This is a genomic window from Yersinia sp. 2541 StPb PI (assembly GCF_052217145.1).
Lineage (GTDB): Bacteria > Pseudomonadota > Gammaproteobacteria > Enterobacterales > Enterobacteriaceae > Yersinia > Yersinia enterocolitica_E.
On record NZ_JAZGQB010000001.1, the window covers coordinates 4,439,585 to 4,670,270 of the forward strand.

The window sequence follows — 230,686 nt, forward strand, 5'->3', positions numbered from 1 at the left end:
ATACCAGTAAACTGGCCATTACCGGATTTTGTTGGGGTGGGCGGATTGCGTGGTTGTATGCGGCCCATAACCCACAGTTAAAAGCGGCAGTGGCTTGGTATGGCAAACTGGTTGGTGAAAAAACCTTACTGTTACCCAAATCTCCGGTGGATATCGCGGTCGATCTCAGTGCTCCGGTGCTGGGGTTGTATGGCGGTAAAGATGGCAGTATTACGCAAGAACATATCGATACTATGCGTCAGGCGTTGCGTGCAGCAAATGCCGATGCAGAAATCATTGTTTATCCAGATGCCGGGCATGCTTTTAATGCTGACTACCGCCCAAGTTATCACGCCGAATCCGCACTGGATGGCTGGCAGCGGATGCTCGACTGGTTTGATCAACATGGTGTTGCCGCCAATCCCATATCTGAAGAAGTGAAATAACGGCAATAAAAAGGGCGCGAGATGCGCCCAGAATTTAACGATTAGACCGAGATAGCATCAGACTTGTTCTGCACGCAAACGTTGCGCAGCCAGTACCATGTTTGCCAATGCCTGGCGGGTTTCCGGCCAGCCACGCGTTTTCAAACCACAATCCGGGTTAACCCACAAACGTTCTGCCGGGATACGTTGAGCGGCTTTACGTAGTAATGCTTCAATCCACTCCACACTTGGCACATTCGGCGAGTGAATATCATAAACGCCGGGCCCAATTTCATTCGGGTAAGCAAAATCTTCGAATGATTCGAGCAATTCCATATCTGAACGAGAGGTTTCGATGGTAATCACATCAGCATCTAGCGCAGCAATGGAATCCATGATGTCATTAAACTCGCAATAACACATATGAGTATGAATCTGGGTGTCATTCTGCGCGACAGCCGCATTCAGTTTAAAGGCATCGACGGCCCATTGTAGATACGCTTGCCAATCGGCACGGCGCAGGGGTAAGCCTTCACGCAGCGCAGGCTCATCAATCTGGATGATACCAATACCGGCTTTCTCCAGATCTTCCACTTCATCACGCAGCGCCAGTGCAATTTGTTTGGCGATGGTTTCACGGCTAACATCTTCGCGCGGGAATGACCAACACAGGATAGTGACCGGGCCGGTCAACATGCCTTTTACTGGTTTGTCCGTCAGCGATTGAGCATATTTGGCCCATTCAACCGTGATAGCTTGCGGGCGGCTGATGTCACCAATAATCACTGGCGGCTTAACACAACGGGAACCGTAACTCTGCACCCAACCATTTTGGGTAAAAACGAATCCATCCAGATGTTCGCCAAAATATTCAACCATATCATTACGTTCTGCTTCACCATGAACCAATACGTCCAGACCTAAACGCTCCTGTTCAGCAATGGCTTGCTTGATATGTTCGCTGATACCTGTGCGGTAGTTTTTCCCATCCAAACGGCCTTGCTTGAAGTCCAGACGCAGGCCACGGATCTCAGTAGTTTGCGGGAATGAACCGATAGTGGTGGTTGGCCAGGCCGGTAAGTTAAAGCGCTTACGCTGCGCTTCAGCGCGGCCTTCATAAGGCAGTTGGCGTTCAATATCCTGTGCAGTAATGGCCGCCAGACGTTGCTCCACCTGCGTATTATGAACACGACTGGAGGATTGACGGGCACGGATCGGCGCACTGTACGCAGCTAACTCGGCCAGTTTGGCTTCGCTCGGCGCGTTTAATGCTTGTGTTAATAATGCCAGTTCAGCGCATTTTTGCAGCGCAAAGGCAAACCAGCTTTTCACTTCTGCATCAAGACGTGTTTCTTCACTTAAATCAATCGGGCTGTGTAATAAGGAGCAAGAGCTACCCAACCATAATGGGCGACCATTAACCTGTGGTTGCAGGCGCTCGAACCAGTTGCTAAGGTCAGCACACCACACGTTACGGCCATTAATCACCCCCAGCGAGAGCAGCCACCCTTTTGGCAATTTTGTATCCAGAACAGCAATATCATCTTTGCCTGCAACCACATCAACATGCAGACCTTGCACTGGCAACTCACGGATAACGTCAAGGTTATGGCCGATGCTGTCGAAATAGGTGGTCAGCAACAATTTAACTTTGCCTTCCAGCGCCTGATAAGCCGGTTGATAAGCGCCCAGCCACTCTGGTGGTAACTCCAGTACCAGTGCAGGTTCGTCAATCTGTACCCACTCAATGCCACGTTTCGCTAATTCAGCCAGCACTTGTTGGTACACCGGGAGGATATTTTGCAGCAGAGAGAGACGGTCAAACTGCTCGCCTTTAACTTTACCCAGCCACAGATACGTTACCGGGCCCAGCAATACTGGTTTGATTTTGTGACCTAATGCCAGCGCTTCGTCCACCTCATCCAGCAGTTGAGTCCAGCCCAGTTTGAACTGCTGACCTAGTTGGAACTCTGGCACCATGTAGTGATAATTGGTGTTAAACCATTTAGTCATTTCCGCCGCTGCCGCAGGCTTACCGGTTGGTGCACGGCCACGGCCAATACGGAAGAGCGTATCCAAATCAATAGAACCATCCGTATTTTGATGGCGCTCTGGGACGTTGCCCAACAGCAGGCTGGTGGTCAATACATGGTCATACCACGCGAAGTCACCGACCGGCACCAAATCAATACCTGCTTGCTGCTGCTGTTGCCAATGGCGGGCGCGCAATTCACGACCCACATTGAGCAGTTCTTCTTGCGTGGAGTTGCCTGCCCAGTAACTTTCTTGTGCTTTTTTCAGTTCACGTTTCAGACCTACACGCGGAAAACCCAGTGTGTGATTTAAAATTGTCATCGTCATATTTCCCATTTAGCCATCCAGATGTTTACACATCCATAATCAGCAGGTACTGTATAATCCACAAGCGCATTTTGTTCACTGTCACTGTGAAGGACTCTCATGATCGAACTGAAACACTTACGCACCCTGCAAGCTTTGCGTAATACCGGCTCGCTGGCGGCGGCGGCAACGCAACTTCATCAGACACAATCGGCCTTGTCTCATCAATTCAGCGATCTGGAACAACGTCTGGGCTACCGTCTGTTTGTGCGTAAAAGCCAGCCGCTACGTTTCACTACGCAGGGAGAGATCTTGTTACAACTCGCAGAACAAGTGCTGCCACAAATTAAACAGGCACTGCAAACCTGCAATGAGCCGCACCAAACTGCGCTGCGCATCGCCATCGAATGCCATAGCTGTATTCAGTGGCTGGCACCTGCCTTGGATAACTTCCACAAAAACTGGCCGCAAGTGGCGATGGACTTCCAATCAGGCGTGACTTTCGATCCTCAACCCGCCTTGCAGCAAGGGGAGCTGGATCTGGTGCTGACATCAGATATCTTGCCGCGCAGTGGTCTGCACTATTCGCCAATGTTTGATTTTGAGGTGCGTCTGGTGCTGGCACCAGACCACCCATTAGCCAATAAGGCCCGCATCGAGCCGGAAGATTTAGCGCAAGAAGTGTTAATGATTTATCCGGTACAGCGGCAACGGTTAGATGTCTGGCGGCATTTCCTGCAACCCGCGGGGGTAAATCCGCCGCTGAAGAATGTGGATAATACTTTGCTACTGATTCAAATGGTGTCAGCACGCATGGGGATCGCCGCCCTACCACATTGGGTGGTAGAGAGTTTCGAACGTCAGGGATTGGTCGTCACTAAAACGCTGGGAAATGGTTTATGGAGCCGGTTATACGCGGCCGTCCGTGATGGAGAGCAGCGCCAACCGGTTACTGAAGCTTTTATTCGTTCGGCCCGGCAACACGCTTGCGAGAGTCTGCCGTTTGTAAAGAATGCGGAGCGACCCAACGCCGGTGTACCCATAGCGAAGCCATTATCACAATGGCCCCAATGATAAAACTGGGCCAATGGGGCTTTTCTTGCCAAATCGCCAGATTCACCAGCAGCCCAGCCGGAACATGCACGTTATTCATGATCCCCAAGGTGCCAGCATCGACTTGTGTCGCGCCATAGTTCCACATGAAATAACCTAGCGCAGAAGCCCCGACGCCCAGCCACACCAACACGCCCCACTGCAATTGCGTCGTGGGTAGTTTTTGTGGGTTACCAAAGGCAAACCAGGCAACAACCGCGACGGCGAAAGCACCAATATAGAACCATGAGAATGCCACATGCTGTGGGATCGGGTGGACTTCCATCAAGCGTTTGTAGCCCACTTGTCCGATGGCAAAACAGAGGTTTGCCGCCTGAACCAGCAGTAACCCCCACCAAAAATGCTCGCTCAAATGGTCGTAGCGAATGATAGCCGCCCCGACTACTGCCAGTAACGCACTCAGAGCATAGCCCCAGCGCAGACGCTGGCGGCGCAGTAAATCATAGATCAAAGTGACATACAGCGGGGTCATCACCGTGAACAGCAAGAATTCCGGTACCGTCAGGTAGAGATAGGCACGGAAGCTGAACAAGTACATGATACCTAACTGAATTGAGCCCACGGCCATGTACAGCAGAATCACCCGCCAGTGGATGTTTTTCCAGCGCAAGAACGGCAAAAAGACCAGCGCGGCTAGCCCAACCCGCATTAGCACAGAGAACCAACTATCCACCTGTCCTGCCAGATATTCGCCAATCAGGCTAAATGAAAATGCCCATAAAATGGTGGTAACGACCAGTAACAACACGATAGTTTGGCTCATTGAGGAGATAAAGTGCAATTGTAGCGGAAGCCACAACGCAACTTTGCACAAACTAGGTTTACATCTGCTCGTATTTAACCCAGTCGAACTATCTTCATCTCAGGTACTATTCCAATAATCACCTAAGAGTTACATTCCCACGCCGATAATGGTCAGGATTAACGGTGTTGTGACCGCGGCAAGCACTGTAGACATCACCAAACTGGCGGCGGCGGGGCCAGTCAGTACATTAAACTGGCGTGACATCAGATACACATTCACGCCGGTAGCCATTGACCCCAGTAATACCACCACCTGCGTTTCCAGCGCTGGCAGGCCCATCGCCCATGCCAATGCCCAGATCACCATCGGCTGAACAATCAATTTGAGAAAACAGATCGCACTGCTGATTTGCCAGCCTTCCGTGACGCGATATTCCGCCAGCCCCATTCCCAATACAATCAGCGACAACGGCGGTGCTACCTGCCCTAACATGGTTACAGGTTGATCAATAAACTGCGGTAATTGCAGACCAGTCAGGCTGAATAAAGTGCCGGAAATAATTCCTATAATCAGAGGGTTAGTCAGCACGCTACGAGCAGTTTTCGCAAAGCCCTCCAGTGTTGGCGAGCCATTGCGCGCCCACTCCACCGAGATGGTGACTAATGTCCAGAGGATCAGGCCGTTAAACACCAAAACCAGCGCCACTGCTGGGATAGATTTCTCCCCCAACATAATGGTGGCAATAGGCAGGCCCAGCATCACGTTATTAGAGAAAATGCCGCCGAGGGCAAAAACGGAACCGGACACGCCATCCAGATGAAATATCCGGCTGGCAACAATCCGCCCGATAACAAACACCACTAGACAACTACCAAAAAAGGCAATCAGCAGGCGTGCATCCACCGCTGGGCGCTCAGAGAAATCGCACATCATACGAAACAGCATAGCGGGCAATGCGAGGGAGAAAACAAAGCGGGTCAGGCCATCAGTTATGGCAGAGGGCCACTTACCAAATCGTACCAAACAGTAACCCAGCGCAAGCAGCACAAATAACGGTGAAGACAACACAATCTGGTGCCAGAGCGAAATAACAAAGGCGGGCATGGTTCACTTCCTGTCAAGCCGGGCCAGGTCAGCCCGTAAATGTAAGAATGACTGACCTACTCTGTTTCCTGTTTTATTTATATCAAAGTCATTGGAGTTACAGGTAGGTATGCAGCAAGCTAACCCCCTGTAGCTTCAAGGACGAGGGCATATCAAATCTATACGGTCAGTACAGATACAGTCAACGCCCCACTTTAACAATTCCTGCGCACGCGCTGGTTGGTTGACGGTATAGACCAAAATACGCAGCCCGGCGGCTTTGAGTAACGCTACTCGCTCCGCGGTCAACTGTTTGTAGTTAATGTGCAAAGAGACACAATCCAACTGACGGGTCATCGCCTGCCAGTTGTCATCCCATTTATCCAACAATAAACCACGTGGCAGCTCAGGTGCGGCCTGCTGGGCTGCAGCTAATGCATCAAACGAAAAAGAGGACAATAACGGCGGTATCGCCTGACCTTGCCACAACAAGCGGGCAGCCAGTGCAATAGCTCGGCCAGTGGCTATTTCAGTGCCAGTGGTGGGTTTAATCTCGATATTAGCAGCCATATCATGCTGTGCACAGCGAGCTGCCACTTCGGATAAAAGAGGCAGGCGCTCACCACGAAATGCTGTGCTATACCAGTCTCCGGCATCTAATTGAAAAAGTTTTTCCCATGACAAATCACCGGCAACTCCCCAGCCATTACTGGTGCGTTCCAGCGTATCGTCATGCAATAGAAATATCTGGCCGTCGTGCGATAATTTTACGTCAAACTCAATCATCTTGTGGCCATAACGAGCGCCAACATCAATGGCTGCTAAGGTGTTTTCCGGTGCCAGTGAACCACCACCGCGGTGAGCGACGATCGAAGGGTAAGGCCAGTTTTTACTCATGATTCCATCCGTAGTCCGCTATCTGAATCAAAAAAGTGCAGCGCCGTTGGTGGTAAATATAAATGTAATGTACTGCCCACCACAGGCATTTCCTCGTGGGATAGGCGGGCAATAACACTCTGTCCACCCCACTGACCATGTGCCAGATTATCTGCACCCAACAATTCCAGCGTCAATAGTGGCATCGGTATACCCTGCGCCGAAGTTACCTGCTGAATATGCTCCGGGCGAATGCCGAGGGTCAAGCGCCGATCCGCCCATTGTGGCCGAGGCTGTTCCAACGGCAGAGTTAGGCTATCAGATAAAATAAAGGCGTGCCCATCTGGGCTGACAGTGCCAGCTAACAGGTTCATCGCCGGTGAACCGATAAAACTGGCCACAAACAGTGTCGCTGGCCGTTGGTAAACCTCGCTTGGCGTACCAATTTGTTCGGCAACCCCTTTATTCATCACAATCACCCGCTGAGCCAATGTCATCGCCTCAACCTGATCATGGGTCACATATAGACTGGTGGTTTTTAGTCGGCGGTGCAACTGTTGCAGCTCAAGGCGCATCTGCACCCGCAGTTTGGCATCCAGATTGGAAAGTGGCTCATCAAACAAGAAAACCGCCGGTTCACGCACAATGGCCCGCCCCATTGCCACCCGCTGCCGCTGGCCGCCAGATAGTTCACGCGGTTTACGTTTTAGTAGCGGTTGCAGTTCCAGAATACGTGCGGCTTCATCCACTCGCTGGCGGATCTGCTCTTTGCCAAAACCACGAATTTTTAGGCCATAAGCCATGTTGTCAAACACACTCATGTGGGGATACAGCGCGTAGTTCTGAAACACCATCGCGATGCCACGATCTTTGGGTTCCATATGGGTAACCCGCTGATTATCAATATAGATATCACCACTGGTGGTGCGCTCCAATCCAGCAACCATACGCAGCAGCGTCGATTTACCACAGCCAGAAGGGCCAACCATTACGATGAATTCACCGTCGGCGACATCTAAATCAATTTGTTTAATCACTGGCGTGACGCCGTCATAAGATTTGGTTACTGCCTGAAGTTTTAAACATGCCATATCAGATTACTTCTCACTGTCTACCAGGCCGCGTACAAACCAACGCTGCATCAGAAGGACCACCGCGACCGGTGGAATTAAAGTCAGGATCATCGCTGCCATCACCTGATTCCATTGGGTTGGCGCACCTGAGCTAGAGATCATGCTCCTTATCCCAGCCACCGCGGTGCCCATAGAGGTATCGCTGGTAATCAAAATTGGCCAAAGATATTGGTTCCAACCATAGATAAAAGTGATCACAAACAGCGCGGCCAAATTAGTTTTAGATAGTGGCAATACGATATCCCAAAAAAAGCGCATCGCCCCGGCACCGTCAATGCGCGCCGCTTCCAATAGCTCATCGGGCAGGGTCATAAAGAACTGGCGGAATAAGAACGTTGCAGTGGCTGACGCCATCAGCGGCAGGGTCAACCCGGTATAACTGTCGAGCATATTCAGGTTCGCAATCACCTGAATTGTTGGGAAAATACGCACTTCCACCGGCAGCATCAGTGTCAGAAAAATCAACCAAAAAAACAGGTTACGTAGCGGGAAACGAAAGTAAACGATGGCATAAGCAGACAACATCGACACGGTGATTTTGCCAACAGTAATCGCAAATGCCATCACAAAACTGTTAAACAGCATCAACCCGAACGGTGCACTGTTATTCCCCACTCCGGCATGCCAGATGTGACTGATGTTCTGCCACAAATAGGGCCCGGGGATCAGGGTCATCGGCACCTGAAACACTTGGGTGTCATCCAGCGACGCGGCAACAAAAGCCACATACAGTGGGAATAAAATCAGTAACACGCCGATAATCAGCATGACGTGACAAAAAATGTCCAGCCCACGACGATTCTCAATCATTGGTAACGCACCTTACGTTCAACAAAACGGAACTGGATAACCGTCAGGCCAATCACCAGTAACATCAGCACCACCGACTGAGCGGCAGAGCTAGATAAGTCCAGGCCAGCAAAGCCTTCGCGATAAATTTTATAAATCAGGGTCGTCGTGGCTTGCATCGGCCCACCGCCCGTCGCCGCATCGATAACGGGGAAAGTATCGAAGAAGGCATAGACCAGATTCACCACCAGCAGGAAGAAACTGACCGGTGAAATCAGCGGCAGCACCAGATTAAAGAAGCGGCGTACTGGTCCGGCGCCGTCAATAGCAGCGGCTTCAACCAATGAGCGCGGAATGGATTGCAGCGCGGCAAGGAAAAACAGGAAGTTATAACTGATTTGCTTCCATACTGAAGCCAACACCACCAAGAACATGGCCTGCCCGCTGTTTTGCGCGTGGTTCCAGTTGTAACCCAATGTGGCAAGGAAATGTGTTATCAACCCCAGCCCCGGATTAAACAGGAAAATCCACAATACAGCAGCGATAGCAGGGGCCACCGCATACGGCAGAATCATTAAGGTTTGATAGATACGGCTGCCGCGCAGAACGTAATCCACCATGGCGGCCAGAAACAGCGAAACAATCAAACCAATACCAGCCACCAACGAGCTAAAAATCAGCGTGGTATAAAACGAAGCCAAATAGTATTCATCCTGAAAAAGCTGAATAAAGTTACTCAGCCCGACAAATTTATTGGAGAGGCCAAAAGGGTCCAACATTTGTACCGAGTACCACAGCGCCTCCCCGGCAGGCCACAGGAAGAAAACAGCGGTAATGGCCAGTTGGGGCAATACCAACAGGTAAGGCAACCAACTACAGGAGAAACCGGGACGGGAAGGTGACATAAAATTAACCGTTTCTCAGATGTGATATTGATTACACCAGCGTGCTAATTGAAAACGTGACGCCCTAATTTAATACCGCACAGCACTATTTGTTGGCGTTATTGGCGCAGGCAGTTTGGGTGCGAACAGTGCACCCAAACTGGCAAGTAGAGTAGCCAAATAACCTTATTGATTAGCTTGTTCAAAGCGGCGTAGTAACACATCACCACGTTTAACGGCGCTATCCAACGCTTCTTGAGCTGTCTTCTTACCGGTCCACACCCCTTCCAACTCTTCATCTACCACGGTACGGATCTGTGGCATGTTGCCCAGACGCAAGCCTTTGGTGTACGGCAATGGCGGTTTGTTCAACATCTGGCGAGTCGCCACGTCAGCACCTGGGTTCTTATCATAGAAACCTTGCTGTTTAGTCAGCTCATAGGCTGCCGTCGTAATCGGTAGGTAACCCGTCTTCTGATGCCATTCAGCAGCAATTTCCGGTTGAGCCAAGTATTGCAGGAATTCAGCGACACCTTTGTAAGTATCTTTATCTTTGCCATCCATCACCCACAGACTGGCACCGCCGATAATGGCGTTTTGTGGTACATTTTTCTCGTCAGAATCGTAAGGCATCATGCCAACGCCATAGTTAAATTTGGCGTAATGGCGAATATCCGCAAGGGAACCTGAAGAAGCAGTGGTAATGGCACAATCACCGTTATAGAACTTGGCAGTGGACTCATCTTTGCGGCCAAAATAGGTGAAATCGCCTTTTTTATTCATATCTGACAGCAACTGGATGTGCTTAATCTGTACTGGCTTATTGAATTCCAGTACCGCATCGGTGCCATCAAAGCCATTGTTACGGCTGGCAATAGGTTGGCCGTGCCAGGCACTGAAGTTTTCAATTTGAATCCAACCCTGCCAGCCGCTGGCGTACCCACAGCTTGAACCCGCAGCGCGCAGTTTTGCAGTATCGGCCGCCAATTCCTGCCATGTTTTTGGCGGTTGATCCGGGTTCAGCCCTGCTTTCTTAAAGGCATCTTTGTTGTAGTACAACACGGGAGTGGAACTGTTAAATGGTTGAGATAATAAGTGACCGGTTTTGGCATCGGTGTAATAACCGGCCACTGTTGGCACAAACACCGATTCATCAAATTTGATATTGGCATCTTTAAATACTTGGAATACCGGCTTAATCGCCTTGCTGGCCATCATGGTGGCAGTGCCCACTTCATACACCTGCAAGATTGCGGGGGCTTTACCCGAGCGAAACGCGGCTATCCCTGCCGCCAGGCTCTGTTCGTAGTTCCCTTTATATACAGGTACGATTTTATAGTCGCTATGGGACTGGTTAAATCGGTCAGCTAATGAATTAACCTCGACACCTAACTCCCCTTCCATCGAATGCCAAAAAGGAATTTCAGTCACTGCCATCGTATTGGCACTAAATGCCAATGTAAGCGCAATACCAAGCGATGTCTTACGAATGATTTTATTAAACATATTGGCCCCTGAATAAATCCGTATAGCTCACATCAATGAATTACTGTGGACAAGTGAGCGAAATAAATCAGTTTTTGTTCGCAAGCAAACATGACACCCTTTCATGACGGAAATATAACAATTACATGACATAAAAATGACATAAAAATGACATAAAAATAAACAAGACATGTCAACATCATTAATTACCCCAATAACACAAACCATTATAAAAATAAAATTACCACCATTTAAAAAACAATATTAAATTAAAAAAACTTAAAAACCCACACGTAAACACTAAAAATTCCATCAAGAATAAATATTAATAATATTACACCAGCCATCCATAACAATATTAAATGCAATATAATCAGCACAATAAAATAGGACTAACTCTTACTTGAAAAAATACCATTTAAAATGTTAGTGTTCTTTCCGGCTTATGTGGAAGTGTATTAACATGACTTTTAACACCCTCATTATCATCACCATAAAAGCCACAAGCATCATTAATCCCTTTCCAGTTGGATAAGGATTTTATATATAACGGACTATCAGGTATTTAATAATGAAAAAGACGCTACTTTCTATTATTACTATGGCGATATTAACCACCAGTGTTAGCGCCAATGCGAATGTAATGACAAGTTTACAATCTGGTATAAATAACGCTCAAATTCAAGGTATTCAGAGTATGAATCAGTCTGATCAGAGTGTATATTTCAAACCTGCATTAACGAAAGAGATTACGGTTGAATTAGAAGTACCTCAAATAGTCAAATTTTCCAAATCAAATGGTGACGAACTGAGTTTAATTAAACTTAGCATGAACTCCACCATGAACTCATACAAGGCGACAGAGAACATCCGAGTAGAATCTAATGGCGACAGTAAAGTTCGTATTGGCCTTGGAAAACCATTTGATTTAGTGTCTAACAATGGTTCAAGAATACAATCTACCCCTACCGTAATGATAGGTAATACGATGCTGAGTAGAGCTGCTAATGTTGGGCTTGGTGGTCATATGGCAACATTCCCCTTAACTAACTCAGTACTCGATACCACTCTAGACATTAGCGTAAACGGCAACGGACTTAAGTCTGCCGAAGTATACACTGGCACACTTAATCTAGTTATTGAAACGGCTGCATAACTCAGTAAAACATTATAATTTCCTTATTATTAACACATACAGTCAGGGGGTAAACTCCTGGCTGCATGCTCCTTTGAACCAAAAACATAACGTAATGGTGTAACCAGAACCATTACCATAGAAATATATTATTCAAAGGGAGAAGGCATATCGCAATAGTAGTTAACAGTGGAATGGAATCCTATGACAAACAATCTAATAATTAATAAGGCCACTTTACTTTTTTTATTACTTGCTACAATTATTTCAGCACAGGCAGAAGAGATAACGATCGAACAATTAATACCTGTTGGTTTTTCCGCTGTGGAAGAAAATAATACACTACAATTACTGGGTATATTAGAGGGCAAAACATTACCCAGTCCATTTTTTTTCTCGGAAAAAAAACAGCAGTTAAGTTTTGATCAACAACAATATCGCAACAACCATATTGATGAACAATCAATTATTCTATTAGAAAATATTTTACCCCAAATACCTTATTTGCAATGCCAGAATGGCTGCGATTATATCTTATCTAATCATCGCGTCACCGTAGATAAGGTCAATAATGTAGTAACGGTAACCAATAACAGCAACCGTTATTTAATGCCTGTCACCACTTGGGGATTGGTCCATAATCAATCCTTTGACCTGCGTATGACTGCAGAAAATTACCGCGCTATTTCAGGCCGAGGGCAAGGATATATTGGTCTACCCTTGCAATCTTTTGGCTTCGCTAATTGGTTTTATAACACTAGCCGTTCAAAAAACAGTTATCACGCCACACACCAGCCCCAATATCAACAGCAAACTCAAATAGGTATCGATAGTTGGTATTTGCAAAAGAACTTCCAAGCACACTACCTACGGGCAGGTAAACAAAATAATCTGGATAACAGTGCTGGCAGCATTCATACCCTGATTAACCCTGCTTTAGACCAATTCGTGACGCTGGGTAGCCAAAGTTACTTAACTATTAATAAGCCCTCCGCGGGCAGCTTAGTGCTATATGCCACCAGCGATGGCGATTTCGAAATCTATCGCGATAACCAACTTATCCGCCGAATCCCTGCCCAACTGGGCCGTAATGAAATTGATTACAACCAACTTCCCGGCGGCTATTACAACGTTGAGGTCCGGTTAGTCGACCGTACAGGGAAAGTCGTCAGCCAGGAAAGCCAAACCATCAGTAATATTAACACTCAAACCAATAATGGCTGGTTCCTGACTATGGGTAAAGGAATGGCGCGTAGCCATAGCTCTCCCCACCTGATGCAGTTTGGCCGCAGTATGAACCTGCAAAGCGTGCAAGCTAATATCACGCTACTCAAAGATAGCGCCAGCCACTGGGCAGCAGAAGGGAATATTTCGCGCCCCTTTATTTTTTCTGATCTCGACCTTACCCCTACTCTGGGCGTGATGTCTGGCGAAAAACGTGATGGCGGATATCTGCGCATAACCGGTGGAAGCACCGTACTAGGATATGCCTCTGTATCCCGTTATCAAACACCAGGTGTGTCTATATACGCACCAAATGCGGGTAGCACATCAGCTTCTTATAGTCGCCAATTGGGGCCAATCCAACTGAGCTATCAATTCAATCAATTTAGCACCAGCCAGCAGCACCGTATCCAAAGCCGCTGGGACTGGCGACGGCCGCAATATAACCTTGCGCTGTCCCTTGGTGTACAAAAAGGCGGGCAATGGAACAACCAGAATAATTACGGTGTATTTCTTAATACCACACTCTCCTTTCTCAAAAGCAGCGCCAGCATCAACAGTGCCTATGATCAGCAGCAGTTGGTTACCAGTGCCAGTTATCAAAAAGAATTTAACGATAACTATGGCAACAGCACCTTGGGTATTGATGGCAGTGCCAGTGGGAAAACATCCAGCATCGGCAGCTTTGCTCATCGCAGTGGCAGCCGTGGTGATGTATCGGCACGAATGGGAGTTGATAACAAGATAGCCAATGGCAGCATCAGTTATAGCGGCATGCTGGCTATCAGCCCGCAAGGCATGGCATTAGGCCGCAGCAGCTACAGCGGAACCGCATTACTGATAGAGACACCGGACTTAGCTGGCACGCCATATAGCTTCAATGCGGAAGGCCATCCGATAACCGGCGCGGGTACTTACGCTATACCGATTCCACGGTATCAGGACCGTTTCTTTGTGCAAACACATATCGAACGCAATGACCTGGATATGAATATTCAGTTACCCGTCAATATTGCTCGCGCCCATCCTGGGCAAGTTTTTTCCAGTAAGGCCGATATCACATTGAACCTGCTTTACAGCGGTTTTCTCAAGGATGAGCACGGGCAACCTGTTAGCGGGGTTATTCAGGAAACTGGAGATACCGTCCACCCCAATGGACTATTTTCTATTCACTCTCGTGCCAAGCTGAGAAATATTCAGGTTCAAAACCACTTAGCCCGTTACCGCTGCAATATGAGCCAGCAACGCGATCATATTTATCTTTGTCACTTAGATTAATACCAACAGGAATTGTTATGAAATATGCCTATTTACTCTCCACTATCGCCTTCTTGTTGGTACCGATTACCGCCACTTATGCGCAGTTAGTGGCTATCCCTACCCGTACCACAGTGGAATCACTGGACCAACACCGGACAATCCAAGTCTATAACAGCGGTGATAAGCCACTGTATCTGGATATCACACTACAACGAGTAGACAACCCCGGGGTGCATCCTGAACAGAAAACACTGATAAGTGATATCTCGCAGCCTGAAATGATTTTTAACCCCAACCGGATTACTTTAGGACCGAAACAGAAGCGTAATATTAGACTATTGCCCTTAAAATCTCCGACGCAGGAAACGCTGTATCGGCTGTATATCAACCCGGTAGTCGATATCAAAGCTGTCGGTCAGCATGAGGACAAAAGCAAAATCCATGCTCCCATGACCATCAGTATTGGTTATGGTGTGTTGATTCATCATGTACCCCCTTTAACTGCACAGACTCGTCACTGGCAGCATCAATGCTTGCCGGGCGGTCATCTCATGCTTACCTCCAGCGGCACGGTTCATAGCAAATTTGAGCAACTGAACTCCGGCGACAAGACAGATAGCCTGAATCTATATCCCGGAACCCCCATCACCCTGTCAACCAAACGACTCAGCGGTAAGGTAGATAATGAAACGTTTACTGTTCATTGCGGCTAGCCTCCTGCCGCCCTCGGTTTTCAGTGCCATAGATATTCAGCCACATGTGCTGGAAATAGAGCAGGAAAGTACAGTGGTGACAGTAACTAATTACGGTTTAGACCCTGAGTACGTGACAGTTCAACTGTACCAGCTTAATAACCCAGGTGAGTCGCCAGAACAAGAATCACTAACCTCGGTAGGCGAACAGCAACATCCCGCACTGTTTGCATTCCCAGCAAAACTGACTCTGGGACCAAAGCAGAGTGGGAGAATATTTCTTAAAGCACTTAGCACGCCGGATAAAGAGCAGGTATATCGACTCGCAGTAGTACCGGTTAATAACTTGCAAGTTACCGGTGGCCATACTGCCGTGTTGGGGGTGCAGTTAAGTTATATGGGATTGGTCAGGCATCTGGCGGCATCACCGCAACCCCAGTGGGCACACCACTGTCTTGACGGGGGGATGGTGTTGGAGAATACCGGTAACACCCGCCTACAGTGGCGTCAGTTGAAAACCCAGGAACAGGATATAGAGGACTTTAATCTCTATCCCGACCAACATCGGCAGCTGGCGGTCAGTGATGTACGAGGAATGATCGAGGATAAGCCCTTCAACTTGCGATGTATCGCAGGGTAAAGATAAGGAACATTATGAATATCATAAAAATCATCGCCCTATCCCTATTACTCCCCTCACAGGCAAGGGCAGATTCAATTCCTCTGGGGAATATCGATGTCAGGTTAGAAGTGACAGCACACCCCAGGATCGAGGTTGAAAAGCCACAAGGGGGTTGGTATAGCAGTATAAAACTGGAAAGTAGCCCCGAAAATCACTTGCTGTATCAAAAGGAACTCCCAGTAGTCGTCAAGCTACGCAGGCAAGAAGGATTTCGAATTTCGGTGAAAAATCCACTGATACTGACTCGTCACTCTACTGTATTGACGGGAGCAGATCAGGCATTCTCCCCCGCGCAAGTGCGCTGGGGCACGGATCGCGCCAACCTGCGCGTGTTATCGGCTATCCCTGAGACATTCAACATAACCCAGGGTAGAACCCGCCAAACCAGTACCGACTATATATTACATATTTCAGCATTAGCGCCCAGTGGGCCAAATTCCGCAGGGAAATATCATGGGCAGCTAACATTAATATTTGAAACGAATAGCTGAAATAAATAACTGATAGTCATGGAGAGATAATCAAGTGAATGTTAAATACAGACTATTCCTTATGGGGCTATTATTGCTAATAATTCAGCCTATAGCTATGGCAAACCTCTATTTTTATCCCTACACCCAACAATACTCTAATTGCAAAATCAAACTAAACGCTGATGACAGCGTGGAGGTTTATTTTCGGGCGATGCTGAAAGATTTATATTCCTCATCAGGAACAATGGTAAATGGAAAGCATATATTAGCCTGGGGAGAATTACTAAATATCCCAACTGATGAGATGAGAAATATCGGGTTACCTAACCGGCGTGCGCTCCTGTCACTTTATTTCTATAAAGCTGATGGTTCACGAGATTTCAGTATTCAATTTAATGATATCACTAATCTTTCGCTCAATGGCGAAGCGCCCTCAGATTCGAATGATAATACTCAGGAAATACTGTTCAACCGTGATCTCAAATCATCACCCTTTGACAAGAAGTATTACTATGTTTCATTCAAGGTTGCCGCACATGTCCTCAAGGATATCAGAATCGGTGCAACTGTAGGAGGTGCGATCCATTACAAAGGGCAATATCACTCATTAATGTCATCTACTGGCGTTTCCTTTGGTCAGAATGGCAAACAATGCACACTCTTTAATCCTCAGGCAGACGTGGCACCAGAAGCCCTTAAAATTGATCCTAAATTCCGTATGGACGCAAAAACATGGCAATTGAAGTCTTTCGATTTAGATGAATTACTTGAGAAAATTGAGCGCGGCGCTAAAGGGAAAAGCGTACACGCGCCATTGATTAATCCAGTAGGTAACCGTTTTTGTATCCGCTATCGCGCCACCGGGATTCAACGGACGCGTTATATGATTAGCGCCACCAACCGAAATGGATTAGCAGCAAACACTGTACATTTTCAGTTAAAGGAAGCTGAGAGTGATAAGACCATCGGTTATACCGTGGAATTTCAAAGCCAAGCAGGTAATACGAAAAACTTTTTACTGCCAAAAGAGAAAAAGTTTATTCAGTTGAGAAATGATAATAACGGTGAAATGTGCTGGTCACCACGCATACGGCTTTATAATACCAAGACAACCGATAAAGGAAGTTATAGCGATACACTCAATTTCACTATTACACCACAGGCATGATGCCGAACAGCTAGAAGATAGCTTTATGATTAGCTAATAACTAAGGCCCGGAAACGGGCCTTCATAGATAATGAAAAACGACGATTTAACCGCCCAGATAAGCTGAACGCACGGCTTCATTAGCTAACAACGCAGCCCCCGTGTCCTCCAGAACAATACGACCATTCTCTAGTACATAGCCACGATCTGCTAACTTCAAAGCCTGATTCGCATTCTGCTCAACGAGGAAAATAGTCATCCCTTCTTCTCGTAATTGTTGAATAGTATCAAATATTTGCAGAATAATTATCGGTGCTAATCCTAATGAAGGTTCATCCAGTAACAGTAATTTTGGCTGGCTCATCAGGGCACGGCCTATCGCCAACATCTGTTGCTCGCCACCAGACATGGTTCCTGCTCGCTGAGCCCGACGTTCAAATAATCGCGGGAACAAGTCGTAAACCCGTTCAATACGTTGCTGATATTGCTGACGATCAGCGAAAAATCCCCCCATCGCCAGATTTTCTTCAACCGTCATCCGGGAAAATACCCGTCGGCCTTCAGGAACAATCGCAATCGCCTCACGCATAATGCGTGCGGTCTGCCAATCCGTAATATTCTGCTCACCAAAAACAATACTGCCCTCGGTCGCACGAGGCTCACCACACAATGTCCCCAACAGTGTGGTTTTACCCGCACCGTTAGCACCAATCAGTGTAACGATCTCACCTTGTTGAATATGCAGGCTAACCTGATGCAATGCCTGAATTTTGCCGTAATGGGCTGAAACGTTATTAAATGACAACATGTTATGTTTATGCCTCGCCCACTTTTTATTTACCCAAAAATACTTCTACTTAAAAATAAGTTATTCGCCCAAATAGGCCCGGATCACATCCGGGTTATTACGGATTTCGCTGGGTGTGCCTTGTGCTAACGGCGTTCCCTGATTGACCACATAAATGCGATCAGAAATTCCCATCACCAGTTTCATATCATGTTCGATTAACAATACCGAGACTTGGTGTTGGTCACGTAACTCCATAATCAACTGATTCAGTTCATCAGTCTCTTTGGGGTTCAATCCCGCAGCGGGCTCATCTAACATCAATAGCTCAGGGCGAGTCACCATGCAGCGGGCAATTTCCAGACGACGCTGCTGACCATAGGCCAAATTCCCCGCCTGTCGGTTTGCCAGCTCTAATAGGCCGACACGCTCCAACCAAGTGGCTGCACGCTCCAACGCGTCGGCCTCTGCTCGCCGAAAACCGGGGGTTTTCAGCAAACCGGCAAAAACCCCACTTTTAAGGTGCTGATGCTGAGCCACCAGCAGGTTCTCCACCACCGTCATTTCACGGAACAGACGCACATGCTGGAAAGTACGAATCACCCCCATTCGGGCAATCATCTGGCCGGGCAGCCCTTCAAGATGACGATCACGTAACTTAATCGTGCCGCCAGTCGGGCGGTAAAAACCGGTTAGGCAGTTAAAAATTGTGGTCTTACCTGCCCCATTAGGGCCAATCAGCGAGACAATCTCACCCTGATTGAGGGTCAGACCCACATTGTTCACCGCCAGTAACCCACCAAAACGCATGGACAGCCCTTCAACTGCTAACAAAGGTTGCGTATTCATACCTGCTCCCCTTTTTTAGCTTTTATCTCTGCGACTTTTAGCTTTAGCTGTGGCCGTTTCATTGGCAGCAACCCTTGTGGACGCCAAATCATCATCAGTACCATCAATGCACCTAACAGCAACATACTGTAAGCATTGAGGTCACGCATTAATTCCCGCGAAACCACCAGCAATACCGCCGCCAGGATGACCGCGAACTGCGACCCCATGCCACCTAACACCACAATCGCTAGCACGAAAGCCGATTCAACAAAGGTGAAGGATTCAGGACTAACGAAACCCTGTCGGGCGGCAAACAAAGTACCGGCAAAACCAGCAAACGCGGCACTGATAGTAAATGCAGTCAGTTTGATTTTGGTTGGGCTAAGGCCCAATGAGCGGCAGGCGATTTCATCTTCACGCAATGCTTCCCATGCTCGGCCCAGCGGCATACGCAGCAGTCGATTGATCACAAACAAGGTCAGGATCACTAATAACAACGCCACCATATACAAGAAAATGATACGGTCACTAGGATCATAAGTCAGGCCAAAGAAGTTGTGGAAAGTATCCCAACCGCCATCCTTCGCAGTGCGGCTGAACTCTAAACCAAATAGTGTTGGTTTTGGAATTTGGCTAATCCCATTCGGGCCACCGGTGATTTCCGTATTATTGAGCAGCAAAATACGTACAATTTCACCAAAACCCAAAGTGACAATCGCCAGGTAATCCCCCCGCAAACGTAATACTGGGAAGCCCAACAAGAAGCCAGACAGTGCTGCGACTATGCCAGCCAGCGGTAAACTCTCCCAAAAACCTAAACCGTAATAGTGATTCAACAGCGCATAGGTATAGGCACCAATGGCATAAAATCCACCGTAGCCTAGTACCAGCAGGCCAGATAGCCCCACGACAACGTTCAATCCCAACCCCAACATGACATAAATCAACGTCAGGGTCGCAATATCCACTGAACCTCTGGAGACCAGGAACGGCCAGGCGATTGCGGCGATAATAATTGCTGCGGCTAATAGTTTTTGACGGGGGCTGGTGCCATCAAAACTAGGCAATACCCATGCCGGACCAGAGACTTTTTTAATACCTTGCTGGATGTACGGGCGCACCAGTTGGAAGAAAAACACCACGATACAACCCGCGCCAATCCACAGCCAGCGGACTTCTGCCGCCCCTTGCACAATGAGTTTGGTGCCGTCTAACTGCAACTGCAAACCCATTACAAACGAGGCAAGGACGAAGAGCACAAAACTGGAAATAATGGCATTAACAAAGTTGAGTTGTTTCATACTTTTTCAACCTCTGGACGGCCTAAGATCCCAGTAGGCATAACAAGCAGCACCACAATCAGCAATGCGAATGAAACTGCATCTTTGTATTCAGTGCTTAGATAAGCAGAAGTTAATGCTTCAGCCACACCCAGAATCAAGCCACCGATCATCGCGCCAGGAATACTACCAATGCCACCCAATACGGCTGCGGTGAAGGCTTTCATACCGGCCATAAAACCAATATATGGGTTGATAACCCCATAGAACTGGCCAAGTAATACCCCTGCCACGGCGGCCATCAATGCCCCGATAACAAAGGTCAGCGAGATAACCCGGTCAGTATTAATACCCAGCAGGCTCGCCATTTTTAAGTCTTCAGCACAGGCACGGCAGGCACGCCCCATACGGGAATAGCGGATAAATAAGGTTAATGCCAGCATCGCCAAGAAAGTGACTACCCAGATGGTCAGTTGCATGGTGCTGATGGTCGCGGCAAACCCATTGGTTTCTGCCAAAGTCCATTGCCCAGTAACCAAACTCGGTAGTGCTAAATCCCGTGAGCCTTGCGTCAGGCTGACGTAGTTTTGCAGGAAGATTGACATCCCAATCGCCGAGATCAGTGCAATCAAACGCTTGGAGCTACGAACCGGCTTATAGGCCACCCGTTCAATACTCCAACCATAAGCACTGGCGATCACGATAGAGACGAGAAAAGCAGAGCCGATCAATAACCAGCTAGCGTCGATCCCCATCATCATCAATGCGGCGATCACGATAAACGAAACGTAGCTGCCGATCATATACACTTCGCCGTGAGCAAAGTTGATCATGCCGATAATGCCGTACACCATGGTATAACCAATGGCGATCAGCGCATACGTGCTGCCCAACGTAACACCGTTGAACATCTGTTGCAGAAAATAAAGAAACTGCTCTGACATACCCTAACCCTTTGATTCACTTGCCTGGCTGCCCTAGCCAACTGCGCCAAATCTACTGTGTGCAGAGAGGAAAATCCCCCCGAAACATGGGGGGATGCAGTTGGTAAAAGGGGCCGGGTTGCTGCGAGAGCAACCCTACAACTTAATGATTCTAATATTATTGTTATTTGACCGCAGTTGAAGAACCATCTGCGTGCCATTCAAAAATACCGAATTCAAACCCTTTCAAATCGCCTTTTTCATCCCAACTCAATGGCCCCATCACTGTTTCAACCGGCTTACCGGTTTTCAGATCTTTGACCAAATCAGCCGGCTCTTGGCTGCCGCTACGTTCCATTGCTGTGGTTAGCGATTGCAATGCAGCATAGGTTGTCCAAACAAACGGACCGGTTGGGTCAAGTTTCTTCGCTTTCAGCGCATCAACAATAGGCTGGTTAGTTGGCACCTGATCATAACGTTTCGGTAATGTCACCAGCATGCCTTCAGAAGCGTCACCAGCGATATTAGATAGTGAGGAGTTACCAACACCCTCTGGCCCCATAAAGCGAGCTGTCAGACCTGCTTGCTTCGCCTGACGCAGGATCTGCCCCATCTCTGGGTAGTAACCACCAAAGTAGACGAAATCGACATTCTCTTTCTTCAGACGAGCCACCAACGTAGAGAAATCTTTATCACCCGCGGTCACGCCTTCAAACAGCACCACTTCGGTACCTTGCTTTTTCAAGCTGTCACGTACAGAACGCGCCAAGCCTTCACCGTACTGCTGCTTATCGTGTACCACTGCAATACGTTTAGGCTTAATAGTCTCAATGATATATTTGGCAGCGGTTGGGCCTTGATCAGAATCCAAACCGGTGGTGCGCATGATCATTTTGTAACCACGCGTGGTCAGATCGGCATTGGTTGCAGCAGGAGTGATCATAATCACACCTTCATCTTCATAAATGTCTGAAGCAGGCTGAGTTGAAGAAGAGCACAGATGGCCGATAACATAACGAATACCGTCGTTAATGACTTTGTTGGCAACGGCGACAGCTTGTTTCGGGTCGCAGGCATCATCGTATTCCACGCCAACCAGTTTATCGCCTTTGATTCCACCTTTGGCATTGATATCAGCAATAGCCTGACGTGCGCCGGTAAATTCCATGTCACCATATTGGGCAACCGGGCCTGACATCGCGCCAACAATGGCGACTTTAATGTCTTTAGCCAGTACAGAGTGGCTCATCGCCATTGCTATACACCCAGCCAGCAACACTTTACCTTTTGTTAATTTCATCCGCGAATTCCCCATCTGTCATTGTGAACGTGCTTGTTGTGTCGGTCTTAACGTTTTATCGAATGTAACGTTTTATTCATAAGTAATAATGATTTAGTCTCAAAAGTAATAGATTTCTCTAATAAGACTTTATTTTTCATGTCATTAAACAGGAGTTTTATGCTGCAAATCAACTAGGACAAGCAGAAACAAGCGGTGTAAACAGCATAAAATTAGGATTAAATTGAATGGGTTTTACTCAAATGATAGTGGGTTGTGCTGGTTATGTGATCTTTTACTCCGGTAAAACTCGGAAAATGCAGTAGCGAAAAAACATTTTCCGCCGTGAACGTACAGAAAAACTTACACAACGCTCTGGTCTGTGATCTAGTACAATAAACCACAGCCCCATTACCCTTACTTTTTTGTGGTCTCTCGACGATGAAACTGACTATTGAACGATTAACAACCCTTACTCATCAGGATCTTATCGATTTAGCGAAGATCTGGCCTGAACAACAGCCAACGCTCTGGCAGCAGTGGATTAACGATGGTAAGCCGCTGTTTGGCGCGCGTTTTAACGAGCGTCTATTAGGTGCAGTCAAAATCACGGTGAATGGTCAGCAGGCTGAGTTTCAGGATTTGTATGTCAGAGAGGTGACTCGTCGCCGTGGCGTGGGATTATATTTGATCGAAGAAACGCAGCGTCAGTTACCGACAGTACAGCACTGGCAACTTAAGGATGAGCAGGTTATAGCCGAACAACATGAGGCGATGGATGGTTTTATGCACGCCTGTGGTTTTAGCCGTGGCACACAAGGCTGGCACAAATAGCCAGTATCAATAAAATAGCGATCTCAGCTCATTTGGTTTTGCTAGATAAAGCGGGTTTTGCTAAATAAATTTTGTTGATGAAGAGTGCCAAAAAAGCAAAAGGGCGACATTAATAAATAATATCGCCCTTCATGTTACGTCATATCCCGTTGTAACCTAACATCACAGTTGTGTTTAGCTGCAATGCTAATGGTTTTGGGTATATGTATTAGGCTTCAATCGCCATGCGTAATTTTTTCATCGCGTTTTTTTCAAGCTGACGCACACGTTCAGCAGATACACCGTACTGATCGGCCAGTTCCTGCAACGTTGACTTGTTGTCATCGTCCAACCAACGGGCGCGAATAATATGCTGGCTCCGCTCGTCCAATCCTTCCAACGCATAAGACAATTTATCTGCCGCATGGTTATCCCAGTTATCCTCTTCAATGCCATCAGCAAAATCAGAGGTTTTATCCTGTAAATACAGGACCGGCGCCATGGATTGACCATCACGTGCTTCGTCATCTGGAGATGGATCAAATGTCATATCCTGTGCGGACATGCGTGATTCCATCTCGCGAACATCTTTACTGGTCACACCCAGTTCTTTGGCAACCAGCTCGACTTCATCCTGATTAAACCAACCCAGACGCTGCTTGGTTTTACGCAGGTTGAAGAACAATTTACGCTGAGCTTTGGTGGTTGCGACTTTGACAATTCGCCAGTTACGCAGAACATATTCGTGAATTTCTGCTTTGATCCAATGTACCGCAAAGGACACCAGACGTACCCCGACTTCAGGGTTAAAACGGCGAACTGCTTTCATCAAGCCAATATTACCTTCCTGAATAAGGTCAGCCTGTGGCAAACCATACCCGGAATAGTTGCGGGCAACATGAGCGACAAAGCGCAGGTGAGACAGGATAAGCTGTTTAGCCGCTCCCAGATCGCCCTGGTAATGCAGCCGTTCAGCCAGCTCCCGTTCTTCCTCTGCGGTCAGCATCGGATAGGCGTTGGCGGCCCGAATATAGGCTTCCAGACTACCTTGGGGTACTAAGGCTAAAGTTTGCATTTCTTTGGTCATTCAAAACCCTCTCATTGCATGTTTAGTGCAGTTTTGTCTCAGCGCAGATATTTTAGCATCTGCTTAAACAGATTCAAGCGCTGGGCACATTATCATTTCACTGTGTTATTGGACTGGTTATTGCCGTAAAAGTTCATACTAGATCACACTTTTTGACTCTGGATCTTAGCAGATAACCGGTCAAGCGGATCAAGAAGTGTAGATGGAATTCACTACAGCAAATACCTCTTTCCCTGCTTTAGTTCAACACCGCAGGGAAAGAGTATAACAAACATTCTTTACTGCGGTGTAAATCGACGTAAATGTTGGACCGTTGCCAGCCACGCTGCAATCCAGCCGATCATGGCAGAGATCAACACCAGCAACAGGCACTCATCCCAGCTCAAGCCATGTAAGGTAAATTGGGTACCGAACACCGCTGCCACCTGCGTAACCACCGAGCCAAGCTTCCATACCAGCCCTTCTGATAGGATCAGAGATAACACCGCACCACCAAATCCCAGCATTGCCCCACCGTTCAGGAACGGCCGCAGAATGAACCCATCCGTTGCACCAATCAACTTCATAACATTGATAGTATCGCGGCGGCTAAAGATACTCAGACGCACACTGTTACCAATTACCAGGAACACGGCAACCACCATCAAAACACCAATCATGGCCGCGACCTGCCCGACCAGGCCTGTCAGCGCGGCCAAACGGGCAAACCAGCTATCATCCATGCGGACTTCAGCCACCCCTTCCACCTTACTAACCCGATCACGCAGGGTATCCAGCGTCCCTGAGCTTTGGAAATCCAATTTAGGGGTGATGATGGCAACAGCGGGCAGCGGATTTTCTTCCAGCATATCCAGCGCTCCACCAAAACCGGACCAGTTGCGGAACTCACCCATCGCTTCTTCCCGCGACAGATAATTAACCTTCTCCACACCTGCTTCCGCTTTCAGCGTAGTCACCACGTTCTCAGCTGCGTTATCGTCCAGTGCTTTATCTAAATAGACCGTCAGTTGTGGGGTTGGATACCATTGATCTGCCGCCTGACTGACGTTCTTCCACACGATATAGCATACGCTTGGCAGTGTTAACGAAATGGCAATCACCATCACCGTTAACAGTGTCGCCAATGGCTGGCGCATCATATCGGCAATGGCATTAACCCACGAATAGCGCCACTGTTCACGCCAACCGCCTTTTAGCGCTTTGGTTTTTGCTTTCTGTGCGTTATTCGCCATGATGCGCTCCTAACATCCGCCCCTGACTCAATGTCAGAATCGGGTAGCGCCGCCGGGCAATCAACGACGTATCGTGGGTTGCCATCAACACGGTAACGCCCACACGGTTAAATTCTTCAAACAAACGCAAAATACCTTCGGATAATGCATCGTCCAGGTTACCCGTCGGTTCATCAGCCAGTAATACTGCCGGTTTATTCACTACCGCCCGAGCAATGCCTACACGCTGTTGCTCACCGCCGGAAAGTTGAATTGGGAAGTTTTTCGCCTTATCCAACAACCCTACTTTATCCAGTGCTGCGGATACTCTGCGGCGAATATCTTCAGTGCTGGCACCAGCAATAATCAATGGCATAGCGACATTGTCATATACCGTTCTGTCCAACAACAGGTGATGATCCTGGAAGATCATCCCGATCTGGCGACGCAGGAAAGGTACTTCTCGGTTTTTCAAGCGACTTATATCGTGACCACCAAACCATATATGACCGGCACTGGGGCGCTCGATACCACAAATCAGTTTCAGCAGGGTGCTTTTCCCTGCACCGGAATGGCCGGTCAGAAACGCCATTTCCGCTGGGCGCAGATGAAAATCGACCCCTTGGAGCGCCTGTCGTCCGCCCAGATAAGCTTTACTGACCTGTTCAAAGCGAATCATCCGTATTAGTCCTCTCGGGCAAAAAGAGCCTCAATAAAATCGTCAGCCTTAAATGGCCGCAAATCTTCTATACCTTCCCCAACACCGATATAACGGATTGGGATTCCGAACTGATCTGCGATGGCAAAAATCACCCCGCCCTTGGCGGTACCATCCAGTTTAGTTAGGGTAATTCCGGTCAGACCGACTGCTTCATTAAACAGTTTCGCCTGACTCACCGCATTTTGTCCGGTACTGGCATCTAACGTCAGCATAACCTCATGGGGGGCGTCGCCGTCCAGCTTTTTCATCACTCGGACAATCTTCTTCAACTCTTCCATCAGGTGGGCTTTATTTTGTAAACGCCCGGCAGTGTCCGCCAGCAGCACATCAATACCTCGGGCTTTCGCTGCCTGAATAGCATCGAAAATCACCGAAGCAGAGTCTGCACCGGTATGCTGTGCCACCACGGCAATCTTGTTACGATCCCCCCAAACTTGCAGTTGTTCTACCGCAGCCGCGCGGAAAGTATCACCCGCCGCCAGCATGACAGATTTACCTTCAGCCTGGAATTGACGCGCCAGTTTCCCGATGGTGGTAGTTTTCCCCACACCATTAACGCCAACCATTAAGATAACAAAGGGATTTTTGCCACTGACATCCAATGGCTTGTCTACTTTAGACAGAATTTCAGACATTTCCTCTTTAAGCTTGCCATATAACGCTTCGGCATCTTTTAGCTGCTTACGACTGGCATGTTCGGTTAGAGAGGTAATAATTTTACGGGTAGTTTCGACGCCAACGTCGGCGATCAGGAGCTGTTCTTCTAACTCTTCAAACAGATCGTCGTCGATTTTCTTACCACTAAACAGCCCCATAAAACCGGAGCCAAGATTCTGCTTGGTTTTAAGTAAGCTGCGTTTTAAACGAGCAAAAAAACCTTCTTTGGTTGGGCGTTCTTGTTCCTGAACCGCTACCGGCACAATTTCGTTTACCGCTTCAAGCTCTGTTTGTGACTCAAATTCTTCTTCAATTACTGCTGTTTCGCCGCTAACCTCGACCCACGGCTCTTCCACAATAGCTTGTGGCGTAGAGACATCGAGAACCAAGTTATCTTCTGTCAATGGCAGTTCTGGCGCACTGACGGTGCCTTCATCCCATTGAGCAACATTATCGTCTTCATTCTCATGTTGTGAGAAATGATGTTGTAAATACTGAGGATCAGAAGAGAAATCTATCGGTTCTTGACCCCCCTGCGCTGTAGGGTCTACATCCAGCTCAGGCAGAATTTCAGCCGCGGCTTCACTGACAACGGCGCTATCCCATTCACCCGGTGCGGCAGTGACATGCTCTTCTACCTCAACAGGTGGATGCTCAGATGCTATCTCAATCTGTTTCTCACTGATGGCTTGCTCTTCAGCATGCTCAGCAACACCTTCTTTTTCAGTAGCCAATGGCTCTGTTGGTTGTTCTTCATTCTGACGGCCAAGGCCCAGCCAGGAAAAAAAACCACGTTTTTTTTCTTTTGCCATTTGCGACTACACTCCTCGCGGTTTAATCATGGCTTTACCCTTATGACTTCGGGTTTGCATAAAATAAGATAATAGTTTGCAAGTCTATCACTTTCCCCTGAACAGCAACACGCGCACGATGCTGGTTTCTATTGTGAATTCAGTCAACAAAGGTTTAACGTTTCCCCCACACAGCAGTCGTAGGTAGAATAGCGATTAACTCTTTTATTCAGCGCTGCAATACTGACCAACTTTCAAGCAAAGCAATCTATGGCAAAACGACCTACAACACGATCGACAACCCAACGATCTAGCGCAAAACCGGCGGTACATCAGGCAGCGGGGCAGATCCGCATCATTGGTGGCAAATGGCGAGGCCGTAAATTGCCCGTGCCTGATAGCCCAGGGCTACGCCCAACCACTGACCGGGTCAGAGAGACACTGTTTAACTGGCTGGCACCGATGATTCAGGGTGCCCGGTGTCTGGATTGCTTTGCTGGCAGCGGCGCATTGGGGCTGGAAGCGCTATCCCGTTATGCCGGTGAAGCCATATTATTAGAAGCCGATCGGCATGTCGCCAAGCAACTTGGCAGCAATCTGGCATTATTGAGTGCCGAGAATGGTCAAGTAGTGAATACCAATTCTTTGCAGTGGCTGGCTCAACCGGGGCAGCCTTTTGATCTGGTATTCCTTGATCCCCCTTTCCGTAAAGGCTTGTTAGCTGAAACCATCACACTGCTGGAGCAATATAACTGGCTGGCAGAACAGGCTTGGATTTACGTTGAAGCTGAGGCTGAAAGTGCCGCTGCGGATGTTCCCGGCAGTTGGCAGTTACATCGCGAGAAAATTGCCGGTCAAGTGGCCTATCGTCTCTATATTCGTAATGAACAGACTCACCAACACGCTGTATCAGCGGAAGAACTGGAGCAACACCATGTGGATTAATCTCGGCCGGTTATTGATGTTAGGGGTATGGTTTTTCTTACTGCTAAATCTGTTCCAACCCTTCCCTAAACCATTGAGATACTTTATTAATGTTGCCATGATATTTATGGTTTTGATGCATGGTTTGCAACTGGTTCTACTCAAATCTACACAACCTAAAGATCAACCGATCAGTGGCTTGCAGCAACTTAAAATCTTTGTGTTCGGTGTCTTTGAATTACTGGCCTGGCAAAAGAAGCAACCATCACTGCCTAAAAAATAAACTTATCTGCCGCCTGCAACTTCAAGTCTATTGGATATACCTTGGTTGTAGCGGCAAATTGTTGATTGCAGGCTGACTTATTTGGCGACAGATTTAGTCGGGGACTGACGTCGGGGTAAAACCAATATAGCGGGAGCCTTGTAAACGTAACGTTCCCTGTGCGCCTTGTACAATACTATTATACGCCTGCTGTGGCAGTATCACTTTGATTTCACGGTTACTTTTAACCTCAATACTACTGATAAGTGGCTGGAAAGTAACTTCATAGCGTTTTTCTTCTGCGACAATTTCTTCGCGCTGCCGTGAGCGACGATTGGGCGCTAATACTTCTCGTTTATTAATGACTTCAACTTGTAAACTGCGCACCAGCGCTCGGTCATTTTCTGTATCCTGCCGTTTTTTTTGCCAATACTGACGGGTCGCCAATACGGCTATCAGTACCACCACAGCAATCAATAATAACGGAGGTTTATTCATACACTACCCATCAGGACTTATTGCCCGGCAGATAGGGGAAACTCATCACATTACTGCCCAATTCAGAGATCCGAGCGCTGCCCTTTTCCGTCACGGCATCGATACGAATCACCGAATGAAGAGGAATATAGCTGCGGTTAACACCTGAAAATTCTGTTTTCAGTTTTTCAGTTGAAGGGTCCACCAGCAATGTTGATTGACTATCAAAGACAAAATCAGCAATTTCAATAAACCCAAACAAGTTACTCGGGCCTACCTCACGGACATAGAGCTGATAATTCTTACCGTTATTTATAAATTGAATACAATAAAGCAATTGTTCATTGGCCATGGCGCTACTGCCTCTATCCCTTGATTTAGCGAAAGGAAATCGGCCTTAACATAACATGTGGGCCAAACAACACCAAGATCTCCGCTGGCGGATGGTGCCGCTAAATCTGATTATGCGGACTGTTACGCATTAAGTGGCACAAATCATGCAAATCACAATAGCGTCGCTATCGCTCTTGGCTTCCATCCCTTACACTTGATGAATGTATACTCGGAGTCATTAGCATTACGGATTATCATTACAACACAGGTACTTTCACTAAAACCTGCATAGAAAAAAGGATAAATAATGAGCTGGCCATTCCTTGCCGTATTTTTTTCTGGTTGGTTGTTTGTTGATGCAACTTACCGAGGCCCACGCTGGCAGCGTTGGGTATTCAAACCTGTCACCCTGTTACTTTTACTGTTACTTGCCTGGCAAGCACCTATTCTTGGTCCTGTCGGCTATCTCATTGTCTTGGGCTTACTTGCGACTCTGGTAGCTGATGCATTATTACTGCTACCCAGTGAGCGCTTACTTTATGCTCTGGGCGCATTCTTCCTTTCCCATTTACTCTATACCATCAGTTTTGCCAGCCAGATGACATTCACGCTGTTCTGGCCTCTTCCATTGGTTTTGATCGTGATTGGCGCATTACTGATAGCCACTATCTGGACACGGCTGGAAGATATGCGCTGGCCAGTGATCGCTTTCGTTGGCATGACGTTACTGATGGTCTGGATGGCGGGCGAACAATACTTTGCCCGCAGCACAGATTTAAGCTTCTCTCTGCTGGCAGGTACCGTGTTACTGCTGGTTTCGCATAGCATTTGGCTACTGAATCGCTATCGTTTTTCATTCCGGGCTTCAGATGCAATTGTCGCTGGTTGCTACTTTGTCGGGCATTTCCTGATTGTCCGGTCGCTGTATTTGTAACTAAATCAGTACCGCAATACGTTTTTAGCCGTTTGAGCTGCGTGCTCCACCAAAGGGGCGCGCATTTCAATGCGCTGGATACGCTCACTTTAGTCATACCCTGCCAGGTAGCAAAAATCCCATTTAGCAATTACTCTCATTTCCCTCTTGACTCTGGAGTTGACTCCAAGGTGTAGAGTGCTGCAATACCTGTTACATGCTTTCCAGGAGGCACCATGCATTCACATTCTGAACATCAGCATCCAACGGATACACACAACAACTGTGGCTGTGGTCACACTCATGCCAAACAACAAACCGGTTGCAGCAGCCAGAAAACAACCAGTGCCAGCAATGACAGCTCAGACTCAGTGAGTGAACACTCACATAATGATGGGGGTTGCTGTAGTCAGGGCCAAAGCGATGAGGGTGATGACGAAAGCGACATACTCGCGCCAGAGATATCTGCAGATAACCAGCGCTTCAGTTGGCAGGTCAAAGGGATGGACTGCCCAAGCTGTGCCCGAAAAATTGAAAATGCCGTCAGTAATCTGGTCGGGATTGAAAATGTAAAAGTCCTCTTTGCCACAGAAAAATTAGTGGTTGATGCACGCATAGATATCCGCCCTCAAGTCGTGAATGCAGTCACTCAGGCTGGATTCACTCTGGTCGATACCCAATCAAGCGCAGGAAGTAAAGCCGCTGCGCCAGAATCACGCCTGCGCGAATACTTACCTATCGCATTATTAACCACACTGATGCTTATCAGTTGGGGGATCTCGTTATTCAGCCTTGAACTAAGTGAGTTTGCCTTCACTGCAACCACCATTGTCGGTCTGATCCCGATCATCGCCAAAGCCTGGAAGCTTATCCGCTCTGGGACTCCCTTCGCCATTGAAACCTTGATGAGCGTGGCAGCTATCGGGGCGATGTTTATTGGCGCAACCGCTGAAGCGGCCATGGTATTACTGCTGTTTATGGTCGGCGAACTGCTCGAATCTTATGCCGCAAACCGTGCACGCCGTGGGGTAACTGCCCTGATGGCACTGGTGCCAGAAGAGGCACTGTTGTTAAAAGACGGTGAGCGTAGGCAGGTTCCTGTCGCCAGTTTGCGCCCCGGCGATATCATCGAAATCTCGCCCGGTGGCCGCTTACCCGCAGATGCCGAACTAATGACCCCTTTTGCCAGTTTCGATGAAAGCGCCCTCACCGGAGAATCTATCCCTGTTGAGCGTCAGCAAGGCGAAAAAGTTGCGGCCGGGAGCTTATCGGTCGATCGCGCCACTGAAATGCGAGTTATCTCAGAACCCGGCAATAATGCTATTGACCGTATTCTGCAACTAATTGAATTAGCAGAAGAACGCCGAGCACCCATTGAGCGTTTCATTGACCGCTTCAGTCGTATTTATACGCCAGCGATCATGCTGCTTTCAGCGCTGGTCATGTTAGTACCGCCTTTGGCTTTCGCCGAACCTTGGGAAACCTGGCTGTACCGCGGCCTGACACTATTACTGATAGGTTGCCCATGTGCGTTGGTTATCTCCACACCTGCGGCAATTACATCTGCATTAGCGGCGGCAACCCGCCGTGGGGCATTGATCAAAGGGGGAGCAGCACTGGAGCAGTTGGGCCGAATTCAAACGGTTGCCTTTGACAAAACCGGCACCCTGACCGAGGGCAAACCTAAAGTTACCGATATTCTGCCTATAGCCGGTGTGAGTGAAACCCGCCTGTTAGCGTTGGCCGCCGCCGTTGAAGCTGGCTCCCACCATCCGTTAGCGATCGCTATTATGCAACGCGCACAGCAAAACACCCCAATATTGCCACTGGCGAGTGAGCGTCGAGCTCTGGCGGGGGTGGGTGTTGAAGGTGTGGTTAATGGTCTGACGGTGCGCGTCAGCGCCCCCAGTAAGTTGCCCCCACAGTTATTGACTGCTGAGTGGCAAACACAGCTCGACCAGTTGGAAAGCAGCGGTAAAACAGCCGTCGCCGTGCTGGAAGATGAAACGCTAATTGGTTTATTGGCATTACGTGACACGTTACGAACTGATGCCAGGCAAGCCATTGATGCGCTGAAGAAGTTAGGTATTCAGGGGGTGATGCTCACTGGCGATAATCCACGAGCCGCAGCGGCAATTGCCGGTGAATTGGGGATTGATTACCGCGCCGGATTACTGCCCGCCGATAAAGTGCAAGCGGTTATGGCATTGAATGCGGCACAACCTACGGTGATGGTCGGTGATGGCATCAATGATGCTCCGGCGATGAAAGCAGCCAGTATTGGTATTGCCATGGGTAGTGGCACCGATGTGGCATTGGAAACAGCCGATGCCGCGTTGACCCACAACCGGTTAACCGGATTAGCAGAAATTATTCTGTTATCACGGGCGGCCAACGCCAATATCCGCCAGAACATTACTATCGCACTGGGCCTAAAGGGAATCTTCCTGGTTACCACACTACTGGGCTTAACCGGTCTCTGGTTGGCAGTATTAGCAGATTCCGGTGCTACCGCCTTAGTAACAGCCAATGCGTTACGGCTACTGCGCAAGCGGGATGTTTGAATCAAGCATCGGTTCTGATAATTGGGGCAGAGGCGGGTGTTACTGCGCTTTTGCCCCTTTCTTGACTAAATACCGATACGGCGTCTGCCCGATATCTTGTGCCAACAACTGATGGTCCATAAAACGGCAAAAACCGGGAATATCGCGGGTGGTGGCAGGGTCGTCAGCAATAATCAGTAGAGTTTGGCCATCTTCCATGTGCCGGACCGTTTTTCGCACCATCATCACCGGCTCAGGGCAGCGCAGGCCCAGTGCATCAAGTGTTTTGTCTGGATTGGCAAAAATATCGGTCATGGTGAGTCTCTTGTTGGTCGTTATGGGTTTGCTAGCAGTATAAAGATAAAATATAAGCCCGTGTGCGAAGGCGGATAGTTTACCCCGTCGATTTTTAGGCGCAAGCGACGCTAACGTTTGCGTTAAAATTAGCCATTGCATTCGTTGCGCAAACGCGTATTATGCCGCCGCGTCGCAGAAATTGCGGCACATTCTGTTTGGGTTCCCTCACCCCAATAACCAAAAAGGTCACATTTATGTTTTCGTTTACTGCCCAACAGCGGATGACCGCTTTGGTATGGCTGTCGCTATTCCATATTGTCATCATTACCTCCAGCAACTACCTGGTGCAATTACCGATCGCTATCTTCGGTTTTCATACCACCTGGGGCGCTTTTACTTTTCCGTTTATCTTCCTTGCCACTGACCTGACTGTACGGATTTTTGGTGCTCCTTTGGCGCGCCGGATCATTCTGTCGGTTATGGTGCCAGCGTTGCTGATTTCATATCTGATTTCAGCCCTGTTTTATCAGGGGAGTTGGCAGGGGTTACCGGCATTAACCAGCTTTAACTTGGTGGTAGCCCGTATCGCGATTGCCAGCTTTATGGCCTATGTACTCGGCCAGATTCTGGATGTTCAGGTATTTAACCGCCTGCGTCAGCGCAGTGCCTGGTGGGTTGCCCCTACTGCTGCCATGTTCTTTGGCAATATCAGTGACACCATGGCGTTCTTCTTTATTGCGTTCTATCGCAGTACTGACCCATTTATGGCTGCAAACTGGGTAGAAATCGCTTTGGTGGATTATAGCTTTAAGCTGCTGATCTGCATGTTGTTCTTCCTACCCGCCTATGGCGTGATGCTCAATGTATTGCTGAAATATTTTGCCCGACAGACCGAACAGCAAGCACTAAAGCAGGCTACTGCCACTGAACAATAGATTGCTTTTAGCGTCTGAATAAGGTGCGATAAGGCTATACCCAGATTAGTTGGCGTTGCAGGGGTGTCACTAACCCCCTGTAAGTTCAAGTAACAAGGGGATATTAATCATCAATAAAGGGATTCCCATGCATAAAATAACCAAATTTCTTGCTGTCGGTCTGTTGGTTGCAGGATTAAGTGCTTGTGATGGCAACAGCAATAGTAACGTGGGCCAACCGGTCAGCCTGCTGGAAGGCAAAGTGGCCTTCAGCTTGCCGGCAGACTTGTCTGATCAAAGCGGAAAGATGGGCAATCAAGCGAATAACATGCACGTTTACGCCAATAAAACCGGCGATAAAGCAGTTATCGTGATTTTAGGTGATAACACCAATGAAGAACTGGAAGTACTGACAACGCGTTTAGCAGACCAGCAACGCGCCCGTGATGCTAACCTGCAAGTCGTCACCAATAAAGCCATTAAAATTGACGGACAACCGTTCCAGCAGTTAGATAGCATTATTACCAGTGGCGGCCAGAAAGCCTATTCGTCTGTGTTGATGGGTAAAGTCGATAACCATTTGATGACAATACAAATTACGCTGCCCGCAGATAATCAGCAGCAAGCTCAGACTGAAGCCGAATCGATTATTAGCACGCTCAAGCTAAAATAGTATTCCTTAACAGAGCGCGGCTCATCAGCGCTCTGCCTGCATTATCCTTTTCCAAAATTAAGCTAAAGCCAGTGCCAATAAAGTGATGGGATGTTCGCATTTTTTGCTGGTCGACATTTCAATCTGCCACTTACAGGTTTCACAATCGGTAATCACCAAATCAACCCCACTCTCCTCGATTTGCTGGAACAGTGAGGCACCAATCCCTTGCGATGTTGCGTAGTTCTCTGATTTAAAACCGTAAGTTCCGGCAATCCCGCAACACTGCGAATCCAATACCACCAGCTCAATACCGGGGATACGCTGTAGCAAAGCCAGGGTATAGGCCGTCCAGCCCATTTTCTCCATATGGCAAGGTGTGTGATAGGCAATACGCAACGGCGTATTGTTTGCCGAGAACAGCGCTTTCAACGGTAAGTCGCGCCCCTGATCCAATAAGCGGTAGAGATAGCGTGTCGCCAACTCCACTTTGTCGCGCACGGGTGCAGTATCAACATCTAACAAGTGCGGATACTCATCACGCAAGGTAAAGGTGCAACTTGATGAAGTTGCTACTACCGGGATATCCCGCCCGATAACCGCATCAGTCAGGGATTCCAGATTCACCCGTGCCTGTTTTTTCGCCTGCTCAATAAATCCATTAGCAATCAGGGGTACGCCACAGCATTTTTCCCGTTTAAGTAATTGAACGCCAATGTTCATCGCATTGAATACACTGACTAAATCTTTACCTAACTGGGGATGATTGTAATTTACGAAGCAGCCATGGAAAAATGCCACCTGTTCGCTATATTGCTGCTGTTTTTCAGCTTGTTTACGATACCAGCGGCGAAAGGTACCAAACGAGTATTTTGGTAATTCACGCCGATGATCAATTTTCAGCGCTTTATCCAACAAGGCACGCACCGGTTTCAAACCGGTGACCGCATTCACTACCGGTGCAAACGGTGTTGAGAGGGTGCCCATGATATCGGTATGACTGAGGATCGCATCGCGCAGTTTGGGTTTATTGCTGCTGTAACTGGCTTTAGCACGTTGGATGATGTCGCCGATTTTAACATCGGACGGGCATGCCACTTCGCAACGTTTGCAGTTCGTGCAATATTTCAATGCATCGTCATACAGTGCCGGATCTTTCAAACGTAAGCGCTCACCATCAGGGCCAGCCTGCTTCGGCCCCGGATAAAGCGGGTTAACCTTGGCGACCGGGCAATAAGTGGTGCACACCGTACACTTAATACAACTTTCAAAACTGTTATCCCGTGCCAAGTGTTTATCCTGCGGCAAATGTTGATTCTGAGAAAAAGTGTTGCTGTCTCCGTTCTGCGGTAACCACGTCATAATGTCACCTCCATTGCGTTGACAATCTGCTCTGCAACAAACAGTGCGCTGGTTAGTGAAACCCCTGCGCCACAGCCTTGTTGCAACGGATCGTATCCCCCCAGTACCGCACCGATAACATGTAGATTATCCAGTGCAATACCCCCACGTAGCGCCCGTAACCGGTTATCAGTGTTAACCCCAAATTGCAGATAAGGCTGGGGCGCAAACATATTGCTGCGGCTCCAGTCGGCACGGTTCGGTAGCGATAAAATATCCAGATCCAGTATCGGTTCGTAAACATGCTCAAAAGTGGCCACTAACCCATTGCTAAAGAAGCTACCGCTGGCCAGCACCATCTGGGCGGCACGCAACGGAATATCGCCATGGTTACGGCTATAAAGCCCAGTAATCCGGTCCCCCACCAGCTCAGCACGTAATACCGCATCACCGGGCATGACAATGCCCCCCAATTGCTGGAAGCGATGGCGCAGAGCCTGATGTAATCGCATACCAAGTAACGACGGTGGTAGCGTCGGCAGCAGTTGAATGGGTTTCCCGACTGCGGCTCGCAATGCTTCCAGTGGCGCAGACACATCCAGCCCGATACAAGCTGGCAGCAAAATCATTTCTGCTGCTGATGACAGACGGGATAACTCATCCGCCAGCGGTTGCAGGTTTTCTGGTAAATCCAGCACACGAGCAATATTGACCGCACGAAATTCGCTAGGGTTATCCCGCAGACGATCAAGCGCCGGTAAATGCAGATAATCTGGCGTCGCATCAACACCTTGCTCTTGTAAGGCGCTGGCAACCATTTGTGGTTGGAAATCGAGGAAACCTTCAATACCAATTACCGCGACTTTTTGCCACGGCAGCGGGCCTTCCAATGGTGCAACCGGGATATCCGCCGGGCTGAGCCAGGTTGGCCGGCAACTGCCCAACGGCGTAAGCCGCAGGTGGTTCTTCGCCGCGCTGCCCACCAATTTCAGGCCGCACCGCTGTAAAAGAGATTCAGCTTCTTGTGCTAATTCACCCACTTGTGCCACTTGCCCCATCTTGCTATAGGGGTGTTCAGGCGCTAATTCAGCCAAGGTCGCGAGTGCGGATAACGGCTGGCTGACTGCCTGCCCATCCGGTAATTTTGCCAATAGATCCAAAGAGCCAGAGGAAAAGTGCAGCGCATTTTGCCCGGCGCTGACAATCGCACAATATTTGCCTTGCTCAGCCAGGCGGATACCGCACGCCAGACCAGCCAAGCCACCACCGATGATAATGACATCAAATTTCATCTGGTTTCTCCTGAACGTTGGCCGCAGACGGGGTGTCATCCAGACCACACAGCCCTTGATAAACCCAGTGCGTAAATTCACTCTCCCGCAAAGCATCGCCCCAAGCTATCGGGCGCACACCTTTCCAACGCTCATTAAGAAATTGCACCAGCTGTTCACGGGATTGCTGCGGCGTGGTCACTTTAAAGCGGCTGAGTAAACCCGCGGCCCGGCAGGCACAGAGTTCACCCTGACAGGTCCCCATGCCAACACGGGTACGACGACGTAAATCCAGTAGGTTATTGACCGATAGCGATTCAATCGCATAGCGCACTTCGCCGGCAGTCACTGCCTCGCATTCGCACACCAGGCTATTATCCAGCCGGTTTCCGGCCAATAGTTGTGTCGCGCGATCCCCATGGCGATAAACCGCTGAGCCACGAATACTGGCAGGCAGAGAAATGACTTTGCTGAGAGTTTGCTCCGCTGATTGCTGTGAACCGGGTAGTGGCGCTTGGGCGGTGGTACAGGCGGCGGTAATACCTAATTTTTCACACACTTTATCTGTTGCCCACTCCGCCATCAGACGGTAGGTCATCAGCTTGCCACCGGTAATGGTGATAAAACCTTCCAGACCATCGCGGTTAGCATGATCCAGTAACACAATGCCACGGCTGACATTGCGCCCCGACGGGTCATCATCACTGGCAACCAGCGGCCTGACACCGGCGTAAGCACGTAAGATGCGCGTTTGCGCCAACTGGGGTGAAAGTTTTGATCCTTCGCGGATTAAGGTATCCACCTCTTGTGCCGTTACTACCATATTATCGATTTGATCGTATTCAATATGGGTTGAGGTCGTCCCGATCAATGAGATGGTGTCGCCCGGAACCAAAATGTCAGCATCAGCCGGTTTACGACAGCGGTTGATCACCATGTTGTTGATCCGATGACCCAAGATCAACAGAGCACCTTTTGCCGGAAACATGCGGATACGAAGATCAGCATATTCAGCAATATGTTGCCCCCAGATCCCCGCAGCGTTGACCACTATTTGTGCATGAATATCATACTGGCGCTGATTCTTATGATCGAAAACGCGCACGCCGCTCACCCTATCACCGTGGCGTAGCAAGCCAATAACTTCGTGATAAGTCAGTACATTCGCACCGTGCTCACGCGCATCCAGCATATTCGCGGCAGTTAAACGGAAGGGATCGACGGTACCATCTGGCACGCGGACGGCAGCAATCAATGTCGGATTAGCAGCAGGCTCCAGCCGTAAGGCCAGCTTTGGATCAATGGCTTCGGCCTCGATACCGGCGTCCTGGCAGCGCGCGATAAATTGCTGCTGATATTCCAGCGAGTCTTCCGGCAACGTGATAAACAGGCCATCCGTTTGCTCAATACAATGGCGTGCAATACGTTTCAGAATACGGTTTTCTTCAATACATTCGCGGGCAGATTCGCCATCAGTTACCGCATAGCGTGCGCCGCTGTGTAGCAAGCCATGGTTACGGCCAGTCGCACCAGTGGCAATGTCATGCCTCTCCAAGAGCGTACAGGCTAAACCACGGCGAGCGCAGTCACGGGCAATCCCGGCACCGGTCGCACCACCACCAATGATGATGACATCCGTTTCTGTGTAAGGAGAACTGTTCGTCATGAAGGACCCCACATTATCAGACAGCCGCCTGGCGGCTAATTATGCGTCTATTGAGCCACAATCTTTAAGGTTATTGTTTGATAAGGAACAAAAACGAACGAAAAACGAAAGCAATGTGGTGTTTAAAAACCATGATTGTGATCAAAGTCACAGGTAATTTGTCATTGTGGGTTTCAAAATGTTAACCAATCGCTCAAAATTGCCGCCGCTTTCATATAACTGTAACAAATGAGCCATCACTCACAGATAAGTTATGCGAATTTATCTAGCATGGCGCTCGTTATGGAACATAAACGACAGCAAGTTAGCCGTTTAACTACCGGGTAGATACCAGGCTATACCGGGGTCAAAAACTACAAAAAAGCCATCGGAGGCACTCATGTTGAGTATTTTTAAGCCCGCGCCGCATCAGGCCCGGCTTCCAGCAGAACAGATTGATCCCACCTACCGCCGCCTACGCTGGCAAATCTTTATGGGCATCTTTTTCGGTTACGCCGCCTACTATCTGGTGCGTAAAAACTTTACTCTCGCCATGCCGTATTTGATCGAACAAGGGTTCTCTCGCGGGGATCTGGGGTTCGCGTTATCGGGTATCTCTATTGCTTACGGTTTCTCAAAATTCATCATGGGTTCGGTTTCTGACCGGTCTAACCCACGGGTATTCCTCTCTGCCGGTTTGATTCTCTCCGCTGCCGTGATGCTGTTTATGGGCTTTGTGCCTTGGGCAACATCCAGTATCGCCGTGATGTTCGTGCTGCTGTTCTTGTGCGGCTGGTTCCAGGGGATGGGTTGGCCGCCATGTGGCCGTACCATGGTGCACTGGTGGTCGAAGAAGGAACGCGGCAGTATCGTGTCAGTCTGGAACTGCGCCCATAACGTCGGTGGTGGCTTACCACCATTGCTGTTCCTGCTGGGGATGGCGTGGTTTAACGACTGGAAAGCCGCACTCTATATGCCTGCTTTTGGTGCCATTCTGGTGGCATTGATTGTCTTTGGTCTGATGCGTGATACCCCTCAATCCGTGGGCTTGCCGCCGATTGAAGAGTACAAAAACGACTATCCAGATGACTACAGTGAAGAAGCAGAAGAAGAACTGACAGCTAAACAGATCTTCATGCAATACATATTGCCCAACAAACTGTTGTGGTACATCGCGATTGCTAACGTTTTTGTTTATTTACTGCGTTACGGCATCCTCGACTGGTCACCGACCTACCTGAAAGAAGTGAAACACTTCGCACTGGATAAATCCTCATGGGCTTATTTCCTGTATGAATACGCTGGTATTCCAGGGACGCTGTTGTGCGGTTGGATGTCCGACAAAGTGTTTAAAGGTAACCGTGGGGCCACCGGTGTGTTCTTTATGACCCTGGTGACTATCGCTACCATCATTTATTGGCTGAACCCAGTCGGTAACCCTGGTATTGATATGGCCTGTATGATCACCATCGGCTTCCTGATCTATGGCCCAGTAATGCTGATTGGCTTACATGCGCTTGAATTAGCACCGAAAAAAGCAGCAGGGACCGCCGCGGGCTTCACCGGCTTGTTCGGTTATCTGGGCGGCTCGGTAGCAGCGAGTGCCATTGTTGGTTACACCGTAGACTACTTCGGTTGGGACGGCGGCTTTATGGTCATGATCGGCGGCAGCATCTTGGCTGTTCTGTTACTGATCGTTGTGATGTTTAGTGAGAAAAAGCATCACGCAGAGCTGGCTAGAAAACAGGGCTTATAAAGTTCATCTAGTTACACTTTTCAGGCTGTGTCGTTATTGATGGATTTATAGCGACATAGCCTTTTTCATACCCTGAGATTGATAAATGGAGCACTATCAATGCAAACAATGCAAACCCACATCAAAACCCTGTTGGCGAGTATTATTCTGGCATCCTCAGTTACCGGTATGGCTCAGGCCACCGAGCAGTCATCAGTAGTCACCAAACCGTCGGCAAGCAAAGTTGTCATCGCACATCGTGGTGCCAGTGGTTATCTGCCGGAGCATTCACTGCCCGCTAAAGCCATGGCCTACGCACAAGGTGCGGATTATCTTGAACAAGATTTGGTGATGACCAAAGATAATGAGTTGGTGGTTCTGCACGACCATTATCTGGATCGCGTGACCGATGTGGCTGAGCGCTTCCCCGATCGCGCACGCAAAGATGGCCGCTATTACGCCATTGATTTTACGCTACCAGAAATTAAATCACTGAAATTTACCGAAGGCTTTGATATTGATAAAGACGGTAAGAAAGTGCAGAGCTATCCGGGCCGTTTCCCGATGGGCAAATCTGACTTCCGTGTACATACCTTCCAGGAAGAGATTGAATTTGTTCAAGGTTTGAATCATTCGACCGGTAAAAACGTTGGGATTTACCCAGAAATAAAAGCACCGTGGTTCCATAAACAAGAAGGGAAAGACATCTCAACCAAGGTGTTGGAAGTACTGAAACAGTACGGTTACACCACCAAGGGCGATAAAGTTTATCTGCAATGCTTTGATGCCAATGAATTAAAACGCATCAAAAACGAGCTGGAACCGAAGATGGGTATGGACCTGAAACTGGTCCAACTGGTGGCTTATACCGACTGGAATGAAACCTACGAACAGAAACCTGATGGCAAATGGGTCAATTACAGTTACGACTGGATGTTCAAGCCAGGAGCGATGAAGCAAGTAGCACAGTATGCCGATGGCATCGGCCCTGACTACCATATGCTGGTGGTTGAAACCTCTACGCCGGATAACATCAAGCTGACCAATATGGTCAAAGATGCGCATGCCAACAATATGATGGTTCACCCGTACACCATCCGTGCGGATAAGCTGCCGAAATACGCGACTAACGTCAATCAGCTATTCGATATTATCTACAATCAAGCGCAGGTTGACGGGGTGTTTACTGACTTCCCGGATCAAGGTGTGCAGTTCCTGCAAAAACAGGGGCAACACCAGTAAGTTGATGCTCTGAGATAACGGAATAAACCAGTGGCGCAATTATGTTTAATGCGCCACTTTTTCGTTTACGAAAAGTTTAATTTACTTCGTTAAATCAGTTAGTTATCTGTTCCTAAAAACATCTTACGCAAATAGTGTGGTACTGCATCATCGGCGTTTGAACCTATCACTTCCAGATTCGGTAACATGTCTTTTAGCCGTTGATGCGCATCACGCATGATGCAGCCTTTGCCAGACATCGACAGCATTTCCAGGTCATTCATACCATCACCAAAAGCGATACATTCTTTCAGTGAATAACCGATAATTTTGGCAACTTGATCAAGCGCATGCCCCTTAGAGACACCGCCGCCCATCACTTCCAGACAGGTTGGGAAAGAAAAACTGACATTAACTCGATCGCCCCAACGTGCATTGATGGCTTCTTCTAAAATCAACAACTTGTCATGATCTTCACAGGTGAAGTAAACCTTACACACACCATCGGTTGGCAGTAATGCAGGTTCAAATACCTGATAATTAAATACCGACTCACGGAAAAATTCTTTCTGTGCCGGGCTTTCACGGTTCATAAACCATTCGTCGTTCAGGTAGACGTTGGTCAGGATATCCGGGTTATTGTGCTCAATATTGTACAAATCACGCGCAATATCTGCATCAAGGTTATGACTAAAAATCAGCTCTCCCGCCGTGTTGTGCACCCGTGCGCCGTTGGAGGTAATCATGAAGGCACTGATTTCCAAGCTATCGCGGATTTGTGCCACATCGATATGATGGCGACCAGTGGCAAACACAAAATGCACGTCGCGCTGTGTCAGCAACTTGAGTGTTTCTTTAGTATATGGCGTTAAAAGATGATCAGGTGATAGCAGGGTGCCATCTAAATCGGAAGCAACAACATGATACATAGCGGTATGTTCTAACCTCTGGTGGCGTCGGAGCCATAATGGCCGACTGATGATTGATGTTGCGCGAAAAAGCGCAATATGGCGCTCAGCGCCTCGGCACGAAGCTGGTCCCGCTCGAACAGGATCTCATGGCGTGCACCTTGAACTCTCTTAGGTTGTCCCCCTTCGCAAGGGTGTCCTGCCAAAGTCATTGCCTGAGAAAAAGCATCATGAGCCGGGTTATGTACTACCCGATCCTCACTGGCTTGTAATAATAGAACCGGCGTGGTTATCTTTTCTGCTTGCGCGATAATTTGCTCGCCCACCAGCAGACTTTCTCGGATCCAATGATAGGTTGGCCCACCAAGACGTATTTCCGGTGTATCCGCATATTGGCGTAAATAGCGGCGATATCGCTCACGGCTATGGGTTAACACATTGACCAGATAGGGCAGTGGCCGCCACTGGCCGGTACCAATAGCATAATAGTCGCGCAGCGTTTGATGCCTTTCGGCCCAGTCGACAATGCGGTGAGCCAACCAGCCGGGCATCGGTAAGTGGATACCAAACATCGGAGCACATAATGCTACCGCATTAAACACATCCGGTTCTCTGGCCAGAAAACGCGTTAGAATTGCACCACCCATTGAATGAGCCAGGGCAAATCGCTGCTGATAATGGCTATCAGTTATTTCGCGCTGCACTAACTGCGCAAAATCCTCAATATAATCATCAAACTTAATCACATGACCACGGTTACCATCCTCAAGCAAGCGACCCGACCGCCCTTGCCCACGATGATCCAGCACTATCACATCATAGCCTTGCTGAAACAGATCATAAGCCACTTCAGGATATTTAACGTAACTTTCAATGCGGCCGGGCACCACCACCACCACTCGAGTGTGTTGTGGTGCACGAAAGCGGACATAGCGAATCGGAATATCATCGACGCCGATAAACTCATCCTCATCTCGCTGTTGCCAAAAATCTAACAGCGGCCCGTTAACAAAAGCAGCAAACTGCTCTTCACGCGTTAACCAGCTATTGTCTAACGGCATAGCGTGGCTCGATATAGCATGACCTTGTAAATCATGACTGATGACATCCTTTGACCGGAATTGCTCAATGTTCAATACACCTGATATTCTGGTAAACCCAGTCGTTCTGTGAGCCATAGCACAACTATTAGCAATAGAGTATTGTGGCATAAATTTATGCATTCAGGGAGCTTTGCCGATGACCTTAGACTGGTGGTTAACCTATCTACTGACCACATTGATCCTCAGCCTGTCCCCTGGTTCTGGGGCCATTAACACCATGAGCACCGCCATCAGCCACGGTACGCGCGGGGTTGTGGCCTCAATTTGCGGGCTGCAATTGGGATTAGCCGTGCACATTGTATTAGTTGGCGTGGGGTTGGGTGCACTGATTTCACAATCCTTGCTGGCATTTGAAATACTAAAATGGCTTGGTGCGGCTTACTTAATCTGGCTTGGGATTCAGCAATGGCGCGCTGCCGGTGCGCTGGATCTGCATGCGCTAGCCAACAGTATGCCGCGGCGAAAACTGTTTAAACGCGCGGTGTTTGTTAACCTTACCAACCCAAAAAGCATCGTTTTTCTAGCGGCATTATTCCCACAATTTGTGCTGCCACATCAACCGCAAGTGGCGCAATATCTGATTCTCGGCACCACCAGCGTGGTGGTTGATATTATTGTGATGATTGGTTACGCCACCCTCGCTACCCGAATTGCTGGCTGGATTAAATCACCACAACAAATGAAATTACTGAACCGGATATTTGGTGGCTTATTTATGCTGGTAGGCGCGTTATTGGCAACCGCCAGAAAAGTGTAATGCTAATTCAAACAAATGATTACCCAACCGGCATCATCTGCCAGTTGGGGCATTAATTAGCGCGATAAGATCAAATGGATACCAAAACCGGCAAACAGTACCCCCGCCAGTCCATCAATCCATTTTGATAAACGCTGATAGCCACGGCGCATCACCGGCAAGGCAAATACGCAGGCGACAATAGTGAACCAAACGAAGGTTTCACCAACAATCAGCACAAACAAGCCCCAGCGCGCACCCGCACTGACGTCATCGCCAACAAATAGTGAGAACACACTGCCGAAATAGATAACGGCTTTCGGGTTCGATAGATTAGTCAGGAAGCCGCGCAGGAAGGTCCGACCACGGGCGGGTAATGCAACTTGAACCTCCCCCTCGCTACCATGACGTTTGGCTCGGGCAGATTTCAGCAGTTGCCACCCCATCCAGCACAGATATAGCCCACCACCGACCATAATAATCTGATGTAACCACGCCATTTTCTGCAAGATAAGGTTCAACCCCATCAGCGCCACACCAGCCCAGATAACAATTCCCAGCGAGATCCCGACCACCCCCATCATCGCCTCACGGCGCGAACGGCTGGCTGCAGTTTGCGAGACAAAAAAGAAATCCGGCCCTGGGCTCATTAATGCAACCAGATGGACCAGCGCAACGGTAAGGAATAGCATCAACATGATAGATTCTCATATACCCTGCGAACCGAAAATCGCAGGGGCGTTAGCGAAAGGCGACCGGTTAGTCGTCGTTGTTGTCTACATGGTCGCGGATCATCGCCATAAACGGCGCGCCAAAACGCTCCAGTTTGCGTTGCCCAACACCATTGACGCTCAACAGCTCGCTGGCAGTAATCGGCATCTGTTCCGCCATCTCCAGCAAGGTAGCATCGTTAAACACCACATAAGGCGGAATATTGCCTTCGTCAGCGATAGATTTACGCAACTTGCGCAATTTGGCGAACAACTTGCGATCATAATTGCCGCCATAAGATTTTTGATTAGCGCTACTGCGCACTTTCAGGCTCTGAATACGCGGCACTGCCAATTGTAACGGCAATTCAGCACGCAGAATCGGGCGAGCGGCCTCAGTCAGTTGTAACGCTGAAAACATTGCGATATTTTGGCTCAGCAACCCGAGATGGATAAGCTGGCGCAATATACTGACCCAGTGTTCGTGGCTTTGTTCGCGGCCAATCCCATACACTGATAACTTGTCATGACCCATTTCACGGATACGCTGGTTATTCGCCCCGCGCAGCACCTCGACAATATACCCCAGACCAAACCGCTGTCCGACACGATAAACACACGAGAGGGCTTTTTGTGCATCAGCCAGCCCATCGTAGCGCTTCGGCGGATCGAGGCAAATATCACAGTTACCACACGACTGCTGTTTACCCTCACCAAAATAGTTGAGCAGCACCAGACGACGACAAGTCTGCGCCTCCGCAAAAGCGCCCATAGCATTTAATTTATGCCGTTCAATATCTTGCTGTGCCCCTGCTGGTTTCTCTTCCAGACAGCGACGTAACCACGCCATATCCGCCGGATCGTACAGCAACATGGCTTCAGCAGGCAGGCCATCACGCCCGGCACGGCCGGTTTCCTGATAATAAGACTCGATAGTGCGCGGGATATCAAAATGCACCACAAAGCGGACGTTGGGTTTGTTAATCCCCATACCAAAGGCCACGGTCGCGACCACCACTTGCAGATCATCGCGCTGGAATGCTTCCTGCACCTGTCCCCGACGCTCGTTATCCAGCCCGGCATGGTAGGCCGCCACACTTAAGCCACGGCTCTGCAAACGGGCGGTGGTGTCTTCCACTTTTGCCCGGCTGTTACAATAGATAATGCCACTTTTGCCGCGTTGGTCTTGCACAAAACGCCATAATTGATCGAGCGGTTTGAACTTCTCTACCAAGGTGTAACGGATATTGGGGCGGTCAAAACTGCTGACTTGAATCAGTGGCTGATCCAGATTAAGCAGACGAACAATATCCCCCCGCGTCGCGTCATCCGCCGTGGCAGTGAGCGCAATAACCGGTAAATCAGGGAAACGTTGCTTTAACTGGCCTAGAGCACGATATTCCGGGCGGAAATCATGACCCCATTGAGAAATACAGTGCGCCTCATCCACCGCCAATAAAGCTGGCCGCCACTGATACAATTGATCGAGGAAACTCTCCATGACCAAGCGTTCTGGAGCAATATACAGCAGCTTAATCTGACCGCTACGGCAACCGTCCATCACGGCTAACTGTTGTTCACGCGTTTGCGACGAGTTTAAGCACCCCGCACCAACGCCGTAGGCCAGCAGTTGGTCGACCTGATCCTTCATGAGCGAGATCAACGGAGAGACTACCAGCGTCAACCCATCCGTCACCAGTGCCGGAATCTGATAACACAAGGACTTACCACCACCGGTAGGCATCACTACCAGACAGTCTTGCCCTGATAGGGTGGCGTTGATAATTTCCTGTTGTCCGGGCCGGAATTGCTGATAGCCGAAAGTATCTCGCAATACCTGCACTGCCAGTAATTCCCTATTTATCACTGCTGCGGTCGACACACTCTTCCCCAACTATAAGATCTGCACAGGCCGGTTAACCGGCCTGTGTCTGAAACTTTTCTAACGCCGGATGACGTTAAAGGACATCGTTTAACATGATACCCACACCCACCCGTGTTTGCCTAAAGTTATAGTCAATCATTGACTCACCATAGCCACTGAACACTTGGGTATAGAAACGAACATGCTTGGTGATAGGATAGCTCCAGCCCATTTCTGCGCCGCCGTAACCGGTATTCCAGTTATAATGGCCATCCACGCTGAATACACTGTCACCCAAGGCATAACCGACTTTCAGACGATAATAACCCATGTATTTATTGATATCCGGGTTGTCATCTTTCTCGTCGCTTTCTGGCAGACGATACCAAGGCTTCAAGTCAATTTCTAAATTGCCACGCTGTGCCATCACACGGGTGTATACACGATCCCAGCTACGTGAGGTTGGATCCGCTTTACCGTTAGACTGGTGGTTATAACCAAACTCTACTTCACGGAAAGTCCAGCCCGCCAACTCGTAATCAGTTGCCCATGCCAGGAACAGTTGCGGTTCATAGTTTGTTTCGCGGAATGGCGAGGACTCATCACTATTGGATGCCTGCCACCAAGAACGTTGCGTATAAGAAGCACCCAGTAATGAGTTATCACCGGCAATACCACGCCAAATAGGGAAACCTAAACTCAGTTGGAATTTAACTTCATCCCTCTTGGCATTTTCAGCCCAATCATAAGAGCTGATAGCATCTTTATTGATATTACTGGTATAGGTATATAACAGATAGTTTGTTTCATATGGATAAAGCAGAAACGGATTATCGTGATCCTGCAACATTGCCGCAATAATACTACCACGCACCTCAGGTGCATCATGAATCTTCTCAACCGTTGCAGCTTCTGCCTGTGCCAACGTTGGCACCAGTAACAGCGCTATCAGTATCCGCCAAAATCTTCCCATTATTCCCCCATCACCTTACGGATTATTTCTATTTGTAATGAAAACAGCTCATTCTACACACAAATGTTATCTGATATTAGTGTTGTTTATATTTATGGCTTAACGGCTGGAAAACAACAAAACAGAAGCATAAAATAAACAATTCGTTAACTTACACTATGATTGCTTATCGGCAACCAAGAAGAGAATAGGGAAAAATGCCAGTAACAACTTTAACGTTAGAGGATGCTCGCCGCATGATTGGCGAAGTATTTGTGTATCACATGCCATTTAACCGTGAGCTTGGTCTGCGATTAACCCGTTTCGAGCAAGATTACGCCGAGATTGCTTTCGATAATAATGACAAGTTAGTTGGCAATATTGCACAACGAATTTTGCATGGTGGCGTTATTGCCGCAGTGCTGGATGTTGCTGCCGGACTGGTGTGCGTTGGGAATAGCCTGGTACGCCATGAACCGCTCATTAAAGAACAATTGCAAATGAAGCTGGCTAAAATGGGCACTATCGATCTGCGTGTTGACTATCTACGCCCCGGCCGAGGCGAGCATTTTATTGCCAGCAGCAGTATTTTACGCAGTGGCAATAAAGTGTCGGTTGCCCGGGTTGAGCTGCATAATGAAAGCCAAATGCATATCGCTAGCGCAACGGCAACTTATCTGGTTGGCTGATTTGCCCGTCAGCGGTGATGATTCGTAACGCGAAGTTAAGTACACTCACCGCATCTCCTTTCTTGTCCCGAGCTACACCATGGATAAACAACGAACCCGTCAGGGCATTTTATTTGCTCTGGCAGCCTATTTTATTTGGGGTATTGCCCCAGCTTATTTCAAGCTCATCCAGCAGGTGCCGGCTGATGAAATTTTGACTCATCGGATTATCTGGTCATTTTTCTTTATGTTGATTCTGCTAACTGTTAGCCGCAATTGGCCACAGGTACGCAGTGCCTGTAGAAACGGCAAACGCCTGTTATTGCTAGCAGTTACTGCTGTGTTGATTGCCAGTAACTGGCTGTTGTTTATCTGGGCGGTAAACCATAATCATATGCTGGAAGCCAGTTTGGGTTATTTCATTAACCCGCTAGTAAATGTGTTATTCGGCATGTTGTTTCTGGGTGAGCGCTTTCGTCGCATGCAGTGGGTTGCGGTGGCATTAGCGTTCGGCGGGGTATTGATTCAATTATGGCAGTTTGGCTCGCTACCGATAATCGCCCTGGGACTCGCGATAAGCTTTGCTTTATACGGTCTGATTCGTAAAAAACTCGGGATAGATGCCCAAACCGGCATGCTGGTGGAAACTATGTGGCTATTGCCGATAGCAGCGGTGTATCTGTTCTTTATTGCCGATAGCCCAACCAGCCACATGAGCACCAATGCGTGGTCGCTTAACCTGTTATTGGCAGCAGCCGGGGTGATTACCACTATCCCGCTACTGTTCTTCACCGCCGCCGCCACTCGCTTAAAACTATCGACATTGGGCTTTTTCCAATACCTCGGGCCAACGTTGATGTTTATTCTGGCGGTAACCTTCTACGGCGAAACCATTGGCAACGATAAAATGGTGACTTTCGCCTTTATCTGGGCGGCACTGTTGCTGTTCACATTGGATGCGCTCTACACCCAACGTAAGCGCCGCGCCTAGATAGCAAGCCGACAAAAATGCCCGGTTACTCATCGAGTTATGATATTGGTAACCAAAGAACTTGAAGTTGCAGGTAGGCTGCCAGTGAACTCATCCCGATGAGCTTACACAGTCCAAGTGATTCGGGTGCGTGAACGCAGCTAACATCCCTGCAGCTTCAAGGGCGAAGGTTAGGTTAGAGCCAGTTCTTGCGTTTGAAATACAAGTACGGTGCTAAACCCGCGATAATCATCAAACTGATCGCGCCCGGATAGCCAAATGACCAGCGCAATTCCGGCATAAACTCAAAGTTCATCCCGTAGCTGGATGCCACCAGTGTTGGCGGCAGGAACACCACCGATACCACCGAGAAGATCTTGATAATCCGGTTCTGCTCGATATTGATAAAGCCCATTGCTGCCTGCATCAGGAAGTTAACCTTCTGGAACAGGGATTCATTGTGTGGCAATAGGGATTCAATATCGCGCAATACCTCACGGGCTTGCTCCAGTTGACCACTCGGCAAGCGGGCTTTACGTACCAAGAAATTCAGTGCTCGCTGGGTATCCATCAGACACAAGCGCACTTTCCAGCCGATATCTTCCTGTTCCGCTAAGGTAGACAACGCGGCGTCATATTCATCACCTTGCTGCCCTTCCATAATGACGCGACTTAAGGCTTCCAAATCGCTATAAATGTTTTCGATTTCATCGGCTAGCTGCTCAATTTTGGTTTCGAACAGATCCAACAACAGCTCATAGGCATTGCCATCAACCAGTGTTTGGTTACGCGCCCGCATCCGATATAAACGAAAAGCCGGTAACTCGCGCTCACGCAGGGTATACAGGCGACCATCACGGATGGTAAATGCCACGGTTGAGTTACCCGCATGGTCTTCAGCATCTTCATAATAAAAGAAGGAGTGGATATGTAGGCCATCCTCATCTTCAAAGAAGCGGGCGGAAGCCTCGATGTCGTCCAACTCTGGCCGGGTCGCCAGGCTTTGCCCTAACTCAGACTGGACGCGTTCGCGCTCCCCTTCTTCCGGTTCAACTAAGTCGACCCAAATTGATGAGGTCAGATCATCTGACTCATCTGATTCATCCAGCTCCAAACGGGATAAGCGATTGTTACTTAATTTAAATGCGCTCAGCATGTGCCAAAACTCCCTTGCGGTGATGGATAGGGATAACGCATTGAAGCACAGAAACAGCGAGGTATTGATAAATACTCTATGTTTCAGACCATAAGGAGATCTGACTCACAGCGACGGCTTAGCGGGGCCGCTGACAACCACGAAGGCTATCAGCAAATATGAGGATAGCCTTAGAAGTTGCACCATATGAACAGGTTATTGAGCCAGTATCTACTGGGTGTGTCCAAGGCGAATGTCCTCATCAAGAATAGTGCGCGCATGTTACGCCGAGAAGAAAAAGACTGTCAACCGGTTAAAAGTAGTTAATAGGTGAGCTTTATTTTTAGTTGTTACGGACACAACAGGCGATAACACATCTTGGCGGCAGCTATCTGGCATGAACTGGCTAAAAAGCAAAAAAAAACCGAAGCCAACATCGACTTCGGTTTTGTGTATCCTGCATCTTCATTTAGCCAAAAACCGGCAAAATTCACAAAACAGGCTTTCCCTTTGGTATTGGCAAAATATCAACGCTTTATATTTTTAAACTGTTTGGTGGTGTCCGTTAGTGCAATTTCAGTCGGCAGACGTTCCATCGAACTGGCACCATAAAAACCGTCACATTGCGGGCAGTTATCCATAATGTATTGGGCATCTTCTGGTGAGGAAATTGGCCCACCGTGACACAGCACAATGATATCTTCACGTACCGCTTTTGCCGCCGCAGCCCAGTCATTAATCAGAGGCACACAGTCCGCCAGTTTCAGTGCCGTGTCCGCACCGATGTTACCGCCAGTCGTCAGCCCCATATGTGGCACAATAATGTCAGCACCCGCTTGTGTCATGGCAACCGCATCGGCGGCACTGAAAACATATGGGGTGGTCAGTAAATCTTTTTCGTGAGCCAGGCGGATCATATCCACTTCCAAGCCATACCCCATGCCAGTCTCTTCCAGATTGGCACGGAAGTTACCGTCAATTAACCCAACGGTTGGGAAGTTCTGCACGCCAGAAAAACCCAATGCTTTCAATTGGTCCAAAAAGTGATCGAACTGACAGAATGGGTCAGTACCATTCACTCCCGCCAGCACTGGCGTATTTTTGACTACCGGCAACACTTCTTTGGCCATATCGACCACGATTTCATTGGCATTCCCGTAGGCCAGCAAACCTGCCAGCGACCCACGCCCCGCCATACGATAGCGGCCTGAGTTATAGATAACGATAAGATCAATTCCACCAGCCTCTTCACATTTAGCTGACAGCCCTGTGCCCGCACCGCCACCGATAATCGGCTCACGGCGGGCAATCATTTCCCGAAATTTGGCTAAAATGGCCTGGCGTTGAAATTTTGGCATATATCTCTCCACGAATAAAATGGCCCTAATGGGATGGGCTCTTTGTTATTTCTTTAAAGTTTTCTACTGCGGCCTGGGCAAATTCTGGGTCATTGATGTTGAACGGATAGTGCACTAAGCGGCGTTTATCAGTTTGAATGACGGTCTCTTCCAGCGTATCAATAAAGGCTTTCAACGCTTTTTCATCCCAGAATGGCTGGCCCGGCGCATCCAATGCTGAGAATCCGCCGGCTGGAATTAAGAAGCGCACTTCACCCTGACAACGATTGAGCTTTTCACCAATCCAGCGTGCCATTTGAATATTCTCTTGCTCGGTGGTGCGCATCAGTGTCACTTGGGCGTTATGTTTATAGAACAAGCGATCGGCATATTTAGCCGGAATAGTTGCCGGGCTGCCGAAGTTGACCATATCCAATGCACCGCAAGAGCCGACATACGGGATGTTGCTGTGAGCAATAGCATCGAAGCGTTCCGGCCCACAGGCCAATACCCCGTCAAATAACAGGTCGCAGACCTCGGTGGTGGTCAGATCAAGTGCCCCCGCCAGCAAGCCACTTTCGGCCAGTTTTTCCATAGCTTTGCCGCCGCTACCTGTGGCGTGGAACACCAAACAGTCATATTCGTCTGATAATGCGGCACTGACGGCCTGAATACAGGGAGTTGTCACACCAAACATGGTCAAGCCCAGCGCCGGTTTATCATCAACCAGTAACTCTTCTTTGGCGAAATAGACTGCTCCGGCAATCTGGTGAGCGGCATTACTCAGTACACGACGAGAAATGCGGTTAAGCCCGGCAATATCGGTGACGGAATACATCATGGCGATATCACTGGCACCGATGTAACCTGAAACATCACCAGAAGCCATGGTAGATACCATCAGTTTAGGAATACCAATCGGTAAGCTTTGCATCGCCGGTGTAATCAGCGCGGTGCCGCCGGAACCTCCCAGACCTAATAACGCGGCCACATCATCACGGCTGGCAATAAAACGCTCAAAAGCGACGGCCATTGCACTTATCGCCCGCCCCCTATCACCACAGAACACCGCCTGACGCCCATCGGGGTGATGGCCCGCTACTGTCTCGGCAGAGATATCTGCGCCACTGGCTCGTTGTCCTTCTTTAGTCGATAAATCCACCGTGACCGTTGTTAGCCCGGTTGCTTTAATCAATTCACTGACATATGTCAGCTCTTCGCCTTTGGTATCTGTGGTAGTCGCGATAAAAATATGACGAGGCATCTGAACATCCTTCTATGAATGCGCGTGTAGCTCACTTCTTTTTATTGGAAGTTTATTTTCTACTTACAGCCGAACAACGAAGCGAGTTGGTTAAGATAGAATCATATTGAGACTAGAGTATCATTTTCGCAAAGGATACTGCTGATTTTTGAGACTAGAGTCTCAAAATTAGTTTGCAGGTGAAATGCATTCATGGCGATTTGTGCGGTCGGTTTGTTATAGTGAGCGCAGATACTCGTTATTGACCATGGAGTGACCGTGCATAATCAGGATAAACAGGAGCGCGTCTCTCCATCACTGACCACCATCAAAGCCAGAACCCGACGGTTACTGATCGATACGGCGATGTCGATGTATGAACAAGGGACATTTCCGTCGATAACAGACGTAGCAAATGCGGCGCAACTCTCGCGCGCTACGGCTTATCGTTATTTCCCGACGCAAAGTGCGTTGGTTTCTGCCATGGTCGATGAAAGCCTTGGGCCGATATTGGCATGGCAGCCTACCCAACCAGATGCTCGGCAACGCATTGCAGAACTACTCTCTTTTGCTTATCCACGCATGTTGCAACACGAAGGTGTACTTCGTGCCGCGCTGCATCTGTCATTGCAACAATGGGCGGCTGACCGCAGCAATCCTAACAGTGAAGAAAAGTTGGTGCGTGGTAACCGTAAGCGGTTATTGAAGCTGGCTGTCGAGCCGCTGGAAGGGAAGTTGTCACCGGAGGCCTTGCAACGGGTGATCTATGCTTTCTCGTTAATCTATGGCTCAGAAGTGTTTATGGTGCTGAAAGATATTTGGCATTTGGATGATGCGGGTATTCAGGATGTGACGCAGTGGATGGGGAAAGCGATTTTGTTGCAGGCTGAAACCGATGCCAAGCAAGCGCCTCAGGATGAGAGCCGCTAATGCCGCGGCTACATTAATTACCCAAAGTTATTGGCGTTGCAGCAAGACAGCAAATGAACGCATCCCGATGAGCTTACACAGTCAAGTGAGAGCCGCTAACACCCCTGCGGCGTCAAGACCGCAGGGTAAATTTATACGGCTTCTAATCGGGCGTAAGCCGCGACCAACCACTTAATCCCCTCTCCGGGGAAAGCAATTTGCAACCGGCTGTGTTCGCCGCTACCTTCCAGATTAACCACGGTACCTTCACCAAATTTAGGATGACGCACCCGCTGACCCAGTGAGAAACCACTGTCATTTTCATTCATCGGCGTCCCCATATTGCGGTGGTTAACCGGGCGAGAAACCGTTGCACGTAGCCGTACTTCTTCGACGCATTCCTGCGGCAGTTCGCCGATAAAGCGGGATGGCCGATGATTCACTTCTTTGCCGTACAGACGGCGGCTCTCAGCATAGCAAAGTGTCAGTTTCTGCATCGCGCGGGTGACCCCGACATAGGCCAGTCGGCGCTCTTCTTCCAAGCGGCCACCTTCATCCAGTGACATCTGGCTCGGGAACATCCCCTCTTCCATACCCACAATGAACACCTGTGGGAACTCTAAGCCTTTCGCGGAATGGAGAGTCATTAATTGCACTGCATCCTGATAAGCATCGGCCTGCCCCTCTCCCGCTTCCAGCGCTGCATGAGACAAAAATGCCTGTAGTGGCATCAGGTCCTGATCTTCATCCTGATAACTGTATTGGCGGGTCGCATTGACCAGCTCTTCAAAGTTCTCAACGCGCGCCTGACCCTTTTCACCTTTTTCCTGTTCGTACATCGACCACAAACCGGAATCACGAATCACTCGGTCACTTTGGACATGCAACGGCATATCCGCCGTTTCATGAGCCAGGGAGTCGACCAGCTCAACAAACCGTTGCAGCGCAGAGGCTGCGCGGCCTGCCAGCACTTTTTCCTGCAACATGGCACGGGTTGATTGCCACAGCGTTAGCTGACGGTCACGGGCGGTTTGGCGCACCACATCTAAGGTGCGATCGCCAATACCGCGAGTAGGTGTATTGACCACTCGCTCAAAAGCCGCATCATCATTGCGGTTGGAAATTAGCCGCAGATAAGCCAGTGCATCTTTAATCTCTTGACGTTCGAAGAAGCGCTGACCGCCATAAATACGGTACGGCATCGCGGTCTGCAATAGTGCTTCTTCCAAAACACGCGATTGGGCGTTGCTACGATACAAGATGGCACAATCATTCAGAGCACCACCGTTGTCCTGCCAGGCTTTGATGCGGTTAACCACAAAGCGCGCTTCATCCAGCTCGTTAAAGGCGCAATAGAGTGAGATCGGTTCGCCTTCGGCACCGTCCGTCCACAGGTTTTTCCCCATACGGCCATCATTATTGGCAATCAGAGTATTTGCTGCCGTCAAAATATTGCTGGTAGAACGGTAATTCTGCTCCAACCGGATGGTTTCAGCGCCGGGGAAATCTTTCAAGAAGCGCTGGATATTTTCCACCTGCGCCCCACGCCAGCCATAGATTGATTGGTCATCGTCACCGACAATCATCACATTAGAACGGTCACCTGCCAGCAGACGGATCCAGGCGTATTGGATATTGTTGGTATCCTGAAACTCATCCACCAAAATGTTGGTGAAGCGTTCACGATAATGATTAAGAATATGGGGTTTGTTTAGCCACAATTCGTGTGCTCGCAGCAACAGCTCGGCAAAATCTACCAGACCGGCGCGGTCACAAGCTTCCTGATACGCCTGATAGATACGCAGCCAGGTGGCTTCAACCGGATTGCCATAGCTCTCAATATGCTGTGGCCGTAATCCTTCGTCTTTTTTGCCGTTGATGTACCACATCGCCTGACGCGGTGGCCATTGTTTATCATCTAAATTCAGTGCTTTAACCAAACGTTTTAATAACCGTAGCTGGTCGTCGCTGTCGAGAATCTGAAAATCCTGCGGCAAGTTAGCATCCATATGGTGAGCGCGCAGCAAGCGGTGCGCCAACCCATGGAAAGTCCCAATCCACATTCCGCCCTGACTGGTGCCAATCAAGTGTTCAATACGGTGGCGCATTTCGGCCGCCGCTTTATTGGTGAACGTCACTGCGATAATTGAGTACGGAGACGCATTTTCTACTGATAACAACCAGGCAATGCGATGAACCAGCACCCGGGTTTTGCCACTGCCTGCACCGGCCAGGACCAACAGGTTGCAGCGTGGCGCAGCCACGGCTTCGCGTTGTTTTTCATTCAGGCTGTCGAGCAGATCAGAAACGTCCATAGGCACCGTTTATGGGGTAAGGGAAAATAGCTAAATCGCCGAGTATGCGGGTATTTTGCCACCATTCCACTGTGAATTTATACAGATTTATTGCAGGGGATTATAGCAATGCTGTCAGGGAAGCCAACTGAGAAATCTCAATATGTGGCAATAAGCGGCTATCACTGGCCGTCATCAGGTTCTGCTGACGGTCATTAATCCAGCAAGCCTGCATACCGCAACGTAGCGCACCAGCGACATCGGTGGTCAAATCATCACCCACATGCAGAATCTGTTTGAGTGGGATATCCAGATGGTTTGCCGCTTTATGGTACATATCGCGGAAAGGCTTGGCACGGCCATGGGGGCCGGAGCGCAGCACAAACTGGAAGTATCGATCCAGACCACAGGCTTTAGGGTCGGCATTACCATTGGTGATAGCCACCAGCGGATAATGCTCCGCCAGCGCGCTCAAAGTGTCATGGGTGGCCGCTGGCACATAAATACGGCTACGCCATAGGGCAAAGTTCTCCATGGCTGCATCAGCGCCACATTGCGCCTCAGACTTACTTAAGCCATGACGTATCAAGCCCAGTTCAATCGCATGCCAACGCCACTGGGTAACATCGTGATAGATGCCCGGGTCCTGCGCCAGCAATTCAGCGCGAAAACGGTGAAAATCAGCAGCCTGTAACTGCGCCAGATTGGGATGATACTGCTGTAAGAATGCCACCGACTCTTGTTCAGTGCGGGTAATCACTGGCCGATTATCATACAGGGTGTCATCCAAATCGAAGCTAATGGCGGAAATACTCTCGAGTGGGCGATAAAAATGCATCAGGATTTGCCTCGTTTGGCGCGTGGATGAGCAGCATCATACACTGTCGCCAGATGTTGAAAGTCGAGATGAGTATAAATTTGTGTGGTCGTCAGATTGGCGTGGCCCAGTAGCTCCTGCACCGCACGCAAATCACCACTGGATTCCAACATGTGAGTGGCGAAAGAGTGGCGCAATTTGTGTGGGTGAATATGGCTGCTGACACCTTGCTTTACACCCCATTCGGCAAAGCGTTTTTGCACATTGCGCGCTGAAATTCGCTTACCGGTATTGGCTAAAAAGATAGCATCGTCACCAGGTTCAAATAACTCGCGCAGTTCCAGCCAATGCTCTAACCAGGTCACTGCGGTCCTGCCAATCGGCACTTTACGCTCTTTACTGCCTTTCCCCATCACCCAGACTTCACCGCTGGCTAAATCTACGTGTTTGCAGTTCATGCCAACCAGTTCGGATAGACGCAAACCCGCGCCATACATCACTTCCAGCATCGCCCGATCACGGACTGCCAAGGGATCATTGAGGTCGATATCCAACAGTTTATCGACCTCATCGACATCAATATTTTTTGGCAGATGGCGGCCTGAACGCGGTGTACTCACCCCTTTTGCGGGGTTGGCCTGCAATACGCCCTGACTCACCAGCCAATCAAGAAAGCTGCGCAAAGCTGAGAGGCGCAGCGCAAGGCTTGAGGAATGTAAACCGGCACGTTTACTGCGAGAAACCAGTGACCGCACCTGAGCCGCGTCAAGCTGCTGCCAGTGCACCAGGCCCATTTGCTCGCCCATTTCCATCAGTGCCTGTAGCTGGCGTCGATAACTGGTAATAGTCAATGGACTGAGCTGACGCTCAACTTTGAGATAACGCAAGAAAGCCTCTACCTGCGGGGCAAGTAAGGCACTGAATTCGGTCATACCGGCTCTATCCAACGCTCCAGCAGGCTCGGCAATAACGTTGATAACTGATTCAGCATCACGGTACCCATGCCCTGCTGATAATGTTGCGTATCACGGCTGCTGAAGATAATGACACCTAGATCGCCATCTTTGCCCAGTAACGAGAGTGCGACCGACCCTACCTGCTTGGCCTGAGGCAATAACAACAGCAGTTCCGGCCCGTTCAAACCGCCCAGATAATGGTTATCGCTCCCCAAACGCTGAATGCGTAGTGGCTCGAAGGCGTGACGGGCAAGTGCCAAATGGGTGAAATCAGACGGCGCACCAATATGCCAGCGGTCACTGAATAAGCGCACATTAGCACCTGCCAAGCCGAAGTCGCGTGCCCAGCGCTGCAAGCGATTAAGCATATCTTGCAAGCTGCTGGCCGCAGCCAAATTGCTTTGTAGTTGCAGCAAGCGATTAAACAACACTTCATTCAAGCCCGCCTGCTCCATTAGCAAGGTGATCTCTTCTTCCAACTGACCAATCTGATTACGTTGTCGCCCTAGCTGCCACTCCACCAGCGAGACACTGCCGCGAACAGGATGAGGAATATGCATCTGTTCGACCAGACGGGCATTGCGGATAAAAAAGTCAGGGTTTTGCAATAAGTACTGCATGACAGCATCGTCGTCCAACTCGATGCCAGCTAACGCCTGCTCCTCATAACTTTTCATTTAACACCCGTTCCTATAGCCAACGTAATTGGAATTGCAGGTAGGCAGCCAGCAAGCGAATCCCGATGAACTTACTTAAGTAAGTGATTCGGGTGAGTGCGCGCAGCGAACAACCCTGCAGTTTCAAGTACGCAGGATATTATAAATGAATGAAGCCATCATATACATGTGTTGCCGGCCCGGTCATATACAGTGGGTGGCCCGGCCCTTTCCAACTGATATGCAAACTGCCGCCTGGCAGTTCAACATGAACCTCTTCAGCCAACAACTCTTGCTGGATCCCCACCGCCACTGCTGCACAAGCACCGCTACCACAGGCTTGCGTTTCGCCAGCACCACGCTCATACACCCGTAAGCGAATATGCTCGCGGCTAACCACCTGCATAAAACCAATATTAGCCCGTTCGGGGAAGCGTTCATGGCTTTCCAATACTGGACCCAGCAAGGCAACATTAGCAACCGAAACATCATCAACCTGCATCACACAGTGAGGATTGCCCATTGATACCACGCCGCACAACACCGTATGTTCCGCCGCGCGTAAAATGTAGGTTTTCTCTGCTTTAGTTGCTCTGAAAGGCACCGTTTGCGGGTCAAAATTGGGCTCGCCCATATTGACACAAACCAGCTCGTCTTCAGTAACACTCAATATCATGCGGCCAGTTTGGGTACTCACACTGATATCACGTTTATTGGTCAACCCTTTCAACCGAACAAACCGAGCAAAACAACGTGCACCATTGCCACACTGAGAAACTTCGCTGCCATCGGCATTAAAAATACGGTAGTGAAAATCCAGCTCAGGATCATAAGGCGGTTCAACCACCAGCATCTGATCAAAGCCCACGCCAGTGTGCCGGTCTGCTAATCGACGAATTAACTCCGGCGAAAAGTAAACATTTTGGGTAACTGCATCGACAACCATAAAGTCGTTGCCAAGACCGTGCATTTTGGAGAACTGCATTTCATACTCCGCTGACTTTCATTTACCGGCTAAATTTGGCACGGGCAAATTAAATACTGACTCAATCTGGCTGCGATAAAAATAATTACTGCGGCCCGGCAATAGATTTTGTCTGGTTGGTACCTGACAGGTCCTGCTGGTTTCGCTCTACCTGACCACTATCCGGTTGCGCGGTTTCTACTTTTGGTTTGTCAGCGGGTGGAAAATATAACGGGCCTTTCAAGCCACAACCCGCCAGTGCGAATACCATCATCGCCGCCAGCGGCCAACATAATTCTTTTTTCATTTTTAACGCCTGTAAATTGTTTTAGCACCTATTATACCCAAAGAATCTGGCGTTGCAGGTTGGCCGCAAACGAATCCCAATGCACTTACATCGGTAATTGATTCGGGTGAGTGCACACTGCTAACCCCTGCGGCTTCAAGTATGAAGGGTATAATCGCATTAATACTTGTGATTCATGCGTCCATGCTCTCTATAATCGCAGGTGGATCATGAAAAGCAATAGGAATTGAATATGAACGATAGCGAGTTTCATCAGTTAGCCGATCAATTGATGCTTTACATTGAAGAGACACTGGATGGTTTTAGCGGCGATAGTGATGTCGATTATGAAACTAATGGCGGAGTGATAACCCTGACATTCGAAAATGGCAGTAAGATTGTTATCAACCGCCAAGAGCCACTGCATCAGGTATGGTTGGCGACTAAAGCGGGTGGTTACCATTTCAATTATCGTGAAGGCCACTGGTATTGCTCACGCAGCGGCGAAGAATTCTTCGCCAAATTATCGCAAGCGGCTAGTGCGCAGGCAGGTGAAGAGGTGAGTTTTATCTAGGCGCATGCGGCTTCAAGGACACAGGTCATTCCCCAAAGTCATTGGAGTTGCAGGTAGGCAGCCAGCAAACGCATCCCGATGAGCTGACTCAAGTCAGTGCTTCGGGGGACAAATCTGTCGGGAGCAGATTTGAACGCTGCTTGCAGCGGCCTCAACGAGGCGAGGGCCACGGATGGGCCGAGTAACTAGCGCAGCTAACACCCCTGCGGCTTCAGGGACACAGGGGAAATTAATGTAACTGCAACTGCTGCGCAGGCTGGCTTGGCTCTTTGTCGACGATATATAGATGGGATAACGTGTTGCTGCGAAAAGGGATCACTTGGGTACGGCCATCTAATTGCACAATTTGGTAGAACTGCGGCAGGTTGAAGTTAATAAAGCTGGAGCCGTAGGTAAAACGGTCGTGAGACGATGAATAAAAACGGCTGACATCTCGCACCAACTCCTCTTTACTGCCCTCACAGTGGTGATAAACCTCAACGCGGTTTGATTCATCCAAAATATAAATGTTAAAGCCTTTTTCATCTGCGGTGCCTTCGAAGAAGAACTGAATGATCCCTTCGCTGGCAAAACCGTCCACCACTGGCGGCAGATGAATTTGATCGGTTTCTACCTGAATCGATAACCCATGCAGTTTGTTATTAGAAATCGCACCGTAAAATTCGACCGCATTTTCCAATTTTTGAACGGAAACACTCAGGCGTTCAAAGAACAAACCCCAGGTCTGGCCGGAAACTCGTACCGCTTTAAAACGGCCCGGTTCCTGACGGGTACTGGATAAGCGCAACTCAATACACTCGGAAACCAACTGCTGAATGCGGGTACGAATCAAACCACGCAAATGCTGGCTGTAACAGAACACATCCACTGACTCCGGCGGAGCCGCATCCTGATGCATTTTGCCTAAAATGGTTTTCAATGCTTCCAACACTGCCTGCTCACCACTGAAATGCAAGGTTCGAACTTCATTCCAGGAGTTGCGATACAGCAAATCGATACTGCCCACCAGACACTGCTGCTGCTCGCCAAAACTGAATACATCCAGTTTACGGAAATCAAAATGCACCACCTGATTGCGGAAAGCCGCTGTCGGGTCATGCTCTAAATTGACGATAATCGCCAAATGGCGAATCTCACACGGGCTATAGAGTGCTTTAGGTGTCGGTGCAGGCAAGCGCAACGGGAAGTGGTGAGAGATATCCGTCACCAATTCTTGCAATTTCACCGTATCGCACAGATTGGCGCTTTTAATATGTAGCCGTGTCTTGCTGGTCAACAGGCCGTTGAAATAGGCCCAGGACACCAGTTTGTTCAGGTAACGGTTATATTCCAGCGGCTGGTGACTCACAATCGCATCCATAGAGGGCGCTTGATTATATAAGTACCAACCCGCGCGGTTAGCACGACCTGCCGGAACATGAATGAAAGTCAGATGTTCTTCCGATAAATCCGGTGAAATTTGCGGGTTAACCAGCGTCACTTTGCCAGGTAAAGCTTCAAATGCCGCGTACAGTTTACGGGTCAAAACGCCGATATCCTGCGGACTGGCACTGACACTCAGATTGTTGCGCCGCGCGAAACGGATCAAATTGCGATAACTCTGCATCATCGCATCCAACAGCTCGTTATGCGCTTCACGTACCCGCTCAATCTTCCAGTTAGCACGGTTATCCAGCACCGCCAAACTCTCGTCACTCCAACCCCATTCACTGACCAGTTGGCTGAGGATTTCACGCCGCCAGCCGACACTCGCCGGGCTACGGGACAGTTTTTCGCACACTTTCAGATAGAAACAACGCCGCACCAAATTCAGACGGGTAGTGTCATTGATTTGGGTCAGATAGCGAGTGACGCGATCAAGCATCATGCAATAAGCATCAAGACCGAAGGCCACAATTTCACCGGCATGCAGGCGCTGTTTGATCTCCATCGCCAGCAATTGAGAATTGGGGTATTCCCACGAATACGCTTCCAGCAATAAGGTTTTCAGCACCGCCTTATAGGGCGAATCGATACTTTTATACAATTGCCACAAACTGGCACCGAAATACTCTTCGGCTGACAGGGTGCTCAAACCGCCCAAATCCAGCCACTCATTCGGTGTTAATACGCCCTGCGCATAGAGCGACAGTACGTAATCGTCATAATTATTTTCTTCTTCAACCGGAACCATATTCCACAGAATACGTTTCCCTGCCAGACGAACCGCGCTGCGGTAAAACTCATCCAGCAATAATATGTGTTGGGTTGAACCGCAATCTTCGCCCCCCAAGCTGCCACTGGCATTATGGCGGAAACGGTTTTCATCTATCAGGAAGAAGCTGACTTCAACACCCATTGATGCAGCCCATTTTTCCAGCAAACTGCATTTTTGTTGCAAGCGGTTACGCTCTTCAGAATCGAGCCAGGCCTGATGGCACACCCAAACATCAAGATCTGAAGTATGGCATTGCCCAATAGAGGAAGTGCTACCCATAGAATAGACGCCGGTAATCGGCAGTTCGCCGCCGACACTCTGTTGCAAAGGTTCGCCCCACTTGGCTTCAACCTCAGACAGATAATCCTGTTGCGTTTCATTGGACGTAAAAAGGCAGACGCCATGGGGAACGTTACCATCAAGGTAACCCGGCATCAGTGGATGATGATGATGTAGTAGGGTCGGTAGCAGACTGTAGACCTTTTGGAAGGCTGGCCCCATAGCCGCCAAGGCGCGATCGACTCGTAATTGGTTGATCGCATCCAGTCGCTGTTTCAGTGTCTCGATGTAGAGGTACAAGACGTCTCGCCTGGTTATTCCGGTGCTTAGAATTGTTCCGGTGCTTAGAAAAAAACCCGCGTCCCAGATTCGTTTATTACTTTTTTTGACTTTCAGCGAAAAATGTACTTTTTGTTGTACTGACCAAAAAACATTTTGTTTGAAGACATTTTGTTTGAATAACAATTAACGAATTATTGCTGGAAACGTGATCAATCTAACACCTTGCCGATTGACCGTAAAGCTATCCCTACAATTGTAATGTCTATCTATCCCTTTCTTAGCTGACATTCACAGGTAGCTTGGCTGATAACGACGCCGTGGTATTAAGGAAGAAGTTATCCCGCCATGTATTTGTTACAATAGCTGCTTTCTTGTGCTCTTATCCGTCGTCTTTATGTGGCTATCGCACTGACAGCATTCACTGGTCAATGATAGGATGGGCCGCAAAATATAAAACGGTAACAAGCAATGTTAGACAAAATTATTCGAATTGCCACGCGACAAAGCCCGCTCGCCTTATGGCAAGCACATTATGTTCAACATTTACTGCAAGCCAATCACCCCGGCTTGCAGGTTGAGTTGGTCCCAATGGTTACCCGTGGGGACATCATTCTGGATACCCCACTGGCAAAAGTCGGTGGTAAAGGCTTGTTCGTCAAAGAGTTAGAGCTGGCCCTACTGGAAGACCGTGCGGATATCGCCGTCCACTCCATGAAAGATGTGCCTATCGCCTTCCCTGAGGGCTTGGGTCTGGTCACCATTTGTGAACGCGATGATCCGCGTGATGCTTTTGTATCGCCACATTTTGCTCATCTCGATGATTTACCTGCGGGCAGCATCGTCGGCACCTCCAGCTTGCGTCGCCAGTGCCAATTGCGCGAGCGTCGCCCGGACCTGATTATCCGCGACCTGCGGGGTAATGTAGGCACTCGCCTTGCCAAGCTTGATAACGGCGATTACCACGCGATTATACTGGCGGTTGCGGGCCTCAATCGCCTGGGATTGGCATCGCGGATTCGCTACGCCATGCCCGCCGAGGAGTCGTTACCGGCTGTCGGTCAGGGTGCAGTCGGCATTGAATGCCGCCTGGATGACGATTTTACCCGCCAACTGCTGGCACCACTCAATCATCGTGCAACCGAGCTGCGAGTGTGTGCCGAGCGAGCCATGAACACCCGTCTCGAAGGAGGCTGTCAGGTGCCGATCGGCAGCTATGCTGAGTTAGAAGGCAACACGCTGTGGCTCCGTGGATTAGTCGGTGCGCCGGATGGTAGTGAGATCATTCGCGGTGAGCGCCGTGGCCCTGCTGAGAATGCAGAGCAAATGGGGATTGAGCTGGCCGATGAGTTACTATCACGTGGTGCGCGCGCAATATTGGCCGATGTTTATCAGGATAACCCCCCACTATGACCATTTTGGTAACCCGTCCATCTCCTGCTGGAGAGCAGTTAGTCAGTCGCCTGCGTGCGCTGGGCCGGGTTGCCTATCATGCGCCATTGATTGATTTCTCTCCGGGGATAGACCTGCCTAAACTACCGGCATTGCTCCAAGATATGCAAGCTGGCGATCTGGTATTTGCGTTATCACAGAATGCTATCCGCTACGCTAACCCACTGTTAAAAAGAAATAACCTGTTATGGCCAGCACAGTTATCTTATTATGCTATTGGCCGTACCACCGCATTGGCATTGCATACTGCCAGCCGTTTGCATGTCACCTTCCCCCCGATGGGGGAGACCAGTGAGATGCTGTTATCATTACCAGACCTGCAAACACTGTCCGGTAAAAAGGTGCTGTTACTGCGCGGTAACGGCGGGCGGGAACTGCTAGGCGAAAGCCTGGCACAGCGAGGAGCGGCAATTACCTACTGTGAATGTTATCAACGTAGCCCCATCTTTTATGATGGCAGTGAGCAAAGTGCGCATTGGCAACGTGCGGGGGTCAATATTCTGGTAGTGACTAGCGGCGAAATGTTACAACAGATCTATACTTTAGTTCCTGATTACTATCGTTCTTCGTGGCTGCTACGCTGCCGCCTGGTTGTAGTGAGTGAGCGTTTGGCTGCCCAGGCCGCCCAAATGGGCTGGCGTGATACCCGGGTGGCAGAAAATGCGGATAATGACGCGCTGATCCGCGCGCTACAAGACTTTCAATAAACCTGAAACCTGACTATGGGATGCCCAATATGACGGAACAAAATACCCCATCCGCACCAGTGGAAGAGACAACCACTGCGGTTGAGAGGCACCAACAGCCAGAACCTGAAGGCCGCCGGGAGAAACGAACCGGCCCAATTCTGGGTGCCATTGCTATTGCATTGGCTATCGCGCTGGGTGCCGGGCTTTATTATCACGGACAGCAGCAGGCTCAGTTACAAGATGTGGCGAATATCGCGCTACAAGAACAGTTGGCTGAACTAAAACAGAGCCAATTGCAGGAAAAACAGCAGCTTGAGTCATTACTACAACAGCAAGGCAAAGCGCTGGAAGCAGCAGATCGTCAGCAAACCTCGTTGATCCGCCAACTTAATGAATTACAGGAAAAAGTCGCTACTATTTCGGGTAGCGATGCCAAAACATGGCTACTGGCCCAGGCGGATTTTCTGGTGAAAATGGCGGGGCGCAAACTGTGGAGTGATCAGGATGTCGCCACCGCAGCGACTTTACTGAAAAGTGCCGATGCCAGTCTGGCTGACATGAATGACCCAAGTCTTATCGACGTACGCCGCGCACTCACCGAGGACATCAGTACCCTTTCGGCGGTAAGCCAGGTGGATTTTGACGGCATTATCCTCAAACTGAATCAGCTGTCGAATCAGGTGGATAATCTACGTTTGGCTGATAATAATACCGATGATTCGCCGATGGATGCCGATAGCGATGAGCTGTCCAGTTCATTAGCCGAATGGCGTCAGAATCTGACCAAAAGCTGGCACAGTTTTATGTCTGATTTTATTACTATCCGCCGCCGTGATAGTAGCGCAGAGCCACTGCTGGCACCGAATCAGGATGTTTATTTACGCGAGAATATTCGCTCCCGCTTGCTGGTCGCGGCTCAGGCAGTCCCTCGCCATCAAGACGAAGTGTACAAACAGTCACTGGAGACTATCTCCACTTGGGTTCGCGCTTATTTCGATGTGAATGACCCGAGCACCAAAGCTTTTCTGGATGAGTTAGAGAGCCTGAGTCAACAGTCAATCTCAATGGACGTACCTGATCAATTGAAGAGCCAGCCAATGCTGGAAAAATTGATGCAAACCCGGGTTCGTAACTTACTGGCACAACCGCCAGTTGCCGCTCAGGGGGAATAAGTATGCTGCGAGTTTTACTGTTATTCCTTATCCTGACCGCTGGCATCGTCCTCGGCCCCATGTTGGCTGGGCACCAAGGCTATGTATTGATTCAAACTGACAACTATAACGTTGAGACCAGCGTGACCGGTCTGGTGATTATATTGGTGCTGGTATTGGTCGCGTTCCTTATCATTGAATGGATACTGCGCCGTATTTTCCGCACCGGTGCCCGTACCCGTGGTTGGTTTATGGGCCGCAAACGCACCCGCGCTCGTAAGCAAACCAAAGCTGCATTGATCAAACTAGCCGAAGGGGATTTCAAGCAGGTTGAAAAGTTGCTCACCCGTAATGCCGATCATGCTGAACAACCGATGGTAAACTACCTGCTGGCTGCGGAAGCTGCCCAACAGCGTGGCGATGAATTCCGTACCAATCAATACCTGGAACGAGCAGCAGAAGTTGCTGATACAGATCAGTTGCCGGTAGATATCACCCGAGTGCGCATTCAACTGGCGCAAGGCCACGTTCATGCGGCCCGCCATGGGGTGGATCGTTTATTGGATCAAGCTCCACGTCACCCAGAAGTGCTGCGTCTGGCTGAACAGGCTTTCCTGCGTACCGGTGCTTACAGTTCATTGCTGGAAATTTTACCCGCGATGAGCAAAGTGCAGGTCCATACGCCAGAAGAAATCGCCGCATTGGAGCAGCAAGCTTATATTGGCATGATGAATCAATGTATGGCGGAAGAAGGCAGTGATGGTCTGAAACGCTGGTGGAAAGATCAAAGCCGTAAAGTCCGCAATGAGATCCCGCTGCAAGTCGCACTGGCAGAACATCTAATTGAGTGTGACGATCATGATGTCGCCCAGCAAATCATTCTGGATGGCCTGAAGCGTCAGTATGATGAGCGCTTAGTACTCCTGATCCCACGCTTAAAATCAGGTAACCCAGAGCCGCTGGAGAAAGCATTGCGCCAGCACATCAAGCAGCATGGCGCGACCCCGCTACTTAATAGCACCTTGGGCCAACTCATGCTAAAACACGGTGAATGGGAGAAGGCCCACGAAGCCTTTAAAGCAGCGCTTGAGCAGCGTCCAGACGGTTATGACTATGCATGGCTAGCTGATGCCCTGGATAAACTGCATCGCCCTGAAGATGCAGCGCAGGCGCGTCGTGAGGGGTTACTGTTGACCTTGCGGCAGAATGGTGAATCGCTCTGACCATTAGCAAAACAGCAATCTAAAGGCTCCTACGGGGCCTTTTTTCTGCTCCTGATTCGGGGGACAAATCTGTCGGGAGTAGATTTGAACGCTGCTTGCAGCGGCCTCAACGAGGCGAGGCCCACGGATGGGCCGAGTAACTAGCGCAGCTAACAACCCCGCGGCTTCAAGTAGCAAAGAATACCCAAAGTAATTGGAGTTGCAGGTAGGCAGCCAGCAAACGCATCCCGATGAGCTTACTCAGGTAAGTGATTCGGGTAAGTATGCGCAGCTAACAACCCTGCAGCTCCAAGTAGCAAAGAATACCCAAAGTAATTGGAGTTGCAGGTAGGCAGCCAGCAAACGCATCCCGATGAGCTTACTCAGGTAAGTGATTCGGGTAAGTATGCGCAGCTAACAACCCTGCAGCTTCAAGTAGCAAAGAATACCCAAAGTAATTGGAGTTGCAGGTAGGCAGCCAGCAAACGCATCCCGATGAGCTTACTCAGGTAAGTGATTCGGGTAAGTATGCGCAGCTAACAACCCTGCAGCTCCAAGTACGAAGGGTATGCAAAAAAAAACGCTTGCCGGAAAGGCAAGCGTCTAAAATTTTCAGGTCTACAGACAACAATGTCGGCGCCTCACTCAACGTTATGCCCGGTATGTGATGAAGATATTCGACATCGTTTACATGGACAATAGGCACCCTAAAATCGGCTCTGCATCATCTCTGGGTTTATGAAGCTAATTTGGCTATAAACACCACGCTATCATAATAAGTGAGATGAGCATCTACAGGGTAGATATTGCACTTAGCGTGCCAACTCCATCTAACCGAGAGCAATTTCATCTAATTACCCGCAAGTAAGCGTTTAATTGACTGATAAATAATAAATTTATTTTCATCCTAATAGATGGTGCGATACAACGCACCAGCCATCGCGCGACCAATACTGTCTAAGTGATCTGTCGCTACAAAACGACGTTATACACTACCATTTATTTTCTTTATGTTTATCATAATCTTATATGTCTCCATTTGGAGACAAAGCCTCTGCCTTTTGTCGCAAAAAACCAACACCTATTCTTTTACCTGATAAATCACCAGTCTGGTCACCCTATAGGACTAATTTGATCAAAGGGTGCCAACAAAGGTTCTAATACAAGGAGGACAGAATGTGAGGTCGGATTAGCGACCGTCAATACAACAGGATGAAAAGAGAGGGCTATGATGGGGAATCGATATTATACCGACGAAAAAAAACCCCGCATTGCGGGGTTTCTTCTGAAATTGGTCGGCGAGAGAGGATTCGAACCTCCGACCCACTGGTCCCAAACCAGTTGCGCTACCAAGCTGCGCTACTCGCCGATTTCTTACTGTTGACTCTACATGGTCTTTCGACCTATGTCCATGTAAATATTAATGAATATCTACATGTTTGTGTGGTGCGAAGGGAGGGACTTGAACCCTCACGTCCGTAAGGACACTAACACCTGAAGCTAGCGCGTCTACCAATTCCGCCACCATCGCATGTTCCACAAAATTTGGGGTGGCTAATGGGGCTCGAACCCACGACAACTGGAATCACAATCCAGGGCTCTACCAACTGAGCTATAGCCACCATAACTTCTTTACAGCTTACTTCGTCGTACGCGGCAATCTTACCACCGCAGCTCTTGCACACAAAATTAATGGTGCGCCCGACAGGATTCGAACCTGAGACCTCTGCCTCCGGAGGGCAGCGCTCTATCCAGCTGAGCTACGGGCGCTTAGCGCCGTTGCGGGTGAGGATACTACGGTTTTAATACTTGGCTGTCTAGTGCTTTTTTAGAAGAAATGGTGTGTTTGCTTACGCTTTGCACACTCTGCCGCAAAAGTTAGCCATTAATAGCCCCCCCTTGCCTTGTTCGCTGGTTTTATAGACGTTTTATCCCCTTCATACTTGAAGCCGCAAGGATGTTCACTGCTCTCGGTACCCGACCCTTCCATGGACCGGGCCTCTACAAGACTACTTACTGCAAACAGCATTCAAATCGGTTCCCAGCAGATTCGTCATTCGCTTGCGGCCTACCTACAACGCCAATTACTTTGGAGATGTTTCAGCAACGTTGTGTTTATGCATTCTCAGTCCGAAATAACATGCCGACACCAATCCAAGGAAAATCACCCCGACTAACAAAGATAAACGGGTATCAGGGTTAATCCCCATCCCGACCAGTACACATATCAAGAAAGCGATAGTTAGATAGTTTACATACGGGAACATGATGGATTTAAACGGATGCTGCTTTAACGCTTCTTTATGTACCTGGCGGAAACGCAGCTGGCTAACGAGGACCACAAACCACGGCACCATGCCCGGTAATACACTGGCACTGTAAACATAGACAAACACCTGCTGTGGATTTGGAATAATGTAATTAAGGCTTGACCCCACCAGCAGACACAGAATCGTCACCGCAATACAGTAAACTGGCACACCGCTGGCCGACAGCTTAGTCAGGCAGGCAGGTAACTGGCGATTTTTCGCCAGTGCATACAACATACGCCCGCCGCTATACATACCGCTGTTACAGCCTGACAGTGCCGCAGTCAGCACCACGAAGTTAATAATACCCGCAGCTGAAACTATCCCAATCTTGGCAAATGTCAGGACAAACGGGCTGCCTTCCGTGCCGATACCATTCCACGGGAAGATAGTGACAATGACAAATATCGCGCCAACATAGAAAATCAGGATGCGCCATAAAATATTATTAATGGCTCGCTTTAATGTCACTTGCGGGTTTTTAGCCTCACCGGCGGTGATACCCACCAGCTCAACCCCCTGATAGGACGCCACCACAATACACAAAGCAAACATGAATCCTTTCCACCCGCCGGCAAAAAAGCCGCCATGGGCTGTCAGGTTATCAAAACCAATCGCTTGTCCGTGATTACCAAAACCGAAGAAGATAACCCCCAACCCCACCAGAATCATCACAATGATGGTGGTAACCTTGATCATCGCGAACCAGAACTCCAGCTCACCATATAATCTGACCGCCGCCAGATTAGCCAGCGCCACTATGGCCACCCCGGCAATCGCAGGTAGCCATTGTGGAATTTCTGGGAACCAAAACTGAACGTATACCCCAATCGCGGTAATTTCTGATATCCCTACCGCTATCCACATAAACCAATAACCCCAAGCCGTTAGATAGCCGAAATAGGGGCTAAGATACTTATGGGCATAGACGGCAAAGGAGCCGGCAACCGGCTCCAGATAAAGCATTTCGCCCATGGCCCGCATAATAAAGAATACAAATAAGCCAGCAATGATATAAGCCAGCAATACCGAAGGCCCGGCCCATTTTAGGGTGCTGGCGGACCCCATAAACAACCCGACGCCAATTGTCCCACCTAACGCTATCAGTTCGATATGCCGGGCTTCCAACCCACGGTGTAATCCTTTTTTCTCTTCGTTATCTGCCATATATCCTCTGTGAACTGATGATGTGTCTGCTCCGGCTTTCCCGGTTGTTTTTATTAATTAATCTATTGTTTTTATTAAAAATAGACGTTTTTCACACAAAAAAATCTAACGACTGCACCAACGTGTTCAGCCTAATGATGACTACTTTAATTTATGCAAGTTAACGAATAGGGAAACCACCCACAATAAAAGGCGATTATGAGCACATAACCCTAACCGGCCGGTATCCTTCCGTATCTGGGTCAGATTAGCAAACAGGAAACTAAAACTTTATGGAATAAAAATTAAAGAATCGATTCCAAAATGGAATTAAGGCGTGATGATATTGGTAGAAGGAATAAATGCGAGAGGTTTTATAACAGCAGGGTTGGTGAAACCCTGCCCAAAAGACAATATTACAGACGGCCGCTGTAATAATAACCAACAAACTTAAGCAACTTGAACTGACGCCGGATACGACTTGGTTGCGCCAGCAGGCGATAAAGCCACTCCAGCCCCATGTTCTGCCATATCTTAGGTGCACGTTTGACATGACCGGTAAAGACGTCATAGGTGCCACCAACGCCCATATACAGTGCATCGGGATAGAACTTACGGCAGTCACGCATAAACATTTCCTGTTTAGGCGATCCCATGGCGACAGTCACTATCGCCGCGCCACTAGCCGCTATTCTCGCAAACAGGGCTTCGCGCTGCTCTGGTGTAAAATAGCCATCCTGGCTACCCACCAGATTCACATTCCATTGCGCGCGTAATTTAGCTTCAGTTTCTGCCAACACGTTAGGTTTACCGCCCACCAAAAAGACCGGCGTCCCTTGCTGCCCGGCACGCTGCATGAGTGCTTCCCACAAATCTGCACCCGCTACCCGTGACAGCTTCGCCTGTGGGTATTTACGACGAATCGCACGCACCATACTGATACCGTCGGCATACAGATATTCAGCCTCGGTGATCAACTCACGCAACGCCGCATCATCCTCAGCTTTGAGCAGTTTCTCTGCGTTCATTGCCACCAGCGTTCCGGTCTTCACCGGGCCGCTGCTTAGCAAATGATCCAGCGTTTGAGCCATATCACGAAAGCCCCAAATCTCGAAACCACGGACATTATATTTTGGAATAACAGTATTCGGTTCCATTACGATCCTTACAGTTGGCGGCCCGTTTCAGGAGTGGATGAACGCTTCGGCTTGTTAACCCGACGCTGTAACTGTTGCGTTATCAAACCCGCGGTATCGAACAACCAATACAACAATTTTGCCAGTACCAGACAGGCACCAAAAATCACGCAGAAAAACACCACGCGTGACACAAACGAATCTAATCCTTCCCGTGCCAATACAATGATGTTAAATACCGCACCAAAACAGAAACTTTGCAGAATTGCCGCTTTATAACGGTTGTTTTCTGCTTTGCCTTGTTCGTAGAGCCAATCGAACCATTTAATGATTAATCCTACGACAATAGCACCCAGTGGAATAAACAGCACCCCGCCCATTACCACCAAAGAACCGATCAGGGTTGGAGAGATAGCCAGCCCGGAGTGATTATCCAGCACATCCCAAGTAAAGTAATTGGCGGTATTAAGTACCAAGTCTGGACGCTCCGGCCAAAGCGAACTGGGAATAAAGACATAAAAATCACGAATAATCGGTGCCAGCCCTTGGAAATCTATTTTGTCGTAGTTTTGTAGCAGCAGCCCTAGGTTTTCCCACGGCGAGAAGGTATCCCGTGTCAGGTAGAGGAAAGTGTAAAACGCCTCTGCGCCGTTCACATCCAAACCATAGCGTTTCAGGGCCAGCCAGAACATACCAACAATCCCAAAGACACCTGCCGCAGCCAACATCCACAAGGTTATCCAACCGCGAACGATACCGATAAACAGGAATAATGAGAACGCGATAATGATATTAGCGCGGGTACCGCCGACGATAACATAGGTCAGGATGCCAAACGCCACCGTGCTTGCCAGGAAGAAAAACCAGGCGCGCATATCTTGTTTCAAGAAATAGACCACCAACATCGCCGGGATAAAGAAGTAGAAAAAGCGCTTCAGTGCCACACCCGAAACATCACTGGAGAAGATTTTGCTGTAGGAATCGAGCTTAAACAACAGGAAACCATTTTGCATAAAGAAGATGCCGACAGTGCCAATAGCCACCAGTGCCAACAGTATCCAGGTCAGATTAGTTTCCACCCGATTCATGGTGAATACCGGCGCCCGTGGCTGGCTGCGCGGCTTAGTCAGGCGTGTTTTGTAACTCACATAATAAATGCCATAAAAGGCCGTGGCCGACAGCATTGCATACAATAAGTACTCAACCGGCACCACCGCGACCCCGAACTGAAACACCAGCATACAAGTCAATGGGAAGCCAAAATAGAAAGTCAGCAGGTAAAGCATTGAAAACAGCACATTGAAGTTAAAACGAACCCGCCGAAACTCCTGATAGGTTAATGTCAGGATAAAAATAACTGCCATCAGATAGACGCAGAAAAGACCACCAAATTGCCCCAGCGTCATGGGTGTTCTCCTGCGGCCAACGCCAGCGCCTGCTGCCAACCTTCGATATAATTTGGATTAAAGAAAGCGATAGATTGCTTATCCAGCCCGGCTAATTGGCGTTGTGCCTCACGGATCAACGGCTCATCCAATGAGTCACCATAGAAAAGTACCGGAATATGCTGCTCAGCCAAGTCTTGCCAGAAAGGGTTTTTGCGACTCAAGACAAAAGGCACACCAAATTGCGTTAATAAACATAAGGTGCCGATACCTTGCTGCCGATTAAAAATAAAATAGCCCAAATCGCATTCACGCAGGATATTCAGATAATCATCGAACGGGATCTGTTCTGTCAGGAGACGCAGATTTTCTGCGGCAAACAGCGCCAGCCCAGCTTGCCTGACCTGCTCGATATACAGCTCATTATTAGCCGGATACCCCATCGGCAGAATAACCCGGGCATCAGGGCCAAATTGCTGATGAATGGCCTGCAACGCCTCGATATGACGATTGGTGGTATCACCAGAGTTCCCCACCAGAATAGTCATCGGGCCAGCTAACGACTTTTCGATGTTAACCCCCGTCAATGCCGGATCCATACGGGTTGGGAAATAGAGCAACGATGCGGGCACCCGAGGATGACGCTGCTGAAAATGGATTAAGTCGCCACGGGTCGCAAAAACATGACCAACCCGCCCTTGAGCAATACGGCGCAATAGGTAAAACAGGCGAAACTTCCAGCTTTTGGCATCTTCATATAAATCAGCGCCCCAAATATGCCAGTAAACCTGGCGTGGCTTGATTTTGCCACTCAGTAGGGCCAGCCACAGGGTGGCATTAAACTGACCATGCCAGAAGAAGCGCGTGCTGCGATCAGCTTGTGCACGGGCGATAACCGCCTCAGCCAAAGCTTTCTTGCTGCTGTGCGTTTCGATATCCAACTGAGGGAATGACGAAAAGGGTGCTGTCTCTTTTGCCGCGACCATAAAATGCCGCACCTGTTCTATCGGCGCACGCGTTGCCAGCACGTCATTAAAGAAGCGCAGCACAGTCAGATTATGGTGCGGGATATCAGATCCCAGTACATGAATCAGGGTTGTCATTTTTTTCTACTGTAAAGAGTGTCTACGGTGATGAATGTCTACGATACATAATGAATACGCAGCTACAGAGCGCAAAATAGACGATATAAGTTGCCATATAGGCCTGTGCTGCACCTAAAGAGCCATTCATTGGAATTAACCAATGGGCAAACCCGGTCAACAGTAAGAACTGACTCACTTCCGTCAGAATGTAAAAGCGCAAAGAGGCTTTGGCAATCACCAGATAGCCAAACACATACGACCCGACTTTCAACACATCGCCCACCAACTGCCAGGCAAAAAGGTCACGCATAGCGGTAAACTGGTGCGAAAACAGCAGCCAGATAGCAAAATCACGTAACAGCCACACCATCAAACTGGCGGTCGCCACTGCCGGTAAGACAAACTTCAGTGAGCGCAGGATTTCACGAGAGATATCCGCTTTAGCTTTGAGCCTTGAGAGTGTGGGTAGCAAATAGACCGTAAATGAGGCCGTAATAAATTGTAGATAAGCATCTGAAATACTGCTTACCCCCTGCCAGATCCCGACGGCATCCCAACCATACTGATCTGCCAGCAAGTTACGCATCATCACATAGGCGACTGGCAAGGTCACTGAGGTAATCAGTGCCATGATGGTAAACTTACCTAAATGGCTGGCTAATGCCTTGTCCCAGCTAAGTTTAAGATAACTTAGGGGGATAGTCTTGCGGCGAATCAGCATGGCTGCCGCAGGTATCACCACCAGCGCGGGGACTAATGCCAACCCCACTAATGCGCCGGGATAACCGCCGATACGAAAGCAAAGATAATACGCCACGACACCAATCAGACTGCCGCCTATCACCGCCAGCGCATTACCCATGGCGTCGCGATAGCCTTTGAGGATCGCCAGAAACAGGTTAGCGTAGGCAATACCCATCTGGATAAGCGCCACTGCGCGCACCACATTCTGGTAATCCCCATGGCCGAATAACGCAAAACTAACAGGTTTAGCTGCCAGCAAAAAAATTAACGCCAGCAGAGTGGAGAACCCCAACACTATCGCTGAAGAGGTACCCAGCACCGCACGTAAACGTTCAGGTTGTTGATGATATTCAGCAACATACTTAGTAATACCGTTAAAGATACCCGCGCCGGAGAGCACGCCTAATACCGTAATTAGCTGGCGAAAATTACCTGCCTGCCCAACGCCGCTGGGACCAAAGGTCACCGCCAGCAGCTTAACCACTAACAACCCTACGCCGATTTTAATCAGCGTAGAGCCAGCAGTCCAAATCGATGCTTTTGCCAGAGACATATCAGGCGAAGAAACTCAGAACAGTATTAATGACCGTTTTCTGATTCACATCAGTCAGGTTAAAGAAGATAGGCAAGCGAACCAGACGCTCACTCTCCTTGGTGGTAAAGCGGTCTTCACCCGCCATACGGCCAAATGCCTCACCTGCCGAGCAACCATGCAACGGAATATAATGGAATACCGCCATAATCTCAGCTTCTTTTAAGTAGCTGATAAAATTAGAACGATCGTCAATATCGCGTAGTTTGATATAAAACATATGCGCATTTTGCACCACATCACCGGGGATCACTGGCAAATCAATGCGCCCAGCATCAGCCAACGGTTTGAAAGCATCATAATAGGTCTGCCACAGCGCCAAACGGCGTTGGTTAATCTGTTCTGCGGCTTCCAACTGGCCCCACAGATACGCGGCCTGTAAGTCAGACATCAGATAGCTAGAGCCGATATCACGCCAGGTATATTTATCGACCTGCCCACGGAAGAACTGGCTACGGTTGGTACCTTTTTCACGAATGATTTCAGCGCGATCTATCAGTAACGGGTCATTAATGAGCGTCGCGCCACCTTCACCGCCAGCCGTGTAATTCTTGGTTTCGTGGAAACTAAAGCAGCCGATATGGCCAATAGTCCCCAACGCTTTGCCTTTGTAGGTGGACATCACGCCCTGAGCGGCATCTTCTACCACAAACAAATTATACTTTTTCGCCAACGCCATAATGGTATCCATCTCACAGGCAACACCGGCATAATGGACTGGCACGATAACCTTGGTTTTATCGGTAATCGCCGCTTCAATCTTGGTTTCATCGATATTCATGGTATCTGGGCGGATATCGACAAACACCATTTTTGCCCCACGCAGCACAAAGGCATTCGCGGTGGAAACAAAGGTGAAACTCGGCATGATCACTTCGTCGCCGGGTTTGATATCCAGTAACAACGCAGCCATTTCCAGTGAGGCGGTGCAAGAAGGTGTCAGTAAAACTTTCGGACAACCGAAACGCTGCTCCATCCACTGCTGACAGCGACGGGTAAACCCACCATCACCGCATAATTTACCGCTAGCCATCGCGGCCTGCATATAACCAAGTTCGGTGCCTACTACCGGTGGAGCGTTAAATGGAATCATCTCATCCCCTGCATAACCAATACGCGGTGCTCTCAATAGCAGCACCACTGCGAATATAAAGACGTAAAGCAGCAATATTGCTCATCTGTGTGGCTACCCGTAATCGCTGTAACCCATGACTCTGGCACCACTGCTTTGCCGCCGACATTAACGATGAACCAACACCTTTACCCTGTGCCTCGGGGAATACCGCCAACAAGCCAATACGCGCACTGCCATCTTGCAAGTCTCGTAGCGTCACAAACCCCGCTGGCTGGCCCAACGTATCAGTCACCAATAAACATTGATGGTCGAACGTGCCCAATACGGCTTTTTCTGCCCACAATGCATAAAATCGGCCGCTGTCCTGCGGGTCATACCACGGCGCACGGAAACGACTTAATGCAAAGGCATTGGTGGCGACGCTGCGCAATTGCGGGATATCCGCCGCCGTTGCAACTCGGTGTCTGGATACAGTGACATCTGCCTCAGATAAAGCATTTTCCGTGCCAATTACATTTTTTACATCAATGGCTAACGAGAGATCGACTTCTCCTTCAACCAGATGGAAATCAAGTTGACCAAGAGAGTCAATGAGATCAAGGCGATGGGTAGGTACTTTAGCTTGGGTAAGCGTAAAAGCGTCCAACTCAGCCGGATTAAGCTGCGGGGCTGAGTCGGAGAAAATCAGTTTTGCACTGTGGCGCTGGAAAAATTCACTTTCCCAGTCCAAGGGCTCAATACTGGCGTGGACGGGCATGTAACAGATCCAATAGATATTTGCCGTAACCGGTTTTGGCTAGTGCAGTCGCCGCACGCCTGACACCGTCATCATCCAACCAGCCATTACGCCAGGAGATCTCTTCCAGACAGGCAATTTTGAAACCTTGACGTTTTTCAACGGTTTGTACAAAGGTACTGGCCTCAATCAGGCTGTCATGCGTTCCTGTGTCCAGCCAGGCAAAACCACGGCCTAAGAGCTCAACGGTTAATTCATCACGTTCCAGATACATCTGGTTGATACTGGTAATTTCCAGTTCACCACGCGACGATGGTTTAACTTTTTTAGCAAAATCAACAACTTGGTTATCATAAAAATAAAGCCCGGTCACCGCCCATTTGGATTTAGGCTGACTTGGTTTCTCTTCGATAGACAACGCGCGGAAATTGTCATCAAACTCCACCACACCAAAACGCTCGGGATCCATCACCTGATAACCGAAAACGGTTGCCCCTTTGGTCCTTTCCGCCACATGTTTCAGTTTCGGGCTAAAACCTTGACCAAAGAAGATATTATCGCCAAGAACCAAGCAGCAAGGTTCATTGCCGATAAATTCTTCCCCGATAATAAATGCCTGTGCCAATCCGTCGGGACTCGGTTGTGCGGCATAACTCAGATGAATACCAAACTCATCACCATTACCCAGCAAGCGCTGAAACGACGGCAAATCTTCTGGGGTGGAAATAATCAAGACGTCACGGATCCCTGCCAGCATCAGCACTGACAGCGGATAGTAAATCATCGGTTTATCATAGACGGGAAGCAGTTGCTTAGAAACGCCACGGGTGATGGGGTGCAAACGGGTACCAGAACCACCAGCCAGAATTATGCCTTTCATACGATCTCCTGAAACATACAATCTCCTGAAACCATCAGGCAGACGTTATACACAGGCAAAACATCATGCAAACTACTGGATGACGTCATCCCAGTGATTAATAGACTACGAACCTATCGTCAGTCACTTAAGCCCAAACGCTCACCGGCGTAAGAACCATCCTGAACCCGCCGCCACCACGATTCATTATTCAAATACCACAATACGGTTTTGCGGATGCCACTTTCGAAGGTTTCCTGTGGCCGCCAGCCTAATTCCCGCTCAATTTTGCCGGCATCGATGGCATAGCGCATATCATGGCCTGGACGGTCTTTGACATAAGTAATCAGGTCACGGTAATGCACAATTCCGGCCGGTTTGGCGGGGATAAGTTCATCCAGAAGTGTACAAATGGTCTCAACCACCTCAATATTTTTGCGCTCATTATGGCCGCCAATATTGTATGTTTCGCCCACCACACCTTCGGTAACCACCTGATACAAGGCCCGCGCGTGGTCTTCGACATACAACCAGTCGCGTACCTGTGCGCCATTGCCATACACCGGCAACGGTTTACCCGCCAGTGCATTCAGAATAACCAGTGGTATCAACTTCTCAGGGAAATGATATGGACCATAGTTATTTGAGCAATTAGTTACCAGTGTCGGTAGGCCATAAGTCCGCAACCAGGCACGAACTAAATGGTCACTGGACGCCTTAGACGCTGAATAAGGGCTGCTTGGCGCATAAGGTGTGGTTTCAGTAAACAGATCATCCGTACCATGCAGATCGCCATACACCTCATCAGTTGAGATATGGTGGAAGCGAAATGCTAATTTCGCCTCAGCGTGCAGTTGCTGCCAATAATGGCGCGCCGCTTCTAACAGGGTGTAAGTGCCCACCACGTTAGTTTCGATAAAGGCCGCTGGGCCATCAATCGAGCGGTCCACATGGCTTTCTGCCGCCAGATGCATCACCACATCCGGCTGATAGTGCGCAAAAACCCGATCCAATTCGGCGCGATCGCAGATATCTACCTGTTCAAATGCATAACGTTCGCTCTGGGCGACAACAGTCAGTGACTCCAGATTACCGGCGTAGGTGAGCTTATCCACCACCACTACGCTGTCTGAGGTACCATCGATAATATGTCTTACCACCGCAGAGCCGATAAAACCGGCCCCGCCTGTGACTAGAATACGTCTCAACGCCATACTCCTTTGGTGTCAACAATCCACGATTGCTTCACATCTTCAGGTTTAATTGCTTTGAATTGGCGGTGATCGACCAACATCACCAGCACATCCGCTTGCTGCAACGCAGTCGCGGTGTCTTTCAGTGTCACGTGACCTGCCAGTGATTTTGGCAGTTGCTCAACATTAGGTTCAACTACCAATGTTTCGCCGATATGCCATTCGGCGATCAAATGGGCAATTTCGACTGCCGGGCTTTCACGCAGGTCATCAATATTGGGTTTAAATGCCAAGCCAAAGCAGGCAATTTTTACTTCAGAGGCGCGCTTATTGGTGGCAGCCAAACAATCAGCAACGGCGGCTTTAACCCGATCCACCACCCACAATGGTTTGCCGTCATTCACCAAACGTGCCGTGTGGATCAAGCGTGCCAATTGTGGATTCTGTGAAACGATAAACCATGGATCAACCGCGATACAGTGACCGCCCACACCTGGACCTGGCTGCAAAATATTCACGCGTGGGTGACGGTTCGCCAGGCGAATCAGTTCCCACACATTGATGCCCTGCTCATCACAAATCAGTGACAACTCATTGGCAAAAGCAATGTTAACGTCACGGAAGCTGTTTTCAGTCAGCTTACACATCTCAGCGGTGCGGGAGTTAGTCACCACACATTCGCCTTCGAGGAAAATTTTATATAACTCGCTGGCGCGGGCAGAGCATTTCGGCGTCATGCCACCGATAACGCGGTCATTCTGAATCAGTTCGACCATGACCTGACCAGGTAACACACGTTCAGGGCAGTAGGCGATGTTGATATCAGCATCTTCACCGGCTTGCTGTGGGAAGCTCAGATCCGGGCGCACTTCAGCCAGCCATTGGGCCATTTGTTCAGTCGCACCAACTGGAGAGGTGGATTCCAGAATGACCAGATCACCTTTTTTCAATACTGGGGCGATAGATTTAGCGGCTGATTCAACATAAACCATATCCGGTTCGTGATCGCCTTTAAACGGTGTCGGTACGGCAATAAGAAACGCATCAGCTGCCAGCGGTTTGGTCACCGCTTGCAGGTAACCGCCTTCAACAGCAATCTTCACCACTTTATCTAAATCCGGCTCCACGATATGGATAGCACCGCGATTAATGGTTTCAACAGCATGGGCGTTGACATCAACCCCAATCACTTTCTTCTTGCGCGACGCGAAAGCAGCAGCAGTTGGCAGACCAATGTACCCAAGACCGATAACAGAAATAGTTTCAAAACTCATAACGTCACCTGATGATTCTTTAAAGCTTCAAGGATGCGTTGACAGGCATGCCCGTCACCGTAAGGATTATGCGCCCGTGTCATTTGATGATAGGCAGTTTCATCAGTGAGCAAGCGGGTCACTGCATCGACAATTTTATTAATATTAGTGCCAACCAACAGAACCGTACCGGAATCGACTGCTTCCGGGCGTTCGGTGGTATCACGCATCACCAGCACCGGCTTACCTAATGAAGGCGCTTCTTCCTGAATACCGCCAGAATCGGTCAGGATCAGGTAAGCGTGGTTCATCAGATAAACGAATGGCAAGTAATCTTGCGGGTCAATCAGAATGATATTATCAATACCCTTCAAGATACGATTGACCGGCTCACTGACATTCGGGTTGAGATGCACCGGATAAACCACCTGCACCTCGGGGTGCTTAAGGGCAATTTCAGCTAACGCACTGCAAATCCGCTCAAAACCACCACCAAAGCTCTCACGACGGTGACCCGTGACCAAAATCATCTTCTTACTGGTATCAAGGAACGGGTAGCGTTGCGCCAGGCTGGAGCGTAACTCCGGGTTATTCATCACCCGATCCCGCACCCAGAACAGCGCATCGATCACCGTATTGCCGGTGACAAAAATGCGGTTCGCCGGTACCATCTCACGGAGCAGGTTTTGGCGGGAATTCTCGGTCGGCGCGAAATGGTACATAGCAAGATGCCCCGTCAGTTGACGGTTGGCCTCTTCCGGCCACGGAGAATAGAGATTCCCTGTGCGCAATCCAGCCTCGACGTGGCCGACAGGAATACGGTGATAAAATGCTGCCAGGCTGGTTGATAGTGTCGTGGTCGTATCGCCATGAACCAAAATAACGTCTGGCTTAAATTCTGCTAGAACAGGCTTTAACCCTTCCAAAATACGGCAGGTTATTTCCGTCAATCCCTGTCCCGGTTTCATGATATTTAAATCATAGTCCGGTTGAATCTCAAATAAGCGTAACACTTGATCCAGCATCTCGCGATGCTGGGCCGTCACGCAGACTCTCGATTCAAAGGCTTCATCCTGAGCCAAGGCATGCACCAGAGGAGCCATCTTAATGGCTTCAGGCCGGGTGCCAAAAACAGTCAACACTTTCACAGTGAATCTCTTTAAGGTCAGTTAGCCGCAGACAACGCCTGCAAGTTGGGCGCACAATGCGCCCATTAACGATTTATACTCTTTTTACCTGGCGCTGCTACATGGCCGTTTTACCCGACGGCAACGCCAATGAATTACGCTGGTATACTGGTACGACGAACCAACACCACCCCAGCCCCAACCAGTGCACCAATCGCACCCCACATAATCAGCAGGAAAATACGGCGCGGACTATCACGGGTAACTGGATCTTCCGGTGTACGTAAGTAGCGATATGTCTGGAACGTTTTATCCAACGTTGGACCGACGTTCAATGTTGCCAGCATGGCACGGTTCTGATCGTAATCAATATCAAAACTTGGTCCGGTAGCCTGTAATGTTTCCAAACGGGCTTCAAGCATCGGTTTACCCAGCATAAACATCTTGGAATCTGGTAACTGCTCTGCCGGAGTATCTGTTTGGTTTCGGTTAATTCCTTGCTGACCTGCGACTTTCAATGCTTGCTTAACTGCCGTCACTTCACGATCAAACACCGCTTGAGCGACCGCTTCTTGCCGTTTAACTTGTGCTTTCATCGATTGAGTACGAGCCGCCCATGCCCCTTGAATCTCATCATTCAAATGGCTAGCTGCACGCTGACTGGCAAAATCAATATAACCACGGAGTAATTTATTGGAATCACTGGCCGTTTCTGCCGTCAATTTAATGCTGTCATTCAGCATTTTCTTGTCATCGCGTGGGGTGAAAACAATATTGTTTATCAGCTCATCCAGTAATGCGGCATCAGCCTTGGCATCACCTTCCAGACGCTGTTTGTAGTAATCACTTTGCAGCCAGAAATCACGACGGGTATCGTAAGCCGCAAGTTGGGTAATAAACTCACCATAAGCTTCGTCAGAGATACCGGGTTGCTCACTGGCAACTCCGCTATTGATGCGAGTATCCAGATTACGTAAAAACTGCTGCTGAGAATAAAAACCACCCAAATTATTGACTGTTGGCCGGTCAGTAATGGCTGTTGCACTCCACTGTTGTTTCACCAGATAGGAAACACCCAGCGCGATTGCAGCAAAAAGAATTGCCATACCGATAATCCACACCTTACCGCGCCAAAGAGTACGGAACAGGCTGCGGATATCTAATTCGTTATCCACAGTAGGCTCATTATGGGTAGACCCTGTTTTATCAGTCGACATCGATTCTGGTTTCATCACTGCCTAAAAGCCTCAGGTTAAGATTCATGCTTATTTTGCGATGCACGACGCATCCGACGCTTCATCCGTTTGATAAAACGTGCCACACGCCATGCTCGTTTAATGCAGTAGCCATACAACAGAAATGCAAGCAAGAATAATGCCAACATCACCCATTCAGGGACAAATGTCAGCCTTTCGCCAATAACACCAATCGCCGCTAACAACGCTGCCGCCAGTGTAATTAAGACAAATGCCTGCCGTGAGGTAAAACCGGCACGCATAATCAAGTGGTGGATATGTTGACGGTCTGGTGAGAAAGGACTCATTCCTTTACGTAAACGTCGGTACATGATGGCAATCATATCCATCAATGGAATTGCAATAATCCATAATGCAGTCACCGGGTTAATCGGATGGGAATTCCCTTGTGTGGTTTGCAGCAACATCCAAATAGCGGTGAAGCCAATTAGCGTACTGCCCGCATCACCCATAAAGACTTTATAGCGACGCCCTAATAACCCAAGGTTTAACAGAATATAAGGCAAGATAGCGGCTATCATGGCAAAGCACCATAATGCCAATGCCATCAGCCCGCTTTGATACAATAGAATACCCATGGCACCGAAGGAGACACAAGACAACCCCCCCAGTAAACCATCAATACCATCCACCATATTGAAAGCATTTATCGCTGCCCACACCGCGAACAGTGTGACGACATAGCCAAATGGCCCTAATGACATCTCCCACGGACCAAAAGCATGTCCCAGGCTCCGCAAATAGAGCCCTGCGACTACCATCATGGCGATACCCACCAATGCCTGAACAAAGGCACGGATTTTTACACTGATATCAAAGCGATCATCTAAAGCACCAATGAACACCAATAAACCGGCGCAACCGAGATAGAGTCGGAAATGAGGGATCTGCTGATTGGTTATCAGAAAGGTAAAACAAATACCCGCAAACACGGATATTCCGCCCACTAATGGAATCAACCCTTGGTGACGTTTGCGATAATTAGGTTTATCAACAAGTCCGATTTTCTTGGCAACTTTGCGAGCAACAAATAAAAATGCCAGAGAAAACAGGAATATAACAAATATCTCAGTACTCATAGTGAGTAAGTTCACGTTTAACCGCTCTCTGCAAAAATGATACGACAGCTTAGCATGCGGCTTGGCACATACCATGCCTTCCCCACGCTTTCAGTTATTTCCGAATATGATGACAGCCTTGCTTGTTATTCCCAACTCTATTTTTTGCTATTTTCTCATTGGTAATGAGAATAACTACCAAAATAGCCATAAATTATGGAATGCCCATCACTTAATGGATAACAAACCCAACTATCGTATATTCCAAAAGCAAAAAACGCCACGACTGTGCGTGGCGTTTTGACTGATTTTACTCGACTTACGAACGTCTCATATTATCGAAGAACTGATCGTTAGTTTTCGCTGTTGCCAGTTTACTGATGAGGAACTCCATCGCATCGATTTCACCCATTGGATGAAGAATACGGCGCAAGATCCACATTTTTTGCAGCTCTTCAGTGGTGGTCAGCAGCTCTTCTTTACGTGTACCAGAGCGGTTGAAATCGATGGCTGGGAACACACGTTTTTCGGCAATTTTGCGCGATAAATGCAGTTCCATGTTGCCGGTACCTTTAAATTCTTCATAGATAACTTCATCCATTTTAGAACCGGTATCAACCAATGCCGTGGCAATGATAGTCAGGCTACCGCCCTCTTCAACATTACGTGCAGCACCAAAGAAACGCTTAGGACGATGCAAGGCGTTAGCATCCACACCACCTGTCAGCACTTTGCCTGAAGCAGGAACTACGGTGTTGTATGCTCGGGCCAGACGAGTAATGGAGTCCAGCAAGATGATAACGTCTTTTTTGTGCTCAACCAGACGTTTCGCTTTCTCGATAACCATTTCAGCTACCTGAACGTGACGGGATGCTGGCTCATCAAAAGTGGAAGCAATAACTTCACCCTTAACCAGACGTTGCATCTCAGTCACTTCTTCAGGACGTTCGTCAATCAGCAATACCATCAAGACGCAATCAGGGTGATTGTAAGCAATGCTGGTAGCGATGTTCTGCAACAGCATAGTTTTACCCGCTTTAGGCGGTGCCACAATCAGACCACGTTGACCGCGACCGATTGGCGAGGCCAAATCAAGTACACGGGCAGTTAAATCTTCTGTCGAACCATTACCACGTTCCATGCGCAGACGAGAGTTGGCATGTAATGGGGTTAAGTTTTCGAACAGGATTTTGTTACGGGCGTTTTCCGGTTTGTCGTAGTTAACTTCGTTAACTTTTAACAATGCAAAATAACGCTCACCCTCTTTCGGCGGACGAATCTTACCGGCAACGGTATCACCAGTGCGAAGGTTGAAACGGCGAATTTGGCTTGGGGATACATAGATGTCGTCGGGACCGGCGAGGTAGGAGCTGTCTGCAGAGCGGAGGAAACCAAATCCATCCTGCAATATCTCCAATACACCGTCACCGAAGATATCTTCTCCACTTTTCGCGTGCTGCTTAAGAATAGAGAAAATAATATCTTGTTTACGCATCCGGGCCAGGTTTTCCAGCCCCATATTTTCGCCAAGTGTTATCAGATCAGAAACCGGCGTGTTCTTTAATTCGGTAAGATTCATAATGGTGGGTTCTTAAACTCGGGGTATGTCTCGAACTATGGTCGTGAATGGTATGGCAGCGTCATCCGTGCCTGTTTAATGGGACATTCAATCACCGGCCTTGAACAAACTACGCAAGTAATGACTTACGCGGGATTTGCGCGACACAACGGTCAAAAGATTGAAGGTACCTTAGACTGATTTGTAAAACCGTTAGACTGTCAAAAAACTGATTGAGTTCATAATCATTCTCAACACACATTATTTCGACATAGAGTAAAGCTTTAGATTCAAACTATTTAGGTGCTACAGACTATTTATTAGATGCTAAAGAGTAAATTAGATACTAAAGAATAAGCTAGATGCTATAAACCCGGACTCGATACACAGGAATGTTCTATATGCAGTAGAGTAAACTTAACACGCTTCTTTGCAGGCGTCTAGCGGTCAGTGTGAGAAATCACAACTGCCGCTAAACATACCCTACAGCCTTGCAGCCACAGCCGTGTTAGCCGCTATTACAACTCAGCCCATCCATGAACCTCACCTCGTTGAGCCCGCGGCAAACAGTGCTCAAATCTGCTTCTGACAGATTTGTCGCCCGAATCACTAACCTTAGTCAGATCATCGAAGTTCACTTGCTGCAACGCCAACGACTTTGGGTATTGACGGCTAATACCGCTTACAGATTTGCATCCAAGAAGGCTTTAAGCTGGCCTTTAGACAAGGCACCCACTTTGGTGGCCACTACTTCACCGTCACGGAATAACAACAGTGTAGGGATACCACGGATACCGTATTTCGGTGCCGTGCCCTGATTATCATCAATATTCAATTTAGTGATGGTCAGTCTGCCTTCATACTCTTCAGCAATTTCATCCAAAATCGGAGCAATCATCTTGCACGGACCACACCATTCAGCCCAGAAATCGACCAGAACCAGGCCGCTGGCTTTCAGCACGTCAGTGTCGAAGCTGTCGTCACTCAGGTGAATAATTTTATCGCTCATGTTCTACTCCAAAGGATTGTGTCTACCTCGTTGGTGTAGCATTAACCAACAATAGGATGACTTTATTTCACCGGATACGCTTTCGTAAAGCAATAGTTAGCTGATATTCTACCACACTATGAGCAAAACACACTTGACCGAACTGAAGTTTTCCGACTTCGCCCTGCACCCGCTAGTTATAGAAGCTCTTGAAAACAAAGGGTTTCATAACTGTACGCCGATCCAGGCGTTAGCATTGCCACTCACCCTCTCTGGGCGTGATGTAGCGGGTCAGGCGCAAACAGGTACCGGCAAGACGCTGGCATTCTTAGCGTCTACTTTCCATTATTTGCTTTCTCACCCGGCTGAAGAGGGTCGCCAGACTAATCAACCACGCGCATTGATTATGGCACCAACGCGTGAATTAGCAGTACAAATTCACTCCGATGCGGAATCACTTTCCCAGATGACTGGCCTGAAATTAGGCTTGGCTTATGGTGGTGACGGCTACGATAAACAGCTTAAAGTGCTGGAAAGTGGCGTTGACATTCTGATCGGTACTACTGGCCGTTTAATCGACTACGCGAAACAAAATTATATTAACCTCGGTGCGATTCAGGTTGTGGTCCTGGATGAAGCTGATCGGATGTACGATCTGGGCTTTATTAAAGATATCCGCTGGCTGTTCCGCCGTATGCCTTCCGTTGATAAACGTTTAAACATGTTGTTCTCTGCCACACTCTCGTACCGGGTACGTGAATTGGCATTCGAACAAATGAATAACGCTGAATATGTTGAAGTGGAACCGTTACAAAAAACCGGCCACCGCATTCAGGAAGAGCTGTTCTACCCTTCAAATGAAGAAAAAATGCGTCTGCTTCAGACGTTGATAGAAGAAGAGTGGCCAGACCGCTGTATTATTTTTGCCAATACCAAACATCGTTGTGAAGAGATCTGGGGTCACCTGGCTGCTGATGGTCATCGTGTTGGTTTACTGACCGGTGATGTGGCACAGAAAAAACGCCTTCGTATTCTGGAAGATTTTACCAAAGGTGATTTGGATATTCTGGTTGCTACCGATGTTGCCGCCCGTGGCTTGCACATTCCACTGGTCACCCATGTGTTCAACTATGACCTACCTGACGACTGTGAAGACTATGTTCACCGCATTGGCCGTACCGGTCGTGCTGGCGAAAGTGGTCATTCTATCAGCCTGGCATGTGAAGAGTACGCGTTAAACTTACCGGCTATCGAGACCTACACCGGTCATAGCATTCCGGTAAGCAAATATAATAGCGATGCGCTATTAACTGATTTGCCGGCGCCAAAACGTCTGGCCCGTACCCGTACCGGGAATGGTCCACGCCGTAACTCTGCCCCACGTCGCAGTGGTGCACCACGGAATAACCGTAAGCGACCGAGCTGATAAATGATGCTAAGTTCCACCTCACTTTATGCTGCCATCGATCTTGGCTCCAACAGTTTCCATATGTTGGTAGTACGTGAGGTGGCAGGCAGTATCCAGACGTTGGCCCGAATCAAGCGGAAAGTCCGTCTGGCTGCGGGTCTGGATAGTCAAAACCATTTATCACAAGAAGCGATGGAACGCGGCTGGCAATGTCTGAAGCTCTTTTCAGAACGTTTGCAGGACATTCCTTTGGACCAGATCCGGGTGGTTGCAACTGCAACCCTGCGTCTTGCCTCAAATGCTGAAGAGTTCCTGCAAACTGCAATCGACATTCTTGGTTGTCCGATTCAGGTCATCAGTGGCGAAGAAGAAGCTCGTCTGATTTATCATGGTGTGGCACATACCACCGGTGGGCCGGAGCAGCGGCTGGTGGTGGATATCGGCGGTGGTAGCACCGAACTGGTCACCGGCAATGGTGCTCAAGCGAACATTCTCGTCAGTTTATCAATGGGTTGCGTCACCTGGCTGGAACGTTATTTTAGCGATCGCAATCTGGCAAAAGACAATTTTGAGCGTGCGGAACTGGCTGCTCGTGAGATGATCAAACCGGTCGCGAAACGTTTTCGTGACCATGGCTGGCAAATTTGTGTTGGAGCATCGGGTACGGTTCAGGCCCTACAAGAAATTATGGTTGCTCAGGGCATGGATGAACTGATCACGCTGGCCAAATTACAACAGCTCAAGCAGAGAGCCATTCAGTGCGGCAAGTTGGAAGAACTGGAGATTCCCGGTTTAACACTAGAGCGAGCGCTGGTTTTCCCCAGTGGTTTGTCTATCTTGATTGCGATATTTCAGGAACTGGCAATTGACAGTATGACACTGGCTGGCGGCGCGCTGCGCGAAGGGCTAGTCTACGGCATGCTTCATTTACCGGTCGAGCAAGATATTCGTAGCCGGACAGTGCGCAATTTGCAGCGCCGTTATTTACTCGATATCGAACAAGCCAAGCGCGTGAGCAAGTTGGCCGATAATTTTTTGCTACAGGTAGAAAAAGAGTGGCAACTCGATAGTCGATGTCGGGAGTTATTGCAAAATGCCTGTTTGATTCATGAAATTGGTCTAAGTGTCGATTTTAAACATGCTCCCCAACATGCTGCTTATCTGATCCGCAATCTAGACCTACCCGGTTTTACCCCCGCGCAAAAGCTATTACTGTCCGCATTGTTGCAAAACCAGAGTGATACTCTCGATTTGTCCCTGTTGAATCAGCAGAATGCATTGCCGGTGAATATGGCACAGCATCTGTGTCGAATCCTGCGTCTGTCGATTATTTTCTCCAGCCGTCGGCGGGATGATACCTTACCAGCCGTCAGGCTTCGGGCCACGGGCGAGGCTCTTTATGTGCTGCTACCCCATGGCTGGTTACAACAGCACCCTTATCGAGCAGAGGCGCTGGAACAGGAAAGCCATTGGCAAAGCTATGTCCAATGGCCACTGTCATTAGAAGAACTTAATTAAATTCTTTGCTGTTGGGCGGCCTGGGTCGCCCTATCCCCTTATCCTTCACACTGAAATCTCTACAAAACCATCAGATTGTGATCATCCTCAGCTTAAAAAAGAAACATTGTGTGTATTTTTATAAAACGACGTTTCTTTTTTGGAAGAGGTAACAATGCGAGCACAGCTTCAACGTCCACATAGCTTGGCTATGTTGGTAATGATGTCCAGTCTGATAGCCAGCACCCCAACGGCAATTGCAGCTAAAACAAGTGCCCACGATGCCCCTCAACAGCTTCAGGTTCCTACTCTCGCTTATGATGAGAGCACTATTGTATTAGTGTGGAAAGCACCAGAAGACACAGGTAAAATTGTCGATTATCAAATTTATTCTGCTGGAAAGCTGCTGGGCAAAGCCAGTGATAACAATAATAAATTCTCTCCCGCCAAGCCCTATATCGATCACTTTTATGCCAATGATAAAGATAATTTCCAGCATAAGATTGTGCTACAAAACTTCACCGTTGATGGCCTGAAACCCGATACCCGCTATCAATTCACGGTAAAAGCCCAATATGCTGATGGCTCGTTATCCGCTGCCAGTAATCTTGTTACGGCAAAAACCAGCGCCAAACCACAAATCGTCAACGTGCGCGACTTCGGCGCAGTTGATGATGGCAAGACATTGAATACCAAGGCGATCCAACAGGCAATCGATAGTTGTAAACCAGGCTGCCGGGTTGAAATCCCCGCGGGTACTTTCAAAAGTGGCGCGCTGTGGCTAAAAAGTGATATGACCCTCAACCTGCAAGCAGGTGCAACACTATTAGGCTCAGAGAACCCTGATGATTATCCAGCGGGTTACCGTTTATATCCCTATTCCACCATTGAGCGCCCAGCCTCACTGATCAATGCCATTGACCCGAATAAAAGCACACCAGGGACTTTCCGCAACATCCGTATTACCGGTCCGGGGGTGATTGATGGTAATGGCTGGCAACGGGCAAAAACGGCTGAAGTGACCGATGAGCTAGGTCATCCATTGCCACAATATGTGGCGAGCAAAAACAGCAAAGTGCATGAAGATGGGATTCTGGCTAAAAATCAGGTTGAGAAGGCTGTTTCTGATGGTATGGATTTGAAAAATGCCTATGGTCAACGTCGCTCCAGCCTGATGACATTGCGCGGTGTAGAGAACGTCTATCTGGCAGGTTTTACCGTACGTAACCCCGCATTCCACGGCATCATGAATCTGGAAAACCACAACGTGGTCGCCAACGGTTTAATTCATCAAACCTATGATGCAAACAACGGTGATGGTATCGAGTTTGGTAATAGCCAAAATGTAATGGTGTTTAATAACTTCTTTGATACTGGCGACGACTGCATCAATTTTGCTGCCGGTACTGGAGAAAAAGCACAGCAGCAAGAGCCGATGAAAGGTGCATGGCTGTTTAATAACTATTTCCGTATGGGCCACGGTGCCATTGTAACCGGTAGCCATACCGGTGCCTGGATTGAGGATATTCTGGCGGAAAACAACGTGATGTATCTGACCGATATTGGCCTGCGTGCCAAGAGCACCAGCACCATTGGTGGTGGCGCCCGTAACGTGACATTCCGTAATAATGCCATGCGCGATTTGGCCAAACAGGCGGTAGTGATGACGCTGGACTATGCTGACAGTAATGCCAATATCGACTATCCACCAGCTAAAATACCGGCTCAATTCTATGATTTCACAGTAAACAATGTGACATTAGATAATATAACCGGCAAAAACGCTGCGATTGAAATCAAAGGCGATACGGCAAACCAAGCCTGGCACCGTTTGGTACATGTCAACAATGTGCAATTGAAACAGGTAAACCCAACCGCTATCAGTGATTTACGTGACAGTGAATTTAATAACGTGGTCTTTACTGAGCTACGGGGTGATACCCCTTGGCACTTCAGCGACGTGAAAAACGTGACTGTCGATGGCAAACCCGTAACGCCTTAGCGGGGTAAAAACGGGCAGACCAAGACACTGCCCGTTACTGTTTTCGCCTTCGTGGCAATTCTTAGCTTTCACTACTGTTTCTTCGCATTCGCTAATTGCGCACGAATATTGGCCAGATGACTCTGGCCTTTCTGCATCCGCTCTTCCGGGCTAACAGCTTTGCGCTCATCTTCCCATTTCAAGTCGTCTTGCGGTAACTCCATCAGAAAGCGACTGGGTTCCGGCCGAATCAGCTCACCATACTGCCGCCGCTCTTTGCACAAGGTAAAGAACAACTCACGCTGGGCGCGGGTGATACCCACATAGGCCAAGCGCCGCTCTTCATCTACATTATCTTCATCGATACTGCTTTGATGCGGCAGCAAGCCCTCCTCCATGCCAACCAAAAACACATAAGGGAACTCCAGCCCTTTGGAGGCATGCAAGGTCATTAATTGCACTTGATCCACTTCTTCATCACTTTCTCCCCGCTCCATCATGTCGCGTAGGGTAAAACGTGTAACGACCTGAGTGAGTGTCATCGGCTCATTCAGCTCAGAGCCTTCCAGCATTTCAGTCATCCAACTGAATAAGAGATTAACGTTCTTCATCCGCATTTCTGCTGCTTTTGGGCTGGGAGAAGTTTCGAACAACCAACTTTCATAATCGATGCCGTGAATCAGATCGCGTACTGCCGCCACTGGCTCACGTTCTACCAACCGAATAATACTATCTATCCAGTGCGTGAAACGCTGCAATGACTCCAGACCACGGCCTTTCAGATGCTCGCCTAATCCCAAATCAAAACTGGCTCGAAACAGGCTTTTATTACGTAAATTGGCCCATTCCCCCAGTTTTTGCACGGTCGTTGAACCAATCTCACGCTTGGGTGTATTCACGATACGTAAAAATGCACTGTCATCGTCCTGATTGGTCAATACCCGCAAATACGCCAATAGGTCTTTGATCTCTGGCCGCGAGAAAAATGAATCGCCTCCCGAAATACGATAAGGGATACGGTTTTGCATCAGTAGCTTTTCGAACAACCGCGACTGATGGTTACCGCGATACAAAATGGCGTAATCACTGTATTGAGTCTTTTTGACAAAGTGATGGGCGATAAGCTCACCGATCACTCTTTCCGCCTCATGATCTTCATTATTGGCAGTGATCACTTTCAGCTCATCGCCATAACCCAGCTCAGAAAAGAGTCTCTTTTCAAAAACATGGGGGTTATTGGCAATCAGAATATTTGCCGCCTTTAGAATACGGCCCGAGGAGCGGTAATTTTGCTCCAGCTTGATCACCTGCAATTGCGGGAAATCTTCATTCAATAAGACTAAGTTCTGTGGTCGCGCTCCGCGCCATGAATAGATAGATTGGTCATCATCACCGACTACGGTAAAACGCGCCCGGTTGCCCACCAGTAATTTAACCATTTGATATTGGCTGGTATTGGTATCTTGGTATTCATCGACCAGTAGGTATCGCAGACGATTTTGCCAGCGTTCGCGCACGTCCAGATTGTTTTGCAGCAGCAGTGTCGGTAGGGTGATAAGGTCGTCGAAATCCAACACATTGCAGGCTTTCAAATGGGCGTCATATAAGCCGTAGCAATGCACAAACAGCTTATCACGCTCGGATCGCGCCAGTGCCGCAGCCGCCGCTGGCGAGAGCAGATCATTCTTCCAGTTGGAGATCTGGGATATCAATTGTTGCAGTAACGTTTTATCGTCTTCCAACCACTTGTGGGTCAGATCTTTCAATAGCCCCAATTGGTCCTGTGCATCAAACAGCGAGAAGTTGGATTTCATCCCCAACGCCACATACTCTTTTTTGATAATCTCTAATCCCAGAGTATGGAAGGTTGCTATCATCAAGCCACGTGCTTCTTTACGCCCCAATGTTTGCGCCACACGTTCTTTCATTTCACGCGCCGCTTTATTGGTAAAAGTCACCGCCGCAATATGTTTCGGTTGATAGCCACACTGGCGGATCAAATGGGCAATCTTGTTAGTGATAACTCTGGTTTTGCCCGATCCCGCACCGGCCAACACCAGGCAGGGGCCAGTAACGAATTCGACGGCTTGTTGTTGGCTGGGATTTAATCGCATGGCACTCGGAAGCTCAGTGGGTTAACGGGGGAACAGGATTGTAGCAGAAAGCGGTCGGCGAAAAAAAACCACCTGCTGTTTTTGATTTGTAAAACGCTCGCCACAGTGGCCCCATTACGACCAAAATACGCTACACTGGCGCGCTTCAAGCCCTATTGAAGATAACCTTCGTTCAAATAACTATGTAGTCTAAATAACTTAGTGGTGATTGTTACTATGGCAAACAAAGCTTCTGCACTGCACATTTTGGTTGATGATGAAAAGCAGGCAAACGATATTCTGGCGCAATTGAATAACGGTGCAAATTTCCAAGAGTTAGCGAAAAAATTCTCTAACTGCCCGTCAAAACGTAATGGCGGCGATTTGGGCGAGTTCAATAAAGGGGATATGGTCCCAGCTTTCGATAAAGCGGTATTTAGCTGCGAACTGCTGCAACCTTATGGACCGGTTAAGACCCAGTTTGGATATCACATTATTAAAGTGTTATATCGTAACTAAGTTAGTGATGCGCCACCTTTCTGGCGGCGCAATAACTCAGTTTTAGTCCAGTGGCTCTCATCTGACGTAATCCTCATGCTATAAGGTTATTTTTAATAAATAATATTATGGATATTATATCCCTCATGATTTTATCTATACTTTCTATACAAATACTCCACTAAACTTTACAAAATAACCAGTAAAATTATATTGAAAAGCTATTTTTAGGTGCTAGAAAACAGCAAAACCAAGATTTTTTAACAAAAACAACAAGAAAGATCCCATTAGTTGTTTTATTTTAAATAAAAAAACCATTTAAATACAATAAGTTGAGAGATAATTTATAGATACACAGTTTTTGTAGGAATATTCCCACATAGATTGGTTCGTTTATCTGATGTGAAGTTAAGACAGCTTTCTATATTATCTCCCTCATCAAGTAACAGACGTGGCGGAATAATTACCACCGATTTACTTAAACGAAAAGAATGTGGAAAGCTGACAAGTATAATCGAATAACATTCGCACATATAGTCATTAACCCACTTCATATCTATTAAGTTAAGTATTCATTCATATTTAAATTCGAATGAATGCTCACCCACATTTAATTATTATATTGGAGTTTTAAATGAACAAGTTAACTTTGGCTATGGCGTTATTCTCAGCATCTACAACTATTGCAATGGCAGCAAGTAATAATACAATTACTTTCCAAGGTGAAGTCACAGCACAAACCTGTTCTGTTACCGTCAACGGCGTTGATGCCAACCCAATGGTATTGCTGCCAACTGTATCCAGCAGCGATTTGGATGCTTCAGGGAAAACAGCAGGTAAAACGGCCTTTACCCTGGGTGTATCTGGTTGTGCAGTTGGCCCTGATGATATTGATGTCAAAACTGTTTTCGTCGCTAACCAAGTCACAGCTTCCGGTAACTTAAAAAATACCGGCACAGCAGCAAACGTTGAGCTTCAATTGCTGAAAGACACAACAACGACTTCGGGTATCGATCTGAATAGTGGTTTGGCGCAAGATGGTATAGTGTTAAAGGCTGGTGATACAGCAGCAGAGCATGATTTTGCAGTTCAATATTTTGCAACTGGACAAGCAGGCGCTGGTTCTGTGATAGCATCAGTACAATATGCAGTTTCTTACCTGTAATACCTGCTTTGCCGAATAGGATATACTTTAACTAATTGGCGCTGCAATCAGGCAAAGTAAATGACAAATCGGTCATAGACCTTTTTGAATAGCATTTATGCTAGCCCGCAGGGTGAGCCTCAATGAGGCTCATTAATCCCGATAATCTTCACAATAGTGATTCGGGTAAAGTTCCCCGATGTGTATTCAGCAGCTTCAAGCACCAACAAAATAGCTATTCGGCCAGTTTCATTCAGAGGGTATCCCCATGATGGTTAACATACATAGCTACAGTTATCGTTATCTGTTCATCGCGTTATTAATTCTTATGGGCATCTCTTCTGCTAAAGCCAGCGTCATCATGACGGGTAGCCGAATTATATATTCGGCGGGCGAAAAAGAGCACAGCGTACAATTAACAAATAAAGACAACTTCCCCAATGCGGTTCAGGTCTGGCTAGACAGTGGTGATGCCCAATCAACACCAGAAACAGGCAAAGCACCCTTTATCGTCACACCACCGTTCTTTCGCATGGAAGCCAATGCGGGACAAACATTGCGGCTGAAATATACCGGTAGCGGCCTGCCAACAGATAGAGAATCCGTGTTCTATCTTAATTTTTTACAGGTGCCTCCCGTCAACAAAGCAGAAAAAAGTAATAAAATGTTAGTGTTGATGCGTAACCGCATTAAAGTATTTTATCGACCTGAAAGTATTACTGGCCGTGTTGATCAGGTCTCCAGCGCACTGACTTTCAGTGTGCGCCAACGTGGTAAAGATGTTGTTGTAACAGGGAAAAACCCAACAGGATTCTATGCCACCATTGCCAGTGGTGAAGTTGTTGGCAGTGGTAAAAAACTTAAAATGAAATCCGAGATGATTTCACCGATGTCTCAAGCAGAATGGGTTATCCCAAATTCATCTGTACCTTCTAATGCTATTGTTAATTTCCTGATAGTGAATGATTTCGGCGGGCAAGATACCGGAAGTTATCGTATTTAGCCGGTAAAGGAAGATTTATGAGGCTTGCACGCGCTTCTGTGAAGAGAAAATTCTTTGGACGCAAGAAAGCATTAACACTATGTATTGCTTTAATCTTACATGTTGATACGGCTTTGGCTCAGGATGAGCCACAAAACCTCGAGTTCGATGAATCTCTGTTTTTAGGGACCAATTTTGCTTCAGGTTTGAATCAACTCAATAAAGAGAATTCTGCCACAGCCGGAAATTACGATGCTGTCGATGTCTTGGTTAATAACAAACCGTTTAAACGCACTACCATTGAATTTATTAAGAACGCTGACTCATCAGAGGTTTACCCCTGCCTGAGTGATGAATTCTTAACTGCGGCTGGCGTTGTTCTTACTGGCAAAGACAGTACTGCAACCAAAGAACCTAATACGCTCAAAACAGAATCCGCCCCCTCGGATACTGCGGCTTCGTCTACAGAACAATGCAAGCCGCTGGCTGAGCGGGTAAAAGGTGCCTCTTTTCACTTTGACCAAGCCAAACTTCGTCTAGAATTGTCGATCCCACAAGCTTTGTTGCAAAACCGGCCCAGAGGTTATATCGAGCAAAGTGAATGGCAGGAAGGCGAAAAGCTCGCATTCATTAACTACAGTTCCAACTTTTATCGCAGTGAGACGCAGTCTCAGCAAAACAACACCTCTGATTACGGCTTTGTTGGCTTAAAAAGTGGCCTCAATCTCGGATTATGGCAACTGCGTCAACAATCAAACGTACGTTATTCCAGTAATGATAATAGCAGCGATACCCAATGGAATAATATTCGTACTTATGTCCAGCGCCCTATCCCCCAATTGGATAGTCAATTAACGCTGGGCGAAACCTTCACCGACAGTACATTATTTGGCACCATGTCGTTTCGTGGCGTTAAAATGGCAACCGACCAACGTATGTGGCCAGAATCCATGCGTGGCTTTGCCCCTGAAGTTCGTGGTGTTGCCAGTACCAATGCGCGGGTGGTTGTTAGCCAGAATGGGCGTGAAATTTATGAAACTACGGTTGCGCCTGGCCCATTCGTTATTAACGATTTATATAGCACCACCAGTCAGGGTGACCTCAATGTTGAGGTGATTGAAGCGAATGGTAGCCGTTCGACATTTACCGTGCCATTCAGTGCCGTCCCGGACTCAATGCGCCCAGGTGTTAGCCGTTATAATGCGGTGGTCGGCGAATCTCGTGATTTCACCAATATTGATAACTATTTCACTGACTTCACCTATGAGCGCGGTCTTACCAATCAGTTAACTGCGAACAGTGGCCTGCGTTTAGCGCAAGACTATACGGCACTCCTTGTCGGTGGCGTATTAGGTACCCCCATCGGGGCCTTTGGCCTCAATACTACCTACTCTCATGCTAAAGTTGAAAATGATGACACGCAGAATGGCTGGCGGATGCAAGCAACCTATAGCCAGACATTTAATCAAACCGGGACCACATTTTCATTGGCCGGATATCGCTATTCAACCAAAGGATATCGCGATTTAAATGACGTTTTTGGTGTGCGCTCAACGCAAAAAAATGGCGGGACATGGGATTCAACAACCTATAAACAACGCAGCCAGTTTACAACCTCAATTAACCAGACGTTGGGCAATTATGGTCAACTCTCTGCATCAGCGTCGACCAGTGATTATTATAATGATACGCAACGAGATACGCAGTTACAGCTAAACTATTCAAATAGCTACCAAGATGTCAGTTATAACCTTGCCATTAGCCGTCAGCGCACTGTTTATACCTCAACCCAATATAATTGGGATGACGATACGACGAATCAGACGACAACGCGCTACGGTAATACTGAAAATATTGCGACGCTAACGGTGTCTATCCCACTCAATATTGGAAATAAAAATCAATATTTATCGATGTCCGCTAGCCGTAATCCCAAAAGTGGTAATAGCTATCAGACGTCATTATCAGGTACCGCCGGTGAACGAAACAGCTTTAACTATTCAGTGAATGCCGGCTATGACGACAGCAATATCAGTAGCAGTTCAAATAACTGGGGGGCAAATGTGCAAAAACAATTCCCTAATGCGACCGTCAATGGCAGCTATTCCCGCGGCAATAATTACACCCAATATGGTGTTGGTGCTCGCGGAGCCGCAGTAATACATAGTAAAGGTATGACACTCGGACCTTATTTGGGCGAGACCTTTGGTTTAATTGAAGCGGATGGTGCTCAGGGTGCAACAGTACGAAATGCACAAGGGGCGAGAATTGATAATAACGGATTTGCCTTGGTGCCATCATTAACACCCTATAATTACAATACGGTGGGTTTGGATACTAAAGGTATTAATCGCAATACTGAACTGAAAGAGAATCAAGGCCGCGTCGTTCCTTATGCCGGGGCCGCAGTGAAAGTCAAATTCGAAACTCTGAAAGGCTATGCTGTGTTAATTCAAACCCAAACCAATGACGGCGGAGGGTTACCACTGGGTGCCGATGTTTATAACAGCAAAAATGAAATTGTCGGGATGGTAGGTCAAGGGAATCAGATCTACGTACGTGTAAAAGACGACAAAGGCTTACTTTATGTGCGCTGGGGTGAGAACAGCAGTGAGCAGTGTGAATTACCTTATACTTTTGATGGTCAAGATACCGAGCAGGATATTATTCATATAACAGGCAGTTGCCACCGTTAACAATTATGAGAAAAATAATGTTAAGAACAACAGAGCAGTTAATATCTTGCAAACTATCACGGCCAACAGCCACTGCCGGTCACCGCCGCCAGCGTATTGCGGCTGGAATGATATTATTTATAGGATTATGCAGCACCTCAGCATGGTCAACCTGTACCCGGATTACGATACAAAGTCAGCTTGGTGTTGGCGATGGTACGGCAAGTGACTGGGCGGGTTCTCTGGATTATAATAATGGCTCACTCGGCTTGCCGGGCCTTATTGACCTTAGCACGGCGGCGAATTTTCAACCCGATGGGACATTATTAGCCGCAGGTACCTCTGACTTCACCACCTTTGCCCTGAACACCGGTTATGACCCTAATCGGGTGCTATTTCGCTGCGCTGCGGCCGATGTTGATCAACTCTTCGAAATGTATGCTACTAACGGAGATAATGACTTTGGTGGTAAAAATGAAGATGGTGCCATTGCCGGTAATGTTCCCTCTGGTTTTGCCACCTATGTCCGCAATGTTGTTATCAGGCTTACAAATCTATCCACTGGCGAGTATTACTCGCGCTTATGGAAAGGGCGGCGCTTAACCGACCTGGATAAAGACAGCAGTGGCCGTATTTTAGTCAAAGCCAAGAATTTCAGTAACCTGTATACCGAGCTATTTCGTATTGATTATGCCCGTGCCAGCACTAACAATGCAGCCTCTTACCTGTATGCCTATACCCAACCCAATGCTTATATCGCGTTTAAAGGGCCAGGGATTAGTGGCCCTATTGAAGGAACTGACTCAGTATCAAACTGGCCCGGCTGGTATGCTACCTGGCCTGCCTCTATTGGATTGTACAATTATGTCACTTTCCGTCGAACCACGATTTGTGCGGTAACCAATTTTACCCCCACAGTGATATTACCGAGAATTTCTGTGGCAGAGCTGAACAGCGGCAGCACCACTTCTGCTGAATTTAAAGTAGACTTTCAGTGCCAGACCGGCGTGACATCAGGTGTCACTGCTGGCACGGTAGCAATGGGCTTTCTGGTACCCGCAGCAAATGCCGCTAAAGCGCAAGCTTTGGGATTAATGAACGGCAGTGGCGGGATCAGCCACTTGGTGTCAGATAGTTATGGTTCTGCCGGAACAGCAAGCGGTGTAGGCATCCGTATCTACCGCAATAATAGCCCGATTTATCTGCTATCAAAGAATGTAACTCAAACCGGTAATAACGCCGGCTGGTATGGCATCTTCCAGGGCGCCCAAGAAATAACCGGCACGGTGAGTGGGGGTAATAGTTACACTGAGAACTTTCGGGCTGAGTTAACTAAAATCAGCGGGCAAACTGTGACACCAGGAGCGGTGAATGCACATGCGCAAGTGGTTATACGTGTCCAATAATATGTTTTTCAGACACATAAATAGTGGGATTGGTGGGTTACTTTTGTTGCTTATGGTTACCAGTATACCGGCCACGGCAAGTGTCATTGCGGAAAGAACACGTATTATCTTCAGTGAAGGTAGCACCGAAGAGTCACTACAACTGGTTAACAGCAATAGCTATCCGGTGGCAGTGCAGGTCTGGGTGGATGACGGTGATTTGACCGCAACACCAGAGAAGTCTATTTCACCGGTATTAGTGTTGCCTCCGCTATTTCGGCTACAACCACAGGCACAACGTAGCCTGCGATTGATCTTATCGGGGGCCAGTAAATTACCCGTTGATAGGGAGTCTGCATTTTGGCTCAATGTTTACGAAATTCCACCGAAGGTGACCCCTAAAACTGAGGATGAATCTTTCGTCACGCTGGCCTTGCGCATGCAATACAAAGTATTTTACCGCCCTAAAAATTTACCAGCCCCAGGAGATACTTTAGGTAAGGCGTTAACCTTTACTCTTGAGACAAAAAGCGATACCGCCCTGATTCAGGTTGATAACCCGACGCCTTATTATGCATCATTAGCCTCACTGACATTAGGCTCAACTGAAAGCCTGCCAGATATGGTTGCTCCTTTTTCGAAGCTCGATTTTTCGCTCAATCGTTTACCCCCAGCAGGCAGCAAGACGGTCAATTTTGTCTTAATTGATGATTTAGGTAACCGAAAGGCATTTAGCAGCAATTTAAAATAAAAAATTAATGAATATAAACTGTCGCAGAGACAGTTTATATTCTGGTTTCTAATTACCACAACCAGTCATATATCTTGCCCCGCCCTATTCCACGTCTGATTCAAGTCTAATTACCGATAATAAGATCTATTCTTGATTGCTCTATTCTATTAAAGCTTATTGTGTTTATAAAAAATCACTCCACCTGCATTTCCAGTGAAATACCCAATTGCATTATGCATCCTTCAATAAAACTTTCGGCAACTTGTAATTGACGTCGAATCTCCCGTTCATTACATTTTTTCAATCGGGCAATAGAGGCTTTAGATTGCCCATACACATAATGTCGAAGGATAAGCTCCAGTTCTTTTTCTCGCGAGGCCCGCTGTAAATTTCCTATTGTTTTATCAATGGCTAATCCGTCATTATCGCAACATGACTCTACCTGTCTATTGCTCGTCACCAATCCCTTAAACCCGCTAGCGATATGAGGATAATCCAGATGAGAGTTATCCCTAGCCCATACACCCCAACGCGTCAAAACAGTTTGGATATCACTCATTACTGCTCTCCTTTTATATTTAAATGCCTTTTCATTTATTTGATTAATATCACCCACAAAAAAGACCTCACTAATTAGCAAGGTCTATTAATTAATAATATTGAGAAACAATAGATATACCCATAATGTGTATAACCACGATTAACACCTTACAAGATTTTTTTCGGGCCGGGATAGGATTAATTTAATAAATCTCACTCCCATGAAATACATAGGCATTAAGATAGAAAAGTTAACACATCCTCATCCGAACTTAGAGCTATTTATATCATATAACCGACTCATTAATTACAGAATTATAAATCATGCAAATATAAACCACCATAAAGACGGCCTATATTTTTACTTAACGATATAAGTTACTCTTTGAATCCAGGCTTGCCATTTTCGGCTCGCCATTTTTTAATGAACTCAAGAATACCTTCGGGACTATTATCAACGTCTGAATCGGGATAAAATAGCAATCCATTCTCGTGAGGATGCTCAGTGAGCATTACAAAATGATGAATAAGAGCATCATGTTCCTTCTCTGAAACATCTACGGCCCAAATTTTTTTTAAAAAAGCTAAAAATTCCAACTCAGTATATTCACTTATACTATTTTTTAATTCCATTACTCGCCTCCAGTCTTTGAGTGAATATTTACATGTCGTTTTGGTGTCATTACCCTTATATTTTCAATGTCATAAACTGCACCATCATCACGAATAAATTTAATATGATGAAGCTCAAATTTCTCTCTTCCTCCTACTTGCTCAGTTGGTATTGGATATGGAGCATAACCACGTTTCATTCTATTCTGGTTTAAAGGTGAGAACTGCCCAGATAGCTCAGGGTCATTCGCAACCTCCTGCCAAAACGCTGCCCTAAATCTATCAAAACTACTGAACTTCCTGCCACGTAATTTATCGGCAATCTGTACTGGGATGGGTGCTCCCAGCTACTAATAATCTGAGGACCAAATGATATAATAAATAAGTGTTTATGTTTCTATTAACTAATTAATAAAACAAATATAAACCGCCAGAAAGGCGGCCTATATTTTTACTTAACGATATAAGTTACTCTTTGAATCCAGGCTTGCCATTTTCGGCTCGCCATTTTTTTATTTCACTCACGACACCTTTAGGACTATCATCCTGATGAGCTTCTGGGTAGTAGATAAGATCAGACCCGGCAGGATGCTCACATAGTCTTTTAAATTTAAGAAGGTTTTGAATATCGTCTTCTTCAGATGTATTTTCCACATTGAACAGTTTTTTTACGAACTCTAAAAACTCAGATTCCGTGTAATCAGATATAGTGTTTCCTTCCATATTACTTCACCTCTTTATGAATTTTTATATGCCTCTTAGGCGTTAACACTCTAATATTATCAATATCGTAAACGGCACCACCTTTACTGATAGGTTGCACATGATGCAGTTCATGTTTTACCCGACCACCTACTTGCTCACTTTCTCTAGGCGATGGAGCCTTGCCATTCTTAATATTCCCTAAATTACCAGATTTAAACTGTTCCGATAAAGTTGGATCTTTAGATATTTCCAACCATAAAGCCCTACGAAACTCACCAAAACTACTGAACTTCCTGCCACGTAATTTATCGGCAATCTGTACTGGGATGGGTGCTCCCAGCCCCTTACCCGCCTCTGCCAGCCAAACGCCTGCAACTTGCTGCCCACGACCGGTTACTTCACCCGGCTCATCCCGTGGCGTTTTAAGATAAATATACACCGGTTCCAGCCCCGACGCTGCCGGGAACCAAATGATGTAATCGTGGAAATCACCCTCTTCCAGAGCCAGAAATATTAAGCTCGGCTTGGTAGCCAGGAAGGTGATATCAGCCCCAGTATGCGACGGAACAACCGGTGCACTGGGCGGTTGTGGCAATACCGAGCTGATATCCATGCCTGGCGGTTTTGCTGGCGTAAAAATAAAGGTGCGTGGCGGCTGGCTGTCGGTGGTAAAAGTATAAACACCTTTTGACCTATCGAGCTGTGCTTGCCCGACCTTCACCTTAGCAGCAACATTTGCAGCTTGGGTTTTTACCGCATAAACACCGGTCCAATCATCCTTTTGGGCCATCAAAATTCGGACCGGAGAATCTACGTCACCTTGCTGTAGTAACGGCGCGCCAAGGGATAATCCTATGTCCCTGAGAGAGAAACTACCGACTAATGGCGGCTGATTCGCTCCTTCCCTATCATTATCCGAATAGAAGCCCGTACCAATAATGACAGCCATTGGATCGGCCAACGAACTTGTGTCTATGCTGCGAAATCGCTCCGATACCCGCCGTAATGAGGTACCTAAATGATTAGCAACCTGAGGACTTAATGTTATAGCACCCGCACCGCCTGCGGCAAAACTGGGAGAATGTGCGCCCCCTGGCGGATGAGCAGGTAAGGAGAAGGTATTTTGGGGAGTGACAGCCTGCTGTCTGGCGAGGTAGGCTGCCGCCAGTCGCTCACGTTCAACACGCTGTCTGGCGGGTGCTTCTACAATCCACCGGGCTTCGGCCTCAACCAGTTGCGCCCTGACTACCTGTATATGCTGATCAGCATTGTTGACTTCATTCTTGGCCGTATTTAACTCATGCTGGGCCTGATTTATATTGTCTCGCGCCGTCGTTAAACGCCGATATATCCGTTCTAATGTCGCAATATTTGTATCACGGGCATGTTGCTCACCCTGACTTTCTGACTGAAAGGTATACAAAAGAGGGTACATGACCATCGGCCCCTTTTGTAAAAAATAGTCTCGCGCAACCGCTGAATTAATCGATATATCCATCTTAATGGTTGTTTTTGAGTATTCAAACCAAGCTATAAGGTATTCCTCCATCGGAAATTTTTCCGGGTTTAAGAATGATTTACCCTCAGCCGTCTCCTTGACTGCATGCAATATTGCCTCTTTTTCAGCCACAGTCTGAATGGCACGTTGTTTTTCAAATAGAGCCTGTTGCACTTGTGGATACTTCGCATCCCATTGTGCTTGTTTTTGCCGATTTTCCTCCTCCACCTGTTTAATCTGCTCTGGTATTAGCACTGTCGTGACTGAAATATAGACAGGGTCAGTGTTCGCTTCTGCGGGGAAGTAGACAATCGCGTCATGGCTGTTACTTCCCAGTGGAGAAAATACCGGTGTTACAGGGCTATCCCTCACCTCACGAATACCGCTTGGTTGCGTTGCCGTGGGAGGGGAAGAACTCGTATCAATATGGATGTGGATAGGTGGCATCCCATTGAGGATCTGAGCGGTAAATACCCCTGTTCGATCAGTGGGTTTAGCCTGTACTACTGGCACCGTAATCGGCACATGTTTGGATTTCACTACCGCGATTTTCTGCACACCATCCTGTACCACATCATGCAGCCGGACATTAGCCACTACTGCTGATTGTGTGGGTAATTGTGCCAATGGCACGCTGATGATGCGCTCGGCAGGCAGGGTGACGACCGTGCGCCGGGTCACTGACATATCATCTTTCGCGATTTCAGAGGGTGCCAGCAACATGCCAACAACCCCGGCGAACCGCCCGACATAAGGCGCCGCGTCCACAGCAAACATCGCCATCCGCGTAAGAGCCAGATCAAGTGCCGCAGCAACTACCTTTGGTTTAAGCAGCGTAAACCCCCATTCACCAGCAACCAGTGATAGGGGAACGGCAACACCGGGGACTATTGCTACTTGTAGCTCTGGCCTTTGTGCCAGATTAGGGGGACTTGGAGGATTGCCGCGATGACGTGAACGGTTATTGCCACCTCGATTACCGCCAGAACGGCTACCGAACTTGCTTGGATTATAATTGCGAAGAGGTCCGTAGGGTGTTTGTGATACTCCCCATCCCTTGCCACTATTGGGGTTTCCGCCACCAAATCCTGTCGAGCCGCCCTTGACACCACCGGTTGGGCCACGAGCACCGTGGCCTGTGGTATTACTGTGTCCTTCTCCCATATCTTATTTCCTTATTTAAGGTTTTTATAATTAACGAGAATATTTACTGCTAAATCTATTGGTCTTTTCTCACCTCCTTAACATTATTTAAATGTCATGAGTTTTATTCTTTAGCTTTGCCAGACCCACAAATAAAAACACCCCGCTAATTAGCGAGGTGCGTTATTACCTTCATAAGAATATTATGATTAATAGCGTTTAATACTGAGTTTGTCTGCGATGTGTTAAACCACGATTAACACCTTACAAGATTTTTTTCGGGCCGGGATAGCATTAATTTAATAAATTTTCGCCTGCAAGATATGGCTTAAATTTGAGATAAAAAAAAGCCGCTACCATTATTTAATGGCAGCGGCCTGTTTCACGCAGAGTTAAACGCCGCTAAAAACCTGACGGCGTCAAAGACAAAAGGGACTTAGCCCGCAACTGCAATGCGCTTCATATCGGTCATATAGCCACGCAGTTTGTGACCTACGGCTTCAATTGGGTGGTTACGAATGGCTTCATTCACATCACGCAGTTGCGCGTTATCAACCGCAGTACCGGCAACGCTCTTACCCAAATCCCCTGCTTGCAGTGAATCCATGAATTTGCCTTTCAGCAACGGAACCGCCGCGTTCGCGAACAGATAGTTACCGTATTCAGCCGTATCAGAAATAACCACGTTCATTTCATACAAGCGCTTACGGGCAATGGTGTTGGCGATCAATGGCAGCTCATGCAGTGATTCATAATATGCAGACTCTTCGATGATACCGGAGTCAACCATAGTTTCGAATGCCAACTCAACACCGGCTTTCACCATGGCAATCATCAATACGCCGTGGTCGAAATATTCTTGCTCAGAGATTTTGCCTTCAAACTGTGGCGCATTCTCGAATGCTGTTCTGCCGGTCTCTTCACGCCAGCCCAGCAATTTAACATCGTCTTGCGCCCAGTCAGCCATCATACCGCTGGAGAAAGCACCGGAGATGATGTCATCCATATGCTTTTGGAACAACGGAGCCATGATTTCTTTCAACTGTTCAGACAGCGCATAAGCCCGCAGTTTAGCCGGATTGGACAGACGGTCCATCATCAGCGTAATCCCGCCTTGTTTCAGCGCTTCGGTAATGGTTTCCCAACCGAACTGAATCAGTTTCTCAGCATAAGCCGCGTCAGTACCTTCAGAAACCAGCTTATCGAAACACAGCAATGAACCGGCCTGCAACATACCACACAGGATAGTCTGCTCACCCATCAGATCAGATTTTACTTCCGCAACGAAAGAGGACTCCAACACACCCGCGCGATGGCCACCGGTTGCTGCCGCCCAAGCCTTGGCAATCGCCATGCCTTCGCCTTTAGGATCGTTTTCCGGGTGAACCGCGATCAGCGTCGGCACACCAAAACCACGTTTGTATTCTTCACGAACCTCAGTGCCAGGGCATTTCGGCGCTACCATCACAACGGTGATGTCTTTACGAACTTGCTCACCCACTTCAACGATATTGAAGCCATGAGAATAACCCAGTGCTGCACCATCTTTCATCAGTGGCTGAACTGCCTGAACCACTGCGGTGTGCTGTTTGTCTGGTGTCAGGTTAACCACCAAATCAGCCTGTGGGATCAACTCTTCGTAAGTGCCTACTTTGAAGCCATTTTCAGTCGCTTTACGCCATGAAGCACGCTTCTCGGCAATCGCTTCTTTGCGCAGAGCGTAAGCCACGTCCAGACCAGAGTCACGCATGTTCAAGCCTTGGTTCAGACCTTGTGCGCCACAACCGACGATCACCACTTTTTTACCGTTCAGGTAGCTTGCTTCATCGGCAAATTCGTCACGTGCCATAAAGCGACACTTACCTAATTGCGCCAACTGCTGACGCAGGTTCAATGTGTTGAAATAGTTAGCCATGGTATTACTCCGTTCGGGTTCTGTTTTGTGGGTGCAGCTATTTATTTTGGTTACTGCAAACGAATATTGTGTTTGTGTAGCTAATGTTGTGTGTTGCTGTTTTTCACATCCCCTGTCTGGTCCGGGGATTATCTTGGATTCACTATATGACAGGAAACACATTGCTGAAATTGATATATTAACAATGTGACGTTGCAAATTCTGCAATACAGTTTATTTCTTATGCAATACAATAGCTCTTCTCACCTAAGAGGCTGTCTGTTATGGATTTACGTGACCTGAAATTGTTTCTGCATTTGGCTGAAAGCCGCCACTTTGGCCGCACGGCTAAAGCTACACACGTCAGTCCATCCACCCTATCACGCCAGATTCAGCGGCTGGAGGAGACGCTCGGACAGCCCCTGTTTTTACGAGACAACCGCACGGTGCAACTGACCGATGCCGGTACACAGCTCAAGGCTTTTGCTCAACAGACATTGCTACAGTACCAACAGCTGCGCCATGCCTTGGGTCAGCACGGGCCATCACTCAGTGGCGAACTGCGGCTATTTTGTTCAGTCACCGCCGCCTATAGCCATTTACCCCCCATTCTCGATCGTTTTCGCGCACGTCATCCGTTGGTTGAAATCAAACTCACTACCGGTGATGCCGCCGATGCGGTAGATAAAGTGCAATCGAATGAGGCTGATCTCGGTATTGCTGGTCGCCCTGAAGTGCTCCCCACCAGCATCGCCTTTACCCAGATTGGCGAGATTCCACTGGTTTTGATTGCGCCAGCCCTGCCTTGCGCAGTGCGTTCACAGGTCTCGGTGGAGCAGCCCGATTGGGCCACGGTCCCCTTTATTTTGCCTGAGCATGGCCCATCACGAAAACGCATTGATTTGTGGTTCCGCCGCCAGCGCATCAGTAACCCATTGATTTATGCTACGGTTTCCGGCCATGAAGCAATTGTATCAATGGTAGCATTGGGCTGCGGTGTGGCACTGATCCCATCAGTAGTGGTGGATAACAGCCCGGAACCGGTGCGCAACCGCATTTCCTTGCTGGATGATATCTCGTTGGTCGAGCCATTTGAGCTGGGTGTGTGTGTGCCCAAAAAACGGCTCAATGAGCCGTTGATCGAAGCATTTTGGGGGCTGCTGTAGTTTACAATCGCGAAGCGTAATTTATGGCGGGAACAAGATTCCTCGGCCCCAGAGTTAAAGGATTACACATAGTCGCCTCCACAGGAGCAGGAGCGCTCTCTTTGGTAGGGAAACTGTTTATCGAATCGGTCAGTTGGCAGGTGTCGCTTTGCAAGTTGTTGGTAATGTTTACGTTGGGATAGGTATCAACCAGGTTATAAGTGATTTCACCAGCAGCATTAGTTTTCTGTTCAGCGCGGTGCGTTATATTATTTTTAGCATCGAAACTTTGTTTTACTACCACTGTTTCGCTCAATTGTACTGCCTTTTTAACTGGGTCATAACTAAAACTTTCAACGACCCTCTTAGTCATATTATTGTTAGAATCAAAGTGCTCGATAGCCTGATTTATCGTATTGGTAGCAGCATCAAAGGTTTTCACTTTAACCGTCTTATTGCTTGCAGCATCAATGTGTTCTCTTGTTACAATTTGCCTAACGATCTCCCCTTTGCGACGCGTTGTTTCAATTGTTGTCGTCCCATCACGCATTGAATAAGACCGAATTGAGTTTTGCAGAGGATTCAAACGGTTACTTAGCGGCGTAGGGGGTATGTAGTCAGGTACCGGTGACTTAATTGATGCCTTAATCAGGGCTAATGTTTCACTCATATAAAATCTCCATATATTATTCAAACCATGAGAAACAATAAACATTCAACAATGTGGTAATTAACTGCGATATTATTAATCTCAATTAATAAATCCACAGATGATATTACGCTGCACTAATACTGAATTTCATTTGGAATGCTTATTTTTGAGAATATATAAGAAGATTAAATATAACTAAGTGGAAATAAAAAACTCAGCGCTTATTAGCCCTGAGTTTTATTGTGGTTGATAGGTATTCACCGCCACTTCATCCAGCCAAAACTTAACCCGCCAAAAAGAACTTAAACGCCGGGTTGTTGGTTTCATCATGGCAATCATAGCCCAAAGCGGCCAAGTGCTCTTCAAATTGCGGCTCAGAATCTGACAACTCAAACCCTGCCAATACCCGACCAAAATCAGTGCCATGGCTACGATAGTGGAACAAAGAGATATTCCAGTGCGTACCTAATGTATGCAAGAACTTCAGCAATGCGCCCGGTGATTCAGGGAATTCAAAGCTGTACAGCCGCTCACGCAATGGTTTGGAAGGTCGACCACCCACCATATAACGCACATGCAGTTTGGCCATCTCGTCGTCAGATAGGTCCACCACCTGATAATCTTTTGCCTGTAGCTCAGCCAATATCTCTGCCCGCTCGGCATAGCCGCGCGTCAAACGTACCCCTACGAAAATGCAGGCATTATCGGCATCCGCATAACGGTAGTTGAATTCAGTGACCGAACGCCCCCCCAGCAACTCGCAGAAACGGAGAAAACTGCCTTTTTTCTCGGGGATAGTTACGGCCAGCAAAGCTTCACGCTGCTCGCCCAGCTCACAACGTTCTGACACATAGCGCAGACCGTGGAAGTTCACGTTAGCACCGGACAGCACATGGGCCAGACGTTCGCCTTTGATATTATGCTGCTGAACATACTTTTTCAGGCCCGCCAGCGCCAAAGCACCAGAAGGTTCGGCGATGGCACGCACATCTTCAAATAAATCTTTTACTGCCGCACAGATAGCATCACTGTCGACGGTTATCACCTCGTCCAAATACTCTTGGCACAGGCGGAATGGCTCATCGCCAATACGTTTAACGGCGACACCCTCGGCAAATAACCCAACACGGGCCAGGTCAACCGGCTTGCCCGCATCCAGTGCGGCACGTAAACAAGCTGAGTCTTCCGCTTCAACCCCGATCACTTTAATCTGCGGCATCAGTTGCTTGATAAGCACCGCCACACCGGCCACCAGCCCACCGCCACCGACCGGGACAAAAATCCGATCAAGGTGTGCGTCTTGCTGGAGTAACTCCATCGCCAGCGTCCCCTGCCCGGCGATAACGGCCGGATGGTCAAACGGCGGCACAAAGGTATAACCCTGCTGCTGGGATAACTCGATAGCTTTGCCTTTGGCTTCATCGAAATTGGCACCGAACAGCAGCACCTCACCACCAAAACCGCGCACGGCATCCACTTTGATGTCAGCGGTTGCTACCGGCATCACGATAAGTGCCTTGATACCCAGCTTACTGGCTGAGAGGGCGACACCTTGCGCATGATTACCGGCAGAGGCGGTTATCACACCACAGGCTTTCTGCTCTTCTGTCAGACCCGCCAGCATCGCATAAGCACCACGCAGCTTAAAACTGTGCACTGGCTGGCGATCTTCACGTTTAACCAAAATAGTATTAGCCAGGCGGGAAGAGATTTTTTCCATCACTTGCAACGGGGTGACTTGCGCCACCTCATACACCGGCGCGCGCAATATCGCCCGCAGATATTCTGCCCCGCAAGGGGCAGCAGATAAGGGTTGTGATACCGCCATGGGTATTAGCCTCCCAGCTTACTTTTGTCGCGCACAGCACCTTTGTCGGCGCTGGTTGCCAGCAGAGCATAAGCGCGCAGTGCATAAGAAACCTGACGTTCGCGGGCTTTAGGCGACCAGGCAGCATCGCCACGGGCTTCTTCCGTTTCACGACGAGCAGTCAGCTCAGATTCGCTCACATCCAACACAATGCCACGGTTCGGGATATCGATATCAATGAAATCGCCATCCTGCACCAGACCAATCAGGCCGCCACTGGCCGCTTCTGGTGAAACATGACCAATCGACAAACCAGACGTCCCGCCGGAGAAACGGCCATCAGTCAGCAAAGCACAGCTCTTGCCTAATCCCATGGATTTCAAATAAGTGGTCGGATAGAGCATTTCCTGCATCCCCGGCCCACCTTTTGGCCCTTCGTAACGGATAACGACCACGTCACCCGCCACAACTTTACCGCCGAGAATCGCTGCTACCGCATCATCCTGACTCTCATACACTTTTGCCGGGCCACGGAAGGTCAGGCTCTCTTTATCCACACCGGCGGTTTTAACAATACAACCGTTCGCGGCGATATTGCCGTACAGCACAGCTAAACCGCCGTCTTGGCTGTAAGCATGTTCGCGAGTACGGATACAACCCTCTTCGCGGTCAGTATCCAGTGATGGGAAGCGGCAATCCTGCGAGAAGGCTTTAGTGGTACGAATACCCGCCGGGCCCGCGGCGTACATCTGCTTGACCCCTTCGTCACCGGTAAGCATCACGTCATAGGTTTCCAGCGTATCGGTCAGATTCAGCCCCAACACATTACGCACCTCGCGGTTAAGCAAGCCAGCCCTGTCCAGTTCGCCTAAAATACCCATAACCCCACCTGCACGGTGCACGTCTTCCATATGGTATTTCTGCGTGCTCGGCGCGACTTTACACAAATGAGGCACCTGACGAGATAAACGGTCGATATCGCTAATATCGAAATCAACCTCCCCTTCCTGTGCTGCGGCCAGTAAGTGCAGCACGGTGTTGGTCGAGCCGCCCATCGCGATATCCAGCGTCATAGCGTTTTCAAATGCGGCTTTGTTCGCGATGCTGCGCGGCAAGGCACTAACATCATCCTGTTCGTAATAACGTTTAGTCAGCTCAACAATGTGCTTACCAGCATCGAGGAACAGTTGTTTACGGTCAGCATGGGTCGCCAACAGTGAACCGTTACCTGGCAGCGCCAGACCCAGCGCCTCATTTAAGCAGTTCATCGAGTTGGCAGTAAACATCCCCGAGCAGGAACCACAGGTCGGGCAGGCAGAGCGTTCAATCTGCTCACTGTCGGCATCACTGACATTCGGGTTTGCGCCCTGGATCATGGCATCCACCAGATCCAGTTTGATGATTTTATCGGACAGCTTGGTTTTACCCGCTTCCATCGGGCCGCCGGACACAAAGATCACCGGAATATTCAAACGCAGAGACGCCATCAGCATCCCTGGGGTAATTTTGTCGCAGTTAGAGATACACACCATGGCGTCCGCGCAATGAGCGTTAACCATGTATTCTACGGAGTCGGCAATCAATTCACGTGAAGGCAGTGAATAGAGCATGCCGCCGTGGCCCATCGCGATCCCATCATCCACCGCAATAGTGTTGAACTCTTTAGCCACGCCGCCAGACGCTTCAATTTGCTCCGCTACCAGCTTGCCTAAGTCGCGCAAATGAACGTGGCCCGGTACAAACTGGGTAAATGAGTTAACCACTGCAATAATCGGTTTGCCGAAGTCATCATCGGTCATACCGGTAGCGCGCCACAGTGCACGAGCGCCGGCCATATTGCGGCCATGAGTGGTGGTATGGGAACGGTACTTAGGCATTGTCTCTTCACTCCAATGTATTCTGTGTTGCAGGTGGCGAACGAACCACCTGCTGATTCTGTCTGTCAGTTTTTATTGATTATTGATTGATTGGATCCAGCCAACCGTACTTATCTTCAGTTTCACCGGTGAACAGGCCAAAGAATGCTTGTTGGATCTTGGTGGTAACCGGGCCACGTTTACCAATACCGACCTGAATACCATCCACGCTGCGTACCGGGGTAATTTCTGCCGCAGTACCGGACATAAAGACTTCATCCGCCAAATAGAGAGATTCACGTGACAACACTTGCTCACGCACTTCCAGACCCATATCTTTCGCCAGTTTGATAATCGCATCACGGGTGATACCCGGCAGGGCTGAAGAGGTAAACGGCGGCGTGAACAGGATGCCATCTTTTACTTCAAATAGGTTTTCACCCGCACCTTCAGACAAGAAGCCATGAATATCCAGCGCAATCCCTTCCTGATAGCCGTGACGGCGTGCTTCGCTGCCCACCAACAAGGAGGACAGGTAGTTACCACCGGCTTTTGCCGCAGTTGGAATGGTATTTGGTGCCACACGGTTCCATGAGGACACCATGGCATCAATGCCTTGCTCCAACGCTTCCGCACCCAGATAAGCACCCCATGGGAACGCGGCGATTATCACATCTGTTTTATAGCCATCTGGCGGGTTCACACCCATACCGACATCACCAATAAACACTAACGGGCGGATATACGCGCTGGTCAGATTGTTTTTACGCAATGTCGCACGGCAGGCTTCCATCAGCTCATCAACCGACTGGGAAACCGGCATACGATAAATTTTAGCTGAGTCATGTAAACGCTGCATATGTTCGCGGTGACGGAAAACTACCGGCCCTTTGTGGGAGTCGTAGCAACGGACACCTTCGAAGACTGACGTGCCGTAGTGTAACGCGTGAGACATCACGTGAACTTTAGCCTCTGCCCACGGAACCATGTCACCGTTAAACCAAATAAAATCAGCTTTCTTCGTCATTCTTTTCTTTCCTTGTGGCGCATCAGGCGCGTATCTGTAATGTATTAGGTTGTAGGATCTCGACGCAGGCGACATCCATAAGCTTACTTAACTGAGAAGACAGTAAATCGACAGGTCGCCCGCTGGCAACGGTCAATTCAATATTAATATTCTCAGCATTAATCATTGGCGACATATTCATAGCACAAACCTGGAAGCCACGGTGCCGCACAACCCGCAATACACGCTCTAACATTTCAGGGCGAAAGCGGGCTTGGATAGAGATTTGATGTTGGATAGAGGATTGATGGTGCATCATGAGATTTTCTCCAGCATGGTTTCATTACCTGCGCCTGGCGGCACTAACGGCCAAACGTTTTCGAGTTCGTCGATGGAAACCTGGAGCAGATAAGGGCCTTCGCTGTTAAACAGCGCATCCAGAGCGGCGTCGACTTGGTCTTTGCGGGTGATACGTTGGCCGGGGATATTAAACGCACTGGCCAGTGTGATGAAATCGGGGTTATCAGAAAGATTGGTTTCGCTATAACGTCCATCAAAAAACAGTTGCTGCCACTGTCGAACCATACCCAATCGCTGGTTATCTAATAATACGATTTTCAGCGGTAACTGTTTTCGTTTTATCGTGCCCAACTCCTGAACATTCATCATAAACGAACCGTCACCGGAGATACAGATAACCATGTCATCAGGACGGGCCATTTGTGCGCCAACCGCGGCCGGCACACCAAAACCCATCGTGCCCAAACCGCTGGATGTGATGAAATTCTCAGGTCGGGTAAAGTTCATATGCTGCGCCGTCCACATCTGGTGCTGGCCCACATCGGTAGTCACTACCGCTTGTGGTGCTTTGCGTTCAGATATCTGCTTCAGTAACAACGGAGCATAAATTGCCTGGCCAGGGTGATCGTAGCGCCAGCTATGCTGGTGTTTCAATGCCATGACCTCATCACGCCACGGCTGGATATCCAACGGTTGCTGTAATGCGGGCAGCAATACTTTCAAATCGCCCTGCAACGCGACATGCGCCTGACGCAATTTACCCAATTCAGCCGGGTCGATATCCATATGGATAACTTTTGCTTTTGCGGCGAATGTATTCAGCTTGCCGGTGACACGGTCATCAAACCGCGCGCCAACCGCTATCAATAAATCGCAATCCTGCACCGCAAAGTTTGCGGCTTTAGTGCCATGCATCCCCAGCATACCCAGATAGCACGGATGATTAGTATCCGGTGCGCCTAAACCCTTCAGAGTGGCAACCGCAGGAATACCCGTTACCTCGATAAAAGCACGTAAAGCAGGAACGGCCTGTGCCATGCCAACCCCGCCACCGACATACAACATCGGTTTTTGCGCGGTTGCCAGCATATCCCAGGCTTGTTGTAACTCGGCAGCAGAATCAACAAGATGCTCTTCAACTGGCATCAGGTGCGGGGTTAAATCACCCACAGCTAACTGAATATCCTTCGGAATATCGATTAAAACCGGTCCAGGGCGGCCACTGGTAGCAATGGCAAACGCCTCCGCCATGATACCAGGCAACGCCTCTAATGATTCAACCAGAAAACTGTGTTTGGTACAGGCAAGTGACAAACCCAATACGTCAATCTCCTGAAAAGCATCAGTACCGATTAAAGCAGACCCCACCTGACCGGTGATAGCAATGACCGGCACTGAATCCAGCAATGCATCAGCCAAACCGGTGATCAGATTAGTGGCTCCAGGGCCAGAAGTGGCAATACACACCCCGACTTTACCGGTTGCACGGGCATAGCCAATGGCAGCAATCGCAGCACCTTGCTCATGGCGGCAGAGCAAATGCTCGACACCACCATCATACAAAGCATCGTAGACAGGCATTATTGCTCCACCCGGATAGCCGAATACCGTATCAACACCCTGCGCACGCAACGCTTGAACCACCCACTGAGCACCATTCATAGTTATTTCCCCGACCTTTCGCGGGAGGCACAGGATTTTATTCTGTTGTGCATTTTATGTTCCTCGCGTCTTTAACGTACCAATAAAAAAACCCCCGGACCTTTCGGTGCGGGGGTTCTCTTGAGATTAAGGCTTGATTTTTATGCCTTTATTCGTCCAAGTGCAGCCCCGCACGGTGGGATAATAATCACCACCACGCTAATTAGGACTAGGTTAATCACTTGGACAATCGCTTTCATAATTAGGTTGTTCATCTGTCAGTGTCGAACGAATACCTACAGAGTTATCACAGTTATTGGTTATCTGACAATATTTATTTAAATTATTATTCTGTGAGCCGCTACACGATATGACACAAATATATTATTTATCAATTAGTAATACTCATATCAGTAGTTTGGCCATTTTTTGCGTACCGTATCGCAATTTTTAATTTTGATACTTCCCTTGCAGCGAAATTTCTCGCGAGCGTTCGCAAATCAATTCTTTTTCGCTGTACTCAAAAAAGACCTAGGGCACACTGCTGCGGCTACCTCATATCTCAGCCCGGTCGATTAATAAAAGTCCCGGTAGCCCTAAGGACACATCACGGCAAAGGAAAGCAGCATGTCACTGGCAACCATTCATACCCGCGCCACATTAGGCATTCAGGCCCCACCGGTTACAGTAGAAGTTCATATCAGCAATGGGCTCCCCGGATTGATTTTGGTTGGATTACCGGAAACCACCGTAAAAGAGGCTCGAGATAGGGTTCGGAGCGCATTAATCAACAGTGGATTCACCTTTCCGGCGAAACGTATCACTGTTAGTTTGGCACCGGCAGACTTGCCGAAAGAGGGTGGCCGCTATGATCTCCCTATCGCTTTAGCAATACTGGCAGCGTCAGAACAGATTCCTGCGGATAAATTAACCCACTATGAGTTCTTGGGTGAGTTAGCCCTATCAGGGGCGCTAAGGCGGGTTAGCGGCGCAATTCCGGCAGCACTCGCCAGTAGCCAAGTTCAGCGGCAATTAATTCTTCCGGTCGCGAATAATCTTGAGATAGGTCTTATTCCACAAGGTAACAGCCGGGTTGCCGATCACTTGTTAGCCGTGTGCGGTTTTTTACAGGGTGAAAATACCCTTGATCAGGGCCAGCTAGTTGAATCTACACCAGAGTGGGATAGCAGCCTCGACCTGCAAGATATCATTGGGCAGTCACAGGCTAAGCGAGCCTTAGAAATTGCTGCGGCGGGGGGCCATAACCTGCTATTACTCGGGCCACCAGGAACGGGCAAAACGATGCTGGCAAATCGGTTAACTGGATTATTGCCGCCGCTGACGGATCAAGAGGCATTAGAGGCCGCGGCCATTAACGGTCTACTGCACAGTAACGTGCTACCCGCCCAATGGCGTTGCCGGGCTTTTCGCGCCCCCCACCATAGCGCCTCAATGGCGGCACTGATTGGCGGTGGTTCTATTCCACGCCCCGGTGAAATCTCATTGGCGCACAATGGTGTACTCTTCCTGGATGAATTACCTGAATTTGAACGTCGGGTGCTGGATTCACTGCGCGAGCCACTGGAATCAGGCGAAATTATCATTTCTCGTGCAGCGGCTAAAGTGTGCTTTCCTGCCAAAGTGCAACTGATTGCCGCAATGAACCCCAGCCCCAGCGGCCATTATCAGGGTGTCCATAACCGTACACCGCCACAACAGATTCTGCGCTATCTGGCAAAATTGTCGGGGCCGTTTCTGGACAGGTTTGATTTGTCGATAGAGGTGCCATTGCTGCCATCAGGTATGCTGGGGGCTCAGAAACATCAAGGGGAAAGCAGTGAAACGGTCAGGCTACGAGTATTGCAGGCAAGGCAGAGGCAATTGGATCGAGCAGGGAAGATAAATTCTCAGCTTAATAGCCAAGAAATTGCCGAATATTGCTCCCTCACTCCTGAGAATGCGGCCTTTCTGGAGCAAGTTCTGCTGACGCTGGGTTTGTCGGTACGCGCCTGGCACCATATTTTAAAAGTAGCGCGGAGCATTGCCGATCTCGCTCAGGAGAATTACATCCAAAGAAATCATCTTTCGGAAGCACTGAGCTATCGTTGTATGGACCGGCTGCTGTTGCAGTTACACAAGAGCCTGATGTAAATAGGGGAGCAAAAAATCCACTATTATCAAACACCTCTCTGATATCCAAAGTCATTGGAATCGCAGGTAGGCTGCAAGCAAACGCATCCCGATGAGCTTACTCAAGTAAGTGATTCGGGTAAGAACGCGCCGCGAACACCCCTGTGGTTCCACTAACGAAGAGTATTATCCAAAGTCATTGGAATCACAGGTAGGCTGCAAGCAAACGCATCCCGATGAGCTTACTCAAGTAAGTGATTCGGGTAAGAGCGCGCCGCGAACACCCCTGTGGTTCCACTAACGAAGAGTATTATCCAAAGTCATTGGAATCGCAGGTAGGCTGCAAGCAAACGCATCCCGATGAGCTTACTCAAGTAAGTGATTCGGGTAAGAGCGCGCCGCGAACACCCCTGCGATTTCAAGGACGAAGGATAAGAGGGGATTAATCGTCGCTATCGGTATAATCTTCCACCGCATCCATCTGCGGCTTGCCGCCTGATAGAGTATGGAATCGTTTAGGACGACGAGTTCGGGTCACATATTTGGACCAGACTTTCTCCTCGGCACTGACGGGCTCACGTTCGCCGCGACAAACAGCAACAAACAACTGTTCTTCTTCCGTTACAGGCTGGCGTTTTCCGAGATCGAGTTCGTTGAAGGCGTAGCCATGGCGCTCTAGTAATTGCGCCTCTTTAATGGTGAAATCGCCGTGGCGCGAGAACCCGCGAGGATAATGCTTATTATCAAAAAAACGATTGGTCGTGATGAAGCTATCCGCCATCTGACACGCTCCTAATTCTCTCATGGTCGTGCTGTTTATGGCGCGGAGTATTAGATAGGCTTGACAGCGTGTAAAACAAAACATTTAAATCTTAACGACAAAAAAAATTGGAGATGGGTTTGGATACCGAATTACTGAAAACCTTTTTGGAGGTCAGTAGGACTCGCCACTTTGGTCGCGCTGCTGAATCTTTGTACTTAACACAGTCGGCGGTAAGTTTTCGTATCCGTCAGTTGGAAAATCAATTAGGTGCAAATTTATTCACTCGTCATCGCAATAATATTCGTCTGACACCTGCGGGAGAACGTTTGGTGCCTTACGCAGAAACACTGATGAGTACCTGGCAACTAGCCAAAAAAGAGGTTGCTCACTCACTACAGCATACCGAGTTGTCCATTGGTGCAACCGCCTCACTGTGGGAGGCATACCTCACTCCGTGGTTGCAACAATTATATAAACAACGAGAGGCATTGCGCCTTGAGGCGCGGATTGCACTGCGGCACTCGCTGGTGAAACAGTTGCACGAGCGGCAACTGGATTTATTGATAACGACCGAACCGCCTAAAATGGATGAACTGGCAAGCCAACTGTTAGGGCATTTTTCGCTGCGACTATTTTCTTTTGAGCCGATTGATTTATCGAAAGAAACTGAGCCAGACGCCGAGCATAAAAATGCAAATGAGGCACCTTACATCAAGCTTGAGTGGGGAGCTGATTTTCATCAGCAAGAGAATAGATTGCTGGAGAGCGAGCAAATGCCGGTATTAACGACCACATCAGCACATTTGACCCGGCAGCTATTGGAAACCACCGGTGGCTGTGCTTTCCTGCCCGAACACTGGCAAAAAGAATACCCTCAATTGGCCATGAACGCTGATATGCCAGCTATTATGCGGCCACTGTATGCTGTTTGGTTGCAAAACAGTGACCAGCAAACATTGATTCGACAACTGTTAAAAACACCGATGAATAACGCAGCTCAGAGCGCTATACGGGATTAAGTGGCGGCGACTGAGGGCGAGCACGCCGGTTCAGATAAAAAGCACTCATCGCCTTCTGAATCGCAATAAAGCTAAATAATAATATTCCGATGACAATTTTGGTCCACCATGAGCTAAGTGTGCCATCGAATGTGATATAGCTCTGAATCAACCCCTGAATCAAGACGCCAAACAGCGTGCCGAAAACTGTCCCGATACCACCGGTAAGTAATGTGCCACCGATAACGACTGCGGCAATGGCATCTAGCTCAACACCACTGGCTGCTAATGCATAGCCAGCAGAGGTATAGAGTGAGAAAACGATTCCCGATAGCGCGGCTAACGTGCTCGATAACATATAAATTTTAATTGTCGTTTGCCTGACAGGAACACCCATCAGTCCAGCAGAAACGCTATTACCGCCAATGGCATAAACATTATGGCCAAAGCGGGTTCGATGAGCCAACAGAATGCCAAATGCCACAACCATTAGCATGATGAAGGCTAATAATGTGAATCGCCCGCCACCAGGAACTTTCCAGGCATAATTCGCCAGCGTGGCATAAAGTGGGTGATCAATAGGTATCGACTCTTCAGAGACGATAAAACTCATACCACGAACGAAGAACATCCCAGCCAGAGTAATAATAAACGCAGGGAGTTTCAGAGAATCAATAATCCATCCCATCAATGCACCAAACATCGCCCCCATAACTAAGACAATGGCAAAAGCATACATTGGGTGAATACCATAAGTTCCGATTAACTTAGCCAATAACACGCCAGTAAATGCAATTACCGACCCAACCGATAAATCGATGCCGCCCGATAGAATAACGAAAGTCATCCCTACGGCGACGATGCCCAGAAAAGCATTATCAGTCAGTAAATCACACCACACTCGGGTGGAGGAGAAACTGGGGAACTGACTGAGACAAAAAGCGTATCCCAGAATAAAAACGGCGATAGTAATCAGCAAAGGAATATTGCGCTTTAACATTATTTTCGCCTCGTGAAGATATGGCTAAATGAGATCATCGGTGACTGCACAATCAAGACGGCTAATACCACAATAGCTTTAAGGACTAGGTTAAATTCTGGCTGATAACCTGAAAGTAAGATCCCTGTATTCATCCCTTGAATAATCAAAGCGCCAATAACCGAAAGCAAAAGATTAAACCGCCCTCCCATTAAAGATGCACCACCAATGACTACCGCCAGAATTGCATCCAGCTCCAGCCATAAACCAGCATTGTTAGCATCGGCACCACGAATATCTGCCGTCACAATAATGCCAGCGACCGCTGCACAGATACCACAAATCACATACACGGCAATCAGCACCAAGCGAGTACTCACTCCCGCATTACGTGCTGATCGTAAGTTGATACCAACGGACTCAATGAATAGACCCAGTGCTGTTTTTCGGGTCAATAACCACACTATAATCAACATACTAAATGCGATGACTACTGACATCGGCAAATACATCAGCGTGCTGCTACCCAACTTCGCCAAGCCACCCGTATCAAATGTAACAATCTGCCCCTCAGTAATAAGCTGGGCTATCCCCCGTCCTGCCACCATTAACATTAAGGTGGCCACAATCGGTTGGATTTGTAATACCGCCACTAAGAAACCGTTCCATAAACCACATAACGCGCCAACCGCAAGGGCGGCGACTAATACCGTGGGTAAAGGATATCCAGCACTGGTCAGTGTGGCTGCAGTTGCACCGGCTATTGCCATTACCGCACCAACCGACAAATCAATGCCGCCAGTAGCAATGACCAGTGTCATACCTAATGCCAGTAAAGCAACGGGAGCACCGCGATTTAGAATATCGATGACACTGCCAAACAACCGTCCATCCTGAATATGGATCGAGAAAAAGTTCGGGGCGACTAAACTATCAATCAATAAAATGACCGCCAGAGCACCAAATTGAGTGGCACCTTTCGGCAAGACCCATTTAACTTTGCGCGGTCGTTGCGGCATTGACAGGCTCCTATTAACCATGAAGTAACTCCTTATTGCACCGCGATCGCCTGCATGATGGCAGGAACGGAAATCTCATCGTGACCGAGTTGTGCAATATGTCGACGGTCACGCAGAACAATGACGCGATCGGCATAACCTGCCAATTCCTCTAATTCGGAAGAGATAATTAACAGTGCCAGCCCTTCATCACACAGTTTCTCAATCAGCCGAATAATTTCAGCATGCGCCCCCACGTCAATACCGCGCGTTGGCTCATCTAAAATCAAAAATCGAGGTTTTGTGGCAAGCCAGCGCGCTAATAAAACTTTTTGCTGGTTTCCACCGGAGAGATACTGAATTTGTTGCTCAGGGCCAGGAGTACGAATACCAAGCTGCTGAATGAATTGCTCAGCAATTTGCGTTTGTTCCCGCATTGAAAGTGGCCTTAGCCATCCGCGCTGGGCCTGTAAGGCCAGAATAATATTCTCCCGAACTGTTGCAGCACCGACGATGCCATCAGTTTTACGATCTTCTGGGCAATAGCCAAAACCGAATTTTGATGCCGTGCGTGGTGTTCGGATCTTAACGGGCTTGCCTTGTATTTTGGCCTCCCCAGTATCCGGTGTCGTAACACCAAAAATTAATTGCGCAGTCTCGGTGCGCCCAGACCCCAATAGCCCAGCAAGTCCGACAATTTCACCAGGAGAAACAGCCAAATCGAAGTTTTCCACCACACCCCGCCGACCATAGTTTTTAAACTCAACCAGTGGGTTGCTTGCCACAATATTATGTTCACCACGTTTGAGTAATTGCTCATCAAAGCTATGACCCAACATCATCTGAACCAATTCGATACGGGGAAGTTCTGCGGTTGTTTTAGTGCCAACAAGTTTGCCATTGCGTAAGACAGTAATACGATCACTGATCCGATAAACCTGATCGAGGAAATGCGTCACGAATACCATACCGATACCCTGATCTCGTAACTGACGCAAAATATCCAGCAACATACTGACTTCTTTAGCATCTAAACTTGCCGTTGGCTCATCCAGAATAAGTACTTTTGCTGATAGATCGACCGCACGAGCAATGGCGACAATCTGTTGTATTGCAATAGAAAAGTTAGCTAACGGTTGCTGCACATCTAATGTAAGACCATAGCCCGTTAGCAGCTTTTCTGCCTGTAGATTCATTGTGCGATGGTCAATTAGCCCCCAACGTAATGGCTCACGGCCAATGAATAGATTTGCCGCAACAGATATATTGGGCAGCAAGTTGACCTCTTGATAAACAGTGCCAATCCCCAGTTTCTGGGCATCCGCAGTATCAAGGGGACAAATGGCCTTACCATCTAAATAAACTTCACCGGCGGCCCGCTTATAGACCCCAGTTAATGCTTTGATTAAAGTCGACTTTCCTGCACCATTTTCCCCTAACAATGCGACAACTTCACCGCGAAGCAGAGAAAAATCGACAGAGTCCAATGCCTTAACACCAGGAAATTCAACTGACAAGCCACGGACTTCTAGCAGTGTTTCCATCAGATGTACCCACGTTCAAAAACGACTCAGATATTGCCCAAATACAGGTGACGAAAGCAGGCGGGGCAAGCCCCGCCATTTGAATCAATAACCAAGGCTCTTCTTAGATTCGTATTCCTGTTTAGCCGTATCAGGCTGTAACAGACGAGATTCTGTCTGGATAAACTTAGGCGGTTGGGTGCCATCTTTCTTCAGCGCAATTAATGCATCGAAAGCAGGGCCTGCCATATTCGGTGTCAACTCAACAGTAGCATTAGCCTCTCCGCTACTCATCGCTTTAAAAATATCAGGAACGCCATCGATGGATACAATTTTGATCTCTGAACCCGGCTTCAACCCGGCTTCTTTAATGGCTTGAATGGCACCTATCGCCATATCATCGTTATGTGCATAGACAGCACAGATGTTCTTACCGTTTTGCTCCGCTTTAATGAAACTCTCCATTACTTCTTTGCCTTTACTCCGTGTGAAATCCCCGGACTGAGAGCGAATTATTTTTACGTTAGGTGCCGACGCTATCCCGTCAGCAAAACCTTTCTTACGGTTAATAGCCACACTCGAGCCAACAGTGCCTTGTAGTTCAACAACATTACAAGGTTTACCTGCCACATCTTTCAGTAGCCACTCACCAGCGACTTTACCTTCATATACACTGTCTGAAGCCACTGCGGCGGTGTACAGGGAGGGGTCATTCACCTCTATCATTCGGTCAAGCAGGAATACCGGGATTTTAGCTTCTTTCGCTTCCTGCAAAACCGGTGTCCAACCCGTTGCAACCACAGGAGCAATAAAAATGGCATCAACACCCTGAGCAATAAACGATCTAACAGCCTTGATTTGGTTCTCTTGTTTTTGTTGAGCATCCGCGATTTTTAATGTAATACCGCGCTTTTCAGCCTCTTGTTTAGAAACCTTAGTTTCCGCAGAGCGCCAACCGGACTCTGAACCAATTTGAGAAAAACCCACGACTAGCGGAGCCGCTTGGACTGCACTACACATTGCCGCTGTTACAGCTGCTGCTAACAGTAAACGCCTGTACATATTTCTCTCCTCACTTGTCATCGTCGAGCCGCTGACTCACTACCATTCCGAAGAACAGTTAAGGTAATCATTCAGGTCATTTACTGTCCTGAGCATCGGCCAATTTGCAAATTATGTTGTTCTAAAAGCATATGATGTTTTTTAAGGTGAGCTTCCTGATAGCTAAAATGTTAATTAGTTTTAGTACATTTTGTAAAAGTAATAATGAGCAACGTCACACCACAGAATAACAATCGTTTTGTACATAAATTCAGCTAAATAGGTATGCATTGGGAACGTTACCTTTTAAAACTTTGTCAGGTTTAAAAAAGAACTGTTGTTAATGGCAGAATATTGTTCGAACAAAAAGATCTTTTCGGAATTGGTAAAATGGATGGAAAATATGAGGGAATAGAGGCCAGAACAGAGGTCAAGATAAAAGCAGAACTATGTTAAAGAAGTAGTGTAAGTGTATCGACGTATCATAAATGTACTAATTACGATTTTTGGGCATAAAAAAACCCCTCGCTTTCGCGAAGGGCTATTTATATGGCAGGGGCGGAGAGACTCGAACTCGCGACACCCGGTTTTGGAGACCGGTGCTCTACCAACTGAGCTACGCCCCTAAATTATGCTTAACATTATGCCTGCTAAGATAAGCAGGCATAATTTAAATAAGTGGCGGAACGGACGGGGCTCGAACCCGCGACCCCCTGCGTGACAGGCAGGTATTCTAACCAACTGAACTACCGCTCCACCGATTCTTTTACGCGTATCTTCCCGATACTTACCCTTGACAGGGCCAGCGCTCCGCGCTGTGCAAAACCGCTCTAAGCGATTTTGTCAGTTACCAGATGTCACTCTGGTAACTCGTGTTTGATGCCTGGCAGTGTCCTACTCTCGCATGGGGAGACCCCACACTACCATCGGCGCTACGGCGTTTCACTTCTGAGTTCGGCATGGGATCAGGTGGGACCACCGCGCTAAGGCCGCCAGGCAAATTCTGTCTAAACTAAACCCGCTATATGTCTCCACACAGCCAGCCAGCCCAATCTCGGAACTTCGCTGAAAATTTCTATCTCTCAAATCTAAAACACCTTTGGTGTTGTAAGGTTAAGCCTCACGGATCATTAGTACTGGTTAGCTCAATGCATCGCTGCACTTACACACCCAGCCTATCAACGTCATAGTCTTTAACGTTCCTTCAGGGGGCTTAAAGCCCCAGGGAAGACTCATCTCGAGGCAAGTTTCCCGCTTAGATGCTTTCAGCGGTTATCTCTTCCGAATTTAGCTACCGGGCAATGCCATTGGCATGACAACCCGAACACCAGTGATTCGTCCACTCCGGTCCTCTCGTACTAGGAGCAGCCCCTCTCAATCTTCCAACGCCCACGGCAGATAGGGACCGAACTGTCTCACGACGTTCTAAACCCAGCTCGCGTACCACTTTAAATGGCGAACAGCCATACCCTTGGGACCTACTTCAGCCCCAGGATGTGATGAGCCGACATCGAGGTGCCAAACACCGCCGTCGATATGAACTCTTGGGCGGTATCAGCCTGTTATCCCCGGAGTACCTTTTATCCGTTGAGCGATGGCCCTTCCATTCAGAACCACCGGATCACTAAGACCTACTTTCGTACCTGCTCGAGCCGTCACTCTCGCAGTCAAGCTAGCTTATGCCTTTGCACTAACCTCACGATGTCCGACCGTGATTAGCTAACCTTCGTGCTCCTCCGTTACTCTTTGGGAGGAGACCGCCCCAGTCAAACTACCCACCAGACACTGTCCTCACCCCGGATCACGGGGCCGAGTTAGAACATCAAACATTAAAGGGTGGTATTTCAAGGTTGGCTCCATGCAGACTGGCGTCCACACTTCGATGCCTCCCACCTATCCTACACATCAAGGCTCAATGTTCAGTGTCAAGCTATAGTAAAGGTTCACGGGGTCTTTCCGTCTTGCCGCGGGTACACTGCATCTTCACAGCGAGTTCAATTTCACTGAGTCTCGGGTGGAGACAGCCTGGCCATCATTACGCCATTCGTGCAGGTCGGAACTTACCCGACAAGGAATTTCGCTACCTTAGGACCGTTATAGTTACGGCCGCCGTTTACTGGGGCTTCGATCAAGAGCTTCGCCTTGCGGCTGACCCCATCAATTAACCTTCCAGCACCGGGCAGGCGTCACACCGTATACGTCCACTTTCGTGTTTGCACAGTGCTGTGTTTTTATTAAACAGTTGCAGCCAGCTGGTATCTGCGACTGGCTTCGGCGCCGGGAGCAAGTCCCATTACCTAATGCCAGCGTGCCTTCTCCCGAAGTTACGGCACCATTTTGCCTAGTTCCTTCACCCGAGTTCTCTCAAGCGCCTGAGTATTCTCTACCTGACCACCTGTGTCGGTTTGGGGTACGATTTAATGTTACCTGATGCTTAGAGGCTTTTCCTGGAAGCTTGGCATCAACTACTTCACCACCGTAGTGGCTCGTCATCACACCTCAGCGTTGATAAGCAACCGGATTTACCAAGTCGCTCCGCCTACATGCTTAAACCGGGACAACCGTCGCCCGGCTAGCCTAGCCTTCTCCGTCCCCCCTTCGCAGTAACACCAAGTACAGGAATATTAACCTGTTTCCCATCGACTACGCTTTTCAGCCTCGCCTTAGGGGTCGACTCACCCTGCCCCGATTAACGTTGGACAGGAACCCTTGGTCTTCCGGCGTGCGGGTTTTTCACCCGCATTATCGTTACTTATGTCAGCATTCGCACTTCTGATACCTCCAGCAACCCTCACAGGTCACCTTCAACGGCTTACAGAACGCTCCCCTACCCAACAACACCTAAGTGTCGCTGCCGCAGCTTCGGTGCATGGTTTAGCCCCGTTACATCTTCCGCGCAGGCCGACTCGACCAGTGAGCTATTACGCTTTCTTTAAATGATGGCTGCTTCTAAGCCAACATCCTGGCTGTCTATGCCTTCCCACATCGTTTCCCACTTAACCATGACTTTGGGACCTTAGCTGGCGGTCTGGGTTGTTTCCCTCTTCACGACGGACGTTAGCACCCGCCGTGTGTCTCCCGTGATAACATTCTTCGGTATTCGGAGTTTGCATCGGTTTGGTAAGTCGGGATGACCCCCTAGCCGAAACAGTGCTCTACCCCCGAAGATGAGTTCACGAGGCGCTACCTAAATAGCTTTCGGGGAGAACCAGCTATCTCCCGGTTTGATTGGCCTTTCACCCCCAGCCACAAGTCATCCGCTAATTTTTCAACATTAGTCGGTTCGGTCCTCCAGTTAGTGTTACCCAACCTTCAACCTGCCCATGGCTAGATCACCGGGTTTCGGGTCTATACCTTGCAACTAGACGCCCAGTTAAGACTCGGTTTCCCTACGGCTCCCCTATTCGGTTAACCTTGCTACAAAATATAAGTCGCTGACCCATTATACAAAAGGTACGCAGTCACCCAACAAAGTAGGCTCCCACTGCTTGTACGTACACGGTTTCAGGTTCTATTTCACTCCCCTCGCCGGGGTTCTTTTCGCCTTTCCCTCACGGTACTGGTTCACTATCGGTCAGTCAGGAGTATTTAGCCTTGGAGGATGGTCCCCCCATATTCAGACAGGATGTCACGTGTCCCGCCCTACTCATCGAGTTCACAGCAAGTGTGTTTTGGTGTACGGGACTATCACCCTGTACCGTGCGACTTTCCAGACGCTTCCACTAACACACAAACTGATTCAGACTCTGGGCTCTTCCCCGTTCGCTCGCCGCTACTGGGGGAATCTCGGTTGATTTCTTTTCCTCGGGGTACTTAGATGTTTCAGTTCCCCCGGTTCGCCTTGCATGGCTATGTATTCACCATGCAATAGTGCAACGAATTGCACTGGGTTTCCCCATTCGGGTATCGTCGGTTATAATGCTTCATATCAGCTTACCGACGCTTTTCGCAGATTAGCACGCCCTTCATCGCCTCTGACTGCCTAGGCATCCACCGTGTACGCTTAGTCGCTTAACCTCACAACCCAAAGGTGTTTCTTCTGTTCAAGTCGGTTGCGCGTCGTGAATACAGCGTTGTGCGGTACTCGGAATGCTCATGAACATGAAGTTCACTCCGCTTCCTCCGTGCCGTACGCCTTGCCTTCACTTAGCTCACGCGACTCTCTTCATCAGAATGCACATTGGCATTGCGATTATTTGAGAGACTCTAATACAGGTTAATCCTTACCTCAGTAATTCTACGGAGAGATAAGTTTCAGCTGTATTGTTTCAATTTTCAGCTTGTTCCAGATTGTTAAAGAGCAATATTTCACAACACACTGTGCCTTACGACCGCAGTACGTTTTGAAATAGTTTTTTTATATGGTGGAGCTAAGCGGGATCGAACCGCTGACCTCCTGCGTGCAAGGCAGGCGCTCTCCCAGCTGAGCTATAGCCCCATATAAAAAGCAAAATACCTTATCGGCATAACTCATTCTCAGACAAGGCGCAGTCACGCGACGTTTATGGGTATAAACGAGTGTGTCTGTAACGCACTATGAGGATGAGTTGGTGGGTCTGAGTGGACTTGAACCACCGACCTCACCCTTATCAGGGGTGCGCTCTAACCACCTGAGCTACAGACCCAACAAGGTACTAAAGCCCGACTAATCTCTCAGTCCGGCCTTATTTGCTCGTTACTTTCTATCAGACAATCTGTGTGGACACTGCGCAATGCGTATCGTTAGGTAAGGAGGTGATCCAACCGCAGGTTCCCCTACGGTTACCTTGTTACGACTTCACCCCAGTCATGAATCACAAAGTGGTAAGCGCCCTCCCGAAGGTTAAGCTACCTACTTCTTTTGCAACCCACTCCCATGGTGTGACGGGCGGTGTGTACAAGGCCCGGGAACGTATTCACCGTAGCATTCTGATCTACGATTACTAGCGATTCCGACTTCATGGAGTCGAGTTGCAGACTCCAATCCGGACTACGACAGACTTTATGTGGTCCGCTTGCTCTCGCGAGTTCGCTTCACTTTGTATCTGCCATTGTAGCACGTGTGTAGCCCTACTCGTAAGGGCCATGATGACTTGACGTCATCCCCACCTTCCTCCGGTTTATCACCGGCAGTCTCCCTTGAGTTCCCACCATTACGTGCTGGCAACAAAGGATAAGGGTTGCGCTCGTTGCGGGACTTAACCCAACATTTCACAACACGAGCTGACGACAGCCATGCAGCACCTGTCTCACAGTTCCCGAAGGCACCGAAGCATCTCTGCTAAGTTCTGTGGATGTCAAGAGTAGGTAAGGTTCTTCGCGTTGCATCGAATTAAACCACATGCTCCACCGCTTGTGCGGGCCCCCGTCAATTCATTTGAGTTTTAACCTTGCGGCCGTACTCCCCAGGCGGTCGACTTAACGCGTTAGCTCCGGAAGCCACGCCTCAAGGGCACAACCTCCAAGTCGACATCGTTTACAGCGTGGACTACCAGGGTATCTAATCCTGTTTGCTCCCCACGCTTTCGCACCTGAGCGTCAGTCTTTGTCCAGGGGGCCGCCTTCGCCACCGGTATTCCTCCAGATCTCTACGCATTTCACCGCTACACCTGGAATTCTACCCCCCTCTACAAGACTCTAGCTTGCCAGTTTCAAATGCAGTTCCCACGTTAAGCGCGGGGATTTCACATCTGACTTAACAAACCGCCTGCGTGCGCTTTACGCCCAGTAATTCCGATTAACGCTTGCACCCTCCGTATTACCGCGGCTGCTGGCACGGAGTTAGCCGGTGCTTCTTCTGCGAGTAACGTCAATCAATCGTGCTATTAACACGACTGCCTTCCTCCTCGCTGAAAGTGCTTTACAACCCGAAGGCCTTCTTCACACACGCGGCATGGCTGCATCAGGCTTGCGCCCATTGTGCAATATTCCCCACTGCTGCCTCCCGTAGGAGTCTGGACCGTGTCTCAGTTCCAGTGTGGCTGGTCATCCTCTCAGACCAGCTAGGGATCGTCGCCTAGGTGAGCCATTACCCCACCTACTAGCTAATCCCATCTGGGCACATCCGATGGCGTGAGGCCCGAAGGTCCCCCACTTTGCTCTTGCGAGGTCATGCGGTATTAGCTACCGTTTCCAGTAGTTATCCCCCTCCATCAGGCAGTTTCCCAGACATTACTCACCCGTCCGCCGCTCGCCGGCAAAGTAGTAAACTACTTCCCGCTGCCGCTCGACTTGCATGTGTTAGGCCTGCCGCCAGCGTTCAATCTGAGCCATGATCAAACTCTTCAATTTAAGATTTGTTTGATTTGCTACTAATAAAAGCAGCGATGCTCAAAGATTACTTTCTGCAAATATGCATTCGAACCGAAGTTCAAATGTGTACTGCTTTGGTCACTCTTCAAGACTTTGATATTTCTTCTGCCTGCCGAAACAGGCTTCGATATCGTCTTGCGAGTGCCCACACAGATTGTCTGATAAATTGTTAAAGAGCGTTCGTTACCCGTTTGCCTTTCGGCGAATCTTACGGTAACGCGGGAGGCAGATAATACGCTTTCCCGCTGAAGAGTCAAGAGTTTCTTTGGTTTCTTTCGAAGTCAAAATCATTCTTTTCGCTTCCTGACCCGGCGAAGTCTGTTTCGTTGTTCCCGGTCAGTGGAGGCGCATTATAGGGAGTTCCTGACAGCCTGCAACCCCTAATTTGAAAAAACTTTTCAACCGCTGAATCTTTAGTCAAAACGCCTTTAAATTGGCAGTTTTTGCAGCACCGGGAAGCCATAACCCTGCAAAACGGGTAATAAAACGTCAGTATCTGCATTCAACGCCATGCAGTAAGCAATATTATCTTCCTGAGAAGAAACTACATTTTCTTGAGAAGAGATGAGCCAAGCAGTGCGACGAGCAATTGCGGCACCGGAATCGACCATGCGAGTACCTTCAGGCAACACTTGCGCCAACTCTTCTACTAATAGAGGGAAATGAGTGCACCCCAATACAATGGTGTCCGGCGGCTCACGCATTGCCAACCATGGGTGGAGGATTTTCTTTAATGTTTCGATAGGTACAGCACCACCATGCAACTTGGACTCTGCCAGTTCCACCAGCTCAGATGAACCCAGCAATTCAATTTTGCAATCGGTAGCAAAGCGCTCAATCAAGTCCCGTGTATAGGAAGCATGTACCGTGCCACGGGTAGCCAATAAGCCAACAACACCATTGCGGGTTAATCGCACCGCCGGTTTGATAGCAGGAACAACCCCAACCACAGGGAATGCAAAGCGTTCACGTAAAGCAGGAAGTACTACTGTGCTGGCGGTGTTACAGGCAATGACGACGATTGCCAGCGGATGGCGCTGCTGCACCGCAGTGACAATTTCCAGAACGCGTTCAACGATAAACTCACCGGACTTCTCCCCATAAGGGAAAGCGACATTGTCGAAAGCATATATATAGTGGAGATCCGGCAACAACTGCCGAATCTCTTGATAGACAGATAGCCCGCCAACACCTGAGTCAAAAATCAGTGCTGTCGGGCGAGGGGCAGTATCAGCCTTAGAAGTTATAGCTTCCGGTGAGGTAATACTCTCGTCCAGCGGTTTTATAGCCATAAGCCGTTTCGTAATCTTTATCAAACAGGTTAGCAATTCTACCACGAACTGTAAGATGAGAAGTAACCGGATAACTCGCTGAAACATCTACCGTGCTATAACTCGGTAATTCACGTTGAGTCGAGCTATAGGCTGAGGTGCTATTGTCATAGCGTTTACCGTAGTACTGATAAGAAACGTCCATATCCAGATTGAACATTGTCCAATCTAATTGATACTTGGCTTGCTGTTTAGAACGACGGGCTAAAACTTCATTATTCTTATCATTACGCGGATCCATATATTGCAATGTGATCTGGTGATTGAAAATGCCGGTATCGACGCTACCTGTCCATTCAACCCCTTTTATCGTTGCCGAATCAACATTGTAATACTGCCCTTTGTATGTATTTGGGTCGGAGAAGTAATCGATCAGGTTTTCAATTTTGTAGCGATAAGCAGACAAACGCCAATCAAGTGGGCCAGTCAATCCTTCCAGACCTGCCTCCCATTGGCGGGACTCCTCAGGTTTCAAATCACTGTTTGATATGATATCAAAGCGCTGCGAACCATACTGCTGACCCAGTGACGGGGCCAAAAATCCTGTTCCATAGGATAATGTCGCACGATAATCGGGGATAAATTCCCAACCTGCGGCGGTTTGCCAGGTCTCATGCCAGCCAAACTGCTCATCTTTATCTTCGCGGCCCGAGGCTTCCAGCGTCACACTACCAATCTTCTGCTGCCCGCTAAGATACAAACCGGTATTATCCCGCTTATATGCATCAGAGATAGTGGTACTCGATGAGGTCAAACGCTGTTGCTGCCAGTCAACGCCAGCACTCAGCGTTGCACTCTCAAAACTGTATGTATTACCCCATTGCACGTTACGCTGATCCATATCGTCCAGCGTAGTCGCCTCACCATAACGCCCATATTGGCTGCTGTAGTTATAATCTTTGTATTTCTGATAGCTACCGATTAATTGAGAGGAGAAAGCCCCCGCAGCATAACGTAGCCCTGCGTCATAAGTATGGTTATATAATCGCTCCTCATCGCCACTGTAAGCAGGGGAAGAAATACTGCCAACATCGTAATCAGTATTATTGGTGTAACCATAACCTCTGACGAAACCGGATATATCTTGGTTGAACTGATGCTCTAGCCCCGCCCAAAAATTTTTATTACGAAAACCATCCCGATCGCTATCCACTGGATTAGGTGAGTCGGGTTTAATGTTAAAACCGTTCGTGGTTTGATAGCCGCCCGCTATCGTCGCTAAAGTATCACCAAAACGTTGGCGAACGCTGCCGTCATATTGCTGGTAACCTTTAGAACCAACCCCGGCATTAATCTGCCCACCTTCCTGGTCTGACTGTGTAATCACGTTAATTACACCACCAATCGCCCCAGAGCCATATACGGCAGAGCGAGGCCCGCGAATATATTCAACACGTTGCACCAGAGAGAGAGGTATTTGATTAAAGTCGACACTATTGATGATACCGGTTCGCGCCAGAGGAATGCCATCGATCAGCACTAATACATGGCGGGCTTCGGTACCACGGATATACATAGAAGAGCCTTGGCCTAGCCCCCCGGTTTGGGCAATATCCACGCCAGGTAGCCGGCGCATCACTTCATTGAGGCTTTTTGCCTGCCAGCGGTCGATATCATCACGCGTTACTACATCGGTGGGTGCCAATACCGTGGAAACTGGCTGTTTGAAACGGTTGGCGGTAACCACCATTTCGTCTTTATTACCTGTCGTGTTGCTGTCCTGGGCCCATCCAGAAAATGCCGTCACAGAAAGGGCTGTGATCAGCGTATATTTTTTAATTGTCATGAATACAAGCATCCAAACTCAATTGGCGGATGCCGCAGTGCCATGGCCGATAGTTCGCGACGACCACGCATATTGCGACGTAATACCGGCAGGTCTTCGGGCTTGGGATCTCTGATGTCACGTCTTCTTCATTACTTAAATGAATTAATACCGTGAAATAGAGCTGGCGATGACTTCCCGCCCTTGCGGACAGTGTCTGGTTGAAACCTATCGCCGTAACTTCCCCTTACCGCTGCGCGTCAGCTCCGGATTTACACCGGATTCCCTTTTAACTCGTAGGTGTTTAAGTAACAGCATGAGGCCGGACCGCAATGCTACGATCAAGTAAAATAGATGTCTAGACTTCCATCCTCGTTATAGGGAATAAACACAACAAAACTGGACATCACTCCCACTTTCCCTACAATCCGCAGCAATACCTCTCTTTTATAATGGCCAGACGAGAAGAAACATGACTCCCGACATCCTGCCAACAGACAGTTACGACCAACAACTGGCGGAAAAATCTGCCCGTATTCAGACGATGATGTTGCCGTTTCAGGCACCTGCTGCGGAAATATTCCGTTCTCCGGCAGAGCATTACCGCATGAGAGCCGAGTTTCGCGTTTGGCACGATGAAGATGACTTGTACCACATCATGTTTGACCAGCAGACCAAACAGCGTATCCGTGTTGAACAGTTCCCGGTGGCAAGTTTGTTGATCAATCGTCTGATGAGTGCGCTGATGACGGCCATCAGGGCCGAACCGATTTTGCGGCGTAAACTGTTCCAGATTGATTACTTATCTACCCTAAGCGGTAAATTGATCGCCTCTTTGCTGTATCACCGTCAATTAGATGAAGAGTGGCAGCAGAAGGCGCTGGAATTGCGTGAAAAGCTACGCGAACAAGGTTTTGATCTGCAACTGATTGGCCGGGCATCGAAAACTAAAATCATGCTAGATCACGACTATATCGATGAAGTGTTACCGGTTGCTGGGCGTGAAATGATTTATCGTCAGGTGGAGAATAGTTTCACCCAACCGAATGCAGCGGTGAATATTCATATGCTGGAATGGGCGATTGATGCCACTAAAAACGCCAGCGGTGATTTATTGGAGTTGTATTGCGGTAATGGTAATTTCTCGTTGGCGCTAGCACGCAATTTTGCACGGGTGTTGGCAACAGAAATCGCTAAACCCTCAGTGGCAGCAGCACAATACAATATCGCGGCAAATAATATCGATAACGTGCAAATTATCCGCATGTCGGCTGAAGAGTTTACCCAGGCAATGCAAGGTGTACGCGAGTTTAACCGTTTGAAGGGTATTGATCTGAGCAGTTATAACTGCGAGACCATTTTTGTCGATCCCCCGCGCAGCGGGCTGGATAGCGAGACAGTCAAGCTGGTACAAGGTTATCCGCGTATCCTTTATATCTCCTGTAACCCTGAAACGCTGTGCGCCAATCTGGAACAGTTACAACAGACACATAAAATCAGCCGATTAGCACTGTTCGATCAGTTCCCCTACACCCATCATATGGAGTGTGGGGTATTGCTGGAAAAGCGCGGCTGACAGGCAATAGATAAGTAAAAGGGCAACGCGATGTTGCCCTTTTTCGTTTTAAAATATGTCGTTTTAAAACATATCGCTTTCAGGTTATTGCGGCTGCTGGTTATCCGAATTATCTGGCTCAGATTCTGATTGCACCGACTTACGTGCTTTTAGCTTAAACAAGATCCAGAACACCAACACGACACTGAGAATAGAAGGAACGAAATTAGAACCAATTGCCGGATGCTCAACCCGAACAATCGCGCTATACAGCAAAATCCCGAGCAAGAAACACGCGGAGGCCAGTACTGGCAAGCCATGTGGCATGGCGAAATTGAGGTAGCGCTGATGCAAACAATATACGGCTAATATTAACGTTAGCAGCGGAAAAACTGAAAAAGGCACAAACGCGCTGAATAACGTGTTAAATGAACCATTTATTGCCAGGCCAGTAATCAACGCCAGCAACAGGGTGCCGATTTCACGGCGAGACTGTTCCATCATTTTCCTTACCTTATTAAGTGCGAGATACGGCGAGTTTTTCCTGCTCGCGGCGATACCAATAATAAGCGCCCTTGGAGATCATCCGCAGTTGTAAGACCAAGCGTTCCTCTAACTGTCGCCGTTGTTCAATATCCACGTCCAGCACTTCTGCACCAGCACTGAAGACAATTGTGACCATGGCCTCAGCCTGAGCTTCAGTGAAGCTGCGTGGCATGTGGTTTTCCAATTCGAGGTAATCTGCCAGCTCAGCAATAAAATGCTGAATTTCACGAGCCACTGCGGCACGAAATGCGGCGGACGTGCCGGAACGCTCGCGCAGCAATAAGCGAAATGCATTCGGGTTATTACCGATAAATTCCATAAATGTAGATACGGAGGTACGGATAACACTGCCGCCCTTGGCAATCCGCTGGCGAGCCTGACGCATCAGTTGGCGCAACATCAGGCCGCTTTCATCGACCATTGTCAGGCCAAGTTCGTCGACATCGCGAAAATGCCGGTAGAAAGAAGTCGGTGCGATACCAGCTTCGCGAGAGACTTCCCGCAAGCTAAGGCTGGCGAAACTCCGCTCAGCGCTCAGTTGGCTGAACGCCGCTTCGATAAGGGAACGACGAGTCCGCTCTTTTTGTTGTGCTCTGACGCCCATAATCGTGCCCAAGGGATATCCAAATTCTCAATCTAAGATATATAGTCAGCAATATACCAAACTTTATAGTAACAACCGTTATACAAACGTATCATCCCAATACTGAATTGCCGCTTTACAACACACATCACGGTGATTTACCCATGGTTGATTGATTTATACCTGTCATCTTTCAATTTACAGATGTGTTGGCTGCATCTTGAAATCTATTGGGTATCTGGTTGGGATGATGTTAATGTATCGTTGTAATTTTGTATAAGAATAGGTCTCTCCTACATGCAACAGCACTTCCATTTTGATGCCATTGTTATTGGCTCGGGTCCTGGCGGTGAAGGTGCCGCTATGGGGTTGGTCAAGCAAGGTGCCCGTGTTGCCGTAATTGAACGGTATAATAATGTGGGCGGTGGATGTACCCATTGGGGCACTATCCCTTCCAAAGCTTTGCGCCACGCCGTTAGCCGTATTATCGAATTCAACCAAAATCCACTCTACAGCGACAATGCCCGAACCATCAGTTCTTCTTTCGCTGATATTTTAAACCATGCTGATCGTGTTATTAATCAACAGACACGTATGCGTCAGGGTTTTTACGATCGCAATCACTGCCATATGTTTTCAGGCGATGCCAGCTTTATTGATGCCAATACTATCAACGTGCGTTATGCCGATGGCACCAACGATACACTACGCGCTGATAACATTGTGATTGCTACAGGTTCACGCCCCTATCGCCCGGCGAATGTTGATTTTAGCCATGAACGGATTTACGACAGCGATACCATTTTACAGCTCAGCCATGAACCTCAGCACGTCATTATCTATGGCGCAGGGGTTATTGGTTGTGAATATGCTTCAATCTTCCGTGGTTTGAGCGTCAAAGTTGATTTAATCAATACCCGCGACCGCCTACTGGCCTTCCTTGATCAGGAAATGTCAGATGCCCTCTCTTACCACTTCTGGAATAACGGTGTCGTTATCCGTCACAACGAAGAGTTTGAGCAAATTGAGGGAACCCTTGATGGGGTTATTGTCCATCTGAAATCAGGTAAAAAGGTCAAAGCAGACTGCTTGTTGTATGCCAATGGTCGTACCGGTAATACCGGCGGTTTAGGGTTGGAAAACATCGGCCTGGAAGCTGATAGCCGTGGTCTGCTGAAGGTCAATAGCATGTACCAGACAGCGCTGCCCCATGTGTATGCGGTGGGTGATGTGATTGGTTACCCGAGTCTGGCCTCTGCGGCCTATGATCAGGGGCGTATCGCGGCACAAGCAATGATCAAAGGCGAAGCCAACGTTCATTTGATCGAGGATATTCCGACGGGTATTTACACCATCCCGGAAATCAGTTCGGTTGGGAAAACCGAGCAAGATTTGACCGCGATGAAAGTGCCCTACGAGGTCGGCCGGGCGCAATTTAAACATCTGGCGCGCGCGCAAATCGTCGGGATGGATACCGGTAGCTTAAAAATCCTGTTCCATCGAGAAACCAAGCAAATCTTGGGTATTCATTGCTTTGGCGAACGTGCAGCGGAAATTATCCACATCGGACAGGCGATTATGGAACAGAAAGGAGAAGGCAATACTATCGAATATTTCGTTAATACAACCTTCAACTATCCGACGATGGCTGAAGCCTATCGTGTGGCAGCACTGAACGGTTTAAACCGCCTGTTCTAGCTTTTCCTTGATAACATCTGGATTCATACGCGGTTGCATGTGTTCACGTATCGCCTCGGCCAGTTGCTCATAGCGGCCACGCAGTGGGGAACCGGGGCGGTACACCAACGCGATAGTGCGTTTAGGCACAGGCTTGTAGCACTCCAGATAGCATACGCCATCACGCTTGCGCTCATTCGGTACCGCCAACGACGGCAGCAAAGTAATGCCGCTCCCCGCAGCCACCATATTACGCAGAGTTTCCAAACTGGTGGCGCGGAAATGGGTGTCTTCCTCTGCACCGGCCTGGAAACAGAAGCCCATCGCCTGATCGCGCAGGCAGTGGCCATCTTCCAACATCAATAATTTCTCACCCGCCAGCTCATGCATTTGCACTCTGTCACGATCGGCCCATGGATGATCGGCATAAATAGCCAGGCTCATCGGCTCATCAAATAGCGGAACTTCGATAAAAGCTTCGGTCTCTTTGACCAGTGCCAGAATGGCACAGTCCAGCTTGCCACTGTCCAACTGAGCCAGAAGATTCTGGGTTTGTGCTTCATGCAGATACATTTCCAATTTCGGGAATGCCTTATGCAACATGGGAATGATTTGCGGCAACAAATAAGGCCCGACAGTAGGTATCAGGCCGATATGCAGTGGACCGGACATGCTTTCGCCCTGCAAGCTGGCCATCTCTTTCAGTACCTTTACTTCTCGCAATATAGTTCTGGCTTGTTCCACTAGCAACAACCCAGCCTGCGTAAACAAGACCTTACGGCTAGTGCGCTCCAGCAACATCACGCCCAACTCATCTTCCAGCTTACGAATCTGACCACTTAATGTGGGTTGGCTGACATGGCAAGAGTCGGCAGCACGCCGGAAATGCCTGAATTCAGCCAGCGCCACCAAGTATTCTAAATCACGAATATTCATCTGTGCTCCGCTTTATGATAGCCATTGACGATAGATAAGATAGCAATCAGTGATTAGATCTATCAAGTGATAAAATGAATAATGTGCCCCAACGAAAAGATATTCATAAAAATTTAAATATTTTATTTTTTAATTAAGGAGTTACAGATGTTTACTAGCCAAGAAGGTAAAAAAATCCCACAAGTAACTTTCCATACCCGTCAGGGGGACCAGTGGGTTGATGTAACCACTGACGATTTGTTCAGCAATAAAACAGTGATTGTATTTTCACTACCGGGTGCATTTACCCCGACTTGTTCTTCCAGCCATCTGCCACGCTATAACGAACTGGCCGCTGTGTTTAAACAGCACGGTGTTGATAGCATTCTGTGCGTATCAGTCAACGATACCTTCGTGATGAATGCCTGGAAAGCTGATCAGCATGCTGAAAATATTACTTTCGTTCCAGATGGTAACGGCGAATTCACCAAGGGCATGAACATGCTGGTTGAGAAAGCTGATCTGGGCTTCGGTCCACGTTCATGGCGTTACTCGATGCTGGTGCGTAACGGTGTGGTTGAGAAAATGTTTGTGGAGCCAAATAAGCCGGGTGACCCGTTTGAAGTGTCCGATGCCGATACCATGCTGAAATATCTGGCACCCGACTTTAAAGTACAGGAGTCGGTATCTGTCTTTACCAAACCGGGCTGCCCATTCTGTGCCAAAGCGAAACAAATGCTGCAAGAACGCGGGATTCAGTATGAGGAGATCGTGCTGGGTAAAGATGCGACAACCGTCAGCTTGCGTGCTGTCACTGGTCGTGGAACTGTGCCACAAGTATTTATCGGTGGCCGTCATATTGGTGGCAGTGATGATTTGGAAAATTACTTATCTGCTTAATAATATTAATAGAGTGAAGATAATGTGAATACCCAAAGTCATTGGAGTTACAGGTAGGCGGCAAGTGAACTCATCTCGATGAGCTTACTTATTTTTAAGGTCAAGACCAGTAAGTGATTCGGGTGACAAATCTGCCGGGAGCAGATTTGAACGCTGCTGGCAGCGGCCTCGCAGAGGCGAGGCCCAAGGATGGGCCGAGTAACAAATGTAGCCAGCAACCCTGTAGCTTCAAATACGAAGGGTATACTTGGTAGGCTTCGGCCTACCCTTTTTATGTTAGGAGCAGACATGAAAACCTTAAACGTTGATGTCGCCGTAATTGGCGGCGGCACTGCCGGACTTGGCACTTATCGCGCTGCCAAACTGTCAACCCCAAGTGTGGTGATGATTGAAGGTGGCGAATACGGTACCACCTGTGCACGCGTTGGTTGCATGCCATCCAAACTGCTGATTGCAGCAGCCGAAGCCGTACATCATATTGAAAAAGCGCCTAAATTTGGTATTCACCCGCAAGGCGATATTCTGATTAATGGCCGTGAAGTGATGAGTCGTGTTAAACGTGAGCGCGACCGGTTTGTTGGTTTTGTGCTGGAGGGTGTAGATAACATTCCAGCCGCGGACAAAATTCAAGGCTATGCCCGTTTCATTGATGATAATACGCTACAAGTTGATGATCATACGCGTATTGTTGCGCAGCGTATCGTGATTGCGACTGGCTCCCGCCCAACCTGGCCCACAGCCTGGGATGAGCTGGGTGACCGACTGATAGTTAATGATGATGTGTTTAGCTGGGATGACCTACCCGAATCTGTTGCGGTATTCGGACCTGGTGTTATTGGTCTGGAACTCGGTCAGGCACTGCACCGGCTGGGCGTTCAAGTAAAAATGTTCGGTGTCGGTGGTGGTGTTGGCCCACTGACTGACAGCATTGTACGTAATTACGCCGCGAAAGCCTTGGGTGAAGAGTTCTATCTTGACCCAGACGTGAAAGTGGAAGTCATGCAGCGTGAGGGGGATAAAGTCTTTATCCGCTATCTGGATAAAACCGGTAAACCGCAAGAGACCATGGTTGATTACGTGTTAGCTGCCACTGGTCGTCGCCCTAATGTGGATAAACTGGGTCTGGAAAATACGTCCCTCATTCTGGACGAACGAGGGGTTCCGCAAGCTGATCGACTTACCCTGCAAACCAGCGTGCCACATATCTTTATCGCCGGTGATGCCAGTAACCAATTACCATTACTGCATGAGGCTAGCGATCAAGCCCGTATCGCCGGAGTGAATGCAGGTGGATTCCCTGAAGTGGTTCCCGGCTTACGTCGCAGCCCTATCTCGGTTGTTTTCTCTGACCCACAAATTGCGATGGTAGGCTCAACCTTCCGTGAGTTATCACAAAAATTCAGTGCATGTGGTTGTTTTGAAATCGGTGAAGTCTCTTTTGAAAATCAGGGGCGCTCGCGTGTCATGCTGAAAAACAAAGGTATTTTGCGCGTTTATGGCGAACAGGGAACCGGCCGTTTCCTCGGCGCCGAGATGATGGGGCCGAGTGCCGAACATATCGCACATCTGTTAGCTTGGGCACATCAACAACAGATGACCATCAATCAAATGCTGGATATGCCATTTTATCACCCAGTCATTGAAGAAGGCTTGCGTACTGCGCTGCGTGATTTACAGTCCAAGTTAAGGTTGGGTACCGATGAGGCTGAACGCTGCCTGCGCTGCCCAGGTGACTAATTTAACTCGCGGAAGTTTTTTTGTTTTCCCACACCGGGCTTTATGCCCGGTTTTTTATTCCTTATTTTGCGCACTGCTTCCATGAATTGAATCATCCCGCTTGGCATCTGAAGCCGTAATGCCCACTATTTGTTCAATTCTAGTCGTTTTAAAACGGCACTAGTGGGTCTATCACTATTGATTTGATACCACTAATGATACTAAAATGGAGGTACTATGAAAGACATGGACAGTCGGGTTGCTCAGATTAAAGCTAACCCCGCTGGGGTTAAATTCCGCGAACTCGTCAAAATCTGTAATTTTTACTTTGGCTTTCCCAGGCATTACTCCAGTAGTCATCATGTCTATGGTACTCCCTGGCAAGGAGACCCTCGGATCAACATTCAAAAGGACAGCAGCGGAATGGCCAAATTTTATCAGGTAAAACAGGTGATCGCTGCATTGGCTAAACTCGAGGAAATGGATAATGGTTAACATCGAACACTATACGTATCGGATTACTTGGTCGGCAGAAGATAATGAGTTTGTTGGTTTGTGTGCGGAATTCCCTGGCTTGTCATGGCTTGCAAAAGAGCGCTTCGAAGCCTTGGCAGGTATCACTGCGTTGGTTGCCGATATTCTGCGCGACATGCAGACTCATGGTGAAATACCACCACAACCCTTGGCAGAAAAGCATTATAGCGGGAAACTGGTTCTTCGCTTACCACCGGAACAGCACCGGCGTCTGGCAATTAATGCCTCGGAGGAAGGGATTAGTCTAAACCGCTATCTGTGCGCTCGGTTGGCTATCTGAATAAGACTAAACAGGGCGAAGTTTATCCCCTGTTTAGCCAAACTACTCGCCTTATAGATTGCCGTGCTCGTTACCGCTATTACTCGCGTTTATTTTTTAAATCAAAACCAATGGGCAGAGCTAATGTTATTTGCCCATGCAATAACAACTCGGCAGGTGGTTTAGGTAATGGCTGAGCACGTTTAATAAGTGCCAATGCTTCATGATCTAAAATAGCGGCCCCACTGCTTTTTATAAGCTGAGCAGATAGAACATGCCCATCTTTATTGACCACAAAACGGATAGTGGCGATGCCTTGTTGTCGCTGTTTTCTGGCTCTGGGTGGATAGCGTTTAAACTCCACCAGATGCCCTTGCAAGCGGCTTCGCCAATTCATTTTAACCTTTTGTTTATGCACGGAATCACTATTTGCTGCGGCAGCAATTTGATGGCTCTCGCCAGATAGTGTTGTGCTGGCTACGGCTGCTGGCGGAGAAGGCTTATTGCGGTTTTCTGGTGTTTCCTCAATGACAGGTTTACGCGGTTTCATTACTTGCTGTTGTGGACGTTTTATTTTCACTGGTTCTTCTACAGGTTCTTCTTCAGTGATTTCCACCTCTTTCTCAACTAGCAGTACAGCATTAGGTTGCTCAGGTGCTGTCAGCAAATTACTCACGTCTTCTGGTTGAGCTTCCTGTTGTTCAACCTGCGGTTCGTTAAAAGTCTGTTGTATTCCCACCACCGGATTTTGTTCCACGTTTTGGGTGAACTGCGTTTCTGCCGACAAGGTAAGCATCACTGCCGCCGGGGCGTCATCAGGATGTTTAACCAGTACAGATTCGGTACTCAGCAACCAGAGCAGGTACATATGGGTGCTGCTGGTAAACATGGCACTCCCCCACCAAAGAAGAGTGCGGGTATTATTTTTTCTTATCATCATGAATTAAATCGCCATATTCCTTTATCTTCCATGAGTTACCAACAGTGACTCGCCAAAAGCGTTATTCTTCAGCAAATGCTACATGCAGGCGATCCGCTAACGGTTTAAACAGATAATTGAGTAATGATCTTTCCCCGGTTCGGATAAAGACATCAACAGACATACCGGGCCGGATGGCCAACTCGGTTTGAGACATATCAATAGCGACGGTTAAAGGGTAATAAGGCTGTGAGGTTTGCGGATGCTGTATACGGTCGGCCCCAACATGTAATACAGAACCGTATAATTTAGGGGTATTACTCTGATTAAAAGCAGAAAAATTGAGATCAACGGGTAAGCCTGCTCTGGCCTTATCAATTAGCTCTACTGGTAACTGGGCTTCAACTAATAATGGTTGCCCACTGGGGACCAGTTCCATTAATGTTTGCCCGCTACTCACCACGCCTCCCACCGTATGCTGAGCCAGAGCAATAACCGCACCACTGACTGGGGCATATATCCGGGTATTATCCAACTCATATTCTGCTATGCTCAAACGCTGCTTCAAGTCTTGGGTATTTTGCTGCGCTTTCGCTAATTGCTCACGATTCTCACTTTGATACTGTTCACGCCGTTGTGAAATATGCTGTTCGGTTTCATCAATTAGTTTATGAGCCTCTTCAATATCACTGGTATCCTGCTCTACCCGTGCATGGAGTGATATCGCCTGACGCTCCATATCCAGTAACTGATTGTTAGCAACATGACCATTTTTCGCCAACAGTTGAACACCTTGTAATTGTCGCTGGAATAAGTCCGATTGACGCTGATTATTACGCCGCATCACCTGCAAACCATTCAACCGGTCTTGATGACGCGTAATTTGTACGGATAAGCGAGCAATCTCACTCAATTGAGCCTGGCGACGATGATGAAAAAGTTGTTGCTGCAAGACAATATTACGTTCAACCAGCGGTTGGGTTGGATGCAGGAGTAATGTTTCAGGAAAAATAATTTCACTCACACCATCCTGCTCAGCGGTTAAGCGAGCCTCCTGCGCCAAAGCACTTAAGTACTGATTTTTCAGGCTATCCCGCTGACTACGAATCACTGAATCATCCATGGTGATGAGTAATTGCCCTATGGTTACCTCTTCCCCTTCAGCAATATGTAACTGTTGGATACGTCCCCCTTGCAGGGGCTGGATAACTTTGCGATTTTCAGCAACCACAACCTGGCCAATAACCGCAATCCCTTTATCCAGTGGTGCCAGCGCAGCCCAAAGTAAAAAACCAATAAAACCACCGACAACCAGTAACCCACCAAGATTTAGATAGTAGCAACTATTTATCTGTGGCCGTAATCGGTTTTGCTGCTGATGGTTTTCATCAGTAACTGGAAAACGGCTTGATTCAGGTAGCATTGTTTTATCTCCCTCCGTGGTGTTTATTTTTGTGATGCGGTGCGAATGGGAGCAACGTCATATGACACCCCACTACCCCAGCCATTACGCGTGTTAAATGCTTTGGTCTCAGGTTCAACTGCTGCTTTATCTTTTATTTTCAATATGCTCTGAGTACGATCAAACAGCTCTATTTGCCCACTTTTTAAAAACAATAAGTAATCACTACCCGATAACAGTTCTGGTTTATGGGTGACCATCACAATCGTGCTGCCCTGCTGTTTTAGCTGGCAAATGCCAGCTAATAAGGCTTTTTCACCTTCTTTATCCAAACTGGCATTTGGCTCATCTAATACGATAAGCCTTGGTATCCCATACACAGCCCGCGCCAAGGCGATTCGCTGCCGCTGGCCGCCGGATAACCCTTCGCCTTCGTCTCCTAGCTGAGAGTCATAGCCTTGCGGCAGATGCAGAATCAAGTCATGCACATCGGCTAATTGTGCGGCAGCAATAACTTTTGCATTATCAATCGGGCCAAAACGCGCAATGTTTTCAGCAATTGAACCGCGAAATAGCTGAATATCTTGGGGTAGATAACCAATAAAGGCCCCTAAATGGCTTTTATCCCACTGAGAAATGTCTGCACTGTCTAGACGAACCGAGCCACTGAATGCAGATTGGCTTGCGACCAACAACTTCGCCAGAGTGGATTTACCACTGCCTGACGGCCCCAAAATGCCAAGCACATCACCTGGTTGCAGTTCAAAGTTGATAGATTGCAATACCGGAATATGTGTTCCCGGTTTGCAAACTGTAAGTTGTGTGACGCTTAATTTGCCCTGTGGAGGCGGCAAAATCATACCAGTAGCGGGTTGAGGCTGTTGCGCCAACAGATAAGAGAGACGTTGGTAGGCCAGTCGCGTGTGACTCCACTGTTTCCAAACCGCAATCAGTTGATCAATTGGCCCTAACACCCGACCGACCAAGATAGAGCCAGCAATCATCACACCTGCGGTAATAGCACCATCGATTACCAACAACGCGCCTAGCCCCAACATCATAGATTGCAACGCCTGACGGCTAGATTTGGATAAAGCCGTCACGCGGCTGCTTTTATCGCTGGCAACATTTTGCTGATAGAGAAATTGAGAGTGTTGCCTCAGCCAGCGTTCACGTAAGGCTTTTAACATCCCCATTGCTTGGATGGCATCTGCATTGCGCAAATTCGCATTAGCATGCTGTGTTGCTTGTGCCGTGATTATTGAGGCTTCTTTTAGCGGCTTTTTACATATCCAATGATTGAGCCAAGCCAAAAATATCAATATACAAGCGCCGGCGGCTGCCAGTGCCCCCAGCCAAGGGTGGAGGAGAAAAATCACCAGCAAATACAACGGGAACCACGGCGCATCAAAAAAGGCAAACAAAGCACTGCCCGTCGCGAACTGGCGCAGAGAAGTTAAATCATTCAATGCCTGAGCCGCAGGTGTTTTATGGCCCATAAGTTGGGAAGCAAAAGCAGCATTAAAGACTCGTTGATTAAGCTGCATATCAATACGTGTGCCCAGCCGAATAACTACCGCACTGCGAATCCATTCTAATAGTCCAATAAAGGCAAATATGCTCAATACTAGAATCGTCAGCATTAATAGCGTCATGGTATTCGCTGAAGCGAGAACACGATCATAAACTTGTAGCATGTAGATTGCGGGTGCCAACATCAGCAGATTGATTACAGCAGTAAATAGCCCTATACCCCAGAGACTTTTTTTATGATGGGCCAGAGCTGAGAATATCGTTGGCGATGCCGACGAAGAGCTAGCGTTTTTGCTTGATTCCATGGCATCAATTTCCATACAGAATGTATATTCTTCGTAATAATTCCTGCGACTGATATTAAATTAAAGTAATATATATTTATCAGAACAGATTGATGTTCAAAAGAAAGTCATTTTCAGAAAAGCAACAAAATGAACTACCGCCTATATAGTAATAAAAAGTGAATTAGAGGATATGGCGGTAGTATTATTTTTCTAACCAGAAAGTCATTTGTCGGTTGTCTTTATTACGCGGCTAATAATATGTCACTCCCGTCAGTTACACCAATAGTGTCAATAACCGGCATATCAACAATAACGTCAAACTGAGTGGCAGTCGCCATATCGTTAAGTGGTATGTTTACATCAATACCTTGGGCTTTGAGGAGTTCCAGCATAGGGGTAGCATTACCTCTCAATAAATTGTAAATTCCTTCACCCTCGCCACCTTGGTAAGGTTTTCCTGGCTCTGCATGCATCGTTCTGGACAATGAACATACCGAATAATAAAAATCACCGTCAATACTTAAACCATCTAGTCTCAACTGTACTTGATCAAGCTGCTTAGGGGTATTAGAGGTGTTATCTGCATTAGGAACAAATGAATTACCAAATTCTAAGGATTGGATGTAATTCCCCCGTTCCATGAAGCCATTATCGCCCAATAGAGTTCCACCAATAATTAGCGCGGCTGGCCCATCTGGGTTTTGAAATTCAGCCAGAGCGATTCTATTATTATCCATATCAGTGCCGCTGGAAAAAGTATAATTATCATGGATGTTGGGTATGTTAATTAAGTCACCATAAGCCGCAGCCCACTGGTGAGCATAAGAGGAAATAGTTTCATATTTAATTGATTCATTGTATTTTAGAGTTACTGTCATAATGATATCCTTTTAATTTTAAATAATATTTAATCATTGAACTATCTTTACTACTGAATAAATTATTTAATCCACTTAAATAATTTTAAAGTTAATATACGACACTAACTTTGTTAAACGTTAAGCGGCTAATAATAGCTCACTGCTATCAGCCACGGTGTCAATGACGGGTATATCAACAATAACGTCAAACTGACTGGCAAGCGCCAAGTCTTTGAGTGGCGTGTTTACATCTACACCTTGGGATTCGAGTATTTTTAGTATGGAAGCGTTATTGCCTCTCAGCAAGCCATAGACACCAAGATCCATATCACTCGGATAGCTATTATCTCTAAGCATTGCATAAAGGATCTCTAAAACAGAGATATCAATATCACTTGAGATATCTAATCCGCTGAATTTCAGTTGCACTTGCTGGAGTTGAAGCTGATGAAACTGAGGATCCTCCAAGTTAATATCAGGAATAGGAATTAAATTCGCACCAAATTGCAGACTTTCGTTTTCACCGGGAATGATGGGAGACACTTCGGATAACTTCACTCCGTGAGCTTCCATAACCATCGCCGCGTGTACTCCCTTAGATTCCATCACTATTGCAGCTTTACTTTGAGGGGAGCTATTTTGAATCGCGAGTTTTATACCAACGGTGGGCGAATTTGGACCAGCCGAGTAAATACTATATCCTCCGTCACCCGATTTTTGAGCTATATCACCAAAATCAGTGGCCCACCAGTAGGTATAAGAAGAGATAGTTTCATTTTTAAATTCTTCATGATACTTAATCGTCACAGTCATATTAAAATCCCTTTAATTAAAAATATCACTCATCATTAAGTTATATTATTCTGTAGGTAAATTAATCTGCGAATTTTAATCTAATATTTAAAATATCAATATGAACCACCGCCGCAGCCAAGAAGAAACCAGATCTACCAGAGTACGGTGGTGGCGCACTTATACTCATTACAAATACACTGACACATATTACACAGCAGCGAGAATCAACCAGAAAATCCTTTCCCGGCGGTTCTATTTATTAAGCGGCTAACAACATATCGCTGCTTTCAATCACACCAACGGTATCAATCATTGGTGCATCTGACGCCATAACGTCAAATTGGCTGGCGATTGGCATATCCTTCAGTGGGGTATTCACATCAATACCCTTAGCGGCGAGGATTTCCAACAATGGTTCTGCATTGCCTCTCATCAAACCGTAGGTGGCTTTATGCATATCCCCTTGATGGTTTTCTACCATTGTTTTGGTAGGGTCAAATTCACCGGTCAGATCTATGCCACTCAATTTCACTTCCACTTGGTCAAGCTGTTTACCAGTGATATCTGAGTTATCTTTCAAGTTTTTACCCAACTCCAAGTTTGCCATTTTCCCGTGGAAGGTATGGTGGGCCATATTATAGTTCAAATCACCCTCTACGATCATTGCAGTACTAGCACCACTATGAGAGCTGCCAATTGAATATTGGTTACCACTAAACCACCCCCCGCCAGAAAATTGACCAACGTCCTTGGCATAGCCTGGTGCCTGCGTGTCTTTTATATCACCATGAATGGTAGCCCACTGCTGAGTATAAGAGGTTAGAGTGTCGTTACTGAATTGGCTTTGATATTGGATCGTTACTGTCATGATAAATTTCCTTATTGTTAACAACCATTATATGACTCATCACTGAGTCAGTGTGACTACAGACGAAGTTATTATTCCATCTGAAGATTTTAAATTCATATTTAGTATGTTTATTTAAGGCTTCATATTTAACATTGATAACTAAAATTTATATTCAAAACCGCCCTGAATAGTTCGACCACGATTTGGCGCAAAAGAAAGTGAATCACCATAACTGACTATATAAGCGCGATTAGTTATATTTTCTATTGTGCTACGCAAAGTTAAATTATTAGTTACCTTATAACTAGCATAAAGATCAAATAAGGTATATTTCGGCCAATCCGCAACATAAGCGGTATTAGCGTGGCCGTAGCTATTAATAACCGATGCGTCTTGATGTCCTTTGTTATAGCGAATAATGGTGCCGAGATCTAGCTTTTTATCAAATAATCTTCCACCTAAAGTTAAACTGCCACGATCACCGGGCAAATAAGCAGAAGAACCAAATAAGTTATTCCCCGCCAAGCAATCAATCATATTGTTCATGTTATCATTTTCGAGAGGATAAATACCATCCTTATTAGATGTAAAGGTTTGCGCTCCACCTAACCAAGCCCTTTTAGAACAAAAGTTATTAACACCAATCATTCTGGTATAATTTAAACTGGTATAAAAAAAACCCATGTCATAGCTTAATTGATATTCAAGACCACGAAAACGGGCTGCCAATAAATTATTAATGTAGGTAGCATTTGCAAAGGAACCGTAACCTAGCAGTGGTTTGGTCTTGGATAATTCAAGATTAATATAATTGCTGACGCGGGTATCAAAGTAGGCCATTTTGGCCACCAGGCGGTCTTGTTCACTAAACAGATTACTGTGTTGAATATTAATGCCCGCTTCCCAGGCTTTGGAATGCTCTGCGGCCAGAAACGGATTGGGCAAAATCCAGCCGTGACCATGTGCACTGCCGGTCGCCAGCACTTCGGTAATCGCCGGTGGCCGCCAGGATTTGCCGTAATTACCAAAAAACTCCAGCCACTGCACACCAGGTTTGATACCGATAGCCAAGGTGGGCGAAAGCTGTTGTTCACGGCGATCCACATCCCAGGTCATTTTGACCGTGTTATTATAGGAGCACCGCCTGTTTTCAGCGAGATGTTGCTCATGTATCTTTGTGTTGCATGGGTTTTCACGGGAATAGTTGCTAAGGAAAGATTTGCTCTGCATCCAGGTATTACCCTTTAAGCGAAATTGATCATAACGCAGGCCACCTTCCAGCCGCAGCCAGTCTGCATGTTCGTAATTCAACTGGGCAAAGGTGCTGGTCATGGTGCGCTTGCCGGGTGGGGTGACACCCAGCATTGTTTCTTGAGTTGAGTTGCCGGTGGAGCGGTCACTAAACCACTCGAGGCCATATTTGACTTGTAATTGATGGTGGTCGGCGAAGGTAAAGTAATTGGTATTTTGCAGTTGTAAACCACGGGTGTTCAAACGGGTTTGAGTCCAAAACTTTTTACAAAAAACGGCATCAGAACACAGGGTATCGGTTTCATCATTGGTATCAACGTAATAGATTTTAGCCGCCACATCCAGCCAGGCAATATGTTCAGGCTTGAGGCTATAATCCAACCCTATACTACGGTTCAGCACATCACTTACGCTGCTCTTTTTCCAGCCCATTTTAATTCTACGGTAGGGATCTGACTTATCGACAATCTGCGTTAACATACTGGCATTGGGGCTATTTATTTGCGTTTGCAAATAGCTGAGTACCAGCCGTTGGTCGGCGGGCAAATTCCAGCCCAGTTTAGCGAGCCGTGAGCTCATTTTATAGTTGGCAAATTCAACTTTGTTATTTGTAATTTCTCTGCCTAAAACTGGGGCGGCTTCTCTGCCAAAACGAAGAGCACCAATATCCCCTTTATTGCCGGGCCAATAATCTTTTAGATTGCGCTCACTGGCAGCAATTAATAGATCACCATATTCATTACCCAGCGCCAGGACACCACCACCAATAAACTGAGTGCCATTATCACCGGTCATGGCACGTATTTGCCCCCCCAGTTCTTTGCCCGGTTCGAGGAAATCACTGGCATTGACTGTATTAAAGGTGGCAACCCCACCAATGACGCCAGCACCGCCCATACCGCTGGTGGCCCCCTTTTCAATCACAACACTACTCAATATTTCTGGATCGATATACATCACACCATGGCGCTGACCATGACCGCTTTTCATAAAGTTTTGCCGCATGCCGTCAATATTCATATTGACGCGGCCGTAGTCTTGGATACCACGGATATTCACGGAAAGCGCGGGGTCTTGCTGGCTGACGCTGGAATAGACACCGGGAGTTTGTTCCAATATATCTGCCGCATGGCGGGCAGGGCGATTATCCAATTGTTCGCGAGAGATTTCACTGACTGAGTGCAGCTCATCATATACCCAGTCACCGTCCTGGGAGTTATTCGCTCCTTCTACCTTGAGTTTATCCAATAGCATATCATTTTCAGCCGAAGGGGTTACCGTTGCCTCCGCACGAACTTTGCCAGAATAGCCTTGCGCTGTTGCCAGAGCTATAAATATACCAAGGGCAATTTTATTCATTGAGGTTATTATTTTTCTTTTATCTCTCACTATATTGTCCATTTATTAGATTTCATCCTTACGATATGAATATAATTAACCTGTTAACTATTTTAGTTCTTGAATAGCAGACGTGATAATGGCCAGCAATAAATCTAATGCCGGATAACCAGAGATGTTTGAACAAAGGAAAGTCATTATCTATTAACGATATGACTGACCTTTTTCAAAATAGAAAAATCATAAAGAATTAAATCTAATAGCAGCCCAGCCACTTTATTAATGGATCAGGTAATGCAGGAATAAAATAGGTTTTCGGCTATTTTGAATTATATGTCTCTATTTTTAATCTTAGTAGAGGTTTCACTACAACGCCACTGGTTGATAATGATTATCATAATCACTAAGAGGTATAAACTCAACTGAATATTAAAATTAAAATCTTATTAGGCTGAAAATATTGGTTTTATAACGTAGATTAAATAAGAAAAATAATCGTTAGAGTAACGTCAATCAAAATAAAACAATATGAAAAATAACATGTAAATTATTTCAAATACGTTTAAATGTAAAATGGGCCACTATAAAGCGGCCCATTATCAATATTAATAGCTAACTAATTAAATTAGGCGTGCTTTCGCTTCGACAATAGCAGAAGCCACTTGCTGTGGTGAGACCCCACCTTTAGCAACACGTTTATCCAGGCAAGATTGCAATGCCAGAATCGGATAAACATCATCGCCAATCACTGCGCTGAACTTCTGCAAATCAGCCAGCAAGAGTGCTTCCAGCGCTTTACCCTGACGAATAGCTTCAACGACCGCTTCACCAACAATATGGTGCGCCTCACGGAAGGGTACGCCCTTGGCGACCAGATAATCAGCCAGTTCAGTGGCATTGGCGTAACCCTGTTCTGCCGCTTCTTTACAACGTGGCCGTTTTACCTGAATACCGTCTAATACCAGCGCCGCCATATGCAGGCAATCGAGCCAGGTATCCAACGCATCAAACAGCCCTTCTTTGTCTTCCTGCATGTCTTTGTTATAAGCAAGAGGCAAGCCTTTCAACGTCATCATCATTCCGGTCAATGCACCTTGTACCCGGCCACATTTACCACGGATTAATTCCAACGCATCTGGGTTTTTCTTCTGTGGCATCAAGGAAGAACCGGAGGTCACACGATCCGATAAATCAACAAAAGCCGCTTCGCCACTGTTGAAGAAGATCAGATCCTCAGCAAAACGAGACAAATGCACCATGCCGATGCTGGCATCAGACAGTAGCTCTAAGACGTGGTCGCGGTCTGAAACACTGTCGAGGCTGTTGCGAGTGGCAGAGGCGAAACCTAACCAGCTAGCCAGTTGTTCGCGATCGATGTCATAGGCAGTACCTGCCAATGCCCCACTGCCCAATGGGCTGACATCCAAGCGCGTCAGGGTATCTTGCAGTCGGCTTTGGTCACGCGACAGCATTTCTGCATACGCCAGACACCAGTGAGCAAAAGTCACCGGTTGAGCACGTTGCAAGTGGGTATAACCCGGCATGACGGCATCCTGATTCGCTTCGGCTGTGGCAACCAGCGCCTGCTGCAACTGCTTAACCGCAGTTTGTAATTCAGTAATCTGGAATTTGCACCACAATTTCAGATCGGTCGCCACCTGATCATTACGGCTACGGCCGGTATGCAGTTTTTTACCTAAATCGCCAACTTTATCAATCAGTTTGGTTTCGACCCAACTGTGAATATCTTCAGCATCACTGTGCAAGATAGCCTGCGGATCGGCCTGCACTTCTTTTTGCAATGCATCAAGTGCCTGTTCCAGTTGTTGCTGTTCGGTAGCCGTTAATACCCCAACCGTCACCAGCGCTTTCGACCAGGCAACAGAACCGATAATATCCTGCTCCGCCAGCCGATAATCAAACCGCAGTGAATCGTTGAATTGCTTGAAACGCTGATCTGCCGCCTGACTGAACCGCCCGCCCCACAATGCCATAATCTTTCTTCCCTAGTTTCAGAATAAAAACTCATAATATACCCAAAGTAGTTGGAGTGGCAGCAAGGCAGCAAACGCACGAATCCCGTTGAGCTGACTCAAGTCAGTGATTCGGGTGAGTAAGAGCCGCTAACAGCGCTGCAACTTCAAATAAGAAGGGTATTTAGGCCAGAATACGTGTGCCAATTGGCTCACCATTAAACAGTGCCGGTAACTGATCCGCATGACGCCAACTGGCAATATCTACCGGGCGGCCTAGTGAGCGTGCTGCATCCAGTGCTGCGTTCACTTTAACTACCATACCATCGGTGATGATGCCTTGAGCAATGAGTTGCTCGGCCTTTTGCGCCGTCATTTCAGCAATCCGTTGGCCTTTACCATCCAGTATGCCACTAACATCAGACAACAAGATCAAATCTGCCCCAAGGGTGGCGGCTAACGCGGTGGCTGCCTGATCGGCATTCACATTCATCAGTTGGCCGTCGGCAGTAATACCAATGGAGCTGATAATGGGCATGTAATCCGCAGCCAGCAAGGTATTCACCAAAGTAGGTGATCCCGGCTGAGCATTACCCACATGCCCCAGCTCGGCATCCAGTAGCGTTACCGAGACGGTTCCACCATCGCCCAGACACAAGCCAACAGCATTAATATTATGTTTCACCGCCCAAGACAGCAGGGTTTTGTTAGCGGTGCCAGCCAGTGCGCCGGTAATGATATCAATCTGATCAGCAGGGGTGACGCGTAAGCCGTTTTTCTTCACTACTGGCAAAGCGAGTTTTTTCATCAGAATGTCAACCAGACAACCGCCACCGTGCATAATCACTAGCGGGCGCTCATGCTTTTCGCGATAAGTCACCAATGCAGTAAACAGGCGTTCCAGCGCTTCTTCGCTGTCGAGCAACACGCCACCTAATTTAATGACTAACGGATTCATCATTTTTGCGCCTTATTTAATCGGGTAAAATTTATGGGTTTACAGGCATGACCGCAACCAGCAATTTCGGCTAGTGACTTACCTTGCCCCACAACAGAGACTCGGTTTCTGTAAAACCAAAACGTATATTCATGCATTGTACAGCCTGAGCTGCCGCACCTTTCAGTAGGTTATCTTCAGTAGCGACAATAATTAAATGTTCGCCTTGCACCGAGAAACCAATATCGCAGAAAGGCAAACCAACCACCGCTTTCAACGCGGGAACACCCTGCTGATACAACCGCACCAGCGGTTTATCCTGATAAGCATGGTGATACGCGTCGGCAATATCTTGCGCCGTAATACCCGCGTTCAGACGGCAGGTAATGGTCGCCAAAATGCCCCGGGCGAAATTACCCAAGTGCGGGGTAAAAATAACTGGCGTGCCAAGGTGAGCCACAATTTCTGGATGATGACGATGATTAAACAAGCCGTAGGGCTGTAAACTCACTTCACAGAAACTGTTGCCGATACTGGCCTTACGCCCTGCGCCGCTGACGCCACTGACCGCATTAATCACCGGCCACTGTGCTTCATTCAATAATTTGCTATCAACCAACGGCTTAAGCGCTAATTGCGATGCGGTTGGATAACAGCCTGGTACCGCGATCAACTGTGCCTGCTTAATCTCTTCTGCCTGCCATTCAGCAAGCCCATAGACGGCTTTATCCAGCCAATCGGGATGTTTATGTTCAAAACCATAATACTGACGGTAAAACGCCGTATCTTTAACCCGAAACGCACCGGAGAGATCGAATACTACACAACCGGCAGCTAAAAATTGCGGCGCTAAATCATGGCTGACCTCGTGGGCGGTAGCGAGGAACACAACATCAACCCCTTTTGCCGCCTGAGCCACATCCACCAAGGGTTGCAGCGGGAGATCAATAATGCCTTTTAGCTGCGGATGCAGGTCAGAAAGTAATTTTCCTGCATCTGCACTTTGCGCTGAAACCGTTAAACCGGTTATGTTCATATGTGGGTGACGACTCAGGTAAGCCGTAAGCTCCGCTCCGGCATAACCACTGGCACCAACAATTAGCGTATTCAACATGGGTTCAGTTCACCTTACCCTGCTTACTTGACGTTGCAGCAGTGCTTATTACTCACTTGCCGCCTACCTGCAACTCCAAGTACTTTGGGTATAAAAATGTAATTCGGTATAAAGACATAAGTAGTCAAAACCGGTATTTGGGTTTTCAGCAAGGTTTTGCTGTTCCCCTCGTGATTGAGCGTTGACATTTTCGTAAATTTAAGGGTGTTTTTCGGTTCCCTTACGCTCAAGCTTAATGTATTTTTATTCATAATTACTGCATGAATATTGATACTATCCTAACCAAAGGCTGTCAACAGTGAAGATGAAATTACCTCCATTTATTGAGCTGTATCGGGCGTTAATCGCGACGCCATCGATCAGCGCAACCGATAGCGCTCTCGATCAAAGTAATGAGGCGTTAATCAACTTGTTGGCCGGATGGTTTGCAGACTTGGGTTTTCGTGTCGAGATCCAACCCGTGCCCGATACACGCCACAAATTTAATCTGCTTGCCAGCATTGGAGAAGGCAATGGTGGATTATTGCTGGCGGGTCATACCGATACAGTGCCTTTTGATGAAGGGCGTTGGACGCGCTCACCGTTCACCCTGACCGAACATGACAATAAGTTGTATGGTTTGGGTACCGCCGACATGAAAGGCTTTTTCGCCTTTATTCTGGATGCGGTGCGCGATATCGATGCCAGCAAACTGAGCAAGCCGCTGTATATTCTGGCAACCGCCGATGAAGAAACCACCATGGCAGGCGCGCGCTACTTTGCCGCCTCCAGCCAGTTGCGCCCAGATTTTGCCATTATCGGTGAGCCAACCTCGCTGCAACCGGTGCGGGCGCACAAAGGGCATATTTCCAATGCTATCCGAATTACCGGTCAGTCTGGGCATTCTAGCGATCCGGCACGTGGGGTGAATGCCATTGATTTAATGCATGAATCTATCACTCAATTGATGAAGCTACGCACCAAGTTGCAAGAGCGTTATCACAATCCGGCGTTTACTATTCCGTATCCCACCATGAATTTTGGTCATATTAACGGCGGTGATGCGGCAAACCGTATCTGTGCTTGCTGCGAATTGCATATGGATATCCGCCCGTTGCCGGGCCTGACATTAAGTGATCTGAATGAGTTAATGACCGAAGCGCTGACACCGGTAAGCCAGCGCTGGCCAGGCCGTTTGAGCATTGACGAACTGCATCCACCGATCCCAGGCTATGAATGCCCAACCGATCACCATATGGTAGGGGTTATCGAGAAATTATTGGGTGAGCGTACCGCGGTGGTGAACTACTGCACCGAAGCGCCGTTTATCCAGCAAGTGTGCCCAACTCTGGTGCTGGGACCCGGTTCGATCGATCAAGCCCATCAGCCAGATGAATTTATCGATATGGCCTTTATCGAGCCAACCCGCGAGCTGATTGGTCAGTTGGTTGACCATTTCTGCCAGCAGTAATTACCTCTTATGGGGTAGGCGATCAATTTTGCCTATTAGGAAGACTGATAACCTGACCTTGGTAATTAAATTTCAGCAATATCCCTAAAATTGATGTTTTTTTGCTAAAAATAGTGTCAATTGGAGTATGGAATTGAACGTGGCGAGTGGAATTGTCCATCTCGGCCTTTTGGGTGAAATTAATTTACAAAAAGAAACCATAAAAGTTTATACCCAAAGTCATTGGCGTTGCAGGTAGGCAGCAAGTGAAAGACAAATCGGTTGAAGACCGATTTGAACAGCATTTATGCTAGCCCGCAGGGTGAGCCTCTTTGAGGCTCATTAATCCCGATAAGCTGACACCGGTCAGTGATTCAGGTGAGTAAGCGTCGCTAACCACCCTGCGGCGTCAAGGGCGAAGGGGATATGGGTCAGGGGTCATATGAACGAACAATATTCCGCAATGCGAAGTAACGTCAGTATGCTCGGTACGCTACTCGGGGACACCATCAAAGAAGCGCTTGGTGAACACATCCTTGAAAAAGTAGAAACCATCCGTAAATTATCCAAATCTTCGCGTGCTGGTAATGAAGCGAGCCGTCAAGAACTGCTGACCACGCTGCAAAATCTGTCCAACGACGAGCTGCTGCCGGTAGCCCGTGCTTTTAGCCAATTCCTCAATCTGACGAATACGGCAGAGCAATATCACAGTATTTCACCACACGGTGAAGCCGCAAGTAACCCAGAAGCTCTGGCCCAGCTTTTCACGCGCTTAAAAGATAAAAAGCTGAGTGAGAAAGATATGCGCAGCGCGGTTGATGAGTTATCCATTGAGTTGGTGTTAACCGCTCACCCAACCGAAATTACACGTCGCACCCTGATCCACAAACTGGTGGAAGTGAATACCTGCCTGAGCCAGTTGGATCACAATGACTTAGCCGATTACGAACGCAACAAGATCATGCGTCGTTTGCGCCAGTTAGTTGCACAATCGTGGCATACTGACGAAATTCGTAAAATACGCCCTTCCCCAGTAGATGAAGCCAAATGGGGCTTTGCCGTGGTTGAAAACAGCCTGTGGGAAGGTGTGCCCGCATTCCTGCGTGAGTTTAACGAGCAGTTACAAAACTCGCTCGATTACCGCTTGCCTGTAGAGGCCGTGCCAATACGCTTCACCTCTTGGATGGGGGGGGACCGTGACGGTAACCCGAACGTTACCGCTGAAATTACCCGCCATGTGCTGTTACTCAGCCGTTGGAAAGCCACCGACCTGTTCTTGCGTGATATTCAAGTGTTGGTATCAGAGCTGTCCATGTCGGAATGTACCCCGGAACTGCGTGAATTGGCCGGTGGCGAAGAGGTGGTCGAACCTTATCGCGAATTAATGAAACGCGTCCGTACCCAGTTGACCAATACTCAGGCTTATCTGGAAGACCGTCTGAAAGGCGAACGTGTCTTGCCACCGACTGATTTGCTGGTGAGTAATGACCAACTGTGGGACCCACTTTACGCCTGTTATCAGTCTCTGAAAGCCTGTGGCATGGAGATCATTGCTAACGGCCAACTGCTGGACACCCTGCGCCGCGTACGCTGTTTTGGTGTGCCATTGGTGCGTATCGATGTACGCCAGGAAAGTACCCGCCACACCGATGCCATCGCTGAACTGACCCGTTATCTGGGCCTCGGCGATTATGAAAGCTGGTCTGAGGCGGACAAACAAGCCTTCCTGATCCGCGAGCTGAACTCCAAGCGCCCACTGGTTCCGCTGAAATGGGAACCGAGTGCTAATACACAAGAAGTGCTGGAAACGTGCCGGGTGATTGCCGAAGCACCACAAGGCTCTATCGCCGCTTACGTTATCTCCATGGCTAAAGTGCCATCAGACGTGCTGGCAGTGCATTTGCTGCTGAAAGAAGCGGGTTGCCCATTCACTCTGCCCGTTGCGCCATTGTTCGAAACCCTTGATGACCTGAACAATGCCGACGAAGTAATGACCCAGTTGCTAAATATCGACTGGTATCGCGGCCTGATCCAAGGCAAGCAAATGGTAATGATTGGCTATTCCGACTCAGCAAAAGATGCTGGCGTGATGGCTGCATCTTGGGCGCAATATCGGGCGCAAGATGCGTTGATCAAAACCTGTGAGAAGGCCGGTATCTCTCTGACGCTGTTCCACGGTCGTGGCGGTTCTATCGGCCGTGGCGGTGCGCCTGCACATGCAGCTCTGCTCTCTCAGCCTCCGGGTAGCTTAAAAGGCGGCTTACGCGTCACTGAACAAGGCGAGATGATCCGCTTTAAATTTGGGCTGCCGGAAGTCACTATCAGCAGTCTGGCGCTGTATGCCGGAGCGATTCTGGAAGCCAATCTGTTACCGCCGCCAGAGCCGAAGAAAGAGTGGGTTGAGGTGATGGACATTCTATCGGACGCTTCCTGCGATATGTATCGCGGCTACGTGCGTGAGAATCCTGAGTTTGTCCCTTACTTCCGCGCCGCGACCCCAGAGCTGGAATTAGGTAAGTTGCCATTGGGTTCTCGCCCGGCAAAACGCCGTGCGGATGGCGGAGTCGAGAGCTTACGTGCCATTCCATGGATTTTCGCTTGGACACAAAACCGCCTGATGCTACCTGCCTGGCTGGGTGCGGGGGCCGGTTTGCAAAAAGCGATTGATGCCGGTAAGAAAGAAGTATTAGCCACGATGTGTCGTGACTGGCCATTCTTCTCTACCCGTATCGGGATGCTGGAAATGGTGTTCGCCAAAGCTGATTTGTGGCTGGCGGAGTATTACGACCAACGTTTAGTGGATAAATCACTGTGGCCGTTGGGTCAGCAATTACGTGACCAGTTAGCCGCGGATATTAAAGTGGTGCTGGCTATCGCCAACGATGACCACTTGATGGCTGATTTGCCGTGGATTGCGGAATCGATCGCGTTGCGTAATGTGTATACCGATCCACTGAACGTGCTGCAAGCTGAGCTGTTGCACCGTTCGCGCCAGCATGAGCACCCAGATGCCCGTGTTGAGCAGGCATTGATGGTGACTATCGCCGGTGTCGCTGCGGGCATGCGCAATACAGGTTAACCATTGATTTTGGGGGAAGCGATTCCCCTGATTATCTTTTGTTTACTTGATGATTATGATGAAAAGGGGCCAGCGCCCCTTTAACAACTTACGGCCTCACCCCAAGAGTATGGCAAATCGCATAACTCAACTCTGCCCGATTCAAGGTATAGAAATGGAAATCCTTCACCCCTTCACGGCTTAAAATCTTCACCATATCCATCGCCACTGAGGCACCCACCATTTTGCGCGTCTCAGGATCATTATCCAGCCCTTCGAAAATACTGGTCATCCAGTGTGGTACCCGCACGTTGGTCATGGTGGCAAAGCGCTGAAGCTGTTTAAAATTGGATACCGGTAAAATGCCCGGCACGATTTCAACGTCGATGCCGGTAGCCACACAGCGGTCGCGAAAACGCAGATAGCTCTCAACATCAAAGAAGAACTGGGTAATTGCCCGGTTAGCACCCGCATCAATCTTACGCTTGAGGTTGATCAGGTCAGCTTGCGCGCTTTTAGCTTCAGGATGGACTTCTGGATAAGCCGCCACCGAGATATCAAAATCCCCTACGTCTTTCAGCAAGGTCACCAAATCAGATGCGTACATTTCTGGTTTACCACTATCCGGTGGCAAATCCCCTCGCAGAGCAACGATATGACGGATACCGCTGTTCCAGTAATCGGTAGCAATATCACGTAACTGAGTCGGTGAAGCATCAATGCAGGTCAGATGTGGTGCGGCTTCCAGGCCAGTGCGCTCTTTTATCCCTTTGATGATGCTGTGGGTACGATCGCGCTCGCCAGAGTTCGCGCCATAAGTCACCGAGACAAACTTGGGTTTCAGGGTGCTCAGACGATCAATCGAACTCCACAGGGTCTCTTCCATCTCGCTGGTACGCGGCGGGAAAAACTCAAAAGAAACATTAATCTGACCCTGCAACTCTGACAGACTTTGATTCAGCGCTTCCCGCTGGTTGGCGTGGAAAAAACTCATACCCTGTTACTCCATTGTCGTTATGACGACTTATGTTATCTGTTACCGCTCATTTATGAGCGTCTATACGTTTAGACGGCTAAATAGAAAATGACGGAAGTTGGCTAAAGAGTCAACTTTTAAATAAGTTTAGGGTGATGATTAATCTTCACACGCCATACGCGGAAAATTCATGTAGACCTCTAACCCTTGAAGTTACAGGGGTTCGCGGTATTCGCTTACTGCCTGTCAGCAATATGCGCTCTTGGGGACCGGCATTAAAGAGGGATGGGTTAAAGAGGCAGTTTCGCCTCCTCCGCTTAAGCAGAAGAGGCGAGTTAATGCAAATTACAGCAATTGAGACAGGCGGTTTAAATCAGACTGAATTGCACCAGCAGTAACATCACGCCCGGCACCTGGGCCACGAATGACCAGTGGGTTATCGCGATACCAACGGCTCTCAATGGCAAAGACGTTATCGCACGGCAGCAATGAGGCCAGCGGATGGTCAGCACGGACTGCTTCAACGCCCACTCGAGCCTTACCATTAGCATCAAAGCGTGCCACGTAACGTAACACCAACCCCATCTCATTCGCGGCTTCTAAGCGCTGAATCATTTGCTGATTCAATGCTTCGCCATTTTCAAAGAACTGATCTACCGACCCCACATCAGCACCAGCAGGCACCAGCGACTCCACCCGCACCTGATTCGGTTCAATGTCATAACCCGCTTCACGGGCCAGAATCACCAGTTTACGCATCACATCCTGGCCTGAAAGATCCACACGTGGATCTGGCTCAGTCAGACCTTGTTGCCAGGCTTGATCTACTAATTCGGTAAAGGGTACCGTGCCGTCAAATTGCAGGAATAACCACGACAGCGTGCCGGAGAAGATACCACTGATCGCCAAGATACTGTCGCCGCTATCACGTAGATCACGCACCGTGTGGTTAACCGGTAAGCCAGCGCCCACCGTGGCGTTGTACAGCCAGTGGCGGCCGGTTTTGGCAAAAGCATCGCGAATTTGGCGGTAGTTATTGCTACTGGATGCTCCGGCCAGTTTGTTGGCGCTGATAACGTGGAAACCGTAGCTGGCGAAATCCAGATATTGTCCGGCCAGCGACTCACTAGCGGTCACATCCAGCACCACCAAATCATCAAACGGGTGTGCTCGCATCCATAAAAACAGCGACTCTTCATCCTGCTCTTTGGCTTCGTCATCATAAAATGCCAATGTCCGACTGGCATCCAGCCCATCGTAACTTAACAGGCTGCGGCGGCTATCCACCACACCTGCTAGCACAAACTCAAAACCACTGCGCGCCGAGATATTCTTCTGCTCGCGGGCGAACAGTTCCAGCCAGCGGGCACCAATATTACCTTTGCCAAACAGCATCAGACCAATGCGTTTTTCTGCACGGAACAGTGATTGGTGCAAGCCCTGAATCAGGTGTTCAGTCGGACCAAGGCGCAAAACGGCCACCATGCTGATCCCATCTTCTGCCTGCCAAATAAACTCAACTGGCTGATCTTTTAACTGTTGGTAGAACCGGTGGCTGTGCAGTGGGTTCTTGCAAACCCCCGCGCCCACCAGTGCGACCAGTGCCAGCCCTTCGCGTAGGGATAATTTACCCGGCAGCGCGGCATCTTCCAGCACTCTTAGTGCACTGTTAACTACTTCGGAGGTATAGCAGAGTTGCAACAGATTGCGATCGGGATGAATACCGGTGGCTAGCGGTTTGATTTGCGCACGTTTGAGTAGCAAATCAATCTCTTTCTGCGCCAGCGAGAAATCGTGATGACCGGCAATCTGCAATTCGATCAGGCAGACATCATCATGGCTGGTAACGATTTTCGCCCCCGAACCTGATGCCAGTACGCGCTCAATGCGGGTTGAACCCTGCTCTGGCTGATAACTACAACGCAGTTGTAAATCGATATCGCTGCCTGAAACCGGCTGTAGCGTGCGGGTATGCAGCACCGGTGCTGCCAGACGGGCCAATTCACTGGCTTCATCCAATCGTAGCAACGGTAACAGACAGGCATCTTTTACTTTGCGTGGGTCAGCACTGTATACCCCAGCAACATCACTCCAGATGGTCACGCGCTCGACACCCGCCAGCGCCCCGACTTGTGTCGCCGAGTAGTCACTGCCGTTACGCCCCAGCAGCACGGTTTCACCGGAATTACTGCGCGAGATAAACCCTGTCACCACCAAACGTTGATGTGGGTGCTGGGCCATTAATTGTTGTAACAGCGGGTAAGAACGGCCTTCATCGATTTGTGGTTGTGCCGCACGCTCTGCACGCAGGAAACTACGGGCATCCAGCCAGGTGGCGTTCATATCCTGCTTGTTTAAAACCGCCGCCATCAAACGGGCGGACCAAATCTCACCGTGCCCCACCACTTCGGCGTAAATTGCATCGTCGACTTTGTTATCCAGCAGGCCCGCCAGACGCTCCAAATCATGGATAAACTCACTAATCAGCGGTTCGGCCATTTCTGGAGACAATAAACCACTGATCAGATCATGTTGATAACGACGTAAATTTTGTTGCACCTGATGAGCAGAAAGACGATCACTTTGGCTCAGTTTCAACCAGCTAATCAGTTGGTTGGTGGTACTGCCTGCCGCAGACACCACCATCAGATCACCAGGATGACTGTAATTGGCCATAATATTGGCCACCCGCAGGTAACACTTCACATCCGCAAGGCTACTACCACCAAACTTATGCAGTTGACGGCCGGTCACCGCCGCTGCTACCGCTGTTGCATTCATGCTTACCTCGTTCCCGCCAACTGGAAAGCATTTTCCAAATCGGCAATCAAATCTTCGCTGTCTTCAATACCCACGGAAATGCGCAACAAGCTGTCAGTAATACCTGCGGCAATGCGCGCTTCTGGTGCCATACCGGCATGGGTCATGGTCGCTGCATGGGAAATCAGACTTTCCACACCGCCCAAAGACTCCGCCAGAGTAAATAACTCAAGGGCTGAGAGGAAGCGACGCAGTAGCTGTTCATCACCATCAAGCTCAAAACTGAGCATCGCACCGAAACCAGACTGCTGACGGCAGGCAATTTCGTGGCCGGGATGTTGTGGCAGAGAAGGATGATACAGCTTTTTCACTAAAGGCTGCTGCTGTAAATAACGAACAATCTCATCCGCGTTACGTTGCTGCTGAGCCATACGTGGCGACAAGGTACGCAAACCGCGTAATAACAGGTAGCTATCAAATGCTGCCCCCGTTACCCCGATATTATTCGCCCACCATGCCAGCTCAACCGCCAGCTCAGGATCTTTGGCAATTACCGCACCAGCGACCACATCAGAGTGACCATTTAGGTATTTAGTACAGGAGTGAACCACCAAATCCGCCCCTAAAGAGAGTGGCTGCTGCAAGGCAGGGCTGAGGAACGTGTTATCACAAACCGTCAGAGCACCTACTGCATGTGCCGCCTTGCAGATAGCGGCAATATCTACCACCCGTAGCAGCGGATTACTGGGTGTTTCAATCAATATAAGCTTGGGTTTTTCCGCCAAGGCCCGGCTCAATGCCGTTTCATCACCCTGATCGACAAACAGCACCCGATAAGCACCGCGCTTGCTCAGACTATCGAATAAACGATAACTGCCGCCGTAACAGTCGTGTGGGGCGACCAGCAAGTCACCCGGTTTTAGGAATGTGGTGCAAACCAAATGAATCGCCGACATCCCGCTGCTGGTCATGACTGCACCCGCACCACCTTCCAGTTCCGCCAGTGCACGCTGTACCACATCGCGCGTCGGATTCCCGCGACGTGAATAATCATGTGCGCGCGGCTGATTAAAATCGATAAAATTATAGGTACTGGAGAGGTGAATCGGGGGGACAACGCAGCCGTATTGCTCGTCATCGTTCAACCCGCTACGGACTGCTATTGTTGCCTGTTTACGCGTCATATGGATTTCCACCAGCCGGTTATCAAGAAAATGTTACGCCAGATTAGACGCACAAATTACGGACGTCAATACATCTGGACATCTAAACTTCTTTGCGTATAGATTGAGCAATGGAATAATAACCGCTAAAATTGTAGAGGCTTTAACTATCTTAATGATGTCAGTGAGTTTTCGGTGGTGTTTTGTTTAACCGCAAAGACCATATCGAAAGGTAACGGCTATCAATAAGTAGTAAAATGATTAAATGGGTGATGTTGCTCTAGTAAAATCGACATTTATTTAGTGAGAACAGCGAAGATCGGGCATAATTGGCCGGTTTTCAGAATTTTGTATTTTCCCGACAAATTTAAGGTGTCCCATGGCTGAGTGGAACGGCGAGTATGTCAGCCCTTACGCTGAACACGGTAAGAAAAGCGAACAGGTCAAAAAAATTACGGTATCCATTCCGCTGAAGGTGTTAAAAATCCTCACCGATGAACGGACCCGCCGTCAGGTGAACAACCTGCGCCACGCCACCAACAGTGAATTGTTGTGTGAGGCCTTTTTGCATGCATTTACCGGCCAGCCGCTACCGAATGACGAAGACCTGCGTAAAGAACGTAGCGATGAAATCCCGGAAGCCGCGAAAATTTTAATGCGTGAGTTGGGTGTTGACCCCGATACCTGGGAATACTAATCCCCAGCGACCACTCGGTTCATTAGTCATAGTGAACCTGAAATGTAGAAACAAAAAAGGCACCCGAAGGTGCCTTTTTCATCTGACGGGCAATAATTACTTCTTAGCGCCCGGCATGCTGAAACGCTTGTTAAAGCGGTCAACACGGCCACCGGTAGCAACATCACGCTGCTTGCCAGTGTAGAACGGGTGGCATTCGCCGCACACGTCCAGATTCAGGTCATGACCAACAGTAGAGTTGATCTTGATAACGTTACCGCAAGAGCAAGAAGCAGTAACTTGTTCGTATTTAGGGTGGATACCTTGTTTCATGGAAAACCTCTATATTTAGGCCGTGTCGCTATCCAGCCCTGTTCCGCCAGACACCACACGATTGATAAATAACAATTTGATTGTTAACGAACAGCTGCGGATAAAGTAAGCAACGGTTGTTAACAGGATTTGATATCGAATTATACCAAAGGCGGCGAATCATACAGAATTTGACCAAACCGCGCAATCGAATCCGCACATTGTGAAGCACGCAGTGTAAACTGTTCAATCTTTATTTAGACCCGTCATACTTCAAGTTGCATGTGCGTTGGCTGTGCTCAATAACCCGAATCACTTACTCATGTAAGCTCATCGGGATTTTCTCGCTTGCCGCCTTCCTGCAACTCGAATTATTTAGGGTATAGGCCAATTGTACTTATTTAGACCAATTTTAGTTATCAGGATGAAAACACATGTCCGTTGTTCAAGTGGCATTACCCGTACCGTTGGCCCGTAGCTTTGATTACCGTTTAGACAGCGCCATGGCCTGCCCGGTGGTCGGTGCTCGCGTTAGTGTGCCATTTGGTAAACGCAAAGCCATCGGAATTGTGGTGGGTATCAGTGATACCAGCACATTCCCCCTTGAACAACTGAAAGCCATTGACGCCGTTCTGGATGAGCGCAGCTTATTCCCACCCAGCTTGTGGCGCATTCTCTGCTGGGCAACCGAGTATTATCATTACCCGATAGGTGAAGTGCTGTTCCATGCTCTACCTATTCTGTTGCGCCAAGGGAAGCCTGCCCAATCTGCGCCGTTGTGGCAGTGGTTCGCAACCGAACAAGGGCGAGCCACACCACCGGAAAGCTTAAAACGCGCCCCGAAGCAGCAACAAGCGCTTGCCGCATTATTGCAAAAACCGGTCTATCGCCATCAAGTTAATGAAATGGCACTCACCGAAAGCGCATTGCAGGCATTACGCAGTAAAGGGCTAATTGACCTGCGGGCACAGGAAATCGCGACTACCGATTGGCGCAACGGCTTCGCCGTTCTGGGTGAGCGCCTGCGGCTGAATACCGAGCAGGCAACCGCCGTTGGGGCGATTCGCAGTGAAGATACCCAGTTTGCAGTCTGGCTGCTGGCTGGGGTGACCGGCTCCGGTAAAACAGAAGTTTATCTGAGCGTGCTGGAAAATATTCTGGCACAAGGCCGCCAGGCGTTGGTTTTAGTCCCTGAGATCGGCCTGACCCCACAGACTATCGCTCGTTTTCGCGAAAGGTTTAACGCCCCCGTTGAGGTGCTCCATTCAGGTTTAAATGACAGCGAACGTTTGTCCGTCTGGCTACGGGCGCGTAACGGCGAAGCCGCAATTGTTATTGGTACCCGCTCGGCACTGTTTACGCCGTTTTCCCGCCTCGGGGTCATTATTATCGATGAAGAGCACGACAGCTCTTATAAACAGCAAGAAGGCTGGCGGTATCATGCCCGGGATTTAGCCGTATTTCGGGCCCGTGAAGAAGGCATTCCTATCGTGATGGGCACGGCGACCCCGGCGCTTGAGACCCTGCACAATGTGCAAATGGGTAAATATCGCCAGTTGACGCTATCTAAACGGGCGGGGAATGCCAAACCCGCCGTACAGCATTTGCTCGATTTAAAAGGCTTACCGCTTAAAGTTGGCCTCTCTCAGCCACTGCTAAAACGGATGAAAACCCATTTACAGGCCGATAATCAGGTAATTTTGTTCCTGAACCGCCGTGGCTATGCTCCCGCGCTACTGTGCCATGAGTGTGGCTGGATTGCTGAATGCCAGCGTTGCGACCACTATTACACCTTGCATCAAAATCACCGTCAGTTGCGCTGCCACCATTGCGACAGCCAGCGCCCGGTGCCTCAGCAATGCCCAAAATGTGGTTCAACCCATCTGGTCTCTGTCGGTGTTGGCACTGAACAGTTAGAGAACGAACTGGCTCCTCTGTTCCCGGATACTCCCATCACTCGAATTGACCGCGATACCACCAGCCGCAAAGGCTCGCTGGAACAGCATTTGGCTGATGTCCATCAAGGGGGATCGCGCATCTTGATTGGTACCCAAATGTTGGCTAAAGGGCATCACTTCCCTGATGTCACGCTAGTGGCCTTGCTGGATGTCGATGGCGCACTGTTCTCGGCAGATTTCCGTTCGGCAGAACGGTTTGCCCAGCTTTATACACAAGTTTCAGGTCGTGCCGGGCGCGCGGGTAAGCAAGGTGAAGTTATTTTACAAACACACCACCCTGAGCATCCACTGCTGCAAATTTTGCTGCAACAGGGCTACGATGCCTTTGCCAAACAGGCCCTAGAGGAACGTAAAAGCGTATTTTTACCGCCTTATACCAGCCATATCATCGTGCGCAGTGAAGATCACGATAACCAGCAATCCGCGCTGTTCCTGCAACAATTGCGTAATTTGCTGGAAGCCAGCCCACTCAAAGATGATGCATTGTGGATTATGGGGCCAGTGCCCGCATTGCAGGCCAAACGCAGTGGACGCTTCCGTTGGCAATTGCTGTTACAGCACCCTTCACGGCAATTGCTACAACGGCTGATTAAAACCTCTCAGCCGCTAATCAATACATTGCCGCAGGCACGTAAGGTTAAGTGGACGTTGGATGTTGACCCAATAGACAGCTAATTCCCCGCCTTAATTAATGCCAATAACGTTGAGTACTCTCTCTTTCACTTGGGGAATTTATTGTTTGATCTGTGCCACAAAGCAATCGATTACCCCGCTTTCTGCGAGCCAGTTCGAAAAAACCTACTTATGTCACACTTTTTATGCAAATTAGGTAACAAATTACCCCCACTATCTGTATAGAATGACGGAAAGCCTGCATTAAGCATCAGTGCTGGCTCGGAGCCAGAGCAAGGAGAAAGGCGTTGGAACATAAGAAAGAATTCACGATGGCTACCATGAAAGACGTTGCTGAAATGGCAGGTGTTTCAACTGCGACGGTGTCACGCGCACTGATGAACCCGGAAAAAGTGTCAACAGTAACCCGGCAAAAAGTGGAGCAAGCTGTTCTGGCGGTGGGTTATTCTCCTCATGCTTTGTCCCGCAATATTAAACGTAATGAATCGCGCACGATTCTGGTTATTGTACCGGATATTAGTGACCCGTTTTTTGCTGATATCATTCAAGGGATTGAGTATGCGGCAGCCCAGCAAGGTTATCTGATCTTAATTGGCGATTGCGCACAACAAACCCAGCAAGAGCGTAGCTTCGTTAACCTGATCATTACCAAGCAAATTGATGGCATGTTGTTGTTAGGTTCCAATCTGCCTTTTGATGCCAGCAAAGAAGAGCAGCGCAATTTGCCGCCAATGGTGATGGCAAACGAGTTCGCTCCTGAACTGGAACTGCCAACGGTACATATCGATAATCTGACTGCCGCTTATGAAGCGGTTAATTATCTACATGAATTGGGGCACAAACGTATTGCCTGTGTTGCCGGGCCGGAAAGTTTGCCGCTAAGTCATTATCGGCTCCAGGGCTATATTCAGGCACTGCGTCGTAATGGTATCGCTGTCGACAGTGACTATATTATGCGCGGTGACTTTAGCTATGAAGCTGGCGCAGAAACCTTTGCGGTGCTGATGGCATTACCTCATCCCCCAACAGCAATATTTTGTCACAATGATGTGATGGCGATAGGCGCGATGTGGCAGGCAAAGAGAATGGGACTACGTATCCCGCAGGATGTCTCGCTGGTAGGCTTTGACGATCTGAAGTTGTCACAGTATTGTGATCCCCCTTTGACCACCGTGGCTCAACCACGTTATCAAATTGGTCAGCAAGCCATGTTACTATTACTTGAGCAGCTACAAGGGCATTCAGTACAAAGTGGCTCCCGGTTGTTAGACACCGAGTTAATTGTCAGGGAAAGTACTGCTGCGCCTAAACGCTAGGCAAATATTCAGGGGTTCAGTAACATGACGGACTTATTCCATCATCAAGACGCAGCGAAACGATAGTGGCACAAAGAGATTATGTAAGCCGAGGGCGCTCAGGAGCGCGGCGCAAAAGCACCAGCCGGAAAAAACGCAGTGCGCCAGCAGTATCTAAAACCGTGGTGGCGCTGGCCGTCGCGCTATTAGTGGTATTTGTTGGTGGCCTCTATTTCATCACCCATAATAAGCCGGGTGAGCTTCCGTTATTGCCCAGCCATGATCCTCGTACCGGTAATGGGTTACCTCCCAAACCCGAAGAACGCTGGCGTTATATTAAAGAGCTGGAAAACCGTCAGATTGGTGTCCCAACACCTACAGAGCCCTCTGCTGGTGGCGAAGCCAATTCTAAAACGCAACTGACTAATGAGCAGCGCCAATTGCTAGAGCAGATGCAGGCAGATATGCGCCAGCAGCCAACGCAGTTATCAGAGGTTCCGTATAACCAAGGGATGACGGTGCCACGCTCTGCTGTGACCATCAAACCACCGGTCACGACCCTGCAACAGCAGCCGCTAACACCGCCGCGCCAGACTACCGCGCCGGTACAGCAGCAGACGCAGGTACAATCGCCTGTGGCTACCCCACAACGCGCGCAACCGGCAGCTCCGGTAACACCGGCCGTTACACCGCCGAAACCGGAAAAAGAGAAAGAAAAAGCACAACGTTGGATGGTGCAGTGTGGTTCATTCAAAGCCATCGATCAGGCCGAATCTATCCGCGCCCAATTGGCATTTGGCGGTATCGAAAGCCGCATTACCAGCGGTGGTGGCTGGAATCGTGTGGTCCTTGGCCCTTACAGTACCAAAGCAGCCGCTGATAGTACCTTGCAACGTTTGAAAGGCGCGGGTCAATCAGGATGCATTCCCCTCACTGTAGGGGGTTGAAAAGTCGCAATCCTCCCCCATTTATAATCTCAATATACCCCGTGCTGTTTTTTGACAGGCAGTACGGGGACTCATTCAGTCTGCAACGAGGGTCCGCTCGTGACAACAATTGTAAGTGTACGTCGTAATGGTCATGTCGTTATTGGTGGTGATGGCCAGGTCACTCTGGGTAATACCGTAATGAAGGGTAATGCCAAAAAAGTACGCCGCCTTTATAACAATAAAGTGATTGCGGGCTTTGCTGGCGGTACTGCCGATGCCTTTACGCTGTTTGAGCTGTTTGAGCGCAAACTGGAGATGCATCAAGGCCACCTGACTAAAGCGGCTGTCGAGTTAGCCAAAGACTGGCGTACTGATCGTATGTTACGCAAGCTTGAAGCACTACTGGCTGTAGCGGATGAAACAGCATCACTCATCATTACCGGCAACGGCGATGTTGTTCAACCAGAAGACGACCTGATTGCTATCGGTTCCGGTGGGCCTTATGCCCAATCTGCCGCGCGCGCGCTGTTAGACAATACTGAATTAAGTGCCAAAGATATCGTTGAGAAGTCTCTGAGCATTGCGGGGGATATCTGTATCTATACCAACCGCTTCCAAACCATCGAAGAATTAACGTATAAAGCGTAAGGATAGAGTGACATGTCTGAAATGACCCCACGCGAAATCGTCAGCGAACTTGATAGCTACATCATCGGCCAGGATAAAGCTAAACGTGCGGTGGCAATTGCCCTGCGTAACCGCTGGCGCCGTATGCAGCTCAATGAAGAGTTGCGTCACGAAGTTACCCCTAAAAACATTCTGATGATCGGTCCAACCGGTGTCGGTAAAACTGAAATTGCTCGCCGTCTGGCAAAATTGGCCAATGCGCCATTTATCAAAGTTGAAGCGACCAAATTCACCGAAGTGGGTTATGTTGGTAAAGAAGTGGATTCTATTATCCGCGATCTGACCGATGCGGCTGTGAAAATGGTTCGCCATCAATCAATTGAGAAAATGCGTTACCGGGCTGAAGAGTTAGCCGAAGAACGTATTCTGGACGTGTTGATTCCACCGGCCAAAAATAACTGGGGCCAGCCGGATGAAACACAAGAGCCATCCGCTACCCGCCAGGCTTTCCGCAAAAAATTACGTGAAGGGCAACTGGACGACAAAGAGATTGAAATCGATCTGGCTGCTTCGCCGATGGGGGTTGAAATCATGGCACCTCCTGGCATGGAAGAGATGACTAACCAGTTACAATCTATGTTCCAGAACATCGCCGGTCAGAAACAAAAACCGCGTAAAGTCAAAATCAAAGACGCATTCAAACTGCTGATTGAGGAAGAAGGCGCGAAACTGGTCAATCCAGAAGAGCTGAAACAGCAGGCGATTGATGCCGTTGAACAACACGGGATCGTGTTCATCGATGAAATCGATAAAATCTGTAAACGCGGTCAAACGTCAGGCCCGGATGTGTCCCGTGAAGGGGTACAGCGTGACTTGCTGCCATTGGTCGAAGGTTGCACCGTATCAACTAAACACGGCATGGTGAAAACTGACCATATCTTGTTTATTGCCTCCGGCGCATTCCAGGTGTCCAGCCCGTCAGATCTTATCCCGGAATTGCAAGGCCGCCTGCCAATCCGCGTTGAATTGCAGGCGCTGACCACCGATGATTTCGAGCGTATCCTGACCGAGCCAAGTGCCTCATTAACCGAGCAGTACAAAGCGCTGATGGCTACTGAAGGGGTTACCGTTGAATTTACTCGCGAAGGTATCCGCAAAATTGCTGAAGCAGCATGGCAAGTTAACGAGCGCACCGAGAATATCGGCGCACGCCGCTTGCATACCGTGCTGGAGCGTTTGATGGAAGATATCTCCTATGACGCTAGCGAAAGTAATGGTCAATCCATCACTATTGATGCTGTATATGTTGGTAAGCATCTTGATGAGCTGGTAGCAGATGAAGATCTGAGTCGTTTTATCCTATAATTCGCTTTATATCTTTATGCTGGATAAAATAGTCCGCCAAGACAATATCGAGTGGGAGGCATCGCCTCCCACTGTTGTTTTTTGACAGACATAATGTTTTTAACACGCCGATATGGGCGGACCAGACTCCTAATATAATAAAATGAAGCGAAACATGAGCCTATCAACCAACACCAGCCAGACCCAGGCTTGGCTGGAAAGCCTGCGACCACGAACCCTGCCACTGGCCTTTGCCTCAATCGTTACCGGTTCAGCCCTTGCTGTCTGGCTCGATAGTTTTAAACCTGCCGTAGCACTCCTCGCCTTATTAACTGCTGGCCTGCTGCAAATTCTATCTAATCTGGCTAATGATTACGGTGATGCCATCAAGGGCAGTGATACTGAAGAGCGTATCGGGCCATTGCGCGGGATGCAAAAAGGGATGATTACCCGCCAGCAGATGAAAGTGGCGCTGATTGTCACCGTTATTCTGACGATTATTTCCGGTATCGCACTCATTGCTGTGGCCTGTGAAAAACCCAGCGATGTTTTAGGCTTTTTATTGCTTGGGTTAATGGCAATTGTGGCAGCTATTACCTATACCGTCGGTAGCAAACCCTATGGTTATATGGGGCTGGGTGATATTTCAGTACTGGTCTTCTTCGGCTGGCTGAGTGTCGCGGGGACTTACTATCTCCAGGCTGGGCACTTTGACACTATCGTGATGTTACCCGCCACGGCCTGCGGTTTACTGGCAACGGCGGTTTTGAATATTAATAATTTGCGCGATATTGAAAACGACGCAGCTAATGGTAAAAACACGTTGGCAGTGCGTTTGGGGCCGGTGGTCGCACGTTATTATCATGCCATATTAATCGCGGCAGCAATTTTGTGCCTGGCAATATTCACACTTCAGAATTTGCATAGCTGGGCCGGCTGGATCTTTATTCTAGCCGTTCCGTTACTGGTCAAACATGCGCTGTTTGTACTGCGTGAGCCTACTGCTGCGGGTATGCGCCCAATGCTTGAGCATATGGTTAAAGCCGCATTACTGACCAACGTTCTGTTTGCTGTCGGTCTGGTATTCAGTTAATCCCAGCGATTTGTTCTTCAAACCTTCTCCGGGCCACACCCCATAAAGGCCAGCCCGGATAAATTTAACAATTGATGATTTTGCCAACAGCAGCCAGAAAGGGATATACTTAATCTCCCAGCCGCAACCAGACGTTAATCCTATGAAATATGATACTTCCGAACTCTGTGATACCTATCATGAAGAGGTAAATGTGGTAGAACCACTGTTCTCCAATTTTGGGGGGCGCACTTCATTTGGTGGCAAGATTACTACTGTAAAATGTTTCGAAGATAACGGCTTGTTGTTCGACCTGCTTGAAGAAAATGGTCTGGGCCGTGTTCTGGTCGTCGATGGCGGTGGCTCAGTGCGCCGTGCATTAATCGATGCTGAGTTAGCTGAATTAGCATTGAAAAACGAGTGGGAAGGCATTGTGGTTTACGGTGCTGTGCGTCAGGTAGACGATCTGGCGGAGTTAGATATCGGTATTCAGGCAATGGCTGCAATTCCGGTAGGTGCGGCAGATGAAGGCATTGGTGAGAGCGACATCCGTGTGAACTTTGGCGGTGTAACATTCTTCTCTGGTGACCACTTGTACGCAGATAACACTGGGATCATCTTGTCAGAAGAACCACTGGATATTGAATAATATCCCTCTGATTTTCATAAGAAAGGGCGATATTGATATCGCCCTTTTTGCTACTTCGTATTTGCAGTAGCTACGTGACAAGCCGCCTTCAACAACCGATTACGGTTGCGTTAAGCCAGCTAGCACTTAGACTTCTTCCATCTTTCCCAACAGTGCCCGCAGACGATCCTGCCAAACATGCTGCTCTTGTTTTAGTTGCTCATTTTCGCGCACTAAGGCTTCACGGCCACCAGCAGCATCCTGAACTTCTTGGGACAGGGTGTTATTCTTCTCTTTCAGCTCTTCAATTTCCATCTGTAGCAAAGTGATGGTATCAATCGCCTGCTGAACTTTAACTTCCAATTTCTCAAATACTTCAAATGACATTCTTCGGTCCCCTTATGGTAGCAAGGCGTACATCTTTTGGTCGCAGTCATCATTCTTAGCCGACGTCGCCGTATTAACTAAGTCACCGTATCTACTGAGCTGACACTCGGCAGATGAAACTGCTGTGAATACTTATCGCGCTATATATCCATCGAACTAGGTGTAACAAGCGCTATGTTCTAACGCGTTCCTTTGCAGAGGCAACGCAGCTTGATAAAAACGATGCTCTTGATAAACCGATTGTATGTAGCCAGCCCCCCCCTGTCTAGCGCCATACCGGTACAAACCACACTCTGTAGCAATTTCGTGTCAGTAACTATCAGCAAAAACCGAAAAACCGCTATGACCCATCCTGTAAAATTATACATGCCTTTAACAACTGATAGCGAAACCACTGGTCTGATCACACTTTCAAAGTCCCTTAACAGCCGTGAATAACGCGAAATCGCTCATTTTTATGACACACCACACACATTTTGATTTCGCTATTTCTCGTTTGTGCTCGTTAACGATAAATTTACATCACTCCCTTCGCGGTTCGAAGGGCAAAAATAAGAAATACCCTATAAATCTCTGTCTGTAGGACATCTACTATGAGCCAAACCGCTAGTTCGACGTTGAAGGGCCAGTGTATTGCGGAGTTTCTCGGTACCGGTCTGCTGATCTTTTTTGGTGTAGGCTGCGTTGCTGCATTGAAGTTGGCTGGAGCCAGTTTTGGGCAGTGGGAAATCAGTATCATTTGGGGCCTGGGTGTTGCCATGGCCATCTATTTGACAGCAGCAATCTCAGGTGCACATCTTAATCCGGCCGTAACCATTGCATTGTGGTTATTCGCTTGTTTCGATCGCCGTAAAGTTCTCCCTTACATTGTGGCGCAGGTTGCCGGCGCATTTTGCGCTGCCGCGTTAGTGTATGGCCTCTATTACAACCTGTTTGTCGATTTCGAACAAACGCACCAAGTGGTTCGCGGTAGCGCCGAGAGCCTGAATCTAGCCGGAATCTTCTCAACTTATCCAAATCCACATATTTCTGTGTTCCAGGCCTTCCTGGTTGAAACAGTGATTACTGCCATTCTGATGTGTCTGATTCTGGCACTGACCGATGATGGTAACGGTATTCCACGCGGCCCACTGGCTCCTCTACTGATTGGTATCTTGATTGCCGTTATCGGTGCATCTATGGGTCCATTGACTGGGTTTGCATTGAATCCAGCACGTGACTTTGGTCCAAAGGTATTCGCTTATCTGGCAGGTTGGGGCGAAATTGCCTTCACTGGCGGGCGCGATATTCCTTACTTCCTGGTCCCTATTTTCGGGCCTATCGTCGGTGCTTTACTCGGTGCTTTCGGTTATCGCGCCCTGATTGGCCGCCATTTACCATGCGATGTGTGCGTGGTTGATGATGAAGAAACCACGGTAACGACCACAGAACGTAAAGCATAAATAATAGATACTACCCAATAGATTTACGGCAACTTAAAAGTAGGCTAACTATGACAACTGAAAATACTACTCAAAAGAAATACATTGTCGCGCTTGATCAGGGAACCACCAGCTCCAGAGCCGTGGTGCTGGATCATGATGCCAATATCGTGAGTGTTTCTCAGCGCGAATTCACTCAAATTTACCCTAAAGCCGGTTGGGTTGAACATGACCCGATGGAAATCTGGGCGACGCAAAGCTCAACACTGGTTGAAGTACTGGCAAAAGCCGGTATCAGTTCTGACGAAATCGCCGGTATCGGTATTACCAACCAACGTGAAACCACCATTGTTTGGGATAAAGTAACTGGGAAACCAGTGTATAACGCCATTGTTTGGCAATGCCGTCGTACTGCTGATATCTGCGAAAAACTGAAAAAAGAAGGGCTGGAAGAGTACATCCGTTACAACACCGGCCTGGTGGTCGACCCTTACTTCTCCGGCACCAAAGTGAAATGGATCCTTGATAACGTCGAGGGTGCCCGTGAGCGCGCTGAACGCGGTGAGTTACTGTTTGGTACGGTGGATACCTGGCTGGTATGGAACATGACCCAAGGCCGCGTACACGTTACGGATTACACAAACGCATCACGTACCATGATGTTTAATATCCGTACCAAAGAGTGGGATGACCGTATGCTGAAAGCGCTGAATATTCCGCGCGCTATGCTGCCTGAAGTCCGTCCATCCTCAGAAGTTTACGGCCAGACCAACATTGGTGGTAAAGGCGGGACCCGTATTCCAATCGCAGGGATCGCGGGTGACCAGCAAGCGGCCTTGTTCGGTCAGCTTTGTGTACAACCCGGCATGGCTAAAAATACCTACGGAACCGGCTGTTTCTTGTTGATGAATACCGGTACAGAAGCCGTTCAGTCTACTCATGGCCTGCTGACTACTATTGCCTGCGGCCCACGAGGTGAAGTTAACTATGCACTGGAAGGCGCGGTATTTATTGGCGGCGCATCTATCCAGTGGCTGCGTGATGAGCTAAAACTGATCAGTGATGCTACCGACTCCGAATATTTCGCCACTAAAGTGAAAGACAGCAACGGCGTATACGTAGTGCCAGCGTTCACCGGCCTCGGTGCACCTTATTGGGACCCGTATGCCCGAGGTGCGATTTTCGGCCTGACACGTGGGGTTAACAGTAACCACATTATCCGTGCAACCCTTGAATCGATTGCTTACCAGACGCGTGATGTACTGGATGCGATGCAGGCAGATGCCGGCGAACGTCTGAAATCACTGCGTGTGGACGGTGGTGCGGTGGCGAATAACTTCCTGATGCAGTTCCAGGCCGATATTCTGGGTACCCGCGTTGAACGCCCAGCGGTTCGTGAAAGTACCGCTCTCGGTGCTGCGTTCCTGGCAGGTCTTGCGACTGGCTTCTGGAGTGATCTGGATGAAGTGAAAAGCAAGGCAACGATTGAGCGCGAATTCCGCCCAGGGATTGAAACCACTGAACGTGATGTTCGCTACCGTGGCTGGAAGAAAGCCGTGGCGCGTGCCCAGGCATGGGAAGAGCACGAAGAGTAACGGCCCGCTTGTTTTACACTGTTTTTTGTAAACCAAAGGCGCCATCATTCCTGATGGTGCCTTTTTATTGTGAAAAATCTCATCCCGCCAAAAGACACCCCTACGGCTTTACTTCGCAAAGATGGTAGAATTCCTGCTTACATCCTTCTTCTATTACCCTAAATAATTCGAGTTGCAGAAAGGTGGCAAGCGAGAAAAGCCCCAAGAGCTTACATTAAGTAGGTGACTGGGATGAAAAATCTGCTTGCAGCGGTCTCGCCTTGTGAGGCCCATTGACGAGCCAAGTAACGAGCGTAGCCAACGCACATGCAGCTTGAAGTATGACGGGGATACAGGTCTAACCATGAAACGTGAACTAGCCATCGAGTTTTCCCGTGTCACCGAAGCTGCCGCGCTGGCAGGCTATAAGTGGCTGGGCCGGGGCGATAAGAATGCCGCCGACGGCGCTGCCGTACGGGCCATGCGTATTATGCTCAATCAAGTCAATATTGATGGGCAGATTGTTATCGGTGAAGGTGAAATCGATGAAGCACCGATGCTTTTTATCGGTGAAAACGTGGGGACCGGTCAAGGTGATGCGGTTGATATTGCGGTTGACCCGATTGAAGGCACCCGTATGACCGCCATGGGCCAGGCAAATGCGCTGGCGGTGCTGGCGGTGGGAGATAAAGGGACATTTTTACATGCCCCGGATATGTACATGGAAAAGCTGGTAGTTGGACCGGGAGCCAAAGGGGCTATCGACCTTAACCTACCGCTGGAACAAAACCTGCGCAATATCGCCATCAAGCTCAATAAACCCTTGAGTGATTTAACTGTTATCACACTGGCTAAACCACGCCATGACGGTATCATCGCTGAAATGCAGCAACTTGGGGTGAAAGTGTTTGCCATTCCAGATGGCGACGTGGCAGCGTCCATTTTGACCTGCATGCCAGAAAGCGAAGTCGATGTGATGTACTGCATCGGTGGTGCGCCTGAAGGTGTCATTTCTGCTGCGGTGATCCGTGCACTGGATGGCGATATGCAAGGCCGCTTGTTGCCACGCCATCAAGTTAAGGGCGATAACGAAGATAACCGCCGTATGGGTGAACAAGAATTGATTCGTTGCAAATCCATGGGTATTGAAGCAGGTAAAGTGCTGTTATTGGGGGATATGGCCCGTAATGACAATGTGATTTTCTCTGCAACCGGTATTACCAAAGGCGACTTGCTGGAAGGGATTTATCGTAAAGGCAACATGGCGACCACTGAGACACTGCTGATCCGGGGTAAATCCCGCACTATCCGCCGTATCCGTTCGACCCATTTCCTTGATCGCAAAGACTCAGCATTACACGAGTTCTTGCTGTAAACCGCCCCGTGAATCTTTTTCGTCCTCTTTGAGCAAAAAATAAAACGGGTACCGCATTAAATCAGTACCCGTTTTTATCTACCGACTTAAGCATGATGCTCTTGTGGTTGCATCCGATGAGATAACGGCCACCAACACAGCAAAATCAGAATTGCCATGGCAAACATCAGTAGCCCCAAACTAAATTGCCCGGTTTGTGGCAGCATAGCTGACAACCAGGTAGCCAATCCTGATCCCATATTCTGCAATCCCCCCACTAATGCCCCTGCCGCACCGGCCAGGTATGGAAACGGCTCCATGGCACCGGTAGTTGCCAGTGGGAACAGCATTCCGGCGCCAAAGAAGAACAACGCTGCCGGTATCACCAGTGTCCAGATATTCATGATGCCGAACCAACCAGGGATCCACATCATCAACCCGGCCAGCAGGCAACTGATAACCGAATGCCACATCAGGCTGTGAAAGGTTTTACCTTCGCGCCCGGCATACCATGCACCGAAAAATGCGGCTGGGATCGGCAAAATAAACAGAATACTGACCATCATACCGCTCAGCCCTAGCACTCCCCCCATCAACACGCCGGCACTGGCTTCAAATACGGCAATCCCGGCCAACGCTCCAATCAACATGATTAAATAGCAACTAAAGGCCCGGTCAGCGAGTAACAGGCGGAAGCTGGCCAACATTCGCCGCTTTTCAGTTTGCTGTGGCCGAGTCTCCGGCAACCAGCGGAACATACAAAACGCCACACCACCACACAGAAATAGCAAGAACGCATAGCAAGCGCGCCAGCCAAATAGACTGGCCAGCACTCCACCGATAACCGGTGCCATTAAAGGGCTGACTAAAATACCCATATTTAACATACTGTTGGCGTAGCGTAGCGCCGTACCGGCATATAAATCCCGTGGCATGGTGCGTGCCATCACACCTGCAACTCCCGTCCCCATCCCCTGCAAAGCGCTGGCAGCAACCAACATGGTCAGGCTATCCGCCAGCCAAGCCCCAAGCGCCCCCAACATGAATATCATCATACCAACCAGAATCACCGGCCGGCGACCAACCCGGTCTGATAGCGGGCCATAAATCAATTGTGAAAAACCATAGGTCAATAGATACGCTGCCATCACGCGCTGCACCACTCCGGTGCGAACCGATAAATCACGGGCGATATCCGAGATAACCGGCACATAAATGGTTTGCGCCATCTGACCAACGGCAACCAGGAGGATCAACATAACCAGCAGGTGGAAATTTTCTATTTTTCTCATTGTCTTAACTAGTCTATTAGCCGGACTACGTGCCACATTGATATTGAAAAAGTGACACACCTCACTATTGGCGCATAAGCTAACAAATCTAGAAATTTTAGCGAGCCAGCACGACATATTGCCAAATAGCCAACTGGCAGATAAAAACACCATGGCCGTAAAGTAAACTGTCCAGATGAACCTTGATGGAGAAGAGATGTGTTTAAATATTGGAAAATAATTATACGATAAGCCTGTTTTTTGAACAGAACAGATCGTTATATTAGGGTGCTCCAGCGCGGTAAAGCATTTATGCGGCAATCGTGAATAATGGCATAACCTAAAAGCAATACATGGAGAGAGATAATTTAAAAGCGGTAATCATTGACGCTAAATAAATCTGTTGCGTATCGATAGTGGTTAAATAATGTTCTAAACGTACAATAATTTCCGTTTCCTGAGCGGACCTCAAAATTAGCAATTGTATTAATAGAGTTCTGAATAAAAATGTGACTAAAAAATACTATAAAGACCCCACAAAATAGTCTATACCAATTAATATCCCCCCGGTATCATTCAGCGAGTTTTATATTTACTGATACACTTTGTTTTTTATTAAATTATTTTTCATACAATAACATCATATTATGAGTAACAGGATTTAAAATCACCGATTGAATAAGCCAAATCATCAATATAAGATTTATTTGCACCACTCATGGCTAATAAAGTCGATGGGTGAAATCTCAACCTAAAGAGGTGATATATGTCTAACTGGAATGATATAGCAAGTATATATAAATTAAGTATTTATATTTCCAATGGTGAGAAATCGACTTCTATCTATGCCAATGGTAATAATCAAATACCCGTAGATATAATTATTGAAGCTAGAGATAAAAAAAATAACCCAGTATTTTTATCCAGCGATGAAATATACGACCATATTAATCTCGTCGATTATAAAAATACGCCTATTCCCAGCAGGGTATTAACCAAATCAAAAGTGGCTGGGGAATATGTTTATCCTGTTCTCAAGCAGATATCACGAGACAATCCCGGTAACCCTTGTCACTTCTATTTATCTGTTCCTAAAGTTTCAGAGTCCCCACTCAAAGTATATGTTCAGGTTTTCATTAACGATCCCAATACTGGGACCAAAATAGAGTATACAACGGCACAAATAAACAATAATAACAATGCAATACCTGACTATATATCAATGAGAATTCTCCCGGCGAGAATATTCACTGATAATGATTTGGACATTTTGACTAAACAAGAAAACCGTGTTGACGGCTATAACAGTATCTTGAGAAAGTATTACGTCCGATTTAAATCGACAGATAATACCATTACCCATGATGCTTTATGTGATCAGAGATACTGGTTCTATTATAGACAGCAAGGTAACTATAAAGGCTGTTCTACCTCAACTGATAGCTCAATTGATATTAGCTCAGCTAACTATACTGCCAAATTTCAAGTGTCGAACTCCTGGACCATTAGCGTTACCTCGAAAAATCATGAGGAACGCGGTATCTGTTTCTGGTCTTATCGCCTATGGTACGGTGCGCTATGGTCTTATAACGATTGGTCTAAATCTCTGCATTTCTTCTTACATGACCAATACGGTAACAGAGCTGATATTGACGTAAAATCTAATGGCGACCAGGACATATCCTTCCATGTCTTGGCTTAGTTCACCTTGCATTCATCCCATTGCTTAACCGTGATTTATTATTAAAAGTAGTTTCAGTTTTACCGACTGGGCTACTTTCATTTCAATATTAAAAAAACTCAATGGAGGTCATTTATATGACTCAAGTGGCTAACTATTTCACTCAGAGTGGTAATTTCATCAGTGCAGCCTTAGGCGGCGTTGACCCGAGAACCGGTTTATATTCATTTTCTTTTCCTATTGCCAGTGTGGTGGCTAATAACAATTTAGGGCCGGAAATAGATGTATCACTACATTATAATATGTTTGATAATAATAACATTGGCCTTGGCATGGGGTTTTCATTTTCTTTCTCACAGTATGATGCACTAAATAAAGTTTTGTATTTATCAACAGGTGATAAATACCATATTTATGAAAGTGCTAACGGCGTAGAAATTGAGCAAAAAAAATTAAGCTCTTTTAAATTCGAGCGTAATAATGATAACTATATTATTACTTATAAATCAGGTATGGTCGAAATATTAGAAGGCAGGAATTCAGGTCAAAATATTAAAAATGTTATTTCAGTAATTTCTCCGTTAGGGCATGAAGTTCATTTTAACTGGATATTTAAAGGTTTCAAGCGTCTAGCCAGCATCCGAGATGCCAATAGAGAATTACTTAAAATAAATTACGACGATGCGATATTCCCTGAAATTACTATTTTTTCAGGGACGCAGGAACAGCGCACGCTACAATTTCAGTTGTTCAACAAACGATTGCAAAAAATAACCTTAGTTGATAATAAGTATCAATGGGTTATGGCCTATACTGGCGAGGGTTATATTGAACAGGTGACTTATCCATCCGGCTTAATTGAAAACGTTGATTACCAAAATAACTTGATGCGCTTTCCTGAGAATGCCGTGCCCGCGTTGCCTGCCGCCGTCAGACACACTATCACCCCCGGAACTGGGCAGCAAAAGTTGGTCACCCTCTACGAATATACCAACACGAACTATTTAGGCTTTGCCAGTGGCGTGAATTTCTTACCAAATAGCGATAATGCTTATCGGATCCTGACGGATTACCAATATGGATCAACGGAAACTCAACTCGGTGATAAGCACAATATTGTTATTACCCGTAGATACAATAATTTCCATCTCATTACGCGGGAAAGCACCCAACAAGGCAGCTGTTCATGTACTGTAGAAACTGAGTATTACGCCCAAAAAGGCACCCCTTTTGACCAACAGCCCGCACAATTTCAGCTCCCCAAACAAACCACAACGACGTTTCTTGATACCAGCAAACCGGCAACCGAACAACGCCGCGTTGAAATAACGAAAACTGAATTTGATCTCTGGGGCAACCCAACGAAGGAAGAAAATCCTGATGGTTCGGTGGTAGTGACCCGTTGGTACGCCAGCCAGGGGGAGGAAAACTGCCCAGCGGAACCCAACGGTTTTGTGCGATTTATAAAACAACAAAAACTCATCCCTGCCGAATCCGCTTATACCACGCCAATCCGGACCTGCCGTTTTACCTACCAAAGACTCGGCAATACTCCGTATGTGGTGCAAGAGAAGAAATTCTTTTATCGCGACGACCAGTTGTTGTCGCAACAGAACCTAATGTCAATAAGTGACGCTAATGACGCCGAGTTTGGGCGAATTATTGCCATTAACGAGGACATGTATGAGCTGTCAGATAGCGGCAAGCAATTCACCAGCACTCAGCGTTTTACAACTCAAATACAAAGTGGTTTATTAACTCAAATAGCAAAATTTATCGGCTCTGACGGTGTAACCAGTACGGTAACTCACACTCGCTCCGCTTATACTGGGCTGTTGTATGCAAAAACCGATGCTCAAGGTATTACTACGCATTATCAATACGATGAAATGGGCCGTCTTACCTCCAGAGTTACCTGCCCTGGCACTCGCTATGAAAATACGACCCGTTGGGACTACCTGATCGATGGCGAAGGGAAGCTTTCCACTACTGAAACAGATGCCGCAGGTAATAAGCTTCGCACCTATTTTGATGGTCTGGGTCGCACATTACGCCAACAGCAGTCGAATGCGGGAGAGACACCTTCTTGGTATGAAATTCAGTCTTATAGCTATAACCTGTTAAATGAAATCACCGCAGAGAAAAGCAGTGATTGGTGGATAGCGAAAAATCAGCGGCCTGAACAATATGCCATTAACTCGGCTCATACTTATGATAATTGGGGGGAAATAACTAAAGCCGCTGGCAGCGACGGCATTACGCGTTGGCAAGTGAATGACCCTATTCAGCTTACCCAAACTCTCCACCAGAGTGGTAACAACAATAACCGTGAGATCGACAGTGGTAGCAGCAAAATTCAATACGATATCAATCTACGCCCTCTGAGCACGACCCGTATTGACACTGCCGGAAAGCCACAGGGAGTGTGCCACTATGCTTACGATGGACTGGGCCGCTTATGCCGAGAAGAAGATGAACTTGGGCATGTCACTTTACATACCTATGATGCTTACGACCGGCTGGTCAGCCAAACTACAGCAGACGGCAGCATAGTAACCCGCACCTACCCCGGCTATTTAAAGGGCAATTATGTAGCCTCACTCACCCTTACGGGTAAGAATTCAGCAGGAAAAACCCAGCATTGGCTACTAGGTACTCAGAATTTTGATAGCCTGGGGCGGCTGATCGAAAGCTCCAGCTGTGGCCGAACTACGTCCTATCGCTATCAGGAAGCATCACCCGTTCCGTTCAGTATCATCACCCCTGAGAAGGAAGTGATTAATCTATCTTACATTCCCGAACTGAATAATTCGGTGCAATCTCTCAACGCAAACGGTGTCACCCAAGAGTTTAGCTATGACCCTATTAGTGGCCGGCAGTTGGACGCCAAAGAAACTGACAGTGTCGATACTCAATTTTCCTGGCACCCTTCCGGCAGTTTGAAAACCGAAACAGTGATCCATCACCAAGATTCCCCCCGTGCCAGTCATTATCGCTGGACGCTGCGTGGTAGCAACACCACTTTTACCGATATCACCGGCGCACAAACCCGCTATAACCGAAATACTGACGGCAGAATAATTGAAGTTGCGGATGATGATCTGAATGCACGGCTAAGTTATAACCCGTTAGGCTACCTTGCCAGCTTGCTGATTACCGATGGAACAACGCAGAACAGCCTGAAAACTCAGCTAGCTCACGATGATTTTGGCCGGGAAACATCCCGTAAGGTGACTGATAGCAAAGGCATAGAAATCATCATATTACAAACATGGCTGGCAAACGCTCAGTTGGCTACTCGTATCACCAAACACAATAATATCACCATTCACACTGAAAATTACGGCTATGATAAACGTAATCGTTTGGTCAGCTATGTCGCGACCGGAAGCAACCTGTCACCCGCGCCTAATGGCATGATGTTATCTGCACAACGCTACGCTTATGATGCTCTGAATAATCTGACCCACCTGGAAACCACTTTCTCCGATGGCACTACCGACAGTGTAGTGTACCGATATCTCAATGATGACGATCCCACACAATTAACCTCAATAACTCATACGCATCCTAATTATCCCGCCAGTATTGCCCTCGACTATGATGCCAATGGGCGCATGATTAAAGATGAATCGGGCCGCACGCTCACCTACGACGTAACCGGTCGTCTTATTGGCATAAACGGAGAGAATATCGCAGGCGGTAGCTACAGTTACGATGCACTGAACCGACTGGTGGCCCAGAACGTCAGTGATGGCGATAAGCGAGTGTTGTATTACCAAGGAAATGAGTTAGTCAACGAAGTCATAACATATCAGGCAAGTAATAATCGATTGATTAAACTGGGTCATGCCTGTCTGGGGGTAAAAGAGCTCAGCCATCTTACCCTGACGGCCACCGATAACCATGATAATTTGCTCTGGTCACGAGAGGTAGCTAACAGCAGCGGTACTCTCAACACTTGGTCACCCTACGGCTATGGCTACACGCCTTCCCCGTTACTGGGGTTTAATGGCGAACGCCTCGATCCGGTTAGTGGAAGCTACCATTTAGGTAACGGTTATCGTGCCTACAACCCTTTACTAATGCGATTCAACTGCCCGGATAGCCTCAGCCCGTTTGGCGCTGGCGGCATTAATCCATATGCTTACTGCGCAGGAGATCCTATTAATCGCCTAGATCCAAGCGGTCACCTGAGCGGAAGCGCCATTGCTGGGATCGTGTTGGGCTCTCTGGGATTATTGGCAGCTATATTTAGCGCCGGTGCATCAATAATTGCCGCTGGCAGCGTGATGACAGCAATCAGCTCAGCTTCAGCAATATCACTGGTGGTTGGCTCGATGGGCGTTGCTTCAGATGTAATATCTATTGTGAGCAACGCTATTTCCGATAGTAATCCCGAAGCATCCTCAGTATTGGGATGGATATCACTGGGAACAGGGATTTCCGGGCTGGCAGGAGGCGTGGGCCGTGGCGTTTATAAAGGTATCTCCCGCGCCACATCGGGGCTGAGAACACGAACTGCTAATATTCTGGAAAAAGGCTTATCAGGCCGTGGTAGCCCAGTTGCGGCCAGAACATGGGCTTCTGAGGATCTGATGACGTTTTATCGCGGTGACGATCGTTCACCGGAGGCCATCAGAAAAGCGGGTGGATTCTACCCCAGAAGCGGTGATTCCTCGAAAGACGTGCTTACGCGATTTAAAAAAGCCTTTAGTGAAGACGCCGCTGGGCATTCCCAGGCGCATGTACGTCAAGGCAATCCTGATTATATTTCCTTTGGTACCGATCTCGATTCAGGCGGCTATGCTGACACCCGCAGCTATTTTTATGAAGTTAAAATTCCAGGCATGCGTCAGCAAAACATTACCGCTGAGGTGATCGGCACTCAATCGGTTAGAACCGGCCCCAAAGTCAGTGCGCCGCGATTGCTGCTTGACGGTCATTCGGTGGATACGTCTAATTTTGTTGCCATGTTACCAGCACGTACCGTCGAGGCCACTTTCGTAACACCAGTACCGATACAATTCATTAGCCGTTATCGAATGAAAGGTGGTAGTTGGATGAGTTTTTGACCTGAGATAGTAATATGATGCCCCCTATCAATTTGGATGAAACGGCAGTTCCTGCAAGACAAGGGGGGACGCGATGATAATACCAGTAGAAATCATAGCCCAGTGTCATTTTCAGAATGATGACAGAGGTCCAAGGACGAAAGGCATAACATTTTATCGATAATGTTTTTCAACCAAATGCTCTAAAATATCGCCATCGCTTTAGGCATCACTTCAGATAAGTATATGATGGGAAAGAATTATGGCTGAATGGGTTAGTGGCAAAATTACTCACATCGAACACTGGACCGACTCGTTGTTCAGTATTCGGGTCAATGCGCCAATTGACTCCTTTACCGCCGGTCAATTTGCCAAGCTGGCATTAGATATCAACGGCGAGCGGGTACAGCGGGCTTATTCTTACGTTAATGCGCCAAGTGACGACAATCTGGAGTTTTATCTGGTCACAGTACCGGAAGGCAAACTCAGTCCACGGCTGGACCAGTTGCCCGTAGGCGGTGAAGTGATGGTTACCAAGCAAGCGGCGGGCTTCTTTGTGCTAGAAGAGATCCCCGATTGCGATACCTTGTGGATGTTAGCCACCGGCACCGCGATCGGCCCCTATCTGTCAATTTTACAGGAAGGGCGTGATTTAGAACGCTTCAAAAATCTGGTGTTGGTCCATGCGGCACGTTTCGCCCGTGATCTCAGCTACCTGCCACTGATGCAACAACTTGAACAGCGCTACAACGGCAAGTTACGTATCCAAACAGTGGTGAGCCGTGAAGAGTCCCACGGTTCATTGACCGGCAGAGTTCCGGCCTTGATTGAGAATGGCTCACTGGAAGCCGCTGTCGGCCTGAAAATTGACGCGCATGACAGCCATGTAATGCTATGCGGTAACCCGCAAATGGTACGAGACACCCAGCAATTGCTGAAAGAACAGCGTGAGATGCGTAAACATTTACGCCGCAAACCGGGGCATATGACCAGCGAGCAATATTGGTAATAGACAGTATCGTCAAAGCTAACTAACTGATAATAAAGGGCCATATGGCCCTTTTGGCTTTATCAAACCCTATTCACTGTGGTGTTTTATCAGCCAGAAACTTCACCGGTACCGCTTCTGGGCCAAAACGATTGTCACCCTCGGTACCGAGAAATGCGCCACAATCAATAAACATCATGACAATAATTAGTGTGGGAATAAACCGCCCAACACCCCATTGCCAGATGGGCGCTAGCATCTGCCAGTTACCGGCCATCAGCATCCAGGCCAGTACCACCAAAAATGCCCACCAACCGGCTTTATTACGGTCATGAAGCCGTTTAACCACCACTGCCGCCGTTGGCCACAGCAAAAAAACTATCGCAAAAGCCGCAGTCTGAATGGGTAACCAATCCTTACCTGCCAGCGTAAAAACAACCAGCATCGCCAACAGCCACAAACTAATCCAGATCCAAAAGTCCCGCCGCCCGATACGGCCTTTAAACGAGAAACACCACTGCTGTATTGTCATCAATGAACCGATCCATTTACCTGATATAATTTACAGTTGATATATACTCAATAGAGTACCCCAATGCCGCAACTAACCTATAATCTTTGCAGTGAATTTTGACAATCACACTCAATTACCGCTTTAATCCCCTACACACACTTCTAACGACGGCATAAGTCATGAGAAAAGAGAGAGTCGCGATACTGGCAATACTGCTGCTAATAGCAACAGTTAGCCGCGCTCATGCCGACCCCGCAGACGACAGCGGTCAGCCAACGGAAGAGGCTCAGCCGACCGCGCCTTATCTACTTTCTGGCGCGCCAACTTTTGATTTAACACTGGTCAAATTTCGTGAAAGCTATAACCGCACGAATCCAACACTGCCTCTCAGTGAGTTTCATGCGATTACAGTAAAAGATGATCTGCCCCCACTGACTCGGGCTGCCAGTAAGATTAATGAGAATCTCTATGCTTCAACCGCACTGGAAAAAGGTACCGGTAAGATTAAGACCTTACAAATTACCTATTTGCCGATAAAAGGGAGTGAAGAGAAAGCGGCCCGACTAGTGGCTGTCAATTATATGGCAGCCCTGATGCGCCAGTTTGAGCCCACACTCACGCTCCAGCAAAGTCTTGATAATGTGCAGCAACTGCTGACACAAGGTAAAGGTTCGCCTTTCTATGCCCATCCGATTGGCGCAATTCGCTATGTGGTAGCGGATAACGGCGAAAAAGGGCTAACTTTCGCTGTTGAACCGATTAAGCTGTCACTATCTGAAGCATAGTCTTGCCGCAATTAATGACGAAAAGCAAAGCCATTGCCACTAATCATCTCTATACTGTTGGACAGGTAAACTGCCTGTCGGGCAGTCATTATTATTGACCCTCGCGTCCCCTTGTTGGAGGAAGAAACATGCGTCATCCATTAGTTATGGGTAACTGGAAGCTGAACGGTAGCACTAACATGGTCAAAGAGCTTATCGCTGGCCTGCGTACAGAACTGAGCACCGTTGACGGTTGTGGTGTTGCTATTGCCCCACCGACTATCTATCTGAATCAAGCTAAGCACGAGTTGGCAGGTAGCCGCATCGCTCTGGGTGCACAGAATGTTGATGTGAACCTGTCTGGTGCATTTACCGGTGAAACCTCTGCTGACATGCTGAAAGATATCGGTGCGCAATACATCATCATCGGTCACTCTGAGCGCCGTACTTATCACAACGAAAGTGATGAATTCATCGCCAAGAAATTTGGTGTATTGAAAGAAGCCGGTCTGATCCCCGTTTTATGTATTGGTGAATCCGAAGCAGAAAACGAAGCGGGCCAAACTGAAGCAGTCTGCGCCAAACAACTGGATGCCGTGCTGACTACTTTGGGCGTAAAAGCGTTCGAAGGCGCAGTCATTGCTTATGAACCAATTTGGGCAATCGGTACTGGCAAATCAGCCACTCCGGCACAGGCTCAGGCAGTTCATAAATTCATCCGTGACCATATCGCGAAACAAGATGCCGCGGTTGCAGCACAAGTTATCATTCAGTACGGCGGTTCTGTTAACGACAAAAACGCAGCAGAGCTGTTCACCCAGCCTGATATCGATGGCGCACTGGTTGGCGGTGCATCACTGAAAGCGGATGCTTTCGCGGTTATCGTGAAAGCAGCAGCGAAAGCTAAAAAAGCCTAATTCAGGTTCTAAGTTACTGATTAAGCTGGGGCAGATGATGCTCCGGCTTTTTTATTAAAATTTTCATGAAACTCTTTTTTATATAAATCAATTCCGTCAGTGCCAATTGGGCCAAGAAATTTGCTTATCTCCGCGCTTTTTCCTGCAATATTATTAAGGTGACATTCAACATAAGTCTTTTTCTGCGCATCAAAAAAATGAATAATATTACTGCCTTTAAATTTAATCACATTACAGGCATGCCCTTGGGTCGCCCCCGGTAACATGCGCAACATAGCTGGCCGATGAATCACAAGGACACCATTTAACTCGTCAGTGGGTTGATATTGCTGTAGCTGAGTCAACAGTTCATCAACAGACTTAGCACTCTTATCTAGCAACCCCATATTCCCTTTGACATCCCCACCTCTCAGTTCGGGTATTGCAAGATAAACCGTATTCTTCTCAAATGTTTCAGCCACGGCGGTGGCACAAGAAGCACAGTTAGTTTGCCCAAAACCATGAATGCCGAAGTATGCCAGCAAAGCAGCGAGTGGTCGTAGTAACAGAGGCGGCTTACCCTTACTATTGCCTATATTTAACAAATAGCCTGTTAGATAATTCTCTTTGGTACCAAAAATGGAGTAGTTACTGGGCTTAATGCCAAAGGAGGCTTTCTCATTTGTTATGGCTAATGTTGGTGGTGTATAGCTCTCAGTGATAACTGCTGAAGCGGCATCCCATTCATCAGGTTCACATATAATTGACACGTTACTATACAGTGATTCAGTACTCCCACCCCTCGATAATGCCCTCAATGGCGGACTTAATGGGTCCAAACCTGGATTATCTATCAAGCTCGTACTTGAAACGCCACGAATGCTCATAATTCTCTCCGCATAATTTGCCACATTTATTAGACCAAATAACTCAATAGCGCATTTAACACGTGCTGGCGAATTACGCGGTTTTTATCTGTAAGAAAGAGATGAATTGTGAAAATAATCAGAGGGTTAAAATGGTTAATAAAACAAAGCGCCCGCAAGCATTAACCTACGGGCGCTGAGTCTACTACGGCTATAAAAATGTTATTATTTTATCGTTTACTTATTTCATCAAACACGCCACCAGTGGCGAAATGTGTCTGCTGTGCTTTGGTCCAGCCACCGAACACTTCATCGATAGTAAACAACTTCAATTTCGGGAACTCGTTGGCGAATTTAGCCGCCACTGCCGGATCCCGTGGCCGATAGTAATTCTTGGCAGCAATAGTCTGGCCTTCTGGCGAATAGAGGTATTTTAAGTAAGCATCCGCCACTTCCCGGGTACCACGCTTATCAACCACTTTATCCACTACAGATACCGTCGGTTCAGCTAAAATAGAGACACTTGGCGTGATGATATCAAACTTGTCTTTACCTACTTCATTCACCGCCAGCAGAGCTTCGTTCTCCCAGGCAATCAGCACATCGCCAATACCGCGTTCAACAAAGGTATTCGTGGCACCACGCGCGCCGGAGTCCAACACTTCCACATTCTTATACAGCGTTTTAACGAATTCCTGCGCTTTAGCCTGATCATTATTGTTGTGTTCTAACGCATAACCCCATGCCGCCAGATAGTTCCAACGCGCGCCACCCGAGGTTTTCGGATTAGGTGTAATGACCGAAATTCCTGGTTTCACTAAATCTGACCAGTCATGAATCTGTTTCGGGTTCCCTTTACGCACCAAGAACACGATAGTTGAGGTATACGGCGCAGAGTTATCAGGCAGGCGCTTAATCCAGTTTTTATCAATACGACCACGCTCAGCAATAGCATCGACATCATATGCCAGTGCTAATGTCACCACATCAGCTTCAATACCATTAATAACCGAGGTCGCCTGCTTACCGGAACCGCCATGTGATTGACGCACCGTCACCTTATCACCGGTTTGCTGTTGCCAATGCTTACTGAATGCCTGGTTATATTCCTGATAGAATTCACGTGTCGGATCATATGACACATTCAATAGTTGGATATCTTTTGCCATGGCACCTGATGCCAGCAGCAGTAATGACAGACCTACACCCCATTTACGCATTGACCCGCTCCCATAAATATTGTTATTAATTAAATAGTTATTAACCTATACCCTAAATAATTCAAGTAGCAGGAAGGCGGCAAGGGAGATAATCCCGATGAGCTTACATAAGTAAGTGATTAGGGTTATTGAGTGTAGCCAACACATACGCAGCTTGAAGTATGACGGGTATAAATTGTAATCAACTAAATTGGTTGACCTGATACTGAGCGTGCCAGAAACTTCCCGCGCAATTAAAGAATAAAAAAGTTTTGATTATATCAATACGAAATATACAGGCAGCACGACCAATAAATATCAAGCAATCGACACACCGGTGGTCTGAGAAATAGCAGGCATAAATGCAAAAAGCCCCCGGCATGCGGAGGCTTTTATATTGGATAGCAGACTGTTTTAGAACAGTTTTTTAGCTGTGTCGTACCAATCTTCTTTAAATTTACTTTTCTTGTTCTCTGGCGCGATACAAACAGAGATAAGTTCATGCACCATTTTCTCGTTTTGTACGCCAACGCAGAAACCACCTTGCGTATAGTCGTGGTCTTCCAACAACAAGTCGACGGCATAAGCACCCATACGGGAAGCCAGAATGCGGTCATAGGCTACTGGTGCACCACCACGCTGAATGTGGCCTAATACAGTGCCACGGGTTTCACGGCCGGTTTCTTTCTCGATATATTTAGCCAGTTCGTCGATATCATCCAGTTTTTCAGTAATAGCAACGATAGCGTGCTTTTTACCTTTCGCGATGCCAGCTTTGATTTCATCAACCAAATCATCACGTTTGAATTCGACTTCAGGAATAGCAATAAACTCACAACCACCAGCAATGGCAGCCGCCAAAGTCAGGTCACCACAATAACGACCCATCACTTCAACGATAGAGATACGTTGGTGTGAAGAGGAGGTATCACGCAGACGGTCAATCGCTTCAACCACGGTCCCCAGTGCAGTGAAGAAACCGATGGTATAGTCAGTACCGGCCACATCGTTATCGATGGTGCCCGGTAAACCTACACAGTGGATACCACCCTCTTTGGTCAGCAAGTCTGCACCGGCATAAGAACCGTCACCACCGATAACCACCAGGCCATCGATACCCCGGTCTTGCATGTTCTTCAGGGCCACTTTACGTTTTTCTGGATCACGGAACTCAGGAAAACGTGCAGAACCCAGGAAGGTACCACCACGGTTAATCATATCGGACACGCTATAGCGGTCCAGTTTTCTCATGCGATTTTCATACAAGCCCAGGTAGCCATCTTCAATACCGTAAACTTCTAATCCTGCTGACAAAGCGGCACGAACAACCCCACGAATGGCTGCGTTCATACCTGGCGCGTCACCGCCGCTTGTTAGTACACCGATTTTTTTGACCATGACTACCTCTAAACTTGTAGATGCGATTTTTAAAATTCTTTATTTGCTAATTTTGTCTTGCACAAGAGACCCGTACAGAAAACCAGCTTTATGAGATTAATATCGGATATTATAGCAAAAACACCAAGCTGAATTGATTCAAGTCATGCCATCTGGCGGTATTTTCTTCAACACTGAACCATAATGTAACCACAGTTTACCTGTCGTTAATGAAGAAATTATAACTCCCAATGCGCATGGCGCTCTTTCGGCACCACAGAGCAGGGATCTTGATGGATAAGTACATCGGCACCGGGGAATCGGTGCAACAGTGCGCGTTCAACTTCCTCAGCTAAGATATGTGCTTCCATCAATGGCATCATATCTTCCATTTCAAGATGAAGTTGAATAAAGCGTGTTGGCCCCGATTGGCGGGTACGCAGATCATGAGCACCAATCACGCCCGGCCATGACATCACAATATCAATAATCTGCTGGCGCTCGTCATCAGGCAATGCCCTGTCCAGCAAGGCTTGAACCGCTTCATATCCCATACGTAACGCACTATAGAGAATATAAACACCAATACCCAATGCAAACAACGCATCAGCCCAGTGAAAACCATACCAACTTAATGCCAATGCAATAAGAATAGCACCATTCATCATGACGTCAGATTGATAGTGCAACATGTCGGCGCGAATGGCCTGGCTGTGGGTTTTTCGTATCACCCAACGCTGAAAAGTGACTAATATCAATGTACTGAATAATGCAATTAAGGTGACCCAGATACCTATACCTGGATCTTGCACTGGTTGCGGTGACGCCAAATGCTGAAAACCCGTCAGGAACAGGAATAACGCCGAGCCGGAAATAAACATGCTTTGTGCCAGTGCGGCCAGTGACTCAGCCTTGCCATGACCAAAAGTGTGCTCTTCATCGGCGGGTTGCAGAGAGTAACGCACCACAAAAAGGTTTGTCAGAGAAGCGGCCAGATCCACCAGAGAGTCAACCAACGCCGCCAACAAACTTACCGAACCGGTATGCCACCAGGCAAAAATTTTAATAATCAGTAAGGTTGATGCCAGCCCTGTCGCACTGAGCGCGGCAGCTTTAACCAAACGCGCATATTGCGGATCCATAACTTATCCTAAATGATATTTTAGAATTATGAGTATACGGAAATGGAATAAAAAAAGCCCTCCATCATGGAGGGCGAAAGACAGGGATGGTGTCTATGGCAAGGAAAACAGGGTATTACAGGGTACTACTTACTTCTGGGCAGAAGAGGGTTGTGCTGCTGGCGCCTGCTGCATTTTCTCAATGCGCTGCTGGTGCTTTTGGTTCAAGACAGCTTTTTGCTCTGGAGTGAGCAAGTTAAACATTTGGTTACGAACTTTGGCCATTTCGACCTGACGTTCAATCTGGTCCTTGGTCATTTTCTCAGCCTGCGCTCTTACCGCAGCTTCATCGAATTTATCGGCGGTAATCAGCTTGTGCATTGCGTCTCTGTCCGCCATATCAAGGCGTGGCTGGCCTTGGCGAGACTGGCGCATCAGGTCACGCATTTGCTGACGCTGTTGTTCTGTCAGATTGACGCCGTCAAACATGTTATGGTGACCGCGACCATCTTTCTTGTTCATCATCGCACTATCACCGTGGCACCAGCTATCAGTGGCCCCGGTCTTATCGGCGGCGAAGGCGGCTTGAGAGCCTAGAACTAACATTGACGCCATGATTAACGTTGTTACTTTAGTTACTTTGCGCATTATTAACTCCTGGGTTCTGTCTGCTAAGCGATTTGCTGCTATGCGATTCAATGTGAAGCAGTCTATCGCTCCTGCTGCAAACAAGCGTCAGCGCATGTAAAACTGGGGTCAGTGCATGTAAAGCTAAGTAAAGTCATGGAATACCGGCAATTGTTAACGTATTTTGCGTCAAGAGGAGAAATAACCATGCATAAAATCCTATTAGTTGATGATGATCGTGAATTGACGTCGCTGTTGAAAGAATTACTGGAAATGGAAGGCTTTAATGTTGTTGTTGCCTATGATGGCGAACAGGCGTTAAACCTGCTAGATAACTCTATCGACTTGTTATTGCTAGATATTATGATGCCGCGTAAAAACGGTATCGAAACTTTGAAAGAATTACGTCAACATCACCAGACCCCTGTCATTATGCTGACTGCTCGTGGCAGTGAATTGGATCGGGTGCTTGGCCTTGAGCTGGGCGCTGATGATTATCTGGCAAAACCGTTTAATGATCGTGAGCTTGTGGCACGTATCCGTGCCATTTTGCGCCGCTCGAACTGGAGCGAACAACAGCAAAATGTCGATCAAGGTGCGCCAACACTGGACGTTGATTGCCTGCAATTGAACCCAGGCCGTCAAGAGGCTACCTTTGAAGGCCAATCGCTGGAATTGACCGGGACTGAATTTACCTTGCTCTACCTGCTGGCTCAGCATCTCGGTCAGGTAGTCTCGCGGGAGCATCTCAGCCAGGAAGTGCTGGGGAAACGGTTAACACCTTTTGACCGTGCTATTGATATGCACATTTCAAACCTGCGCCGTAAGCTGCCGGATCGCAAAGACGGGTTACCTTGGTTTAAAACTCTGCGTGGTCGCGGATATCTGATGGTATCAGAAACATGATTAACAGTTTAACGACGCGAATTTTTGCTATTTTTTGGTTCACCTTAGCACTGGTATTAATGCTGGTATTGATGGTGCCAAAGCTCGACTCGCGTCAACTGACTGCCTTGCTCGACAGTGAACAGCGCCAGGGAACAATGCTCGAGCAACATATCGAAGCTGAACTGGCCAGTGACCCCGCCAATGACCTGATGTGGTGGCGCAGGCTTTATCGCGCCATCGAAAAATGGGCACCACCGGGCCAACATCTCGTGTTAGTCACCACTGAGGGCCGTGTCATTGGCGCTCAACGTCACGAAATGCAAATTGTCCGTAATTTTATCGGCCAGTCTGATAACTCAGATCAGCCGAAAAAGAAGAAATATGGCCGTGTCGAGATGGTCGGCCCCTTCTCTATCCGCGATGGTGAAGATAACTATCAGCTCTATCTGATACGCCCGGCCAGTAGCCCGCAATCTGATTTTATCAATTTGATGTTTGACCGCCCGCTGCTGCTATTGATTGTCACCATGCTTATCAGTGCGCCACTGCTGCTATGGTTGGCTTGGAGTCTGGCAAAACCGGCTCGTAAGTTGAAGAATGCCGCCGATGATGTGGCGCGGGGTAATTTGAAACAGCACCCTGAGCTGGAGTCCGGCCCACAAGAGTTTTTAGCCACCGGTGCCAGTTTTAATCAGATGATCAGTGCGCTCGATAGAATGGTTGTGGCCCAACAACGGCTGATTTCTGATATCTCCCATGAGTTGCGCACGCCACTTACCCGCCTGCAACTGGCGACCGCGTTGATGCGACGTCGTCATGGTGAGGGGAAAGAGCTGGAACGTATCGAAATGGAAGCACAGCGACTGGATAGCATGATCAATGATTTACTGGTGTTATCCCGTAGCCAACATAAAAACGAGCTACATCGCGAACCCATTAAAGCGAATGATTTATGGTCTGACGTGCTGGAAAATGCCCAGTTTGAAGCAGACCAAATGGGCAAAACTCTGGAAGTCACCGCACCTCCCGGGCCATGGACCCTATTTGGCAATCCCGCAGCACTTGATAGCGCGCTGGAGAATATCGTGCGTAACGCACTGCGTTACTCTCATCATCACATTGCGGTGGCATTCAGCTCTGATAATCAGGGTATTACTATCACTGTCGATGATGATGGCCCCGGTGTTAGCCCGGAAGACCGTGAACAAATATTCCGGCCGTTCTACCGCACTGATGAAGCGCGGGATCGCGAATCAGGTGGTACGGGTTTGGGATTGGCGATTGTCGAAACAGCCGTCAATCAGCATCGCGGATGGGTGCGGGCTGAAGATAGCCCATTAGGGGGCTTGCGCTTGATACTGTGGTTGCCGCTGCATCCACTTAAGTCTTAATCTATCGTACCTCTGCCCGATCATCTGGGATCGGGCAGATCTCTGCTATCACGGTTTGCTGACCTCTTCTCCCTGCCCCTCTTTTTCCAGCAACAGCTTTTTGCGCTCAATACCCCAACGATAGCCTGACAACGTGCCATCCTGGCGAATAACCCGGTGACAAGGAATAGCAATCGCCAGCATATTGGCAGCACAGGCACCGGCTACCGCACGCACCGCTTTGGGCGAACCTATTCTGGCGGCGATATCAGCATAACTGGCGGTCTCACCTACCGGTATTTCCCGCAGTGCCTGCCACACCCGCTGCTGAAAAGCGGTGCCCTGAATATCCAGTGGCAAATCTAGCCCGAGCTGAGGAGCCTCAACCAACCCCACCACCTGCGCGAACCATTGCTCAAACTCAGCATCGCCGCCAATTAACTCTGCTTGTGGAAACTTATCCTGTAGCTGCTGCACCAACAGCGCTGGGGAGTCACCCAGCAAGATGGCGCAAATACCCAGCTCACTTTTTGCCATCAGAATCGCACCGAGAGAACTTTCTCCGACGGCAAAATGCAACGTGACATCACGCCCGCCACTGCGGTAGCGGGTCGGTGTCATCCCCAACAACTGATTCGATTGCTCATAAAATCGGCCATTAGAGTTATAACCGGCTTCAAAGATAGCGTCAGTTACCGAGCCTTGCCCCGCTAATTGTGCACGAATACGCGCACTGCGCGTTGCACTGGCATATGCCTTAGGGGTCAACCCGGTAATGGCTTTAAATAAACGATGGAAATGAAAAGCACTGAGATTCACCTGCGCCGCTAGCTCATCAAGTTTAAGTGGCGTCTCGGCCTGCTCAATTAAGCGGCATGCCCGACTGATTTTGTCTGCATGCTGCTGTGACAGTGGTAATTCAGTGGGCTGACATCGTTTACAGGGCCGATAACCGGCCTGTTCAGCAGCATGATTATCGGCAAAGAATTCAACATTCTCTGCTTTAGCCTGACGGGACGGGCAAGAGGGGCGACAATAAACACCGGTCGTTTTCACTGCATAAACGAACTGGCCATCGGCTGTTTTATCCCGATTAACGATCGCATCCCAGAATGTATCTTTCGTCCGGATCATGGTAAATACCCCGTTGGTAGTGACTGTGGTAATCAGCATATAAAACCGCCACTGCTTACACTCTCCGCTGCTTGCTTTTAAATTATTGTGCGTGCTACTGACATTAGCAACCGCTGCACAGAGGGGAGGTTTCTGATATCCTGCGCCCCTCATTATTGGGGGACATATGCTTAATATCGTTTTATTTGAACCTGAAATTCCGCCCAATACCGGTAATATCATCCGGTTATGTGCGAATACCGGCTGCCAGCTCCATCTGATTAAACCTTTAGGTTTCACCTGGGATGACAAACGCTTACGCCGTGCAGGTCTTGATTATCATGAGTTTGCCAGTATTAAGCATCACCATGATTATCAGGCCTTTTTAGATTGTGAAAATCTCGACAGTGCGCAGCCTGCCCGATTATTTGCACTAACCACCAAAGGGACGCCAGCCCACAGTGCAGTAAGCTATCAAGCTGATGATTACCTGTTGTTTGGCCCTGAAACCCGTGGCTTGCCCGCCAGTGTTTTGGATGCGTTACCTGCTCAACAGAAAATCAGGATTCCGATGCAAGCCGATAGCCGTAGCATGAATCTGTCAAACGCGGTGTCAGTGGTGGTGTATGAAGCCTGGCGGCAATTAGGTTATCCGGGTGCGTTACTGAGAGAGTCGTTGTTTTAGCCAAAATGTGTCGGTGATCAGCTAGCAACCCAATAGAAAGGTGTATATCCAAAGTAATTGGAGTTGTAGCCAGGCAGCAAACGAACTCATCCCGATGAGCTGACATAAGTCAGTGATTCGGGTGAGTAAGAGCAGCTAACACCGCTACAGCTTCAAGTACGAAGGAGATGATCAGATGCCGTCGCCGTACTCAAACCCATGGGTAATCCCATTGAAATGCTGGTCCATATCCAATGACGGCTTATCACTTTCGGGTTTACCAACGATGCGGGCAGGTACCCCTGCTGCGGTGGTATGAGCGGGAACCGCCTGCAATACAACGGACCCGGCACCAATTTTCGCACCGCGTCCAACCTCGATATTCCCCAAAATTTTTGCCCCAGCCCCAATCATCACACCTTCACGGATCTTCGGATGACGATCACCGCTGGTTTTACCGGTCCCCCCTAAAGTAACCGATTGCAGGATCGATACATCATTCTCAACTACTGCCGTTTCGCCAATAACAATACCGGTCGCGTGGTCCAACATGATGCCGCAACCAATGGTAGCCGCAGGGTGGATATCAACCCCAAAAGCAACAGAGACTTGATTTTGAAGGTAAATAGCTAACGCTTTACGATCCTGCGCCCACAACCAATGACCGATACGATAAGCCTGTAAAGCGTGGAAACCTTTGAGATACAGCAGTGGTGTAGAGTATTTATCAACGGCCGGGTCACGCAGCCGCACCGCCAGAATATCCCGCGCGGCCGAAACTATCATCTGAGCATCTGCACGATAAGCATCCTCAACCACCTCACGGATGGCAATAGCAGGCATGATCGGATTAGCCAGTTTATTCGCGAGAATATAACTCAGGGCACTGCCTAAATTCTCATGCTTCAATAATGTCGCGTGAAAAAAGCTCGCCAGCATGGGTTCACACTCAGCCAGTGCTCTTGCTTCTGATTTAATGCTACTCCAGACCAGTTCTAACTCTTCTGACGACATTACCTACTCCTGCCCATAAAAAATTGCCCAAGGGAACGACCAAGGCAACTATACCCATATTCGTTGAGGTCACCGCAGTGTTAGCGGCAACACCAATGACTTTAGGTATGTAATTATTATTTTATTCCGCCAAACCCACGTAACCGATCAAATGCCGCTTTTCTCATCTTTTTTGGTCCGACCCAATAAGGTCAATGCCGCTTCACGGGCATTTTTGTGACAATAGAGCACTTGATAGATCTGTTCAGTTATCGGCATTTCAACACCATGGCGCTGGGCTAATGCCAGAACTTCTTTGGTATTGCGGTAACCTTCAACCACCTGACCAATCTTGTCCTGCGCTTCTTGTACCCCTAACCCTTGGCCCAGCATAATACCAAACCGGCGGTTACGAGATTGGTTATCTGTGCAGGTTAGCACCAAATCACCCAAGCCTGCCATGCCCATAAAGGTGGAAGGGTCGGCACCCAATGCAGAACCCAGCCGCGTCATTTCGGCCAAACCTCGGGTTATCAGTGCAGTACGGGCATTCGCACCAAAACCAATGCCATCAGACATCCCGGCACCAATCGCAATCACGTTTTTCACCGCACCGCCAAGCTGCACCCCGATAAAATCAGCATTACTGTAAACCCGGAAGCTTTTGCCACAGTGCAATAACTGTTGCAGGTCTTCGCTAAATTGCGCATCGGTTGATGCCAGCGCAATTGCCGTCGGTAACCCTGCTGCCAACTCTTTAGCAAAGGTTGGGCCAGACACCACCGCCAGCGGGATAGTTTCACCCAACACTTCGCGCGCCACATCCGCCAGCAAGCGGCCAGTTTCGGCCTCAAGCCCTTTGGTCGCCCAGACGATACGTGCATCTTTGCGTAAATGTGGTTTCAACTGATGCAATACCGCACCGAAGACATGGCTAGGTACCACGACTAACACATCGCGGCTGGCTGCCAGCGCACGTGCCAGATCGGTTTCCAGTAATAAGGTATCTGGGAAAGGAACATCGGGTAGGAAAGCTTGGTTACAACGATCACGTTGCAAAACCTGAATATGCTTAGGGTCATGACCCCATAACACGACTTGATGGCCATTACGCGCCAGCGTAATGGCTAATGCGGTGCCGTAAGATCCGGCACCGATTACAGTCATTGAAGCATTGATGGTGTTCATCAGGCATCCTGACGTTGTTCAGCACCTTCGCCGTCAGCCTGCTGTTGCAGATAGTTCATGAACAGGGCATCAAAGTTAACCGGTGCCAAATTAAGCTGTGGGAAAGTACCACGAGAAACCAGGCTGGTGATGCATTCGCGAGCATACGGGAACAAAATGTTCGGGCAGTATGCACCTAAGCAATGCGCCAACTGGGTACCATCGATACCCGCGATGGAGAAGATACCACCCTGCTGAACTTCACACAGGAATGCAGTTTCTTCACCCAAAGAGGCGGTTACCGTCACTCGCAGTACCACTTCATACACATCTTCAGCCAGTTGACTAGAAGCAGTATCAAGATCAAGTTTAACTTCTGGTTGCCAATCCTGCTGGAAAACCTGCGGGGCATTTGGTGCTTCGAAAGAGATATCTTTGGTGTAGATACGCTGGATCTGGAAAGCCATCTCTGTGTTGTTTTGTTCGGACATGTGTATAAATACCCTAAGTTAGACGTCTGTATTAAATAGCACTGCCGCCGTGGGCTCTGTCCATCAAATTAATGGGACCCACTGACGAGTTAAAGCAGCGGATCAAGCCCACCGCGCGCATCCAGGGCGTGTAAATCATCACAGCCACCGATATGCTGCCCATCAATAAATACCTGAGGCACAGTCGTCCGCCCACTCCGAGCAATCATCTCTTCGCGTTTGGCCGGATCACTATCAATTGCGATTTCATGGAAAGCAGCACCTTTGTGGTTCAGCAGTGCTTTGGCACGATGGCAGAACGGGCAGGTTGCTTTGGTATAAATCTCAATCTTCGCCATGGATACACCTCAGTTAACATTATAATTTATTGATATAGCGAATTTTTATAACAAATACGGGTACAGCTCAATACTCATATCACTAAAACGCAGGCAATATGATTACTTGCCGCGCGCCAGTGGTAGATTCTCGCCACTCCAACCGGAGATACCTTCTTTCAAGGTAAATACGCGTTCAAAGCCTGCTTTGTTCAGCAGTTCAGCCGAAGCACGAGAGGTTGTCCCAGTAGCACAAACCACAATGATAGGCTGTGTTTTGTGTTTTTCCAATTCAGCCAAATTACCGTTTTTAATGTCGCTTGGCAGCAAATTAATAGAACTGGCGATATGGCCTTTGCGATAATCATCACGTGTGCGGATATCAACCACAACCGCATCTTCTTTGTTAATCAGACGCGTCGCTTCACCACGGGTAATCTCTTTCACTTTAGAGAGAGAGGTTTTAAAGCTGGTGAAAATTACGGCGACGAACAACGCCACCCAAGCCAGACTCAAAACCGGATGCTGGCTAATGAATTGCATAATTTCTTGCAACATGGGGGTAAAAACTCCCGTTAGTTAGGGGATAATATTCAAGGTCACAGAGTATACCTGCGCGTTGCGGCAAATACAGCCAATATGCAAGTGCTATTGCAGAAACTGCGAGCCATTTCGGAAACTTTTGTCGTCTAAATGATGACAATTACGCAAAACCCCACGCCAATGTTGATCTCTTTGGGCTATTTTTAACCGGTTTTGTAGTAAATTACCGCCTTCGTTCTGGCGGTGTAAATACGTTAACGTAAATAGCCGAGTGTACATAGCCGCGCATATCGTTGGATGTTCGCTGCTATTTGACACTTGGACTTATAAGAAAGAGGTTATGCAATGTCGAGCACTAAAAAACCACTGGTACTGACTATTCTTGATGGCTATGGTCACCGCGAAGAGCAGCAGGATAATGCCATTCTGAATGCTAAAACGCCGGTTATGGACCGTTTATGGCAGCAACAGCCTCATACTTTAATTGCCGCGTCCGGTCTGGATGTTGGCCTGCCAGATGGGCAAATGGGTAACTCTGAAGTGGGCCACGTCAACCTGGGAGCTGGTCGCATTGTTTATCAGGACTTGACCCGTCTCGACAAAGAGATCAAAGACGGCGACTTTTTCACTAACTCAACCTTAACAGCAGCGATTGATAAAGCGGTTAAAGCAGGCAAAGCGGTCCACATTATGGGTCTGTTATCTGCCGGTGGTGTACACAGCCACGAAGACCACATTCTGGCGATGGTTGAACTGGCCGCCAAACGTGGTGCGACGGCTATTTATCTGCACGCATTCCTCGATGGACGTGACACTCCGCCGCGCAGTGCGGAATCTTCACTGAAACGATTCACTGAGAAATTTGCCGCGCTGGGTAAAGGTCGCATCGCTTCTATTATTGGTCGTTACTATGCGATGGACCGTGATAACCGCTGGGATCGCGTACAACTGGCTTACGATTTGCTGACTCAGGCAAAAGGTGAATTCACCGTCGATAACGCCGTCGCAGGTTTGCAAGCAGCTTATGCCCGTGATGAAAACGATGAATTTGTCCGACCAACTGTCATTCAGGCGGCTGGCGAAGCCGATGCGGCGATGAACGATGGCGACGCGCTGATCTTCATGAACTTCCGCGCTGACCGCGCCCGTCAAATCACCCGCAGCTTTGTTAATGCCGATTTTGACGGTTTCAAACGCGATAAAGTAGTTAATTTCGGCGATTTCGTTATGCTGACCGAATATGCAGCGGATATTAAAGTGGCCTGCGCTTACCCACCAGCATCACTACAGAATACCTTCGGTGAGTGGCTGATGAAGCATGACAAAACCCAGTTACGTATTTCCGAAACTGAAAAGTATGCTCACGTCACTTTCTTCTATAACGGCGGCGTTGAAGAACCATTTAAAGGCGAAGACCGTATCCTGATCAACTCACCGAAAGTTGCCACTTATGACCTGCAACCGGAAATGAGTTCAGCAGAACTGACTGAGAAACTAGTCGGCGCTATCGGCAGTGGCAAATATGATGTGATAATTTGTAACTATCCGAACGGCGATATGGTTGGTCATACCGGTGATTACGATGCTGCGGTGAAAGCAGTAGAAACACTGGATAATTGTATTGAACAAGTGGTTGCTGCCGTAAAAGCCGCCGATGGCCAATTGCTTATCACCGCCGACCACGGCAACGCTGAGCAGATGCGCGACCCGGCAACCGGTCAGGCCCATACCGCCCATACCAGCCTGCCAGTGCCACTGATTTATGTCGGCAATAAAGGGGTTAAAGCGGTGGAAGGTGGCAAACTTTCAGATATCGCACCAACCATGTTGTCACTGATGGAAATGGAAATCCCGCAAGAGATGACTGGTAAGCCGCTGTTCATCGTGGAATAATCCTTCGTTATGAAGGAAAAGGCGTCATTTGCAAAATTAATGGTTACGGAAGATGCCATTACCACCAGCCGAGATATAGTTTCTCGGCTGTCCGGTCAGTTGGTGCGTCGCCCGTGGTCAGCACTGTACGCCAGCGTTTTTTGCGCTGGCGTATTGCTATTGCCATTATCCGGCACGGCAGCAGATGCCCCCGCTACAGCAAAAACTGCACAGAGCAAAGACCAGTTGAAGACCATTCAGCAGGATATTGCCGAAAAAGAAAAAAGTGTTCAGCAACAAAAGCAGCAACGCAGTTCATTGCTGGATCAGTTGAAACAACAGGAAAATACCATTGCTCAGGCCAGCCGCAGCCTGCGTGACACCCAAGGTACCCTGACTGAGTTGGACCAAGAAATATCCCGTCTCACCTCCTCGATTGAGAAACTCGAGAGTAAACAATCCCAGCAACAAAATATTCTGTCTAAACAACTTGATGCTGCCTTTAAACAGGGCCAACACAGTGGTTTACAGCTTATTTTAAGTGGCGAAGAGAGCCAGCGCAGTGAGCGTATTCTGGCTTATTTCAGTTACCTCAATGAAGCACGACAGCAATCTATTGAAGAGCTGAAACAGACTCGTACCCATCTCTCTGCCGAGAAAAAAACGCTGGAGCAAAAGCAAAATCAGCAAAAAACCGTGTTGAATGAGCAGAAAACTCAGCAGCAAAAACTGGAACAAGCACGTACCGCACGCAAGAAAACCCTGACCTCGCTGGAAGCTTCACTGGAAAAAGATCAGCAAGGCCTGGCTGAGTTAAAACTAAACGAAACCCGCTTGCGTGATCAAATAGCCAAAGCAGAGCGAGAAGCGAAAGCTCGCGCCGAACGAGAGGCCAAAGAAGCCGCTCGGGTACGCGAACAGATAAAAGTTAAAGAACAACAAGCCAAGAAAACCGGTTCTAGCTACAAACCAAGTGAAAGTGAGCGCTCATTAATGGCACGCACTGGCGGCCTTGGTCGCCCGGATGGGCAAGCTGTCTGGCCGGTCCGTGGTAATGTAACTCATCGTTTCGGTGAAGCCTTACAAGGTGAACTACGCTGGAAAGGCATGGTTATCTCTGCACCAGAAGGCAGTGAAGTAAAAGCGATCGCCGATGGCCGTGTCTTATTGGCTGACTGGCTGCAAGGCTATGGTTTGGTTGTGGTTATCGAGCATGGTAGAGGGGATATGAGTTTGTATGGCTACAATCAGAGTGCACTAGTCAATGTGGGTGCTCAGGTGAAAGCTGGCCAACCGATCGCCCTTGTGGGTACCAGTGGCGGCCAGGGTGAACCATCACTCTATTTCGAAATCCGCCGTCAAGGACAAGCAGTTAACCCACAACCTTGGTTAGGACGATAGCGAACAACGTTAGGGAACTTGTATTGCACTATTTCAACACACGCCGATTTATCATTGTAACCGCCCTACTCATCGCTAACGCCGCACAGGCGGGCAAACTTTCTATTGTGATTGATGACTTTGGTTATCGCCCCCAGAACGAAAACAAGATTTTACAGATGCCATTGCCTATTTCAGTGGCTATCCTGCCGAATGCGCCTTATGCCAGAGAGATGGCCGTCAAAGCCCATAATCAAGGGCGCGAAATACTGATTCATTTGCCGATGGCTCCCCTAAGCAAACAACCGCTGGAGCGCGATACATTACAGCCATCAATGAGCAGCGAAGAGATTCAGCGCATCATGCGCCAGGCGGTGAATAATGTCCCCTATGCCAAGGGCATGAATAACCATATGGGCAGCGCAATGACCTCCAGTTTCTCCGGCATGCAGAAAGTGATGCGGGAGCTGGACCACTATCAGCTCTATTTCCTCGATAGCGTGACCATCGGTAATAGCCAAGCGAGCCGTGCCGCAGAGGGGACTCAGGTTAAGGTCATTAAGCGCAAAGTCTTTTTGGATGACTCACAAAATGAAGCGGCGATCCGCCAACAGTTTAACCGTGCGGTAGAACTGGCTCGTCGTAATGGTTCGGCTATTGCTATCGGGCACCCCCATCCGGCCACCATTAAAGTGTTGCAACAAATGTTGCCTCAGTTACCTGCTGATATCGTATTAGTCCGGCCAAGTGCACTTCTCAATGAGCCGGTACAAAACAATACGCAAAATAACAGTGGCGGCATGTTGTCGGGTAAAACCAAACTACCTGGCTCAACCCAAGGCGATCGCCTGAAAGCTATCAAGCAATGCAAAGCGAAAGAGGGCTATGTAGCGGAGAAAATCTACGCAGACAGGATGTTTAGCATCATAGGTGAGAGCTTGATGCAAAGCCCTGCGGTGGTCTTTGTTCAGCGGCATTGGCAGCAATACTTCCCGCCAGTAGCGCCAGTTATTCCGGTGGATAAACCAAAATCGAATAACCAAGACGGCGATAAACCGAAAGCGGATAAGCCTTAATAAAACGGGGCAATCATCACCTGACTGCCCCGCTCTCAATCCTGCAGCTTCAAGGCCGAAGGGAATTCCCAAAGTCATTGGAGGTGCAGGTAGGCGGCCAGCAAACTCATCCCGATGAGCTTATTCATGTAAGGTCAACTACAAGTAAGTGATTCGGGTAACAAATCTGTCGGGAGCAGATTTGAACGCTGCTTGCAGCGGCCTCGCAGAGGCGAGGCCCATGGATGGGCCGAGTAACGCGCGCAGCCAACACCCCTGCAACTTCAAGGCCGAAGGGAATATTTTAGTCCCAGCTTAAAACCACCTTACCCGACTTACCCGAACGCATCGCATCAAACCCTTGCTGGAACTCATCAATAGAGAAACGATGAGTGATTATCGGGGTTAAATCCAAGCCAGATTGAATTAGTGCTGCCATTTTGTACCAGGTTTCAAACATTTCACGGCCATATATCCCTTTGATAAACAGCCCTTTGAAGATCACCTGATTCCAGTCGATAGACATATCAGAGGGAGGTATCCCCAGCATTGCGATACGCCCACCATGATTCATTGAGTTAAGTAATGAACGGAACGCCGGTGGCGCACCTGACATTTCCAGACCGACATCAAACCCTTCAGTCATGCCCAGTTCAGCCATCACATCCGTCAGATTCTCTTTACTAACGTTAACGGCACGGGTTACACCCATTTTACGCGCCAGATCCAGGCGATATTCATTCACATCAGTGATAACAACATGGCGAGCGCCAACATGCTTACACACGGCTGCAGCCATGATACCAATCGGGCCAGCACCGGAAACCAGCACATCTTCACCCACTAAATCAAAGGATAACGCGGTATGCACCGCATTACCGAAGGGGTCAAAAATAGCGGCTAGCTCATCAGAAATATTGTCTGGAATTTTGAACGCATTGAAGGCAGGAATGACCAAATACTCAGCAAAAGAACCAGGGCGGTTAACCCCAACCCCCACGGTATTACGGCACAAATGAGTACGACCACCACGGCAATTACGGCAATGACCGCAGGTAATATGACCCTCGCCAGACACCCGATCACCAATATTAAAGCCTTTCACTTCCTGACCAATGGCGACAACTTCACCAACATATTCGTGGCCAACCACCATTGGGACGGGGATCGTTTTTTGCGACCATTCATCCCAATTATAAATATGCACATCGGTACCACAGATAGCGGTTTTGCGAATTTTGATCATGATATCGTTGTGCCCCAGCTCTGGTGGCGGCACATCGGTCATCCAGATACCTTCTTCGGCCTTCAGTTTAGACAATGCTTTCATGAACATTCCTTACGCAATAACGTTAAGTTGTTTGCCGATACGCACAAAGGCTTCAATAGCCCGCTCGACTTGCTCTGTCGTATGATCCGCCGACATTTGGGTACGGATCCGCGCCTGGCCTTTCGGTACCACTGGATAGAAGAAGCCGGTAACGTAAATACCCTCTTTCAGCAAGGCATTGGCAAATTTTTGCGCAAGTGCCGCATCACCGAGCATGACAGGAATGATGGCATGATCAGCGCCAGCCAATGTGAATCCGGCAGCACTCATTTTCTCGCGGAATAAACGCGCATTCGACCATAAGCGATCACGCAGTTCAGCGCCGTCTTCCAATAGCGATAACACTTCAATAGAAGCCGCTACTATTGCTGGAGCCAATGAATTTGAGAACAAATAAGGCCGTGAACGCTGGCGCAACCACTCAACCACTTCTTTGCGGCCAGCGGTATAACCGCCTGACGCCCCACCCAGTGCTTTACCCAAAGTACCTGTGATAATATCAACGCGATCCATTACTTCGCAGTATTCATGAGTGCCACGACCATTAGCCCCCACAAAACCCACAGCATGGGAGTCATCGACCATCACTAATGCCTGATACTCATCCGCCAAATCACAAACACCTTTCAGGTTGGCAATGACACCATCCATGGAGAACACACCGTCAGTGGCAATCATAATATGACGCGCACCATCTGCTTTGGCTTGTTTGAGTTGGACTTCCAGTTCGCTCATATCGTTATTGGCATAACGGTAGCGCTTGGCTTTACATAACCGTACACCATCAATGATTGAAGCATGATTCAGCGCATCAGAAATAATGGCATCTTCTGGCCCCAGCAGGGTTTCAAACAAACCGCCGTTAGCATCAAAACAAGAAGAGTAAAGAATGGCATCTTCCATACCGAGGAAACTGGCTAGCTTCTGCTCTAACTCTTTATGTGTGTCTTGGGTACCACAAATAAAACGAACCGACGCCATACCAAAACCATGAGTATCCATGCCTTGCTTAGCGGCTGCGATCAACCTTGGGTGGTTGGCCAGGCCCAAATAGTTATTGGCGCAGAAATTAATAACACGGCTTCCATCAGCTACAGCAATGTCTGCTTGCTGGGCGGTGGTGATAATTCGCTCGTTTTTATACAACCCTTCAGCACGGGTAGTTATGAGTTGTTGTTCTAATTGCTGATAAAAAGGGTGTCGATTAAATGGCTGGGACATTCAGTTATCTCCAAGATGGGCAATTTCACAGTACATTTTACTGATTAGTGAGTGAACTGACGAGGAACCTTGTCTTATATTATAAAAAATGCAGTACATATCACGGTGAACAATCCTAAAGCGCATAGAAACCGTGAGATTAAGCCCCTTGCGGCTGTGCGCTATCCTATGAAATGTTATGATAACGCCAACTAGAGTGTGGGGCATTGTGCCCGACCAAGAAGATTAGCAAGGGTGAACCTGATGATTATCGTCACTGGCGGCGCCGGTTTCATTGGCAGCAATATCGTTAAGGCACTGAATAATATCGGTTATAAAGATATTCTGGTTGTTGATAACTTGAAAGACGGCACTAAATTCGTCAATTTGGTTGATCTGGATATCGCTGATTACATGGATAAAGAAGATTTTGTCGCCAGTATCGTTGCCGGTGATGACATGGGTGATATTGATGCTATTTTCCATGAGGGTGCCTGTTCTTCCACCACCGAGTGGGATGGCAAGTACATGATGGATAACAACTATCAATACTCTAAAGATATCCTGCACTTCTGTCTGGATCGCGGCATTCCGTTTTTATATGCCTCTTCTGCTGCCACTTACGGTGGGCGTACCGATAATTTCATCGAAGATCGTCAGTACGAACAACCACTTAACGTTTATGGTTATTCCAAATTCTTGTTTGATCAGTATGTGCGCGAGATTCTGCCGCAAGCTGATTCGCAAATTTGTGGTTTCCGTTATTTCAACGTTTATGGCCCACGCGAAGGGCACAAAGGCAGCATGGCAAGCGTTGCCTTCCACCTGAATAACCAGATCAATGCGGGTGAGAATCCTAAACTCTTCTCCGGCAGTGAAAACTTCAAACGCGATTTCATCTATGTGGGTGATGTGGCTGACGTTAACCTGTGGTTCTGGCAAAACAATGTCTCCGGCATTTTCAACTGTGGTACCGGTCGCGCAGAATCTTTCCAGGCTGTTGCCGATGCGGTAGTAGACTTCCACCACAGTGGACCTGTGGAATACATTGAATTCCCTGAAAAACTGAAAGGTCGTTATCAGGCATACACCCAAGCTGACCTCACCAAGTTACGTGCTGCGGGTTACGACAAGCCGTTCAAAACCGTCGCTGAAGGCGTCAACGAATACCTGGCCTGGCTCAATCGCTCAGTCTAAATTACTTGCTGCAAGGAATTGATAAACGGTATGAAAATACTGGTCATCGGCCCTTCTTGGGTTGGCGATATGATGATGTCGCAAAGTCTTTACCGTACCCTGAAGGCCGAATATCCGGCAGCAGATATTGATGTGATGGCACCTGCGTGGTGCCGTCCGCTTTTGGCCAGAATGCCAGAAGTGCGTCATGCAATCCCCATGCCCTTAGGCCATGGGGCTTTTGCTTTTGATGAACGTCGTCGCTTGGGTTTAGCCTTACGTGAAACCGGCTATGACCGTGCCTATGTGCTGCCAAACTCATTTAAATCCGCCCTGATACCTTATTTTTCAGGGATTAAGCAACGCATTGGCTGGCGTGGCGAAATGCGCTACTTCTTGCTCAATGATATGCGTATCTTGGATAAACAAGCCTTCCCTATGATGGTTCAGCGCTATGTCGCACTGGCCTATGATAAAGAAAAAATCCATTCAGCCGACGATTTACCGCAACCTTTGCTATGGCCGCAATTGCAGGTTCGGGATGAAGAAATTGCCGAGATTACTGCGTCATTCAATTTGACTGATAACCGGCCAATCGTGGGTTTCTGCCCAGGCGCTGAGTTTGGTCCGGCAAAACGCTGGCCACATTATCACTATGCTACGCTGGCCCAGAAACTGATTGATACTGGCTATCAGGTCGTCTTATTAGGTTCAGCTAAAGATAACGAAGCCGGTGAAGAGATCTGCCAGACTTTGGGCGAAAATTCCCGCGAATTCTGCCTCAATCTGGCGGGGCAAACCTCGCTGGAACAAGCGGTGGTATTGATTGCAGCCTGTAGTGCGGTAGTCAGTAATGACTCCGGTTTAATGCATGTTGCTGCTGCATTAAATAAGCCATTAGTGGCCTTATATGGCCCAAGCAGCCCGGATTTCACCCCACCACTGTCCGATAAAGCTACGGTCATTCGCCTCATTACCGGCTATCACAAAGTGCGCAAAGGCGATAGCGCGCAAGGCTATCATCAGAGTTTGATTGATATCCAGCCAGAACAAGTGATGGCGGCCCTTGAGAAACAATTATCGGCTCGCCAAAGCACTGTCAGTGAGGCCGATTAATGCATGTATTGATCGTTAAAACCTCTTCAATGGGCGACGTTTTACACACGTTGCCCGCACTGACCGATGCGATGAATGCTATGCCAGAGATTCGCTTTGATTGGGTGGTAGAGGAAGGGTTCAGCCAAATACCCAGTTGGCACCCGGCGGTGGATCGAGTGATTCCGGTTGCCATCCGCCGTTGGCGTAAGAATTGGTTTGGTAGTGATACCCGGCAGGAACGCTGTGATTTTAAACGTGTTGTGCAGCAGCGCCGTTATGATGTGGTGATTGATGCTCAGGGGCTAATTAAAAGTGCCGCACTGATTACCCGTATCGCCAAAGGGGTTAGACATGGCCCAGATTGCAAAAGTGCCCGCGAACCCTTTGCCAGTTGGTTTTATAACTGCCGTCATGAGATTGATACTAAACAACATGCTGTTGAGCGCATACGCCAACTGTTTGCCAAAAGCCTTGGCTATGACAAACCAGACAGCTATGGCGATTATGCTATCGCGCAGCGCTTTTTAAGCCAATTACCCAGCGATGCTGGCCAGTATTTGGTTTTTCTGCACGCAACAACCAGAGACAGCAAGCACTGGCCTGAAAGCCATTGGCTGCAATTGATCGAGCTGGTTGCACCCACCGGTTTAAAAATCAAGTTACCATGGGGGGCGGAACATGAGTATCAACGCGCGTTACGATTAGCGGAGCATTTTCCGCATGTTGAGGTCTTGCCTAAACTCAGCCTCCAGCAGGTGGCAGAGGTTCTGGCGGGTGCAAAAGCCGTCGTTTCCGTTGATACCGGCCTCAGCCACCTAACCGCAGCGTTGGATCGCCCCAATATTACCCTGTTCGGTCCAACTGACCCTGGGTTAATTGGTGGCTACGGGAAAAACCAGATTGCGGTGATTTCCGAACAAAAAAGCATGGATACTATTACGGCTGAAACTATTATGGCGCGATTGGAAGCACTGATTTCATAAGCGACTATTGTTTGTTTTCCGTGATTTATTCATGCCAGGAATTCTATCTGCCAGTATTTATCATGTAATAACAAGCGACTCTGGTAATTATCAGATTCGCTTGTTATGGGTTGTCTGATTATCTTTCTAACCTATTATCCAACAAGAGATGGCGGCTAATACATAGCTTCAATTAACATCAACACCTGACTGTTAAGAATTTCTAATTAATTATTTAAATAATTAATAACGCGACTCACTGATATCCTCCGAATAACGGCTCACCAATTTATCGGTCACACCATTAATTACTAAATATCATTCCATCAAAGTAGAGGCTTCAATAAATAGCGATATACCGCCAAAAATAGGCATATTTCCAGATAAAAATATCACCAAATAATAACTTACTGGTATCTATGGCTATACATTTAAGCGCAACAAGAAATAATGATAATCACTCTCATCTTTAAGCACGCAAAATCAATTTTATCGCTGCCCAATTACTGAAATTTGTTAAAAATTATATTCTTTTTTATGAATAGTCTGGCCCTACTCCGGCTATCAGGCTGGCCCAGTTGAAAAGAGCCTTTCTTGCTCAAATATGGTATTATTCTTAATAATCCATATTAATGAAATTGATAGAATGTTGCTGCGTTTATATCAGGTACTGCTCTACCTTATTCAACCTTTGATTTGGCTGCGGTTGCTGTTACGTAGCCGTAAAGCCCCCGCTTATCGCAAGCGTTGGGGGGAACGCTATGGTTTTTGTGCCGGTAAAGTTGTCGCTGGCGGTATCATGCTGCATTCAGTTTCAGTCGGTGAAACACTGGCCGCGATCCCTTTAGTCAGGGCATTACGTCACCGCTACCCATCACTGCCCATTACCGTGACCACCATGACACCTACCGGTTCTGAGCGTGTCCAATCTGCGTTTGGTAAAGATGTTCACCACGTTTATCTGCCTTACGACCTCCCCGGCTCGGTGAACCGTTTTCTTGATCAGGTCAATCCTAAGCTGGTCATTATCATGGAAACAGAACTGTGGCCGAATCTTATCAATGCGCTGCATCGTCGCAAGATCCCACTGGTGATTGCCAATGCACGTCTTTCTGCCCGTTCTGCCGCTGGCTATAAGAAAATCGGTAGTTTTATCCGTAATATGCTGCAACGCATCACACTGATTGCTGCACAAAATCAAGAAGATGGCGACCGTTTCATCGAACTGGGCCTAAGACGTTCTCAGTTGACGGTAACGGGCAGCCTGAAATTTGATATTTCCGTCACCCCTGAATTAGCAGCCAGAGCCGTAACATTACGCCGCCAATGGGCACCGCATCGCCCGGTGTGGATTGCAACCAGTACTCATGACGGCGAAGAAGCCATTTTGCTGGAGGCTCACAGCCAATTGCTGCAACACTTCCCGACATTATTGTTGATTTTGGTACCTCGTCATCCCGAACGTTTCCCGAAAGCGGTTGAACTGACACAGAAAGCAGGGCTGAGTTATACCTTACGTAGCAAAGGTGAAATCCCTTCTGGCAGTACACAGGTTGTGATTGGCGATACCATGGGTGAACTGATGCTGCTATATGGTATTGCCGATCTGGCCTTTGTCGGTGGAAGCCTGGTTGAACGTGGTGGTCATAATCCATTGGAAGCCGCGGCCCATGCCATTCCGGTGTTGATGGGGCCACATACATTTAACTTTAAAGACATCTGTGCCAAGCTGGAACAGGCTGAAGGGTTGATAACCGTAACAGATACCCTATCGCTGGTAAAAGAAATCACCGTGCTGCTAACAGATGAAGATTGCCGCCTCTATTATGGTCGCCATGCAGTTGATGTGTTGCATGAAAACCAAGGTGCACTACAGCGGCTATTACACTTGCTGGAGCCTTATCTGCCGCAACGGAGCCACTAAATGAGTGCAAGAAAACGCCTGTCAGTGGTGATGATTGCCAAGAATGAAGCCTCATTGCTGGCGGATTGCCTGGCATCAGTGAGCTGGGCTGATGAAATAGTGGTATTGGATTCAGGCAGTGAAGATGAAACCATCGCGCTGGCTCAGCAATATGGCGCTAAAGTCTACTGTAACGAGCAATGGCCGGGTTATGGTAAACAGCGGCAATTAGCTCAACAGTATGCCAGTGGTGATTATATTCTGATGCTGGATGCCGATGAACGAGTAACCCCTGAGCTTAAAGCGGCTATTGAAGCGGTACTTATCGCACCGGAGAAAGGCGCGGTTTATAGCTGTGCACGGCGGAACCTGTTTTTAGGCCGTTTTATGCGCCACAGTGGCTGGTATCCAGATCGAGTAACCCGGTTATATCCGCATCATCAGTTCCAATATAACGATAATTTGGTGCATGAATCGCTCAATAGCGGCTCAGCAAAAGTTATCCCGTTGAGCGGTGATTTATTGCATCTAACTTGCCGTGATTTCTTTGCTTTTCAACGTAAACAACTGAGTTATGCAAAGGCGTGGGCCACTCAGCGCCATCAGCAAGGTAAGAGTTGCAGCTACTTCTCTATTCTCAGCCATACTCTTGGGGCTTTCTGTAAAACATGGTTATTACGTGCAGGTTTCCTCGATGGTAAACAAGGGCTATTGCTGGCAGTCGTAAACGCGCAATATACCTTTAATAAATATGCGGCTCTGTGGGCATTGAGCCACCAATATCAGAAAAGCGAGAACTCATGACCACCAAAGCCATCTATCCGGGGACATTTGATCCCATAACCAATGGGCATTTGGACTTAGTGACACGTGCCGCTGCCATGTTCAGCCATGTCATCCTGGCTATTGCCGACAGTTCCAGCAAAAAACCGATGTTTACACTGGCAGAACGCGTGGCATTGGCCAAAGAAGTGACCGCACCTTTGAAGAATGTAGAGGTTTTAGGATTCAGTGAACTGATGGCTGAGTTCGCCAGAAAACACGATGCTAATATTTTGGTACGAGGCTTACGCTCAGTATCAGACTTTGAGTATGAATGGCAACTGGCCAATATGAACCGTCACCTGATGCCAAAACTGGAAAGTGTGTTCCTGATGCCATCAGAAAAATGGTCGTTTATCTCTTCCTCATTGGTGAAGGAAGTGGCGCGCCATGGGGGAGATATCACGCCGTTCCTTCCGGTACCGGTCACCAAAGCGCTAATGAGTAAACTGGCCTGACTCTTTATTTACGCGATACCCTATATAGCCAAAGTTAATTGGCGTTACCGGTAGGTGGTAAGCGAACATAGCTCACAACCCAGCGGCTTCAAATACGAAGGGTATACGATTAATGCTGGCAGTGGCGGCAAAAAAACGTGCTGCGCTGCCCATGTTTCGCAATTTCAATCAGATGCCCACAACGGCGACATGACTCGCCCGCCCGCCCGTACACCTGCAACTCCTGCGCAAAGTAACCAGGCTTACCGTCTGACTGTAGAAAGTCGCGCAATGTAGTGCCCCCCTGCTCAATGGAATGCAGCAACACGGCTTTTATTGTGGCCACTAGCAGTACAATTTCAGCGTTGGTTAATGAACCGGCGGCACGGTCAGGCAAAAGACCCGCGGCAAACAAGGATTCACTGGCGTAAATATTGCCAACACCAACTACCACTTTATTATCCATCAGCCACTGTTTAATCACGGTGCGTTTATTCCGTGATTTATCAAACAGATATTGGGCAGAAAATTCATCGCTCAGTGGTTCTGGCCCTAAATGCGCTAATACATTGCTGGTTTCAAGGTCTTTTGCCCACAACCAGGCACCAAAGCGCCGTGGGTCGGTATAACGCAATATTTTGCCATTACTGATCACCAAATCGACATGATCGTGTTTTTCAGCTTCAGTTTCGTCAGACAATATCCGTAAGCTACCTGACATCCCCAGATGGACGATAATCCAGCCAGTTGGCAGTTCTATTAGTAAATACTTGGCCCTACGCTGAACACTGAGCACCGGCTGATCACTCAAAGCCAGAATTTCATCGGATACCGGCCAACGCAAACGGGCATTTCTAACCACCGCGTAAAGAATAGTTTGGCCGACAAGATAAGGTTCGATCCCGCGTCGGCTGGTCTCAACTTCTGGTAATTCAGGCATGTAACCTCCCTAAACGTATCTCACTGAACTTTATATAATAAAAAACCCGGCCGAAGCCGGGTTTTCATAATCCACCAAAATTAAAATTATTTAATTTTAGCTTCTTTATAGATCACGTGTTGACGGACAACTGGATCGAATTTCTTCAATTCCAATTTTTCCGGCTTAGTACGCTTGTTCTTCGTAGTGGTATAGAAGTGACCAGTACCAGCAGAAGAAACCAGCTTGATCTTCTCGCGAACACCTTTAGCCATGATTCAGTTCCTTAATACTTCTCACCGCGGGCACGAATTTCGGCCAAGACCGTTTCGATACCCTTCTTATCAATAACACGCATACCTTTAGCAGATACACGCAGAGTTACAAAGCGCTTCTCGCCCTCAACCCAAAAACGGTGAGAGTGAAGGTTCGGCAGAAAACGGCGTTTGGTCGCGTTCATTGCGTGGGAACGGTTGTTACCGCTCACCGGGCGCTTGCCAGTAACTTGGCAGACTCGGGACATGTCTATTCTCCAAAAATCAAATCAGCTCGAGCTTCGTATAGGATTTGGCCGCCTCGTCAGGCTTTAGAGCCCATCTCAGCAAATTCACTGAGAAGACTCACTGTCATCAGGTCAGAAACCCCTGCCACCAGGCTATAAACCTGCTGAGATAGGCTCTTCACGCCAAACCCAAGATTCTCAAAGGTGGCGTAGTATACGCTCTGAAGCGTAAGTGCTCAAGTCCCGAACAGCTAAAGATCCTGAAAGGATCAATTATTATTGCTCTAAAGCCATCCCCGTTCAGCAAATGAGACACATTCACCCCGGCCAACCACTAAATGATCGAGCACACGAATATCTAATAATGAGCAGGCTTTTATCACCTGCGTAGTAATCAAACGGTCGGCTTGGCTCGGTTCAGCCTTACCCGAGGGGTGATTATGCGCCAGAATCAGCGCGGCGGCATTAACCTTCAGCGCTTCACGCACAATTTCTCTCGGATGGACCTCAACGCTGCTAATGGTACCAGTAAACATCTCCTCATGGCGAATAACACGATGCTGGTTATCCAAAAACATGACTAAAAAAATCTCTCGTTCGCGGTGGGAAAGAATATTTTGTAGAAACTTTTGGGTAATTTCGGGATTTTGCAGAACACTTTCCCGCATCAGGTGGGATGAAAAACAACGGCAGGCCAGTTCTGCAATAGCTTGAATTTGGCTGTATTTAGATGCACCAATCCCTTTTTGAGCACATAACGTCTGATAATCCGCCGACATCAGCCCATGAAGTGAGCCAAACTCTTCAATCAGATATTCAGCCATCTGCATTACGTGTACTCCCGGAATACCGGTACGCAGAAAAATAGCGAGTAACTCGGCATCGGTCAGCATGGCTGCACCGTATTTCAGTAATTTCTCCCTTGGGGCTATCTGCCCATACCATTCATCCATCCTTTGGCTCCTGTAATCCCAGAACAGCACATGCAGCATGACAGAAGGCTTTCTGCCTGGCGAACTCATGATTAAGTGCATGCGAAACGCTTCGCAAATTTGATGATTGATGACATCAAGCGACAGCCCGATAGCTAATCTACTCAGTGGTTATGCTAAAATATTGCCTCTTACAGCTTTCATTCGGACAATCATGATGACGGGACTTTCCGGCAAACATATTGTGCTCGGGATTAGCGGAGGTATTGCCGCGTATAAATCTCCTGAGCTGGTACGCCGCTTGCGCGACAAGGGCGCAGAAGTGCGTGTGGTGATGACGACCGCCGCCAAAGCGTTCATTACGCCGCTCACGTTGCAGGCAGTCTCGGGCTATCCCGTCTCAGATGATTTACTCGATCCGGCGGCAGAAGCCGCCATGGGCCATATTGAGTTAGGTAAATGGGCTGATCTGGTCATCATGGCTCCGGCTACGGCTGATTTGCTGGCCCGGGTTGCTGCGGGGATGGCAAATGACCTACTGACCACGGTTTGCCTGGCCACGGCAGCCCCTATTGCGGCTGTTGCGGCCATGAATCAACAGATGTACCGTGCTACGGCCACCCAAGCGAACTTGCAGACTCTCGCTAATCGCGGAATGTTGCTGTGGGGGCCGGACAGCGGCAGCCAGGCTTGTGGTGATGTGGGGCTGGGAAGAATGCTGGACCCGCTGGAAATCGTCGCACTGGCAGACAGTCATTTTTCTGCAAAACAAGACCTGCAACATTTGAGTGTCATGATTACCGCAGGGCCAACGCGTGAAGCACTTGATCCGGTGCGCTTTATCAGTAATCAAAGTTCGGGCAAGATGGGCTTCGCAATTGCTCAGGCCGCCGCCGCGAGAGGCGCTAAAGTCACGCTGATTGCAGGCCCGGTGAATCTCTCCACGCCGACGGGTGTTAATCGCATTGATGTTGTCAGTGCTCTTGAGATGCAGCAGGTCGTGCAGAACACCGTAGCCCAGCAGAATATTTTTATTTCTTGTGCTGCGGTAGCAGATTACCGTGCAGAGCAAGTTTCTGATGAGAAAATAAAAAAACAGGGTGATGAAATCACCCTTAAGTTGGTGAAAAACCCGGATATTGTTGCTGGCGTGGCTTCGATGGCTAAAAATCGACCATTTGTGGTTGGATTTGCTGCCGAAACCCAGAATGTGGAAGAATACGCGCGACAAAAACTAGTGCGAAAGAAGCTGGATCTGATTTGCGCTAATGATGTATCGCTCGCAGAGCATGGTTTTAACAGTGATACCAATGCCTTGCACCTTTTTTGGCTGGCTGGAGAGAAACGTTTACCGCTCAGCGATAAACACCTCCTCAGTCAGCGTTTAATAGACGAGATTGTCAGCCGTTATGATGAAAAAAATCGACATTAAAATTCTGGACCCACGTGTTGGCAATGAATTTCCTTTACCAACCTATGCTACAGAAGGTTCTGCCGGGCTGGATTTACGTGCCTGTCTGGACGAGGCAGTTGATTTACTGCCGGGGCAAACCACATTGTTACCTACCGGCTTAGCCATACACATCGGTGATAGTGCTTTAGCCGCCGTCATTCTGCCGCGCTCCGGTTTGGGGCATAAGCATGGCGTGGTATTAGGTAATCTGGTGGGACTGATTGATTCCGATTATCAAGGGCAATTGATGGTGTCAGTCTGGAACCGTGGTCAACAGGCTTTTACCATCGAACCCGGTGAACGCATCGCTCAGATGGTATTTGTTCCCGTAGTACAAGCAGAATTCAATTTGGTTGAGGATTTTGACCAAAGTGAACGTGGTACCGGTGGTTTTGGTCATTCTGGGCGCCAATAACCTACCCTAGACCTCAATATCGTAAAAAAGCTATCACATAAGCCGCCGGGGCTTGGTACCCAGTGCGGCCGATATTTGGGTTTTTGTTATTAAGTCATTTTTAGCAAGGGTCTACTCGGACATGGCAGAAAAACAGAATACGAAAAGGAACAGGCGCGAGGAAATTTTGCAGGCTTTAGCGCAGATGCTGGAATCCAGTGATGGTAGCCAACGCATTACTACCGCTAAACTTGCCGCCAATGTGGGGGTTTCTGAAGCAGCGCTTTATCGACATTTCCCCAGTAAAACGCGGATGTTCGATAGCCTGATCGAGTTTATTGAAGATAGTCTGATGTCCCGCATTAATTTGATTCTGCAAGATGAAAAAGAGACGTTTAATCGCCTCCGGCTAATCCTGCTACTGGTATTAGGGTTTGCAGAACGCAACCCCGGCCTGACCCGAATCATGACCGGGCATGCACTGATGTTTGAACAAGATCGTCTGCAAGGGCGGATTAATCAACTATTTGAACGTATTGAAGTGCAATTGCGTCAAGTTTTGCGCGAGAAAAAACTGCGTGATGGGCAAGGTTTTATACATGATGAAGCGCTATTGGCGACTCAACTACTGGCATTTTGTGAAGGGATGCTTTCGCGCTTTGTCCGTTCAGAATTCCGCTACCGGCCAACACAAGAGTTTGACGCCCGCTGGCCACTGATTGTGGCGCAGTTGCAATAAGCTCAGTCGCGGCAGTCAAAAAACCTATAAAAAAAGGGCCTGATGGCCCTTTTTGCTGGCTTAGCAATAGAGTGGCTAGATACCGTACTCCTTGCGATATTCACGCACCGCGGCCAGATGATCAGCCATTTCTGGTTTTTCTTCCAGATAACTTATCACATCACTCAACGTCACAATCGCAATCACTTTGCAGTGATAATCACGTTCAACTTCCTGAATCGCTGAAATCTCACCACGGCCACGTTCCTGACGGTCCAATGAAATCATTACGCCAGCCAGGGTCGCGCCCTGTGCATTGATAATCTCCATTGATTCACGAATAGCAGTACCAGCGGTTATTACATCATCCACCAGCATGACTCGGCCTTGTAACGGGCTACCTACCAGACTGCCGCCTTCCCCGTGATTTTTCGCTTCTTTACGGTTAAAACAGTAAGGCACATCGCGTTCATGATGCTCTGCCAATGCAACAGCCGTCGTCGTCGCAATTGGGATACCTTTGTATGCTGGCCCGAACAACAGATCGAACTCCACACCACAATCTACTAAGGCAGCGGCATAAAAACGCCCGAGTTTTGCCAGATCCAGCCCGGTATTAAACAATCCGGCATTAAAGAAATAGGGGCTAATCCGCCCAGACTTCAGGGTAAATTCGCCAAACTTCAACACCTGCTTGTTAAGCGCAAACTCGATAAAATCGCGCTGATAGGCTTTCATGGGTACTTCTCCTCTCCAGATTGTGACTGTTCTTGTTAACTGCTTTATTAACTGACTCGATATCTAAATTGCAGGCAAAAAAAAGGCGACTAGCAAGTCGCCTTAATCAATTATTGTGCTAACACTGCTTTCTGCGCCTGGAAAATAGTCTCTATTCCCCCACGGGCCAGAGCCAGCAACGACAAGAGTTCTTCGTGACTGAATGGTTCGCCTTCTGCGGTGCCCTGCACCTCAATCATCCGGCCATCTTCCATCATCACCACATTCATATCCGTTTCTGCGGCAGAATCTTCTACATATTCCAGATCGCAAAGGGCCTCGCCTTTAACGATACCGACAGAAACCGCAGCAACCAGACCTTTCATTGGGTTCGCTTTCAATTTACCCGCCGCGACCAGTTTATTCAGTGCATCGGCCAGAGCCACACAAGCACCACTGATTGAAGCAGTACGGGTACCACCATCAGCCTGCAACACATCGCAGTCTAAGGTGATAGTGAACTCACCTAATTTTTTCAAATCAACCGCAGCACGTAAAGAACGGGCAATCAGGCGTTGAATCTCTAAAGTACGGCCACCTTGTTTACCTTTCGCGGCTTCACGGGCATTACGGCTATGAGTAGCACGCGGCAACATGCCATATTCAGCAGTTATCCAGCCCTGCCCTTGGCCTTTGAGAAAGCGCGGAACACCCTCTTCGACCGTGGCGGTACACAATACTTTGGTATCGCCAAACTCAACCAATACTGAACCTTCAGCGTGTTTCGTGTAATTACGGGTCAGGGTGAGTGGGCGGACTTGTTGTGCTGCTCGGTCTGCTGGACGCATGGGCTTTCTCCGGCTTTAAATCGATATTGGTCGCGCATTATACGGCCTTAGTGATGTAATGCCTATCCTGCCTGCGCCTCGGAGGCTATAATCGCTGCATCTTTTCTTTAAAACGGGTACGCAACAATGATCCGCAGCATGACCGCTTACGCTCGGCGTGACATTAAGGGTGAATGGGGTAGCGCAGCCTGGGAGCTGCGTTCCGTTAACCAACGCTATTTAGAAACCTATATTCGCTTACCTGAACAATTTCGCAGTCTGGAACCAGTTATCCGCGAACGCATCCGTGGCCGCTTAACGCGCGGCAAAATTGAGTGCAACCTGCGTTTTGAACTGGATGCTAACGCACAAAGCTCTCTGATCCTTAATGAAAAACTGGCAAAGCAGTTAGTTGAGGCCGGTAACTGGGTCAAAATGCAAAGTGATGAAGGCGAGATAAATCCGGTGGATATTCTGCGCTGGCCGGGTGTCATGGCCGCTGAAGAGCAGGATCTGGACGCAATCAGTACCGAGCTAATGCAAGCATTGGATATCGTGCTGGATGACTTTATCGTTTCCCGCGAAACAGAAGGTGCGGCACTGAAAACCCTTATCGAACAGCGCCTTGATGGTGTTAGTGCGGAAGTGATTAAAGTCCGTGCGCATATGCCAAATATCTTGCAGTGGCAACGTGAACGCTTGCTCAATAAGCTGGAAGAAGCGCAAGTCCAACTGGAAAATACCCGTCTGGAGCAGGAATTGGTGCTGATGGCGCAACGTGTCGATGTTGCCGAAGAGCTAGATCGCCTGGAAGCGCACGTTAAAGAAACGCACAATATTCTGAAGAAGAAAGAAGCGGTAGGCCGTCGCCTTGATTTTATGATGCAAGAATTTAACCGCGAATCGAATACGCTGGCATCAAAGTCTATCAATGCCGACGTGACCAACTCCGCTATCGAACTGAAAGTACTAATCGAGCAAATGCGCGAGCAGATTCAGAATATCGAGTAACTTCTCACCGCATTTCAGCACATCGCAAAATGCCTTTAAAGCCCGTAACTTACGGGCTTTATTTATCTCAGTACATCACATATCATTCCATGAAATTTCACTAAATCCGTGTACCAATCTATGTACCATTTCACTCTTTGGTACATCTGCATTTGGTACACAGGAAAGGCTCAGTGTGGATACATGGGAAAGTTAACAGATTTACAAATCAAAGCATGGTTAAAGGCTGGAGAACGCTTTGAGGGCCGTTCAGACGGCAATGGATTATATCTTTGCTACCGAGAGAGTTTCGCCTCACCTAAATGGCGCTTCCGCTACCGTTTCGCAGGTAAAGCACGAGCTATGTGGATCGGTTCTTATGCCGAGCTATCACTGGCCAAAGCGCGTGAAACAATTAAGTTACTGTCGGCTCGTGTTTCTTTAGGTTACGACGTGGCCGGAGAAAAAAAAGAGCGTAAGGCTGACGCACTAGCAAAGATCGAATCTGGTAAGAATGCGTTGTTGGTTTCTCATTTAGCTACGGAATACTTTGAACGTCAGATATTAGGCCGATGGAAACACCCTGATATCCTCCGCCGTCGGATTGATAAAGACATTAATCCGAACATTGGCCACTTAAAAGCCGATGAAGTAAAACCCCGCCATATTGACGATATGCTGCAAAACATCCTCGCCAGAGGTGCACCAACAGTGGCCAACGATGTACTACGCTGGACGCGACGAATATTTAACTATGGTATTAAGCGCCATATCCTTGAAGTGAACCCCACAACTGCCTTTGATATATCCGATGCTGGCGGGCAGGAAAAGGCCAGAGAGCGCTATTTAGATACTGGTGAGCTAGAGCAGCTATTTGCTGCAATGAGGCTAGCAAAGGGTTTCAGTATCCAAAATGAGCTAACAATGAAATTACTCTTATTACTCTGCTGCCGGAAGATGGAGCTATGTGCAGCTAGGTGGGAAGATATTGATTTAGAAAATGCCATATGGCACCTAACTGGCACCAAGAACGGCGACGCTATCGATATTCCACTCCCTCCAGTGGCCATAACATGGTTCCAACAGCTTAAAGATATGTCATTTAATAGTGAGTGGGTTCTGCCTGCCCGAAAAATGCAAAACCGCATGATTCCCCACATAGCAGAAAGCACGTTGCCTGTAGCCTTAGCCAAAGTAAAAACACAGATGCAGGGTGTAGAAAACTTTACTGTCCATGACTTCCGACGAACAGCCCGGACTCATCTGGCATCTTTAGGTGTTGATCCTATCGTTGCAGAAAGATGTTTAAATCATAGAATTAAAGGCGTGGAAGGGATTTATAATAGACATCAGTATTTGGACGAACGTAGAAAAGCCTTAACTTTATGGGCAGATAAACTAGTGAAATTAGAATCGAGGGAACGAGATAGCAAATGAAAAGCTTCCAAAAAATGAATGAGTTTGAAAGGGTTGCAACTCTCCCCTCAATCACTATCGATGAAATAGCTAAGTGTCTGGTTGGGCTATCTCCGACCTTATTAAGAAGAGATATAGATACAGAAAAACTAGAAGTTATTTCTCATATAAAAATGAGACTTAAAAGAACCTTAGAAGAAGTATTCAAATCCAATAAAATAGAGAGAATAACAAAATATACCGATTATATAGCTTCTCCGCACCCCGTAGATGACAGTGAAAAGATCTCATCAGATCTTATTTTCTCAATTGGATATAATTGTCTTGATACTGATGAAACCCCTGAAGCTATAATTGAAAGATGCTGTATGGCTGTGCAAAACATTGCAATAAGCAATAAAAACAATAAGCTACTCTCTTTTATTGGTGGTGAAGCAGAAAAATTTGGCCTCCAAATAATAAAAAACAACAGAGGTGTATATAAAAAAGATGAAGAACTATTTAATGTAAATAAATTACTTGGAATAACGTTAACTTTATTGGCCAAAGAAAAACATGAGCAAAACAACGCAAAATGGATGAAAAATGGTGATGTTATTTGTGTCGAACATATCAAAGAAATGATTGATCTGTATATTCAAGAGAATCATATATCAACCGATGGTCTACGAGCATCCTCTCTTCGAGCAAAAATTTCATCGGCTTTAAAAGCCATACATGACTAGTGATCCCTTAGCTAGACGTCTAAGGAGGTTTAGCTATTTTCAAAAACAATGTCCAAAATTGGCCTCTCTTAGCCTCTGACTGCCCCTTATAACCTCTCTAAGCCCCCCATAACATCAACCTTCTTCGTTAGTAACGATTAATTAAATAAATTCAATTAGTTAAATAAAACAAAATGACAGTCATCTTGATGGAATTCTGAATATTTAAATGGAAAATGTATCAATTTAATGGAATTCCATTCTTGATGGAAAACTAAGATTGTGTCAGGTAATCTCACCTCATCGCTTACCCATCAAGGAGTTACAAGATTGATGAGACATGAAAATACAACACATGGCTCTTTACCCGCAGCAGGGTTTGTCCGGCAAAAGGCATTGATGCCCTGCTTACCATTTTCTCCTGCAACGTTATGGAGACGGGTATCAGCGGGTACATTCCCTAAACCAGTAAAGATATCAACCAGAATTACAGCATGGAAAGTAGATGAAATTTGGGAATGGATTGAATCACAACAACATCATTAATAATGTAATAAAGGCGACCAAGTAGATCGCCAATATAATATACAAATAAAATCTAAATAATAATGTTTAGCCTTTTGGTTCGATACCTCGCCGCTTTAATTCTTGCCTTGCGAGATCTTTTATCCAATTGGCGAGACTAACATTATCTTTACCTGCCTCAGCTTCTAATTGTTCTTTAAGCTCAGGCGTAATTCGCATTTTGAACTGTGGAGATTGACCGCCCCCTTTAGGGCTTTTATCTCTCGTTGTAACTGTTGACAAGTGGCCACCTATTGGATTACTGTTAACTCGTTAGGTGGCCACCTTACCATGATGTCCCCTAAAAAAAAAGCAGCCTCAATCAGTATTCGCAGTACCAATTGAGGCTTAACCATTAACGAAACAGAGAGCAACGCCATGGCTACATCAAAGTGTACCTACATCTTTGCGGCAATCAACCGCACACAACGGAAAATACGCCCGCTCATGCTGCGGATCACCGCCTGTAATGAGACTACCGCCCGCCGCCAGTTGGCCGGTGACTATATCTTACTGTTTGCTGGCCGTTTGCCGGTAAGAGCAGGCTCCCATGACTGAACTCCCTGAATACGGCGAACGTTATCGCCACAAAGAGGGCTGGACGGTGCGTATCGTGAACCTGAAACTGGCTTCCGAGCAGACCCAGCGCCAAAACCCTGAATTTCGTTATGAAGTCGTTTTTAACTATGACCTCACTACGCAATATTCCTCCATGCCGTTAACGTGGTTCGCCAAGGTATACAGCAAAATAGCTGATGCGCCGGAACGTGACCCGATAACAACACTCAATATCAGTAAAGGGTTATTGCTGCACAAGTCCGTTAAATATATTTACCCGAAAAAGCCTTATTCAGAACGCCGTCCGGCGGAAAAGAGCGAGGAACATTATTCACACTTTCTCTAACCGGCATAAATAACGGTAACGAATTCTCACTTTCTAAAACGGACTCTATTATGACAATGCAACAATATGAGCATAACGCTGCTCAGGGCCGCCCTTTATCTGAAACTCAGGTTTTGAATAATCATCTGGCCTACGGAATACCGGAAGATGATTTTTTTAAATTAACCCGCGCCAAAAATGCCAGCGCATTATTAGCCGCCTTACTGGCGAACCATTTTGACTCGTCCGCCTTTCCCGGCATGTTACCGGTGAAAGAAGTCTCCGCTATGGTCGATTATCTGTATGAAGACCTGATAGCCGTCACTCAAAGCTGTGCATTACTGTCTGCTGGGGTGCAATCATGAACCTGAATAATACCTCCTGTATTCCCCTCGAAGTGCGTACCGCGCTGTATCGTCGCGCCGTGGCGCAAGCCTATCTGGATGCCTGTGTGTCTTATGGCGTCGCGCTCACGATGAATATTGATGAGCTGCAAATGGTGATAGCCGAAAACGTGGAAGTCTACTTTATGACACGCCACGGCCCTGAGAGCGGGATGGAAGCCGCCTGCTGCATGCTGGAAGACATGGTGTTACCGGACATTCTGAGTGTGGCCCCCCGCCTGACGCTGTTGGGGGAAACCATGATGGATGAGCTGTGCCGGGCGTACATCAAAACGGCGAACATGCCGGTCACACTGCACTGAGGGGGACACGATGGCACAGAATTTTGTATCGGATATTACCGCCGCCGCCCATACGCGCTGGCCGGTTGTCCTGCCCTTGCTGGGTATTGTCGTTCCGGCCCATGGTCAACACGGCGCTTGTCCGCACTGTGGCGGTTCAGACCGTTTTCGTTTTGATGATCGGGACGGGCGCGGGACATGGATTTGTAACCAGTGCGGGGCCGGTGACGGGCTAGATTTGGTCAAGCTGGTCAACGGGTTGACGGCCGGTAAAGCAGCCCATGAGGTGGCACAGGCGCTGCAATTACCCCAAAGCCAACAGCCGCCCGCCAGAAAAGAAGCGGCCAAACTCATGCAACCGGTAGCCGAGACTGTTGCGGCCTTGCTGGCAGGCTGTGTGCGGGGTGAAAGTGACTATCTGGCCGGTAAAGGGTTGTTGGAACATCCTCACCGCCTGACCACGCAATTGAAGAAAAGCGGCGGGATTGATTTCCCGCACGGCTCACTGGTGCTGCCCCTGACCGATATCAGTGGCACCGTGACCGGCGCGCAACTGGTTTCCCCCTTGGGGGACAAGCGCCTGTTGCCGGGTACAGTGCTCAAAGGGGCATTTATTGCCCTTGAATCCGAGCTGGATAGCCCGCCACAGGTCATTATCACCGAGGGCTATGCCACCGCCCTGACCGTGGCGCAACTCACTGACGGCGTGGTGATGGCGGGTATTGCCGCCAGTAACCTGCTAAACGTGGCGTTGGTTATCCGGGCGAAGTGGCCAGAAGCGCGCATTATTCTGGCCGGAGACAATGATTTTGATGATGGCAAGGTCAACACCGGCAAAGTGTGGGCGGAGAAAGCAGCGAAAGCCGTGGACGGCTGGGTGACGCTCCCCCCGACCCGCTTTAAAGCCGACTGGAATGACTATCTGCGGGATAACGGCACCGAACGGGCCAGAGAAGCGTTCCGGGAAGAGCTGGTACAGCTGGGGAAAGACAAGGCCAAATTGCCCCAAGGTTTTCGGTTGACTCAGGAATATTTGTGGTTCGATAAGCAGGTACAAAAATCAGACGGCGATACGGAAATCCGTA

The 230,686-nt window shown here is 48.2% G+C and carries 200 protein-coding genes, 8 tRNA genes, 3 rRNA genes and 1 riboswitch (2 of these 212 cut by a window edge); of the genes, 86 read left to right on the forward strand and 125 right to left on the reverse strand.

Annotated elements, in window-relative coordinates:
- Nucleotides 1–425: the 3' end of a dienelactone hydrolase family protein gene (locus V1953_RS19925; RefSeq protein ID WP_050312543.1), read on the forward strand. Its footprint begins 430 nt before the window's first position; only the last 425 of its 855 coding nucleotides appear in the window; its start codon lies beyond the left edge, outside the window; it ends in the stop codon at nt 423–425.
- 57 nt (nt 426–482) lie between these two features.
- Here V1953_RS19925 and metE read toward each other — a convergent pair whose 3' ends face one another.
- The gene (metE, locus tag V1953_RS19930; protein ID WP_442851237.1) at nt 483–2,759 is read right to left on the reverse strand and encodes a 5-methyltetrahydropteroyltriglutamate--homocysteine S-methyltransferase; all 2,277 of its coding nucleotides are present in this window, start codon (nt 2,757–2,759) and stop codon (nt 483–485) included.
- 105 nt (nt 2,760–2,864) lie between these two features.
- Here metE and metR point away from each other — a divergent pair, with 105 nt between their 5' ends.
- A complete protein-coding gene (gene metR / locus V1953_RS19935; RefSeq protein ID WP_083161998.1) occupies nt 2,865–3,818 on the forward strand; it encodes an HTH-type transcriptional regulator MetR in 954 nt (317 codons plus the stop codon).
- Here metR and V1953_RS19940 read toward each other — a convergent pair.
- From V1953_RS19940 to ugpB, 7 genes are all read right to left on the reverse strand, one after another.
- Nucleotides 3,706–4,605, reverse strand: coding sequence for a carboxylate/amino acid/amine transporter (locus tag V1953_RS19940; RefSeq protein WP_032906902.1), 900 nt, complete (start codon nt 4,603–4,605; stop codon nt 3,706–3,708). The two genes, metR and V1953_RS19940, sit on opposite strands and share 113 nt — an antisense overlap.
- A gap of 144 nt (nt 4,606–4,749) precedes the next feature.
- Nucleotides 4,750–5,706 carry an AEC family transporter gene (locus V1953_RS19945; RefSeq protein ID WP_083161997.1) on the reverse strand — a complete coding sequence of 319 codons (957 nt, stop codon included), beginning with the start codon at nt 5,704–5,706 and terminating at the stop codon, nt 4,750–4,752.
- 135 nt (nt 5,707–5,841) lie between these two features.
- Nucleotides 5,842–6,582 (reverse strand): glycerophosphodiester phosphodiesterase, encoded by a 741-nt coding sequence (gene ugpQ / locus V1953_RS19950; protein ID WP_083161996.1) that lies wholly within the window; start codon nt 6,580–6,582, stop codon nt 5,842–5,844.
- Entirely contained in the window at nt 6,579–7,652 is a 1,074-nt protein-coding gene (locus V1953_RS19955; RefSeq protein WP_083161994.1) for a sn-glycerol-3-phosphate import ATP-binding protein UgpC, read from the reverse strand. The genes ugpQ and V1953_RS19955 overlap by 4 nt, the downstream gene beginning before the upstream one ends.
- Before the next feature lie 6 nt (nt 7,653–7,658).
- A complete protein-coding gene (gene ugpE / locus V1953_RS19960) occupies nt 7,659–8,504 on the reverse strand; it encodes a sn-glycerol-3-phosphate ABC transporter permease UgpE (RefSeq protein WP_442821358.1) in 846 nt (281 codons plus the stop codon).
- On the reverse strand, nt 8,501–9,388 hold the full coding sequence (gene ugpA / locus V1953_RS19965) for a sn-glycerol-3-phosphate ABC transporter permease UgpA (protein WP_083161990.1): 888 nt from the start codon (nt 9,386–9,388) through the stop codon (nt 8,501–8,503). The genes ugpE and ugpA overlap by 4 nt, the downstream gene beginning before the upstream one ends.
- A 165-nt stretch (nt 9,389–9,553) precedes the next feature.
- The gene (ugpB, locus tag V1953_RS19970) at nt 9,554–10,873 is read right to left on the reverse strand and encodes a sn-glycerol-3-phosphate ABC transporter substrate-binding protein UgpB (RefSeq protein ID WP_083161988.1); all 1,320 of its coding nucleotides are present in this window, start codon (nt 10,871–10,873) and stop codon (nt 9,554–9,556) included.
- Nucleotides 10,874–11,423: 550 nt separating this feature from the next.
- Here ugpB and V1953_RS19975 point away from each other — a divergent pair.
- The 6 genes from V1953_RS19975 to V1953_RS20000 all read left to right on the forward strand — a co-directional run bounded on the left by V1953_RS19975 (nt 11,424) and on the right by V1953_RS20000 (nt 17,486).
- Nucleotides 11,424–12,008 carry a CS1 type fimbrial major subunit gene (locus V1953_RS19975; protein ID WP_083161986.1) on the forward strand — a complete coding sequence of 195 codons (585 nt, stop codon included), beginning with the start codon at nt 11,424–11,426 and terminating at the stop codon, nt 12,006–12,008.
- Nucleotides 12,009–12,191: 183 nt separating this feature from the next.
- Nucleotides 12,192–14,489: a TcfC E-set like domain-containing protein gene (locus V1953_RS19980; RefSeq protein ID WP_442851238.1), complete on the forward strand. Its 2,298-nt coding sequence runs from the start codon at nt 12,192–12,194 to the stop codon at nt 14,487–14,489.
- A gap of 17 nt (nt 14,490–14,506) precedes the next feature.
- On the forward strand, nt 14,507–15,184 hold the full coding sequence (locus tag V1953_RS19985; RefSeq protein ID WP_083161982.1) for a fimbria/pilus periplasmic chaperone: 678 nt from the start codon (nt 14,507–14,509) through the stop codon (nt 15,182–15,184).
- On the forward strand, nt 15,156–15,803 hold the full coding sequence (locus V1953_RS19990; RefSeq protein ID WP_442851239.1) for a hypothetical protein: 648 nt from the start codon (nt 15,156–15,158) through the stop codon (nt 15,801–15,803). Before V1953_RS19985 ends, V1953_RS19990 begins: the two co-directional genes overlap by 29 nt.
- Before the next feature lie 14 nt (nt 15,804–15,817).
- Complete coding sequence (locus V1953_RS19995; RefSeq protein ID WP_083161978.1) at nt 15,818–16,336, forward strand: fimbrial protein; 519 nt, start codon at nt 15,818–15,820, stop codon at nt 16,334–16,336.
- Between the two features lie 34 nt (nt 16,337–16,370).
- Nucleotides 16,371–17,486, forward strand: a complete 1,116-nt coding sequence (locus tag V1953_RS20000; protein ID WP_442851240.1) for a hypothetical protein — start codon at nt 16,371–16,373, stop codon at nt 17,484–17,486.
- Nucleotides 17,487–17,571: 85 nt separating this feature from the next.
- Here V1953_RS20000 and livF read toward each other — a convergent pair whose 3' ends face one another.
- From livF to V1953_RS20025, 5 genes are all read right to left on the reverse strand, one after another.
- Entirely contained in the window at nt 17,572–18,273 is a 702-nt protein-coding gene (gene livF, locus V1953_RS20005; RefSeq protein ID WP_083161973.1) for a high-affinity branched-chain amino acid ABC transporter ATP-binding protein LivF, read from the reverse strand.
- Nucleotides 18,274–18,333: 60 nt separating this feature from the next.
- Nucleotides 18,334–19,101, reverse strand: coding sequence for a high-affinity branched-chain amino acid ABC transporter ATP-binding protein LivG (livG, locus tag V1953_RS20010; protein ID WP_083161971.1), 768 nt, complete (start codon nt 19,099–19,101; stop codon nt 18,334–18,336).
- Nucleotides 19,098–20,384 carry a high-affinity branched-chain amino acid ABC transporter permease LivM gene (locus V1953_RS20015; RefSeq protein WP_083161969.1) on the reverse strand — a complete coding sequence of 429 codons (1,287 nt, stop codon included), beginning with the start codon at nt 20,382–20,384 and terminating at the stop codon, nt 19,098–19,100. Before V1953_RS20015 ends, livG begins: the two co-directional genes overlap by 4 nt.
- Complete coding sequence (livH, locus tag V1953_RS20020) at nt 20,381–21,307, reverse strand: high-affinity branched-chain amino acid ABC transporter permease LivH (protein ID WP_083161967.1); 927 nt, start codon at nt 21,305–21,307, stop codon at nt 20,381–20,383. Before livH ends, V1953_RS20015 begins: the two co-directional genes overlap by 4 nt.
- Before the next feature lie 163 nt (nt 21,308–21,470).
- Nucleotides 21,471–22,586 (reverse strand): branched-chain amino acid ABC transporter substrate-binding protein, encoded by a 1,116-nt coding sequence (locus tag V1953_RS20025; protein WP_083161965.1) that lies wholly within the window; start codon nt 22,584–22,586, stop codon nt 21,471–21,473.
- Between the two features lie 420 nt (nt 22,587–23,006).
- Between V1953_RS20025 and panM the strand changes: the two genes are divergently transcribed.
- The gene (gene panM / locus V1953_RS20030; protein WP_083161963.1) at nt 23,007–23,399 is read left to right on the forward strand and encodes an aspartate 1-decarboxylase autocleavage activator PanM; all 393 of its coding nucleotides are present in this window, start codon (nt 23,007–23,009) and stop codon (nt 23,397–23,399) included.
- Between the two features lie 208 nt (nt 23,400–23,607).
- On the opposite strand, the gene rpoH is transcribed toward panM, so the two are convergent.
- From rpoH to ftsY, 4 genes are all read right to left on the reverse strand, one after another.
- Nucleotides 23,608–24,465, reverse strand: a complete 858-nt coding sequence (gene rpoH, locus V1953_RS20035) for an RNA polymerase sigma factor RpoH (protein WP_004391342.1) — start codon at nt 24,463–24,465, stop codon at nt 23,608–23,610.
- Nucleotides 24,466–24,743: 278 nt separating this feature from the next.
- The gene (gene ftsX, locus V1953_RS20040) at nt 24,744–25,697 is read right to left on the reverse strand and encodes a permease-like cell division protein FtsX (RefSeq protein WP_083161961.1); all 954 of its coding nucleotides are present in this window, start codon (nt 25,695–25,697) and stop codon (nt 24,744–24,746) included.
- The gene (gene ftsE / locus V1953_RS20045; protein ID WP_019213191.1) at nt 25,687–26,355 is read right to left on the reverse strand and encodes a cell division ATP-binding protein FtsE; all 669 of its coding nucleotides are present in this window, start codon (nt 26,353–26,355) and stop codon (nt 25,687–25,689) included. The genes ftsX and ftsE overlap by 11 nt, the downstream gene beginning before the upstream one ends.
- 5 nt (nt 26,356–26,360) lie before the next feature.
- The gene (gene ftsY, locus V1953_RS20050; protein ID WP_442821363.1) at nt 26,361–27,866 is read right to left on the reverse strand and encodes a signal recognition particle-docking protein FtsY; all 1,506 of its coding nucleotides are present in this window, start codon (nt 27,864–27,866) and stop codon (nt 26,361–26,363) included.
- Nucleotides 27,867–28,115: 249 nt separating this feature from the next.
- On the opposite strand from ftsY, the gene rsmD reads away from it, so the two are divergent.
- Nucleotides 28,116–28,790 (forward strand): 16S rRNA (guanine(966)-N(2))-methyltransferase, encoded by a 675-nt coding sequence (gene rsmD / locus V1953_RS20055; protein ID WP_083161957.1) that lies wholly within the window; start codon nt 28,116–28,118, stop codon nt 28,788–28,790.
- A complete protein-coding gene (locus tag V1953_RS20060) occupies nt 28,780–29,052 on the forward strand; it encodes a DUF1145 family protein (protein ID WP_032906890.1) in 273 nt (90 codons plus the stop codon). Before rsmD ends, V1953_RS20060 begins: the two co-directional genes overlap by 11 nt.
- A gap of 93 nt (nt 29,053–29,145) precedes the next feature.
- Here the strand turns inward: V1953_RS20060 and V1953_RS20065 are convergent, their stop codons facing one another.
- A complete protein-coding gene (locus tag V1953_RS20065; RefSeq protein WP_083161955.1) occupies nt 29,146–29,529 on the reverse strand; it encodes a DUF2500 domain-containing protein in 384 nt (127 codons plus the stop codon).
- A gap of 10 nt (nt 29,530–29,539) precedes the next feature.
- Nucleotides 29,540–29,860, reverse strand: coding sequence for a DUF1820 family protein (locus V1953_RS20070; protein WP_442851241.1), 321 nt, complete (start codon nt 29,858–29,860; stop codon nt 29,540–29,542).
- Nucleotides 29,861–30,148: 288 nt separating this feature from the next.
- Here V1953_RS20070 and V1953_RS20075 point away from each other — a divergent pair, with 288 nt between their 5' ends.
- Nucleotides 30,149–30,775 carry a lysoplasmalogenase gene (locus V1953_RS20075; RefSeq protein WP_083161950.1) on the forward strand — a complete coding sequence of 209 codons (627 nt, stop codon included), beginning with the start codon at nt 30,149–30,151 and terminating at the stop codon, nt 30,773–30,775.
- Between the two features lie 215 nt (nt 30,776–30,990).
- Complete coding sequence (locus tag V1953_RS20080; protein ID WP_372569751.1) at nt 30,991–33,318, forward strand: zinc/cadmium/mercury/lead-transporting ATPase; 2,328 nt, start codon at nt 30,991–30,993, stop codon at nt 33,316–33,318.
- A gap of 39 nt (nt 33,319–33,357) precedes the next feature.
- Here the strand turns inward: V1953_RS20080 and tusA are convergent, their stop codons facing one another.
- Nucleotides 33,358–33,612, reverse strand: coding sequence for a sulfurtransferase TusA (gene tusA, locus V1953_RS20085; protein WP_083161945.1), 255 nt, complete (start codon nt 33,610–33,612; stop codon nt 33,358–33,360).
- 236 nt (nt 33,613–33,848) lie between these two features.
- Between tusA and V1953_RS20090 the strand changes: the two genes are divergently transcribed.
- The gene (locus tag V1953_RS20090) at nt 33,849–34,529 is read left to right on the forward strand and encodes a 7-cyano-7-deazaguanine/7-aminomethyl-7-deazaguanine transporter (RefSeq protein WP_372560056.1); all 681 of its coding nucleotides are present in this window, start codon (nt 33,849–33,851) and stop codon (nt 34,527–34,529) included.
- 127 nt (nt 34,530–34,656) lie between these two features.
- A complete protein-coding gene (locus V1953_RS20095) occupies nt 34,657–35,181 on the forward strand; it encodes a DcrB family lipoprotein (protein WP_083161941.1) in 525 nt (174 codons plus the stop codon).
- Nucleotides 35,182–35,238: 57 nt separating this feature from the next.
- On the opposite strand, the gene glpC is transcribed toward V1953_RS20095, so the two are convergent.
- From glpC to glpA, 3 genes are read right to left on the reverse strand one after another with little or no spacing between them, the layout of a single operon-like run.
- The gene (glpC, locus tag V1953_RS20100; protein WP_102970517.1) at nt 35,239–36,522 is read right to left on the reverse strand and encodes an anaerobic glycerol-3-phosphate dehydrogenase subunit GlpC; all 1,284 of its coding nucleotides are present in this window, start codon (nt 36,520–36,522) and stop codon (nt 35,239–35,241) included.
- Nucleotides 36,519–37,793, reverse strand: coding sequence for a glycerol-3-phosphate dehydrogenase subunit GlpB (gene glpB, locus V1953_RS20105; protein WP_083161939.1), 1,275 nt, complete (start codon nt 37,791–37,793; stop codon nt 36,519–36,521). The genes glpC and glpB overlap by 4 nt, the downstream gene beginning before the upstream one ends.
- Complete coding sequence (gene glpA, locus V1953_RS20110) at nt 37,783–39,438, reverse strand: anaerobic glycerol-3-phosphate dehydrogenase subunit A (RefSeq protein ID WP_083161937.1); 1,656 nt, start codon at nt 39,436–39,438, stop codon at nt 37,783–37,785. Before glpA ends, glpB begins: the two co-directional genes overlap by 11 nt.
- 379 nt (nt 39,439–39,817) lie before the next feature.
- On the opposite strand from glpA, the gene glpT reads away from it, so the two are divergent.
- Complete coding sequence (gene glpT / locus V1953_RS20115; RefSeq protein ID WP_442851242.1) at nt 39,818–41,173, forward strand: glycerol-3-phosphate transporter; 1,356 nt, start codon at nt 39,818–39,820, stop codon at nt 41,171–41,173.
- Between the two features lie 108 nt (nt 41,174–41,281).
- Nucleotides 41,282–42,394, forward strand: a complete 1,113-nt coding sequence (gene glpQ / locus V1953_RS20120) for a glycerophosphodiester phosphodiesterase (protein ID WP_372569754.1) — start codon at nt 41,282–41,284, stop codon at nt 42,392–42,394.
- 98 nt (nt 42,395–42,492) lie between these two features.
- On the opposite strand, the gene yigL is transcribed toward glpQ, so the two are convergent.
- On the reverse strand, nt 42,493–43,302 hold the full coding sequence (gene yigL / locus V1953_RS20125) for a sugar/pyridoxal phosphate phosphatase YigL (protein ID WP_083161931.1): 810 nt from the start codon (nt 43,300–43,302) through the stop codon (nt 42,493–42,495).
- Nucleotides 43,303–43,313: 11 nt separating this feature from the next.
- The gene (pldB, locus tag V1953_RS20130) at nt 43,314–44,342 is read right to left on the reverse strand and encodes a lysophospholipase L2 (protein WP_083164008.1); all 1,029 of its coding nucleotides are present in this window, start codon (nt 44,340–44,342) and stop codon (nt 43,314–43,316) included.
- Nucleotides 44,343–44,520: 178 nt separating this feature from the next.
- Here pldB and rhtB point away from each other — a divergent pair, with 178 nt between their 5' ends.
- Nucleotides 44,521–45,141, forward strand: coding sequence for a homoserine/homoserine lactone efflux protein (gene rhtB, locus V1953_RS20135; RefSeq protein WP_005188003.1), 621 nt, complete (start codon nt 44,521–44,523; stop codon nt 45,139–45,141).
- A 56-nt stretch (nt 45,142–45,197) separates the two neighbouring features.
- Here rhtB and rhtC read toward each other — a convergent pair whose 3' ends face one another.
- The 3 genes from rhtC to pldA all read right to left on the reverse strand — a co-directional run bounded on the left by rhtC (nt 45,198) and on the right by pldA (nt 48,667).
- Nucleotides 45,198–45,818 (reverse strand): threonine export protein RhtC, encoded by a 621-nt coding sequence (gene rhtC, locus V1953_RS20140; RefSeq protein WP_372560063.1) that lies wholly within the window; start codon nt 45,816–45,818, stop codon nt 45,198–45,200.
- 61 nt (nt 45,819–45,879) lie between these two features.
- Nucleotides 45,880–47,712, reverse strand: coding sequence for an ATP-dependent DNA helicase RecQ (gene recQ, locus V1953_RS20145; protein WP_083161926.1), 1,833 nt, complete (start codon nt 47,710–47,712; stop codon nt 45,880–45,882).
- A gap of 76 nt (nt 47,713–47,788) precedes the next feature.
- Entirely contained in the window at nt 47,789–48,667 is an 879-nt protein-coding gene (gene pldA, locus V1953_RS20150) for a phospholipase A (protein WP_083161924.1), read from the reverse strand.
- 197 nt (nt 48,668–48,864) lie between these two features.
- Between pldA and V1953_RS20155 the strand changes: the two genes are divergently transcribed.
- The gene (locus V1953_RS20155) at nt 48,865–49,335 is read left to right on the forward strand and encodes a thioesterase family protein (RefSeq protein ID WP_083161922.1); all 471 of its coding nucleotides are present in this window, start codon (nt 48,865–48,867) and stop codon (nt 49,333–49,335) included.
- A gap of 79 nt (nt 49,336–49,414) precedes the next feature.
- Nucleotides 49,415–50,305 carry an EamA family transporter RarD gene (gene rarD, locus V1953_RS20160; RefSeq protein WP_083161919.1) on the forward strand — a complete coding sequence of 297 codons (891 nt, stop codon included), beginning with the start codon at nt 49,415–49,417 and terminating at the stop codon, nt 50,303–50,305.
- 175 nt (nt 50,306–50,480) lie between these two features.
- Here rarD and corA read toward each other — a convergent pair whose 3' ends face one another.
- The 3 genes from corA to V1953_RS20175 form a co-directional block, all read right to left on the reverse strand.
- Entirely contained in the window at nt 50,481–51,440 is a 960-nt protein-coding gene (gene corA, locus V1953_RS20165; protein WP_005188027.1) for a magnesium/cobalt transporter CorA, read from the reverse strand.
- A 506-nt stretch (nt 51,441–51,946) separates the two neighbouring features.
- A complete protein-coding gene (locus V1953_RS20170; RefSeq protein ID WP_083161917.1) occupies nt 51,947–52,777 on the reverse strand; it encodes a phosphoenolpyruvate hydrolase family protein in 831 nt (276 codons plus the stop codon).
- A gap of 25 nt (nt 52,778–52,802) precedes the next feature.
- Nucleotides 52,803–54,020, reverse strand: a complete 1,218-nt coding sequence (locus V1953_RS20175; RefSeq protein ID WP_083161915.1) for a Tm-1-like ATP-binding domain-containing protein — start codon at nt 54,018–54,020, stop codon at nt 52,803–52,805.
- Between the two features lie 258 nt (nt 54,021–54,278).
- On the opposite strand from V1953_RS20175, the gene V1953_RS20180 reads away from it, so the two are divergent.
- A complete protein-coding gene (locus V1953_RS20180; protein ID WP_102970516.1) occupies nt 54,279–54,929 on the forward strand; it encodes a TetR/AcrR family transcriptional regulator in 651 nt (216 codons plus the stop codon).
- Nucleotides 54,930–55,060: 131 nt separating this feature from the next.
- On the opposite strand, the gene uvrD is transcribed toward V1953_RS20180, so the two are convergent.
- From uvrD to lptM, 6 genes are all read right to left on the reverse strand, one after another.
- The gene (uvrD, locus tag V1953_RS20185) at nt 55,061–57,223 is read right to left on the reverse strand and encodes a DNA helicase II (RefSeq protein ID WP_442851243.1); all 2,163 of its coding nucleotides are present in this window, start codon (nt 57,221–57,223) and stop codon (nt 55,061–55,063) included.
- A gap of 100 nt (nt 57,224–57,323) precedes the next feature.
- Nucleotides 57,324–58,040, reverse strand: a complete 717-nt coding sequence (gene yigB, locus V1953_RS20190; RefSeq protein ID WP_083161913.1) for a 5-amino-6-(5-phospho-D-ribitylamino)uracil phosphatase YigB — start codon at nt 58,038–58,040, stop codon at nt 57,324–57,326.
- Nucleotides 58,040–58,951 (reverse strand): tyrosine recombinase XerC, encoded by a 912-nt coding sequence (xerC, locus tag V1953_RS20195; RefSeq protein WP_442851244.1) that lies wholly within the window; start codon nt 58,949–58,951, stop codon nt 58,040–58,042. The genes yigB and xerC overlap by 1 nt, the downstream gene beginning before the upstream one ends.
- Nucleotides 58,948–59,652: a DUF484 domain-containing protein gene (locus tag V1953_RS20200; protein WP_083161909.1), complete on the reverse strand. Its 705-nt coding sequence runs from the start codon at nt 59,650–59,652 to the stop codon at nt 58,948–58,950. The genes xerC and V1953_RS20200 overlap by 4 nt, the downstream gene beginning before the upstream one ends.
- A 139-nt stretch (nt 59,653–59,791) precedes the next feature.
- Nucleotides 59,792–60,616: a diaminopimelate epimerase gene (gene dapF, locus V1953_RS20205; RefSeq protein WP_372569757.1), complete on the reverse strand. Its 825-nt coding sequence runs from the start codon at nt 60,614–60,616 to the stop codon at nt 59,792–59,794.
- A gap of 85 nt (nt 60,617–60,701) precedes the next feature.
- The gene (gene lptM, locus V1953_RS20210; RefSeq protein ID WP_083161905.1) at nt 60,702–60,902 is read right to left on the reverse strand and encodes an LPS translocon maturation chaperone LptM; all 201 of its coding nucleotides are present in this window, start codon (nt 60,900–60,902) and stop codon (nt 60,702–60,704) included.
- Between the two features lie 232 nt (nt 60,903–61,134).
- Between lptM and cyaY the strand changes: the two genes are divergently transcribed.
- Nucleotides 61,135–61,455 carry an iron donor protein CyaY gene (cyaY, locus tag V1953_RS20215; protein ID WP_442851245.1) on the forward strand — a complete coding sequence of 107 codons (321 nt, stop codon included), beginning with the start codon at nt 61,135–61,137 and terminating at the stop codon, nt 61,453–61,455.
- A 229-nt stretch (nt 61,456–61,684) separates the two neighbouring features.
- Here the strand turns inward: cyaY and V1953_RS20220 are convergent, their stop codons facing one another.
- Complete coding sequence (locus tag V1953_RS20220; protein WP_083161901.1) at nt 61,685–64,231, reverse strand: class I adenylate cyclase; 2,547 nt, start codon at nt 64,229–64,231, stop codon at nt 61,685–61,687.
- A gap of 450 nt (nt 64,232–64,681) precedes the next feature.
- On the opposite strand from V1953_RS20220, the gene hemC reads away from it, so the two are divergent.
- From hemC to hemY, 4 genes are read left to right on the forward strand one after another with little or no spacing between them, the layout of a single operon-like run.
- The gene (gene hemC / locus V1953_RS20225; RefSeq protein WP_083161898.1) at nt 64,682–65,623 is read left to right on the forward strand and encodes a hydroxymethylbilane synthase; all 942 of its coding nucleotides are present in this window, start codon (nt 64,682–64,684) and stop codon (nt 65,621–65,623) included.
- Entirely contained in the window at nt 65,620–66,369 is a 750-nt protein-coding gene (gene hemD / locus V1953_RS20230; RefSeq protein ID WP_442851246.1) for a uroporphyrinogen-III synthase, read from the forward strand. Before hemC ends, hemD begins: the two co-directional genes overlap by 4 nt.
- A gap of 29 nt (nt 66,370–66,398) precedes the next feature.
- Nucleotides 66,399–67,523 carry a uroporphyrinogen-III C-methyltransferase gene (gene hemX, locus V1953_RS20235; RefSeq protein ID WP_083161894.1) on the forward strand — a complete coding sequence of 375 codons (1,125 nt, stop codon included), beginning with the start codon at nt 66,399–66,401 and terminating at the stop codon, nt 67,521–67,523.
- Nucleotides 67,524–67,525: 2 nt separating this feature from the next.
- Entirely contained in the window at nt 67,526–68,725 is a 1,200-nt protein-coding gene (hemY, locus tag V1953_RS20240; RefSeq protein WP_083161892.1) for a protoheme IX biogenesis protein HemY, read from the forward strand.
- Nucleotides 68,726–69,996: 1,271 nt separating this feature from the next.
- Here hemY and V1953_RS20245 read toward each other — a convergent pair.
- From V1953_RS20245 to trxA, 19 genes are all read right to left on the reverse strand, one after another.
- Nucleotides 69,997–70,073: transfer RNA gene (locus tag V1953_RS20245), tRNA-Pro, on the reverse strand.
- 75 nt (nt 70,074–70,148) lie between these two features.
- Nucleotides 70,149–70,235: transfer RNA gene (locus V1953_RS20250), tRNA-Leu, on the reverse strand.
- Between the two features lie 15 nt (nt 70,236–70,250).
- Nucleotides 70,251–70,326 (reverse strand) — tRNA-His (locus V1953_RS20255).
- Nucleotides 70,327–70,397: 71 nt separating this feature from the next.
- Nucleotides 70,398–70,474 (reverse strand) — tRNA-Arg (locus tag V1953_RS20260).
- A 314-nt stretch (nt 70,475–70,788) separates the two neighbouring features.
- Nucleotides 70,789–72,180, reverse strand: a complete 1,392-nt coding sequence (gene thrP, locus V1953_RS20265) for a bifunctional threonine/serine APC transporter ThrP (protein ID WP_083161890.1) — start codon at nt 72,178–72,180, stop codon at nt 70,789–70,791.
- 395 nt (nt 72,181–72,575) lie between these two features.
- Entirely contained in the window at nt 72,576–73,316 is a 741-nt protein-coding gene (gene wecG / locus V1953_RS20270; protein ID WP_420073279.1) for a lipopolysaccharide N-acetylmannosaminouronosyltransferase, read from the reverse strand.
- A gap of 8 nt (nt 73,317–73,324) precedes the next feature.
- A complete protein-coding gene (gene wzyE / locus V1953_RS20275) occupies nt 73,325–74,701 on the reverse strand; it encodes an ECA oligosaccharide polymerase (protein WP_083161886.1) in 1,377 nt (458 codons plus the stop codon).
- Nucleotides 74,698–75,783: a TDP-N-acetylfucosamine:lipid II N-acetylfucosaminyltransferase gene (locus V1953_RS20280; protein ID WP_083161884.1), complete on the reverse strand. Its 1,086-nt coding sequence runs from the start codon at nt 75,781–75,783 to the stop codon at nt 74,698–74,700. The genes wzyE and V1953_RS20280 overlap by 4 nt, the downstream gene beginning before the upstream one ends.
- Nucleotides 75,784–75,805: 22 nt before the next feature.
- On the reverse strand, nt 75,806–77,062 hold the full coding sequence (wzxE, locus tag V1953_RS20285; RefSeq protein WP_083161882.1) for a lipid III flippase WzxE: 1,257 nt from the start codon (nt 77,060–77,062) through the stop codon (nt 75,806–75,808).
- 1 nt (nt 77,063) lies between these two features.
- A complete protein-coding gene (rffA, locus tag V1953_RS20290; protein WP_442851247.1) occupies nt 77,064–78,194 on the reverse strand; it encodes a dTDP-4-amino-4,6-dideoxygalactose transaminase in 1,131 nt (376 codons plus the stop codon).
- 1 nt (nt 78,195) lies between these two features.
- A complete protein-coding gene (gene rffC, locus V1953_RS20295; RefSeq protein WP_442821369.1) occupies nt 78,196–78,933 on the reverse strand; it encodes a dTDP-4-amino-4,6-dideoxy-D-galactose acyltransferase in 738 nt (245 codons plus the stop codon).
- Entirely contained in the window at nt 78,911–79,792 is an 882-nt protein-coding gene (gene rfbA, locus V1953_RS20300; RefSeq protein ID WP_420073276.1) for a glucose-1-phosphate thymidylyltransferase RfbA, read from the reverse strand. The genes rffC and rfbA overlap by 23 nt, the downstream gene beginning before the upstream one ends.
- A gap of 119 nt (nt 79,793–79,911) precedes the next feature.
- Nucleotides 79,912–80,985, reverse strand: coding sequence for a dTDP-glucose 4,6-dehydratase (rffG, locus tag V1953_RS20305; protein ID WP_442851248.1), 1,074 nt, complete (start codon nt 80,983–80,985; stop codon nt 79,912–79,914).
- Nucleotides 80,976–82,238, reverse strand: a complete 1,263-nt coding sequence (wecC, locus tag V1953_RS20310; protein ID WP_083161874.1) for a UDP-N-acetyl-D-mannosamine dehydrogenase — start codon at nt 82,236–82,238, stop codon at nt 80,976–80,978. The genes rffG and wecC overlap by 10 nt, the downstream gene beginning before the upstream one ends.
- Nucleotides 82,235–83,365, reverse strand: a complete 1,131-nt coding sequence (gene wecB, locus V1953_RS20315) for a non-hydrolyzing UDP-N-acetylglucosamine 2-epimerase (protein WP_083161872.1) — start codon at nt 83,363–83,365, stop codon at nt 82,235–82,237. Before wecB ends, wecC begins: the two co-directional genes overlap by 4 nt.
- 134 nt (nt 83,366–83,499) lie before the next feature.
- Nucleotides 83,500–84,576 (reverse strand): ECA polysaccharide chain length modulation protein, encoded by a 1,077-nt coding sequence (gene wzzE, locus V1953_RS20320; RefSeq protein ID WP_193784859.1) that lies wholly within the window; start codon nt 84,574–84,576, stop codon nt 83,500–83,502.
- 20 nt (nt 84,577–84,596) lie between these two features.
- On the reverse strand, nt 84,597–85,694 hold the full coding sequence (gene wecA / locus V1953_RS20325) for a UDP-N-acetylglucosamine--undecaprenyl-phosphate N-acetylglucosaminephosphotransferase (protein WP_083164000.1): 1,098 nt from the start codon (nt 85,692–85,694) through the stop codon (nt 84,597–84,599).
- Between the two features lie 283 nt (nt 85,695–85,977).
- Nucleotides 85,978–87,237 carry a transcription termination factor Rho gene (rho, locus tag V1953_RS20330; protein ID WP_004704159.1) on the reverse strand — a complete coding sequence of 420 codons (1,260 nt, stop codon included), beginning with the start codon at nt 87,235–87,237 and terminating at the stop codon, nt 85,978–85,980.
- A gap of 661 nt (nt 87,238–87,898) precedes the next feature.
- Nucleotides 87,899–88,225 carry a thioredoxin TrxA gene (gene trxA / locus V1953_RS20335; protein ID WP_004714235.1) on the reverse strand — a complete coding sequence of 109 codons (327 nt, stop codon included), beginning with the start codon at nt 88,223–88,225 and terminating at the stop codon, nt 87,899–87,901.
- Between the two features lie 118 nt (nt 88,226–88,343).
- Between trxA and rhlB the strand changes: the two genes are divergently transcribed.
- From rhlB to V1953_RS20350, 3 genes are all read left to right on the forward strand, one after another.
- The gene (gene rhlB, locus V1953_RS20340; RefSeq protein ID WP_005190253.1) at nt 88,344–89,630 is read left to right on the forward strand and encodes an ATP-dependent RNA helicase RhlB; all 1,287 of its coding nucleotides are present in this window, start codon (nt 88,344–88,346) and stop codon (nt 89,628–89,630) included.
- A gap of 6 nt (nt 89,631–89,636) precedes the next feature.
- On the forward strand, nt 89,637–91,130 hold the full coding sequence (ppx, locus tag V1953_RS20345) for an exopolyphosphatase (protein WP_193784858.1): 1,494 nt from the start codon (nt 89,637–89,639) through the stop codon (nt 91,128–91,130).
- Between the two features lie 154 nt (nt 91,131–91,284).
- Nucleotides 91,285–93,111 (forward strand): glycosyl hydrolase family 28 protein, encoded by a 1,827-nt coding sequence (locus V1953_RS20350; protein WP_083161868.1) that lies wholly within the window; start codon nt 91,285–91,287, stop codon nt 93,109–93,111.
- 71 nt (nt 93,112–93,182) lie between these two features.
- Here V1953_RS20350 and rep read toward each other — a convergent pair whose 3' ends face one another.
- Nucleotides 93,183–95,204: a DNA helicase Rep gene (rep, locus tag V1953_RS20355; protein WP_083161866.1), complete on the reverse strand. Its 2,022-nt coding sequence runs from the start codon at nt 95,202–95,204 to the stop codon at nt 93,183–93,185.
- Between the two features lie 216 nt (nt 95,205–95,420).
- On the opposite strand from rep, the gene ppiC reads away from it, so the two are divergent.
- From ppiC to V1953_RS20385, 6 genes are all read left to right on the forward strand, one after another.
- Entirely contained in the window at nt 95,421–95,702 is a 282-nt protein-coding gene (gene ppiC, locus V1953_RS20360) for a peptidylprolyl isomerase PpiC (RefSeq protein ID WP_004704164.1), read from the forward strand.
- Nucleotides 95,703–96,315: 613 nt separating this feature from the next.
- Nucleotides 96,316–96,846, forward strand: coding sequence for a fimbrial protein (locus V1953_RS20365; RefSeq protein WP_372569768.1), 531 nt, complete (start codon nt 96,316–96,318; stop codon nt 96,844–96,846).
- 250 nt (nt 96,847–97,096) lie between these two features.
- Complete coding sequence (locus tag V1953_RS20370; RefSeq protein ID WP_193784857.1) at nt 97,097–97,828, forward strand: fimbrial biogenesis chaperone; 732 nt, start codon at nt 97,097–97,099, stop codon at nt 97,826–97,828.
- 17 nt (nt 97,829–97,845) lie between these two features.
- Nucleotides 97,846–100,503: a fimbria/pilus outer membrane usher protein gene (locus V1953_RS20375; RefSeq protein ID WP_102970513.1), complete on the forward strand. Its 2,658-nt coding sequence runs from the start codon at nt 97,846–97,848 to the stop codon at nt 100,501–100,503.
- A 107-nt stretch (nt 100,504–100,610) separates the two neighbouring features.
- Nucleotides 100,611–101,888, forward strand: coding sequence for a fimbrial usher protein StbD (gene stbD / locus V1953_RS20380; protein WP_193784856.1), 1,278 nt, complete (start codon nt 100,611–100,613; stop codon nt 101,886–101,888).
- Nucleotides 101,854–102,618, forward strand: coding sequence for a fimbrial biogenesis chaperone (locus V1953_RS20385; RefSeq protein WP_102970512.1), 765 nt, complete (start codon nt 101,854–101,856; stop codon nt 102,616–102,618). The genes stbD and V1953_RS20385 overlap by 35 nt, the downstream gene beginning before the upstream one ends.
- Nucleotides 102,619–102,793: 175 nt before the next feature.
- On the opposite strand, the gene V1953_RS20390 is transcribed toward V1953_RS20385, so the two are convergent.
- The 6 genes from V1953_RS20390 to ilvC all read right to left on the reverse strand — a co-directional run bounded on the left by V1953_RS20390 (nt 102,794) and on the right by ilvC (nt 109,013).
- Entirely contained in the window at nt 102,794–103,159 is a 366-nt protein-coding gene (locus tag V1953_RS20390; RefSeq protein ID WP_083161860.1) for an antiterminator Q family protein, read from the reverse strand.
- A 359-nt stretch (nt 103,160–103,518) separates the two neighbouring features.
- The gene (locus V1953_RS20395) at nt 103,519–103,773 is read right to left on the reverse strand and encodes a bacteriocin immunity protein (RefSeq protein ID WP_442851249.1); all 255 of its coding nucleotides are present in this window, start codon (nt 103,771–103,773) and stop codon (nt 103,519–103,521) included.
- A complete protein-coding gene (locus V1953_RS20400) occupies nt 103,773–104,099 on the reverse strand; it encodes an HNH endonuclease signature motif containing protein (RefSeq protein WP_442851345.1) in 327 nt (108 codons plus the stop codon). The genes V1953_RS20395 and V1953_RS20400 overlap by 1 nt, the downstream gene beginning before the upstream one ends.
- Before the next feature lie 121 nt (nt 104,100–104,220).
- On the reverse strand, nt 104,221–104,475 hold the full coding sequence (locus V1953_RS20405) for a bacteriocin immunity protein (RefSeq protein WP_442851250.1): 255 nt from the start codon (nt 104,473–104,475) through the stop codon (nt 104,221–104,223).
- 1 nt (nt 104,476) lies between these two features.
- Nucleotides 104,477–107,119: a colicin-like bacteriocin tRNase domain-containing protein gene (locus V1953_RS20410; protein WP_442851251.1), complete on the reverse strand. Its 2,643-nt coding sequence runs from the start codon at nt 107,117–107,119 to the stop codon at nt 104,477–104,479.
- Between the two features lie 415 nt (nt 107,120–107,534).
- Complete coding sequence (gene ilvC, locus V1953_RS20415) at nt 107,535–109,013, reverse strand: ketol-acid reductoisomerase (RefSeq protein ID WP_083161846.1); 1,479 nt, start codon at nt 109,011–109,013, stop codon at nt 107,535–107,537.
- Between the two features lie 263 nt (nt 109,014–109,276).
- Between ilvC and ilvY the strand changes: the two genes are divergently transcribed.
- Entirely contained in the window at nt 109,277–110,158 is an 882-nt protein-coding gene (gene ilvY / locus V1953_RS20420; RefSeq protein ID WP_005190304.1) for an HTH-type transcriptional activator IlvY, read from the forward strand.
- Nucleotide 110,159: 1 nt separating this feature from the next.
- On the opposite strand, the gene V1953_RS20425 is transcribed toward ilvY, so the two are convergent.
- From V1953_RS20425 to ilvL, 7 genes are all read right to left on the reverse strand, one after another.
- The gene (locus tag V1953_RS20425) at nt 110,160–110,807 is read right to left on the reverse strand and encodes a hypothetical protein (protein ID WP_420073695.1); all 648 of its coding nucleotides are present in this window, start codon (nt 110,805–110,807) and stop codon (nt 110,160–110,162) included.
- A gap of 265 nt (nt 110,808–111,072) precedes the next feature.
- Nucleotides 111,073–112,617, reverse strand: a complete 1,545-nt coding sequence (ilvA, locus tag V1953_RS20430) for a threonine ammonia-lyase, biosynthetic (RefSeq protein WP_083161842.1) — start codon at nt 112,615–112,617, stop codon at nt 111,073–111,075.
- 5 nt (nt 112,618–112,622) lie between these two features.
- Nucleotides 112,623–114,473: a dihydroxy-acid dehydratase gene (gene ilvD / locus V1953_RS20435; protein ID WP_083161840.1), complete on the reverse strand. Its 1,851-nt coding sequence runs from the start codon at nt 114,471–114,473 to the stop codon at nt 112,623–112,625.
- A 79-nt stretch (nt 114,474–114,552) separates the two neighbouring features.
- Nucleotides 114,553–115,479: a branched-chain amino acid transaminase gene (locus tag V1953_RS20440; protein WP_083161838.1), complete on the reverse strand. Its 927-nt coding sequence runs from the start codon at nt 115,477–115,479 to the stop codon at nt 114,553–114,555.
- Between the two features lie 22 nt (nt 115,480–115,501).
- Entirely contained in the window at nt 115,502–115,774 is a 273-nt protein-coding gene (gene ilvM / locus V1953_RS20445; protein ID WP_372560674.1) for an acetolactate synthase 2 small subunit, read from the reverse strand.
- A complete protein-coding gene (gene ilvG / locus V1953_RS20450) occupies nt 115,774–117,420 on the reverse strand; it encodes an acetolactate synthase 2 catalytic subunit (RefSeq protein WP_083161836.1) in 1,647 nt (548 codons plus the stop codon). Before ilvG ends, ilvM begins: the two co-directional genes overlap by 1 nt.
- 140 nt (nt 117,421–117,560) lie before the next feature.
- Nucleotides 117,561–117,659, reverse strand: a complete 99-nt coding sequence (ilvL, locus tag V1953_RS20455) for an ilv operon leader peptide (RefSeq protein WP_071817873.1) — start codon at nt 117,657–117,659, stop codon at nt 117,561–117,563.
- A 367-nt stretch (nt 117,660–118,026) separates the two neighbouring features.
- Between ilvL and V1953_RS20460 the strand changes: the two genes are divergently transcribed.
- On the forward strand, nt 118,027–119,550 hold the full coding sequence (locus V1953_RS20460; RefSeq protein ID WP_083161834.1) for a YifB family Mg chelatase-like AAA ATPase: 1,524 nt from the start codon (nt 118,027–118,029) through the stop codon (nt 119,548–119,550).
- A gap of 421 nt (nt 119,551–119,971) precedes the next feature.
- Here the strand turns inward: V1953_RS20460 and V1953_RS20465 are convergent, their stop codons facing one another.
- On the reverse strand, nt 119,972–120,310 hold the full coding sequence (locus V1953_RS20465; RefSeq protein ID WP_005190326.1) for a DUF413 domain-containing protein: 339 nt from the start codon (nt 120,308–120,310) through the stop codon (nt 119,972–119,974).
- Nucleotides 120,311–120,429: 119 nt separating this feature from the next.
- Here V1953_RS20465 and hdfR point away from each other — a divergent pair, with 119 nt between their 5' ends.
- Entirely contained in the window at nt 120,430–121,311 is an 882-nt protein-coding gene (hdfR, locus tag V1953_RS20470) for an HTH-type transcriptional regulator HdfR (RefSeq protein WP_442848259.1), read from the forward strand.
- On the opposite strand, the gene yjfF is transcribed toward hdfR, so the two are convergent.
- The 13 genes from yjfF to btuB all read right to left on the reverse strand — a co-directional run bounded on the left by yjfF (nt 121,298) and on the right by btuB (nt 135,239).
- Nucleotides 121,298–122,290: a galactofuranose ABC transporter, permease protein YjfF gene (gene yjfF, locus V1953_RS20475; protein ID WP_083161832.1), complete on the reverse strand. Its 993-nt coding sequence runs from the start codon at nt 122,288–122,290 to the stop codon at nt 121,298–121,300. The two genes, hdfR and yjfF, sit on opposite strands and share 14 nt — an antisense overlap.
- A complete protein-coding gene (ytfT, locus tag V1953_RS20480; protein WP_083161830.1) occupies nt 122,290–123,309 on the reverse strand; it encodes a galactofuranose ABC transporter, ATP-binding protein YtfT in 1,020 nt (339 codons plus the stop codon). Before ytfT ends, yjfF begins: the two co-directional genes overlap by 1 nt.
- Before the next feature lie 11 nt (nt 123,310–123,320).
- Nucleotides 123,321–124,811: a galactofuranose ABC transporter, ATP-binding protein YtfR gene (gene ytfR, locus V1953_RS20485; protein ID WP_083161828.1), complete on the reverse strand. Its 1,491-nt coding sequence runs from the start codon at nt 124,809–124,811 to the stop codon at nt 123,321–123,323.
- An 84-nt stretch (nt 124,812–124,895) separates the two neighbouring features.
- Nucleotides 124,896–125,852, reverse strand: coding sequence for a galactofuranose ABC transporter, galactofuranose-binding protein YtfQ (gene ytfQ, locus V1953_RS20490; RefSeq protein ID WP_005162730.1), 957 nt, complete (start codon nt 125,850–125,852; stop codon nt 124,896–124,898).
- A 529-nt stretch (nt 125,853–126,381) separates the two neighbouring features.
- A tRNA-Trp gene (locus V1953_RS20495) sits at nt 126,382–126,457 on the reverse strand.
- 53 nt (nt 126,458–126,510) lie between these two features.
- A tRNA-Asp gene (locus V1953_RS20500) sits at nt 126,511–126,587 on the reverse strand.
- A gap of 125 nt (nt 126,588–126,712) precedes the next feature.
- A 5S ribosomal RNA gene (gene rrf, locus V1953_RS20505) occupies nt 126,713–126,828 on the reverse strand.
- A 112-nt stretch (nt 126,829–126,940) separates the two neighbouring features.
- Nucleotides 126,941–129,848 (reverse strand): 23S ribosomal RNA (locus tag V1953_RS20510).
- 345 nt (nt 129,849–130,193) lie between these two features.
- A tRNA-Ala gene (locus V1953_RS20515) sits at nt 130,194–130,269 on the reverse strand.
- Between the two features lie 110 nt (nt 130,270–130,379).
- A tRNA-Ile gene (locus V1953_RS20520) sits at nt 130,380–130,456 on the reverse strand.
- A gap of 102 nt (nt 130,457–130,558) precedes the next feature.
- Nucleotides 130,559–132,101: ribosomal RNA gene (locus V1953_RS20525) — 16S ribosomal RNA — on the reverse strand.
- Together the 16S, 23S and 5S rRNA genes with 4 tRNA genes alongside form the textbook arrangement of a ribosomal RNA operon.
- Nucleotides 132,102–132,550: 449 nt before the next feature.
- The gene (gene murI, locus V1953_RS20530; RefSeq protein WP_083161826.1) at nt 132,551–133,414 is read right to left on the reverse strand and encodes a glutamate racemase; all 864 of its coding nucleotides are present in this window, start codon (nt 133,412–133,414) and stop codon (nt 132,551–132,553) included.
- Nucleotides 133,359–135,239, reverse strand: a complete 1,881-nt coding sequence (gene btuB / locus V1953_RS20535) for a TonB-dependent vitamin B12 receptor BtuB (RefSeq protein WP_442851252.1) — start codon at nt 135,237–135,239, stop codon at nt 133,359–133,361. Before btuB ends, murI begins: the two co-directional genes overlap by 56 nt.
- Nucleotides 135,240–135,309: 70 nt before the next feature.
- Nucleotides 135,310–135,560: riboswitch (cobalamin riboswitch) on the reverse strand.
- 130 nt (nt 135,561–135,690) lie between these two features.
- Here btuB and trmA point away from each other — a divergent pair.
- Entirely contained in the window at nt 135,691–136,794 is a 1,104-nt protein-coding gene (gene trmA / locus V1953_RS20540) for a tRNA (uridine(54)-C5)-methyltransferase TrmA (protein WP_372569774.1), read from the forward strand.
- 84 nt (nt 136,795–136,878) lie between these two features.
- Here the strand turns inward: trmA and V1953_RS20545 are convergent, their stop codons facing one another.
- Entirely contained in the window at nt 136,879–137,277 is a 399-nt protein-coding gene (locus V1953_RS20545) for a YijD family membrane protein (protein WP_226716428.1), read from the reverse strand.
- Between the two features lie 13 nt (nt 137,278–137,290).
- A complete protein-coding gene (gene fabR / locus V1953_RS20550; RefSeq protein ID WP_005192099.1) occupies nt 137,291–137,923 on the reverse strand; it encodes an HTH-type transcriptional repressor FabR in 633 nt (210 codons plus the stop codon).
- A gap of 276 nt (nt 137,924–138,199) precedes the next feature.
- Between fabR and sthA the strand changes: the two genes are divergently transcribed.
- A complete protein-coding gene (gene sthA, locus V1953_RS20555; protein ID WP_083161820.1) occupies nt 138,200–139,600 on the forward strand; it encodes a Si-specific NAD(P)(+) transhydrogenase in 1,401 nt (466 codons plus the stop codon).
- On the opposite strand, the gene oxyR is transcribed toward sthA, so the two are convergent.
- On the reverse strand, nt 139,583–140,515 hold the full coding sequence (gene oxyR / locus V1953_RS20560; protein ID WP_083161818.1) for a DNA-binding transcriptional regulator OxyR: 933 nt from the start codon (nt 140,513–140,515) through the stop codon (nt 139,583–139,585). The genes sthA and oxyR overlap by 18 nt on opposite strands.
- Nucleotides 140,516–140,662: 147 nt before the next feature.
- Between oxyR and V1953_RS20565 the strand changes: the two genes are divergently transcribed.
- The 4 genes from V1953_RS20565 (at nt 140,663) to V1953_RS20580 (ending at nt 143,924) form a co-directional block, all read left to right on the forward strand.
- Nucleotides 140,663–141,394 carry a glutathione peroxidase gene (locus tag V1953_RS20565; RefSeq protein ID WP_083161816.1) on the forward strand — a complete coding sequence of 244 codons (732 nt, stop codon included), beginning with the start codon at nt 140,663–140,665 and terminating at the stop codon, nt 141,392–141,394.
- A gap of 288 nt (nt 141,395–141,682) precedes the next feature.
- Nucleotides 141,683–143,131, forward strand: coding sequence for a dihydrolipoyl dehydrogenase (locus V1953_RS20570; RefSeq protein WP_442851253.1), 1,449 nt, complete (start codon nt 141,683–141,685; stop codon nt 143,129–143,131).
- Nucleotides 143,132–143,347: 216 nt separating this feature from the next.
- Nucleotides 143,348–143,605 carry a toxin HicA gene (locus V1953_RS20575; protein WP_083161812.1) on the forward strand — a complete coding sequence of 86 codons (258 nt, stop codon included), beginning with the start codon at nt 143,348–143,350 and terminating at the stop codon, nt 143,603–143,605.
- A complete protein-coding gene (locus tag V1953_RS20580) occupies nt 143,598–143,924 on the forward strand; it encodes a type II toxin-antitoxin system HicB family antitoxin (RefSeq protein WP_083161810.1) in 327 nt (108 codons plus the stop codon). The genes V1953_RS20575 and V1953_RS20580 overlap by 8 nt, the downstream gene beginning before the upstream one ends.
- A gap of 79 nt (nt 143,925–144,003) precedes the next feature.
- Here the strand turns inward: V1953_RS20580 and V1953_RS20585 are convergent, their stop codons facing one another.
- The 10 genes from V1953_RS20585 to argC all read right to left on the reverse strand — a co-directional run bounded on the left by V1953_RS20585 (nt 144,004) and on the right by argC (nt 157,162).
- Nucleotides 144,004–144,843 carry an energy transducer TonB family protein gene (locus tag V1953_RS20585; RefSeq protein WP_193784761.1) on the reverse strand — a complete coding sequence of 280 codons (840 nt, stop codon included), beginning with the start codon at nt 144,841–144,843 and terminating at the stop codon, nt 144,004–144,006.
- 61 nt (nt 144,844–144,904) lie between these two features.
- Complete coding sequence (locus V1953_RS20590) at nt 144,905–146,245, reverse strand: HlyD family type I secretion periplasmic adaptor subunit (RefSeq protein ID WP_420073481.1); 1,341 nt, start codon at nt 146,243–146,245, stop codon at nt 144,905–144,907.
- A 23-nt stretch (nt 146,246–146,268) separates the two neighbouring features.
- Entirely contained in the window at nt 146,269–148,062 is a 1,794-nt protein-coding gene (locus V1953_RS20595) for a type I secretion system permease/ATPase (protein ID WP_083163988.1), read from the reverse strand.
- A gap of 224 nt (nt 148,063–148,286) precedes the next feature.
- Nucleotides 148,287–148,922, reverse strand: coding sequence for a heme acquisition protein HasA (locus V1953_RS20600; RefSeq protein WP_372569778.1), 636 nt, complete (start codon nt 148,920–148,922; stop codon nt 148,287–148,289).
- Nucleotides 148,923–149,042: 120 nt separating this feature from the next.
- Entirely contained in the window at nt 149,043–149,717 is a 675-nt protein-coding gene (locus V1953_RS20605; RefSeq protein ID WP_083161804.1) for a heme acquisition protein HasA, read from the reverse strand.
- Between the two features lie 241 nt (nt 149,718–149,958).
- A complete protein-coding gene (locus V1953_RS20610) occupies nt 149,959–150,567 on the reverse strand; it encodes a heme acquisition protein HasA (protein ID WP_083161802.1) in 609 nt (202 codons plus the stop codon).
- A gap of 141 nt (nt 150,568–150,708) precedes the next feature.
- Nucleotides 150,709–153,201, reverse strand: coding sequence for a TonB-dependent hemoglobin/transferrin/lactoferrin family receptor (locus V1953_RS20615; protein WP_193784759.1), 2,493 nt, complete (start codon nt 153,199–153,201; stop codon nt 150,709–150,711).
- Nucleotides 153,202–153,758: 557 nt separating this feature from the next.
- Nucleotides 153,759–155,132, reverse strand: a complete 1,374-nt coding sequence (gene argH / locus V1953_RS20620) for an argininosuccinate lyase (protein ID WP_083161800.1) — start codon at nt 155,130–155,132, stop codon at nt 153,759–153,761.
- Nucleotides 155,133–155,295: 163 nt separating this feature from the next.
- A complete protein-coding gene (gene argB / locus V1953_RS20625) occupies nt 155,296–156,069 on the reverse strand; it encodes an acetylglutamate kinase (RefSeq protein WP_083163986.1) in 774 nt (257 codons plus the stop codon).
- A gap of 70 nt (nt 156,070–156,139) precedes the next feature.
- Complete coding sequence (gene argC / locus V1953_RS20630) at nt 156,140–157,162, reverse strand: N-acetyl-gamma-glutamyl-phosphate reductase (protein WP_083161798.1); 1,023 nt, start codon at nt 157,160–157,162, stop codon at nt 156,140–156,142.
- 304 nt (nt 157,163–157,466) lie between these two features.
- Between argC and argE the strand changes: the two genes are divergently transcribed.
- Nucleotides 157,467–158,612: an acetylornithine deacetylase gene (argE, locus tag V1953_RS20635; protein WP_193784854.1), complete on the forward strand. Its 1,146-nt coding sequence runs from the start codon at nt 157,467–157,469 to the stop codon at nt 158,610–158,612.
- A 421-nt stretch (nt 158,613–159,033) separates the two neighbouring features.
- Nucleotides 159,034–161,670 (forward strand): phosphoenolpyruvate carboxylase, encoded by a 2,637-nt coding sequence (ppc, locus tag V1953_RS20640; protein ID WP_083161794.1) that lies wholly within the window; start codon nt 159,034–159,036, stop codon nt 161,668–161,670.
- 88 nt (nt 161,671–161,758) lie between these two features.
- On the opposite strand, the gene metF is transcribed toward ppc, so the two are convergent.
- The 3 genes from metF to metB all read right to left on the reverse strand — a co-directional run bounded on the left by metF (nt 161,759) and on the right by metB (nt 166,569).
- Entirely contained in the window at nt 161,759–162,643 is an 885-nt protein-coding gene (metF, locus tag V1953_RS20645) for a methylenetetrahydrofolate reductase (protein WP_083161792.1), read from the reverse strand.
- A gap of 327 nt (nt 162,644–162,970) precedes the next feature.
- Nucleotides 162,971–165,406, reverse strand: a complete 2,436-nt coding sequence (locus V1953_RS20650; RefSeq protein ID WP_083161790.1) for a bifunctional aspartate kinase/homoserine dehydrogenase II — start codon at nt 165,404–165,406, stop codon at nt 162,971–162,973.
- A 2-nt stretch (nt 165,407–165,408) separates the two neighbouring features.
- Entirely contained in the window at nt 165,409–166,569 is a 1,161-nt protein-coding gene (gene metB / locus V1953_RS20655; RefSeq protein WP_083161788.1) for a cystathionine gamma-synthase, read from the reverse strand.
- A 358-nt stretch (nt 166,570–166,927) separates the two neighbouring features.
- Between metB and metJ the strand changes: the two genes are divergently transcribed.
- Nucleotides 166,928–167,245 (forward strand): met regulon transcriptional regulator MetJ, encoded by a 318-nt coding sequence (metJ, locus tag V1953_RS20660; RefSeq protein ID WP_004392248.1) that lies wholly within the window; start codon nt 166,928–166,930, stop codon nt 167,243–167,245.
- A gap of 96 nt (nt 167,246–167,341) precedes the next feature.
- Here metJ and rpmE read toward each other — a convergent pair whose 3' ends face one another.
- Entirely contained in the window at nt 167,342–167,557 is a 216-nt protein-coding gene (rpmE, locus tag V1953_RS20665; protein WP_083161786.1) for a 50S ribosomal protein L31, read from the reverse strand.
- A gap of 413 nt (nt 167,558–167,970) precedes the next feature.
- Between rpmE and priA the strand changes: the two genes are divergently transcribed.
- The 7 genes from priA to rraA all read left to right on the forward strand — a co-directional run bounded on the left by priA (nt 167,971) and on the right by rraA (nt 176,043).
- Nucleotides 167,971–170,169, forward strand: a complete 2,199-nt coding sequence (priA, locus tag V1953_RS20670) for a primosomal protein N' (RefSeq protein WP_083161784.1) — start codon at nt 167,971–167,973, stop codon at nt 170,167–170,169.
- A 245-nt stretch (nt 170,170–170,414) separates the two neighbouring features.
- Nucleotides 170,415–171,443, forward strand: coding sequence for a DNA-binding transcriptional regulator CytR (cytR, locus tag V1953_RS20675; protein WP_083161782.1), 1,029 nt, complete (start codon nt 170,415–170,417; stop codon nt 171,441–171,443).
- A gap of 65 nt (nt 171,444–171,508) precedes the next feature.
- Complete coding sequence (gene ftsN, locus V1953_RS20680) at nt 171,509–172,369, forward strand: cell division protein FtsN (RefSeq protein ID WP_442851254.1); 861 nt, start codon at nt 171,509–171,511, stop codon at nt 172,367–172,369.
- Nucleotides 172,370–172,468: 99 nt separating this feature from the next.
- Nucleotides 172,469–172,999 (forward strand): ATP-dependent protease subunit HslV, encoded by a 531-nt coding sequence (gene hslV, locus V1953_RS20685; RefSeq protein ID WP_005190517.1) that lies wholly within the window; start codon nt 172,469–172,471, stop codon nt 172,997–172,999.
- 12 nt (nt 173,000–173,011) lie between these two features.
- A complete protein-coding gene (hslU, locus tag V1953_RS20690) occupies nt 173,012–174,343 on the forward strand; it encodes an HslU--HslV peptidase ATPase subunit (RefSeq protein ID WP_083161778.1) in 1,332 nt (443 codons plus the stop codon).
- A 154-nt stretch (nt 174,344–174,497) separates the two neighbouring features.
- Nucleotides 174,498–175,415 carry a 1,4-dihydroxy-2-naphthoate polyprenyltransferase gene (locus tag V1953_RS20695; RefSeq protein ID WP_083161776.1) on the forward strand — a complete coding sequence of 306 codons (918 nt, stop codon included), beginning with the start codon at nt 174,498–174,500 and terminating at the stop codon, nt 175,413–175,415.
- A 142-nt stretch (nt 175,416–175,557) separates the two neighbouring features.
- Complete coding sequence (gene rraA / locus V1953_RS20700) at nt 175,558–176,043, forward strand: ribonuclease E activity regulator RraA (protein WP_083161774.1); 486 nt, start codon at nt 175,558–175,560, stop codon at nt 176,041–176,043.
- 126 nt (nt 176,044–176,169) lie between these two features.
- Here rraA and zapB read toward each other — a convergent pair whose 3' ends face one another.
- Complete coding sequence (gene zapB, locus V1953_RS20705; protein WP_004704796.1) at nt 176,170–176,409, reverse strand: septal ring assembly protein ZapB; 240 nt, start codon at nt 176,407–176,409, stop codon at nt 176,170–176,172.
- Between the two features lie 593 nt (nt 176,410–177,002).
- Here zapB and V1953_RS20710 point away from each other — a divergent pair.
- The 3 genes from V1953_RS20710 (at nt 177,003) to glpX (ending at nt 180,779) form a co-directional block, all read left to right on the forward strand.
- Nucleotides 177,003–177,851 carry an MIP/aquaporin family protein gene (locus V1953_RS20710; RefSeq protein ID WP_083161772.1) on the forward strand — a complete coding sequence of 283 codons (849 nt, stop codon included), beginning with the start codon at nt 177,003–177,005 and terminating at the stop codon, nt 177,849–177,851.
- Between the two features lie 50 nt (nt 177,852–177,901).
- The gene (gene glpK, locus V1953_RS20715; protein ID WP_083161770.1) at nt 177,902–179,425 is read left to right on the forward strand and encodes a glycerol kinase GlpK; all 1,524 of its coding nucleotides are present in this window, start codon (nt 177,902–177,904) and stop codon (nt 179,423–179,425) included.
- Between the two features lie 343 nt (nt 179,426–179,768).
- Nucleotides 179,769–180,779 (forward strand): class II fructose-bisphosphatase, encoded by a 1,011-nt coding sequence (gene glpX, locus V1953_RS20720; protein ID WP_083161768.1) that lies wholly within the window; start codon nt 179,769–179,771, stop codon nt 180,777–180,779.
- A gap of 86 nt (nt 180,780–180,865) precedes the next feature.
- Here glpX and emrD read toward each other — a convergent pair whose 3' ends face one another.
- The gene (emrD, locus tag V1953_RS20725) at nt 180,866–182,050 is read right to left on the reverse strand and encodes a multidrug efflux MFS transporter EmrD (RefSeq protein WP_420073099.1); all 1,185 of its coding nucleotides are present in this window, start codon (nt 182,048–182,050) and stop codon (nt 180,866–180,868) included.
- A 745-nt stretch (nt 182,051–182,795) separates the two neighbouring features.
- On the opposite strand from emrD, the gene V1953_RS20730 reads away from it, so the two are divergent.
- The 3 genes from V1953_RS20730 (at nt 182,796) to fpr (ending at nt 189,773) form a co-directional block, all read left to right on the forward strand.
- Complete coding sequence (locus V1953_RS20730; protein ID WP_442851255.1) at nt 182,796–183,731, forward strand: transferase; 936 nt, start codon at nt 182,796–182,798, stop codon at nt 183,729–183,731.
- Nucleotides 183,732–183,847: 116 nt separating this feature from the next.
- Complete coding sequence (locus V1953_RS20735; protein WP_442851256.1) at nt 183,848–188,785, forward strand: RHS repeat-associated core domain-containing protein; 4,938 nt, start codon at nt 183,848–183,850, stop codon at nt 188,783–188,785.
- Between the two features lie 241 nt (nt 188,786–189,026).
- Nucleotides 189,027–189,773 carry a ferredoxin--NADP(+) reductase gene (gene fpr, locus V1953_RS20740; protein ID WP_083161762.1) on the forward strand — a complete coding sequence of 249 codons (747 nt, stop codon included), beginning with the start codon at nt 189,027–189,029 and terminating at the stop codon, nt 189,771–189,773.
- 73 nt (nt 189,774–189,846) lie between these two features.
- On the opposite strand, the gene V1953_RS20745 is transcribed toward fpr, so the two are convergent.
- Nucleotides 189,847–190,284, reverse strand: coding sequence for a DUF805 domain-containing protein (locus V1953_RS20745; protein ID WP_083161760.1), 438 nt, complete (start codon nt 190,282–190,284; stop codon nt 189,847–189,849).
- Nucleotides 190,285–190,445: 161 nt separating this feature from the next.
- On the opposite strand from V1953_RS20745, the gene V1953_RS20750 reads away from it, so the two are divergent.
- Together V1953_RS20750 and tpiA are read left to right on the forward strand one after the other, a co-directional pair.
- On the forward strand, nt 190,446–191,051 hold the full coding sequence (locus tag V1953_RS20750; protein WP_442851257.1) for a DUF1454 family protein: 606 nt from the start codon (nt 190,446–190,448) through the stop codon (nt 191,049–191,051).
- A 128-nt stretch (nt 191,052–191,179) separates the two neighbouring features.
- Complete coding sequence (gene tpiA / locus V1953_RS20755) at nt 191,180–191,947, forward strand: triose-phosphate isomerase (protein WP_083161756.1); 768 nt, start codon at nt 191,180–191,182, stop codon at nt 191,945–191,947.
- 20 nt (nt 191,948–191,967) lie between these two features.
- Here tpiA and V1953_RS20760 read toward each other — a convergent pair whose 3' ends face one another.
- The 5 genes from V1953_RS20760 to cpxP form a co-directional block, all read right to left on the reverse strand.
- Complete coding sequence (locus V1953_RS20760; protein WP_372569783.1) at nt 191,968–192,813, reverse strand: hypothetical protein; 846 nt, start codon at nt 192,811–192,813, stop codon at nt 191,968–191,970.
- Nucleotides 192,814–193,022: 209 nt separating this feature from the next.
- Complete coding sequence (locus V1953_RS20765) at nt 193,023–194,012, reverse strand: sulfate ABC transporter substrate-binding protein (RefSeq protein ID WP_083161754.1); 990 nt, start codon at nt 194,010–194,012, stop codon at nt 193,023–193,025.
- Between the two features lie 393 nt (nt 194,013–194,405).
- Entirely contained in the window at nt 194,406–195,389 is a 984-nt protein-coding gene (pfkA, locus tag V1953_RS20770) for a 6-phosphofructokinase (RefSeq protein ID WP_083161752.1), read from the reverse strand.
- 218 nt (nt 195,390–195,607) lie between these two features.
- Nucleotides 195,608–196,510 (reverse strand): CDF family cation-efflux transporter FieF, encoded by a 903-nt coding sequence (fieF, locus tag V1953_RS20775; RefSeq protein ID WP_083161750.1) that lies wholly within the window; start codon nt 196,508–196,510, stop codon nt 195,608–195,610.
- Between the two features lie 129 nt (nt 196,511–196,639).
- On the reverse strand, nt 196,640–197,137 hold the full coding sequence (gene cpxP / locus V1953_RS20780; RefSeq protein ID WP_442851258.1) for a cell-envelope stress modulator CpxP: 498 nt from the start codon (nt 197,135–197,137) through the stop codon (nt 196,640–196,642).
- Between the two features lie 186 nt (nt 197,138–197,323).
- Between cpxP and cpxR the strand changes: the two genes are divergently transcribed.
- Both cpxR and cpxA read left to right on the forward strand, forming a co-directional pair.
- Nucleotides 197,324–198,022: an envelope stress response regulator transcription factor CpxR gene (gene cpxR / locus V1953_RS20785; RefSeq protein WP_005190576.1), complete on the forward strand. Its 699-nt coding sequence runs from the start codon at nt 197,324–197,326 to the stop codon at nt 198,020–198,022.
- The gene (cpxA, locus tag V1953_RS20790) at nt 198,019–199,395 is read left to right on the forward strand and encodes an envelope stress sensor histidine kinase CpxA (RefSeq protein ID WP_372569784.1); all 1,377 of its coding nucleotides are present in this window, start codon (nt 198,019–198,021) and stop codon (nt 199,393–199,395) included. The genes cpxR and cpxA overlap by 4 nt, the downstream gene beginning before the upstream one ends.
- A gap of 48 nt (nt 199,396–199,443) precedes the next feature.
- Here the strand turns inward: cpxA and ada are convergent, their stop codons facing one another.
- Nucleotides 199,444–200,547, reverse strand: coding sequence for a bifunctional DNA-binding transcriptional regulator/O6-methylguanine-DNA methyltransferase Ada (gene ada / locus V1953_RS20795; RefSeq protein WP_372569785.1), 1,104 nt, complete (start codon nt 200,545–200,547; stop codon nt 199,444–199,446).
- A 127-nt stretch (nt 200,548–200,674) separates the two neighbouring features.
- Between ada and trmL the strand changes: the two genes are divergently transcribed.
- A complete protein-coding gene (gene trmL / locus V1953_RS20800; protein ID WP_083161744.1) occupies nt 200,675–201,172 on the forward strand; it encodes a tRNA (uridine(34)/cytosine(34)/5-carboxymethylaminomethyluridine(34)-2'-O)-methyltransferase TrmL in 498 nt (165 codons plus the stop codon).
- A 171-nt stretch (nt 201,173–201,343) separates the two neighbouring features.
- Here trmL and cysE read toward each other — a convergent pair whose 3' ends face one another.
- The 5 genes from cysE to V1953_RS20825 form a co-directional block, all read right to left on the reverse strand.
- Entirely contained in the window at nt 201,344–202,165 is an 822-nt protein-coding gene (gene cysE / locus V1953_RS20805) for a serine O-acetyltransferase (protein WP_005190588.1), read from the reverse strand.
- 147 nt (nt 202,166–202,312) lie between these two features.
- Nucleotides 202,313–203,332: an NAD(P)H-dependent glycerol-3-phosphate dehydrogenase gene (gpsA, locus tag V1953_RS20810; protein WP_083161742.1), complete on the reverse strand. Its 1,020-nt coding sequence runs from the start codon at nt 203,330–203,332 to the stop codon at nt 202,313–202,315.
- Nucleotides 203,332–203,802 carry a protein-export chaperone SecB gene (gene secB, locus V1953_RS20815; RefSeq protein WP_032907531.1) on the reverse strand — a complete coding sequence of 157 codons (471 nt, stop codon included), beginning with the start codon at nt 203,800–203,802 and terminating at the stop codon, nt 203,332–203,334. The genes gpsA and secB overlap by 1 nt, the downstream gene beginning before the upstream one ends.
- Before the next feature lie 89 nt (nt 203,803–203,891).
- Nucleotides 203,892–204,140, reverse strand: a complete 249-nt coding sequence (grxC, locus tag V1953_RS20820) for a glutaredoxin 3 (RefSeq protein ID WP_083161740.1) — start codon at nt 204,138–204,140, stop codon at nt 203,892–203,894.
- Nucleotides 204,141–204,242: 102 nt separating this feature from the next.
- On the reverse strand, nt 204,243–204,677 hold the full coding sequence (locus tag V1953_RS20825; RefSeq protein WP_083161738.1) for a rhodanese-like domain-containing protein: 435 nt from the start codon (nt 204,675–204,677) through the stop codon (nt 204,243–204,245).
- Between the two features lie 330 nt (nt 204,678–205,007).
- On the opposite strand from V1953_RS20825, the gene gpmM reads away from it, so the two are divergent.
- Genes gpmM through V1953_RS20840 form a run of 3 tightly spaced genes read left to right on the forward strand, consistent with a single transcriptional unit; the run spans nt 205,008 to nt 208,990 of the window.
- Nucleotides 205,008–206,555: a 2,3-bisphosphoglycerate-independent phosphoglycerate mutase gene (gpmM, locus tag V1953_RS20830; RefSeq protein ID WP_083161736.1), complete on the forward strand. Its 1,548-nt coding sequence runs from the start codon at nt 205,008–205,010 to the stop codon at nt 206,553–206,555.
- Nucleotides 206,556–206,564: 9 nt separating this feature from the next.
- The gene (envC, locus tag V1953_RS20835) at nt 206,565–207,935 is read left to right on the forward strand and encodes a murein hydrolase activator EnvC (RefSeq protein WP_442851259.1); all 1,371 of its coding nucleotides are present in this window, start codon (nt 206,565–206,567) and stop codon (nt 207,933–207,935) included.
- 23 nt (nt 207,936–207,958) lie between these two features.
- Nucleotides 207,959–208,990, forward strand: a complete 1,032-nt coding sequence (locus V1953_RS20840) for a divergent polysaccharide deacetylase family protein (protein ID WP_442821388.1) — start codon at nt 207,959–207,961, stop codon at nt 208,988–208,990.
- A gap of 283 nt (nt 208,991–209,273) precedes the next feature.
- Here V1953_RS20840 and tdh read toward each other — a convergent pair whose 3' ends face one another.
- Both tdh and kbl read right to left on the reverse strand, forming a co-directional pair.
- Nucleotides 209,274–210,299 carry an L-threonine 3-dehydrogenase gene (gene tdh / locus V1953_RS20845; RefSeq protein ID WP_083161728.1) on the reverse strand — a complete coding sequence of 342 codons (1,026 nt, stop codon included), beginning with the start codon at nt 210,297–210,299 and terminating at the stop codon, nt 209,274–209,276.
- Between the two features lie 9 nt (nt 210,300–210,308).
- Nucleotides 210,309–211,520 carry a glycine C-acetyltransferase gene (kbl, locus tag V1953_RS20850; RefSeq protein WP_083161726.1) on the reverse strand — a complete coding sequence of 404 codons (1,212 nt, stop codon included), beginning with the start codon at nt 211,518–211,520 and terminating at the stop codon, nt 210,309–210,311.
- 243 nt (nt 211,521–211,763) lie between these two features.
- On the opposite strand from kbl, the gene rfaD reads away from it, so the two are divergent.
- The 6 genes from rfaD (at nt 211,764) to coaD (ending at nt 217,918) form a co-directional block, all read left to right on the forward strand.
- Entirely contained in the window at nt 211,764–212,696 is a 933-nt protein-coding gene (gene rfaD, locus V1953_RS20855) for an ADP-glyceromanno-heptose 6-epimerase (protein WP_083161724.1), read from the forward strand.
- 30 nt (nt 212,697–212,726) lie between these two features.
- On the forward strand, nt 212,727–213,791 hold the full coding sequence (gene rfaF / locus V1953_RS20860; protein WP_442851260.1) for an ADP-heptose--LPS heptosyltransferase RfaF: 1,065 nt from the start codon (nt 212,727–212,729) through the stop codon (nt 213,789–213,791).
- Nucleotides 213,791–214,756, forward strand: coding sequence for a lipopolysaccharide heptosyltransferase RfaC (rfaC, locus tag V1953_RS20865; protein ID WP_083161720.1), 966 nt, complete (start codon nt 213,791–213,793; stop codon nt 214,754–214,756). Before rfaF ends, rfaC begins: the two co-directional genes overlap by 1 nt.
- Nucleotides 214,757–215,381: 625 nt before the next feature.
- Complete coding sequence (gene waaA / locus V1953_RS20870; protein ID WP_442821389.1) at nt 215,382–216,659, forward strand: lipid IV(A) 3-deoxy-D-manno-octulosonic acid transferase; 1,278 nt, start codon at nt 215,382–215,384, stop codon at nt 216,657–216,659.
- A complete protein-coding gene (locus tag V1953_RS20875; protein ID WP_442851261.1) occupies nt 216,660–217,442 on the forward strand; it encodes a glycosyltransferase family 2 protein in 783 nt (260 codons plus the stop codon).
- A complete protein-coding gene (coaD, locus tag V1953_RS20880) occupies nt 217,439–217,918 on the forward strand; it encodes a pantetheine-phosphate adenylyltransferase (protein ID WP_083161716.1) in 480 nt (159 codons plus the stop codon). Before V1953_RS20875 ends, coaD begins: the two co-directional genes overlap by 4 nt.
- Nucleotides 217,919–218,027: 109 nt before the next feature.
- Here the strand turns inward: coaD and mutM are convergent, their stop codons facing one another.
- The 4 genes from mutM to radC form a co-directional block, all read right to left on the reverse strand.
- Nucleotides 218,028–218,837, reverse strand: a complete 810-nt coding sequence (gene mutM / locus V1953_RS20885) for a bifunctional DNA-formamidopyrimidine glycosylase/DNA-(apurinic or apyrimidinic site) lyase (RefSeq protein WP_372569791.1) — start codon at nt 218,835–218,837, stop codon at nt 218,028–218,030.
- Between the two features lie 86 nt (nt 218,838–218,923).
- Complete coding sequence (rpmG, locus tag V1953_RS20890; protein WP_004392084.1) at nt 218,924–219,091, reverse strand: 50S ribosomal protein L33; 168 nt, start codon at nt 219,089–219,091, stop codon at nt 218,924–218,926.
- Between the two features lie 11 nt (nt 219,092–219,102).
- The gene (gene rpmB, locus V1953_RS20895) at nt 219,103–219,339 is read right to left on the reverse strand and encodes a 50S ribosomal protein L28 (RefSeq protein ID WP_005164747.1); all 237 of its coding nucleotides are present in this window, start codon (nt 219,337–219,339) and stop codon (nt 219,103–219,105) included.
- A gap of 263 nt (nt 219,340–219,602) precedes the next feature.
- Nucleotides 219,603–220,271, reverse strand: a complete 669-nt coding sequence (radC, locus tag V1953_RS20900) for a RadC family protein (RefSeq protein ID WP_083161712.1) — start codon at nt 220,269–220,271, stop codon at nt 219,603–219,605.
- 193 nt (nt 220,272–220,464) lie between these two features.
- Between radC and coaBC the strand changes: the two genes are divergently transcribed.
- The 3 genes from coaBC to slmA all read left to right on the forward strand — a co-directional run bounded on the left by coaBC (nt 220,465) and on the right by slmA (nt 222,836).
- The gene (coaBC, locus tag V1953_RS20905; protein WP_442851262.1) at nt 220,465–221,682 is read left to right on the forward strand and encodes a bifunctional phosphopantothenoylcysteine decarboxylase/phosphopantothenate--cysteine ligase CoaBC; all 1,218 of its coding nucleotides are present in this window, start codon (nt 220,465–220,467) and stop codon (nt 221,680–221,682) included.
- On the forward strand, nt 221,660–222,118 hold the full coding sequence (gene dut / locus V1953_RS20910) for a dUTP diphosphatase (RefSeq protein ID WP_042568893.1): 459 nt from the start codon (nt 221,660–221,662) through the stop codon (nt 222,116–222,118). Before coaBC ends, dut begins: the two co-directional genes overlap by 23 nt.
- 121 nt (nt 222,119–222,239) lie before the next feature.
- Nucleotides 222,240–222,836 carry a nucleoid occlusion factor SlmA gene (slmA, locus tag V1953_RS20915; RefSeq protein WP_005191076.1) on the forward strand — a complete coding sequence of 199 codons (597 nt, stop codon included), beginning with the start codon at nt 222,240–222,242 and terminating at the stop codon, nt 222,834–222,836.
- 75 nt (nt 222,837–222,911) lie between these two features.
- Here slmA and pyrE read toward each other — a convergent pair whose 3' ends face one another.
- Complete coding sequence (gene pyrE, locus V1953_RS20920; protein ID WP_083161707.1) at nt 222,912–223,553, reverse strand: orotate phosphoribosyltransferase; 642 nt, start codon at nt 223,551–223,553, stop codon at nt 222,912–222,914.
- 110 nt (nt 223,554–223,663) lie between these two features.
- A complete protein-coding gene (gene rph, locus V1953_RS20925) occupies nt 223,664–224,380 on the reverse strand; it encodes a ribonuclease PH (RefSeq protein ID WP_083161705.1) in 717 nt (238 codons plus the stop codon).
- A 126-nt stretch (nt 224,381–224,506) separates the two neighbouring features.
- On the opposite strand from rph, the gene V1953_RS20930 reads away from it, so the two are divergent.
- The 4 genes from V1953_RS20930 to V1953_RS20945 all read left to right on the forward strand — a co-directional run bounded on the left by V1953_RS20930 (nt 224,507) and on the right by V1953_RS20945 (nt 228,015).
- Complete coding sequence (locus tag V1953_RS20930; RefSeq protein WP_005191086.1) at nt 224,507–225,370, forward strand: YicC/YloC family endoribonuclease; 864 nt, start codon at nt 224,507–224,509, stop codon at nt 225,368–225,370.
- 183 nt (nt 225,371–225,553) lie between these two features.
- Nucleotides 225,554–226,786, forward strand: a complete 1,233-nt coding sequence (locus tag V1953_RS20935) for a tyrosine-type recombinase/integrase (RefSeq protein WP_442851263.1) — start codon at nt 225,554–225,556, stop codon at nt 226,784–226,786.
- A complete protein-coding gene (locus tag V1953_RS20940) occupies nt 226,783–227,490 on the forward strand; it encodes a hypothetical protein (RefSeq protein WP_442851264.1) in 708 nt (235 codons plus the stop codon). Before V1953_RS20935 ends, V1953_RS20940 begins: the two co-directional genes overlap by 4 nt.
- 312 nt (nt 227,491–227,802) lie before the next feature.
- Nucleotides 227,803–228,015: a helix-turn-helix transcriptional regulator gene (locus tag V1953_RS20945; protein WP_050879328.1), complete on the forward strand. Its 213-nt coding sequence runs from the start codon at nt 227,803–227,805 to the stop codon at nt 228,013–228,015.
- A gap of 66 nt (nt 228,016–228,081) precedes the next feature.
- Here V1953_RS20945 and V1953_RS20950 read toward each other — a convergent pair whose 3' ends face one another.
- Nucleotides 228,082–228,276 carry a toxin-antitoxin system HicB family antitoxin gene (locus V1953_RS20950; RefSeq protein ID WP_442851265.1) on the reverse strand — a complete coding sequence of 65 codons (195 nt, stop codon included), beginning with the start codon at nt 228,274–228,276 and terminating at the stop codon, nt 228,082–228,084.
- 135 nt (nt 228,277–228,411) lie between these two features.
- Between V1953_RS20950 and V1953_RS20955 the strand changes: the two genes are divergently transcribed.
- The 5 genes in view from V1953_RS20955 to V1953_RS20975 are tightly spaced (at most 50 nt apart) and all read left to right on the forward strand, a layout consistent with a single transcriptional unit that may run on beyond the window.
- Entirely contained in the window at nt 228,412–228,591 is a 180-nt protein-coding gene (locus V1953_RS20955) for a host cell division inhibitor Icd-like protein (protein ID WP_049610073.1), read from the forward strand.
- Nucleotides 228,584–228,937, forward strand: a complete 354-nt coding sequence (locus tag V1953_RS20960; protein ID WP_442851266.1) for a hypothetical protein — start codon at nt 228,584–228,586, stop codon at nt 228,935–228,937. The genes V1953_RS20955 and V1953_RS20960 overlap by 8 nt, the downstream gene beginning before the upstream one ends.
- A gap of 50 nt (nt 228,938–228,987) precedes the next feature.
- The gene (locus V1953_RS20965; RefSeq protein WP_042568889.1) at nt 228,988–229,281 is read left to right on the forward strand and encodes a hypothetical protein; all 294 of its coding nucleotides are present in this window, start codon (nt 228,988–228,990) and stop codon (nt 229,279–229,281) included.
- A complete protein-coding gene (locus tag V1953_RS20970; RefSeq protein WP_046049961.1) occupies nt 229,278–229,622 on the forward strand; it encodes a DUF5375 family protein in 345 nt (114 codons plus the stop codon). The genes V1953_RS20965 and V1953_RS20970 overlap by 4 nt, the downstream gene beginning before the upstream one ends.
- Nucleotides 229,623–229,632: 10 nt before the next feature.
- Nucleotides 229,633–230,686 carry the 5' portion of a DUF927 domain-containing protein gene (locus V1953_RS20975; RefSeq protein ID WP_442851267.1) on the forward strand. 1,610 nt of this gene lie beyond the right edge of the window, so the window shows 1,054 of its 2,664 coding nt (coding positions 1–1,054); it begins with the start codon at nt 229,633–229,635; the stop codon falls past the right edge of the window.

Excerpts from the sequence above, each read along its gene's own strand:
- metE (WP_442851237.1), bottom strand. The coding sequence starts at position 2,759 with ATGACAATTTTAAATCACACACTGGGTTTTCCGCGTGTAGGTCTGAAA.
- metR (WP_083161998.1), top strand. The coding sequence starts at position 2,865 with ATGATCGAACTGAAACACTTACGCACCCTGCAAGCTTTGCGTAATACC.
- V1953_RS19945 (WP_083161997.1), bottom strand. The coding sequence starts at position 5,706 with ATGCCCGCCTTTGTTATTTCGCTCTGGCACCAGATTGTGTTGTCTTCA.
- ugpQ (WP_083161996.1), bottom strand. The coding sequence starts at position 6,582 with ATGAGTAAAAACTGGCCTTACCCTTCGATCGTCGCTCACCGCGGTGGT.
- V1953_RS19955 (WP_083161994.1), bottom strand. The coding sequence starts at position 7,652 with ATGGCATGTTTAAAACTTCAGGCAGTAACCAAATCTTATGACGGCGTC.
- ugpE (WP_442821358.1), bottom strand. The coding sequence starts at position 8,504 with ATGATTGAGAATCGTCGTGGGCTGGACATTTTTTGTCACGTCATGCTG.
- ugpA (WP_083161990.1), bottom strand. The coding sequence starts at position 9,388 with ATGTCACCTTCCCGTCCCGGTTTCTCCTGTAGTTGGTTGCCTTACCTG.
- ugpB (WP_083161988.1), bottom strand. The coding sequence starts at position 10,873 with ATGTTTAATAAAATCATTCGTAAGACATCGCTTGGTATTGCGCTTACA.
- V1953_RS19975 (WP_083161986.1), top strand. The coding sequence starts at position 11,424 with ATGAAAAAGACGCTACTTTCTATTATTACTATGGCGATATTAACCACC.
- V1953_RS19980 (WP_442851238.1), top strand. The coding sequence starts at position 12,192 with ATGACAAACAATCTAATAATTAATAAGGCCACTTTACTTTTTTTATTA.
- V1953_RS19985 (WP_083161982.1), top strand. The coding sequence starts at position 14,507 with ATGAAATATGCCTATTTACTCTCCACTATCGCCTTCTTGTTGGTACCG.
- V1953_RS19990 (WP_442851239.1), top strand. The coding sequence starts at position 15,156 with ATGAAACGTTTACTGTTCATTGCGGCTAGCCTCCTGCCGCCCTCGGTT.
- V1953_RS19995 (WP_083161978.1), top strand. The coding sequence starts at position 15,818 with ATGAATATCATAAAAATCATCGCCCTATCCCTATTACTCCCCTCACAG.
- livF (WP_083161973.1), bottom strand. The coding sequence starts at position 18,273 with ATGTTGTCATTTAATAACGTTTCAGCCCATTACGGCAAAATTCAGGCA.
- livG (WP_083161971.1), bottom strand. The coding sequence starts at position 19,101 with ATGAATACGCAACCTTTGTTAGCAGTTGAAGGGCTGTCCATGCGTTTT.
- V1953_RS20015 (WP_083161969.1), bottom strand. The coding sequence starts at position 20,384 with ATGAAACAACTCAACTTTGTTAATGCCATTATTTCCAGTTTTGTGCTC.
- livH (WP_083161967.1), bottom strand. The coding sequence starts at position 21,307 with ATGTCAGAGCAGTTTCTTTATTTTCTGCAACAGATGTTCAACGGTGTT.
- V1953_RS20025 (WP_083161965.1), bottom strand. The coding sequence starts at position 22,586 with ATGAAATTAACAAAAGGTAAAGTGTTGCTGGCTGGGTGTATAGCAATG.
- panM (WP_083161963.1), top strand. The coding sequence starts at position 23,007 with ATGAAACTGACTATTGAACGATTAACAACCCTTACTCATCAGGATCTT.
- rpoH (WP_004391342.1), bottom strand. The coding sequence starts at position 24,465 with ATGACCAAAGAAATGCAAACTTTAGCCTTAGTACCCCAAGGTAGTCTG.
- ftsX (WP_083161961.1), bottom strand. The coding sequence starts at position 25,697 with ATGGCGAATAACGCACAGAAAGCAAAAACCAAAGCGCTAAAAGGCGGT.
- ftsE (WP_019213191.1), bottom strand. The coding sequence starts at position 26,355 with ATGATTCGCTTTGAACAGGTCAGTAAAGCTTATCTGGGCGGACGACAG.
- ftsY (WP_442821363.1), bottom strand. The coding sequence starts at position 27,866 with ATGGCAAAAGAAAAAAAACGTGGTTTTTTTTCCTGGCTGGGCCTTGGC.
- rsmD (WP_083161957.1), top strand. The coding sequence starts at position 28,116 with ATGGCAAAACGACCTACAACACGATCGACAACCCAACGATCTAGCGCA.
- V1953_RS20060 (WP_032906890.1), top strand. The coding sequence starts at position 28,780 with ATGTGGATTAATCTCGGCCGGTTATTGATGTTAGGGGTATGGTTTTTC.
- V1953_RS20065 (WP_083161955.1), bottom strand. The coding sequence starts at position 29,529 with ATGAATAAACCTCCGTTATTATTGATTGCTGTGGTGGTACTGATAGCC.
- V1953_RS20070 (WP_442851241.1), bottom strand. The coding sequence starts at position 29,860 with ATGGCCAATGAACAATTGCTTTATTGTATTCAATTTATAAATAACGGT.
- V1953_RS20075 (WP_083161950.1), top strand. The coding sequence starts at position 30,149 with ATGAGCTGGCCATTCCTTGCCGTATTTTTTTCTGGTTGGTTGTTTGTT.
- V1953_RS20080 (WP_372569751.1), top strand. The coding sequence starts at position 30,991 with ATGCATTCACATTCTGAACATCAGCATCCAACGGATACACACAACAAC.
- tusA (WP_083161945.1), bottom strand. The coding sequence starts at position 33,612 with ATGACCGATATTTTTGCCAATCCAGACAAAACACTTGATGCACTGGGC.
- V1953_RS20090 (WP_372560056.1), top strand. The coding sequence starts at position 33,849 with ATGTTTTCGTTTACTGCCCAACAGCGGATGACCGCTTTGGTATGGCTG.
- V1953_RS20095 (WP_083161941.1), top strand. The coding sequence starts at position 34,657 with ATGCATAAAATAACCAAATTTCTTGCTGTCGGTCTGTTGGTTGCAGGA.
- glpC (WP_102970517.1), bottom strand. The coding sequence starts at position 36,522 with ATGACGTGGTTACCGCAGAACGGAGACAGCAACACTTTTTCTCAGAAT.
- glpB (WP_083161939.1), bottom strand. The coding sequence starts at position 37,793 with ATGAAATTTGATGTCATTATCATCGGTGGTGGCTTGGCTGGTCTGGCG.
- glpA (WP_083161937.1), bottom strand. The coding sequence starts at position 39,438 with ATGACGAACAGTTCTCCTTACACAGAAACGGATGTCATCATCATTGGT.
- glpT (WP_442851242.1), top strand. The coding sequence starts at position 39,818 with ATGTTGAGTATTTTTAAGCCCGCGCCGCATCAGGCCCGGCTTCCAGCA.
- glpQ (WP_372569754.1), top strand. The coding sequence starts at position 41,282 with ATGCAAACCCACATCAAAACCCTGTTGGCGAGTATTATTCTGGCATCC.
- yigL (WP_083161931.1), bottom strand. The coding sequence starts at position 43,302 with ATGTATCATGTTGTTGCTTCCGATTTAGATGGCACCCTGCTATCACCT.
- pldB (WP_083164008.1), bottom strand. The coding sequence starts at position 44,342 with ATGCCGTTAGACAATAGCTGGTTAACGCGTGAAGAGCAGTTTGCTGCT.
- rhtB (WP_005188003.1), top strand. The coding sequence starts at position 44,521 with ATGACCTTAGACTGGTGGTTAACCTATCTACTGACCACATTGATCCTC.
- rhtC (WP_372560063.1), bottom strand. The coding sequence starts at position 45,818 with ATGTTGATGCTATTCCTTACCGTTGCGCTGGTCCATCTGGTTGCATTA.
- pldA (WP_083161924.1), bottom strand. The coding sequence starts at position 48,667 with ATGGGAAGATTTTGGCGGATACTGATAGCGCTGTTACTGGTGCCAACG.
- V1953_RS20155 (WP_083161922.1), top strand. The coding sequence starts at position 48,865 with ATGCCAGTAACAACTTTAACGTTAGAGGATGCTCGCCGCATGATTGGC.
- rarD (WP_083161919.1), top strand. The coding sequence starts at position 49,415 with ATGGATAAACAACGAACCCGTCAGGGCATTTTATTTGCTCTGGCAGCC.
- corA (WP_005188027.1), bottom strand. The coding sequence starts at position 51,440 with ATGCTGAGCGCATTTAAATTAAGTAACAATCGCTTATCCCGTTTGGAG.
- V1953_RS20170 (WP_083161917.1), bottom strand. The coding sequence starts at position 52,777 with ATGCCAAAATTTCAACGCCAGGCCATTTTAGCCAAATTTCGGGAAATG.
- V1953_RS20175 (WP_083161915.1), bottom strand. The coding sequence starts at position 54,020 with ATGCCTCGTCATATTTTTATCGCGACTACCACAGATACCAAAGGCGAA.
- uvrD (WP_442851243.1), bottom strand. The coding sequence starts at position 57,223 with ATGGACGTTTCTGATCTGCTCGACAGCCTGAATGAAAAACAACGCGAA.
- yigB (WP_083161913.1), bottom strand. The coding sequence starts at position 58,040 with ATGCATTTTTATCGCCCACTCGAGAGTATTTCCGCCATTAGCTTCGAT.
- xerC (WP_442851244.1), bottom strand. The coding sequence starts at position 58,951 with ATGACCGAATTCAGTGCCTTACTTGCCCCGCAGGTAGAGGCTTTCTTG.
- V1953_RS20200 (WP_083161909.1), bottom strand. The coding sequence starts at position 59,652 with ATGAAAAGTTATGAGGAGCAGGCGTTAGCTGGCATCGAGTTGGACGAC.
- dapF (WP_372569757.1), bottom strand. The coding sequence starts at position 60,616 with ATGCAGTTCTCCAAAATGCACGGTCTTGGCAACGACTTTATGGTTGTC.
- lptM (WP_083161905.1), bottom strand. The coding sequence starts at position 60,902 with ATGAAAAAAGAATTATGTTGGCCGCTGGCGGCGATGATGGTATTCGCA.
- cyaY (WP_442851245.1), top strand. The coding sequence starts at position 61,135 with ATGAACGATAGCGAGTTTCATCAGTTAGCCGATCAATTGATGCTTTAC.
- hemC (WP_083161898.1), top strand. The coding sequence starts at position 64,682 with ATGTTAGACAAAATTATTCGAATTGCCACGCGACAAAGCCCGCTCGCC.
- hemD (WP_442851246.1), top strand. The coding sequence starts at position 65,620 with ATGACCATTTTGGTAACCCGTCCATCTCCTGCTGGAGAGCAGTTAGTC.
- hemX (WP_083161894.1), top strand. The coding sequence starts at position 66,399 with ATGACGGAACAAAATACCCCATCCGCACCAGTGGAAGAGACAACCACT.
- hemY (WP_083161892.1), top strand. The coding sequence starts at position 67,526 with ATGCTGCGAGTTTTACTGTTATTCCTTATCCTGACCGCTGGCATCGTC.
- thrP (WP_083161890.1), bottom strand. The coding sequence starts at position 72,180 with ATGGCAGATAACGAAGAGAAAAAAGGATTACACCGTGGGTTGGAAGCC.
- wecG (WP_420073279.1), bottom strand. The coding sequence starts at position 73,316 with ATGGAACCGAATACTGTTATTCCAAAATATAATGTCCGTGGTTTCGAG.
- wzyE (WP_083161886.1), bottom strand. The coding sequence starts at position 74,701 with ATGACGCTGGGGCAATTTGGTGGTCTTTTCTGCGTCTATCTGATGGCA.
- V1953_RS20280 (WP_083161884.1), bottom strand. The coding sequence starts at position 75,783 with ATGACAACCCTGATTCATGTACTGGGATCTGATATCCCGCACCATAAT.
- wzxE (WP_083161882.1), bottom strand. The coding sequence starts at position 77,062 with ATGTCTCTGGCAAAAGCATCGATTTGGACTGCTGGCTCTACGCTGATT.
- rffA (WP_442851247.1), bottom strand. The coding sequence starts at position 78,194 with ATGATTCCATTTAACGCTCCACCGGTAGTAGGCACCGAACTTGGTTAT.
- rffC (WP_442821369.1), bottom strand. The coding sequence starts at position 78,933 with ATGCCCGTCCACGCCAGTATTGAGCCCTTGGACTGGGAAAGTGAATTT.
- rfbA (WP_420073276.1), bottom strand. The coding sequence starts at position 79,792 with ATGAAAGGCATAATTCTGGCTGGTGGTTCTGGTACCCGTTTGCACCCC.
- rffG (WP_442851248.1), bottom strand. The coding sequence starts at position 80,985 with ATGGCGTTGAGACGTATTCTAGTCACAGGCGGGGCCGGTTTTATCGGC.
- wecC (WP_083161874.1), bottom strand. The coding sequence starts at position 82,238 with ATGAGTTTTGAAACTATTTCTGTTATCGGTCTTGGGTACATTGGTCTG.
- wzzE (WP_193784859.1), bottom strand. The coding sequence starts at position 84,576 with ATGAAACCAGAATCGATGTCGACTGATAAAACAGGGTCTACCCATAAT.
- rho (WP_004704159.1), bottom strand. The coding sequence starts at position 87,237 with ATGAATCTTACCGAATTAAAGAACACGCCGGTTTCTGATCTGATAACA.
- trxA (WP_004714235.1), bottom strand. The coding sequence starts at position 88,225 with ATGAGCGATAAAATTATTCACCTGAGTGACGACAGCTTCGACACTGAC.
- rhlB (WP_005190253.1), top strand. The coding sequence starts at position 88,344 with ATGAGCAAAACACACTTGACCGAACTGAAGTTTTCCGACTTCGCCCTG.
- ppx (WP_193784858.1), top strand. The coding sequence starts at position 89,637 with ATGCTAAGTTCCACCTCACTTTATGCTGCCATCGATCTTGGCTCCAAC.
- V1953_RS20350 (WP_083161868.1), top strand. The coding sequence starts at position 91,285 with ATGCGAGCACAGCTTCAACGTCCACATAGCTTGGCTATGTTGGTAATG.
- rep (WP_083161866.1), bottom strand. The coding sequence starts at position 95,204 with ATGCGATTAAATCCCAGCCAACAACAAGCCGTCGAATTCGTTACTGGC.
- ppiC (WP_004704164.1), top strand. The coding sequence starts at position 95,421 with ATGGCAAACAAAGCTTCTGCACTGCACATTTTGGTTGATGATGAAAAG.
- V1953_RS20365 (WP_372569768.1), top strand. The coding sequence starts at position 96,316 with ATGAACAAGTTAACTTTGGCTATGGCGTTATTCTCAGCATCTACAACT.
- V1953_RS20370 (WP_193784857.1), top strand. The coding sequence starts at position 97,097 with ATGGTTAACATACATAGCTACAGTTATCGTTATCTGTTCATCGCGTTA.
- V1953_RS20375 (WP_102970513.1), top strand. The coding sequence starts at position 97,846 with ATGAGGCTTGCACGCGCTTCTGTGAAGAGAAAATTCTTTGGACGCAAG.
- stbD (WP_193784856.1), top strand. The coding sequence starts at position 100,611 with ATGATATTATTTATAGGATTATGCAGCACCTCAGCATGGTCAACCTGT.
- V1953_RS20385 (WP_102970512.1), top strand. The coding sequence starts at position 101,854 with ATGCACATGCGCAAGTGGTTATACGTGTCCAATAATATGTTTTTCAGA.
- V1953_RS20390 (WP_083161860.1), bottom strand. The coding sequence starts at position 103,159 with ATGAGTGATATCCAAACTGTTTTGACGCGTTGGGGTGTATGGGCTAGG.
- V1953_RS20395 (WP_442851249.1), bottom strand. The coding sequence starts at position 103,773 with ATGGAATTAAAAAATAGTATAAGTGAATATACTGAGTTGGAATTTTTA.
- V1953_RS20405 (WP_442851250.1), bottom strand. The coding sequence starts at position 104,475 with ATGGAAGGAAACACTATATCTGATTACACGGAATCTGAGTTTTTAGAG.
- V1953_RS20410 (WP_442851251.1), bottom strand. The coding sequence starts at position 107,119 with ATGGGAGAAGGACACAGTAATACCACAGGCCACGGTGCTCGTGGCCCA.
- ilvC (WP_083161846.1), bottom strand. The coding sequence starts at position 109,013 with ATGGCTAACTATTTCAACACATTGAACCTGCGTCAGCAGTTGGCGCAA.
- ilvY (WP_005190304.1), top strand. The coding sequence starts at position 109,277 with ATGGATTTACGTGACCTGAAATTGTTTCTGCATTTGGCTGAAAGCCGC.
- V1953_RS20425 (WP_420073695.1), bottom strand. The coding sequence starts at position 110,807 with ATGAGTGAAACATTAGCCCTGATTAAGGCATCAATTAAGTCACCGGTA.
- ilvA (WP_083161842.1), bottom strand. The coding sequence starts at position 112,617 with ATGGCGGTATCACAACCCTTATCTGCTGCCCCTTGCGGGGCAGAATAT.
- ilvD (WP_083161840.1), bottom strand. The coding sequence starts at position 114,473 with ATGCCTAAGTACCGTTCCCATACCACCACTCATGGCCGCAATATGGCC.
- V1953_RS20440 (WP_083161838.1), bottom strand. The coding sequence starts at position 115,479 with ATGACGAAGAAAGCTGATTTTATTTGGTTTAACGGTGACATGGTTCCG.
- ilvM (WP_372560674.1), bottom strand. The coding sequence starts at position 115,774 with ATGCACCATCAATCCTCTATCCAACATCAAATCTCTATCCAAGCCCGC.
- ilvG (WP_083161836.1), bottom strand. The coding sequence starts at position 117,420 with ATGAATGGTGCTCAGTGGGTGGTTCAAGCGTTGCGTGCGCAGGGTGTT.
- ilvL (WP_071817873.1), bottom strand. The coding sequence starts at position 117,659 with ATGAAAGCGATTGTCCAAGTGATTAACCTAGTCCTAATTAGCGTGGTG.
- V1953_RS20460 (WP_083161834.1), top strand. The coding sequence starts at position 118,027 with ATGTCACTGGCAACCATTCATACCCGCGCCACATTAGGCATTCAGGCC.
- V1953_RS20465 (WP_005190326.1), bottom strand. The coding sequence starts at position 120,310 with ATGGCGGATAGCTTCATCACGACCAATCGTTTTTTTGATAATAAGCAT.
- yjfF (WP_083161832.1), bottom strand. The coding sequence starts at position 122,290 with ATGTTAAAGCGCAATATTCCTTTGCTGATTACTATCGCCGTTTTTATT.
- ytfT (WP_083161830.1), bottom strand. The coding sequence starts at position 123,309 with ATGGTTAATAGGAGCCTGTCAATGCCGCAACGACCGCGCAAAGTTAAA.
- ytfR (WP_083161828.1), bottom strand. The coding sequence starts at position 124,811 with ATGGAAACACTGCTAGAAGTCCGTGGCTTGTCAGTTGAATTTCCTGGT.
- ytfQ (WP_005162730.1), bottom strand. The coding sequence starts at position 125,852 with ATGTACAGGCGTTTACTGTTAGCAGCAGCTGTAACAGCGGCAATGTGT.
- murI (WP_083161826.1), bottom strand. The coding sequence starts at position 133,414 with ATGGCTATAAAACCGCTGGACGAGAGTATTACCTCACCGGAAGCTATA.
- btuB (WP_442851252.1), bottom strand. The coding sequence starts at position 135,239 with ATGACAATTAAAAAATATACGCTGATCACAGCCCTTTCTGTGACGGCA.
- trmA (WP_372569774.1), top strand. The coding sequence starts at position 135,691 with ATGACTCCCGACATCCTGCCAACAGACAGTTACGACCAACAACTGGCG.
- V1953_RS20545 (WP_226716428.1), bottom strand. The coding sequence starts at position 137,277 with ATGATGGAACAGTCTCGCCGTGAAATCGGCACCCTGTTGCTGGCGTTG.
- fabR (WP_005192099.1), bottom strand. The coding sequence starts at position 137,923 with ATGGGCGTCAGAGCACAACAAAAAGAGCGGACTCGTCGTTCCCTTATC.
- sthA (WP_083161820.1), top strand. The coding sequence starts at position 138,200 with ATGCAACAGCACTTCCATTTTGATGCCATTGTTATTGGCTCGGGTCCT.
- oxyR (WP_083161818.1), bottom strand. The coding sequence starts at position 140,515 with ATGAATATTCGTGATTTAGAATACTTGGTGGCGCTGGCTGAATTCAGG.
- V1953_RS20565 (WP_083161816.1), top strand. The coding sequence starts at position 140,663 with ATGTTTACTAGCCAAGAAGGTAAAAAAATCCCACAAGTAACTTTCCAT.
- V1953_RS20570 (WP_442851253.1), top strand. The coding sequence starts at position 141,683 with ATGAAAACCTTAAACGTTGATGTCGCCGTAATTGGCGGCGGCACTGCC.
- V1953_RS20575 (WP_083161812.1), top strand. The coding sequence starts at position 143,348 with ATGAAAGACATGGACAGTCGGGTTGCTCAGATTAAAGCTAACCCCGCT.
- V1953_RS20580 (WP_083161810.1), top strand. The coding sequence starts at position 143,598 with ATGGTTAACATCGAACACTATACGTATCGGATTACTTGGTCGGCAGAA.
- V1953_RS20585 (WP_193784761.1), bottom strand. The coding sequence starts at position 144,843 with ATGATGATAAGAAAAAATAATACCCGCACTCTTCTTTGGTGGGGGAGT.
- V1953_RS20590 (WP_420073481.1), bottom strand. The coding sequence starts at position 146,245 with ATGCTACCTGAATCAAGCCGTTTTCCAGTTACTGATGAAAACCATCAG.
- V1953_RS20595 (WP_083163988.1), bottom strand. The coding sequence starts at position 148,062 with ATGGAATCAAGCAAAAACGCTAGCTCTTCGTCGGCATCGCCAACGATA.
- V1953_RS20600 (WP_372569778.1), bottom strand. The coding sequence starts at position 148,922 with ATGACAGTAACTCTAAAATACAATGAATCAATTAAATATGAAACTATT.
- V1953_RS20605 (WP_083161804.1), bottom strand. The coding sequence starts at position 149,717 with ATGACTGTGACGATTAAGTATCATGAAGAATTTAAAAATGAAACTATC.
- V1953_RS20610 (WP_083161802.1), bottom strand. The coding sequence starts at position 150,567 with ATGACAGTAACGATCCAATATCAAAGCCAATTCAGTAACGACACTCTA.
- V1953_RS20615 (WP_193784759.1), bottom strand. The coding sequence starts at position 153,201 with ATGGACAATATAGTGAGAGATAAAAGAAAAATAATAACCTCAATGAAT.
- argH (WP_083161800.1), bottom strand. The coding sequence starts at position 155,132 with ATGGCATTGTGGGGCGGGCGGTTCAGTCAGGCGGCAGATCAGCGTTTC.
- argB (WP_083163986.1), bottom strand. The coding sequence starts at position 156,069 with ATGAATCCGTTAGTCATTAAATTAGGTGGCGTGTTGCTCGACAGCGAA.
- argC (WP_083161798.1), bottom strand. The coding sequence starts at position 157,162 with ATGTTGAATACGCTAATTGTTGGTGCCAGTGGTTATGCCGGAGCGGAG.
- argE (WP_193784854.1), top strand. The coding sequence starts at position 157,467 with ATGAAATTACCTCCATTTATTGAGCTGTATCGGGCGTTAATCGCGACG.
- ppc (WP_083161794.1), top strand. The coding sequence starts at position 159,034 with ATGAACGAACAATATTCCGCAATGCGAAGTAACGTCAGTATGCTCGGT.
- metF (WP_083161792.1), bottom strand. The coding sequence starts at position 162,643 with ATGAGTTTTTTCCACGCCAACCAGCGGGAAGCGCTGAATCAAAGTCTG.
- V1953_RS20650 (WP_083161790.1), bottom strand. The coding sequence starts at position 165,406 with ATGAATGCAACAGCGGTAGCAGCGGCGGTGACCGGCCGTCAACTGCAT.
- metB (WP_083161788.1), bottom strand. The coding sequence starts at position 166,569 with ATGACGCGTAAACAGGCAACAATAGCAGTCCGTAGCGGGTTGAACGAT.
- metJ (WP_004392248.1), top strand. The coding sequence starts at position 166,928 with ATGGCTGAGTGGAACGGCGAGTATGTCAGCCCTTACGCTGAACACGGT.
- rpmE (WP_083161786.1), bottom strand. The coding sequence starts at position 167,557 with ATGAAACAAGGTATCCACCCTAAATACGAACAAGTTACTGCTTCTTGC.
- priA (WP_083161784.1), top strand. The coding sequence starts at position 167,971 with ATGTCCGTTGTTCAAGTGGCATTACCCGTACCGTTGGCCCGTAGCTTT.
- hslU (WP_083161778.1), top strand. The coding sequence starts at position 173,012 with ATGTCTGAAATGACCCCACGCGAAATCGTCAGCGAACTTGATAGCTAC.
- V1953_RS20695 (WP_083161776.1), top strand. The coding sequence starts at position 174,498 with ATGAGCCTATCAACCAACACCAGCCAGACCCAGGCTTGGCTGGAAAGC.
- rraA (WP_083161774.1), top strand. The coding sequence starts at position 175,558 with ATGAAATATGATACTTCCGAACTCTGTGATACCTATCATGAAGAGGTA.
- zapB (WP_004704796.1), bottom strand. The coding sequence starts at position 176,409 with ATGTCATTTGAAGTATTTGAGAAATTGGAAGTTAAAGTTCAGCAGGCG.
- V1953_RS20710 (WP_083161772.1), top strand. The coding sequence starts at position 177,003 with ATGAGCCAAACCGCTAGTTCGACGTTGAAGGGCCAGTGTATTGCGGAG.
- glpK (WP_083161770.1), top strand. The coding sequence starts at position 177,902 with ATGACAACTGAAAATACTACTCAAAAGAAATACATTGTCGCGCTTGAT.
- glpX (WP_083161768.1), top strand. The coding sequence starts at position 179,769 with ATGAAACGTGAACTAGCCATCGAGTTTTCCCGTGTCACCGAAGCTGCC.
- emrD (WP_420073099.1), bottom strand. The coding sequence starts at position 182,050 with ATGAGAAAAATAGAAAATTTCCACCTGCTGGTTATGTTGATCCTCCTG.
- V1953_RS20730 (WP_442851255.1), top strand. The coding sequence starts at position 182,796 with ATGTCTAACTGGAATGATATAGCAAGTATATATAAATTAAGTATTTAT.
- V1953_RS20735 (WP_442851256.1), top strand. The coding sequence starts at position 183,848 with ATGACTCAAGTGGCTAACTATTTCACTCAGAGTGGTAATTTCATCAGT.
- fpr (WP_083161762.1), top strand. The coding sequence starts at position 189,027 with ATGGCTGAATGGGTTAGTGGCAAAATTACTCACATCGAACACTGGACC.
- V1953_RS20745 (WP_083161760.1), bottom strand. The coding sequence starts at position 190,284 with ATGACAATACAGCAGTGGTGTTTCTCGTTTAAAGGCCGTATCGGGCGG.
- V1953_RS20750 (WP_442851257.1), top strand. The coding sequence starts at position 190,446 with ATGAGAAAAGAGAGAGTCGCGATACTGGCAATACTGCTGCTAATAGCA.
- tpiA (WP_083161756.1), top strand. The coding sequence starts at position 191,180 with ATGCGTCATCCATTAGTTATGGGTAACTGGAAGCTGAACGGTAGCACT.
- V1953_RS20760 (WP_372569783.1), bottom strand. The coding sequence starts at position 192,813 with ATGAGCATTCGTGGCGTTTCAAGTACGAGCTTGATAGATAATCCAGGT.
- V1953_RS20765 (WP_083161754.1), bottom strand. The coding sequence starts at position 194,012 with ATGCGTAAATGGGGTGTAGGTCTGTCATTACTGCTGCTGGCATCAGGT.
- pfkA (WP_083161752.1), bottom strand. The coding sequence starts at position 195,389 with ATGGTCAAAAAAATCGGTGTACTAACAAGCGGCGGTGACGCGCCAGGT.
- fieF (WP_083161750.1), bottom strand. The coding sequence starts at position 196,510 with ATGGATCCGCAATATGCGCGTTTGGTTAAAGCTGCCGCGCTCAGTGCG.
- cpxP (WP_442851258.1), bottom strand. The coding sequence starts at position 197,137 with ATGCGCAAAGTAACTAAAGTAACAACGTTAATCATGGCGTCAATGTTA.
- cpxR (WP_005190576.1), top strand. The coding sequence starts at position 197,324 with ATGCATAAAATCCTATTAGTTGATGATGATCGTGAATTGACGTCGCTG.
- cpxA (WP_372569784.1), top strand. The coding sequence starts at position 198,019 with ATGATTAACAGTTTAACGACGCGAATTTTTGCTATTTTTTGGTTCACC.
- ada (WP_372569785.1), bottom strand. The coding sequence starts at position 200,547 with ATGCTGATTACCACAGTCACTACCAACGGGGTATTTACCATGATCCGG.
- trmL (WP_083161744.1), top strand. The coding sequence starts at position 200,675 with ATGCTTAATATCGTTTTATTTGAACCTGAAATTCCGCCCAATACCGGT.
- cysE (WP_005190588.1), bottom strand. The coding sequence starts at position 202,165 with ATGTCGTCAGAAGAGTTAGAACTGGTCTGGAGTAGCATTAAATCAGAA.
- gpsA (WP_083161742.1), bottom strand. The coding sequence starts at position 203,332 with ATGAACACCATCAATGCTTCAATGACTGTAATCGGTGCCGGATCTTAC.
- secB (WP_032907531.1), bottom strand. The coding sequence starts at position 203,802 with ATGTCCGAACAAAACAACACAGAGATGGCTTTCCAGATCCAGCGTATC.
- grxC (WP_083161740.1), bottom strand. The coding sequence starts at position 204,140 with ATGGCGAAGATTGAGATTTATACCAAAGCAACCTGCCCGTTCTGCCAT.
- V1953_RS20825 (WP_083161738.1), bottom strand. The coding sequence starts at position 204,677 with ATGTTGCAAGAAATTATGCAATTCATTAGCCAGCATCCGGTTTTGAGT.
- gpmM (WP_083161736.1), top strand. The coding sequence starts at position 205,008 with ATGTCGAGCACTAAAAAACCACTGGTACTGACTATTCTTGATGGCTAT.
- envC (WP_442851259.1), top strand. The coding sequence starts at position 206,565 with ATGAAGGAAAAGGCGTCATTTGCAAAATTAATGGTTACGGAAGATGCC.
- tdh (WP_083161728.1), bottom strand. The coding sequence starts at position 210,299 with ATGAAAGCATTGTCTAAACTGAAGGCCGAAGAAGGTATCTGGATGACC.
- kbl (WP_083161726.1), bottom strand. The coding sequence starts at position 211,520 with ATGTCCCAGCCATTTAATCGACACCCTTTTTATCAGCAATTAGAACAA.
- rfaD (WP_083161724.1), top strand. The coding sequence starts at position 211,764 with ATGATTATCGTCACTGGCGGCGCCGGTTTCATTGGCAGCAATATCGTT.
- rfaF (WP_442851260.1), top strand. The coding sequence starts at position 212,727 with ATGAAAATACTGGTCATCGGCCCTTCTTGGGTTGGCGATATGATGATG.
- rfaC (WP_083161720.1), top strand. The coding sequence starts at position 213,791 with ATGCATGTATTGATCGTTAAAACCTCTTCAATGGGCGACGTTTTACAC.
- waaA (WP_442821389.1), top strand. The coding sequence starts at position 215,382 with ATGTTGCTGCGTTTATATCAGGTACTGCTCTACCTTATTCAACCTTTG.
- V1953_RS20875 (WP_442851261.1), top strand. The coding sequence starts at position 216,660 with ATGAGTGCAAGAAAACGCCTGTCAGTGGTGATGATTGCCAAGAATGAA.
- coaD (WP_083161716.1), top strand. The coding sequence starts at position 217,439 with ATGACCACCAAAGCCATCTATCCGGGGACATTTGATCCCATAACCAAT.
- mutM (WP_372569791.1), bottom strand. The coding sequence starts at position 218,837 with ATGCCTGAATTACCAGAAGTTGAGACCAGCCGACGCGGGATCGAACCT.
- rpmG (WP_004392084.1), bottom strand. The coding sequence starts at position 219,091 with ATGGCTAAAGGTGTTCGCGAGAAGATCAAGCTGGTTTCTTCTGCTGGT.
- rpmB (WP_005164747.1), bottom strand. The coding sequence starts at position 219,339 with ATGTCCCGAGTCTGCCAAGTTACTGGCAAGCGCCCGGTGAGCGGTAAC.
- radC (WP_083161712.1), bottom strand. The coding sequence starts at position 220,271 with ATGGATGAATGGTATGGGCAGATAGCCCCAAGGGAGAAATTACTGAAA.
- coaBC (WP_442851262.1), top strand. The coding sequence starts at position 220,465 with ATGATGACGGGACTTTCCGGCAAACATATTGTGCTCGGGATTAGCGGA.
- dut (WP_042568893.1), top strand. The coding sequence starts at position 221,660 with ATGATGAAAAAAATCGACATTAAAATTCTGGACCCACGTGTTGGCAAT.
- slmA (WP_005191076.1), top strand. The coding sequence starts at position 222,240 with ATGGCAGAAAAACAGAATACGAAAAGGAACAGGCGCGAGGAAATTTTG.
- pyrE (WP_083161707.1), bottom strand. The coding sequence starts at position 223,553 with ATGAAAGCCTATCAGCGCGATTTTATCGAGTTTGCGCTTAACAAGCAG.
- rph (WP_083161705.1), bottom strand. The coding sequence starts at position 224,380 with ATGCGTCCAGCAGACCGAGCAGCACAACAAGTCCGCCCACTCACCCTG.
- V1953_RS20930 (WP_005191086.1), top strand. The coding sequence starts at position 224,507 with ATGATCCGCAGCATGACCGCTTACGCTCGGCGTGACATTAAGGGTGAA.
- V1953_RS20935 (WP_442851263.1), top strand. The coding sequence starts at position 225,554 with ATGGGAAAGTTAACAGATTTACAAATCAAAGCATGGTTAAAGGCTGGA.
- V1953_RS20940 (WP_442851264.1), top strand. The coding sequence starts at position 226,783 with ATGAAAAGCTTCCAAAAAATGAATGAGTTTGAAAGGGTTGCAACTCTC.
- V1953_RS20945 (WP_050879328.1), top strand. The coding sequence starts at position 227,803 with ATGAGACATGAAAATACAACACATGGCTCTTTACCCGCAGCAGGGTTT.
- V1953_RS20955 (WP_049610073.1), top strand. The coding sequence starts at position 228,412 with ATGGCTACATCAAAGTGTACCTACATCTTTGCGGCAATCAACCGCACA.
- V1953_RS20960 (WP_442851266.1), top strand. The coding sequence starts at position 228,584 with ATGACTGAACTCCCTGAATACGGCGAACGTTATCGCCACAAAGAGGGC.
- V1953_RS20965 (WP_042568889.1), top strand. The coding sequence starts at position 228,988 with ATGACAATGCAACAATATGAGCATAACGCTGCTCAGGGCCGCCCTTTA.
- V1953_RS20970 (WP_046049961.1), top strand. The coding sequence starts at position 229,278 with ATGAACCTGAATAATACCTCCTGTATTCCCCTCGAAGTGCGTACCGCG.